Origin of the sequence: Arthrobacter sp. 24S4-2 (assembly GCF_005280255.1) — a bacterium.
GTDB lineage: Bacteria > Actinomycetota > Actinomycetes > Actinomycetales > Micrococcaceae > Arthrobacter.
Genome location: NZ_CP040018.1, coordinates 1196884 through 1427569 on the forward strand (window position 1 = coordinate 1196884; position 230686 = coordinate 1427569).

Below are 230686 nucleotides of genomic sequence, written 5' to 3' on the forward strand. Positions count from 1 at the left end.
AATGAAGATATCCGTGGATCCCAGCACCTCGGCGTAGGCCAGTGCGAAAGACAGGAACACTGTGTTTCTTGCCGGCACGTATGTGACTGGGATATTCTCTTCTACCTGGTCGACGGACTCGTGTTTTGGGACGTCCACGTCTGCAGTCAGGGCTGATCCACCAAATACTCGAAGATCGATATCACAAACGACGTGGTTCTTGACGCCCTGCGCCTCTGCGACACGTTGAGCGGCCTGGAGTTCCACAACATGTCGCTGTCCGTAACGGAAGCTCAGGGCGTAAGGCTCGAAGCCCTCGCTCTTCGCGTGCGCGAGTACCGTCGTTGAGTCCAGTCCGCCGCTCAATAGAACGATTGCCTTGCGTGTCATGCCATCCCTAACTTCGATCTGGTTTTCGCCTTCTAGGTGTGTACTACACCCTAGCCGGAAACTACACGATACAGTAGGTACGACACATCGACAGTTAAGGACAGGGGTCAACAGGACGTGGCAGAGAAACTGACGCTGGTCGTCACGTGTACCGACCGCAAATCTGCGCAACCAGTTGACAGTTTGCGGGTCGGGAATCTTCCTGCCGGCCCCCTGCAGGAGCGAGCGAGCCAGTGGCGTGAAGCGCTCCGCAAAGAGAGCGCACGCACACCCCTGCGTCAGCTCTACCAGGGCGACGCGTGGACTCAGGTGCTCAGGTTGGAGGACGCAACGCGGCGGGCTGGCTTCGATCCAACTCTGCTCGTGGCCTCAGCAGGGCTTGGCCTGGTGTCCGCGGACGAAGAGTGGCCCGCGTATGCAGCCACGTTCTCGCCTCGACACGCGGATTCCATTGGCACCAGTGGCACGGAGAACAAGAGATGGTGGCACTTGATGACCGACGGTCAGACGAACTTGGACGATCAGGTAACAGGTCAAACTCTACTCGTTCTCTCCGAAACCTATTCCAGCGCGATGGCTGACGATGTGAACAGAATGGGGAAGCGCGAGGACGTGGTTGTCTTCGGAGGTTCACCTGACTTGCCAACGAACCTGCGCATTCCAGCGGATCGGGGATTGAGGGCTGCCCTCGGCGGGACTTCAGGCAGCCTGAACCTCCGGACCGCGACTGCTTGGGTCAAGAGCCTTAACGCCCCGACGCTGGTGGGGCAGCGGGATCACGATGAGTGGCGAAACTGGGTCCAGGAGACCCGCAAACCAGAGTCCTACAACCGAATCCAGATGTCTGATGCTGATATCCTCAGCTTTCTTCAAGACATCCGACGAATACAACCAGACATCTCCAAAACGCGGGCGCTGCGTATGCTACGGGACGCGGGTTCGGCCTGTGAACAGAAGCGCTTTAGTGGGCTCTTTAGCATCGCGGTAAAGGATAAGAAATGACCCAAAAATGGCTGGAACGCCGTGCCCTCAAAGTTCTTCAGAATGAGGGCACTCCGCTTTACCTGTTCGCTCTAGCTGCTGAAGAAGTCGATCTCATCGCCTCAGTGGCTCGGATAGGCCGTAGCGAGGCAGGGAAGCTCATCGGGTATCAACGGCCTGAGAAGAAGAAGCACGTGAAGCAGATTCAGGATTACTTGGATAGCGCGGACGTTCTCTTTCCTAACGGGTTGATTCTCGCTCTTCCGCCAGAGGTCCGCTTTAGGTCAAGCCGTGGTCCCGCGACCAGCGACGGCCTTGTTATCGCTGGAACTCTTGAGATCCCTATGAGTGAGGGGCCAGATGGCCCGCGTCCAGCCTGGATCGTCGATGGACAACAGCGAAGTCTTGCGCTTTCACGGACGAAGAACCGTCGACTGCCTGTTCCTATTGCAGGCTTCGTTGCCGACACGCTGGAACTCCAGCGGGAGCAGTTCCTGAGAGTCAACACGGTTCAGCCTCTGCCGGCCAACCTCGTCACAGAACTGTTGCCTGAGATAACTCGAGTTCCTTCCGGAAGGATGCCAACACGAAAACTACCTTCTGCATTGGTCGACATGCTGAATCAAGATCCGTTGTCTCCGTTTGCGGGGATGATCAAGCGCGCCTCGACAACCGACGAGGCTAAGAAGACGGCTATCGTCACGGATACCGGCCTCGTGGAGGCACTCAAGGAGTCCTTGGAATCTCCTTCTGGAGTGTTGTTCCCGTATCGAAATATCGCAACCGGGACAACTGACACCGAGGGGATACGCGACGTTCTGATTACCTATTGGAGCGCAGTCCGAAACACCTTCCCCCAGGCATGGGGACTGCCCCCCACCAAGTCGCGCCTTATGGGAGGCGTCGGAATTCGAGCGATGGGCCGTCTTATGGAGCGTGTTATGGCCCATGTCGATGCAGGCGCTGCCACTGCGATTCAGGATGCCGAATCAGAGTTGCAGGTCATCGTTGACTCCTGTTTTTGGACGAAGGGGACGTGGCCCGAACTGGGCTTGCCTTGGGATGAACTCCAAAACACACCTCGGCACATCAGCGCCTTGTCCAATTATCTAGCTAGGGCTTACGTGACAAACCGGGCGACCTCAAAGTGAGGTTCTACTTCCCCGACAGCCAGGACTTGGTAAGCCCAGGCTATAACTTCCAGCACGACGAATATCCGCCGTCACGGGTAAGGCAACGGGACGACCTCTATGCGCATGAGATTCTGGATGCCCCACCGTACAGCGGTCTTCTGGTGAGCAAATCTATCGTCGACGGCGCGATGAAGGGCTCGGGAAAATACACGGGGGCCCAGCGGGCCCGACTCTACAGACTGGGTATACGAGGCTTTTTCCGGCTGCCGGATTCCATTGAGTCACTGGGCGACAACGGCGCATTCAACTACGCGGATGAACTCGTTCCGCCTGTGACGGTCGAGGAAACACTCGACTTCTATGAGGGGTGCGGGTTCGATGCCGGCGTCAGCGTTGACCACATTATCTTCGGGTATGACCCACTGGCGTCTTTGGAGAAAGTTGACCCCGCTTGGGCGGAGCGCCGGCGAATCACTCTTCGCCTCGCAGAGGAGTTCATCACGCGAGTAACCGACCAAGGGCTCAAACTCAAGCCGGTAGGCGCTGCTCAGGGATGGAGTCCGGCCAGCTATGCGGATAGCGTTCGCCAACTGCAGGCTATGGGTTATCGCAGGATCGCACTGGGCGGAATGGTGCCTCTGAAGACCAAAGATATCCTCGAGTGCCTGCAGGCGATCGATCTGGTTCGGTCTCCGACAACGGAACTGCATCTCCTGGGAATCACTCGGGTGGAATCGATGGATGCTTTCAGCGAGTATGGGGTCACGAGTTTCGACAGTACGTCAGCATTCCGACAAGCTTTTATGGACGATCGGAATAACTTTCATACCGAGCACGAATCGTTCATCGCGCTGCGGGTTCCGCAAGTCGACGGGAACCCTACCCTGAAGCGGGCCATCCTGGCTGGCCGAGTTTCGCAGAAGGAAGCCATAGCGCAGGAACGAGTTTGCCTGCGCGCTCTACGCGAGTTCGATGGAAGCGATCAGGCCATCCAAAGAGCCCTGACCGAGCTCGGCGCCTACGAGTCAATCTGTCAGGTCAAGAAGAGTTACCTCGGCGAATACAAACGTACGCTTGATGCCGCTCCTTGGAGCGATTGCAAATGCTCGCTCTGCCGGAAGCTTGGTATAGAGATTGCCATCTTCCGAGGGACCGAGAGGAACAAGCGTCGAGGCTTCCACAATATGTCGGTGCTGGCCAGCAAGATGAAGAAACTGAAGAGCAACACGCTCGTATCCACAACAAGGAGTAACAATGGCTGACCGTTACGAGATGAGGCTGCCGGCGATCCGGCTGCGACAGGGCGGGCAATACATCTATTGCTTTGGGGTGGACGGCAAGCGCATTCACGACTTTGCAACAGTTTCCCGCGTTCACCGCGACGACGACTTGCTGCAGGGATACCAAAGGCCGGAGGTCTTAAGTCACATTCGAGCGATTCGGCGTTACCTCGAATCGGATTCGCCGCTTCTGCCTAACGCGATTGTCCTCGCTTTTGACGAACGTGTGACATTTGAGCCGACTGCCCCTGTCGGCGATTTGTCGTACTCGACAGTAGGGGAACTCGTTATTCCGGTTGATGAATCTCTGCCAGACGACGAGAAGCCGGCTTGGCTTGTTGACGGCCAACAGCGCAGCGCTGCAATCCGCGATGCCGACCTGGCTGAATTTCCCGTCGCAGCGGTCGCCTTCATTGCCCGTGGCGAAGCAGAACAACGCTCGCAGTTTATCCTCGTGAACAACACGAAGCCTTTGCCCAAGGGACTCATCCATGAACTCTTGCCCGACACCACCGGGCATCTCCCCGTCGCTTATGCGCGAAAGCAACTTCCGGCCTTGATCATGACGCGTCTGAATGCATCTGCAAAGCAGATTGGCACACCATTCGGAGGCCGAATCGCTACCCCGACGACGCCCGACGGGTACATAAAGGACAACAGTGTCCTGAAAATGATCGAAAACAGCCTCTACGAGGGAGCGCTGTACCAGTACAGAGATCCCAGCGACGGCTCGGCTGATGTGGAGCAGGTGCAGCTTCACCTGAACTATTTCTGGACCGTCGTACAGTCCGTCTTTCCGGAGGCATGGGCGTTGCCGCCGCTCAAGTCACGACTTACTCATGGCGCGGGCATCCAGTCTTTGGGATATGTCATGGACTCACTGACCGAGGGCGTACCTGCGGCCGAACTCCCCGGTCTGGATCTCGAAAGTACAATCTACAAGCTCAAGCCCCTTGTCGCGTGGACGACCGGAACGTGGGAATTTTCCACCGACAATGTGCGTCGATGGAACGGGCTCCAGAACACGCCGACAGACGTTCGACTGCTGACGAACCACCTACTTCGGGCGCTTCGGTGAGTGCTTGAGATAGCTCCTAGCCATGGCTATTTGCGGCGCCAACCGTCACTCACTGGCCAGGGCAACGTGTCCGAGTCCGGCATCTTGGCAATACCGGTTTGATGCTCAGGAGGACCTGCTGGGCGCGAAACCACCTGACAATCGCTGGCTTGCAACTATCAACGTGTCTGGACGCGTGGACTTCGTCAGCGCGTCGCCGCCGCTGCACGCCGATTGATGATTAGATAAGGTTGTTCTGACGCGTCACCGTTGCGCCGCGCTAGGCTTCAAGAATGGGGATGGCAGCGGAGTAACTAGCAAGGAGCACATGAGAGTGTCCGCGCCTACCGTTGTCGCATGTCCACTTCTAGGGTGCAGGAACAGGCTACTGGCAGACCACTTGTGTCTGGCCAGACACAAAATATCAGTGTCTAGCGCCCCCGTCATGGCTCGCTCAGGAATCGGTACCGACGCAGCGGCATGCGGCCACGGGGTGTGCGTTTGAGTACAGACAGGCTTTCCATCGGCGACCTTGTTACATACATCGGAGCGCCCGGCATCGGCAGAATGGTTGAACTCGGCCATGATGTAGCAACCGTGGAGTTCTTCGAGTCGGTGTCGGAGCCTTCGGTAGGTGTAACGACTGTCTCTCTGAACGCACTGGAGGGCGTCCTCCTTGGGCGCGAGAGCCGTGTCTTCTTCCAGGATGAGGATCATAAGTGGCGCGCAGGCCGCGTGGTGGCTCCGACTACCGACGCGCAGGGCGGTGTTCAGTACTTCGTGCGTCTGCCCAATACGATTCAGGACACGATCGTTGAGGTCTCGCGCATCCGAGTCCGCTGGGACAAGCCACCACGAGATCCGCTTCAGATCTTGCTCGCCGGCGGCAACGAGACACCACGATTTCGCGATGCACGTCAACCTGTCCGCAGGTTGCTCCTCCAAGACCGGGCCTCGAGTGCGTCCGCGACTGGTATTTCGTCTTCTGGCGTACAGATGCACCCTCACCAGGTAGCGGCCGCCTTCCGAGTCCTCCACGATCCGATCCAGCGTTATCTGCTTGCAGATGAGGTCGGTATGGGAAAGACGATCGAGGCCGGATTCGTCATACGCCAGACACTCATCGACGATCCGAGGCGCAAAGTCGGCATCATCTGTCCTGATGCTCTCGTCGAACAGTGGCGAGCCGAACTTCGCGACAAGTTCTACATCGGCGATTTCGGCAGACGCGTGAGAGTTGTTGGCCACTCCGATACTCCGGGTTGGAAATGCCTGGGGACCGTCGACCTGTTGGTCGTGGACGAAGCGCATCTTCTTGGCAAGGTCACATCACCTGATGAGCCGACGTACATGTTGCTGACTTCGCTCGCACACAGCGCGACTCGGCTGCTTTTGCTCTCCGCGACGCCGTTCACTCAGGAAAGCACTACCCATCTAGCCCTGCTGCATCTGCTCGATGGCGAACTCTTCTCCTGGGGGCGTCGGGCGGAATTCGAGTCGTTACTTGCGGCACGACGCGAACTCTCCTATGCGATCTACTTGCTCGATGAGGCGCCCGATCCCGAGAATCCTGAGTATCTTCAGCACCAACTTGAGGAAGTTCAGGCGCTGGTTCCTCACGATGAACTCCTTAATCAGCGAATAGAAGAGGTGATGTCCTCTTTCGACTTGAGTCCCGTGGATGCCGGGTTGCTTAACCGTCGGGTTGCGGCTCTCAGGGCGCATGTGTCCGAGACTTATCGCTTGCATCAGCGCGTCATCAGGAACAGGCGCCATAATGTTCTGCAACAGCGACTCGACGATGAAGGTGTAATGACGCCGTTCTCGCTCACTGGAAGGACCAAGCCGCGGCTTGTTCGGCTCCGTTCTGAAGAGTTGGACAGCACAGCGGCCCTGGTTGACGACTGGCTCTCGGAGTGCAGTTCACATGTGCTCGACAACGCGTTGGATGCACGCTCGTACGCCGCTGTAGCTGGTGTGCTCGTTTCTCGGCTCGGTGGTCCGATGCGTGATCTCATCCAGATACTGCATTGCCGATCAGGCCTGCAGGCCCCGCCACCGTCGCTCTCCGGGGAGGAACTAGCAATCCTTAACTTGGCGCCAACGATGCCGTTTGAACGCGACCTCGTAGACCTAGCGGAATCCACCGCCGAGGATGCTGTTCTGGCGCTCGCGGACGCTATCGTGGATCGGTCTGCCCCTGGTCAGAGGGTTGTTGCCTTCTGCGGTCGCGGCTCGTTCGCGAAGGAATTGGTTGCCACACTCCAGAAGTCGATACGCGGCCGAGGTTCAGCTTTTGCTCACCTCGTCGGCCAGTCCGACACGGAAAGGGAGGACTCCGTTCAAGAGTGGCGGCGGCGTGGCGGCGTTCTGGTAGTGGACGAGTCCGGTGATGTCGGGCGCAACCTGCAGGACGCGACCTTGATTGTGCACGCTCGGCTTCCGTGGAATCCGAACGAGCTTGAGCAGCGCATCGGTCGGGTTGACCGGTACGGACGCAACGCGGTGGCTCATGGATTCGTCGCGACCGACAGCGACTCCTATGGAGTGCTGGCGACTTGGGCTCGTTTACTGAGTCGAGGATTCAAAGTGTTCGAGCGGTCCATTTCTGCGGAACAAGAAGTTATTGGTCCGTTGGCATCGGCGGCCTGGGAAGCATTGGTTACAGGAGGCGTCGAGGAGTTTGAATCGCTTGCGGACTCGACGAGTGAGGCTATTACCGCAGAGACTCGCCGAATCAACGAGCTTGATGCGCTTGAATCCAGTTGGGAGGCGACGGAGGAACTCGGATCCCTAGCTGAAGCCATCTCGAGGTACGACGAGCGTCACGCAAATATTGCTAAGGCGTTTGGAAACTTACTCGTAGAGGGATTCCGACTCGAGGAGCGTCCTTGGGATGGCAGCGTCCGATTTTCAGTCCACGACAGGCATGAGCCGCTCCTTAGTCCTCGGCTCGCCAACTTCTTAGCCGTGGGGGAGAAGTCCCGCATTGGGGCATTCGATCGCTGGCGATTGGTGCCGGGAAAACGGCTCTTTCGCCGGGGTAATCCGTTCATCGATGGAGTGGAACGAGTTCTGGAACTTGATGATCGTGGCCAGGCTAGTGCATTTTGGCGAGTCGATCCCCGATGGCAGTACGATGCCGTCGTCTACTTTGCCTTCGATTTCCAAGTCGAGGCGGATCCCGAGCCCCTTATGCAGATGCTCGGGGGCGACCGCGGGCATCTTGCTACGGCCATGCGCCGGTGCGATTGGGCGCTGGCTCCGTTCGAGCGGCGGGTGTGGATCGACACGAGTTCGACGGCGATGGTCGAGGCAGAGGGCGACTTGCGATTTCTCAACGCGCCATTCAACGAGACACGCGACAAGAACATGAATCCAGCACGAATCGATGCTCTTCACAATGTTGTCGGCGCCGGAAACATCTCCTTAGTGGCAACAGCGGCGGCGAAGGCGGCGCACGCCGGGCTTCTAACTACGACTGCTTTGCAGGAGGCGTGCGCTCGCGCATCAGCCCGAGTTGCCGCGGAAACTGACGTTACCATTGCCCGCAGCCGCGCACGCTCGGCCACAATTGGGATGGTGGCGGATCCAGATTCGCTGGAGTTCGACATTGCAATCGGGCACGCCGTTCAAGCCGGTGTGGAAAACCCCGTTGTGCGTACTGTCGCCGTGACGTGCCTTGTGCGCGCTTCAGAGGGATGGCAGCAGTTTGTATAGCACAGACCTGCCATCGGCTCAGTCCGCTATCAAAGTGTGGCCGGATGCCGGCGTCCAAGTGTCACCCGTCGGAGACGCGTGCCGCAGACTCATCGACGCGCTATCGACTTTCGAACACGAACGGCCGGGGGCCGGTTGGAGGGATATTGCCACCCTGATTCGCCAGGTTCTTCTTGTCGACCGATTCTCCTTCGAAGGATCACCTGAACTTGTGGTGCCTAGCGCCGAACCCTGGCCAACTGCAGACCAGTGGCAGGATTTGCATTGTCAGGCGTTCACAATTGGGCAAGGTCGCTTCCGAGTGTCGGCCAGGACCTGGGAGCCGAGTGTCGGGGAAAGCGATACCGCGCCGGCGATCGCGCAGACACGAGTCGCCGAAGTGTTTAGGCATGAGGTGATACCGGGTCCATCGAGCATCCCGGCCGACCCATTCTGGGCGGCGGCCCACAAGTACTCGACATACCGTGGTGTCGCACAGCAGCAGGCAGCCCGCGCAGCCGTCACCAACGACGGCACACCATTGATCATCTCGCTACCGACCGGTCGGGGAAAGACCGCAGTGGCATGGTCCAAGTCGTTCCTCAGTTCGGAAGGAGTGACGGTCGTGATCGTTCCTACTGTCGTGCTTGCGCTCGACATGGAACGGAGGACGCGTGAGCAGGCGCAGACCAAGAACAAGCAATTAAGCCCAGTCGACCGCTATGCCTATACCGGAGGTCTTGACGGTGATGTAAAGCGAGGGCTAAGGCAAGGGATCCGTGATGGAACGCAGCGAATTCTCTACACGAGTCCGGAGGCGTTCGTTTCGGGCCTCAGCGGCGCTGTCCTTGATTGCGCAAAGTCGGGCCTGCTGCAGCAGATAGTCGTTGATGAAGCGCATTTGGTCGATCAGTGGGGGACGACTTTAGACCCGAGTTTCAGGTCTTGCCGGGCCTGGCTCGCGAAGCTTACGAGGTTGCACCAACTGACCGTAAGCCTTCGATCCTCCTGATGAGCGCCACGATCGCACAGAGGCAGGTGGATAAGTTGACACACCTTTTCTCGTTCGACAACTCGGAAATCGACCTTCTGTGGGGCTCAGCGTTACGCACGGAACCGGCGTACTTCGCGCATCAGTTCGACGATCACGACGTGAGGCGAGAGGCCATCATCGACGCGGTGTCACTGCTCCCAAAGCCGCTGATCCTTTATACAACCACTGTCAGCGACGCCAATGATTGGGCCGCCTGCCTTAGATCGCGCGGCATGCTTCGCGTCGGCGTCGTGACCGGTAAGTCCTCCGATGAGGATCGTCAAACGGCCGTAGAGCGCTGGAGGGGCTAGGGACTAACGGTGCGATTGCCCCGACCCAATTTGACGTGATCGTGGGGACTTCGGCGTTCGGACTCGGCGTAGATGTTCCTAATGTGCGGACTATTGTGCATGCCTGCATGCCTGAGTCCGTTGACAGGTATTACCAAGAAGTAGGGCGCGCCGGACGAGACGGGCGAGCGACCGTGGCGGTTCTCTACCCTGGGCCTCATGACCGCCGTGTAGCGGCGAACCTCGCAGGCGCAACTTTCATTGGTCCGGATAAAGGATGGACTCGTTGGAAAGCACTTCAGGAAACCGTAGAGAAGGTTGAGGGGGCTAGCGACCTTCGCTTCCGAGTCCGAAAGAGCACGTTGCCCACGTACATGGATCGTGGGTATGGGCAGAGTGCGCAGTGGAACATTCGAACCCTGACCTTGATGGCACAAGCAGGAATCATAAAACTTCGAACTCCAAGTTGGCGCCCCCCAGAAGCCGTGGCTCCTGAGCAGATTCAAGCTCTGCGAGATACATTTCTCGAACGGGCCCATGACCTCATTGAATTCGAGTTAGTCAATGGCGCACTACTATCTCGCGAGGGTTGGACTGACGCTGTGGAAGTGGAGCGCGTTCGCGCGCGAGTTGAGTCGGACGCCTCTCTTGAGGCTGTGTCTGAACTGATCGCTGGCAGGCAGTGCGTCGGACGAATCCTCGCAGCGCACTACGAAGTCCGAACCGTTGATGGTGGTCGTCTGACCACTTATCCGGTCTGCAGAAGTTGCGCTGCATGTCGCTCGAACCCAGACACCGCCACAGGCATAGCTGGTGACGAGTTCGGTTACCCACGTCTTCCAAGGCGTCGCGCACCAGTGGATCCGCTACGGCGATGGAGGGGCACGTCATCGGCGCTATTCATCACGCTCTCCGCGGGAGACGATCCCTTTGCTCTTTTGAGAAGGTTGGCAGGCGTTGGTGTCGAGGTTTTCCACGGCATCACTCCGCAGGTCGGACTGCGCCTCCAAACAGCGGCCGGAAGTCGGCCAATCATCATCGATGATGATGGTTTAGATGTTTGGCCTCTGGCCTGGTATCACGAAGACAGCATCGTGTTTGTGCTCAGCGACGGGATCCCCGATCTCGCGGTGCAGCGGATCGAACTCGGTTTGCCGACGTACCTTATCGGTTCCCAAGATCTCGAAGACCCAACACGTCCCGAATGGATGTTTGCCCAACTGCAGGACGCGGTGGTCGACGCCGGTGCCCTTCTGAAGGAGTTGTAGTGGAATTACTCAACATCAGCCCCGTCCCGATTCTGCCGCGAACGATGTGGGTGGCTTACCGCGCGCTTCAAGCAACTCCAGGCCTCACTCGGCGGGAACTTGAGGACGCTGTGTGCCCGCCCACTATGAGGGAGGAGACGCCAGGAAAGGGTGCCCACACGGAGCGGGCGGTCGATGCGCTGGTCAAGTTTGGACTGGTCGATATCGATGAAGGCACAGAAGGGGATGGGCGGACGCTGTCCGCGCCAGGCCACGCTTCGCTGCAATCATTTACGCGGAACCTGCGTGATTGCGTGCTCGGCGCGGCTGTGACGGAGGAGCCGATGCCGCAGGACCTGAATAGGGCGGTCGTATGGTTACTGTCGCAGTCGCCACTAGATGCTTACGACCGGCTCCGAGCCGACAAGGAACTCGGGGGTTTCTTCGTCAACGACACTCGATGGAACACGTTCCGGTACTGGGCCACATTTTTGGGGTTGGGTCGTGAATGGCCGCTCGAAGGGGGTGGTCTTGCTGTTGACCCCACCCCGGCAGTGGAGGATGCAATCGTCAATCCTAAGGGCAGTGAGGTAGTTACCGGCACGTCCATCGAAGCGCGCCAACTGGTGAGGCATGTTCAGGCAGAGATTCCCGCGTTCGTTCAGGTTGATACGAATCAGGCGGACTCCGCCCCAACCTCAATGGCGTATGCCTTCCGGGCACTTCAAGCTAGTGGGAGGCTCAAATTTGAGAACCGGTCGGACTCCAGATCCTTGGTGCGGCTCCCGGCGGGGGCGGGCGCCGCGGACGATGCTTTGTTTACGCACGTGACCATCGAGGTAGGAAACTTATGACCCCCCGTATGAATCAGGTAGTGTGTTGGCGACCGGAGGACGTCGCCAACACCATTCCGACTGAGGCTGCCAGCCCCTCGAAGCCGGTACTCCTCGCCACGCACACTCCCTTGAGGATTCGCAAGGCCGGCCTGGGCGAATTGGGTGAGTCAATCAGTGAGGAGGAGTTCCTCGACGAGTTCCTCAACAGCACACCCAAGGAAGGCATCCGAGTCACGCCTGTGTTGGGGCAATCGGGTTCCGGGAAGTCGCACCTCGTCCGGTGGGCGGAGGCCCGCATCCAACCAATCCCAGGGCGTAGGCGAATTATCTACCTTCCCAAAACGCGTACCAGCCTGCGGGACGTCATTGAGGAACTCGTTCAGAAGGAGACTGGTGAGGAGTTTGATGAAATCCGGAGCCAACTAGGTGGCTTGAGGGAGTCAGTCGACCCTGAGAAGCTCGGGCGACGACTTCTCGACGAACTGGCTGAATCTATCCGCGAGGCGGCAGCGGATAATTTCCTATCGAAGGTTCTCGTAGGCGAGCGGGGTCTCTATGTCCTCCTCCATGACCCGATGTTCCGCGAGTACCTTCTTCGACCCGGGGCCTTTGTGCCCAGTCGAGCGGCGCACGCCCTTCGCGGGCGGGGTGACAATGAGGAAGACGTCCCAACTGAGTTTACGGTAGATGATCTCCCGCTCTCGATAGCCGACCACGGCAATATTCGCGACGCTGGTTCGGCAGCGCGCTTGATGTTCAAGCGTCTCAGTGCGGACACGAAGCTACAAAGTGCGGCGATTGACATGCTCAATGAGCACCTCGACGTGGCGGTGATGCGGGCTGCGGATCTGGGAGTGGGGACTGTTCAGCGCGCGTTCATGACGCTTCGTGAAAAGCTCGTCGGCCAGGAGATCATTCTGCTTGTCGAGGACTTTGCGATCATTCAGGGCATCAAGCGTGACCTGCTCGACGCGATCATCGAGGTCGGCACCGTCGCAGGGGTGGAGAAATACGCAACTGTCCGAACGATGATGGCCGTAACGTCTGGTTACTACGACAAGTTGGATGACACATTCCGTACTCGTGCTGAAGCAAGTTCGCCTGTCTACTACGTGGATGTGAGGATCGACGACGCCGAAGATGACGGTACGCAACTCGTTGGCTTCGTGGGGCGCTACCTCAATGCAGCCAGGCTGGGGAAAGCGAAGATTGAAGCCAGCGCTGTCTCAGTTAATGCTTGTGAAGGTTGCCAATTCCGCGATGAATGTCATGCCACTTTTGGAGCGACTAAGGACGGTTTCGGCCTGTATCCGTATAACGAACCGGCGCTGCGTCGTGCTATAAAAATCACGGCGGATCCAATGCGTCGAGACCTGTTTAACCCGCGCACGGTGTTATCGAAGATGGTTCGTCCTGTGCTCGCGAACGAGGCCAGCGCCATTCGAGAGGGTCGGTTCCCGTCTCCCGAGTTTCTGCGACACGACCGAGCACGCGACAGAAGTGAGTCGCCTGCGAACCGCCTGCCCGATCTGCCCCTGAGTCTTCGGCGAGCCCTTGACGAACGATACGAGGGGCCTGAACAGACTAGGTATCTCGTTGTATTCCAGTTCTGGGGAGACGTCTCCCAAAATGTCAACCCGGGTATCTATGCGGCCTTCTCGCTTCCATCCGCGGACCTTGAGGCAGACGACGCGGTCGAGCCGAAGCCTGCCCCAATCCCGACAACGCCGGGGGAATCCGTTTCGCCAATCTCTGCTACGGTCCGCAGGCAACTCGAGGACGTGGACAACTGGTCGAAGGGCAGTCCGCTGCCGCAGGCTGTTGCCCGAGAGATACGTAGCATCGTTCGTCAGGCGATGGTCGCTGGACTTGACTGGTCGGAACCGATCATGAAGGACCCGAGTGCTCCGATCCTGGCGAAGGCTGTGCCTGACAAGGCGCAGATCTCTCGAACTGTGTCAATCGAGGACAGCCGGGAGGGCCGCGCAGCCGTCGTCGAACCGATCGTGCGGTTTGCTCGAACGCCGGGCAATGCGCTTCTCTTTCAAACGCTCCTGCAGTTCCAAGACAACCCGGCGTCGGCTCCGGAGGGCCTCCTGCGGCTTCGCGAGTTGGCTGACCGGCATCGAGGAGAACTAACGGGACGAGTGATTGCAGCCAGCGATTTCTCGGACGACAAGTTGGTAGCGGCCGCCGCATCATTGATCTCAGGTGCGGCGCTTTGCGGGCAACTACCGACCAAGCCGAAGGCCAGCGATTATGTCGCTGCCGCATTGTGGGGTGGGCAAAATTACTCGCGGGGCGACACGACGCTCACGGATTTATGGACGAAAGCGGAGGGTGCATACCTAGCAACTCGGAAGATGGCGGTTGAGGGGTTTCGTGCAGCCATTGGATCGAGTCAGGGTGCAACAGGTGCTGTCCATGCGATTGATGACCCAAGGGCGCGAAAGATTGTGGAAGCTGCCCGAAAGCTGACAGCCCCACCTGAGCCCGACGAGATGCCGGATTGGGCCTTAGTTGCGGAGAAAGCGCGCAGGAATTTTGAAGCCAGCGTTCACGTCCAAATTGCCGACTGGCGGCGCGTTGTGGCCGAGGTTCGGAATCACATCCCTGACGACGTTTCTTACTCTGCTACCGTCGACGCCATAATCGCGGCGACCCAGGCGGGCCAGTCCCAGGGGTATGTCAAGGAGAGACTCGCCGATGTTCAAAGGGCTAATGCACATGCCAAGACACTGAACTTTAGCTCTGTTGCCCGCCTTGAGTCGGCTCTCGTCGAGGCAGACGGCAAGAGCGGTCTTGCCTTGGCGCTGACAATCGGCGGTATCGACGCACGCGATGCGGCGAGCATCCGCGAGTATCTTCGATTCAGTGCGGTGTGGCTGGATGCGGGCCTCACAGCCGCTGAATCACAACAGCGAGACGGTGCTCTGGACGTCGACGAAGATATTGATGCGGTACTACGTAAGTGGGCCCGCATTCTCGAAGCAGAGGAAGGCGAAAAGGGTGTCCGCTGATCTCTTGGCCCGGGCAAACCGCCTGGAAAAGCTTGCCAAACTGGCTCAGGACAGCGAGGGCGACAAGCAGAACCTCGAACGTGTGAAGTTAGCTGCGGATAAGCTCTCGGCCACGCTGGAAAAGTTGGGCCAGGAACTTGCAACCCGCCGCGCACTAGATGGCGTAGGCGTTCCACGGGAGTTCGAGCCCGACATCGTTTCGGTTTTCGTGACCCTTCGCGACTTCATTGGAGCTCGCGGACGTCCCACCCCGGAGCGTATTCAGCGGGCGAACACTATTGTTACGCGACAGATCGATGAACTCGGGACCGATGATCGAGACCGCTGGGTAAAATGGACTACATCTGAGTTGGATGGTCTGCCGGAGCATAAGGCCACAGCGCTTTCGCACCAAGACCGTTTTCGCGTCGCCGGCTTCATCCGCGAACTCAGGGCCAGTTCGCGCCGTCCGCCGAGCGTCGAGCAAGTCAGTGCGTTTAAGAGTCTTCTTCGACTCGTTGGCGAAGAACTTGGAGAGATCGAACTGAGCGGGCCAATCCTCCGAGTGCTTGAACGTTTTGCTTCGGCAGACGGCGTCGCGCTCAAGGAACTGACCGACGCTGATATCGCCGCACTTCGCTCAGATTCGTCGATAGAGGCGCAGTTCGTTGTCCGGCGGCAGGTGTGATGGGCGACCGGTGGACGACAGTACCGGAAGTACTCACGGCGCTAGAGGACCTCGAACTTCCTCGTCTCTCCTGGGGCATTGTCGACGGCTTCTTGAGCGAGGCCGAAGTGCGCGAAGTACTCGACCGTCAGGTGCTCCAAGACCTGCATTTGGGGACTCAGGGGCCATCTAGTGACGAATACCTAGATCGTCTTCTGGAGGATGGTCTTCTGCATAGGGTGCAGGGCGTGATGCAGCCACGGTACCGAACTCGGCTTGCTGAGGGGCTCCGCCTGTTCCGTCGACTTCGGCAACTCTGGGTGCCGAATAACAAGGACGCAACCGGATGGTGGCGTTCAGGCGCAGCACTCGTGGCAGACTACCGGCTGCGGGTCGCACCTCGTCGCTACCCGCGGCGAGAAATATCGGCGTCGGACGTAATCGGTCGACTCAAGCGCACGTCTGATTGGAGCGTTGTTTCGGAGGCGGTTGCTAAGGAGATCATCGGCGAGAGGCAGTTGGCCCGCTTTCAAGTCGATGCAGCGGTCAGTGTCATCGCGGCCATGCAGGCCGGACGGACGGTTGGCCGGATTGTGACCGCCGGAACTGGTTCCGGCAAGACCTTGGCCTTCTATCTACCGGCACTCCTGGATCTCGTCTCAAAGCGGAATTCGCCCGCGAATACCCCGCACACGCTCGCGTTGTATCCCCGAAACGAACTGCTCCGAGATCAAGCTCGCGAGGCCCTCATTCAGTGCCGACAAGCGAACCGTGTTCTGCCAAAGGGTGCCCGCCTGATCAGGATCGGCCTTCTCTACTCCTCCACGCCGCGTGACGCGGGTGCTTTCCGGGGAGGCCGTATCCCGCAAGGCTGGCGGCGGACGACGTCGGAGGACGGCTGGATCGCTCCCTATTTCCCATGCCCCACAGACGGATGCCGCGGCGATCTTGTGTGGAACGACCTCGACCGCAGTCGGCAAGTGGAACGCCTCAAGTGCACCACCTGTGAGTCGGTAATTGATGGCGCCGAGCTTGCGCTCACGCGTAGGTCAATCGCCGCGTCGCCGCCAGATATCTTATTCAGCACGACCGAGATGCTCAGCCGTAGTTCTACGAGCAGCTTTCTTGGAAGAGTGCTGGGCTGGCGTGGAAACAGTTCTATTCGACTTGTCCTCCTCGACGAGGCGCACACTTATGCGGGTGTGCACGGCGCGCAGGTGGCACTTATGTTGCGGCGCTGGCGCTATTCCAATGCACAGTTCGGGTCACCTGCCCCCGTATTCGTGGGTTTGTCTGCAACGCTAAAGGAAGCTGGGGAGTACTTCGCCACTCTGATCGGGACGGATCGATCGGACATTGAGGTCATCGGTCCGGTCGAGAGCGAGCTCGCTTCGATGGGTCGAGAGTACGGGATCGTGCTGCGCGGAGATCCGGCCTCAGGCGCGGCCCTGCTATCGACTACGATCCAATCGGTCATGCTCGGAGCGCGACTGCTCGACAGAGAGCCGGGAACCTTCGGCGCATCTGCCTTCGTCTTCACTGACGATCTCGACGTCACGAATCGCCTGTTCGATAACTTCAGAGACGCTGAGGGCTACTTCAATGGGCGGCCGAACTCTCGGGCACGCCTAGCGGATCTGCGGGTGTCTTCTGACCCGCAGGCGATTGCACGCTACGAAGACGGCCAATCCTGGGATGCTGCAGAGCAACTTGGCAGGCTTCCCGGGGGCCTACGCGTCGGCAGGACGTCCTCGCAAGACAAAGGCGTCGATGCTGTGGCTGACGTAATCGTCGCGACAGCATCGCTCGAGGTCGGGTTCAACGATCCACGGGTTGGCCTCGTAGTTCAGCACAAGGCCCCAAGCGACATGGCTTCGTTCGTGCAGCGTCGCGGCCGGGCTGGCCGATCCCTCGACATGCGGCCGATCACGCTGGTTGTGCTGTCGGACTATGGCCGTGATCGGATCCTTTACCAATCCTATGAGCGGCTGCTTGACCCTGAGATCGATGCGCGAACACTGCCAACGCGAAACCGCTTCGTTTCGAAGATCCAGGCCACTCATGCAATGCTCGACTGGCTCTATCGCCGATTGGACATTGACGTTCGATCCCTGCTTACGGCACCAACGAACTGGGCTAAGGCTGCGTCCGAGTCACAGCCTCTCATCCGGGAGCTAGAAGCACTGCTCAGGGATGACTCAAGACAGGCGTCGCTTCAGGAGTTCATTCAGCGATCCCTGCGCGTGAGCGTGGACGATTCGACAGCAATATTGTGGGATGAACCGCGCTCTCTGATGCTTGCCGCCATACCTACCGCGCTGAAGCGGATTGAGTCAGGATGGAGGAGCGCTGACGGCCAAGTCGACTCGCCCGGCGGCACACCGCTACCAGAGTTCATGACGGGTGCACTCTTCGAAGCGCTCAACAGTCCCGACGTCGGATTCGACCTTCCGCCGGCGATGGTTCCCGAAGAGGAGGCAACTATGCCTATCCGTCAGGCGTTAAGCGAGGCGTCGCCAGGGAGGGTCAGTCGCCGTTTCGGCTTCAAACACGCCTCGCACAGATCCTGGATGGCTCTTCCCGTTGAGGGGGACGATCTTCCCCTCGCCAGTGTAGTGTCGAAGGGCCACAATCTAGGCGACTGGACGGCGTCCGATGGATTGACTTACACGGTCGTCCGCCCAATCCGGCTCAGGCTGACGTCACCGCCGAACGAGATCCGCGATTCATCGAGCGCGACACCTGTCTGGCGCAGTTCATTTGTCTTCTCTGAAAGTCCAATCTCGGAGGTCGACTTCCCCGAGACCTCCGCCTGGACGCCGCTGGTTGGCTCCTGCGGATTCGCACTTCATATTGCAGGAAACCCGTTGACAGTGCGCCGCCTAGCAATCGGTTCTGAAGGCGAGGTCCTCTACGTCGATGGAACGCGGCAACCTCATTCGACTCGCTACAGCCACGAGGGGACGCCTGCGGCACTAGGATTCGAACTCGAAGTTGACGCATTCGTCGTCGAGGGAGAACTCAGCGAGGTCCGGGGCCTCGACTTGGCTGAGTTTGCCGCCGGTCCGCAGTGGCGCACCCTGGCCTTTAAGACACGCATCGAAGAAGACAATCGCCTGGACGGCCTGGCCAACTACTTCGTGAGGCAGGCGCTGGCGGACTTGTACCTAGTTGCCTACGCACGCAACGGCAGCGACGGCGGCGACCGTCACCTGGCGCTTCGACAGACATCGAACGCTGGTTGGCGCGCCCATGTAGACGCCTTCTTCCGCGCGGTATACCGGTCTGATGAGGGCGCACCTGAGGCGGCGATGAAGCGTGTTAGGGAACTTGAGCAGTTGGCTGACGTACCCGGCGTGCACGAAGTGCTGGATGAGCACGGGCGACTCCTCGTCGATGCGGTCCCGGGAGCGGGGACGGGAGACCTGCTTACGCGCGCTGTGCTGGACACCTTTGCGTCCGCGATTCTGGCTGCCGTCCACCGGCGGGTCCCAGATGCCCAGGACGCGGACATCGTGGTCGATGTCGTGGTTGACGAGCGGAACGACACCTTCCGGATCATCGTCTCCGAGACAGAATTGGGCGGCCTTGGCCTTCTCGAAGAGTTGCAGCGCGACTACGCTACTGATCCGCGCCGCTTCTGGGAGGTGGTTGCGGAGATGTGCGGTCCGAGTGAGTACGAAGACGTTGATGCCGCTATGCAGTGGGGGGCGAACGAACTCGCTCACCGTGATTCGAGGTTTGGGGCTGCGGTTTCTCGGTATAGGACCGCAACGTCTTCGGCGGAATTCGACGACGCGATTGACGAGATCCGAGCGACGCTGGATGACAACGATGGCCCAGCGTCGCATCTGCTGATGTCAACGATCGCCACACGAATGTTGCGACCCGGCTCATCTCCATCTGGGGACATGGCCACGGCCTATCTGGTCAAGAGGTGGGGCGAGATCGAGTCGCATATTGGCGTCGAACTCGACGCTCGCGTCATCGCGTTTCACGGCGCGAGCGGAGCGCTCGGGCAGAGCATTGCGCCTTTGAATGCCGATACAGCATTCGCGGCGCTGTGGCTGCGGGGACCCAGCGCTCGAAACGTGGCCCTGAACGACTGGCAGCCTTACGCCGCGAATCGATTGCGTGAGCGACTCGTTCTCAGCGCTGTCGTCGCCGACAAATCAGTCATTGTCGATGTGGCCTCTAGTGCCTGGGAGATCGAGTATCTCGAGGCGATCGCTCGTGATGGCGCGGTAAGACTCTCCGCCGATTTCTCGCATCGCGAGCAACTCGCACGGGCTCTCAGAATGGTGACTGCCCTGCCAATTGACGTCGGCGCGCTTCGCGTCTACGGCCAACTCCGGAAAGTGGCTCGCCAAGGCCGGAACCTGGTTGCGTCCGTTGCACTGGCGGAGGGAAAGCAATGAGACGAAGCCGGACAATCCGCACCCGTTCACGTAGCGGCATCACCATGACCCAGGTGTTGAGCACTGTGCTCGTGTCCGAACTCGTGCGGCCAAGCAAGGAACTCTGGCTTGTATCGGCGTGGGTAAGCGACGTGCCCGTGATTAGAAACGATATGGGTGCCTTCGACGACATAATTGCTGACTCTGGCGGAGGTGCACTCACGCTTAGTCACGTACTTGGTCGTCTCAGCCTGCTTGGGGCACAAATCAACGTGGCCGTGCGCGATGATCAGCACAATGAGCAATTTCTAGACATCCTACGACGGCGGTGCGTCCCCACTCGCCTTCGCATCCAAAAGAGCCCGGACCTTCACGAAAAGATCCTCGTCGGCGACGACTGGTTGCTGAAAGGATCGATGAATTTCACGTGGAACGGCCTCAACGTGAATGAGGAAAGCATGGAGTTCGTCGCTGACGCGGCCGAGGCTGCAAAGCACCGACTGGAACTCAGCGTTCGCTGGGGAGAGAAGAGCGCATGACCGTCTCAGACGACCAGTTTCTGGAGACATTCTTCGCCGCGCCGAACAATGTTTGGCCAAATCGTGATGCCCTACATCCCTCTGCAGCCTATTTGAAACGGTTTCTTCGCGCGCTGGCACAGAAGGGCGAGGTGCCGCTTGTGCTTCCTCGAAAGGAAGCAGGCTGGCCAGCCGCCGAAGTTTATGTCGTGTGTTGGTCGCGCAGTCATGCAGGCCGTATGCGGGGACTTCTGAACGCGTGGGTCGAGCACAACTGGTGCGACTTCGACGGTCGCGTTGCACAACTGTGTAAAGATGATCCCATCGAGGCGTCGATACTCAGCTTCGCTGGATCTGGCACAACTTACCGTCTCAGGCCACCCAATCCCGGAGCGCACCAGGGGCTGTTCCGTGCCCTGGGCAGGATGATTAATGCGATGGAGCAGCGGCCCTCCCGCGTCACTCAGTTGCCCCGACCTGTCGGTCGACTGCTAAGGGACTTTGAAACCTCCCTCGCCTCCGGTCAGGCACTCACATCCCTCGAACTCCTCAAAACCATTGAGCAGAGTGGGGGAGTGTCGCATGAGAACATTGCTTTTCTCCGGCTGCGGCGGCTGGGCCTACTCGGTGCGGACCAAGAACTCCTCAACAGCCAGTTGCTGGGCACCATTGTCTCGGCCGAGCCGCCGCGACTCGTTCGTGAAGCAATACTCGGTGCCTGGTACCGCAGCGAGCGCGGGGATGTGCCCGGCGATTTGCAGTCTCTAGGCGACGGATTGCGTAGTTTCGGCGTCGACATCGCATTGCTGGTGGATGAAACGCTGGCCCACACTACCGAGGTAGACGCGTGGGTTGCGAGTGCTGTCGTCGCTATGGTCAGGGGTGACGCTGAACTCGCTGACCGACTGCTTGGGTCGGAACTAGCCGTTCCTGCCGAGGCCCGGCAGCAGTTGGAAGTTCTTGTCCAGGGTGGTTTGGCGCCTGCCACTGAAAGGGAGGACCTATTCGACCTGGACCCGGAGCCGGAACTCGAACCGGAGTCTGTAGGCGACGGCGCGCAGAACGCGGATGTTGACGATGAAGCCGAGATGGAAGCTTTGCCGGTCGCGCCGGCTGTGCCAGCATCGTGGACCGAATGGCTCGCCTCCATTGCTGACGGTGACGACGTGCCCCTGTCGGTGGAACTCGTCGAAAGATGGGCCCCCCCTGGCGAGTCCGACGCCCAACTCGCAATGGCAATCCAGGAACTCCATGTCTCGTTGACCGAGCGTTTGTTTACCGGGCTCGGCGCCTTCATCGATGCGGACGATCCGTCGAAGCCCGCACGGCGCACAGCGACTGAGTTCATCTTGCGGCACCTACTCGAGGACCACCTCACCCCAAGTGACCTCGGCGCCATTACCGCTCTGCTTGCCATCTTCCTTCGCGGTGCGCCGGACGCTTCCGCCTATGAGCAATTGCTCCAGGACTTGGCCGGGTTTAAGGGCAGATGGTCGTCGGTCGACACAGCGGCAGCGGCGATTGACATCGCTGATCTCGTCGTGTGCGCGCCCGCGGCCAGCAACGAGGCCCGCCGAGGGTTCGTCGCGAGTGCGTTGGAGCCGCTTCACTCGCTGCGCCACCGCCTATCGGAATCGCTTCGCACCGTGGCGGCTCTAGCTACGGCTGACTTGGAGTTGGGTTGGGATTGGACTGTCCGAGGCGCGGACCCACTCGCAGCGGACAATTCACCGCGGGTGCTTCCCAAGTCGATTCTCTTGTACAGCCTTGACAGCGGCGTGCTGGCTCGAGCGAAGTCCGCTCTTGCCATACTTCATCCTTCGATTACGGTTCACGTGTCCGACGCCAAAGTCGGCGGCGATGCCTTGCGTACCCACACTCGCAACGCGGAACTCATTGTTCTTGCAACCCGCAAGGCGACGCATGCAGCTTCCCTTTTCATCCAGGCGAATGCCCGTGAGGAGAGTCCAATCAGATATGCCGACGGATCTGGTTCCGGGTCAATGATGCGCGCGATCGAGGACGGCCTCCAGGCTTTCAGTTCGTAGCATTTTGTTGGACGCAAGGGGGAGGTTCAAGACCGGCCGATGCGCGTGGCGAGGGGTCGTCCAAGGCTACAAACGACCCCGCATTGGAGCGAAAGCCCGCCTGCAGCAGTAGGACTTCCGTCAAAGTCGCCCCCTGGCTGTATTGTCTACGTGTGGCGCCGGCAGCCACACGGATATAGGAGACAGCCATGACCCAGACCACCCTTCCCGTCACCAAAAGCCTCACCACGCGCAGGGCGTCGGTGGGTGTCGCGACGGCAGTCGGCCTTCTCGCGTGCATCCTCGCCGCGAACTTCGTGACTACCCGTTTCGGCGTGGTTCCCGTTGGCTTTGGGTTGATGGCCACCGCCGGTACGTACTTCGCAGGGTTGACTTTTGTTTTGCGCGATGCTCTGCAGGATGCCGCTGGCAAGATATGGACGCTGGGACTGATTGCCGCAGGTGCAGCATTGTCTTTCATCTTGGCCGACCCATTTATTGCGCTCGCGTCTGGCGTCGCATTTCTCGCGGCGGAGGTCGCCGATCTCCTTGTCTATACGCCACTTAGGAAGCGGGGCTACATTCGCGCGGCTGTTGGGTCAAATGTTGTCGGCTCATTCGTTGACACAATTCTCTTCCTGACAATTGCCGGTTTTCCGATGCAAGACGCTCTTACGGGTCAAATGGTCGGGAAGTTGGTGGTGACAGCAGTTGCTGTGGCTGCAGTGTTGGTTTTTAGAGCCTGGCGAAAGTCTCGCGTTGCTTAGACCGCCGACATTTGTGCCGGAGCGCCTAGGCACCAATTACCCTCAATCTGCATGGGAGCACGGTCCGAGAGTGTGTCGCCGGCACGCGAGAGCAGGCGCCGGCTGGCCCAGACCGGATCGATGGGGCGTTCCTGTCGGCCATGGACCTGCTGTGTCAGACGCTGCCGGACTTCGGTGAGCATGTCGGTGCCGAGTTTGACCAAGCGGTCGGGAAGCTTGCCTGCCGTCCTTACAGATCTTCCCAACTTGTGGTTATCGGCTATTCCCAGTGATTCGCTGATGAAAGATCGGATTCGATGGATTGAAGAACTTCGACCATCTCCCAATCCAACGTCGTCGGGCTTGCTGCTGACGCTAGCGATCTAGACGTCAAAGTGTGTTGCCTGGAGCCAGTTAGTTGCCTATTCCAGCCGGAGATGACCTTCTGAGCCGGCACTAAATGCAGTTTGCGCTCCAGATTGGACCACTTCATGAAGAAGGATTGCTGGGCCTCTGATAGAACCGTTGAGGCAGCGAGGTGCGGCGAGGTGGAATCCAAGCCTTGCTTTGCGAGTTGCCCAAATACATCCCATTTAAGTTCGTCCACGACCGCATTCAACTTGGTGATAACCTCATCGAGATCCAAGCCCGTGGCTGCGGCAATAATCGCCGGGTCTAGGAGATAGCTTTCGAGTTCTTTTCGATGCCAAATGTGTGTGTCCACGTTCGCCTTTAGAAAGTCTGATTCTAACGACCTACAGTCCGCCGGTGCTCGATAGTCACTGTCCAGGATGAGTCGGACTTTAACACCTGAGTCCAAAAACCCGTCTTTCAGCCACGCGAACGTCTCTACGCTGGGCCACCGATTGAATCCACCAATCGGTACGACGGCCAGTCCTTCTTCCTTTGCAATTTTCGAGCATCCCACTCGCTCGGCCAGGATCCTAATAATCTTCACGTCTTCGCCTTCGACGAAAAGAGCGACTTTGGCCTTCAACGCGTGGGCGATGGACAGGTTAAACGACCTGCCGAGACCTCCCGCGACACCACCTAAATAACTCTCAGAACTCAACCGTTTTGCTGCACGTGAACCTCGCTCTATCCAAACGAGACTCTGGGGGTCCGCCTCAGAAGCAACTTCGGCCGCATGGGAAGACACAATTATCTGTTGAGACTGCGCCTCGAGTATCCGGACCAGTCGCCGCTGAAGGTCAGGGTGCAGGAAAACATCCGGTTCATCAAGGACTATGGTGCTGCTATCTCTGCATCTCCAAATGTGGAATAGAATTTGGATCCAAATCTGAAGCCCGTCCCCTGCCCAGACAATTTCTTTCTCTGTACGCCCCGCAGCGTCTCGGTAATAGAGATCAATCCACGCTTCACCGTCCTGGATGCGGCGAATTAGTTGCAGGTCTGCAAGCTCTGGCGTATTTTCGAGCAGAAACCGGTTAAGACCTTCGAAGTCCCTTGCGTCCACTTCCCGGATAGCAAATAGGTTATTTCGGAAATGCCTGCTTGAGAGCTTTGTATCAATGTGTGAACGGAGGTGCTCTGAGCTCAACTGTTTTTCATCGCGGTCCAAGGGTGTCAATGTTGGGGCCACTCCGATAGGGGAGATGAGCATTTTTGCTGCGGCGGCTGTGACAACCGGATGCCCCAAGTTTTCCAGCCAAAAAAAAGCCGGGGAATCCACGGGCCAAACCAAATGGATCACTGCGCCCGTGGCATACCGAAGCGATAGACTGGTGGGCTCATCTTTGAACTCATGCCGCAAATTCTCAAGACTGAATGACTGGGTGCGGAGCTTGAGCATATGGTGACCGTGGATTGTCCTTTCTCCGTTGCGAAATCTATCCTTAGGACTATTTCGGGTTATGAATTTAGCCGCTTCATTTGCCAGTCTGATGGCCCCTATCAGAGTGCTCTTTCCTGCATTATTTGGGCCCAATAGTAACGATTTGGATTTGAACGTGACGCTGAAGTCGCTGAAGCCTTTGTACCTGTGGAGTCTGAGGGAAGTGATCAACTTATTTCCTGCGTTCGGATTGAGATGCGGGACACTGTTCATGGATCTGCAACTCTTCAAAAATTAGCTCGCTCCACATCGTGACGAGCGAATTCAACTTTATCTTGTCGCCCAGTTGGCTGACTCAGGGGCCCATACGGTGGATTGGGTTCTGTTCAGTCGGCCAGTCCAGCGGGTTTGCTGACTTGTACAGAATATTCGCCGTGCTCCGTGCCAGGTTGTCGTTGTTGCTGCCGGCCAATGCTCACACTTTCTTTACTGCTGACGGGGGCCTTACGAACTGAAAATCCGATTCCTAGGTCACCATTGCTGTGTAGCGTTCATCTATCACACAGGTATTCACTGCATTGTATGCCGAGGGAGGACAATTGTTGCTAGAACAACAATGGCCGATATACATGGAACGGGGCCCTTCGCGATCATATGAGCAAGCGATTCTTACGGGTCGCCGCCCCACCGAGAGTTTTTTGGGCAGATTGGAACTTGAACTTGTCCCGAGGGGCTGGCTCAAAGCGTGCGTCAGAACCTGTACTTGTGCCGGCATTACTCCTCCTACCTGACCCGTGCAGTTCAAGGCCCGCATGGAAGGACTGGAAACGCCGGCATACGAACTGTGCAGCCCACCACCGCTCCCGCTGAGGAGCACACCCCATCTTTATCCCCTTACTGGGGCAGGACCACGCGCCGTCGGGGCAGGAGGCTCCAGTGAGCCTGGGGCACGAGTTCTCCGGAACTGTGTCTGACGTCGGCGAAGGGGTGGAAGGCTCGCGGCGGGGGACAACGCTGCCACCGACCGTATTTTGTCCGCGACGAATGCGACGAATGCGACGCCTGCTGGCCAGGCAACTACCACCTGTGCTGCAAGATTGGTTTTATCGGGCTCTCCGGCGGCGGGGTGGCAAGATCGTGGTGGACGCCCGGTGGGTCCCGCTCGGCCGGATGGACAGGTCCTAGGACGATGTGAATGGGCGGTTAATTGCCTGACAAATTCTGTTGACTGGGTTTGGAAGGCCCAACCAGCGCCGTAGGAAGCCAAGAACGACGGGTATCGGGGATCTCGACGTTTAGCAGTCGCCCAGCGCCGCCACTGGCTCCGAATCCGTGGACACAATGTCCCTAGGGAGCCAGATGGGCCGCCCGGGTCACCGCTGGACCGCATGGCGACCCAACGGCCAGATTCAACTCGTTCGAGACAGTTGCACGCCTGAGGCACCTGAGCGGCTGAGCAGGGGAGCCCGGTAAGACTCCAGTGCCGAGGCCACTTGCCCTTCGTGCAGCAGCCGCAGCACCTTGTTGAGTCTCCTGAACTCCCGTTCGACACGCTCAACCGCCGGGCCGTTACACCTCAAGCCGGAACGCCCAAAGCAGCACGTCCTCGCCGGGCACATACCAGTCACGGGCCGGAACCCTCTGGAAGCCCAAGTATTCGTAGAGAACATGGGCCCGTTCCATAAACGTCGCGCTCGTAATGCTGATCTCCCGGATAACGGGCAGCGACTGCGCATGTCTGATGACCCCGGCGGACAACGGCTCGCCCCACCCCGTTGCCTTGAACAGCAGGGTCAACAGCAAGCACCCGCAACTCGAGCTCATTTTCCATCGCGATCTCGCTGTACGGTCGCCCTGCGAAAGTCAGCGTCACAGCAGCGACCACCGCGCCGGAGGCTTCCGCCACCCACACCTCAGCATGCTCCGCCCGGTGTTCCACGTTGTCCAGCACACTCAGATACGGGTGGTCGGCAGTGAAATGCCCAGCGTGGAGGTACGCCTCCCGGGTAATTTTCCGGACCTCTGAATAATCGGCAGGCGTTGCCGGCCCGAAAACCAGATTCACTGCCCGGCAACCCCGGCTACACCTACTCGGGCGACGTACTCCTCCAACCGAGCCAGCGCCGGCTGGGAAGAGGGATCTCCCACCGCATCGGCCCCCACGGCATTGGCCACGGCCAGCGCGGTGGAGTAGTCGAACCCCGCCCGGAGGGCCAGCACCAGCGCAGCGCAAAACGCGTCTCCCGCACCGATGGTGTTCGCCACCGTAACGGCCGCCGCCGGAGCCTCAGCCACCCGGCGTCCGTTCTCGAATATCGCCGAGCCGTCCTTCCCGTACGTCACTGCCACCAACCTGGCCTCTGCCAGCGCCGGAATCAACTGGTACTCTGTCTCGTTTACGACCACCAGGTCGCAGCGCTCCAGCAGTTCCGCCGGCAGGTCCATGGCCGGGGCGGCGTTCAGGACGAAGAAACCGGCGGAACGGAGGGCGGCTTCCAGCACCACGGGCAGTCCAACTTCGAGCTGGCACAGCACCGTCTCGTCCGGCCCGAACTGCAGGCCCTCCACCGAGAACCCGGAGTTCGCCCCTGGGCACACCACGATCTGGTTTTCACCATCCCGGTCCACGACGATCAGTGCGGTGCCGGTCGCGTCGCCGTCGAGCACTGCCACACCGGTGGTGTCCACTCCCGCGTCGGAAAGAGACGCCAGCATCAGGTGGCCCTGGGCGTCGTCGCCCACCGCCCCGATCATCCGGGCGCTTCCGCCCAGCCGCGCGGCGGCCACCGCCTGGTTGGCTCCCTTGCCGCCCGGCTGATGGGTCAGGGCGCCGCCGCCGACGGTCTCACCCGGGGAAGGAATCCTGTCCGTGGTGGCGATGATGTCGAGGTTGATGCTGCCGACGACGGTGACGGCAGGAAGTCGAGTGCTCATGAGGAAGTCCTATCGGGAAAGCCAGGGCGGCTGAATTAGGAAATAGTGTACGGCATGGTTGTACTTGCTAGTCATACGTGGTTGTATAACAACTCACATCCAATGGCACCCAGCCTGCAGACAAAGGAGTTTGATGTGAACACCCCAGCACCGGTCGCCGGACCAGCAACCACCGCGCCACCACCTGAAACCCAGGACCAGACGCAATTCGCCGGCCGCCGCGCCACCCTCCTCATTTCGACGCTGCTGCTCGGCGTGCTGTCCTTCCAGCTCAACGCCCGCATGGTTACCCCGGCCCTGCCCCAGATCGCCGCCAGCTTCGGCCTAATACTACAGTCGCGTCTATTTTCTCTCGTGTCGGCGGTACGGTAGTCGGTTTTCACGGCAGCCCGTATGGATGATTCCTGGTCAGTGCGCAACCCAAAGGAAGACCCCAAAGGTCGCCGTAGAAATGGTTAGTCGAGGACGGATCGACATACTGAGCTTGCAGTTCTTTCCATTTGTCTGACTGACTTCCCTCGAGGTAGGCAAAGCGGCCGAGTCGATCGGCACAGGCAGCCTTCGTCCAAATGCGAGCAAGTTCGAGCGCCTGGTCAGGACCATGGGTAGCCGTTAGAGACACTCTCAACAGGCGATCCGGAAGTTGAAGCATCGTTGCGGTCACGGTTGCCGGACTTGAGAAGGTGGGTCGCGAGTTGGGACCGGTAATCAGATTGAGTAGATGTAGATGTCGGATCTGGCCGGCGAGGGCCCGGCCGTTCCTTTGCCATCTGGCGCGAAGAGCGCTCGCCCCAACCAGCGCGGCCCCCGCGAGCCCGCCTACAATGATCCATGATCCGTCCGCGCGAGTGAATTGTGGAATGACATAAACCAGGCGTTTCGTAGTCAACGTCAGGTGGGCAGTCTCCGGCGAGTCCCACAATGTACGCCATTGTTCGCGCCCGGCGGCCGCAGTGGCGTCCTCCGCTGCAGCCGTTGTAGCATCGCCCGACCAAACCACTTGTTCATCGTCAGCGAGGATTAACCGTCCTTCAGCATCTAAGAGCGGAACGACGTCCGGATCGGTCGTTTGCATACCGAACTCGCAAATCTCGAGCATTCGTCTTCCAGCATTATCATCTACAGGATTGCCTTTTAACCTCCGAGCGACCCTGAATGACAGGCTATTCAATTCATTATTTGCGTGATTGTTGCTGTCCCGCTGCATTTTTCCTCTTGCAACGATATTAAGGAATCCCGCGATTGCGCTGTCCGCAACTGCCTGCGCAACATAGACCGCGTCGTAACTAACGCTTGTCCGTTGCCCCGCGTCTCGGAGGCTCAACCGTCCCGCCTCACCGTTGTCGCCGAGCCATTCTAGAATGCGCTGAGGTACTACGCGGGTCCACTTACATCGAATTCGATGACCATCATCAATAAGCCAGAAATCACCTCCCGGCGCTGGCGGATCAGATATGAGGACGCTATCCCACCCGTTTAGCCATTGGAGCGTGATTGCTTCGGCCCAGACGTTGGCTATGTCGCCGTCTATCTCACGGCTTGCTTGTCCGCTCATCGAATACATATGTTGCTCCATTATGCTTGTCGAGGTTGGTTCCTATCGTCCTTTTTACAAATCGCAAGGGACTTCGTTCTAATTGACAGCTTGGGTTTACAGTTTTTGCGCGCACATTCATGAATCAGAACGCGGGCTACGAGTCCGCCTCGGAGACTTGAGGAGAATAGTCGTGGCTACAGACGCCAGTGCAACGCCGAGAAGGATCATGATCCAGAAGGCGGCGGGGAACGGCTGTTCGATGTGGATGCTCACTGCGCGGACGACGGCTTTGCCGTCCGCGGCGGTTCCCAGCACATTGACCGTATGGTCTCCGGGCGGCAGGTCGGTGGCCTGCAGATCAACAGAGAGGGAACCATTGCCATTTTGGTCCAGTTCGACGCGACCGAGCACGAGCGGAGCCGAATGTATGTAGAGCGTGACCCCAGTCAATGGTGCTCCTCCTGAAACATGGATGACCGTTTGGCCGTAGTGGTCGCTTAAGGTTGGACCGCCCGTTGCAGCCGGCTGGCTCAAGACCAGGTAGATGTCCGATGCCGTGGGCCACCATTGCACCGTGGCGCTCTTCCATGGCGGCTCACTGCCGATCGGGGGCGCCGCGGGCCTAAGACTGGTTCCCGGGTCCGCTGCCCAAGAATTGATCGCCGCGGCAATGGCCTTGTGGCCTGCCGCAATCGGGTGGAGAGATTCGGGGGATTCGTCAATAATTGCCCCTTGCCCGGTCAGAGGAACGAACCATGGATCAGCCGAACATAAGTTATGGTCAGGCGGGATGGCCTTGTCCGTGCCGGCCACATAAGCAGGCACGCCTTTACCGACGGCAAAGCGGACCCCCCAAGTAATCTGCCCGTTCAGCTGATTTTGAAGTCTGGAGAAGTACTCGAAACCCGCTCCCAGCGCAAAATCCTGGAAAGGGTGGGACGGGTCGCATCTCAGCGGGGCGTTTGTATCATGGGCCAGCAACTGCGGGTACTTGAGCACAATGATTGGGGGGGTTTTGAGCTGGTGCTTACCGAACATCGAACTGGTCTGCTCTAGGACACCGTCAACGTATGCAGGAACGTAGCTGAGGAGATCTTCCACTGCAAGGTAAGCATCCAGTGAGCCCGGACTGGCTGGACACGAACGCAGACGATCCAAGGTCGTAATTGCACCAAAGGCACTCAGCACGCAGCTCCTTGCAATGTCGCCGAAGCCGATGTTGTTGCCGGCAATGGATAGGAAGATGGCGTCCGGCCGGTATCCGGTTGACAGCATGGTGTCCAATTGGGCCAGCTGGTTAGGTTCTCCGTTTTGGCCCACAGCGTAGACATTCGAGCTAACGGCGCCCGAGCAGGCGAGAATGCGTACGCTTTCCGGGCTGTATAACCAGTTGGCGTACTGGTTCTTCGTACGGTGGCAGGCCATGGACTGATCGCCAAGTTGGAAATAGGGTCGTTCGTCATTTCCTGCCCCTCTCCTGAAGAGTAGGAGTCGCCCAGGACCACGACGTTCTTGAAGTCCTTGAGGGCGCCGTTGAGTACTAAACCGCTCTGTTGATCGTGGGAGAACGCGACGGTGAAGTCCTTCGTCTCTGCGGGGTAGCTGTTCGTAGTGACGGTGACCCGGTAAGTGGACTTATTGAGCAGCGGATTCGATGGTGGCCTGATCGCCCAACTCGTTGGAACACTCACGCCTGGCCCCAGATTTCCCAAGGACATGACGGGCCGCTGAACAAAAGATCCGCCAGCTGGATTCGTTTCCGTGAGGGCTATTTGCACGTTGGCGGCGCTGTGTCCGGTGGCCTCGGAAACGGTGACGCCGACATCGAAGCTGCGCTCCAGCATTTGTATCGGCGCGGTAGGAGCGGACAGGGTTATACGCAGGCCGCTGCCGAGTTGATCCTTCAGGACCTGCGTGAGCTGGGCGCCGTCCTTGGCATCGACATAGACTCCGTCAGCCGCCGCGGCAACGCACTGTAATTCCTGCTGTCCTTGGGGGAGATGTCGAAGCCGACAGTGTTGACGGCCAAGTGAACGTTTTCCGATTTGAGCTGCTTGGCAGTGTTGCACGGGGTTGCGCCGCAGTTGGATTCCCCATCGGAGACCAGGACGATGGTGACGTCCGTAAGACCCTCATTCTTGAGGTATTGGGCCGCCCCGATCATCGCGTCGCTGGTGGGGGTACCGCCGTCCGGGGGCGGCAGAATGCCGAGCGCTGGACTCATGTCGGTGAGCGAGGAGCTGCTGACCGGAAGCCGCAGTTGGGGCGGACGGCAACCGGACTTCGTGCTGCCGGACTTGGACGGGTAGGTCATGAGTCCAAGGCGCGCCGAAACAGGAAGTTCCTGCATTTGCTGCAGGATCGCGTTCTTCGCTGCTCCGATCTTCACGGTGCCGCTGCGGTCCTTGTCAGCCATTGAACCCGAAGTGTCCAAGAGGATCAGGACATCCCTCCCTCCCGGGCCGATGGGCAGTGGGGACTCCGGGGACGCTGCAACCTGCTCAGCCGACGAAACCCCGTAGCGTGGTGACTCGGCCGCCGACGCGGAAATACAAGCCGGGACGAGGCACACCAGAAAGGGGACTACGGCGGCTATGAAACCGGCTGCGCCCCGCAGTCTCTTGATCATGGCGTCCCGCCCAGAGCCGCGATTGCAGCAGCCGACCCGAGGACCACGGCGTTGGCCAGCACAACATACGTGGTGCCTGAAGTTCCGGATTTCTTGGACGTGCTGGCGTCGGTGACGGTTACTTCCAACCGGAGGACTCCTGTGATGTCTGCGTCGAGGTTCGCGCTTTGCCCATAAGCGATGTCTTGGTCCAGCAGAGGCTTTCCGTCGGCGGTGATGGTTACCTTGGCCTTCGCCCCGGTGTCAGAGCTGTCGTCGATTCCGACGGTTCCCTGCAGCCGGGCAACGGACCGTCCCAGGATCCAGTAGGTGGTGGCCGGAACGTGGCTGATGGCGCAGCGAAGGCCGTTGGTCACCTTCGTGCCGTTCACGCTTCCAGAGCTTATCGGGCCGCAGCTACCGCTTCCCTTTAGTCCCGACATCGGCGCGCTGCTGGCGGTGCCCGCCACAGTGAGCGTCGGCGCGGCCGACAGGGGAGAACCGGGCGCCGGGTCCGTCGTAATGACCGTCCCGGGGGTGGAATTCGGGTCATAGATTCTTTTGACCGCCGGTTGCGCGCCCATCAGCGTCAGAGCCTTCGTCGCGTCTTCAAGGGTTTTGCCGGCGAGCGGAGGCATGGTCGCGGGCGAGGGCAACGACAGGGTAATGGTAGCGGGATTTGTCGTCCCTGCGACCGGGTCCTGGGCGGCTACGGTGCCGGTTGAGGCTACTGATGGAACCTTGCTGATTCTTACGATGGAGGGGTCGTAACCGGCGTCCGAGAGTACTTGTCGGGCGTCTGCTTCGTTCAACCCGCGAACGTCCGGCATCGGCAGCGTCGACGTAGATGGTTTGGGGGCCGCCGTTGCTCCCGCGCCGTCCGGTCGGCCACCAGAGGGATCTTCGATCAATGCACCCCGGAATACCCAGCCCAGAATCAGCCCGGCGAATAGTGACACTACGCACAGCATGGCAATTGCCGTTATCAGGTTGAGCCAAGGTGGCAGCCTGCGCTTCTCCTCGGCTGCGTCGACGGGACTTTGAGGATTCCGACGCAGTACCTTCCAACGCGGCCGAGGGCTCTTCCTCACGGATTGTCGGTCATCTTGTTTCGCTGTCATCCTCAAACCCACCAGGCCCTTCGTTCCGCCCTGCGTACTCCTGGCCGCGCCCGGGCCGGTGATCGATTCGATCCGCACTGTATGTTCACTCGTACGGCACTACCGCCTCCCGGTCCCCGAGCTGTGCGCGCATGTCGGGAATCGCTTATGCACCTATCGAAAAATGGGGTCTGCCAACCGGCGCGGCGGACGAGTGCCCAAAGACGAAAAGCAACAGGGCTGCGACCCGCCAGTATGAAGTCGGGCGGGACGATTTCAATCCCTCCGTAAATGCGAATGGCGTTCACACGCGTAAATCCATTTGTTCCTCGGCCAGGCTCTGTTCCGCTCCGGGGCCCGAGACGGATTTGGGGTGGCGGCACTCTCGTCCGGTCATCCTCCGGCATCCTGGCCTAGCCGCAGGACTTTATTGCACTGTCCGGGGCCGTTACGGTGTCGAGCACTTTCACGTATGCCTCGGGGAATGGGGTCCCGTATTTATTCAGACAAGTACTGACGGCTTCTAGAAAGGACATGTGATCCTCCTCGGATTCAACAAACGCTCGTGTCTGGGGAAAATTGTGGAGCCCAGACCACGTTGTGGCGGCGAGTATGGGGGTGGCCGGTAACCGTCTTATCGGCGGCGCCATGTTCCAGACTCGCTAACGTGCTCGCCAGATTACTGGTCTACTGCGAAGAAGAGACGAGTATGGGCTACTTGTATCGGAGACCACTCGTGTACCGAGAGTTTCATGGCCGGATACCGCTTCCAGAGGCCTGCTCGGTTCTTTGGCCGCATGAACAGGCCAACGCCAGCTTCACCGGATCCTTTTGTATTCGTTGCCCGGTCCCGCCTCCGACTGTCTCCCGGACTCGCTGCGGCGAGGTCACCCTTGCGAGTGAGGCGGTGAACGGCAGGGGTTGCCCAGGAGCCGTTGGCTGAAAGAGTTCATGCCCGGCGATGTTCGGTTTTCAGCCGTAGCGCAGAACAAGGTCCTTGAGCTTGACGTCCTTGTGGGCTGGACAGTAGGCCAGAAGCTGAGACTTGTATGAGGGACCCGCCATTTCGGCCGCTGGACCCGGATTATCCCTGTTCGGAGCCCCCCAACGAACAGCCAAATTGAGCTGGGTGCCCGCATCCTTACCGAGGTAGTCACCACACGAAATCGAGAGAGAATCCGAGCTGCATGAGCTTAGCGCCAATAACGTTGCCAGAGTCGCCAAGGCCGCTCCGGCACTATGCGGAAGATGTCTTATAGAGAGGGGAAACATAGCATACACATCCTTTTACAGACAGTATTGAGATTTCGGAACATCTCAGGCGAATGAACTCCACCGCACGCCAGCCCCGGGCCGTTAGCTACGCAGTGGGTCAGGTCTAATGCACAATGATGGTTGGTGTCAATGGGGCGCGTTGACTCATCAAAGATGCCCGCGTAGGGGTATTCGAGGAATCATCTGAGAATGCCCGCGTAGCGGCGTGTCCGCCGGGGTGGTGTGCGCTGCTTCGGCAGTGTGAGCCATGGAGCTTTCGATGAGTGAACGCAGGGCTGTCACCAAGGCGATTGCCACCCGGTATGTCCGCTCGGACCGGGCGGCGAAGAAGCATGTTCTGGACGAGTTGTGCGCGACGACGGGCTGGCACCGGGACCATGCCCGGAAGGCGTTGCGGCTGGCGCTGGTGCTGAAGCTTGTCCGACCGCGGGCGCCGCGGGCTCCGCTCTACGGCGAACCGGTGATCGAGGCGCTGCGGTGCTGGGCGGTGCAGGGGACCCCGTGCGGGCGGCTGCTCGCGGCCGCCCTGCCGGATCTGGTGCCACGCCTGCGCCGGTTCAAGGAGCTGCAGATCGACGACGCCACGGCGGCGCAGTTGCTGCGCATCGCACCGGCGACGATTGACCGCCGGTTCAAGACGGACCGGGCAAAACTCGATCCCCGGGGCCGGTCCCACACCAAGCCCGGGACGCTATTGAAGGACTCCATTCCGATGCGGACCTGGGCCGAGTGGGACGACGCGGTGCCGGGGTTCGTCGAGATCGACTTGGTCGGCCACGAGGGCGGCAACAGCAGGGGAGAATTCTGCTTCACCCTGGATATCACCGACATTGCCACCGGCTGGACCGAAACACGGTCGGTCAGGAACAAGGCCCAGAAATGGGTCTTCGCCGCCATCAAAGACGCGACCGCCGCGTTCCCGTTCCCGATCCTCGGCATCGATTCCGATTATGCCGAGGAAAACGCTAAGCCGAGGAGGGCGGCCGCTGCCCACGACTGGCGGGAAATCCGGATGGTTTCCTCGGCTTAGTGCCCGCTACCTTCTACGGGTTTACGTTCGTCGTATCCGTAAGGCCCGTTGGAAGGGGAATGTCATGGATGCGACGGTCAGGCAGATTGGTGAGCGCGTTGTTGCCGCGTTGGAAGCAGCTGGCTATACGCGGTTGACGGTCTTGGAATACGTCAAATGGATTCGACGACTGGAGGAGCTGTCCCGAAGACAGGCCGGTGTCTATACGCCCGAATTGGGCGCCGAATTCGCTTCGATGACGACGAGCCCGCGCACGGGGAAGTTCAGCGATCAGCGGCGCAAAGCGCACCGACGTCTGAGGGATCTGTTCGACTCCTGTCTGCTCACCGGGACGGTTGACCTTTCGCTCAACCGCCGCGGTCAGGAACCGGCGGTACCCCAGGCTCAGGCGTTCATCGCCCTGCTGGTCTCCTGGTCCGACGAAATCGCAGAACGTGGACTGGCGGCGGAGACCCGCGGCGCCTATAACCGCGTTGCCCGGGGCTACCTGTTGTATCTGGAGGCCAACGGCATCACATCGCTGCAGGCGGCTGAGGGTGCCAGCGTTCTTGGTTTCCTGGAGTCGATGCGGGAACGCTGGTCGGGCAACTCGATGTGGGCCGGGGTGGGGAATCTGCGCCCGTTCCTGAACTTCGCCCGGCGCCCTGATCTGGTCGAGGCGGTGAACTTGGTCGGGGCGAAGCGGCATTACGGCATCATTGCCGTGCTGGGCGACGACGAAGAGGAGATGGTTGTCCAGGCCTGCGCGAGCGGGAAGATTCCGGCTCGGGATGCGGCGATCACCTTACTGGCGCTGGTGACCGGTCTGCGGGCGTGCGACTTGATAGCCCTGCGCTTGAAAGACATCGACTGGAGAAGCCTGACGATCGGGATCGTGCAGCAGAAGACCGGCAATCCGTTGACGCTGCCACTGCCCCCGGCAGTCGCGGGCCGGCTGGCGCAGTATCTGCTTCAGGAGCGTCCTGATACCGGGGATGAGCACGTGTTTGTGCGCTCGGTCGCGCCCCATGCCGGGTTCTCTGATCACTGCTCCATCTATGACGTGATCAGGCGGGTCTTCAAGGCCGCCGGGGCTGATCATGAACGGGTCGGGACCCGGTTGCTGCGCCACAATGCAGCGACCAGGCTCCTGCGAGCCGGAACACCGCTGCCGATCATCTCGGCGATCCTGGGGCATTCGAGTCCGGACTCGACGAACGTGTATCTGGGTATGGACACCGAACAGATGCGCGCCTGCGTCCTGCCGCTGCCAGCCCTGCAGGCGGCGGCACGATGAAGAAGCCCGAGTTCACCAGCGGGTTCGCCACCAATCTGGAACGCTACCTGGACTTCAAGGAAAGCATCGGCGTGCAGAGAACCGCCCGACTCGGGTATTTGAGGGACTTCGACCGCTACTGCACCGAACACTCGTCCGAGGCTTTCGACCGTCCCACCGTCGAGGGTTGGGTCGCCTCCAGGGTCTCGGCCCACCCCGACGCCAAGCGAAACTGGATGTCATACATCCGGGACTTCGGACGCTGGCTTCGCATCAATGCAGACGGGAACGCGTACGTGCTCTCGGAGCAATGGAAAGCCCCTACCATCCGACCACAGCCATACCTGCTCACACGGGAGGAGATCGCCCGGTTCTTCCAGGAGGCGGCCAAGGCAGAAGCTCCCTTTCCGTGGAATTACCAGGGGCTCGCGTTCTTCGCACTGATGCACTCCTGCGGGCTGCGCACCTGCGAGGTCCGCCGGTTGGCCCCCGACGACGTGAACCTCGCCGACGGATACATCGACGTGCACTGGTCCAAGGGCAACCGAAGCCGCCGACTTCCCCTGACGGAGCAAGTCCTCGAGATCTTGGCTGCCTGCGATCAAGCGCTGGTGCGGCCCTTCGGCCAGACTCGGACCACTTTCTTCGTCTCCACCACGGGGGTCCAGGTATCTGCGAACCGGGTGGGCACCGAGTTCAGAAGGATCTGGGATAGCGCCGGGCTGCCACAACCGCCGGAGGGAAAGCGGCCCACGCCCTACTCCTTCAGACATCACTTCGCTTACGCGAACATCGAACGGTGGATGGCCGACGGCGTCGACGTCAACGCCATGCTGCCCTACCTGGCCCGCTATATGGGCCATGCCTCGCTGGCCAGCACCTACTATTACATCCACACGTCCCCGGACTTCATGGACGGCTATGCAGAGGCGAGAGGCGATACCCGGGAACTGCTGCCGAAGGTCGGATTCGAATGAAACGCCACGCTCGCGACGATGCCCCGAATTTCTGGGGATACGCGCGCACCTACCTGCACGACTACATGCCCAAAGTCAGGGCACTGTCGCCGAAGACCGTCGAGGCCTACCGGATCTCCCTCGAGTGCTACGTGGACTACCTGACCGGTGTCCAGCACATCGAGCGCAAGGACATCGGCTTCGACCACTTCGAACGACGGTTCCTCAAGGCATGGCTGGCCTGGATGCAGCAGACCAAGAACTACCAGCCCAAGACCGTGAACCTGCGCCTGACCGCGATCAAAGCGTTCCTGCACTACGCATCCAGCGAAGACATCCGACTGGTCGCGCTGCACGACGCGGCCAAGACGCTCAAAGCGCCCTCTCCGCCGAGAAAACCCGTCGAATACCTGCAAGAGCAAGAAACCGCCGCGATCCTCACCGCCTACGACGGCTCCAGCAGCAAATCCCGGCGCAACCGCATGCTCCTGATCCTCCTCTACGAAAGCGCGGCCCGCGTCAGTGAGCTCACCGCGCTGACACTGGGCGATCTTCAACTGCAGCGCCCGGCGCACCTGACGCTGACCGGGAAACGGAACAAGAGCCGCATCGTGCCACTGGACGAGCAGACCGTCGAACACCTTCAGGTCTATCTCAAGGAGTTCCACCCCCGAGATGCGAACCCGCCGGCAACGCGACCGTTGTTCAACAGCCTTCACCTCGGAGAGCCCGCCAGGCTCTCCGAAGACAGCGTCTCAGCGATCCTCAAGAAGGCCGGAGACACCGCCCGGAAAACCTGCCCGACGATCCCCGCCAAGCTGCACTGCCACCTGATCCGCAAGACCAGGGCCATGGACCTCTACCAACAAGGAATCCCGCTGCCGATCATCATGCAACTGCTCGGACACGAAAGCGCGAGCACCACCTCCGCCTTCTACGCCTTCGCCACCCTGGAGATGATCAAAGCAGCCCTGAACACCGCAACACCCGCACTCGGCCACACCGACACCGAATGGCTCAGCGAAGAGAAACTCCAAATCCTCTACACCCTCCGCTGACCCAAAACGCTAAGCCGAGGAAACCATCCGGATTTCCCGCCAGTCGTGGGCAGCGGCCGCCCTCCTCGGCTTAGCGTTTTCCTCGGCATAATCCGAACTAAGCCGAATTCGGCTTAGTACCGATAACGGCTCGGAGTTCATTAACTGGGAGCTGCTGACCTGGTGCGAACAGGAGAACCTGACGTTCACCCGGTCCCGCTCCGGGAACAAGAACGACGGGGCGCACGTGGAGCAGAAGAACTGGCACATCGTCCGCCAGACCGTCGGTTACCACCGCTACGACACCGCCGCCGAGCTGGAGCTGCTGAACCGGATCTGGGCGCTCCAGCGGCTGCTGACGAATCATTTCGCTCCGCAGCAGAAGCTCCTGGCGAAGGTCCGGACCGGAGCGAAGATCAGCAAGACATACGACCGGCCCGCGACTCCGTTCCAACGCGTGCTGGCCGACACCGGCACCGTCTCCAGGGACGTGAAGACGCGGCTACGGCGGGAAAACAAGCCCTTGAACCCGGCCGCCATCCAGCGGCAGATCCAGGCACTGAGCGCCGAACTCCTGACCCTGACCACGGCGAAACAGGGCACCAAACCCCGGCCGGTCATCCGGGCAAAACCAAATGATTCCACGAAACAACCAAGGCGGGCATCTTGACATGATTCCTCGGGTGGGGCGCGTTGACTCGTGGAAAAGGTCCGCGTGGCCGGATATATGTTGCCTGACGTGAAAATGAAGGGCACGAGACGCAAGTGGCTGGTTCAGGGGCAGGGGTGAGTGCACCGTCGTTAGGAGGGCGGTGTGTGCGGCCGTTTTCGTTCAGTTTGTCGGGGCGGTGGGTGTGAGTTGGACGTCGTAGCCAAGTTGATGGAGCTGGCTGAGGGCGTGGCGCTCGGTCGTCCTGCGGTGGGTGCGCTGAAAGTGTTCGGGGTCGAGGTCTTCGAACACGGTGCCGTCGGTGGGCAGATGCCAGATGGTGACGATCATGGAATGTTCGATGGCCACCATGCTCTCATCGGCCCTCTGCGCGATGTCAGTCGCTTGTAGCGTGATTGCCAGAAGGTGCCGTTGGTTCTGACTGCTGCCATGGCGGCTATGCCGATGCGAGATGGGAACTGGGTCATGTCGGCCCCCGTTTCGGCGATGATGATTTCCGCGACGGTCTTGCTGATACCGGGAACTGTCGTGAGTAGTTATGCACCAAGCCAGTGGGGCTATGGCGGAATCGATGCGGTCGCTGAGGCTGATGATCCGTTGGTTGAGCGAATCGAATGGTCCAGGTGCATCTGGGTCGCATAGGCGTGGTGGTCGTTGAACCTGCCATCGAGGGCCTCAGTGAGCTGGTCGATCTTGTTTTTGAGCCGTCCACGGGCCAGATCCGCCAACAGCAGCGGGTCGCGTTCGCTGGCGATGAGGGCCTCGCGCGTGGCTCTGCCGGAAACGCCGAGGGTGCGTGGCAACCGACGAGATCTTGATGTTGGCATTTTCCAGCAGTTTCTCGACGCGTTGAATCTCTCGGCTTTACTCGGCGACGAACATAGTTCGGGATCTGGTGAGGTCCAGTAACGGGCGGATATGTTCGGGCGGCACGAAGGAGGTCCTGACGAGTCCGTGTGCGCATCCCCGCGCACCGATAGTACAGCACTTCCATGACCTTCTCCTTCATGAGCAGCGACGGCTGCAGCGGCCCACGCTGCCGAAGCCCTTGTGCTGTTCCGGGGAAGACAGGGCAAATCTGGAGTCTGACTCTCGTGCTCGAAGCAACAATCCACGAAACCCGTGGAAGTCTTCCGACACCAGGCTCATTGACGGGCTCGAAAGGCACCAAGGAAACACCGGCGTAGACCGGAACAGACCGTTCCATCGTCGGCCTGCGCAGGCCGACGTTGGAACGGTGACCGGCGAAGTTTTCCGAAATGAACGAAGCGCCCGAACCGGGCGCTGGGAAGCTCATTGCAAAAAGGTCCGGGAAGGGGTGGGCGCGGACATCCTTGAGGGATGGGACTGACGATGAGCCAGCGCAAGGCTGTCACGGTGATCAAGGCACGGGCGTAGGCCTGCGGGGGCCGGTCGGAGGAGGTGCGGATCCTGGCTCAGATGGTGGAGCTGACGGGCGGGAACCGGGACTATTCCCGGCCCTGCGGGTCGGCAAACCAAATCATCGTTCCTGTCGAGTTGTGGTTTTGCATGGTCAATGGTCAATCAGCCCTAGCTAGAGGGAATAGGTGGCAATGTCGGGGCGCACTGTGAGCCACTGAGTTTCCGTGAACGCCTCAATGTTGGCCTCCGGCCCCCGAACCGCGATCCGTTGCCGGAGGCGCGTACACCGCCAAAGGGTGCATTCGCTTCATCGCCGATTGTTTGTTCGTTGATGTGGATAATTCCGCAGGGAATACTGTCGGCAACTTCCATCGCCATACCCACGTCGCCCAGTATGCCCAGCGACAGACCGTATTCCGTGTCGCCAGCCAGCGCGATCGCCTCGTCGACGGTGGCGAAAGGCACGACGGGCGCGACGGGGCCGAAGACCTCCTCGGCATAGGCCGGCATTTCCGGGGTGACTCCAGCGAGAACCGTGGGCCGGTAGAACAGGCCTTCGTGGGTTCCACCGGTGGCCAGGCGCGCGCCGGCCGCCACCGTGGATGTGACGAGGCGGTTAATGCGGGCGACCTGGACCTCATCGATAACGGGCCCGAGTGCCACCTGCTCCGTGGCAGGATTGCCCACCGTCAGCCGCTGGGCTTCTTCGACCAATGCTTCTACGTACGCCGAGTGCAGGCTTTCATGGACGAGGTGCCGTCCGGTCGTCATGCATATCTGGCCTTGGTGCATGAAGGAACCGAAGGAGCCTGCCGCGGCCGCCTTGGTCAGGTCTGCCCCGGGAAGGATGATGAGGGCGCCATTACCGCCAAGTTCGAGATGGGCTCGTTTGAGGTGTTCTCCGGCGAGCCGGGCAACCGATCTCCCTGCCAAGGTGGAGCCCGTGAACGAAACTATGCGCACCTCGGGGGCTGTGACCAGCGCTTCACCGACCCCCGCGCCGCCGAGAAGAAGTTGTAATACCCCAGCTGGCAGTCCCGCCGCTTGAAAGGCTGCAACAATGACCGCCCCTCCGCTGATCGGCGTGCGGGGATCGGGTTTCAGGAGTACGGAGTTGCCGAGCGCGAGGGCCGGGGCAACCGAACGGATCGCGAGGAATAGCGGTGTGTTGAATGGCGCGATGACCGAGACCACGCCCGCGGGGCGACGACGGGCAAAGCTCCAGCGCGGAGCACCTGTCGGCAATACACGTCCAGACGGAAACGAGGGCAGTGCCGCCGCTTCCTGGCACTCCAGGACAGCCCCGTAAACCTCTGATGCGGCCTTCACCGGAACGGCCCCTGCCTCGCGCACAATCCAGTGTTCGATTTCCGACGCATGACGGCTCAACGCCTCACCGGCGGCACGTAGGATGGCCGCACGCTCTTCATATGGAGCCGCAGCCCATCCGCGCTGAGCAACGGCGGCACGGGAGGCCGCTGTGAGAACGTCAGTTTTGGAAGCCTGACCGATCCAAGCGAGGTGGCGTCCCGTCGCCTTCTCAATCACAGCGATGTCACCGCCAGCCGCAGGTTCCCATCCGAGGGCCCCGAAAAGGTTTCCTTTCCATGAATCTGCATTGAGCAGGCCGCCCGAAGCTTGCCTACTCATGGCTTTTTCCGACGTTTAAGGCCGAGGTGATCCAAGTTTCCAGCAGCGGGAGGGCTATACATTGAGACAGCACACGGGGCCCCTCGTAAAAGGGCAAGGGCCCACGAATCTCGGAGCGGATCATTGCAACGGACATGACGTCCCCTTTTGAGAACCAGCGGACCCGAGACAGTGATTAGTCAGACAGGGCGCGCTGGCGCGAGTCTACGCTGACGTCGCCGATTGCCATAGGGTCGTAACTCCACTTAAAAACAGGTAGTTGCCACTCTTCGCGGAAGACTCGTACGTCGCCTCTTGGTCGCCTGCCCCGTCCTCGGCGCCGACACTGTTCGGCTTGAACCTGAGCCTCGCCCAGGTGAACCTGATCGACTTCAACAGCACCATGTTCAACAGCACAGCTCTCCCGACGACCACGGCCTTCGCCGCAGCGGCCCAGCAGCAGCAGACCACGATCATACTGTTTGATCCGGCCAGCGCCGGTTCGTGAATCTGTTCGCCGGCAGTGCGCCGGGCTCGCTCGAGGTCGTCGATCCGATAGCACGCATCGCGGACGTCCAAGCCATGGTCCTTGCCTTTAATCTGAACGACGGCGTCAAGACCGCGTTGCAGGTCCCGCTCAAGAAGGCCACCGGGTATCTCAGCGACGCCTCGACATCCAACGATGGGAATGCCATCAAGGAGCTGCAGAAATTTAGCGACCTGGTCAACGCCCTCCCAGTGACCGTCATCGCCAACCTTGATGCCCGCCGTCTGATCAAAGCTGCGAGCAAGGCGATCTTCACGATCAACGAGTTGCAGCCCTGCTAGACATACCTCTCTACCGGAGGGCAGGCCATTCCCCGGCATGGCCTGCCCCGCTCTTCACCTGAATTTCGTAAAGCGCGCCACATATCGCTGGTGATTCACATCCCCGCAGAATGACGTCCCTCTGTGGCCGCTCGCCGTAACCACCACGATTCTCGAATCAACCTGTTCTTTAAACTGCGGCGTTGTCGCCGGGATCCCGCAGCGAACATTAACAGGTAGTCACCACTCGCGACGTTTCGACATTGGCTCATATATGCTCCCGCTGAGCCGGTGATCCCATCGGTGGAGTTGAGCGGCGTAGTCCAATTATGCCGCGGTCAGGGTTTTGTCCCGAAGTTTAGCGGCGCACGGTCTCCTGTCAGATTTCTGGTGGTGCGCAATCCAAAGAAGCAACGCGTCTGAATTGATGGAGGAAAGATGATGAATCTCAAATCGCGCGCATCTATAACGGGAGTATTCGCTGCCGTCCTCACCCTGATGTCAGTGGCGGCGCCAGCCCACGCGGCTGACCTGACAATCCTCGACATAGGGAATGGCACACTCGTCCGGAAGGGCATTGCCGTCGAAGTTCCTGTGACCTTCGTCTGTCCCGCGGACTCGATTGAAACGGGACTGAACCTTGAAGTACGTGAGGACTTTGGTAACGGGGATTTCGCAGCAGCCGGCCAGGGCGTAGGTGGTTTCACCTGCACAGGGGAGAGCCAGACGATCACAGTGACCGCACCCGCAACATCCAAGGGCGGCGCCGTCCCTCTTAAGATCGGGAAAGCGACGGCAACCGTCCTCATGCAAGTCTGTTCACCCACCTTCGACTGCCCCACAGTTGAGATCACGACTGAGATAAAGATCAAAAACAAATAGTCTTCTTGAGTCAGCAATCTGGCACAACCAGCACGTCCGCGTAATGCCGGGCAGTGTGAACGGCCAGTCCGACGCCGGCGGGCGGTCAAGGCCTCATCGACCCAGTGAAACGGTTCGTTAGCGGGCCGGTACGCCGAAGAGATCATGACGAGGACTGCGGCGCCGATCCCCACGAAGGACCCGAATTTGAAGGCTTGACGCTCACGGCGGTCTTCGATGGTCGGTGAAGCTGTTTCATAGCGCTGCCCCTCAGGCTGTGATTCCGTCGAGCCTAAAGGAGAGTTGGTCCGGAAAAGTAGGCAGCTGAAGGAGTAAGGGGCCGGCGACGGCTTATTGGTGCACGAGGTCTCAGCCGCGCACCCTCGCCGCCGGGCGGGCACTATGACCTAATTTACGGCCGTGCGGTGCCGGGCACCGTAAGCACTCTTTGGTTGTTCTGCGAACCGACCGGCTTGCCGGACAGTCTGTGCGGGCCGGGCAGCGAGAAATGCTTCGCTGTGTTTCGTGTGGTGGTGGGTGCCCGGAAGGGTACCCCCGCTATTTCCGGCAACATATCGATCGCGTGCCTTAAACGAGAGGTGCTCCGGCGGGCCAATTTAGGGTTCAAGAATGAACAGTTTCCCGGGAGGCATATTCCTCAACGGAAAGGTTGGCCGTTCAGGGTTGGCTGGGCGCAAGCCAGGTTCAGCAGCAAAACGGGGCAGGACGCGCGACACGATGGGACGAAACCGCCGAGCGGCGTCCGAACCTTCATGCTGCTTTTGGTCACGTGGTCAATTGCGCCAGCGGAGAATCCAGTTCCCCAGCAAGACAGCCACAATGGCAATCGGGAGCAGGGCGGCCAACGGCCGCTCGCGTCGGATCAGGGCAACGAGTCCGCGTCCTGCACCGACAAAAGCCGTGGCACCGGAAAACATGACCAGCAGACCAGCGAACAATGAGCTATTTTCAACTTCCCTGCAGGACAACACGCCTGGACGGTGGGCATTGAATCCAGACGGTAGCGGCGAAGTAAGCGGGAACACCGATAGCCAGAGCAATCAGCCCAAGCCACATCACTGACATCCCAAACTGTCTACGTTCTCCCCGATAATTCCAGTCCCCCATGTCAAGGGAGCCTACAGGCACGAAGATGATGATCGTGATCGTGATCGTGATCGTGATCGTGCGCGCCCGGCCAAGGTCGCTTTCCCTGCGACTGCCCATGCCGCATCGTTTTCGGTCCGCAGTGAGAACGCCAATTTCCGCCCGGTGAGGGTTCGCGGGCGGACACTGTTCGCATCGCGCTGCTATAGGCTTGGGGCTGACTCTCGCAGCTCCATGATCCATGGCTCAGCTCGCTCCGTGGTCCCGCGCCAGCCATTGCAGCGCTCCTCCTCGACCCCAAAATGGTCGATCACCTTGTCCACGACGAGTCGGCACGTGGTGAACAGCATCCCCGCGTACGGAAGTAGAACATCTCGTCTGTGGACAAACCGGAGCCCTTCGCCGAGATCCGCGGCGATGAACATTGACACCGCCGCTGCCTCCCCGTGCGCCACCCCTGAGAGCTGCGAGTAAAACGCCCGGCCAGGCGCACCGGGAGAGCTTTCGCTCAAAAGATCTGATGCCATCGCTGTCACAGAAATGTTGTCGGCCTTGCGACCAAGCTGAACAAGTAGACTTTCTAGCGCTTCGACGTGACTTTTGCCGTCCACGTGCGTTCCGTCGTAGAGGGCGAATTCGCTGTGCCTTACCGAATTGCGGAGTTCGATTGTTGCCAGGCTCGCATGTCGCCAAATGAGGTCCGCGGCCGAGTTGGCACTGAGGAGATAGTTGGCTTTGCCGAAGGCTTCCACTGAGCCGCGGGTCAACGTTGCCAGCGGCATGATGTGCCGCTTTGTCTTGAGTAACGGTACGAACGCCCGCAAGTGGTCCAACGCAGCGAATGCGTGGAGACCCATCGCGAGATGAGCGTGGCGGACAAGCGTGCTGCCTCTCGAAGTCGATTGATTTACCGTGTCCTCCAGAAACCTGAAGGCCGCGGATCCGCCCCTCGGGTGCCGGCCGACTGACAGGTCCGTCAAACGCTCCGCCTCAGGCAAAATGCCCATAATGATTTGCCTCATCAGTGTGAGGTCGCGGGCAGAGAGTAGCTCCGGGGCTGGGACATTTGACATCCCCAAATGCTAGGGCGCTTTCGGCCTCTCGCATCCCAGCAGTGTGTCGGACGCTCAGGTGTCGGCCTGAGAGGCTGGGGATGCAAAAGTCACAATCCCTGGGCTGACCGGCGGCCGGGTCTCGCAGACTCTAGCTTGGTGCTACGTGCTCTGAACACGCCGAATGTCAGTTTCAGGAGTCGTCTGCACTGGATCCGGCGGAGGTACGGGACTTGTGCAGACGACTCCTGAAACGGAAGCGCTCGAAGCCGTCTGCACCAACCGTCATTCTGTCTGAAGTCGCCTGCACGAACCGCCACCAACGCTGGGCCCGTAGGCGTTCTGCTGGTTCTCTGCGGTCAGCCTCTCTGGTGGACGGGGTGGCAGCTAACGGTAGAGGCTGGAGCGGGTGATACCCGTGGCTTTGACGATCTCGGAGATGGACCGATCCTCCTGGTTACGAAGGTGTGCTGCGTAGGCGAGCTTCGCTGGATTGACCACGCTGGGCCGGCCGATCCTTTTGCCTTTAGCAGCAGCAACGGCACGCGGACGCGCTGCGCGTTCGATTGCGTAGGTTCGTTCCATTTGGCCGGAGAGCGCGAGCATTACGACGGCCAGCTGCGACATGGGATCCTCCGGGTTGGCGGAATCAACCCGGATCGGGTCAGCCAGGTTCCGGACTCCGACTCCGCGGACTTCCAGGTCGTGGATGAGGTTCAGGGTGTCCCGGACGGTGCGGCCCGACCGATCCCGGGTGTGCACCACCACGACGTCTCCCTCGCGGGCGTGGTCGAGTGCTTCATGAAGTCCGGGCCGGTTTGTGGTGGACCCGGATTTCTTGTCCACGTAGATGTGCCGGGCGGGGATGCCCTCGCCGTGCAGTGCGTCGATCTGCCATGCCGTGCCGAGAGCCGCCTGAGAGTCCCGGTTGCGCCAAGACTGGGGGCAGGATTAACCAAGGGCACAACGACTCTAGGTATGCCTGGCCGCGTGGCCTAGCATCGGAGTCACGTCGTGTCCGAACCGCGACCGGCGCTGGATCGTCGAAGGGTGAACCATGGGACTTTTCGGTGGAGGACGCAAAGCTGCCGAGCGTGCGGCAGAGGAAGAGCGGGAGCGCCAACACGCGGCAATACGCGCGGAAATTGACCAAGCCGCTCAAGGTTCCAGTGACAGAGTTGAGGAATGGCTGAGCAGGATTGAAGAGTTTAGACCACAGGGTGCAGACAAACTCACGAACGAGATCCTTGCCCAGGCAGGGCCGTACCCGGTGCCGTCCTTGCAGCCCCAGCACGCAGGGCATAGCTACGCCATAATGACGCTGGCACGTGTGAAGGCACACGGACGGGAAGGCGCACTGCGAAAATGCGTTGGGGGCGAGATAACGTCGTCGAATTACTGGTCCAGCGTAAGCAGTTTCGTGGACGGCATCTGACCCTCACCTGTCTGCCACAGGCGTCGCCTTCTAGTTTCTCGGCGCCCCTACTCCACGTCACCTACTTCTTCGGCCTTCTCGGGCTATTGGGTGCGATGTCAGTTCCGGTTGTGACCTGTTTGGCGTGAGAGCAGTGCCTTTTTGAAGTGGGCTTCGGCGGCGTCCGCCTGCGCAGTCGGTGCGCTGGGGGAGAAGACCCGCAAAATACTGAACTGGAAGTGCCGTGCATGGCTGGCGTCGGCGCCGGCCAGTTCCCGGAGGGCGACGTTTCCGCCGTGCCCGTTCCGGGCGTAGTCGCTCCAGCGTCCCAGGAAGCGTTCGGCCCCATCGGCCTTTCCGACGTACAGTTTGCCGGTCTTGGCGTCTGCGATGAGGTAGATGCCCTGCATAGAGCTGAGGGCTGTCCGCCACTGGCTGTAGCGGTCATCGGCGACGACGGCCTGGAGCTCGTCGTAGCTGATGAGGAGCGAGTCGAAGCCGGGGAACGGCTCTGAATTAGGATCAGCAATCTCAACCACCGCCATGGGACTGGCTGTCCTTCCCGACTTGGCCCAGTTCACTGTGTCCGGGGTCCACTCGATAACAAGGCGGTCCGCCAGAGCCGAAAAAACCGGTGAGGGCCGCAGGTCAAAGAACCGCCAAATATCTGTCCGCTCTTCAGGAACTTCGCCGTGGTTCTCGAAAGCGGTGATGAACCGGGCCCGCCGTCCCGTGGTGGCCAGAAAATTCAGCCAGATCCTCGGAGGCGTCTTGCCGAGCTTGTTGTTGTGGCCTTGTTCGCGCGTATAGCGCAGAAGATTCGGCCCCAAGGCATCAGCCCGGGTTTTCAAACCACCAGGATTGAGCGTGTGCCGGATGACAGCCACATCATCCGGAGCAAGGCCCGCGGCTTGAAAAAGGTGCCCAAGTTTCAGGTCACCCGAGATGTCGTCGTTCATGCACAGCCTTCGTTCGATCCTGCCCGGCTGCATTCCGGGCTCCGCGTCATAGATTACGGACGTAATGAGATGACCGACGAATCCAGCGTTCCCGATCAGGACTGCAAGGAAGCCCGCTGGCTTTCAAAGTCCCGTGACTCGCCCGGCGCCGCCGGTCAATCACTCACAGATACTTCTCGACGTGGTCCTCGTCGTAATCCTCGTCGCCGTTCATCATCTGGATCGCTCGGCCGAGGTTGATGTCCGAATCGAACCGCGAAATGGAGCAGTCCCCACAGACTTCTCCCTCCATCTCTTCGTCATAGTCGATGTCTCCCGCGTATTCGGCGTTGACCGCCTCCCGTGCCTCATCGACATCAAATTCCGTTTTGCACTCATTACATGTCGCCATGGCTGCACTTTACAGACCGCCGGAAGCGCCTGGTGAAACAGCGGGCGCATTACGAGGCGTCGAGCGTCAGCGACTGTGCGGCTGAGTGGGGGTGTTAAGGGCTCTAACTGGTCAGGAACGTCGCCACTCGCAGCGTCAGGACCTCTGAAGTCGACCGAAGACTGGGACATTCGACGCAATGCTGTACGTCGTCGTACGGACGGCCGGAGGCAAGGTGGGCGAGGCAGAGGTCTTCATCCCGTCTGCCGCCGGAAATTGTATGCACCGACTGAGGGTTTTCCTCAGTGATTCTGCTCGCTTATGCTTGCTCATGTGTCACAAAGTCCGTATGGTTTTGTGACATGAAGCCATCCACCGTCGCCTCCGCGTCCGTCTACCTGGAGAGAATTCCGGTGAAGTCGTACGTTCGCGCCTGCGATCTTCCCGGCACGCCGGATGCGTCGAGAGCGGCACTTTCACGCGCCGCCAGGGACGGAAAGCTCGTCAAGGCTGCCCGTGGCCTCTATTACAAGGGACCAAAAACGCGATACGGCATGGCGCGCCCCAGTGTCCTGGAAACCGCGTTGGAGGTCCTTGGTAGCGAGGGGACCGGTCCGTGCGGCTATTCAGCGGCCCGGGCGCTGGGGCTCACCACTCAAGTTCCAGCGAAAATTGACCTTGCTGTGCTCGGACCGATCCGTGAGGGGCTTGAGGGTGTGAAGCTACACACCAGGAACAACCCTGCCCGACGGAAACTGTCTTACCTCGACGTCGCACTGTTGGAAGTGTTGCGCGATCCAGGCGTTATTGACTTCGGATGGAGCGCCCTCGTTAATGTGGTCTCCCGCTCAGTTAAGGAGAAGAAGGTCCATCCAAAGCTGATCGCGGATGCGGTTCCAAAGGAAGGCCCGGACGTTCGTCGTCGCTGGGACGAGCTCGTGTCGGAGCTGGCAGTTTGACCAGCACGATGTACGCGACTCTCCGGACGACCTGACAGCCCTCGTGGATGCTGCCGCGAGGCACTACAGCCTCCCTCAGGCTTTCGTCGAGAAAGACTTCTGGGTTATCGAGGTGCTTCGCTCTGCGATGCGGGCCCGGACAATCGCTGACAAGTCCGGTGAAGTTCTGCCAGTCGTTGCCGTATTCAAAGGTGGTACGAGTCTGAGCCGGGGCTTTGGCATCATTGAACGCTTTTCTGAGGATGTTGATTTGCTCATCAGTTTCCCCGGGGATTGCTCCGTAAAAGCCAGAGACAGGGTTCTGAAGGCTATCTGTTCTGAAGTCGGAGAGCACCTCGATCTCGATCAGGACCATTGCGTTCTCGAGGGCTCATCGACGGGGGTAAAGCGCAATATGCGCTACCACTTTCCTGCGGCCTACGGTGCGGCGGAGATAACAAGCGGAGTGCTGCTGGAGATGGGAACCCGAGGGGGAACATTCCCCACCGAAGGACACAGCATCCGCTCCCTGGCAGCGGAGTATGCGTTGCAAACGCTCGGTGACGACGAATCGACATACGAGGAGTTCACACCCGTACACGTCCAGGTACTGGCCCCGGAGCGAACCCTCCTAGAAAAGCTGGCATTGGTCCATGATGCTGTGACCCGGCTACCCGAGGAAACAGCGCAGGCGGCGCTGCTGCGCGGCGGCCGGCACTTCTACGACATTCACTGCCTTCTGAACGACGAACGGGTCCGGGCCGCGCTGACTGATGCCGGCCAGGAGGGGTAGTAAGGTTGGTCGCCGACATTGGCGAGCATTCAGCGGCAGCCGGATTCCCGTTTACGGAGAGGCCGAAAGGCGGTTACGCGGCGAGTGTGGCTTTTACTCCGGACGATACCGCCAGGCCGCACATGGACAAATCCTACGAGCTGGCAACGGGCTTGATATACGGTGCCGCCCCGACGTTGGATGAGTGCCTCGCCACGGTGCGCTCCGCTGCTCACCTAATCTGAACCCAGCAGGGCACCTGCTACGGCAGCCTTCTCTCTTGGATAAGACGGCGGAACCGAAATGAGGTGAACCCAATGACCGATGACGGTTTGAACGGGATCCTTCCCGCCATGAAGTATCGGGTGCCCGCCACCCACGAACGCACTCACGGCACCAGTGCCGTCTTCGTCCTGCCCACACAGTTCGCCGCATACATGAGGCAGGCCCCCATCACCCGTCCTCGGCGCTGCTGGATGCGCATCTGAAGGAGATCGGGAAGGTCACCCGGTTCGTGGTTGTCAACGACGTCCCCACCATTCATGTACAGCTCACTGCAGGGGCCCGTCCCGAGCGGGCCCCTGCAGGCCAGCTTCAAAATCAGCAGGAAACGGGAGTCATCCAGCCATTACCTGCTCAAGAGCATCTACCCGGAGACCAGCTAGGAACCAGAGCGGGCGCGCCGTCACCTATCGATGCGCAAGTGACGCCACCCCCGGGTCATGAATGATGGGGGCCAGAAACGTCCCCGGGCCGACCTGCCAACACACCCCTTTCCTGCAGCAGGACTGGGGCTACGAAAAGGGTATTGGGGCTGATATGCCGTTGGTTCCCCCGACTGACAGCGTCGTCGACGAGGCACCAACCGAACCCACAGCCGGTTGTAGGGACGAACAAACGTCAACAGATCTGCTCCGGACGGCTACATAGTAGTTTGCTAATACTGGTCATCTCCTCGCATCCGGAGCAGAATGGGTGGACGCATCTGGGTTGCGCGTGCCGGTCTCAATATTCAGAAGTTCGCTTTTCTTTGGAGGAAAGAAAATGACGCTTCGAGAGGCCGCTTCATCCTGCATTACGAAGTATGCGACTTTTTCCGGCCGTTCCAGCCGGGAGGAATACTGGAAGTTCACCGCCGCCTATGTCATTGCCCTTTTCGGGTTAGCGATCCTCTACAACATTACGAACTGGAGCATCTTCGGCTATTTGGCCGCAATCGTTCTTCTCGGTTCCGTCATACCGTTCCTGTCTGTAGGAGTCCGGAGGCTGCACGACACAGGCAGGCCGGGGACTTGGATGCTCATCCGACTCGTCCCGTTTGCTGGAGACCTGATCATATTCATCTACAGCATTGAAGACAGCCAGCCGTTCACCAATGCTTACGGACCTTCGCCAAAGCCCGGGCTTTATCCGGCGATGCCTTGGGCAGGTCAGATGCCGCCATCGCCGGAAGGAAGCCCGCTGGCAACGGCCCCAACACCCGTCGATGAATCGGATCTCCCCTTCTATCAGGCACGCCGAAAAGCAGCCCTTGAAACCTCGGGCAGGCAACGCTACGAATCCGGTGAGCCGTCCCTCGACTCCCATAGGGTCGACGACTATTTTGCCTACGCGTCGGGGCAGAAACTGCCGCCAAACCGGGAGCAAAAGCCGGCTTTCAGCTTCTCCACGATGAGCCGTAAGTCGATCGGGATCATCGCCGGAGGCATTGCCTTCGCACTCCTCGTACTCGGCATCTTTCTAGGTGCTAACTCGTGGAGACCCTCTGCGCAAGACTCCGTCCAGCCTGCTGCCCCCGCTCTTCAGCCGGTCGCGGAGCCAGCACTGCCGCCGGACACACCCACCCAGCAGATAACCCCCAGCCCGTCGCCGACGGTCCAGGCTGCTGTCCCGACTGCGGCTCCGCCGCCTGTACTGCCAACGAAGGCCGCTGCTCCCCAGCCGGGTGATCTGGGCCTGGCATCGCCACTGCGCCCCGTGGACTGCACAGGAAAGTTCATCGTCTTTTATCACTCGTCCAAGGTCCCGGCTACCTACGCAGAGGATGTTCAAGCCAATTTAGCGAGCCATCCTGGATCCAAATACCTTCTTACGCTGGGCAGCTGCTCGTCGCTAAACCCAATGTCGAATACGGGAACGATGATCTACGCAGTGTACGGAGGACCATTCGATACCTTGGCGCAGGCCTGTGTGGCTGCCTCACAGTTCGCCGACGAGGCCTATGTCAAAGTCTTGGACAATACGACGCCGCCAGACCAGTCCGTACGTCCCTGCTCATGAGAATTGGAAGACACGGACACTTCCCCCAGGCGCTGCGACTGATAACCCGCCGGTGGCTCCACATGGTTTGCTTCATGACAGTGGGCAGCATCATGGCCCTTACGGGCTGCACCGGATCCCCTACGGAACATCCGGCCGCTGACACCCAATCAACTTCTGACCCGGCCAACGTCCAAGTATCTTTCCCGGGAGCGTCAGGTCTGAGCGCGAAGAGCAAGGACGTTCCCCAGACCCCGGATATGAAATCCGCCGTCCCGGCTGAATCGTCTCTGGAGAAGGTTGTAGACCTCGATATGAGCAACGGCACCTTCCCCTCGTCCGGTGCCATATTGACGTTCACCGTTGACCGACCGGTACCCGCGGACAAGGTGCCGTTCATCGCCCGCTGGGACGGCCAGAACCTCACATGGGTTCCTCTGGCGAGCGATACGTCCCCGGACCGGACCACGGTCAGTGCCAAGCTGGAACACTTTTCCACCTACGGTCTGTTGGACTTTTTGGGCAATGGCATCGGAAAACTCGTCGGCGCCCGGACCACGCCACCGGAGTGCACTGCTGACCCGCCAGCCTGGGACGACAAAACAGCCCCCCAGTTCTATGACGACATCAACGGGCCCGTCCTTTGGTGCGCGACGACAGATCCTGAGCACCCGGACGACCTTGAAATCAAGCTCAAGCTGAACCGCGGCGCCGCCGCCTCAATCACAACCGCCATCAAACCTGTGTGGGCACAGAGTGACCTCTGGCAGGGCGACACGCCCGAAACCTGGGCGACCATGGTCCTCAGCGGTCCGGATGCACTGATCCCTAACCTTGACACGTACTTCATCCAGCCCACCGGTGAGTTCGCGTTCCGCTTCAACAAATCCGATTTGCTCAACTTTTGGCACTCGAATCGTACCAAATCGCTCATCGAGGTCGACGCAACAGTTCCTTACGTTCTCGCCGGACTGCTTTACAACCAGATCTCGGATTCGTCAGTCGTTCCGGCGTTGTCCCTGGTAACGACGTTGATGGCATTGATCCAGTGCTCATCAGAGATCTCTGGGGGCGTCGATCTGGTGCTGTCCAGTTCGTCCCTGAAGTCTGTAGCCTCGGAGCTCCCAGGAATGATGGCACGGCTTGCGCCATGCCTATCCGGCAAAAGCAAGTCCATAGCTCAGGCCGCTGCCAAGTTTTGGGCGACCCGGGATCCGGCATCGACCATCACAGAAATCGAAAAGAGAGCCGCAACTGCTTCGAAAAGTATCCTGGCCGTAGCTCAGATCTACGCAGCAGTTCAAGTTCTGGCTCCCGTTGCCGACGCGCTCACTGATCTGCTGCTGGACCCGATTGCACGGCAATTCGTTTTCCAACCCAGCGATCAAGCCCTCAAGGCTTTCCTCGGCCCCGCACCAATAGTCCCCACACCCCCTGGCGACCTTTACACCGGCACGTTCCACACGGGATACCTGTTCCAGCCGGGGCCGCCTACTCTCTCTCCTCTGCGCGCGTCCCTCAGCGTTCGATACCCCCACGGCTGGACGCCATCGCTAATGCGTTTTGGGCGCCCGGCGAACGACACTCTGACCTTCCTCAACTCCCAAGGCAAGGAGGAGGTCACGTTCGACTTCCGCTCCGACAGAGAAGGGGCCGCTGGCTCCAGCCCCTATCAATCGCTGGAAAACACCCCCGTCACCATTCCCGGCATTCCCGGGATGGGCCCTGGCTACCACACGGCCTTTATTGCCAGGCTCTACAGCCGCGGACCGGGCTGGGGACTCCCACCCGGCATCAATTATGCTGTCGACCTATTTCTCTCGGATGCGGAACCCGTCAGCCCTCCCGTGCAGGGTGAGGAAAGCGGTGGCATCCTCTTGGGCGCAACTAACGGCGTCATTGTCCAGCTCTCTTCCGAACACGGATTCGCGACGGAGCAGGAGGCGCGAGACTACGTCAAATCGCAGGAATACCAGTTGATCAAATCGTTGCTCACCTCAGTGTCAATTAAGACATGGTCGGAGTAGACCACGGCTTTCGATACCCACACTGTTGCCAATGAACTCTTTGTTCCTAAACACCACGGTCGGGTGCAGTGACCACCGGCCAAGAAGGGTGATCGGGTTGCGAACCGATAGGCCGCGACACAGAAGGCAGGATGGATGCCGTGGCGTCAACGAGGTGGGAGGTGGCCAATGGTCAACAGTGGGTGCTCATGTATCGGGACGGCTTCACCCTGGCAAAGATCGCGGAGGCGGCCGGAGGGCCTGCGCCGAACGGCATCCGCGGATGGGTGGCAGTTCGTCAGCATCGCCCCCTCCGTGAATTCGGCCGGCTTGCCTATGTCCGTCGTGGAGTAGGCGGCGCAGCTGGCCTTGTCCTTACGCGCCAGCCAACTGTTCACCGGACCGGACGACGGCAGGGTCTCACAGACTCTAGTTAAGAGGGATCATCTCCTCAGCCCTGATTTCCCGCCATTTCAATGTCACAGCTGTCTCATACACTCTGTCTTATCAGGGCGTCTTGATACTCCTTAAGGACTAGCGAGACGAGACAGGACGGAGACGGACGTGAAAGTCGGCTACGCACGGATCAGCACGGGCGACCAGAATGCCGCCATGCAGGTGGAAGCTCTGGTCGCCGCCGGAGTGGATGAAAAGCGGATCTTCGTCGACGAGATGTCGGGTGGAAAGTCGGCCCGCGAACGCCCGCAGATGTCCAAGCTCCTCGACTACGCCCGCGACGGCGACGAAATCTTTGTCTGGAGAATCGATCGCCTTGGCCGGTCCTTGGTCGATGTCATCAACACCGTCAACGAAATCACTGCACGTGGCATCAGGCTGTACTCGATCATGGACGGCGTCGACCCCTCCACGGCCCACGGACGGCTCCAGTTGGCTCTCTTCGCCAGTCTCGCGGAGTACGAGCGCGAGCTCATCAACGAAAGAGTGAAGGCCGGGGTCATGGCGGCCAAGGCCCGCGGCGTGCAGTTCGGGAAACCGGCGCCCAAGGCGGAGACGGTGGAGAACAAGGTCCGGCTGTGCCGCCAGATGATGTCGGAAGGCATGGCAGCCAAGGCGGCGGCCGAAACGGTCAGCTGGTCGCGCGCCACAATGTACCGCTACTTGAAGCAGTTCGGTGACGACGTGCCCGTCGCCGGTCCGGTCCGGACGCGCCAGGGAGCGTCTAAGTACACCGGCCGCCGGCACGAGCCAGCGCCCCGGGACTAATCTGCGCATGTTCCCCTGTAGAGCCACTAGCAGGGTCTTTTACACCCATCGCCCAACAGATAGTGTTGGGCTATGGAAAAGCAGCGGAAAGCCGCGGAGCAGACCGTCATCCTGAAAGGCGGCGGCAAAGAGACCCCGGTCAAAATGCGGAACGGCGTCATTCTTCTGCCTAAGGGATTCAAGGTTGCACCCCGCCGGGCCCCGGCCCGGCACAGGACGCCGGGGAAGGCGGGCACGGTCAACCTGGCCGGGCTGAAAGACGCGCCGGACTATGGACCGCGCGCCATCACGCAGCGCCTGGTGAACGCGCTCGGCAACAACGCCGTGGCAGCCCTCCTCGGGGTTAATAAGGACAGGCCCAGCCGGTGGGTCTCCGGCCAGGACGCGCCGAACGAAGAGAACCGCGCCCAGCTCGCGGACCTCGATGCCCTGGTGGGCCATCTGCACAGCGCATTCACGCCCGCCCAGGCCAGGCTCTGGCTGGAAGGCCAGGACCCCCACCTGGGCGCCCGCCCCATCGACGTGTACCGGCTCGAAGGCGCCGCACCTGTGATCGAGGCGATCCGCGCCTTCGAACAGGGAACGTTCGCCTAGTACTACAGTCGCGCTTAATTTGGGTTGCATCGGCGTTTTAACCGGACTTTCCGCTCGTGGCCTGTTAATCGTTGGTGGTGAGTGATGATATTTGTGTGGCGGACGTAGAAGAGTGGGCCGAAGGTCTGGAGGAAATCGGCGATCTTATTGGGCCGCGGTTTGTCCGGTCCGAACCACGGCGGAATGCTGTGGGGTATGTGCGCGGGCTGCTTTCGGATGAGGAACGCAAAAACTCCTGGACCCTGTCTGAACGCGCCGGGCACGGCACCCCGGATGGCATGCAGCGCCTGCTCTCGACCACTGACTGGGACCCGGATGCTGTGCGTGATGACCTGTTCACCTACGTCAACCGCCATCTGGGTAATCCCGACGGGATCCTGATCATCGACGAGACCGGATTCCTCAAGAAGGGCGCCGCCTCAGCCGGGGTCGCACGCCAGTATTCGGGCACCGCGGGCCGGGTGGAGAACTGCCAGATCGGGGTATTCCTGACGTACTCCGCCCCGGCCGGGCGCACCCTGCTGGACCGGGAACTCTACCTGCCCAAAGCCTGGGCCGATGACCGGGAAAGATGCACCCGGGCCGGGATCCCCAAAACCAGGGAATTCGCCACGAAACCGGTACTGGCCGCGGACATGATCGACCGCGCCCTGGATGCCGGGATCCCGGCCCGCTGGGCCACCGGGGACGCGGTCTACGGCCAGCATTCGGGGCTGCGCCGCCGCCTGGAAGCCAGAGGATTGCACTACGTGCTGGCCGTTCCCATGAACCAAAACGTCATCGCCCCCACCGCCTGGCCGGGCGAGCAATGGCGCGCGGATAAACTCATCGCTTCCCTGCGCGCCAACGCCTGGCGGACCCGCACGGCCGGGGCTGGAACCAAGGGCGACCGCCGCTACTCCTGGGCACGGACCCGCATCAACGGACCTACCGAAACCGGAGAACACTGGCTACTGGCCCGCCGCTCCCTGAAGGACCCCACCGACCTGGCCTACTACATATGCCACGGCCCGAACCGGGTCTCGCTGGCCGAGCTGGTCCGGATCGCCGGCGCCCGCTGGGCGATCGAAGAAACCTTCCAAACCTCCAAGGGAGAAACGGGGCTGGACCACTACCAGGTCCGCCAATACACCGGCTGGTACCGGCACATCACCCTCTCCATGTTCGCCCAGGCCTTCCTGACCGTGATCCGCTCCAAAAAAGGGGCGCTGCCGCCGCAGACGAGGAACTGATCCGGCTCTCACTGCCCGAAATCAGGCGTCTGCTCGTCAGGCTCGTCTGGCACCGCACCACCAGCCCGAAACACGTCCTGGAACACTCAACCTGGCGACGGAAACACCAACACCGCGCCCGATGCTGTCATTACAAGACCCGCGGACACACCCCTTAAACGCGACTGTAGTACTAAGCCCCGACAGTGCCGCGCCCGTCCAGTCCATGTTCTTCCTTGCCGGCGCCATCGCAGGCCCGGTGATCGGCCGGTGGAGCGATTTCATCGGCCGCCGTGCGTCGCTCCTGCTGGTACTGGCAGTCATGGGCGCCGGAACCCTGCTCTGCATTGCCGCACCCACGCTGCCGCTGCTCATCGCGGGCCGGTTCCTGCAGGGCGTGTCCAGTGCCGTCTTCGCGCTCGCCTACATCGTCCTCAGCGAGAACCTGCACGCTAGAGTCTTCGGCACCTCCGTGGGCATCATCGCCGCCATCAACGGCGGCGTCGGGGGAGTGGACGGCTACGTCGGCGGTCTGATGGCCGAGACTCTCGGCTTCCGGTCCATCTTCGTCGTCGTACTGGTCCTCACCGCAATCGCCTCCGGCTGCATCCTCAAAATCGTCCCAAAGGGCCGGCCCCAGGGCGTCCGCGGCACCATGGACTGGTGGGGAGCGGGCTCGCTCTCGGTGTTCCTGGTCTTCGTGACCTACTTCGTGTCCGGCGGCTCGGCGGCCGGCTGGACCGCGCCAGGCACCCTGGCCCTGCTGGCCGGCACAGTGGCGTCCTTCGCCACGTTCTGGATGATCGAGAAAAAGCGCAGCCACCCCCTCATTGCAACCCACCACCTGCGCTCCCGCCAGGTCTGGCCCGTCATCGCCACCACTGTCCTGGGCCTTGCCGGCATCTTCGCAGTCATCAACTTCACCGTGGTGCTGCTCAGCCAGGACGTTCTCCACGGCTTCGGGCTGAGCGCCTCCCTCTCCGCCCTGCTGTTCCTCACCCCGGCCGCGCTCATCGGCGTCTTCGCCGCCCCGCTGGCCGGCTGGCTGGCCGACCGACGCGGCTGGATCAAGACCCTCCGCGCCGGCACCGCGCTCAGCCTGGCCAGCGCCATCGCCGCCGCCACTTTCTCCGACAACCAGGTGGCGGTGATGATCGCCGTCGCGTCCCTGGGCATCTTCTACAACGGCTTCTTCCTGACCGCCATCAACGGCCTCTCCGTCCTGCTCTCGCCCAAGGAAGCCCCCGCCGCGCTGCCCGGCATCAACGGTGCCTCCTTCGGCATCGGGGCGAGCCTCGGCGTCGTGATCGTTGCGCCGTTCGCCGCGCAGGCCACCTCCGCCGGGTACGCCACCGCCCTCTGGATCTCGGTGGCCATCACCGCCGCCGCGTTCATCGTCAGCCTCTTTGTCGCCGCCCCCAAGGGCGAAAAGCTCTGAAACCCCACGTCACTCCCGGCACCAACGAAACGAGAAACACCGCCATGACCACCACCAGCCACCCCTTCTACCTCGACTGCGACACCGGAATCGACGACGCCCTCGCCCTGGCCTATCTGCTTGCCTCCCCGCGGGCGGACGTGCGGGGGATCGGCACCGTCAGCGGCAACGTCAGTGCCGCCGTCGGCGCCCGCAACACCTTGGACCTCCTCCAGCTCGCCGGGCACGCGCACGTCCCCGTCGCGCTCGGAGCCCACGATCCACAGGCGGGCGCGTTCCACGGCGGGGCGCCGTGGGTCCACGGCGACAACGGCATCGGCGGCGTCGAACTGGCTGCGGCCGCCGCCGAACTGGTCCCCGGAACCGCGGCCGAAATGCTGGTGCGGCTGGCCCATGAACACCCCGGGACGCTGCGCGTCCTGGCCATCGGCCCGCTGACCAACATCGCCGAAGCCCTGCGGCTGGAGCCGGAGCTGCCCCGGCTGGTGGAGGAAATCACCATCATGGGCGGCGCCGCGTTTGCCCCCGGGAACATCACGCCCGTGGCCGAGGCCAACATCGCCAATGACCCCGAGGCCGCCGCCGAAGTCCTGGCAGCCGACTGGAACGTGACCCTGGTGCCGCTGGACGTCACCATGTCCAACGTCCTGGAGGAATGCCACCGCCAGGAACTGCTCGACGCCGGTCACCCGGTCCCGCAGGCCTTGGGGGAGATGCTGGGCTACTATTTCCGCTTCTACGAGAGCCAGTTCGGGCGGGCCTGCTCCGCGATGCACGACCCCCTGGCGGCGGCACTCGCGGTGGGCGGCGTCAAAGCCGCCGTCGCCCCGGTGGTGCATGTCGACGTCGACACCACCCACGGTCCCGGACGCGGCCAGACGGTCTGCGACCTGCGCGGACGGTACATGGGCTACCCGGAGCAGCCGGGCGCGCGGTGCCGCGTGGTGCTGGAGCTCGACGGGGACTTCGCCCCGCACCTGGTGGAAACGCTGCGTTCCTCCTCGGAAAGCACGACGGCGGCGCTCACCTCAGCAGCCGCCCTCGCCTGACGAAGCTGCCCCGGCCATCGGCGGCATCAGCGCGCTTCCACACCCGCTGAGGACCACGCGAATCGTGGCCCTCAGCGGCCCCGCGGCTTACTCCGGGGTTACGTAGGCTCCGGCAATGCCGCCATCGACCAGGAAAGTGGAGGCGGTGATGAACGACGCATCATCGCTGGCAAGGAACGCAACCGCAGCGGCCAACTCCTCAGGTTCGGCGAACCTGCCGAGGGGAACATGGACGAGCCGGCGGGCGGCCTTCTCGGGGTCCTTGGCAAAGAGCTCTTTCAACAGGGGCGTGTTGACCGGGCCAGGGCACAGGGCATTCACCCGAATGCCCTGCCGGGCGAACTCGACACCCAGTTCGCGGCTCATCGACAGTACGCCGCCCTTGGAGGCGCTGTATGAGATCTGGGAAGTGGCAGCACCCATCACGGCGACAAAGGATGCTGTGTTGATGATGGATCCTTTGCCCTGCGCCTGCATGTATGACAGGGCGTATTTGCAGCAGTAGAACACGGAAGTGAGATTCACTTCCTGAACCCTTCGCCATGCGTCGATCCCCGTATCGATTATCGAGGCATCATCTGCCGGGGAGATGCCGGCATTGTTGAACGAGATGTCCACACTTCCGTAGGTTTCGTTGGTCACGGCGTAGAGGTTCTTGACCTCTTCTTCGCTGGTGACGTCGACTTTGACGAATAGTCCGTCGACTTCGTCGGCGGCACGCTGTCCGGCAGTCGGATCGAGATCGGCGATAACAACGTGTGCTCCTTCGGAGGCGAACCGACGTGCGGTTGCCAGTCCGATTCCGCTTGCGCCCCCGGTGATGACTGCGCTGCGGCCTTTGAGTCGGTTGGAGATAACTTCAATCATTTTGCTTTTCCTTGTGTTGTGTTCAGTCGGTGGTTGAGATGAAGACGTTCTTGGTTTCGGTGAAGGCGTTCAGGGCGTCGGGCCCCAGCTCACGGCCCAGGCCTGACTGCTTGAATCCGCCAAAGGGTGTGGAGTACCTGACGGATGAGTGGGAGTTGACGGAGAGGTTTCCGGATTCCAGTCCGCGGGCTACGCGCAGGGCCCGTCCTATGTCCCTGGTCCAGATGGAGCCGGACAGGCCGTAGATGGTGTCGTTGGCGAGGCGGAGCGCGTCAGCTTCGTCCTTGAAGGGGACTACTGCCACAACCGGGCCAAAGATCTCCTCGTGCATCACCCGGTCCTCGCGGGACGGAGTCAGGACGGTGGGCGGAAACCAGAATCCCTTGCCTTCGGGCGCTGATCCTTGGAACGCGATGGGCGCTCCATCCGGCACGAAGCTTGCGACCGTGCGGTGTTGTGCGGCGGAAATCAGCGGCCCCATGAACGAGTCCTCATTCCGGGGATCGCCGACCTTCAGCGCCTTGACGGCAGGTTCAAGCAGTTCGAGGAACTTTTCGAAGACGTCGTGCTGAACCAGGATGCGGGACCGGGAGCAGCAGTCCTGGCCGGCGTTGTCGAAGGCCCCACCCGGGGCCGCTGCGGCGGCTGCCTCCAGGTCTGCGTCGGCGAAGATGATGTTGGCGCTTTTGCCGCCCAGTTCCAGGGTCACTGGCTTCACCTGCTCTGCACAGCCGGCCATGATCCGCTTGCCGACGCCTGTTGAACCGGTGAAAACCACCTTCCTCACAGCCGGGTGCGTGACGAAGCGTTCTCCCACGACGGATCCCTTTCCGGGAATGATCTGGAGTACACCGTCAGGCAGCCCGGCTTCCTGCGCAAGCTGCCCGAGGCGCAGGGCCGTCAACGGCGTCAGCTCAGCAGGCTTGAGAACCACCGTGTTGCCTGCTGCAAGCGCCGGAGCGAATCCCCACGCGGCGATGGGCATCGGGAAGTTCCACGGGACGATGACTCCCACAACACCCAGGGGCTCGTTGAAGGTGACATTGACGCCTCCGGCAACGGGGATCTGCTGGCCGGTGTGGCGCTCCGGGGCGCCGGAATAATAGGCGAGGACGTCCCGGACATTTCCTGCCTCCCACCGGGCGTTTCCGATGGTATGGCCGGCGTTAATCACTTCGAGTTGGGCGAGGTTCTCCAGGTCGTCATCCACTGCAGCGGCGAAGCGGCGCAGCAACATCGCCCGGTCGGCGGGTGAGATGTGGCGCCACGTTTCAAAAGCCGCCGCGGCCTTTTCGATTGCCCGGTCCGTTTCCTCCAGTGTGGCGAGCGGGACTGTTTCTATGATCTCTTCCGTTGCCGGGTTCAGGACATCAAACGTGCTGGTGGACATCGACTGCATTCTCCAATCGTTCTTTGCGGTAGTTGCGGGCTGTTTCAACAAATCCCGTGAAAAGCCGCAGGTCGTCCGGGTTCTGTTCGGGGTGGAACTGCACTCCCAGTACCCATCCGCCTGTTGTCGTCTCGAGGGCCTGTACGGTTCCGTCCTGCGCTGCCGCCGTCACCCACAGGCCGTCCGCGATCCTGTCCATGGCCTGGTGGTGGTAGCAGGGGCGCTGGCGTTTGGCCCGAGCAGGCTCTCGCTGATGCTTCCGGGTGTTGTGGTGAATTCGACGTTCCCAAACACACCCGGTGCCGGCTGGTACTGCGCTGCCTGCGGATTGACGTCCGGGATGTGTTGGATCAGCGTTCCTCCCAGTGCCACGTTGAGGATTTGGGCGCCGCGGCAGATGGAAAACAGCGGAAGTCCAGTGGCCAGCGCCGCTCTGGTCAGGGCGATGTCGTGGGCGTCCCGCGCTGGTTGGGCGCGGGTCAGTTCATGGGGCTCGGCGCCATACTGTTCCGGGTCCACGTCCGATCCGCCCGCGATGATGAGCCCGTCCAGGAGCTCGATCACTGTGGGGTCCGTGCCGACGGGTGGCAGGAGGACAGGTGTGCCGCCGGCGGCGACTACTGCCTGTACGTAGGTGCCTGGCAGGATGGCCGCATCGGCCTGCCAGACTCCCCAGGCTGCCTGTTGGTAGTAGGTGGTGAGGCCGATTCGCGGCCGGTAGGAATCAGAGACGTTCAAAGCCACGCTTGTGCTCCCAATCTGTGACGGCACTGTCGAACGCTTTCAGTTCGACGTCGGCGGCGTGCACGTAGTGGTCCACCACTTCGTCTCCGAAGGACTTGCGGGCGATTTCGCTGTTGACGAGCAGGGCGCGCGAGTCACGAAGCGCCGTCGGGATCCGGTCGGCAGTGGACTCGTAGGCATTCCCAACCATGATGGACTCAAGGGGCAACTCGTTCTCGATGCCGTGAATGGCTGCCGCAATAAGTGCTGCCGCGGCCAGGTAAGGGTTGACGTCGCCGCCGCCTACACGGTTTTCCACCCGCAGGCCGGGTCCACGCCCGACGATGCGCAGCGCACAACTGCGGTTGTCCAGTCCCCACGCAATCGCCGTTGGCGCGAAGCTGCCCTCGACGAAGCGCTTGTACGAGTTGATGTTGGGCGCCAGGAAGTACGAGAGTTCCTTCATGGCGGCCAGCTGACCCGCGACGAAGTGCTCCATGACGGGACTGAAGCCATGCTCGCCATCACCGGCAAGCACCGGGTTGCCGTCCAGGTCCGTCAGGCTGAAGTGGATGTGGCAGGAACTGCCCTCGCGCTCGTTGTACTTGGCCATGAAGGTGATGCTTTTTCCATGCTTTCCTGCGATCTCCTTGGCGCCGTTCTTGTAGAACGCGTGGCCGTCGCAGGCTTGGAGCGCTTCTGCGTACCTGAAGGTGATTTCCTGTTGGCCGTGGTTGCATTCCCCCTTTGAGGATTCGACGACGAGCCCGGCGCTTTCCATGCTGTTTCGGATGTCGCGGATGACCGGTTCGAGGCCGGCCGTGGCAAGGAGGGAGTAGTCGACGTTGTAGCGGGTTGAGGGCTTCAGCCCGACGTATTGCTTGTCCCATGCTTCGGCATAGCTGTCGTCGAACATGATGAACTCGAGTTCCGTGCCGATATGGGCACGGTATCCGAGCGTCTCGAGGCGTTCGATCTGGGCACGAAGTATCTGCCGCGGGGACTGGGTGACGGGGCGGCCGTCGAGCCAGAGGATGTCGCACTGGACCATCGCGGTGCCCTCCAGCCACGGCACAAGCCGGAGCGTGCTGACATCGGGTCGCATGACCATGTCCCCGTAGCCGTTGGCCCAGGAAGACATGGCGTATCCATCAACCGTGTTCATTTCCACGTCGACGGATAGGAGGTAGTTGCAGCCTTCGGCGCCATGTCCGAGGACATCCTCGAGGAAGGACCTTGCGCCGCAGCGCTTGCCCTGCAGCCGGCCCAGGGAGTCGGTGATGGCGACGACGACGGTGTCGATTTCACCCGTGGCAACCTTCTGCTTCAGCTCCTCGACGGTCAGCTGTGCCTGGGAGTTTTTCCCTGCGAATTGATTGGTCATTTGATTTCCGTAACTTCGATCTGGGTGTTGGACGTGATAGGTGCTCTCCGCCGAACTGGGCCGGAGAGGGCGATTCAGTTGCTGAGTTCGGCTTCGGCTGCCGCGAGCTGTGCAAATTCCTCTTCGGGCGCCCCTGCCACAATCCGGTGGCGGCTGTAGAACCAGTAGTAGAGGAGGGCGGCGGCGAACACTGCGGCGGTGATGGATGCTGCCATGACGTCGACGACGAACGTGGCAACGACCGCAACAGCAGCGAGAAGCAGGGCGACGGATGTGGTGACGGCACCTCCAGGGGTCCGGTATCCCCGGGAAAGGCCGGGTTCCTTCACCCGCAGGACTATGTGCGACAGGTTCAGCAGCACATACGAGACGGTCGCTCCGAACACCGCGATATTGATGAGCAGGGCACCGTTGCCGGTGGTGGCAGCAAGGAGGAATCCGAGGGCGCCGGGGACGATGAGCGCCCAGTACGGGGTCCGCCTCTTGCCCGTCAATGACAACCACTTGGGAAGGTACCCCGCGCGGGACAGGGCGAAGAGCTGCCGGGAGTAGGCGTAGATGATGGAGAAGAAGCTGGCCACCAGCCCCGCCAGCCCTGCATAGTTCACAAAGTCAGCAAGGACTGTGTTACCCCCGTAGGCCAGGCGGAGCGCTTCCGGAAGCGGGTTGTTCGAGACACCCATCGCCTCTGACCCGGCTGCGCCGGGAACCAGGACGAGCATCAGTGCTCCGAAGACCACGAGAATCACAACGGCAACGATGATGCCCCGGGGCATGTCCTTCTTGGGGTTCGCTGTCTCTTCAGCAGCCAGCGGGACACCTTCGACTGCCAGGAAAAACCAGATGGCGTACACGAGGGCTCCGACTGCACCTCCGATGCCCATGGGAAGGAAGGCGCTGGAGGTCGGGGAACCGTCCGGCACGACATCGAAGAGGTTTGCCGCGTTGAAATGCGGTACCAGGCCGATGACCACGGCAGCCAAAGCGATGACGGCGATTGTGGTGATCGCAAAGATCAGTTTCAGCGCTTCGCCGACTCCGCGAAGATGGATTCCGACGAAGACAGCGAAGGTGATGAGATAGACCGGCCAGGAGTTGGTGAGGCCGAACAGGCCCAGGGCTTCGACATAGCCGCCGATGAAGGTGGCGATGGCGGCGGGCGCGACAGCGTATTCGATCAGCACGGCCATCCCGGTGGCAAAGCCGCCCAGCGGGCCAAGAGCCCTGCGCGCAAATCCGTAGCCCGCGCCGGTGGTGGGCAATGCGGAGGAGAGTTCGGCCAATCCGAACACCATGCAGGTGTACATGATGCCCATCAGAATGAATGCGATGAGGAGACCGCCCCAGCCGCCCTGGGCCAGGCCCAGGTTCCAGCCGGCGAAATCTCCGGAGATGACATAGGCAACACCGAGGCCCGCCAGTAGGACCCACCCGGCCGCTCCACGTTTGAGTTGACGGTGATGGAGGTAGCCCTCGTCGTCGTTGACGGGTTGCTCCAAGGGACGTGATGACATGCGATTTCCCTTCTTCCAAAGGTCTTAATGGTCTGTAATTAGTCCAAAAGTCCTTTGTCAGTGTGGTGCAAGTCACCCGCAAGAGTCAAGTGGATGCTGATTTTCCTTGAAAGAGGCCCGGTTCCGGCTCAAGCCACGGTAAATAAATGGCATTTTATTAGACCGGGCTAGGATGGTGTCATGGAAGAGGCATCGCTTGAGGTTCCCACTACGCTCATACGGCCGGTCCGGCACGGAAACGCCTTTGAAGAAACCATCGAACGGCTGCTCCAGAACATCAAGCTGGGGCTCTTCGGCGTCGGTGACAAGTTGCCCGCCGAGCGGGAGCTCTCGGATTTGCTGGGCGTGTCACGGGCGACGCTGCGCGACGCCTTAGCGGAGCTTCAAAAGGCCGGCTATGTGGAAATCCGCCGCGGCAGGTCTGGCGGAACCTACGTATCGGCACGAAGGCTCGTGGAACTTAGGGGCGCCGCAGATCTGGACCCTGCGGAAGTCAACGACGTTCTGACCTACCGCGCCGTGCTGGAACCGGCCGCCGCGTCCCTCGCCGCCAAGGCCATGCTGTCTCCAAGGCAGCGGCGTCATCTGCTGGATACGTTGGCCGATGTGGCAGCGGCTCCGGTAGAGCTGTACAGGCCGAAGGACGCGCGGTTTCACGTGGCCATCGCGGAATTGTGTGGATCGCCAAGCCTCGTTGCTGCCGTTGCAGACGCCCGTGCACGGGTTAGCGACCTTCTAGACCGCATCCCGTTCCTGGAGCCCAACCTTGAGCATTCCAACCGGCAGCACCAGGAAATTGTTGACGCTATTCTCCGCGGCGACGCGGATGGCGCCTACCAGGTTACCCTCGATCACCTGCAGGGAACGGCGTCGTTGCTCCATGGATTCCTGGTCTCGCCGGAGAATTCTTCAGTCGCGGCATCCGACGTTCCCTGAATTCCTGACGTCAGCGGCCCGGACAACAGCCGGGAACGCGCGACGGCGGGACTCACCATCGGGTGAGTCCCGCCGTCGGGCGTTGGCGTGCGTATCCCAGAGGGAAATGGTCAGGAGCGCACCTTCGTGGCATGGCCCCTGGTGAGAACCAGCGCGAGGGCGATCATGCCGACGCCGAGCAGCAGGTGCAGTCCGTTGTCGAAGGCGTTCAGCGGGACGAAGTTCGCGGCCGATTCCTGGTCGAACACCAGGCCGTAGACGAACAGGACCAGGTACACGATTCCGCCGTAGAGGAGGAAGGAGCGGGCGCCGGTGGCGCTGCGGGCCAGGAGCAGGCCTGCTGCGCCGAAGAGGAGGTGGACGATGTTGTGCAGCACTGAGACCTGGAAGAGGCCCAGCAGCATGGCTTCGGAGTGGTGGCCCGCAAACTGCAGCTCGCCGTAGTTGCTGGTGATGCCGGGGACGAAGCCCAGGACACCGACCAGCAGGAATACTGCGCCCACCAGCATTGATCCCTTCTGGACGTTAGTGCGTGTGGCCATGCCGGTGCTGGTGTGTGTTGCCATGATGATCTCCTGAATGCGATATGTGTTTATGGATCAGCCGGTCTTTGCCAGCTAACCCAAGGGGTTATGCCAGCTATTCGGGTGCCAGCGCATTCCGGATGGGTCCATTGATAAACAATTGGGAATCGGGGGACTCGGAGCCGGCTACGGATTCTCCTCGCTTCGGAATGCCGTCTGGCTCCGTGACGGCAGGTCCTCTACTGGCGTGACATCGATACCCGCGGTTTCCGGATCCCTGAACAGGATGGCCAGGCCCGGGCCACCAGCCCCGGAAACTCGTCCTGAATCTGGAGGGCGGCCTTCGTCCAAGCACTCTGAGTCGACCAAGCCGTTTGTCAGTTTCCGAAGTCAGCTGCACGGATCATAGTCGCGGAGCCAGACCTGACCAGCGGTACCGCACATGCGGCGCGGAGGGGTCTCACCCACAAGACCTTCGCCTATCTTGCCCGAAACCTTCGCTGACCTTGCTCGAACAGGGTCAGCATGAATTCATGACTGGAAGGAGTGAACATCATGGCTGACGACAAGGAACTACTGGACTGGGTTTCCCCGCGCAAACAGCGGGAGGTTGACAACCAGGCAGCATTTCTGCGCTATCTGCTGGACCGTGAAGACTCATTAGGCGACGAGAATCATGAACGATTGCTTTCCCCGTCCTCGTGAACCGTATGACGCGCGTTGGGCCGTCAAAAGGGATCTAACGAACATCATCGCCAAATACACCGACAGGGGCGACCATGAAACCGCCGCAGTCTACATAGAAGCACTTGCCCGTTACGACGGAGACTGAATCGGGCCCGGCCAATTCGGTTCTAGACGAGGCGATTGCTTCCGGGGTCCTCGGGCTTTCAGCCCACGTGGCGTTAAGCGTCCGTACCGCGCAACAGTCAGCCGCCCCAGGTGCTCACCGACCGGCGCGTTCAGGCCGGTCAAGTCCGAAACACTACGTCCACAGGTGGATTTTCCATGAGGTCCCTGTACCGTACCGGTAGACGGTCATCATCCGGGCGTCCAGCGGGTTGTCCCGGCAGAAACGGGGGATCAGCAGTGCGGTATCGACGATTGCCTGGATCGGGTCAGCTGCCTCAATCCGCTGGAGCTCGTCATGGAAGCGCTTGATGGACCGAACCCAGGCTGAGGCGAAAAGCGCATCGCGTGAGCGGAAGCGGTGATAGATCGAGCCGACGGGGCTCCGAGCCTGGCGGTTACATGGGCCACGGCGGCGGAACGCCAGTGCTCATGGACGGCGAGCACGGCGGCGTCGAGTATTTCTTCTCGGGAGTATGAAACAGGTCTTGGCATTTCTTCCATGGTTTGCCACTCTGGAGAAGCTCATCTAGAGACGGATCTCTAGAACGACTTGGGGGAGAAGAGCGTGCTGAACAAACGACCTTGGCGAATCGCCGCCTTTTGGGCTTTGGTAGTGTCGGTGACGCCTTACGGCCTGATAAAAATTGCTTGGTTGGCTGGCTCCGACTTCGGTATGAAGCAGGGGACAGGCGTAGGGGAAATGGGAACCCCGCGCTTCCTCATCGGCAACACCGTCACAATCGCCATGGACGTACTGTCGGTACTGCTGGGACTGGCGCTGATCCAACCTTGGGGACGACGCATCCCCGCCTGGTCCGTCTTCATTGTTGGCGGTGCCGCCACCGGATTATTGGCACCAATTCTGATCGGGATTCCCGTGGGAAGTGTTCTGCAACTGGCGGTTGAAGGTGGCCTCTCGTCCGGAGGCGAGGGAAACCTTGAGGGGTGGACGTTCGCGGTCATCTACGGCGGGTTCGGCATGATGGCTGTCGCGCTTGCGGTTCTCCTGGCGCTGTACGCAGATGAGCGATGGGGAGAACTTGTTGCGGCCGGAGTGCAGCCGCCCGCGCACAGATGGGCCACGGCGGCCGGCGGAATTGGAATGCTTAGTTTTGCCGCCGCAATGCTCTATTGGGGCATTTTCGGGCCGGGAGCCAGCGGGCCGCTCGGCATGAATTCGATCGCACAACGCACAGTCCTTACCGTAACCGGCATCGCCGCGGTCGCAGGGTTCCTGGCGCCGCTCATTATGGGCAGATCGGCATCGCGCGCACGCTCCGCAGCGCTCATCACCTGGGTTGGTTGCGCCACCACCGCGCTGCAGGGTCCCACCGGGCTCCTGCTGGCCCACGATGGACAGATTTCGCCTTTCGGCCTGGTGGTGGCTGCTGTCGGGACTCCCGCTGCCGTGCTCTATGGTCTCGCAGTCCTGGAAAGCACCCGGCGGATGGCGCCAGACCTGACCCGCGTGGAGATCCCGGATCGGAGCTAAACCACCAAAGCGTGTCCCGCGCCTTTGCGCAGGGATTGGACAGGGCTACGGCCGGTGCGGGCGTGCCGTGGTTACTACCAGGTTGGTCATGGCCTGGACGGCGTCCCGATTCGAAAGCCCGTTGTCGTGGCAGAGGGACCGCCACGTCCAGAACGAAACGGAGTGGGCGACGACGGCGCGCAGCCGGCTCCTCCTGCCGGGCGCCGGAAAGGCCTCAACGAGCGTGTCCCGGAAATACACATCGCGCGCTTTGAGCTCGTTGCGGTGCTTGTCCGGAATTGCATGCCAGTCACCGTAGATGCGCGTGAGCATCTGCTCACCGTCGCGATAGAACCGGTAGAGGTCAGTCAGGCCGGCCTGCAGGCGTTCCACGGGGTCCGCGAGCTCTGACCACGCAGCCGGGTCGGGCCGCTGCTGCTGTGAGAGCCAATGCGAGGAACACGCAGAGAACAGCGCCTCGTCGTCGGCAAAATGCCGGTAGACGGTCAAGCGTGTCACCCCCGCCTGCTCGGCGACGCCGGCAATGGTGGTGCGGGCAGGGCCTATTGAACCGTGCAGGGCCACGGCGGCGTCGACGATGCGCTGGCGCGTTGTCTCTACCTGCTCGGCGCGCTTATTCATCTGATAACGACGAAGTTTGGTTGAACGCTCCTGTTCACTCAAAGTGTTGACACCGGTCCCTATGCGCGGATAATTGGCGATACACCATTGTATATCGAATTAGGAAAGGTGGCCCGTCATGGGCGCTGAGAAGGCTCCGCGGCTTACGGTCGTGCAGCCAGGGGAAGGACGCCAGGGCAGCCTCGGGAGTATCGGGGTTGTCTTCAAACTGTTTGGTGAACACACCAACGATCGGCTCTCGATCGTGGAGCACCCGTTCCCGGTCGGTGCCTTGGTTCCGCCGCATACTCATACCCGTGAGGACGAGTACTCGATCGTCCTCGAAGGCGAGATCGGATTCCGCTCCGGTGAGCGCGAGGCGGTGCTCGGTGCCGGGGGTTACATCACCAAGCCACGCGGCGAGCTGCACACCATGTGGAACGCGGGCAAAGTCCCGGCGAGGATGATCGAAGTGATCAGTCCCGCTGGGTTCGAGCATTTCTTCTGGGGGCTGGCCGAAAATCTCGAAGGCGGGGGACCGCCGGACCCAGAGGTTCTCGGCAAACTGGCCGCCGAATACGGTCTTCAGTTCGGCGAGGCGCCCTGGCTGCCGGACATCATCGCCCGGTACGGCCTGACTCCTCCGAGGGGCTGACGGGGAAGGCCATGGCCGTTCAGCCCCACCTTGAGCGGAAAAGGCCCTGGGCTGCGCCCGCCGCAGTAGCCGCGCGGAAGTCGCTGGCACCGCTGGCCCGCATGGCCGCCGTCGTACTCCTGCTGCACGTCCTGGGCTGGGGAGCGCTGCTTATAAGTCTCGCCCCGCAGAACCTTCACCCCGGTTCCAGCCAGGTCTTCGGCGTGGGGATCGGCGTCGGAGCCTATCTGCTCGGCATGCGCCACGCGTTCGACGTCGACCACATCGCCGCCATTGACTGCACCACCCGTAAGCTCATGGGAGAAGGCCTGCGGCCCGTCTCCGTTGGCTTCTGGTTCTCACTGGGCCACTCCAGCATCGTCTTTGGCCTCTGCCTGCTGCTCGCTGCGGGATCTCGTGCCCTGGGAAGCCAACTCGGTGACGACGCCTCGTGGTGGCGCGACGTTCTGGGATTTGTGGGCACCACCATCTCAGGGCTGTTTCTCTACATCCTGGCGTTCCTCAACCTGGCCCTGCTGATCCGCGTCATCTCGGACTTCCGCCGGCTGCGGGCCGGCCATGGGGCAGTCCAGGAGAGCGGCTTCACCTCGGGCCTGATGGCCCGGGTCCTGCGCCCGGTCATGCGGTGCATCACCCGGCCATCGCAGATGTACCTGGTGGGGCTGCTGTTCGGCCTGGGATTCGACACCGCCACCGAGGTCACGCTGCTGGTGGTTGCCGGGGGAGCGGCGGCCGCCGAACTTCCCTGGTACGCGGTCCTTGCCCTGCCAGTCCTTTTCGCCGCGGGCATGAGCCTGCTGGACAGCCTGGACGGATGGTTCATGAACGTCGCCTATGACTGGGCTTTTTCGAAGCCGGGGCGGAGTCTGCTGTACAACATCGCCCTGACCGGGCTGTCCGCCGCCGTCGCCCTGGCCGTGGGGACAGTGGAACTGCTGTCCGTGATCGCAGCGAAAGCGGGCGTCACTTCCGGGATGTTTGAGGCCATTGGCGGCATCGATCTGACGCGCATGGGCTTTGCCGTTGTCGGTCTGTTTGTTCTCGCCTGGCTGGCGGGGGTCTTCGTTTGGAGGTATGGACGCCACGGGTGGGCGCTGCCGCGGCATGTGAGCCGCTGAATCAGCAGCGGGCAGACCATCTGCGACCTGCGCGGGGTGCACATGGGCTACCCGGAGCAGCCCGGCGCGCGCTGCCAGGTGGTGCTGGCAGTGGAGGGCGACTTCGCGGCGCGACCACCCTCGGGACATCGATCCTGCCGTCCGCGGGCCTTTGGACTCTGGCCGGGCGGAGGGCAGCCGGGCAAAGTCGAGGCAGACCTTATCAGGCTAGGGAAGAAGGCATCATGCCTCGCACATCCGTCATCACGGGCGCCGCCTCAGGCATCGGGAAGGCAACGAAGGAACTCCTCGAGCACCGGGGCGAACGCGTCATCGGAGCCGACATCCACGACGCCGACGTGGTGGTGGATCTTTCCACGGCTGAAGGGCGCGGGGCCCTGGTCGAGGAGGCAAGCAGGCTCAGCGGCGGCTCGCTCGACGCCATCTACGCCGTCGCCGGCCTGGCCGTTCCGGCCCCCGCCACTGTTGCCGTGAACTACTTCGGCACTGTCGCCACGCTTGAAGGGCTCCGGCCCCTTCTGGCCGGCGCGAAGGCTCCACGGGCCGTCCTCGTTTCATCGATGGCAGCCCTCATGTCAAGCGACGGTGAGCTGGTCGCCCTGCTGGCCGAGGGGGACGAGACGGCAGCCATGGCCCGCGCCGAGGTCCTGGCCAAGGAGCCGACGACCACCGGACAGCTTATCTACGCTTCGACCAAGCTGGCGCTCTCGCGGTGGGTTCGACGCCAAGCCGCCTCGGCGGCGTGGGCCGGGGCCGGGATCCCGCTGAATGCAGTAGCACCCGGCATCATCGCCACGCCCATGACGGCCGAGCTGATCGCCACTCCGGAAGGGCGGGAGTCGCTGCTGGGAGTGGTCCCGATGCCGCTGAACGGTATTGCTGAGCCGATCGTCGTCGCCCGCCTGCTGGCTTGGCTCAACAGCGAGGAGAATACGCACCTGTGCGGGCAGGTCGTTTACGTCGACGGCGGCAGCGACGTCGTCCTGCGGGGCGACTCCGTGTGGTGACTGTTTTGCGCCCGACGGCAGGAAGCCAAGCCCTCGGTGAGGTCATCGCCAGGAGAGCCGCCGTCGTACCGTTTGACCATGCTATTCCGGTTGTTACCGCAGAACCGCAGGAAAAGCTCGGCGGGTGTCAGGCCGCCAGTTCTTCGACTTTCACGGCGGAGATTTCGAATTCAAGGGTGATCTTGTCCGAGATGAGGACCCCGCCGGAGTCAAGCGCAGCATTCCAGGTGAGGCCGAAGTCCTGCCTGTCAATCCGGCGGGAGCCTTCGAAGCCGGCCCGCAAGTTGCCCATGGGGTCACGTTCGACGCCGATGAAGTCCAGCGGGATGGCTATGTCCTTGGTGACTCCGCGAATGGTGACGTCACCGCCAACGATGAAGTGGCCGTCGTCGACCTGGTCCACCCGGTTGCTGGAGAAGGTAATCTCCGGAAACTGTGGGGCGTCGAAGAATTCGTTGGTGCGCAGGTGCTGGTCGCGGTCCGCGTTACGGGTGTCGATGCTGGCCACCTTGATAGTCATTCGCGCCGACGAAAGCTCGGGGTTTTCCGCATTGACCTGGATGGCGCCCTCGAAATCGTTGAACGCCCCCCGCACCTTGGTCACCATCGCGTGGCGGGTGGAAAAACCGATTCGGGTATGGGTCGGGTCGAAGCGCCACTCGCCCGAAAAGTCCGACAAGATTTCAGTCATGAATTGCCTCCTGTGCAGGCGTGCCGGCACAGCATCTGTGCGCCGAAAGGTGTAGCAACAGTACCAGACCGGCACGGGCGAGCATCGCCAGTACGCTCTGCAAAACACTGGTCAATCATTCACCAACACCAAGGGCGACATATTTGTAGCCGGGGGCAAGGTGAACGCCGACGTGGACGCCGTCGAAGCGTGGAACGTCACGACCGGTGCCGGCATTAAAGTCGCTGTTCTCGACTCAGGCGTCGCCAGCGACAACCCCGACATCGCGCCAAAGGTTGGTGTCGCTGGCGTGTGCCCGGGTTGTACGATCCTGGCCGGCAAAGTCCTCAACGACAGCGGGGTTGGATCTACCTCAGGCCTTGTCAACGGTATCAACTGGTCGGTTAGCAATTGGGCGAAGGCGATCAACATGAGCATCGGAGTGAGGGCATCACGCACTCCCGAAACTGCCGTCGACAACGCCTGGAAGGCAGGAGTTGTGCTAGTTGCCGCGGCAGGCAACGGCGGTAACCAGACCAAGATCTACCCGGGCGCATCCCTAACGTCATTGCGGTCGGCGCGACCGACAACAATGACGCCAAAGCGTCGTTCTCGACCTGCGGGGCCAGTTGGGTGGACGTCGCAGCACCCGGCGTGAACGTCTACTCGACCTTCCCGAACCACCCGTTCGCGCTGGAGGTGCCAAACAAACGCTCTCAGGGGTACGACGTCGGAGGGATGGTGTCAGCACCGATTCTCTGGGAGAGTCGGGCGATGAGCGTTCACAACAACACGCAGCAGGCGTAGGAGTCAGCGTCCCACAAGTACATCAACGAGTACGACGAGGTGCTGGACGAGGCGAAGTACGCCAGTCTGCTTCCCATCGAGGAAACCGTGCTCCGCAACATCGTCGTCGGCGCCGACGTAGTGCACCCGATGAGCGGCCACGGCATCGACGACGTGGCGCTGACACACCTTGGTGCCCGCAGCGTCACCGGTGTCGACTACAGCCCAGCAGCCGCGTCCGCAGCGCAACGCCGGGCAGACGAACTCGGCGTCGACTGCAGGTATGTGACCGCGACGCTGCCGGCGAGTGGCCTCATCGATAACTCGGCCGACCTCGTCTACACCGGCAAGGGTGCGCTGATCTGGGTCGAGGATCTTGAGGCATGGCTGACCGAGATGCGCCGCCTGCTGCGACCAGGAGGCCACCTCTTCATCTATGAAGCGCACCCCATGACGCCGTTGTGGAGTTGGGACCGCGACAAGGTCGAGGTGCGTCGTGGCCGTGGGTACTTCGCCCGAAGCCATGTCAACGATTCATTTCCTGCGGGCGGTGCTGTCGAGTACCAGCGGACATTCGCGGAGACGATCATGGCGATCACCGGTGCAGACTTCGAGATCCTGCACCTCGAGGAGCACGCCGAACCCTTCTGGCGGCCCGAAGGCATGGACGCAGCCGCTTGGGACGGCCAGGTTCCGAATGCTTTCAGCCTGCTCGCACGGCACAGAGCTTGAGCGAAACACAGGAGCGGCGCACCACGGCGGGTAACGACGACGCCGCCTCCCCAGTGCGGGGAGGCGGCGTCGTCGTGCAAGGTGGAGCGCCCCATCCGCGCGCAGAGCTCGGCCTCAGCTGATCTTGCGACGGTAGACGGCGATCGCGAAGTCCTGGGCACCCCCGTCCTGGATGCCGGCGGCGTCCGGCTGGGCCGGGTGGCCGACGCCCGGTTCGTGGTGGACGGCGCCCCGCAGCAGCTCCTGGCCGGGCAGGGAATAGGGCGACCGGTGAACGGGTGACCTCAGGCCACCTTCCGGGGCCTGATGACCAGCCCGACGACGGCTGCCAGCGCGAGGGCGGAGAGGATGGTCGCCGACCAGAACCCGGCCCGTCCACCGGTCAGGAAGTCGCCGGGGACAGCGAAGGCCGCGTAGGTCGAAGCCACGATGGCCAGTCCGACGGCGCCGCCAAGTTGCTGCATTGTCTGGAAAAGCCCGGAGGCGGACCCTGCGTGCTCGGGTTCGACGTTGCGAAGCGCGAGCGTCGTGAGCGGCATGAACGTCATGCCGGCCGAGATTCCCGTCAACAGCAGGGCAGCCATGACGACCACGAAGGGGGTGTCCGGACCCAGCTGCGTGAGCGGCAGGAAGGCGACGACGCGAAGGGCGGCGCCGATGATGACGAGGCGGACGGCCCCGAAGCGCTCGACCAGCCGCGGGACGATTCGCGACATCGCGAAGATGCTCAAGGGCATCGGCAGGAAAGCCAGGCCCGTCACCATCGGCGAGAGGTGCAGATCGTCTTCGAGGTACTGGACCATGAGGAAGAACATCGCAAGCATCCCGCCGTAGGTGGCCGCCATCGCAGCCAGCGCCGCCACCCGGCTCGGGCTGCGGAGCAGTTCCGGGCGGAGCAGGGGGTGGGCCACTCTCCGCTCGGTGATGGCGAGCACAGCGATCAGCGCCGCGCCGACCACGAGGCCGCCGATCGTGCGGGGACTGGACCAGCCGACGTCGCCCGCTTGGATGAGGGCCCACACGATGGCGACGGCGCCGCCCGTTGCGGTCACCGCTCCGAGCACGTCGAAGCGCCCGGGTCTCCGGGGAGTTTCAGTGATAAGGCGCGGCACGGCAATGAGAACGACGACGCCGATGGGCACGTTGATGAAGAGGGTCCACCGCCAGCTGGTGAGGTCGGTGAGCAGGCCGCCGAGGATGAGCCCGAGCGCTCCGCCCATCGAGGCGATGGCGGAGAACAGCGCGAGCGCCCGGTTCCGCGCGCCGTCGTCCCGCGCGCTGGTGGTGATGAGCGCGAGCACGCTCGGGGCGGCGAACGCGGCACCGAGGCCTTGGAGTGCGCGGGCGATGACGAGGAGAAGGGGTGAGGTGGCAAGGCCGCCGAGCAGTGAGAAGAGCGTGAAGGCTGCGACGCCCACCAGGAACGTGCGGCGGCGGCCGAAGACGTCTCCGATCCGTCCGCCGAGCAGCAGGAGGCCGCCGAAGGCAACGGCGTAGCCGTTCAGGACCCAGCTGAGCTCGGCCCGGGTGAAATGGAGGTCGGTGGCGATGTGGGGGAGTGCGACGTTTACGACTGTCGCGTCGAGGACAAGCATGAGTTGGGCGAGCATGACCAGCCAGAGGCCGATGCTGCCGGCGCGGCGGCCGGATGTAGCGATCCCGGCGGTCGCGCGTGTGGCGATTGTGGATGTCATGGGGTGGTGTCCTGTTCTAGCCGATGGGCTGACGTACACTAAGAGGAGAGAAGCTCCGGTTAGAACTATACGGAGACACTCTCCGTTTGGCAACCATGTTTTGAGAGGTGTTACTTTGCGCGCTGACGCTCAACGCAACCGCGACCGGATTGTGGAGGTTGCACGTGCGTCCTTCCGCGCCAAAGGCTTCGACGCCGTCTCGATGGACGAAGTCGCTAAGGGGGCCGAGGTGGGCCCCGGCACGCTGTACCGGCACTTCCCGACCAAAGAGTCGCTGTACGACGCGGTCCTTGAGGCCTGGGCGGAGAAGGTCAACGCGGCGGTAGACAGGGCGCTTTCGCTCGACGCCCCCGCGCGGGAGCGGCTGTTGACCTGGCTGACCGACTATGCGGCGATGCTGACAGAACACAAGGGTGCAGCCGCGCGGATCACTGCTGCGCTGGGTGATCCCGGGTCTCCATTCGCGGCAAAATGCACGACCTACGTCAATGCGAACCAGCGCTTGATTGACGCCATGGACTCGGCCCTTCGCCCGGGGGTCGAGGCAATGCAAATCAGTCGGCTTGTCGGCGGTGTGGCTGCAGTCGCAGACAACAGCGAGCTTCCCGCCGACTCAGTGGCCTCCATGCTCGCGGTGGTCGCGGACGGACTGCTCGCTCCCTGACGAATTCAGGGAACGCATTCGGCCGCGTGAACGCCAACAACGCGGTTAGGTAGCTACGGCACGTGGCCGCAGCCACTGCCGTACTAGGACTGGACGGACTGCATCACGGAGAGATGCCCGGCGCGTGCGGCGATAAGGCACTTGGCCAGGTAGAAGGGCCGGTTGGCGTGGCGGACGTACTGGGTGAGGACGAGCACCGGGTCGGAGGGGCGCAAGTCGAGGAGCTTGGCGCGGCTCGGCCCCACCTGACTGAGGCTGATCTGGCATTCGCCGGGGCCGAGGCCGCGTCCCGCCATCTTGGTGAGGGCGGCAAGCAGGGTGGTTCCGCCGTCGTCCTCAACCTGCAAGGGGGCGGCGGCAGCGGAACCGCTGCCGAAGCGGACGGGCAGGGCGGAGATGTTTTCCTGCAGCTGGCCGATGGGTTCGCCGTCCCTGATCAGGACGGACTCCCACAGCCAGCAGTCCTCGCCGGGCGCGATGCCAACCCCGGGTGCCGCGAATTCGGAGGCCGGCTGGCGCACCACCTGGGTCCGCTTGATTTCCAAGTGCTGGCCGGGGCCGCCGAGGACTTCTTCGAAGGGCCGGATGCGCTCGATGCCGATGCGGGGGAGGGTGTCGGAGACGAACCGGCCGACGCCGCGGCGGGCCCGGATGAGGCCGTCTTCCTCGAGCAGCATCAGGGCCTCGCGGACCACGGTGCGGCTCACCTGCATGTCGGTGCCGAGCTCGGTCTCCGTGGGGAGCATGGATCCGGGCTGCAGGAGGTTGTTGCGGATCGCTTCGGCGATCCGTGAGTAGACGGCAACCCGGAGCGGGGAGCCGGGCTGGGCCGCGATCGGCTGGGACAAGAACCGGACGGCGTCGTCGTGCACGTTATGCCTCGCTTATTGGGTCTGGGATTTCCAGCGTACTCCACGGTCCGACACGTTTGTTGGACAAGTGCGGGCTTCGGGAGGTTCCTGGGCTCCGCAGGAATTGCTCGCCGTGGGTGCCGGATAGCCGGCGAAAGACTTGCGTCTTGCCTGGGAAAGTCACGGAACCTGGTTCGCCGTATCCTGCCTCCGGCGAACACCCCATGAGGGCCCGCGGCAACGTAGCATCAGAGTAAGCGGCAGCCAGGAGGGTGGCGAAAATGTTTGAGCGATTTACGGACCGGGCCCGACGCGCCGTGGTCCTTGCCCAAGAAGAGGCACGCACGCTGAACCACAACTATATCGGTACCGAACACATCCTCCTGGGTCTGATCCAGGAGGGGGAGGGCGTTGCCGCCAAAGCCCTTGAGTCCCTGGGCATTTCGCTCGACGGCGTCCGCGAGCAGGTGCAGGAGATTCTCGGCCCGGGCCAGCCGTCCCCGGCCGGCCACATCCCCTTCACGCCGCGCGCCAAGAAGGTGCTGGAGCTCGCACTCCGTGAAGCCCTGCAACTGGGCCACAACTACATCGGCACGGAGCACATCCTGCTCGGCCTCGTCCATGAGGGTGAAGGCGTGGCCGCCCAGGTGCTGGTCAGGCTCGGCGGGGACCTGAAAGGTGTCCGCCAGCAGGTGATCCAGCTGCTCTCAGGCTACCAGGGTGAAACCGCCGGCCCCGGCGCCGGCCAGGACCAGGCTGAAGCGGCTCCCGCCGGCTCCGTGGTCCTGGACCAGTTCGGCCGCAACCTGACGCAGGCCGCGCGCGAGAACAAGCTGGACCCGGTTATCGGGCGCGAGCAGGAGATGGAACGCGTCATGCAGGTCCTTTCCCGGCGCACCAAGAACAACCCGGTGCTGGTCGGTGAACCCGGCGTCGGCAAGACCGCCGTCGTCGAGGGCCTTGCCCAGGCGATCGTGCGTGGCGATGTCCCGGAGACTCTCAGGGGCAAGCAGATCTATACCCTGGATCTGGGCTCCGTGGTGGCCGGCTCAAAGTACCGCGGTGACTTCGAAGAGCGCCTGAAGAAGGTCCTTAAGGAGATCCGCACCCGCGGGGACATTCTTTTGTTCATTGACGAGATCCACACCCTGGTGGGTGCCGGTGCCGCCGAGGGTGCGATCGATGCGGCCTCGATCCTGAAGCCGTTGCTGGCCCGGGGCGAGCTGCAGACCATCGGTGCCACCACCCTGGACGACTACCGCAAGCACATCGAGAAGGATGCCGCGCTGGAGCGCCGCTTCCAGCCGATCCAGGTCAAGGAGCCTTCGGTTGCGGACGCGATCGAGATCCTCAAGGGCCTGCGTGACCGCTATGAGGCGCACCACCGCGTGACCATCACCGACGGTGCGCTGGTGGCCGCGGCGAACCTCTCGGAGCGTTACATCTCGGACCGTTTCCTGCCGGACAAGGCGATCGACCTCATCGATGAAGCCGGTGCGCGCCTGCGCATCCGCCGCATGACAGCCCCGCCGGAGCTGAAGGCCATGGCTGAGACGATCGCCGACGTCAGGACGGCGAAGGAGTCCGCGATTGACGCCCAGGACTACGAGGGCGCCGCTTCGCTGCGCGACCAGGAGCAGAAGCTCGTAGCGCAGCGTAGAGAGAAGGAACGCCGGTGGAAGGCGGGCGGCATGGACGACATTTCCGAGGTGGATGAGGAACTGATCGCCGAGGTGCTGGCGAATTCCACGGGCATCCCGGTGTTCAAGCTGACCGAGGAGGAATCCTCGCGTCTGCTGAAGATGGAAGACGAGCTGCACCAGCGCGTCGTGGGCCAGAATGACGCGATTAGGTCGGTTTCGCGGGCTATCCGCCGCACCCGTGCCGGCCTGAAGGACCCCAAGCGTCCCGGCGGCTCGTTCATCTTTGCCGGCCCCACCGGCGTCGGCAAGACCGAGCTCGCCAAGGCCCTCGCCGAGTTCCTGTTCGGCGAAGAAGACACGCTCATCACGCTGGACATGTCCGAATACTCCGAGAAGCACACCGTGTCGCGCCTCTTCGGTGCCCCTCCGGGCTACGTCGGTTACGACGAGGGCGGGCAGCTGACCGAAAAAGTCCGGCGCCGACCGTTCTCCGTGGTCCTGTTCGACGAAGTGGAGAAGGCCCATCCGGACCTCTTCAACTCCCTCCTGCAGATTCTGGAAGACGGCCGGCTGACCGATAGCCATGGCCGGGTGGTGGACTTCAAGAACACCGTGATCATCATGACCACGAACCTCGGCACCAGAGACATCTCCAAGAGCGTCTCCACCGGGTTCCAGTCGGGCACGGACACGCAGACCGGCTACAACCGCATGCGCGCCCGCATTACCGAAGAGCTTAAGCAGCACTTCCGCCCCGAGTTCCTGAACCGCGTAGACGACGTCATCGTTTTTCCCCAGCTGACCCAGGACGAGATCATCCAGATCGTGGACCTGATGATCGGCCGACTGGAGAAGCGCCTGGCAGACAAGGACATGGGCATCGAGCTCACCACCGCGGCCAAGGTGCTCCTGGCCACCCGCGGCTACGACCCGGCCATGGGTGCCCGGCCGCTGCGCCGCACCATCCAGCGCGAGATCGAGGACCAGCTGTCCGAGAAGATCCTCTTCGGAGAGATCCACCCGGGCGACATCGTGGTGGTGGACGTTGACGGCGAGGGCGACGACGCGCAGTTCACCTTCGCCGGAAACACCAAACCCCGGATCCCCGCCGCACTGCCCGCCGCGAGCTAAACCAGAAAACCGCAGACGCCGCGTAATGTAACGGACTGGTAACGTAGGACTAATGCGGTATCAGTCTGGTCAAACACGAGTCACGCAGTTGGATGGCCTCAGGGGAATTGCCGCCCTTGTGGTTGTTGCCTGCCATCTCGTGTCCACACTCCCGGGCGTCGGGGTGTATTTAGCAACCGATCCGTGGGACTCAACACTGCGGAGATGTGGGCGGTTTTCTCGCCGCTGCACGTCCTCTGGAATGGCACTCCGGCTGTCCACGTCTTTTTTATGCTCTCCGGCTTCGTCCTGGTCCTGCCATTCACCAGACCAGGGGCGGTCACCAGTTGGGCCCCTTACTACGCCAAGCGTTTGCTCCGCCTTTACCCGCCGGCTTGGGCATCCTTAGCGGTGGCCGTCGCGTTGATTACGATTGTTCCCCGGTCGGCGTCGCCGGAGCAGAGCCCCTGGGCGGACATGTACGTGGTCCAACCAAGCATGGGTCAGGTCTTGAAGGATGCCCTGCTCCTGCTGAACGCGAGCACCATCAACACTCCGCTTTGGTCCCTCAAATGGGAAGTCGCGTTCTCCCTCCTGCTCCCGGCCTACGTCTTCATCGCCCTCCGCTGGAGGAATTTCTGGCACGTGAAAATCGGCATCGCACTTCTGCTGGCCGTCGTTGGAGCTGTGCAGGACCTGGAGTGGATGTCTTATCTCCCGATCTTCGCCATAGGGGCCATCCTCGGCGCTGAACGTGAGCGAATAAGTGAGTTGACCCATTCCTGGCCCCGCTCCGCCTGGTTCTTCGTGGCCGCCGCTGGCCTATTCCTGGCCAACGCGGAATGGATCAGCCCCGATCAGCCGATTGTCGGTGTCCGGGGCGTTGTCACAGTGGGTGCGGCACTGATTGTCTTACTCTTCGTGCAGTGCAAGTCGGCCAAGTGGCTCGGAGATACGGCCTTCGCGCAATGGCTCGGGCGCGTTTCCTTCAGCCTCTACCTAGTGCACCTTCCAATCATTCTTGCCGGCGTCACGCTGCTGAGGTCAGTCTCACTTCCTCTGGCGCTGGCCGTATCCGTGGCCGTCTCGTTTGTGGTCGCCGAGCTCTTCCAGCGCTACGTGGAACGACCAGCCCACCGGCTCTCCATAGCCGCAGGGCGTGCTGTGGGGCGCTGGATCAGCCGGGACGCCTGCACGGACAGCCCGGATGGCCCACCCGTCCGGCCCCTGGCAGAGGCGACTTCGGGGCATCGCCGGTAAAGGCTCGGCGGGCTCAACCACCAGGGGTTTCTCCAGGCTCAACCGCCGGTCCGCCCGAAACCGCCGCTACCTCCACCTGAACCCCCGCCTCCCGGAACTTGTCCACCTCAGCCGGATCGGCGCCGTCGTCCGTTACCAGGGTCCAGGGCAGCGCGAGCCTTGCCCAGGCGTGGAACGGCCGCAGGCCGAGCTTGGACGAATCCGCCAGCACATAGACGTTGTTGCCGCGGCGGGCCATGAGCTCCTTGAGCCTGGTCTGGGAGTGGTCGGCCTCGCAGATGCCGTCCTCGGCCGTCACGGCGTCGGCGCCCAGGAACACGCGGTCAAAGCTCATCCGTTCCAGGGCTGCTTCGGCCAGCGGGCCCACGAAGCTTTGGCTCAGGCTCCGCAGCCGGCCGCCCAGGCAGTCCACCTCGATGCCCTCCGAATCGGCCAGCTCCTGCATGGTGTTGATGCCCGGCGTGGTCACGGACAACCGGTCAAATCCCCGCAGCTCGTGGGCCAGGGCACCCACGGTCGATCCGGCGTCGAGCAGGATGTTCTCGCCGGGCCGGATCGCGGAAGCCGCCCAGCGGGCAATGGCGTGCTTCTGCTCGAAAGCCTCGCCGGTGCGCTGCCGCAGCGATGCCTCCGGATGCGCGCCCAGGGCCATGGCCCCGCCATAGGTGCGGGCCAGCCGGCCCTGCCCGTTCAGCAGCGCCAGGTCGCGGCGGATGGTGGAGGCCGTGACCTCGAACCGGGCGGATAGTTCCTCCACGGAGGCCAGGCCGGTGGTGACGGCGAGGTGGTAGATCTCCTCGCGCCTGGCATTTGCGTTCAGCATTCCCGGTCTCCTTCCCGTGGGCGTGGTTACCATGCTAGTTCCGGCCCCCGCCAACTCCCCGCAGCACGGCGACGAACAGCTACACGGCCGTGCTGGGCCGGGTGGCCATCTCCGCCGCATGGTGCAGGGCCTCCACCATGCTGCGCGGATCAGCGATCGCCTTGCCGGCAATGTCAAAGGCGGTGCCGTGGTCCACGGAGGTCCGGATCACCGGCAGGCCCACCGTGATGTTCACGCCGGCCTCGATGCCCAGCACCTTCACCGGCCCGTGCCCCTGGTCGTGGTACATGGCCACTACCAGGTCGTAATCGCCCCGGCCGGCCAGGAAGAACAGCGTGTCCGCGGGCAGCGGGCCCGTGACGTCGATCCCGGCAGCCTGCGCGGCCTTCACGCCGGGTTCGATCTTCTCCGCTTCCTCGCCCTGGCCGAACAGCCCGTTCTCGCCGGCGTGCGGGTTGATGGCGCAGACGCCGATCTTCGGGTTCGGGATGCCCGCGCGGACCAGGGCCTCGTGGCCGCGGCGGATGGTGCGCTCCACCAGGTCCGGGTTGATCTTGCGGATCGCGTCCATCAGCCCGATGTGCGTGGTCACGTGGATCACCCGGATCTTGGGGGTGGAGAGCATCATGGACACTTCCTCCGTGCCCGTCAGCTGCGCCAGGAGTTCGGTGTGCCCGGGGAAGATGTGGCCCGCGGCGTGCAGCGCCTCCTTGTTCAGCGGCGCGGTGCAGATGGCCTGCACCGTCCCGGCCATGGCCAGCTCGCTGGCCACCCGGATGTACTCGTACGCAGCATGGCCGGCCACGGGGGAGAGCTGCCCCCACGGCAGGTCCTCCGGCAGCAGCGCCAGGTCGATCACGTTCACCCGGCCGGGCGTGAACACCGCGTCCTCCACGTTTTCGATCGTCCGGATGTCCGCCTCTAGACCTAAGATGTCTGCGGCCTGACGGAGGCGCAGCGCGTCGCCGATCACCACGGGCCGGCACTCTTTGTTGCTCTGCGGATCCAGCACGGCGGCCACCACCACCTCCGGCCCCACCCCGGCGCCGTCGCCCATGGTGACGGCCACGATGGGAAGGGCGTTCTGCTCGGTCTTGCTCGTTGCGGCGGTTGTCATTTCTGCTCCAGATCTTTCGGAAGTCTTGCTGGGAAGGGTGTTGGCGGGAGCCTGCGCGGACGGGCCGCGACGCTCCCGGATTTCCTCGTAAAGCTGTAGGAGGGCCAGGTCATCGCCGAAGCTGCCGGGCTTGGTGCCCACCAGCGTTCCGTCCTCGGCGCGGCTGAGCACCGCCCCGTGTTGCACGGCCGCGAGCGGCAGCAGCCGTAGGAGGCCGACGGCGTCCAGGACTTCCCGGGCCGTCTCGCCGCCGGTGAGGATCAGGTCCGCGTTCGCTCCCTTGGCTGCCTCGGCTGCGAAGGTGGACAGCGCCTGGACGATGCGGGCGGCGCGCGCCGGGTTTACTTTGTCTGCGGCCAGGGTGACGGCTACATTGCTCCCTGCTGCCAGCGCCTGCCGGACTTCGGCCAGCTGCGGTTGGTACGCGCCGGTTGCGCCCGCGTACAGCGGGTGGAGCCGGACCACGGTAAAGCCGCGCGCTTCCAGCTGAGCCAGTTGCGCCTGCGCCGTTCCGGAAGCGGAGCCGACGACGGCGAGCACGGGTTTGGTGGGCCGCTGCGGTTCTGCGGTGGCTGATTCCGCCTGTGCCCCGGCTTGCGCATTTCGCGCAAGTTGGGCAGCGAGCCGCTGCGCTGTGAATCGTCGTGCAAGGACATCCGCGGTACCGCCGGTACCCACCAGAACTACGCGGCGGCCACCCGCGCTGAAGCCCAGTTCCAGCAGGGCGTCCACCACGTTTTCCAGATCCTGAACGGTTTCACCGTCAGCCACCACGAGGGCCGGCTGCCCGGATTCCAGCAGCCCGGCGAGCTTCGCGGGAAGCGAGCCGGACCGCACCTCGGCCAGGTCCAGGGTCTGCACCGAGGCCGGATCCTCCGGGCGGAGGAGGGAGGGAATATCGGCAGGAGGCGCGGACAGTTCTGCCTGCCACAGCTCCGTCTCCGCCAGGGGAGTCCCGGTTATAAACGGCTTGCCGTCAAGGACCGAGCGCTGCAGCTGGGGGAGTGCCCCGGCAATAACGGCGTGGTAGCCCAGCCGGGTCAGCGCGGTAAGTTCGGCGCGAATATTCCCACGCCACAGCGAGTCGATCTTCTTGAAGGCCACCTGCGCAGCCGCAGCTTCGGGACTGGAGAAAGCCTCAGCCACCAGCGCCTCGGCGGCGGCGGCAGGAAGTCCGCGCGAATGCGCATCGGTGACCACTACGTCGGTGACGTGCCCCGCGGGGGAGGCGCCGTCGTCGTCCGTTGCACTATTGCCCGTTCCGAGCAGAATCTGCGCGGACAGCCCATGCTGCACAAAGCAGTAGCCAACCTCGGCGGCGCCGGAGAAATCGTCGGCCTGCACATATACGGAAGCCACATTGCTCCTCTCCACGCAGTAGTCGGTTGACCCCGCCAGGTGCGGGGATGCATTCATCATGACACGATTGCGCGAATCACGCTAGATGGGTTGCGCAATTTGCGCAGGAGTGGCAAAGTGATGAACACAACATTCGGCGCAGCCAACCGGCAGGCCGTCCCCGTTCTACCGAGAGGTCAACGATGACCGTTCTTCCTCAAGGAAGTGAGATTTCCCGCCGCCGCCTGCTGCAGTTCGGCGCCGCGGCCGGGTTTCTGCTGGGCACAGGAGGCCTCGCCGGCTGCGCCGGCCCCACCGGCCTGCCGGGACCCAGCACCCTGACCCTGGCCCTCAACCGGTCACTGGTCAGCCTGGACAACAAGCTGAACCAGTTTGACGCCGCCGTCACCGTCCAGCGCGCCGTGCGCCAGGGCCTCACCGCCATCGGCCCCGAAACCAAGCCCATCCTGGTTCTCGCGGACCGCTTCGAGATGACCGGCCCCACCGAGTGGACCGTCCGGCTCCGCGAAGGAATCCGCTACTCGGACAACAGCCCGGTAAAGGTGGAGGACGTGGCAACCGCGCTGAAGATGTACCAGCAGGTGCAGGGCTCCTTCGTGGCCGGCTTCTTCCCCGAGTTCCCCGCCGTGGTGCCGGTGGATGACCGCACCTTCAAGATGGTGTCCAAGAAACCCGTTCCCATCCTGGATTCGCTCATGAGCATGATCCTGATTACGCCCGCCGCGCAGAACAAGCCGGAGGAGCTGCAGGAAGGCGTGGGCACCGGCCCGTACATGGTCACCAAGTTCAACCGCGGCGCCGGCACCTACAGCCTGGAACGCAACCCGAACTACTGGGGCCCGGCACCGCAGGTGGACAACGTGGAAGTCCGGTTCCTCCCCGAGGAATCCAGCCGCGTCATCGCTCTGCGCAGCGGCGAGGTGGATGTCATCGACTCCATCACGCCGGACTCGCGTGAGCAGCTGGCCGGACTTCCCGGCGTCGAACTTAAGGAGGCCTCAAGCCTCCGGCTGAACCAGATCTTCTACAACTTCCGCAAGCCCGCCGGCCACCCCCTGGCCGACCCCCGGGTCCGCGAGGCCCTCAGCTGGGCCATCGACGGCGGGGCACTGGTGAAGGACGTGCTGGTGGATTCCGTCACCCAGGCGGAGGGCGTCACGCCGTCCAGCCTCACCGGGTACCACAAGACCGGCACCTACACCTACGATCCGGCGAAGGCCAAGGCCACCCTTGCGGAGCTGGGGGTCAAAGACCTCACCCTGAAGATCATCTGGGAAACCGGCGAGTTCCCGTCGGATACCTCGGTGATGGAAGCCTTGGTGGAAATGTTCGGTGCCATCGGCGTGAAGGCGGAGCTGCAGCAGTTCGAACCCGGCGGCAATATCCTGGCCTGGCGCCAGGGCAAGCAGGGCGACTGGGATCTGCTGGGCAACGGCTACCCCAGCCCCACCGGCCTGGCCATCACCATGCTGCAGGGCATGTACGCCGGCACCCCGGAAAAGGAAAAGACCCGCGACACCTACCAGGGCTACGTGATCCCCGAGGTGCAGGCCAAGATCCAGGCCGCGTCCGCCGAAGCGGACCCGGCCCGCAGGCAGAAGCTGCTGGAAGATGCGCAGCAGGCCGTCTGGAACACCTGGCCCTGCGCCTGGGCGTTCGTGCCCAAATCCGTCCTCGCCCACCGGAAGCGGGTGTCCGGCATCAACCTGGCGCCCACCAATTCCTACCCCCTCGTTGATGTCCGACTGGAGGCCTGAGCCATGACGAACTACATCCTGAAGCGCCTGGGACAGGGCCTGCTGACCGTGTTCCTCACGGTATCCACCGTGTTCATCCTCATCCGGCTGGCCCCGGGGGACCCCGCCGTGTCCTACGCCGGCCCGCTGGCCACCACCGAACAGCTCGCCAAGGTGCGGGAACAGTTCGGCCTGGACAAGCCGTTGCTGGAGCAGTATTGGATCTTCCTGCAGCAGCTGCTCAGCGGCAACCTGGGAACGTCCTACTCGTTCCAGGCCCCCGCCATGCAGGTGGTGGCCGAGCGGATGCCCTACACGCTGACCCTCGCCACTGCCTCCATCCTGCTCACCGCCGTGGTGGCCATCCCGCTCGGAGTGTGGATGTCCCGCCGCCCGGACACCGGCAAGGAACTCGGCGTGAACGTGCTGACCATCGCCGGGCAGTCCATGCCCGACTTCTGGACCGGCATCATGCTCCTTACGGGTTTCGCTGTGTTGATACCGATCTTCCCTGCCTCCGGGTTCGCCACCTGGGGCGGGCTGGTGCTCCCCACCATCACCATCGCCATCCTGCAGATCGCCCTGATCTCGAGGATGGTCCGGCGGGAAATGACCGCCAACTTCGCCGCCCCATACCTCACGGTTGCCCGCTCCCGCGGCGTCCGGAACTCGGTGCTCACCTGGCGCTACGCCATGGCCAACTCCGCCATCCCGGTGTTCACGGCACTCGGCACCCGGTTCGCCGCCATGCTCAACGGTGTGGTGGTGGTGGAAGTGGTGTTCGCCTGGCCCGGCGTCGGCTCCCTGATTGTGCGGGCCCTCGAAACCCGCGACTACCCCCTCATCCAGGCCACGGTCCTCCTCACCGCGCTGCTGGCGGTGGGTGTCCAGCTGGTCATTGACCTCGCCTACCCGCTACTTGATCCCCGCGTTCGTCTTGGAAAGGCGGCATCAGCATGAGCCTCAGCGACACCGCAACGCCTACCGCCGGTTCTTCCGGAACCGCCGCCCGGCAGCCGACCCCCAGCGCCGTCACCAAGGCGGACATCGCCAAGGCTGGCACCACCCGCCGTCGGAATGCCTCCAAGTGGAAGATGTGGATCGGTGCCGTCTGCACGCTGCTGGTGATCATCCCGATCATCCTGGCCCAGGTGCTGCCCCTGCCGGACGCCAACTTCCAGGACCTCGCCGCCCGGCGCCTGCCGCCGTTCACGGACGGGCACGTGTTCGGCACCGACCAGCTGGGGCGCGACCTGCTCTCCCGGGTGCTGCACGGCGGCCAGGTCTCGCTGACCATCGGCGTGCTGGCAGTGCTGGTCTCCGGCGCCATCGGCATCATCCTCGGCTCAGCCGCCGGCTACTTCGGCGGCTGGGTGGACAACATCGTCTCCCGCGTCCTTGAAGCCCAGATGTCCCTGCCGCTGCTCATGATGCTGCTGCTGGTGGTGGCCCTGTTCGGCCCCTCCATCCCGGTGATCACCTTCGTCATCGCCATCGCCCAATGGCCCGAAGTGGCCCGACTCACCCGTTCCATGGTGCTGGTGGAACGGGAAAAACCCTACGTCTCCGCCGCGAGAATCCTGGGCCTGCACCGGATCCAAATCCTGATCCAGCACATCATCCCCAACGTGATCAAGCAGGCCACCCTGGTGGTCCTGCTCCTGCTGGCCCAGGCCGTGCTGCTCGAAAGCGCGCTTAGCTTCCTGGGCGCCGGCCCGCAGCGCCCCTTCGCCACCTGGGGCCGCATCATCTCCGACGGCCAGGCCTACATCACCACCTCCTGGTGGATGGTCACCCTGCCCGGCCTGGTGATCGTGCTCATGGTGGTGGGCGTGAACCTGCTGGGCGACGGCCTCCGCGACCGTCCCCGCCGCAAGAAGAAGGGTGCCTGACATGACTGCACAACCCCAGACCACCGGCCACCAGGAACAGCCGCTCCTCGAGGTCCGCGACTTCCAGGTGGAACTGATCACCGACACCGGCATCGTCCGGGCCGTGGATTCGGTCAGCTTCAGCATCCACCGGGGCGAGACGGTCACCATCATCGGTGAGTCCGGTTCCGGTAAATCCACGACGGCGATGGGCATCCTCGGCCTGCTGCCCGAGGACCTGGCGGTGCTTTCCGGCACCGTGCTGATCGACGGCGTCGACGTCACCGCCGACCCCAAGGCCATCGAGAAGGTGCGCGGCAAGACCCTGGCGCTGATCCCGCAGGACCCCATGACGGCGCTGAGCCCGGTCCATTCGATCGGCAGCCAGCTCTTCGAGGCCATCCGGATCGCCGGCGCCGCCTCGGCTAAGGACAAGGGTGCCCTGCAGGCCCGGGCCGTCCGGCTGCTGGAGCAGGTGCACATCCCCACCCCGGAGAAGCAGCTGAAGAAGTACCCGCACCAGCTCTCCGGCGGCATGCTGCAGCGTGTGCTGATCGCCATCGCCCTGGCCAGCGAGCCGCAGCTGCTCGTGGCGGACGAGCCGACGTCGGCCCTGGACGTCACGGTGCAGGGCGGCATCCTGGACCTGCTCCTGGAACTGCAGGAGCAGCGCGGCATCGGCATCCTCATGATCACCCACGACCTCGGAGTGGCCCGGCTCATCTCGGACCGCATCCACGTGATGAAGGACGGCCGGTTCGTGGAGTCCGGCGACGTCCAGCAGATCGTGGACCACCCCGCCACCGAATACACCCGGGCGCTACTGGCAGCCGTGCCCGTGCTGGGGCCGTGGGACGAAACACCCGCTGACTCCAGCGGTTCCCGGGGTGCGCACGCATCCCAGCCACCCGCTGACCCAGCCACCTCTTCCGCCCTGACCCAGACCGGAGCAAGCCATGACTAAGCCGTTCCTCGCCGTCGAAAACCTCGTGGTGGACTACCACGTTCCGGGCGGCACCTTCCGGGCCGTTGACGACGTGTCCTTTTCCGTGGACAAAGGCAAGACGATCGCCGTCGTGGGTGAATCCGGCTGCGGAAAGTCCACCATCGCCAAAGCGCTGATGCGGCTGGTCACCCCCACCAGCGGCCGCATCGACCTGGACGGAACGGACATCGCGGCCATGAGCGAGGCGAAGCTGCGGCCGCTGCGTTCCAAGTTCCAGATGGTGTTCCAGGACCCGTACGGTTCCCTGGACCCGCACATGACAGCGCAGGAGATCGTGGCCGAGCCGCTGAAGCTGCAGGGCGTCCGGTCCAAGGCGGAGCGCCACAAGGCAGCCGCCAAGCTGATGGACCAGGTAGGCCTGCCCGTTGCGTCCCTGGACAAGCACCCGTCCGAGTTCTCCGGCGGCCAGCGCCAGCGGATCGGGATTGCCCGGGCACTGGCGTCCAAGCCCGAACTGCTGGTCTGCGACGAGGCCACCAGCGCACTGGACGTGTCCGTGCAGGCGCAGGTGCTGCGGCTGCTGAAATCCATCCAGGAGGAAACGGGAATCACGTACGTGTTCATCTCGCACAACCTGGGCGTGGTGCAGGAAATCAGCGATAGCGTCATGGTGATGCAGCGCGGCAAGGTAGTTGAACACGGCTCCACCGCGTCCGTCCTGACCGCCCCAAGGAGGACTACACCCGGAAACTCCGCCGTGCCGCGCTGGACCCCTCCACCATGCAGGGCCTCAAGCCCCGGCACCTGGTCCGCTCCCTGGCGCTCAGCGGACAATCAAACTGAGCCCAGGCGAACTAGCCCTTTCTCTTACAAATACTGCAACCGCAAGGAATCAACGCATGAGCAAGCAGCCCGAAGGCGCCCAGGTGGACGGCCTGAAACTCCCCATCTCCCGGCTGGTCCTGGGAACCATGACGTTCGGCGACACGGTCGATGAGGCCACCGCGGGGCGGATGGTGGAGGAAGCGCTCGACGCCGGCATCGCCACCATCGACACCGCCAACGCCTACGTGGGGGAACCACCGAGGAAATGCTCTCCCGCCTCCTGAAGGGGCGGCGCGGCGACGTCATCCTCGCCTCCAAGGCTGGCATGCCGCACCCGGACCACGGCCAGCACTCGCCGTTGTCCCCGGCCGGGCTGCGCAACAGCGTGGAAGGCAGCCTCCGCCGGCTGGGTGTGGACAGCATCGACCTGTTCTACCTGCACCAGCCGGACCGCGCCACGCCCCTGCAGGACACGCTGGCCACCGTGGCCGAGCTGTTTGCCGAGGGCAAGATCGGTGCCTTGGGCGTGTCCAACTTTGCGGCCTGGCAGATTGCCGACGTCATCCACACGGCACGCGAAGTGGGGGCACCGCGGCCCGTCGTCGCGCAGCAGCTGTACAACCTGGTGGCACGCCGGGTGGAGGAGGAATACCTCGAATTCGCGGCCACCCACAACGTCCACACCATGGTCTACAACCCGCTGGGCGGCGGGCTGCTCACCGGCAAGCACAGCTTCGACGCCAAACCCACCGAGGGCCGCTACGGCGACTCCAAGCTGGCCGCCATGTACACCCAGCGCTACTGGGACCGGCAGCTGTTCGACGCCATCGAGGAACTCTCCCGCATTGCTGACGGTGCGGGGATCACGCTGGCCGAGCTTTCGCTGCGCTGGCTTGCGTACCGGGACGGCGTGGGCTCCATGCTGCTGGGCGGTTCCAAGGTGGAGCAGCTCCGCGCCAACATCGCCGCCGTCGCCAACGGGCCGCTGCCCGCCGACGTCGTGGAAGCCTGCGACGCCGTGGGCGCCGGACTCCGCGGCCCCATGCCCGCCTACAACCGCTGACAGACTCCTCGAAACACCCGGCCGACGCCCTAAAAACCGGCCCAGGCCGCCCCTCCGAACACCCGACCTGAAGGTAGACGATCCCCATGACATCCGAACTGGCCCTCGAATTCGCCCGCAAGATCCGCGCCCGGGAACAGGCGGTGGGCTACTGGGCCGTGCTGGACGCGCCCGTGGCCACCGAACGCATCGGCCGGCTGGGCTATGACTACGTAGCCCTGGACGCCCAGCACGGACTGCTCGGCTACTCGGGCGTGCTGAACGGGCTGATGGCCATCGACGCCGGGCACACCGCCGTCGGCATGGTCCGGGTGGAGGACAACAACCTGACGGCCATCGGCAAGGCGCTGGACGCCGGCGCCGTGGGCGTCATCGTTCCGCTGGTCAACACGGCGGCGGATGCTGCCGCCGCGGTTGCCGCCGCCAAGTACCCGCCCATGGGCGGCCGCTCGTACGGGCCCATGCGATCGGCCCTGCGGATCGGGCCGGTGCCCGCCGAAGCGAACGCCACCACGCTGGTGTTCGCCATGATCGAGACGCCGGACGGCCTGGCCAACGTGAAGGAAATCTGCGCCACCCCGGGCCTGGACGGCATCTACGTGGGCCCGTCGGACCTGGCCATCGCCGTGGGCGGGGCGTTCCCGGGGGATCCGGCCATCGAAACCGAATTCAAAGCCGCGCTGGAGACCATTGCCGAGGCAGCCGCATCTGCGGGGATCGCCGCAGGAATCCACACCCCGGCGGGGGAGGTGGCGGCGCTCCGGCTGAGCCAGGGCTACACGTTCGCCACCATCGCCTCGGACCTGACGCACCTGGAACAGATCGCCAAGTCCCACCTCGCCGCAGCCACCAGCGCCGTCCGCTCCGATGCCGGAACCAAGGAGAGCTGAACCATGCAGAACACCATCAAGGATGCCTACAGCACCATTACCCCGGACGGGACCGTGAAGCGGGCGGACGGCGCGGACTTCGCCTACCTCCCGGCGCCCACCGTGCAGAGCCACGCCGCCAACCTCCTCACCCTGCCGGACGGCTGGCTGGGCTGCGTCTGGTTCGGCGGCACCCAGGAAGGCGTGCCGGACATCTCCATCTGGTTCTCCACCCTGGACCCCGGCAGCAGCCAGTGGTCCGAACCGCAGCAGCTCTCCGACGATTCCACCCGCTCGGAGCAGAACCCCATCCTGTTCACCGCGCCTAGCTCTGCCGGTGAGGACGGGGTCCTGTGGCTGCTGTACACCGCGCAGAAGGCGGGCAACCAGGACACCGCCGAGGTCCGCCGTCGTACTTCCACGGACAGCGGCCGCACCTGGGGGCCGGTGGAAACGCTGTTCCCCGCGAACGAGACCGGCGGCGTGTTCGTCCGCCAGCTCCCGGTGGTGCTGCCGTCCGGCCGCCTGATTGTGCCGATCTTCCGGTGCATCACAACGCCGGGGGAGAAGTGGGTGGGCAACAGCGACGACAGCGCCGTGATGATCTCCGACGACGCCGGCGCCACCTGGACCGAGCACGTTCTGCCGGGGAGCCTGGGCTGCGTCCACATGAACATCCAGCCCGTGGCCGACGGGTCGCTGCTGGCCCTGTTCCGGAGCCGCTGGGCGGACTCCATCTACGAATCCCGCTCCACCGACGACGGCACCACCTGGAGCGAGCCGGTCCCCACCGAGCTGCCCAACAACAACTCCTCCATCCAGTTCACCGCGCTCGCCGACGGCCGCCTGGCCCTGGTGTACAACCACAGCCGGGCGGAGGAGAACACCGAGCGCCGGCTGTCCCTCTACGACGAGATCGACGACGACGGCCTGGCCGAGGAGCAGGGCCAGCTCGCCGAGCCGGTACCCGGCGCCGCTTCCTCGTCCGACGACGGCGCTCGCCGCGCGTTCTGGGGCACGCCGCGGTCTCCCATGACGCTGGCGATCTCCGAGGACTCGGGGCGCTCGTGGCCGATCCGGCGCAACCTGGACGTGGGCGACGGGTACTGCCTCTCCAACAACTCCCGCGACGGGCTCAACCGCGAGTACTCCTACCCGTCCATCCACCAGGGGCCGGACGGTGCTCTGAACATCGCCTACACGTACTTCCGGCAGGCCATCAAGTTCGTCCGGGTGGACCCGCAGTGGGCGTACGAAGGCACCGAGACCCCGGGGGAAGCCGAAGCGAGCCGCGCCAATGCCGGCTGAGCAGCACGCGGTAGTAACGGGCTGCAGCTCTGGCATCGGCTTGGCCATCACCCGCCGTCTGTTGGCCGACGGATGGGCCGTGACCGGCCTGAGTCGGAGCTCAACTTCGCTGCACGGGAAGTTCGAGTGGCTGCAGGCGGACCTGTCCGAGCCTGAGTCCCTGGCGGAGGTCGTTGCGGGGCTGCGGCCTGCTGATGCGCTGGTGCACGCCGCCGGGTTCCAGCGGACCGCGGCGCTGGGTGACCTTGATCCATCGGCTTTGGCGGGGATGTTCGCTGTTCACGTGGCGGCTGGCAGTGTCCTGGCCAACGCCCTGGTGCCGTCCATGCCCGACGGCGGGCGGGTACTGCTGCTGGGTAGCCGCACCTCCACGGGGTCCCCGGGCAAGAGCCAGTACGCGGCCACCAAAGCTGCGTTGATGGGGCTGGGCCGGACGTGGGCGCAGGAACTCGCGCCGCGGGGGATCACCGTAAACGTGCTCTCCCCGGGCCCGACGGACACCCCGATGCTGAACGACCCCGGCCGGGCAACCACCCCGGTGCGGATGCCTGCCCTGGGTGCCCTGGTGGACCCGGAGGATGTGGCCGCGCTGGCCGCGTTTCTGCTGGGGCCCCATGGAAAGTCCATCACCGGGCAGAACTACGTCATCTGCGGCGGGGCGTCGCTGTAACCCAACCGGCGGTCGAGGAAATTGCTGGTGACTCGAGCTGCCCCCTGCCGAAACCAACCCCTGCAACGCTCTCTCACTTCCTGCACCTTTTCCACGGACGCTCTCTCACTTTTGGGGCCGAAACGGGAATCCCTCTCTCACAGGGTGCCGGGGATCAGCGGGGCATCGAGGACCTTCGGCTCTACATTCATCAGGGCCGAATGAGGAGACTCTTGGCAGAAAGAGGGGGGAGGTGATCGGCGGTGGCCCGATGGGACCTGGGAATTGCCGGTTTGGGACTGCTTGCGTTCATGTCGCTGGCCTTCGGCCTTGTGGCCCACCTGATCGTCGGGAGACGCGTGACGCGCCGGCTGTGGCTCTACTCGGCTGTCGCCTATTTCCTTGCGGGGCTACTAGTCAGCGAAGTCTGGTTTGGTTGGGCGACGAAAGAGGAATTGCAGCCGAATATTGACGGACTGTCCTTTGACGAAGTGCACTTGGTGACTCTCGCCGGTCTTATTGCAGCCCTCATTGCGAGGTACGTACTCCGGAGGAAGGGGCGGGAAACGGTGGATGCGCCGCATGGCCGCCGACCCGGTGGACAGGACGGGCCCCGGTGGTAGGGGAGCTGTGGTCTCGCCTGGCTGCATGGTGAAAACGTCAGTCATTGGGTGGCCCTTAACGGCAATCAAACCAAACCAGGACCTCTCTCCGGCAGCATCGTATCGCTTGCCCTCATGCCGAAAAATGGCCAGGCCGCCTGGTTTCGCCGGGGTGCTTAACCCATCTGGCCGGCCCGGTTCCTGCCTTGACGTCGGACTAAAGTCCCTGTTTTGGACGGCGGCTCAGGCGTAGGTTGAAGGCGAGCCCTGAAAATGATGGGCCCGCACCCAAGGGGCAACATGACCAGGCCCAGGCTTCTGGCATCCAGCGTTCTCGGGCTCTGCGCCGTGTTCGCGCTCTCAGGCTGTTTCGGCCCGCCGGCCCCGGCACCCACGAGTAGTTCCGCCGCCCCGACTACGACGGCGAGCCCGTCTGCCTCCATGAGCGCGACAGCAAGCCCGTCCGTGTCGACTAGTCCGTCGGCGTCTCCGACCCCCACAGCGAGTGCCCCGTCGTCGTCCGCCCCCGTGAGCCCGCCGGTCACCGAGGAACCTACCCCGACAGGCCTCCCGGAGCAGGTTGCCCCGCTGACCATCTACTACGTCGCCGTCGACGACAACGGCATATCAGGGCCCAGGATCGGTTGCGGTGACAGCCTCGTCGCTACGACCACGGCCCCGGTCCGCTTCACGGACCAGGTGGGCCCCAGCATCGGGACCCTGCTCGCGAATAAGAGCCGCGACGTCGGCATGTCGGGTCTCGTGAACGTCCTGTACCAGTCGAACCTCACCTACGTCGGCGGCGAGCTGGACGGCAGCACGATCACGATCTACCTCACCGGGCAGTTCATGCTGGGCGGCGTGTGCGACATCCCGCGAGCCAAGGCACAGCTGGAGTACACCGCCATGGCCGCGGCCGGGGCAACGAGCGCCCAAGTTTTCGTCAACGGCCGCCCGATCGACGAGGTGCTCAGCCTCAAGTAGTTCACGTATGGGTCCGGCTGCATCGGCACGAGGAACCGGATCCGGGCGCGCAAGTCCAGCAGCTGGGGCCTATGGCTCAGGCTGATTTGGCATTCCCGGGCCCGAGGACCCGGCCAAAGCGCCTGTCTAGGCTGGCAAGCCTCGGTGGCAATCGTAAGCCCGCGCTCTGTCCGTCGGGTATGGCACGGTCAGTGGATCAGAATACGCTCCTGGGAGTGTTGATCGTTCCGCCGGAACTGCGACGACGATTTCCCTAATTGTCAGTGCCCCCGGGTACCAATGGTTCATGACTCCTGCAGATGCCGCCGGCCCCGCGGTTCAATTCGGTCCCATAATCTTCTATGCTGCGGCGTTGGCCTTCTTCGGATACGGCGTTCGAAGGGCCGGGCAAGTTGCCCGTGATCGATCTCAACTCTGGACCCGGAGGCTCAACGGAATAAGCCATGTCTTTCTCGGAATAGCGTTCTGTACGCTATTCGTGATCCCACTGATCTGGACGGTATTTCCGGAAACCGACAATTGGGCGATCACGTACATGGGGCTATTGCTCGTTGGCATCATCGCCGCCCACATCGCCACCGAGGTGATGGTGAAGTTCGCAGCGGCGTTCGACCATCCGGAGCTGATCGGCGTTTCATTCAGAAAGCTCTTGGCATATGCGGTGTCCTCATGGGTGTCTGTGTTCCGCCGGGCCGCGGAGCTGCTCAAAGAGAAGCTCTTGCCGGATGGCTTCCGCGACCTTCAGCCATGGAACCTAACAAAGCCTCTATTCAAGAGTGAATACCGCGCGATTGGGGCGCTTTGTCTTTGCATATGTCTTCTTGCCGTCATGAGCCTTTTGACACTTGTAGGAACCGGGCAAGGTGCCCTTACCCAGATTGTCCGCGTCTGGTCAGTTTTTTGGGTTCTTATGGTCGCCGTGTCCATGACCCCGTCATTTACGCTGTCATGGCTAGTACTGAAGTATGCTGCCGCAACTGGCGCGATTCAATGCAGGATCAGGTTGCGGTCGTCGCTGTCGATCGTGGCCAACTGGGTTTCAATTGGCGGCGTCATCGGTCTGTTGACTGGAGCCCTTTCGTTTCTTCCGCTGCGGTTCATGGCGACAAGCGGTGTGGGGCAGGAGCCAGTTTCCCTGTCCCTTCTCGCAGACCTGTCACTCGCCGGAGCTGTTGGCGGGTTCATCGCGGCTCATTTCGCGGTCGTTTTCGCCTGTACTGCCTCCATGAAGAACCGCCTGGCCGCGCTGAGCCTACCCGTGCTGACAATTTCAGTCTTCACCACCATGGCTTCGTTAGCCGGGATCAACCCTGCAGGCAACGCCGACTATTCGTTGGCCCTCATGCGTAAGTCCGTCGTCCTACCTTCGGATCTGGGCGATCTGGAACTTCTCGCAAAGGCAGATTGGAAGACCGTACTCGCGCTAAGCGAGGAAAGCATGAGCGAAGCCTTCCCGGGCCCTGCAGCGTTCGCCGTTGCAGTGGCCGGTGCGGCCGTTTTCGTAGCTCTGCTGATGCTGGGGCGGCACGTCCGCTCGTCGCTAGGTGCAGCTGCAGCGGAGCGCAGGAAGGAAGCGCCGCAGGTCCATCTGGCCGGATAACGCGCCGCTCACTATCGGAGCGCGTACGTCTGGCTGTTCGAATGACGCTTCTGCGCAAGTCCGCTTGTTCCCCAAATTTTCGGATGGCCGTTTCAGTAGTGCGAGTGCCTCAGGCTCAACCGCCAGGCTGAAGTCTCTCCAGTACCCAATCCCAACGGATCAGCTCCTGCTCGAGCCTGACGGCCTTGCCAAAGACGTCGCTGCCCAGCGCCGCGTAGAGTTCGTGCTCCTCAGCAGTCAGCCTGGTTAACGCCGCCCTTGAGGGCGACGGCTCGTTGCCCCAGACATCCCGGTGTGCCGACAGCGTGGCCTCGTCCATCAGGACGCTGACGACGTGCGGGTGAACGGCCCTCAGCTCGTCCAGAATCCGGAAGCCGTGTGTGTCCAGATCGCCCCAGTACAGAACTTTGCAATCCGCCAGCCAACGGGCATCCCGCAGGGACGAGAATCCGTACCCTCCGCCATAAATTGCAAGTGTGGCGGGTAGCTCCGGCAGGGCCAGGAAATTCACCAGGTTCTCGGTGACAATCACGTTGGTGACTGGCAGGTTCAGCGCGCCGAACGCCCCGGCGGTGACGGTAAGGTCCCGGGCGCCACCCAGGAGCGGCACTTCTGGATCCAGCATGCGGAACCGGACCAGCTCGGGCGGATGCAGGAAGCCGTGCCGCGCCGCGAACCGGGCCGCAGGAGTTCTCGCTGCAGTCAGGCCCAGCAGGGAACCCGGGGCCGCCGGCACGTCCATAAGCTGCTCATCGTCGCCAGGATCCGCTTCGACTGCAGCTTCCGAACCAAGCCCCTCAACCAGCTCGTCGATCACTTTCCGATGGTTCTCCACGAACTTTGTGTGCACGCCAGGCAGGCTAAGCTGCCGGACATAAACGCCGGGCTCAGGGTTGTCCCGCAGCCAGAGGGCCACCTGGCCGGCAGTCAGCGCGTCAGTACCGAGTTCCAGCAGACGAAGCGGCCGCTTCAAAGCCCAGGCGCGAAAAGACGGAACCAGCAGGGACAGCCCCTCTGCCAGCTCCACGAACCGGGCTGCATCCTTCGCCTTGCCTACAAACGCAATCTCATCGTCCACCGAGGCAAACACAGCCGCCGCCGGCAGCTGGTTGGAGCCGATGGTTGTTCGGCCCACCTCAGCAGTTTCCAGGCTGAACGGACCAGCCACCGCAAACAACTCACCCGCCCACGAACGGGCCGCCGCATAATCGCGTAAGAGGCCCGCCGCCGTCGGACGCTTCAGCGAACGCCGGCGAGGATAAACGCCGCCTGGTTCCAGCACTTCGCGCAGCAGCGCCCCGCTGCTCCAGGCCTTCATCGACTGCGCGCGCACGTCGGCCAGTGTGGTCCAGCCCTGCGCCCGCCCCGCAGACCCCTCAGCCGGCACGCCGGTCCCGCTCGTCCCGGTACTCCTGGATGGTCATGTTCCGCAGCTGCGAATCGTTGCCGTTGGTGTTGGCCACAAAGCCCACGTGTGCCACAAAGGGTTCGATCACGTGGATCTTCTGCAGGGGAGTGACAATCAGGAGCTGGAGCTTCATCCGCTGGAACAGCTCCAGGCCGTACCGCGCCGACTCATCGGACCCGCGCCCGAACGCCTCGTCGATCACCACAAACCGGAAGCTGCGGCCCTTGCCGGCATTCCGGCCCGAGCCCGGACCAGCCCCTTGGCCCGCTCCCAGTCCGAACTGGAACGCCAGCGCGGCGGCCAGGATGGTGTAGGCCAGTTTCTCCTTCTGGCCGCCGGATTTGCCGCCGGAATCGGTGAAGTGCTCGAACTCCTCGCCGGTCTCGGTCCACTTCTCCGAGGCGGAGAAGGTAAACCAGTTCCGCACATCCGTAACCTTCGCAGTCCACCGCTCGTCCAGCGCGGTGAAGCCTTCCCGCCCGCGGAACCGCTCGATCAGCCGTTCCACCTGCAGGTATTTCTGCTCGGAGTACTGCTCGTCATCACCGATCGTGCCCTCGGAGCAGGCCCGCAGGTCCGTCCCGAACTGACGGACGTCCAAGTCGGTGCTGTTCTGGTGCTCCAGCTGGATGTGGCGCCCGCGGTTGTATTCGATGGTGGCTAGCGACAGGTTGATCTCGGTGATCCGGTTCACGATGTCCTGCCGGCGGCTGTCCAGGAACGCGTTGAATGCCACCACCTCGTGGATGGTGTTCTGGTTCAGGGACTCCTTGAAATGCTCCTCGAACTTGGGCAGATCGTTCTTCTCCAGCTGGTCCAGCAGCCGTTCGTAGTCCCCGGCAGCGTCCAGCGACGCGTCGATTTCCGTGGTTTCGTTCGGGTACTTGTTGCGGAAGTCGGCCATCAGCCGCACCGTACCGGCCTCCGCCGTGGCCAGCCGCTTGGACAGGGCATCGATGGTTGCCGTGAGCCCGGACCGGACCGAACTCTCCACTGTCACGGTGTTCTTGTAGGTGAGGACTTTCTCCCCGGGCGCCGCGGCGGCGAGGCTGGCTACGGAGGCCAGCAGGCCGGCGTCGTCCGTCAGGGGCTGCTCCTGAAGGAGCGCGCGGCACTCCGCGATGGCCTCTGCAAGGTTTTCCGCGTCCTTGTTGTTTCCTCCCAGCCGCTCCAGGATCTTGTCCGCCTTGCCGACCAGCCGGTTGAGGTCAGCGTTGAGGGCTGTTTCCCTGGCTGCAAGCTCCTGCAGGACGTCGTTGGTGGATTCCAGGGCCCGGCGCTCTTCCTTGAGCTCCTCAATCTGGCGGGCGGTAAGTTCCCAGCTGATTTCGCCGAAATCGGAAACGGACCGGACGGTGCCCAGCTGCTGGTTCTGGCGCCCGATGTCGCCCAGCTGCCGGTCCACTTTGGCCAGCTGTGTCTCCGCGACCTGGAGCTGGCCGTTGACGTCATCCAGCTCGGCGAGGAAACGGTTGATCTTGTCCTGATTGTCCCAGCCCAGCACGTAGTTCCGCCGGTCCGCCAGGTCCTTCCGGTCATCCTTCTCATGCCGGCCGCGGCCGCCCTTCAACTGGCCGTTGGCGGTGAGTGCCTTGGGGTGGCGGCGGAAGTCCTCCAGCGTGTCGCAGCAGACGTAGTCGAAGCGGCTTGCCAGCTCGTCCAGCAGGAAATCGCGGAACGGCGTGCCCTGTTTGACGGCGATCTTGGCCGCGAGTATCCCGGGCTCCGCCGCCCGAGGGGAGTACGAGTCGCCCACCTTCAGATAGACAAGGCGGCCGCGGAGATTGTTCGCGTCCACCCAGCTGCTCACGGCCGCGTAGTGCTCCGATGGCACCAGCAGGGACAGCGCAAAGCCACGGAGAGTGCGCTCCGCCGCGCCTTCCCAGGCTGCCTCGCCGTCGCGGACGCGCAGCAGTTCGCCGGCGAACTGCAGGGCCTTCTCCGCCACCCCCGTTCCCTCAGACAGACGACGCCGGATATCCAGCTGCTGCAGCGGCAGCAGGTTGCGCCTCGACTGGAGGCTGGTCAGCTCGGCTTTGATCCCGGCGGCATTTTCGGCGAGCTCCCTGCGCTGGAGAGTGAGACCCGTGCGGCTTTCCTGAAGATCGTTGTACTTCCCGGCCAGCCCGGACTCGACGGCGGCGAGTCCGTCCCGGTTGGCGTCGAACAGAACACGGTCCTCCGGCGCCTGCAGACCCAGCGCCGCCGCCGCTGCCGCATACGTCTGGTAGCGGGTCCGCTGCGCGCTGGCTTCGGCGCCCAACCGGGCGACATCGGCGTCGATGGCCGCCAGCCGGCCGCCTCCGTTGGAACGGATGTCCTCGGCCACGGCGCTGATCTGATGCCGCAGTTCTGAGATCCGGGCCGCCAGCGAGGCGCTGTCCTCGCGCAGCCGTTTGCCGGTGCTCTCCAGCTCCGCCTGATGCTCCAGGCTCAGGATGAGGCGCTGGTTGGTGAACCAGGGGTGCAGCTGGTCCCGCTGGGCCCTGGCCCGCTCGTCTTCAAGCGTCAGCGTGGCGTGCCTGGCGGCGCCGTCGCGGATGGGGGTCAGCAGGCTGATCTGGTCCTTGGCCCGCAGTACAGCCCCGTGGGCCTTCTTGAGGTCATCGAAATGGCCGATCAGCTTGCTGAGCCGGGTTTCGACGTCGTCCTCGTCCAGCATGTTGGTGCGCACAAAGTGGGTGATGTTCTCCACCTGTTTCATGGAGACTGTGCGGTGGAAGAGCTCCATGGCCTGGTTGCCGCTGATGCCGAACTGCCTCTTGAAAGCGGCCGCGTACGGATCAAAGGTGTCGTGAACGGCCACGCCCGCAGCTTTCAGCTTCTTCTTCAGCCTGGCGGGGTCCTGGCCGAAATTGGAGAAGTCCGCAGCGATGGACTGGTCCGTTTCCGCCAGGGAGTAGAAACGGTTGGGCTGGCCTGCCTCCTGCACGGCCCAGAGGGTAATGGCCAGGGTGACGGACTTCGCCAGCACGGCATTGTGGAAGACGGCGAGCACCACGGTGAGCGCGCCGGTTCCCCGCAGCGACACCGGTTTTGAGTTTTCGCCGCCGGTGCTGCGCGTGCTCTTGTGGTAGCCCCGGACATAGGACATGAGGCTGCGTTCCTTCTTCTGCGCCCCCGCGGCCTTGTTGTACTCGATCTTGTTGGCCGGGAGCAGAAGAGTGGTGATCGCGTCCACCACGGTGGACTTTCCGGAGCCGATGTCACCGGTGAGGAGGCTGTTGGCTCCGTCCAGACGGAACGTGCGCACGCCCTGGTGGAAGGTGCCCCAGTTGAGCAGCTCCAGACGGTGCAGCCGGTAGCCCGGGGGAATGCCGGCGCCGTCCATTGCCCCCTGGGCCGGGTCTTCCAGGCTGAACAGGCTGTCCTGCAGGTCGGCGGTCACGGGAGCTCCCCTTCGGTGGTGGCCGGTGCGGCGGCGGTGCCCGGCGGGGTTTCCGGCGAGCCGCCCAGCGAGGCGCGGTAGTCCGCCAGGCGGGCATCGAATTCCTCCAGCCACTGGGCATCAACGTAGGCCTTCAGGATCCGGGCTACTTCGTAGGTGTCGCTCTGGCCGCGGAGCTTGCGGAGGAAGCCCAGTTCCACCACCTTCTTGATGTTGGCGCCCAGCCTGTCCAGGATCCTGGCCTGGTTGCTCGATTCGGGCAGGAACACGGCCACCATGTCCATGATCTCCTGCTCGGTCATGATAAGCCGGAGCTCGCTGCTGTTGGTATCAAATTCGAGCATGCGGCCCCGCAGCAGGGCCAGCAGGAGGCTGACGTCGAAGGTCAGCCTGCGCCGCGGAATCAGCCGGGGGAGGGTTCCCTCCGGGTCCTCCCGGGACCTGAGGAACGCATAGCCCTCCGACTCATCCAGGATCAGGTCCAGCCCCAGCACGGCCACATAGTCGCGGGCCTGGGACTCGAGGGCGATCAGTGACTGCCAGGCCTTCTCGTCCGACTCGGCGTAGACCACGCCGCGGAAAAGCCGGGTCACGACGCCGGGAAGTTCTTCGGGCGTCCGGGCCTGTGTTTCGGTGGTGTCGGCGGGGTTCATGCGGGCCTCACAAAGATGATCTGGTCTATGGTCGCTTCGCGGATGCTGCCGTCAGGGAGCTGCCACTGCAGTTGCTGGGGTACTTCGTCATGGATGCTGGCCCATTCCGATTCGCTGGCCAGCTGGTAGTACGCCACAATCTCGGCGAGGCCCTGCTGCAGCGGATGGGCCTGCGTGACCTCAGCCAGGGTGGCTTGTTCGGCGTCCGCCAGGACGGCGTCCACATTGGATTTCAGGCGCTCCTTGTCCACATGGAACTGACTGAACAGGGCACCGGCGTCCACGTCCGCGTCGTCGGCGGTGACGACGTCGTCGTCCACCATCACTTTCTGGCTGGGCTCATACAGGGGCCGCTCGAATGGCAGCGCCACGTCTACGGACTGCGCCGCGATGTCCATAAAAACGCCCGACGGCGGCGCGTCGCGGGTGCCCAGGGCACCCGATTCGATGCTGCGGATCAGCCGCATGATCCGTTTGTTTTCCAGGAAGACCTTGTCGTCGAGGAGCCGGCGCATTTGCTCGGACAGCTGCCGGACCGTGGACTGTGTCTGGTCCACGGCCGGCAGCCAGTCCTGGTGCAGTTTGGTCACGGCGTGAAGGTCCTCGACCCCGGACAGGGCCTCGATCCGGGTGGCGCGCTGCAGAAGATCCTGCAGTTCCGTGCGGAGCTGAGGAGACATGAGGTAGTCCCAGAACCCCTGGAACGTGCGGCCTTGGAGGGAGCTGCTGATGCCCTGCTGGTTGGCGAAGATGGTCTCCAGGAGTTCGCCCTGCCCGCCCTCCCAAGTGGCGATCTGTTCACGGACCTGGCGGTCCAGTTTCCGGAAGTTCTGTTCGACCTCGCGGAAATCGGAGAGGAGATCCTTGGCCAGGGCGGTCAGCTGCTGGAAGTGGTCCAGCGCTTCCGGAGCCGTCATGACTTTGATGTTTCCGTCCCTGATGCGCTGCATCTCGGCGTCGATCCCGTCACGCTGGCGCTGGAGCTCAGCCAGCCTGACTTCCGGATCAGTCTCGGACTGCTGGACCAAAGCTTTCAGCACGGCGAAGATGCTGGTCAGCCGGGACTGGGTGGCCACAAAGTCCCGCCCGCGCAGGCTCTCCACCCAGCGGACCACGTCCTCCGCGGCGGGAGTGAGGTCGTAGTGCGGCTCGTCCTGGCCTGGCACATAGTATTTGCGCAGCCAAGCTTTTTCAGGTGCCGCCCAGTCGTCCAGGTACTCGCCGGCCGGCCGCGGGAACTTGTCCTCGCCGTAGACATCCCGGAGGCCGAACAGGACGTCGTCCAGATGATCGATCAGTTCCTGCCGGCCGACGTCGCGCTGGTTGGGAGCGGTGAAGGCCTTGATGAAGAACGAGACGGCCAGCGGTGCGTTCTGCGCCCGGAGCAGGGACCATCCAGCGTGGTTCTCGCGAAGGGTGTTTATGGCGTAGTAGTCCATCCGGAATCCCGTGTTTTGTGGGTCACTGTGTGGGATTACTCTAAGGGACGGCTCCGACATTTTCCTGTGGGCGGAAGAGTCGGCGTAACGCCGGGCACGGTCCAACGGAGGGCCCGGGAGGGCAGCAGGTGGCTAGGCGAGTGGCCGGCGCTCGCCGACGGCAACCGCGTCATCGAGCGCGACTTATTGTCCGCCGTCGTCGTTCAAGCCTTTCCTGCTGGCCGGGGGAGGGGATCCGTGCGCCTTTCGTCCGGTTGCACCGGCTGCAGGCGGCGACGAAATTCTGCAGGCTGGTGGATCCGCCTTTAGACCAGGGATGGAAATGGTCGCCGTGCTCAGCGGGCCGGGAACAACGGCGGCGGAAGCCGCCCTCCAGCTTCGACAGATCCGTCGGAATCTGACGTGGCTGTTGCCCCGGGTGGCGGGGCCACCACGCCGGGTGGCGCTGGGAAGCGTTACATGTAACGTTCATTTATGAGCGTAAGGGATCGTGTAGCACGGCACCGAGTTGCCATGCGCGAGCGAGGCTTCCGGCAGATTCAGATGTGGGTTCCGGACACACGCACAGAGGAGTTCAGGCGTGAAGCCCAGCGGCAAGCGTTGGCGGTCGCGGCCTCCGACCACACCAGCGACGATCAAGATTGCATCGACCAGATTGCGGAAGACTGGCCGGAGTGAATCGCGGTGAGCTGTGGACGGTTTCGGGGGGAACATATGCGCAGAAACCCAGGCCAGTACTCATCATCCAGGATGACCTGTTTGCGGCCGCGGAATCGGTCACCCTTCTGCCGCTAACGTCCCACTTGACGGATGCCCCGCTGCTGAGGCTGACGGTTGACCCCGGACAGCTCACCGGCTTGGAGGCAGTCAGCCAGATCATGGTGGACAAGCTCACAACAGTGCGGCGTGCCCACCTCGGGCAGCGGATAGGCCGAATAGATTCCAAGACCATGGTTGCCGTTGAGCAGTCCCTTGCCGTCTTTCTTGGCCTGGGGCGTTGACTGGTCCAATCACCGACCGACTTACCTGAGGCGTCAATGCCCAGTGGTGCTCCGTCTCGCAGTATGTGGCTAGGGGAGTGGCTGGCGCTAGCCGACGGCAACCGCGGGAGTTGTATCCGGGCATTACCGCTGCGCGCCGGAGGAATTGAAACCCGGATCAGTGGTGACTGTTTCGAGCAGTCGGTCGAAGCTGGTGACCCCGTAGTCAGGCGGGGCGGCTTCGAGTACCACGCGCGTCGTGGTCACCACACCAATATTGGGTTGGGTCTTCTGCTTCAGCTTCGGTGAGGGCTCGCAAATGACTTTCAGGTGAAGACCAGAGACCCCGTTGACAGCGAGCGGGAGACTCTTGCCTTGGATGAGCAGTGAACGGCTGGTCGCCGTGCGGGGTACGCGGCGGGAGAGCGCCCCTGCGGGAGGGGCTACTTCTTGGCGCTCCTGGCCTTCGGCTCCTTCGGCGGCAGGCTGGCGACGTGCTCGTACGCCTTCTCCGCCCAGGCCTGTGCCCGGGCGTCATCGCCGTCACCTTCGGCGTTCCACACCTCCGGGAGGCCGGTGTAGCCGCCCATGGGACGCTCCGGCGGCCCGAAGGGGACGGTCCGCTCTGTACCCTCGAGTTCGTGTTTGTCCGCATCGGAGAGTTTGACTCCGATGGTGGGGCCGAACAGCCCGGCGAACATGTTCCCGTTGACGAAGGCGCCCAGGTTGCCGAACATCGGCTTGACCACCACATCCGGATGGTCCGGCACTACTTTCCGGAAGTGCTCCTTGTCGGCGTCGGACGGTTTGGGCATTTCCATGTGAACGTCTCCCTTATGTGCCGGAACGTACTGTCAGAGATGGACTGCCTGCAGGATATGCCCGTTCCGGGGCGCGGTCGAGGCCCCAGGTCGAGGCCCCTGGACGGGCGCCGGCAGCCGGTTTTGCGTCCTTGTCAGCCACTCCCGCCGGGAGGAGACTTGCAACATGTCATGCGTCAGCGGCGGATGACAGTGTCTCTCCTGCGGGGGCCGGCGTGCCCTCTTGGCTGGTCGGGGTAGGTCATGGACGGACCTGGGTTACGGAACGCGTTCGTCGTCGTCAATGGGGAGGCGGCGGGGACCCGGATTGCCATCCCGCACGGGAAGACGACCATCGGCAGCGACGAAGGCTCACGGCTGCGCCTGGCCGTTTCCGGGGTCAGCCGCCGGCACGCCCTACTGACCTCGCTGGACGGCCGGACCATCCTCGACGACCAGGACTCGCGCAACGGCACCTGGGTCAACGGCCTCGCCATCACCTCGCCCACCGAACTCACCGACGGCGATGAGGTCCAGTTCGGGCAGGTCAGGCTCCGCTTTGTTGAAGGGACGTACGACGGCGGCAGCGCACCGCCGGGGGCGGCCGGCGGGCCGGGTTCGCAACAGCCCGTCCCGGCGGCTGGCAGGAAGAAGGGTCTCGGCGCGGCGCTGCTCTTCGCGGCCGCGATCAATGTGGTGGGGCTGATCGGCAATAGCCTGACCGCGTTCCTGACCGAGCTGACGCCCACCTGGACGTGGTTCGTCACCCCGGCGATGGGCCTGGCAGTTGCCCTGGGCGGCGAGGCGCTGGATTACCTCAAGGACAAGGGGGAGCCGGCGCCCAAGCGGCCCAAACCGCAGTATCGGCCGTCGAGTCGGGTGCAGCCGGCGAGACCCGCACGCCCGTTGAGGCCCGGCCCCCGGATACCCGCGGGGGATCCCATGGGACCGCGTATCCTTCCAGGCCGGTTGAGGCCGCACCGCGTTCCCTTCCAGCCATCGCCACGGTGCTGGCGATATTGCTCCTGCTCGGCGGCGGCGGATGGCTGCTGGCCGCCGGGGTGAGTTACGCCGTCGGCTACTTCTCGGGCAACGAGGAAGGTACCCAGCGGCTGGCACGCCAGGTGGCCACCGAAGCCCAGGGCGTCACTGTCACCGTCCTCGGCATCCAGAGCACTGCGCATTTCACCCGGGTGGAGATCCATGTGCGGAACGGAACCAGCAGCTCCATGTCACTGCCGCTGTTCCACAACGCCATCCTCACCGGCCCGGACGGCACCACCTTCGACGCCGATTCCTTCCGCAGCACCTGGCAGCCGGACATACCGCCCGGGGGCCAGCGCAAGGGGACCATCAACTTCGAGAGCCAGCTGTCCGAATCCGGTGGCACGGTGTCGCTCAGCTTCGTCACGGTGTTCATGCAGGGGTTCGACGGGCCGCGGTCCATCACCGTGCCGGACATCCCGCTGATGCCGGTGGTAATGCCGCTCTCCAAAACCGTGTACAGTAGAGACCGTTGTTGTGTTTGTATTTGGTAGTTCAGGCAGTACGCGGGGTCGAAAGTCCTCGTTCTTCTGAAGTAGCGGTTTTGAACACCCCACACCGGAGGACCCGAAAGTCGGGACAGTTCCTCCACCTTCACGAAGGACATAAATAATGGCTACTGGTACCGTCAAATGGTTTAACGCTGAAAAGGGCTTCGGCTTCATTTCCCCCGATGACTCCTCACAGGACGTTTTCGCACACTACTCTGCGATCAACTCCTCCGGCTTCCGCTCCCTCGAAGAGAACCAGAAGGTCTCCTTCGAAACCGAGCAGGGCCCCAAGGGTCCCCAGGCTGTAAACATCCAGGCTATCTAATTTCTTAGATACCCGGGACCGTTTAGGTTTCATAAAGCAGGGCCGGTCATTGACCGGCCCTGCTTTTGCTTAACCCGGGTGTGCTAGTCGGAACTAGGCGAGTGCGGCGCAGACATCCACTGCCTGGCCGCTAGTGCTGACAAGTGTGAAGACGCCTGTTGCGGGATCAATGTTAAATACGATCCTTCCGATATATTGCGTGGCAGTCGGTCCTGCGGGAACGTCAGTGGGGAACAGGACCAAGCCGTTGTGCCCGGTGGCGGTCACAGTCAAGGTCCCGTCCGCATTCACGCGCGTTTGTGTGACGGAACCGTCGGTGCGGAACGTGATTGACTTGCCCGCTACCGGATTTGCCGGATCGGGCCCGTAATTCGTGTATGTCAGCAGTACACCCTTCCCTGCCGTGATGCTGCGCACGAGGTTGCCGTTAGCATCGTAAAAGTCCTTGGTGTGCAGGTTTCCGCCGGTGGATGAGAGAACAAGGTTGAAGTCCGCACAGCCTTGTCCTTTGGGAACGAAGATCGGGTCGTCTGCAGTCGCTGGCTGCGCAGGTGCGATAAGTGCGGCTAACAGAATGGCTATGGGTGCGAAAATACGCCCAATTTTGCTTTTCACTATTTCCTCCAATTTTTTTGGAGCAGCGTGGAATGCGGCACAACCTGGAACCAGGTAGGAGACCATGCCGAAGGTGCGCTTAGCCACGCATAATTAGCCGCGGGAAGGGTGTTCACCCTCTATTTCTATGCGCTATTGCTTACCTGAAAGTAAGCGTCAACTCTCAGCATCAACGTTTTTACTAATGCTTAGGTGCAGGATATTAGCGCCCTTCCAGAGCGCTTGGGAAGTTATTTCTGCAACTTTATTATTAGTTGTTCTGGGCACCTATAACTCAGCTATTCATACCGCCATTTGAAGGCGTTTATGCACTTCGTTAACACCACAATGATTTGACCCCATTGCTGAAACACCGTGATCAGTGCCCGCGCGCAGCCCCGGAGCCCGGCCACCGTCAAAGCTGCCTCCGCTCCGCCAGGAACGCTGCCAACGCGGGGTTGTCGATCTCCTTAGCCAGCCACGGCACGGCCTGCGCCGCCCCCTCATCACCGAGCACGGCCCGGTGGGACTGCGCCCGCACCACGAACTCCCGCATGCCGCTCCGGCTCGCCAGTTCGGCCAGCCGCTCCACAAACCCGGACGCCCGCGGAGACTGACTGGCGATGGCCACTTCCGCCGCCGTATCCAGCAGCTTGGCCGAATACCAGAGGTACCACGGCGTGGGCTCAAGCCCACGGTCTATCCAGTGCTCGGCGGCCGCGAGGTCGCCGTGCGCCAGGAACAGGCGCGCCTCGGCGCCTGCCGCCAGGGCCATGTAGCAGTGGTCGCCGGCCAGCTCGGCCATCACCCAGGACCTGTCGATCAGCGCCGCAGCTTCCTCCAGGCGGCCTGCAGCCAAGTAGGTCTCTCCGCGTACCCCGGCGACAAACGGCTCGAATGCCGTCCAGTGTTCCTCCGCGATCCACACCAGCGCCCGGTCCAGGCAAGCAGCCGCCAGCTCCAGCTCCCCACGGAGCAGGTGCACCCGGCCGAGCAGCGCCTCGCTGAACGCCTGCTGCCGGCGGTTCCGGACAGCCTTGGCCAGCCTTCCGGATTCTGTCAACGCAGTCACAGCATCGTCGTATCGAGCCGTGTCCGAGGCCAGCATTCCCTGGATCGCCAGGATTCTCGCCTGCTCGTCGGGGAAACCTTCGGCGGCTAGCGTCGCGCGGTCCAGCCAGCCGGCAGCGCGGTCCGGGACACCACGCTGCACGGACAGGTACCCCAGCTCCCGGTACGCCGCGGCGGCAGTGCGGGAGGCGCCGTCGGGCCCTTCCGCCTGCAGGGCACGGTGCAGGAAATCCGCCACTTCCGCCCCGCGGCGGCCCGCCTGGTGGATCAGCGCACCGGACAGCGTCACGAGGGACTCGGCCAGCAGATGGTCGTCACCGGTGCGCTGGGCCAGCACCACCGCCAGCCGAAGCTGGTCCAGCCCCCGGTCCACGGCTCCAGCCCAGAGTGACGAACCGCCCGCGTCGAGGTACGACCGTACCGTCGCCGCGGTGGCCGGCATCCCGGGGTCCGCCTCCGGAGCCGCATCGGACAGGGCCCGCCGGACTTCCGCGGGCAGCGGAAGGCCCAGCTCCTGGCGGTACACGTTCCCGCATTTGGTGACGTGCTCGCGGGCCCGGCGGTGCTCGCCCAGCGCCACGAGTGCCTTGACCAGGACGGCGTTGCAGTCCGCATGGAAGGGATCGCGCTGCAGCACCAGCGACGCCAGCTCCGCCGCCTCGCCGGGAGCGCCGGCAGCGAGGGCCGCCAGCGCGGCCTCATAAAGCAGGGACTGTACGGCGTTGTCCAGCCGGTACCGCTGGTCCGCCAGCCAGGAATCAAACACCGGGGAATCGGCGAAGTTCAGGCCCTCCAGCAGCTGGCCGCTGAAGCCGCGCGGATCAACACCCGTGCTGCCGGCGGAGTCCACCACTTCCAGCGCGTCGCAGCGCCACGGTGCCTGCAGCACCAGCCGCAGGGGATCGCCGGCCACCGTCACGCCGTCGAGGGTTCGCCGCAGCTCGGACAGGTTCCAGCGCAGGGCGCCGAGCGGGTCCACGGCATCCGGAAACAGCAGCGATGCCGTGCGGGAACGGCCGGTGCCGTCAGACTGCAGCGCGAGGTAGGCCAGCACCGCCCAGGCCTTGCGGCCTCTGGGCTGCGGGGGAGCTGCTCCGGGCGACTCGATAACGGGCGGACCGAGGAGCCGAATCCAGTTCTCGGCCATACGGCTCATGGTACCGCCGCCCGCCGCCGGCGTCTGCGGGATTCACACGCTTGCTCACACGCCGGCCGCACACACTGAAATCACCCAATCCGCACACACTCACAAGAGGTGCATCAACATGGAACTGATCGGCATTCTGCTACTTGGACTCTGGGTTCTCAGCGTGACCGTCCGCGCTGTCCTGAGCGACGGCCGGGGCCACACGCCCGACGTCCGCTCCACCGCGCCGTGGACGGCAGGCAACCTTCCCAGCGCGCCCTACGCATCGCCGCGGCGGTAGCCGGTTTCGGCGGGCCCGGTTTCGACAGGCTCAACCACCAAAACCACGACGGCGGGAGGCCGGCAGAACTGCCAGCCTCCCGCCGTCGTGCGTCCGCGAGCGACAGGCGCGTTTCGGTACTGGCCGGTAGAAACCGTGCTAGCACGGAAGTGCGGGAGGGGTACCCGGATCCACTATGGATACATCGGAACGCCGGAGAATCCCGGCAGATCCGGAGCCCCGGAATCGCCGGGCAGAGCACCCATCCAAACCGCATCTTCCCTCAGGAGCACCCGCATGTTCAACGCATCAACCGCCAAGAAGTCCCGCACCGGCCGCCGCGGCAAGGCCGCCATGGTCGCCGCCCTCGGGCTTGGCATGGTCGCGGCACCGTTCGCCCTGGCCGCCCCGGCGCAGGCAGCCGGCACCAGCTACGCCTGCTCGGTCACCCCGCTGCGGCCCGTGTTCGCCGGCCACAACTCATCCGGCGTGAAGCTGGTGGACTACCAGATCCAGGTCCACTGCAACTCCGACCGCTACATCAACATCACCCAGGAGCGCTGGGAGGAAGACGACTGGCCCAACGGCGACGACCACCTGGGCACCTCCTACTTCAGCCGCCACCTGAACCAGTACAGCGGCACCGTGACCATCCACAACGTCCGCACCCTGGTGGACGGCGAGATCGGCAACGAGGAGATCTACCAGAAGGTCAGCTTCCAGGAAGGCAGCAACGGCGTCTGGTCCCCGTACACGGGCTGGTACTACAGCGGCGTCACTTCAATGTCGAACTGACGCCCTCCCCGGGAGCCGCTGAGCCCGGCTCCCGAAAACGCCCAAGGCCCGGTTCCCCAAACCGGGCTTTGGGTTCGTTAATGACCGACGACGACGGCGCTGCCGTGATTTTGTTGGAGTCCACAAATCGGCGGCAATCTTGACCCCCGTCCAGCTGATACAAGTAACAGTGCGGAAACACGGTGGTGACTCCACTGTTGCTTCCCGTCTATAGCGTCGAGGCAGATGTTCAGACGAGGAAAGTGACTGGGGATGACTGACGATTTGAAGAACACACAGGTACTGGAGCCGCCGACGGCGCCGGGCAGGACCGCCGTCGTCGATCCTTCACGGACGGCTACGACAGCGGGTAGCGCCCAGTCGCCCGGCAACGCCGATGCGATGGGCGCGGCTAAAGAGAGCCTCGAGGATTACACGCTTAGGTTCGCGCCGCGGTCGTACCGCAAATGGAGTGCCGGAGTTGTTGCCACCAGCGCGCTGGGCGGCATTGCGTACCTGGCCGACTTTTCCATCGGGGCAAACATCGGAATTTCCTACGGCACCGTGAATGCGATTCTTGGCATTGTTGTGGCGGCCGTAGTCATTTTCGCCACCGGATTTCCGCTCGCCTATTACGCGGCCCGGTACAACATAGACCTTGACCTCATCACCCGCGGTTCAGGCTTCGGGTACTACGGGTCCGTGGTCACGAACGTCATCTTCGCGACTTTCACGTTCATTTTCTTTGCCCTCGAAGGGTCCATCATGGCCCAAGGGCTCGAGCTGGGACTCGGCATCCCGCAGTGGCTGGGCTACGCGGCCTCCACGCTGATCGTCATTCCGCTGGTCATCTACGGGATGAACACGTTGGCCAAGCTGCAGGTGTGGACTACTCCCCTGTGGCTGCTGTTGATGGTGGTGCCGGTGGGATATCTGGTGGTGTCGCACCCGGAAAGCATCGACGGGTTCTTCGCGTTCACCGGCAAATCCGGGGCGGAGGGCACCAACCTGGCTTCGGTGATGCTGGCAGCTGGTGTCTGTCTGTCTCTGATGGCCCAGATCGCCGAGCAGATCGACTACTTGCGCTTCATGCCGCCGAAAACGGCTGACAACAAGGGGGCTTGGTGGCGTGCCGTCATCTTGGCCGGCCCGGGCTGGGTCATCTTCGGTGCCATCAAGCAGATCGTGGGCATGTTCATTGCCATCTACCTGATCGCCACGCTGGATCCGGCGGCCTCCGTGCACGCTAACGAACCTGTGCACCAGTTCCTGGGCGTCTACCAGGAAATGATGCCGGCCTGGCTCGCGATGACCCTTGCCGTGATGCTGGTGGTCATTTCGCAGATCAAGATCAACGTCACCAACGCGTACTCCGGCTCGCTGGCCTGGACCAACAGCTTCACGCGCATCACCAAAACCTACCCGGGCCGCATGGTTTTTGTGGTGGTCAACCTCGTGATCGCGCTGGTTCTGATGGAAGCGAACATGTTCGACTTCCTGAACACCATTCTGGGGTTCTACGCCAACTGCGCCATGGCGTGGGTGGTCACCGTAGCGTCCGACATCGCGATCAACAAGTACCTGCTGAAGATTTCGCCAAAAGTCCCGGAGTTCCGCCGCGGCATGCTCTACGCCGTCAACCCCGTTGGCTTCGTCTCCATGCTGGTGTCCGCCGCCGTCTCGATCGCCGTGTTCTTTGGTACTTTTGGTTTGGCCGTCCAGCCTTACTCGCCGATCTTCGCCATCGGACTGGCCCTCGTACTCACGCCGCTGCTGGCTGTCCTGACCAGCGGAAAATATTACCTGCGCCGTTCTGATGACGGGATCGATTTGCCCATGTTCGACGCCGACGGCAACCCCAGCGACGCCAAGCTGCTGTGCCACGTGACGGGCCTGGAGTTCGAGCGTCCGGACATGGTCCGTTCCGCCCAGGACGGACCCGACGGCGAGAGGCAGTACATCTCGTCCCTCGCCTTGTCGACGGACAAGACCGGGGAGCTGGTGCTCCCGGCGCAGCCGTAAGAGCCCCATCGGTCTCGACGGCGGTGGGCGGCCCGGCCCGCGGTCCCGCCGTCGGGACGCATGGCGTGCGCCATTCACGTTGGGCTTGGGGTGGTGGTATTGCTGTTCATCAAGTCCCTTCACGGGAGCCGCCTAGGGACCGTCACCAGAAATGCCTGTCGTGATGACGAACGCAGGTAATGGCGTCAAGTTCAGGGACGCCGGGGGTTCAGGCACGCGCCTTCTTGGCGGTTAGCAGCAGATACTCCCACTCCATTTGCGCCGTGGCATCGCCGTGGGCCTCGAGGTACGTGTCAGCCAGCTCCGTGAGGGCCTTATCCAGGGCGCTGACCTTGTCCTCGTCGTCACCCAGGAACTTGTACACCGAGATCGTGGGGCCGTAGTGCGACTTGAAATAGTGCAGGAAGTCCTCCGGGTGGTGGAAGCTCCTGATGGCCACCGTCCTTTTTTCTGCCTTGACATCCGAGAGCCTGCCGCCGAAGAGTTCGCGGACGTGCTCCTCGCTGCCCCACAGAGTCGGCGGCTGGGCGCCCGGAGGCGGCGGGGGAGCGAACGGCTTCATGGTGGCAAACATTTGCCCGATGAACCCTTCCGGCGTCCAGCTCAGCAGGCCGATGGTGCCGCCAGGTTTGCAGACCCGCACCAGCTCATCCGCGCCCGCCTGGTGGTGCGGCGCGAACATCACGCCCTGGCAGGACATCACGGCGTCGAACTCGTTGTCGGCGAACGGCAGCGCCTCGGCGTCCCCTTCCTTCCACTCCAGCTCAACGCCGCGATCGGCTGCCTGCCGGCGGCCGTCGTCGAACATTTCCGGGGTGAGGTCGCTGGCGATGACTTCGGCGTTCATCATGGCGGCCGGAATGGCCGCGTTGCCGGCACCGGCGGCCACGTCCAGGACGCGCTGGCGGGGCCGGATGCCGCAGGCATCAACGAGGATCGCTCCGAGGTCTGACACCAGTTCGCTGGCGAGGGCCGGGTAATCGCCCTGTGCCCACATGGCGCGGTGTTCTTGCTTCAACGCCCGGTCCGCTTCGGCTGCGTCGGTCTTGTCATTCATGGTGGTGCCCCTCTGCTGTGGCAGGTTCCCTGTGGCCGGGGCGTTGTGGGCCCCTTGGAGGCCGTGATGGAAGTCATTTTGGCCGCGGATGGAGGGGATGTAAAGGTGTCGGCGCTAACCGGGGCTAACCCAAGGGCGGCTGTGGCCGGTGGCTAGACTGCGCCGCATCACCTGCGGCGACGAAAAGTGCGGGAGACTGGAAGTCACCACCACGAAAGCGAACCACACTTTGATCAATCTCCAGCAGGATGCCGATGGCTACGTCCGGATGAACCGGCGCTTTCCGGAAAGCGTCCTCATTAGTGTCACCTTTGCCGACGGCACAACGGAGGAGCTCTCCGGCCGCAGGCTCAACAGGGCCTACGACGAGGCCCTCGCCGAATACCGGGCACAGAACCACCTGGACGCGAAAGGATTCTCGCGGTCTCCGACCAAGAAGGCCAGCCCGGGAAACAAGATCGACTTCGTGCCCGTCCACCCCGGCATGGGTGACTGACTGCTGCACCACGAGGAAGACTGACAGGAATGCCCAGAACTGATCACACCAGCGAGCTCGATCCGCTGCTGTATCCGTGGGATCCGCCTGAAGCCTCGGGTGTCATCCGTGGCGACGATTTCCTGCCGCTGGAGCTGGCGGCCGGCCTGGACGAGGCCCTCCTGGCTGCCAACGTGGCACCGCTGGAAGACCGGTCCCTGGTGGTTTCGATCGGCTCGAATGCGAGTCCGGACGTGATGAGGCGGAAGTTCGCCACCTGCCACCAGCCTGTCAGCCCGGTCCTGCCTCTGGTCCGCGGCCAGCTCCACGACATCGCCGTGGGCCACTCCGCGCACGTAAGCCGGGCCGGTTACATCGCGGCTGCCCCGTATCTCCAGCTGGGGGAGTGCACCACCGTCTGGGTGTCGTGGCTTGATGAGGGCCAGCTGATGGCACTGGACGAAACGGAACCCAACTACCGCCGGATCGAGCTCGACGCCGACGCCTGTCCGCTTGTATTGGACGGCGGGGAACGTCCGGAGGCTTTTTCGCTGTACAGCTCGCGCTGGGGCGTCCTGACCGACGGCGGCCCCGACAAGCTGCCCTTCCTGGACCAACCGGCCCTCTTCCGGCACCTCGCCGGCAGCGGGGCTGGGGATTACGACGGCGGCGCTTCCGTTTTCGACGGACCGCCGGATGCGGTGGCTGAACAGCTCGGATTGCCGTCGGTCCAGGCATGGGCCAAGGACTGGTTCAGCTCGGCCGGCCTGGCCGGACCGGCGCACTTCGACGGGCTCTTCACGGAGTAGTCAGCGGGCGCAACCGCGTGTGTCACGCGCACACCTTCATGCCCCCGCAACGCGCCCGGTATCACCGCCCGGCGATGTGCTCCGCGATGTACTTGGCGTCCCGCCCGACGCCGGCCACAATCGACGAACCGTGCCCGGTCAGCCACGGCAGCCCGACGGCGTACAGGCCGGGCTGTTCGGTTACGCCGCGGACGTGCCGCGGGTAGCTCCACTCGTCCAGCACCGGAATGTCCAGGATGCTGAAGTCCAGCCGGTAGCCGGTGGCCCAGATGACTGACGTAATGTTCGCGGCCTTGAGGTTCAGCCGTGGAGGCTGGGCGGGCGGAAGCCAATCGTCCACCCGCCGCGGGTCCGCCGGCGGCGCCGACAGCCCGGTGGCTTCAACGTAGGCGTCGAACATCGGCTGCATGCGCTGGTAGAACACCGACTCCACCGTGCCCAAGCGCTCCGGAAGATCGTCGCTGAAGGTGAGTTCGCCGTCGTCGGCTGCTTCCAGGTGGCCGTGCAGCCGGACGCCGCGGCGGCCGAGGTCCCGCAGATGGATGTCGTGGCCGCCGTCGGCACCGGACACCAGCGGGTTGCAGGCGAACCGCGCCGCGGGGGAGGGCAGCTGCCCCACGGTGAGGCCGTTGAGCCCGTACGTTGGCCCGTGTTCGGCAAGGTGCATCATCCAGAAGAGCAGGTCGTGGCCGCGGTACCGGCGCGGCGCCTCCGGGCAGGTGGACACCGCCAGGTGGATCTCGCGGCCGGCGGAGAGCAGTTCCTCGGCAATCTGGCCGCCGGACTGGCCGGTGCCCACAATGAGGACGGCGCCGTCCGGCAGCTGGCCCGGGTTGCGGTAGGCATCGGTGTGCAGCTGCAGGAGGTGGCCCGGCAGCTTCGCGGACACGGCGGGGATTTTCGGCTTCTGGTAGCCGCCGGTGGCCAGCACCACGTTCCGCGCCCGCCAGCTGCCCTGGGTGGTCTCCACGCTGAAGCGGCCGCCGTCCGCCGGCGCGATGCGCGTGACATCGGTGCCGGTGCGGACGGGAGCGCCGATGCTCTCCGCATAGTGCCGGAAGTAGCCGATCAGGTCATTGCGCGGCATGAACGCCTCCGGCTCCGGGCCGTTGTACGGCATCCCGGGCAGCGTCAGCGAGAAGTTCGGCGTGTTCAGGCAGAACGCATCCCACCGGTCCTGCCACGCCCCGCCGAGGCTTTCGCGCCGTTCCAGCAATTGGTGCTCGACGCCGGCCTGGTTCAGCCAGTAGCTCAGGGCCAGTCCCGCCTGTCCGGCTCCGACCACAAGGGTGTCCGTGCCAGTCGGGTGGTTCGCGGGTGTTGCCGGGAGAGGATCAGCGGAGATCTGCATGGCGCTTGCTCTCGGCGCGATCCCAGTGCTCACGCAGCAGCCCGGCCAGGCGTTCGGGTTCGATCCGGTGCGGGGATCGAAGTGGTGGCGTGCTCCAATCCCAGGTTCCGGCCCAGGCCGGCTCAAGCAGGGACAGGTTCAGCAAGCGCTCAGGGCGCCTGGCGGCGAAGGCCAGCGACGCTGCGCCCCCGCCGGAATACCCCGCGAGATGGAATGTTTCCCATCCCCGGGCATCGGCTTCGCGCAGCACGCCCTCTATCTCAGTGTCCGGACTCCAGCCCGGCGGCGGATCCTCGCCGGCATAGAGCTCAAGGTCCTTGGCTGCGGCGTCGACGTCCGGTCCCAGCGCCTCAATCAGTGCGCCGTACGCAGGCTGCGCGGGGAGAACTGCGCCCGGAAGAAACATGGCCCGAATCGGTCCCATGGAAGAACCATACGCCCGGCCCTGCAGGATTCAAGGGGCGTGCACTCAGCCCTCGAGCATCAGGACGAGTTCGACGTCCACCTCGTCCCCGGCACGGATGCCCGCCGCGGTCCTGATGCCCTTTTTGACCGGCAGGAGGTACGAGTTGCTCCTGCTGTCCGGGAACATCGACGTGGACCAGCTGTGCCCGGCGATGGAGGCGCTGACCTTCACCGAGCCGAAGGCCTTGCGGAAGGGGGTGGAGTCGTCGCGGAGCTGCTCGGCCACGTCCGCCGGCAGCGTGATGAAGTGCCATCCGGATTCCTCGGGATAGTGCCACAGCTCGCCACGGAACGCGTACGACGTCGTCACGCTTCGAGTATGGCAGGCGGCGGGTCCGTGTTCGCCGGATCTCGACAGGCCGGATCAATGCCCGGTTAACACCCCCGCCACCACCGGTTCATTCGCGCGGTCAAACATGAAGGCATGACTGCTTTCACCCGCCGAAATGTCCTCAAAGGTGCCCTGGCCGCGGCCGGTGCCGCCGCCGTCGTACCCGCAACCCAAGGCGCCGCCCACGCTGCCCGGCCTGCCGGCGTCGCGCTGGTCCGTAACCGGCTGGCCCTCCCGTCCGGCATCGCCACCGGCGATGTCACCACCGAGTCCGGCGTGCTGTGGTCCCGCGCGTCGGGCCCCGGCCGGCTGGTGGCCAGCCTGCTGGCAGTGGACGACGACGGGACCCCGCTCCGCGGCGGCCGCGCCTTCCAGCGGGTACTGAAGGGGAGCGCCGCCAGCGAAGCCACCGACTTCACCTCCCGGATCAACGCCGACCACCTCCCCGCGGGCACCCGGTTCGCGCTCACCATGCATTTCGAGGACACCGACGGCAACGCCGGCGAAACCGCGGAGGGCTCCTTCAGCACGGCGCCGGGCCAGGGTCTGCTCAACAGCGGCCGGGCGCCCCGCAGGCAGAGCTTCGTCTGGACCGGCGACACCGCAGGCCAGGGCTGGGGCATCAACGAGGAGATCGGCGGGATGCGCGGCTACGCGGCCATGCACGCCACCAAGCCGGACTTCTTCATCCACTCCGGCGACACCATTTACGCAGACGGGCCCATCGCCGCGCAGGTCACCGAGCCCGACGGGCAGATCTGGCGCAACCTGGTCACCGAGGAGGTGTCCAAGGTAGCCGAGACCCTGAACGAGTTCCGCGGCCGGCACCGCTACAACCTCATGGACAGCCACATCCGCGCTATGTACGCTGAAGTGCCGGTGATTGCGCAGTGGGACGACCACGAAACCCACAACAACTGGTACCCGGGGCAGATCCTGACCGATACCCGCTACACCGAACGCCGCGTGGACGTACTCGCCGCCCGCGGCCTCCAGGCGTGGCAGGAATACCAGCCCATCTCCGGCCGGAGCGCCCGGATCGGTGACGGGAGCACGGGCTTCGAGCCGGCCCGCATCTACCGCAAGATCTCCCGCGGGCCCCAGCTGGACGTGTTCTGCCTGGACATGCGCACGTTCAAGGACCCCAATACCGACGGCAAGGAAACGCGCCTCACGCACATCCTGGGCGAAGAGCAGGCGCGCTGGCTGATCAGCGAAGTGAGCCAGTCCAAGGCCACCTGGAAGGTCATCTCCGCGGACCTCCCGCTGGGACTGGTGGTCCCGGACGGCCCGGTGAACCAGGAATCCCTGTCAAACCGCGACGCCGGTGCCCCCTTGGGCAAGGAACTCGAGATCGCAGGGGTGCTGTCCGCGTTCAAGCGCAACCGGGTTAAAAACGTCGTGTGGCTGACGGCGGACGTCCACTACTGCGCCGCGCACCACTACTCGCCGGACCGTGCGGCCTTCACCGACTTCGATCCGTTCTGGGAATTCGTGGCCGGGCCCATCAATGCGGGCAGCTTCGGCCCCGGCGAACTGGACGGCACCTTCGGCCCCGAGGTTGCCTTCTTCAAGACGGGCGCCTACCCCAATCAGTCCCCGCGCAGCGGCGAAAACCAGTTCTTCGGCCACGTGGACCTGAACGCGGACGACGTCTTCACCGTCAGCCTGCGCAACGCCAACGGCACGGTGCTGTGGCGCAAGGAGCTTCAGCCGGAACGGTAGGTTCTGCCTCTGCCTGCCTTCCGGAGGTGGGCGGGCACCGTCCGACGGCGGTGCCCCCCAACTAAGTAGCAGCAGATGTCGTTTTGGGCTCTGATAGCGACACCTGCTGCTACTTAGATCCCTGCCGGGCGGCTCTGCTGGGCGGTCCTGCCGGTGTGACGGGCTCCACAAAAAGCCATATCAGCGGAATCGCGGGGCCGGGACCTCCTGGATCCGCCGCAGCCCCCGTGATTCCGGGGATTTTGGCCGTTAGGACACCTTGGTTGACCCGGTTTGCGCCGGGTCTACGGGCCGTGTAAAGTAATTCGAGTCGCCGCCGCTGATGCGGAAAGATAGCGACCGACCCCCTTCTGAATGGCCTGAAAAACGGCGCTTTTATGGCGTGCGGAAACCGGGTGGGGACCCTCTTGTGGACATGGAAATCGGCGGAAACGCTGATTTGCAAAGTTCCTCGAAAGCGGGTAAGTTTGGGAAGTTGCTCCGGAGCGATCCGCGACCGAATTGTTGGTTGTGGTGGTGCCGGGTGTGTCTGTTGTTTGAGAACTCAATAGTGTGCCAAGTTTGTTGATACCAATTTGTTTATATGGATTGGTTGAATTGACTGGATTATGCCACCCCGTGGTGTGGTCTGGTTTTTACAGCTGGTTTCAAATTTTGTGCATTGTGTGCATCCCGTTTTCCCGGGGGCGCATGGTGTGTCTGTTTTTGTTTTACTTCAACGGAGAGTTTGATCCTGGCTCAGGATGAACGCTGGCGGCGTGCTTAACACATGCAAGTCGAACGATGATGCCCACTTGTGGGTGGATTAGTGGCGAACGGGTGAGTAACACGTGAGTAACCTGCCCTTAACTCTGGGATAAGCCTGGGAAACTGGGTCTAATACCGGATATGACTCCTCATCGCATGGTGGGGGGTGGAAAGCTTTTTTGTGGTTTTGGATGGACTCGCGGCCTATCAGCTTGTTGGTGAGGTAATGGCTCACCAAGGCGACGACGGGTAGCCGGCCTGAGAGGGTGACCGGCCACACTGGGACTGAGACACGGCCCAGACTCCTACGGGAGGCAGCAGTGGGGAATATTGCACAATGGGCGCAAGCCTGATGCAGCGACGCCGCGTGAGGGATGACGGCCTTCGGGTTGTAAACCTCTTTCAGTAGGGAAGAAGCGAAAGTGACGGTACCTGCAGAAGAAGCGCCGGCTAACTACGTGCCAGCAGCCGCGGTAATACGTAGGGCGCAAGCGTTATCCGGAATTATTGGGCGTAAAGAGCTCGTAGGCGGTTTGTCGCGTCTGCCGTGAAAGTCCGGGGCTCAACTCCGGATCTGCGGTGGGTACGGGCAGACTAGAGTGATGTAGGGGAGACTGGAATTCCTGGTGTAGCGGTGAAATGCGCAGATATCAGGAGGAACACCGATGGCGAAGGCAGGTCTCTGGGCATTAACTGACGCTGAGGAGCGAAAGCATGGGGAGCGAACAGGATTAGATACCCTGGTAGTCCATGCCGTAAACGTTGGGCACTAGGTGTGGGGGACATTCCACGTTTTCCGCGCCGTAGCTAACGCATTAAGTGCCCCGCCTGGGGAGTACGGCCGCAAGGCTAAAACTCAAAGGAATTGACGGGGGCCCGCACAAGCGGCGGAGCATGCGGATTAATTCGATGCAACGCGAAGAACCTTACCAAGGCTTGACATGGGCCGGACCGGGCTGGAAACAGTCCTTCCCCTTTGGGGCCGGTTCACAGGTGGTGCATGGTTGTCGTCAGCTCGTGTCGTGAGATGTTGGGTTAAGTCCCGCAACGAGCGCAACCCTCGTTCCATGTTGCCAGCGCGTAATGGCGGGGACTCATGGGAGACTGCCGGGGTCAACTCGGAGGAAGGTGGGGACGACGTCAAATCATCATGCCCCTTATGTCTTGGGCTTCACGCATGCTACAATGGCCGGTACAAAGGGTTGCGATACTGTGAGGTGGAGCTAATCCCAAAAAGCCGGTCTCAGTTCGGATTGGGGTCTGCAACTCGACCCCATGAAGTCGGAGTCGCTAGTAATCGCAGATCAGCAACGCTGCGGTGAATACGTTCCCGGGCCTTGTACACACCGCCCGTCAAGTCACGAAAGTTGGTAACACCCGAAGCCGGTGGCCTAACCCCTTGTGGGAGGGAGCTGTCGAAGGTGGGACTGGCGATTGGGACTAAGTCGTAACAAGGTAGCCGTACCGGAAGGTGCGGCTGGATCACCTCCTTTCTAAGGAGCACCTACAATCACCCTGCCGGGCGTATGCCCGTGTGGTGGGGTTGTCAGGAGTAACGCCCGTTGCGCAGACGTTTGTTCTGCGGCGGGTGCTCACGGGTGGAATATCAGCAGATAGCGGCCGCGGGTTTTGTTCATCCTGCCTAGTACGGATGCCGGTTCTTTGGAGCCTGGTGTCCTGGAACGGTGCGGGTGGGGGGACCGCGGTTTAGTGTTTGGCACACTGTTGGGTCCTGAGGCAACAGGACCGGGGTTAGCCCCGGGATTTGTTTGTTTCTGGTTTCCTGGCTGCAGCGATCATGCGCGGATGGTTTTTCCTTTGGGAGATGCCGGTGTGTGGGGTGTGTGGTTTGGGGTTGTTGTTTGAGAACTACATAGTGGACGCGAGCATCTTTTATAAGAAGCAATTTCCAAGAATATGAACCTGGATCTGGCTGCGCGTGATGATGGCTGGCCCTTTTGGGGGTTGGTGGTTGTTGGGTGTGGTTGGTTTCTGTGGTTCTCTCGAAAATTAGCGTTTTTGATCTTTTGTGGTCAAGTTTTTAAGAGCACACGGTGGATGCCTTGGCATTAGGAGCCGAAGAAGGACGTAGGAATCTGCGATAAGCCTGGGGGAGTCGATAACCGGACTGTGATCCCAGGGTGTCCGAATGGGGAAACCCCGCCAGGGGCGCGAGCTGCCTGGTGACCCGCATCTGAACACATAGGGTGCGTGGAGGGAACGCGGGGAAGTGAAACATCTCAGTACCCGCAGGAAGAGAAAACAATAGTGATTCCGTTAGTAGTGGCGAGCGAACGCGGATCAGGCTAAACCGTTCCATGTGTGATAGCCGGCGGGCGTTGCATGGGCGGGGTTGTGGGACTTTCCGTACTGTCTCTGCCGGGACAGTGGGGTGTGATGTGCAGGCATAGGTGAACGGTCTTGAAAGGCCGGCCAGAGAGGGTGTGAGCCCCGTAACCGTAATGTTGTGTACCGCCTGTGAGAGTATCCCAAGTAGCACGGGGCCCGAGAAATCCCGTGTGAATCTGTCAGGACCACCTGATAAGCCTAAATACTCCCTAATGACCGATAGCGGACCAGTACCGTGAGGGAAAGGTGAAAAGTACCCCGGGAGGGGAGTGAAACAGTACCTGAAACCGTGTGCTTACAATCCGTCGGAGCCAGTCTGATTCTGGTGACGGCGTGCCTTTTGAAGAATGAGCCTGCGAGTTAGTGTTACGTCGCGAGGTTAACCCGTGTGGGGCAGCCGTAGCGAAAGCGAGTCTGAATAGGGCGTTGCAGTGGCGTGATCTAGACCCGAAGCGAAGTGATCTACCCATGGCCAGGTTGAAGCGACGGTAAGACGTCGTGGAGGACCGAACCCACTTCAGTTGAAAATGGAGGGGATGAGCTGTGGGTAGGGGTGAAAGGCCAATCAAACTTCGTGATAGCTGGTTCTCCCCGAAATGCATTTAGGTGCAGCGTTGCGTGTTTCTTACCGGAGGTAGAGCTACTGGATGGCTAATGGGCCCTACAAGGTTACTGACGTCAGCCAAACTCCGAATGCCGGTAAGTGAGAGCGCAGCAGTGAGACTGTGGGGGATAAGCTTCATAGTCGAGAGGGAAACAGCCCAGACCACCAACTAAGGCCCCTAAGCGTGTGCTAAGTGGGAAAGGATGTGGAGTTGCGAAGACAACCAGGAGGTTGGCTTAGAAGCAGCCATCCTTAAAAGAGTGCGTAATAGCTCACTGGTCAAGTGATTCCGCGCCGACAATGTAGCGGGGCTCAAGTACACCGCCGAAGTTGTGGATTTCAGATAGTAGCCAAGCCGCTCCCTTTGTGGGGTTGGTTCAGGCGTCTGGAGTGGTAGGGGAGCGTCGTGTGGGCAGTGAAGTCGCGGTGTAAACCAGCGGTGGAGCCTACACGAGTGAGAATGCAGGCATGAGTAGCGAAAGACGGGTGAGAAACCCGTCCGCCGAATGATCAAGGGTTCCAGGGTCAAGCTAATCTGCCCTGGGTAAGTCGGGACCTAAGGCGAGGCCGACAGGCGTAGTCGATGGACAACGGGTTGATATTCCCGTACCGGCGAAAAACCGCCCATGCTGAACAGGGGATACTAACCGCCCGAGACCTGCCCTAGCACCCTTCGGGGTGTGTGGGTTTTGGTGGAGCGCGGGACCTGATCCTGGGAGGTAAGCGTATTAACAGGTGTGACGCAGGAAGGTAGCCGAGCCGGGCGATGGTTGTCCCGGTCTAAGGATGTAGGGCGAACGGTAGGCAAATCCGCCGTTCATGATGCCTGAGATCTGATGGGACCCCCTCACGGGGGGATTTGGTGATCCTATGCTGCCGAGAAAAGCATCGACGCGAGGTTTTAGCCGCCCGTACCCCAAACCGACACAGGTGATCAGGTAGAGAATACTAAGGCGATCGAGAGAATTATGGTTAAGGAACTCGGCAAAATGCCCCCGTAACTTCGGGAGAAGGGGGCCCCAACCTTGAACCACACTTGCTGTGGGGAGGGGATCGGGGCCGCAGAGACCAGGGGGAAGCGACTGTTTACTAAAAACACAGGTCCGTGCGAAGTCGCAAGACGATGTATACGGACTGACTCCTGCCCGGTGCTGGAAGGTTAAGAGGACCGGTTAGCCGCAAGGCGAAGCTGAGAATTTAAGCCCCAGTAAACGGCGGTGGTAACTATAACCATCCTAAGGTAGCGAAATTCCTTGTCGGGTAAGTTCCGACCTGCACGAATGGAGTAACGACTTCCCCGCTGTCTCAACCATAAACTCGGCGAAATTGCAGTACGAGTAAAGATGCTCGTTACGCGCAGCAGGACGGAAAGACCCCGAGACCTTTACTATAGTTTGGTATTGGTGTTCGGAGTGGCTTGTGTAGGATAGGTGGGAGACGTTGAAGCCCGGACGCCAGTTCGGGTGGAGTCATCGTTGAAATACCACTCTGGTCACTTTGGACATCTAACTTCGGCCCGTAATCCGGGTCAGGGACAGTGCCTGATGGGTAGTTTAACTGGGGCGGTTGCCTCCTAAAAAGTAACGGAGGCGCCCAAAGGTTCCCTCAGCCTGGTTGGCAATCAGGTGTCGAGTGTAAGTGCACAAGGGAGCTTGACTGTGAGAGAGACATCTCGAGCAGGGACGAAAGTCGGGACTAGTGATCCGGCGGTACATTGTGGAATGGCCGTCGCTCAACGGATAAAAGGTACCTCGGGGATAACAGGCTGATCTTGCCCAAGAGTCCATATCGACGGCATGGTTTGGCACCTCGATGTCGGCTCGTCGCATCCTGGGGCTGGAGTAGGTCCCAAGGGTTGGGCTGTTCGCCCATTAAAGCGGTACGCGAGCTGGGTTTAGAACGTCGTGAGACAGTTCGGTCCCTATCCGCTGCGCGCGCAGGAAATTTGAGAAGGGCTGTCCTTAGTACGAGAGGACCGGGACGGACGAACCTCTGGTGTGTCAGTTGTACTGCCAAGTGCACCGCTGATTAGCTACGTTCGGATGGGATAACCGCTGAAAGCATCTAAGCGGGAAGCTCGCTTCGAGATGAGATTTCCATACACCTTGTGTGTGAGAGGCCCCCAGCCAGACCACTGGGTTGATAGGCCGGATGTGGAAGCGAGGACTAACGACTCGTGAAGCTGACCGGTACTAATAGGCCGATAACTTACACCACACACCATTGGTGAACCCGTTCAAAAGGGGTTCACACCAACAATGGTAAAAAGAAACAAGACTGCTTGCGTCCACTATGTGGTTCCCAACCAACAAACCCGCACCACGGGCACGTTGCACGGAAACCGATAACTGAATAACAACACCACACCTGCCTTAACCGGCAGGAACATGTTGTAACCACAGATTTCCCACCACCCCGGTCAAAGCCAGGGCGGAACGGGTACAAGGGTTACGGCGGTCATAGCGTGGGGGAAACGCCCGGTCCCATTCCGAACCCGGAAGCTAAGACCCACAGCGCCGATGGTACTGCACCCGGGAGGGTGTGGGAGAGTAGGTCACCGCCGGACAACCATTAGGTCGAGAGCCCCAACCAGGCAACTGGTCGGGGCTCTCCCACGTTAACGGCACTTTATGATCGAGGGTGTAGTCGGGGCCTGAACCCGCCGGTCTCCACAAGCTATCTGGCGATGTACTTGGTGAGGTTGCGGAAGCCGAGGGGTGAGCCGCGGAGGTGTTCGAGGCGGCCGTTGATCGCCTCGGTCGGCCCGTTGGAGGTGCCAGCCCGGTCGAACTAGGCCAGCGCGTCGACGGCTCGCCGTTTGAGGGTCCGGCCGAGGGTGATCACCTCGCGTAGGGCGGTGGGCACACTGTGGCTGATCGAGCCGATGAGCTGCTGTATTAGTTCGCGGCCTCGTTTCCGGTCAGGTTCGCGGTAGGCCGCGATCATGTGCTGGTAGATACCCCAGGTCGCTTCGAGCTGGACATGCTCGTCGCCGGCGAACAGCGCGGTCAGCCGTTGGCGTTGCTTGTCAGTGAGCAGGTCTATTCCGGTGTGCAGGGCGCGTCGGGCAGTTCCTCGCTGGTGGCGTCTTGAAACCGGTGAACCCATCCATAGCAACCACTTCGACGCAGTCGCGCCAGGACGTGTCTCGCTCGCCGAGCCAGGTCTTGAACACCGCTTCGATCGGCCCTCGACCATATCGAGAAGCCGCGCCGGACCGGTACCGTCCCGGATCGGTGGCAGGTCGATGATCACGGTGACGTACTTACCGCCGCGGCGGGTGTGGCGCCAGCAGTGCTCGTCGACGCCGATCACGCGCCCGTGTTAACGCCAACCGAAAACAGGACCACTTCTGCCATTTGAAAACAGGGCCACCAACCATTATGGACGGTGATCAATTTGGATGATTGGGCGGAGATACGCCACCTGTTTTCGACAGGCAAGCACTCGAAGCGTGAGATCGGCAGGATCGTGGGTGTTTCCCGCGGAACGGTTGACCGTGCGCTGGCCTCGGACCGGGCGCCGAAGTATCAGCGGGCAGCCGGAGTGTCGAGTTTTGATGCGTTTGCTCCCCGGGTGCGTGAGTTGTTGGTGAAGACGCCGACGATGCCGGCCGCGACGCTCGCGGAGCGGGTGGGTTGGTCCGGTTCCGCGTCTTTGTTCCGGGCGAAGGTCGCCGCGATCCGGCCTGAATACGCGCCGCCTGACCCGGCGGACCGTCTCGTCCACGAGCCGGGATTCCAGGTCCAGTGCGATCTCTGGTTCCCGCACGAACCGCTACCTGTTGGTGAGGGCCAGAACGACACGCCACCGGTGCTGGTGATGACCTCGGCGTTCTCCGGTTTCATTCAGGCACGGATGCTGCCGTCGCGGACGACGCCGGATCTTCTGGGCGGAATGTGGACTCTGCTGCAGGACGCGCAGGCGGTTCCGTCCAGGCTGTTGTGGGACAACGAGTCCGGCATCGGCCGGCGACGGCCCACGGAACCGGTAGCCGCGTTTGCGGGGTCGCTGGGGCTGGAGATCAAGCTGCTTCCGCCGCGGGATCCGGAGTCCAAGGGCATGGTCGAGCGGATGAACAGGTTCTTCCGTCAACGCTTCATGCCGGGCCGGGACTTCCGCTCCCCAGCGGATTTCAACGGCCAGCTGGAGGACTGGCTGCCCAAGGCCAATCACCGGTACTCGCGGTCCCGCCACGGCCGCCCTGACGAGCTGATCGTCCTGGACCGGGAGAGGATGCGGGAACTGCCGCCGGTGACCCCGGAAGCGGTGTTCCGCAACGCGGTGCGGCTGCCGCGGGATTACTACGTGCGGGTGTTCTCCAACGACTATTCCGTGGACCCGTCGTTCATTGGGCGGATCGTGGATGTCACCGCTGATCTGGACACCGTCTGGGTCACCCATGACGGGGTCATCATCGCCACCCACGTCCGGGCATGGGCCCGGCACCTGGTCCTGACCGATCCGGCCCACGTGGCCCGCGCGGCGGTCATGCGGCGGGACTTCCGGACCCAGCGGGTGCACCGTCCCGAACCCGAAGAAGCAGTGCAGGTGCGGGATCTGGCCGCCTACGACGAGATCTTCGGCATCGACCTCGGCCAGCAGCCGGCCCTTCTGGAGGTGGCGTCATGACCGGGACACCGTCACAGATCGAGTACTACGCCAGGGCCCTGCGCGCACCACGGATCAGCGACGGCTTCCGCCGACTCGGGGACCAGGCCAGAGACGCCGGCTGGTCCCATGAGGAGTACCTGGCAGCGGTCCTGTCCCGTGAAGTCTCCGAACGCGAAGCCTCCGGCGCCGCGACCCGGATCAAGGCCGCGAGGTTCCCGGCGCGCAAGGACCTGGAGGAGTTCAACTTCGACCATCAGCCCTCCGCGGACCGGAACCTCATCGCCCACCTGGGCACCGGGGTGTTCCTCTCCGAGGCCAAGAACATTGTCCTCCTCGGGCCACCCGGCACGGGGAAAACCCACCTCGCGGTCGGCATCGGCATCAAGGCAGCCAAGGCCGGGCACAGGGTTCTCTTCGACTCCGCCACCGGCTGGGTCGCCCGGCTCCAGGAAGCCCACTCACGCGGGAAACTCGCCCAGGAACTGGTCAAACTCCGCCGCTACAGCCTCCTGGTGGTCGACGAAGTAGGCTATATCCCGTTTGACCAGGACGCGGCGAACTTGTTCTTCCAGCTCGTCTCCAGCCGCTACGAACACGCATCCATGATCCTGACGTCCAATCTCCCGTTCGCCCGCTGGGGCGACGTCTTCGGGGACCTGACCATCGCCTCGGCCATGATCGACCGGATCGTCCACCACGCCGACGTCATCAGCCTCAAAGGCAACAGCTACCGGCTCAAAAAACACCAACCCGACGCCAGTACGGCACAATAGAACCACAACCCCGTGGCCCCGTTTTCAATTGGCACTAATGGCCCCATTTTCGGTTGGCGTTAACAGCCCGCCGTCGAACCGGTGTGGTTCCTCGATCCACACCCGCCTGCCCTCGGCCAGCATCGCGGTGTTCCACGACACGCCGAGGCCCTCGGCGACCCGAGCGACCGTCAAGTGCTGACACACGATGCCGCCCAGCGCCCAGCGCGAGACGACAGCTTCACCCGCGGCTCGGCGGCCCGGCTGGTGTCCTGGCGCGACGCATGCCCACAGCCGGTGCAGCGATAGCGACGGATCGTGATCAGCAGCGTCGTCGGGCGCCACCTCAGCGGTTCGTGCGCCAGCCGCCGGGTCACGCTGTCGAGCGGCGCAGCCTCGCATCCGCAGCGGCGACGCCACCGGGCGAACTCGTCGGTCTCGACGACCCGGTAGGCCGACACCGCACGACCGGGCTCGAGCCGTTGACCCCACGACCTGCAGGCCGAGTTCGTCAAGACGGCAGAACGAGCCCAGGTGGGGTGTGTCAAGGATGTGAGACAGCCGGTTAGTTTCTTTTTGGGTTAGGCGGCCGCAGGTAGCGGCTGGTTTTTGGTCTTGAAGTTGGCCATTGCTGTTGCCGGCGGCAGCCCATCATTGTTGGTGTGGGGCCGCCAGCGGTTGTAGAACACTTCGATGTAGCGCATGGTCGCCCGGCGGGCGTCCTGCCGGGTGGCGAAGCTGTGGTGGTGGTAGAACTCGTTCTTCAGGGATGAGAACGCCGACTCGGCGACGGCATTGTCCCAGCACACCCCGGTGGCCCCCATGGACTGACGCACAGCGTTTCCGGTGCACCAAGCGCCCATTTCCCGGGAGGTGTATTGGGTGCCGCGGTCGCTGTGGAAAATGGCATCCGGGGCCAGGTGTCCTCGGTCCCGGGCCATCGCCAGCGCGCCCGTGACAAGGGAGGCGCGCATGTGATCGGCCATCGCCCAGCCAACGACCATGCGGGTGCACAGGTCGATGACGGTGGCCAGATACAGCCAGCCCTCGCCGGTACGCAGGTAGGTAATATCCCCGACGAGCTTCGTGCCGGGAGTATCTGAGGTGAAGTTCCGGCCGATGAGATCGGCAAAAACCTTGTCCGGGTCCGAGGGGATGGTCGTGCGTTTGAAGGCGCGCATCCGCTTGGCCGCCCAGCCGTTATCCGCCATGATGGCAGCGACCGTCCCCACGGAAATCTCCACACCCGTGGCGGCGAGTTTGGTGTGGACCATGCGATGGCCGAAGATCCCGTCGGAGGAATCGAACATCGCCTTGACCAGTCCGGTCAGCTCACGGTGCCGGGCAGCCGTCGGTGATTCTTCGTGGTCCAGCCACCGGTAATACGAGGCCCGCGGAATGCCCAGCCGGGCGCACATCCAGGTGACAGGGAATTCGGCGTTCTTCTCCTGAACAAGCCGGTAGAGGTCCTCTACCGTTGTTCTTTGGCGAAGAACGCCGAAACTTTTTTCAGGAAATCATTCTCCCTTTCCAGCTCCCGCAGCCGTGCCTCCATCGCCTTGTATTTCGCGGGATCCACCGGATCATCAGGCTTGCCGCCGGCCCCGGCCTCTCCTTCCCGATGCAGCTGAACCCACCGCTTCAGCGCGGTCACGGAGATCCCCAGCTCGGGGGCAACTGAGGCGGGCGAACGGTCAGAGGAAATGACGAGATTCACGGCATCGGCCTTGAACTCATCGGAATAACTGGGACGGGAAGACATGGGCACAATCCTTTCAAACTGTGTCTCACATCAGTAGTACACCTCAAGGTCAGGGCTCACGAAGGTAGCGTGCGACATGTCGCGCCCATCGGCCTCCGAGGCATCAGGCGTCGTCACGCCTACCGAGTCGACTGATTTCGAGGGCGTCAGCGCCAGAATTCGGTGAGCTGCTCGGCAAGGGCTCTGCCTTGGTCGTAACCAGCTCGAGCAGCGGGCGGACGCAGCGACAGATCCATCCCATTGGCGCCGAACATGTGCTCGGAGCTGCTATCCGGGAAGATCATTTCGACTCTGCTGCCACGGGCGCGTAGTTCGTCGACCTGCGCCGCGAGCTGCATGCCCCACTCATGCGGCTGCAGTGTTCTGCCGCCGAAGGGTGACAGCACCAGCACCCGCCCGTATCCGGCTGCCAGATCGGCATTCTCATTGCGTCGGTAGCCGCCGTCGATGTATCGGTTGTCCCCGATCCTGTAGGGAAGGCCACTGGCACAGCTGGCGGCAACGGCGTCCGCCAGGTCGACTCCGCTGTGGCGGTCGAACACGACCGGTTCACCGGTATGGGCATCGACCGCCGTGATGAGCACCGTTCGTTGGGGCCAGCGCTGACTGGGCAGCCGAGCCGAGACGGTAGCGCGCCACTGTGTTTGCCAGGAGCCGTCCGAGGCCGCATCCATATCGAGTGCCGCCGCGCCCATTCTGCGGCGCATATCGGCCGCATCCTCAGCGGAGGCGATGATTTTGCTTATCCTCTCCATGTGGTCTGCCACCGGCCTGATCGGAACGCGTCCTTGGTCGGATCCGGCCGGACCGGTCCGTTGCTGGGGCGCAGCGAAAAGGATGGCGGCAAGCAGCTCGGTCGGGGTCGCGCCAGCTATCTGGGCCGCGGCCGTCGATCCGGCCGACGTCCCGATGATCAGATCGGCCTCGGTCACATCCAACCCGGCATCAAACAGGCCGGCCATGACGCCGATCAGCCACGCGTTGCCTGTCGATCCGCCACCACCGAGGACCAACGCTCGCGCACCCGCGGCGCGCACCCGCCTTGTGGCGTCGACCTGCAGCTGCTCCTGGTCGGACCTCGGCCGGTCGGAGGCCGTCGTCGAGGTTAAGTGCAGAGTAGAAAAAGGTGTTGTGTTCATGGGAGTCGCCTTTCGCGAATTGCCTGTCGGGCGCTCCCGGTGACGACTACCTCAGTCGCGAGATCGTGGACTGCAGGGGAGCGCCCACTATGGATACTGCGTTCATGGGTCTCACCTCCTGCCGATTGATCACGATTACCGGGAAGCTATCACGCCGGCAACGCGGTGCGCAACCGGCATCATGCCGGTTGCCGTGTCGCTGTCGAACGCGCCGCCGACCGCTACCCCCTCAGCTGTGATGGGCCAAATGCTCTCCCACATCCTGCACCGAATCCCGGAACGCTCTCCCACATCCTGCAGCCTTGCCGGGTTCCCTCTCCCACCCTTCCGCGAAGGGCCGGCGCGGCACCCACGCCGGCACACCGCCGTCGTCCCTAGTGCGGCCGTATGGTTTTGTGAGACAGCTTGATGGGAGCCTCGCATTCAGATGACCACGCGCAGGAAGAAATACGATGCCGCTTTCCGTGAGGAATCGGTTCGGCTGGTTTTGTCCTCGGACCGGCCGGTGAAGGAAGTCGCAGAGGAGATCGGGGTGAAGGAGAGCACGCTGGGAAACTGGATCCACCGGTACCGGGAGAAGGAACAGGTGACCGCTGTGCCAGCTGAGGACCGGGGCCCTGTGCCGTGGGACGAACACCAGGAGGCGTTGGCCGAAAACGCCAGGCTGAAGGCCGAGGTCGAGTTCCTGGGAAAAGTCAGCGCCTTCTTTGCCGCGAAGCAAAAGTAGAGGACTTCTACGAGTTCATCGAAGCGGAGAAGGCCAACCATCCTGTGGTGTGGCTGTGCCGGGCGTTGAAAGTCTCCCGGGCCTCGTTTTACCGGTGGCGGAACCCCGCCGGCCCTTCACCACGGGCCCTGCGGCACGAGGAGCTGGTCACCGCGGTCACCGAGCTCTACACGAAGGAGGCCGGCCGTGCCGGGCGGGACCAGCTGACCCTGCTGCTGAACGCGGCCGGGACCAAGGTCTCCGCCCCGACCGTCGGGGTCATCATGCGCGAGAACGGCCTGCGGGCCATCCGCACCCAGGCCTGGAAGAGGACCACGCTCCAGGACCCGCAGGCCAAGACCGCCCACATCGAAAACCACATGCTCGATGACCAAGGCAAACGCGACTTCACCTCCACGGTGCCAGGGACCCGGCTGGTCGGAGACATCACCTACCTGCGCACCAGCGAGGGGTGGCTCTACCTGGCCACGGTCATCGATCTGTTCTCCGGCATGGTCATCGGCTGGTCCATGGCCGAGCACATGCGCGCCAGCCTGTGCACCGCGGCCCTGCGGATGGCCCGGAACCACGGTTACTTCGACGAGCACTCCGTCATCTTTCACTCCGATTATGCCGAGGTAATCGTTAAGCCGAGGTTGGGGAGTTTGCCCTTGTGACTCCTGGGTCGCCGGCTCGTTCCTCGGCTTAATGTTTCCGCCTAACCTGCCTTGTATCCATGCTCCTAGCAGAAGGACAAGGCAATGGTTACGACAGTCACGGCTATCGGAGATGTCGTTGTGGCAGCGTTGGAAGACGCCGGCTATATGCAGTCCACGATCGGCCAGTATCGCAAGTCCATCAAGTGGCTGGGTGTTCTGGCCAAGAAACAAGAAGGCGTCTATACAAGCAAGCTGGGTACGGAATTCGCCTCGATGACAACGAGCCCACGGACCGGCAGGTACAGCGCCCAGCGCCACACCGATTTCAGCCGGTTGGTGTGGCTGTTCGACTCGTGTCTACTCACCGGCACGGTGGATCTTTCCACACGACCCCGCGGGCAACTGAGGAAAAGGCCCAACAGCCCGGAATTCTCCGGGTTGCTGGCTGCATGGTCCCAAGACATGGTGCAGCGTGGCCTCGCGCGTTCCACGCAAGACAGTTTCGGTTCGTTGGCCTGCGAGTATCTGAACTTCTTGGAAGCTGCCGGGACTTCCTCGTGGGCTGCCGCCGACGGATCCAGCGTTCTGGGATTTCTCGAGTCCCTTCGAAGCCGGTGGGCCGAGTCGAGCATGTGGTCGGCGGTTGCCAGCTTCCGCCCGTTCCTGAAATTCACATCCCGCACGGATCTGCTTGATGCATTGGCCTTGGCCCGGACCAGGCGGCACCACGAGATTGTTCCCTTGCTCGATTCCGGAGTTGAAGGACAAGTTGTTGACGCCTGCCGGCAAGGGTTGGTGTCCTCACGGGACGCGGCGATTGCCTTGCTCTCGTTGTCCACCGGGTTGCGTTCGTGCGATATCCGCGGCCTGCGGCTGGCAGACATCGACTGGCGGGGCGGCACGATGGGGCTCGTGCAGCAAAAGACCGGCAACCCACTGACCCTGCCGTTACCGCCACTGGTCCTGGCCAAGCTTGCGCACTACGTGCTTGACGAGCGGCCGGTCTCCGACGAAGAAGAAATGTTCTTGAGGCTGAAGGCCCCGCATGTCGCCTTGGCTGACCATACGGCGATTTACGTGATCGTCAACAAGGTCTTTCGTGCGTCCGGGGTGGAAGCTGTGAAGGTTGGAACGCGTTCCCTTCGCTACAACGCGGCGTCCAAGTTGTTGCGGGCGGGCACCGCGTTGCCGACGATTTCGGCGATTCTCGGTCATGCCCATAGTGACTCGACCAATGTGTATCTGAGTGCGGATACCGAGCGGTTGCGCTCGTGTGTCCTTCCGCTGCCGGAAGGGGCAGCGCGATGAGCACGTATGAATTCACCAGCGTGTTCGCCCGGGAATTGACGCGGTATCTTGCCTTCAAACAGGGCATGGGCTGCTACGGTGCATCGCGCATCTGGTATCTGCGCAGCTTCGACACCTACTGCACGGAACACGGGGTGAGGTCTTTTGACCAGCAGGCCGTCGAAGGTTGGGTCATCTTCAAGAAATCCTCCCAGCCGGGCTCCAGCCCGTCCTGGATGTCATACATCAGGGATTTCGGCCGCTGGTTGCGGACCCACGGCAACGCGGAGGCGTATGTGCTTGCCGAATCCTGGAAGAGCGGATTCTTCCGCTCCCAGCCTTACTTGTTGAGCCGCGAAGAAATCTCGTTGTTCTTCCGATCCGCTACTGAACTGGAGACCACTTCGCCGTGGAAATGGCAGTCCGTCGCCTTTTTTGCGCTGATGCATTCGTGCGGGCTTCGGACCTGCGAAACCCGCAGGTTGCAACCCCGGGATGTTGACCTCGACAAACGGGAAATCGATGTGCTGTGGTCCAAGGGCAACAGGAGCCGGCGCCTGCCAATCACCGGCCAGATCATCGATATTCTCGCCGACTGCGACCGGATATCCCGCAGGAAGTTCGGGCAACAGCGTCCCGGGTTCTTCGTCTCCTCGACCGCAGCCCCGGTATCACCGGCATCGATCGGGGTCACGTTTAACCGGATCTGGGACCAAGCCGGGTTGCCGCGAGCAGTTGGTGGCAGACAGCCTCACCCCTACTCCTTCCGCCACCATTTCGCCTACGCCAACATCGAACGATGGATGGCCGAAGGCACCGACGTCAATGCGATGCTGCCCTACCTCGCCCGCTACATGGGGCACGCATCGCTGGACAGCACCTTCTATTACATCCACACATCACCGGACTTCATGGATGGCTACGCAGCACTCACCCACGACGGCCCAGGCGTATTTCCCGAGGTGGGATTCGAATGAAACGCACAACGCACGAACCGACCCCTGATTTCTGGGGTTACGCACGGAACTACCTGCACGACTTCCTGCCCAACGTCAGGGAAATGGCGCCGCGCAGCATTGAGGCATACCGGATCAGTCTGGAGAGCTACGTCCATTACCTGGTCACGGAGAAGCAGGTCCGCCGCCAGAACATCGGTTTTGATCACTTCGACCGGCAATTCCTGAAGGACTGGTTGGTATGGATGCGGCAAGCCAAGGAATACCTGCCCGCAACCATCGGCCTGCGCCTGAGCGCCGTCAAGGCCTTCCTGAATTTCGCGTCCGCGGAAGACCTCACCCTGGTCGCTGTTTACCAAGCTGCCAAGAACATCAAGGCACCGGCCACACCGCGCAAACCCATCGAATACCTCCAGGAGAACGAAACGGCAGCGATTCTCGCCGCCTATGACGGCAAGGACGTGAAGTCACGCCGGAACCGCATGCTGCTCATCCTGCTCTACGACAGCGGTGCGCGCGTCGGCGAGATCACCGCTAACCATTGACGACCTGGCACTGGCAAGACCGGCCCACTTGACCCTCACGGGAAAACGGGACAAGAGCCGCGTTGTCCCCCTGGGAGAAAAAGCCGTGGAACATCTCAAGGTCTATCTCGACGAGTTCCACCCGCAACGCGCAACCCGGCCCGCGACGCGGCCCCTGTTCTATAGCTCGCACCGTGGGCAACCAACTGCCCTTTCCAGCGACACCGTCGCCGCGGTGCTCAAGAAAGCCGGGGATCTCGCCCGCGAACGGTGCCCTTCGATCCCGGGCAACCTCCACTGCCACATGCTGCGGAAGACCAAGGCCATGGACCTTTACAAGCAAGGCATACCGTTACCGATCATCATGCAGCTGCTTGGACACGAAAGCATGAGCACCACTTCCGTGTTCTATGCCTTCGCCACCCTCGACATGATGCGGACAGCAATGAATGCCGCCACCCCGGCAATCAGCGACATGAGCACCGAGGCGCTCAGTGACGACGAACTTCAGCTGCTCTACTCACTGAAATAGCACGAAACGTTAAGCCGAGAAACAGGGCCGCGACCCAGGAATCACAAGGGCAAACTCCCCAACCTCGGCTTAACGATTACCTCGGCATAATCTGAGTTAAGCCGAATTCGGCTTAATTCCGACCGGGGCACCCAATACACCTCGGAGGAATTCCAGAAATGGTGCGGCACCAACGCGGTGACCCAGTCCATGGGCAAGGTCGGGGTCTGCTGGGACAACGCGGTCGCCGAAAACTTCTTCTCACACCTCAAGACCGAGTTCTACCACCACCACCGTTTCGGCTCCAGGCTCGCCGCCCGGACCGCCGTGATGAACTACATCGAGGGCTGGTACAACCGCCGCCGGCCCAACCGCAGAGCCTGCGGCATCCCACCAGCCACCGCCCACGCAAACCACCACACCAGCGCCCAGGAACCCCTGGCCGCCTAACCAACAACAACGACGAACCTGTCTCAAGAACTTGACGACCGCACTAGTGTCAACGCACGAGAGAGCGTCCGTGGTTTTCCTGCGGGACGTGAGAGAGCGTCCGTGGTTTTCCTGCGGGACGTGAGAGAGCGTCCGTGGTTTTCCTGCGGGACGTGAGAGAGCGTCCGTGGTTTTCCTGCGGGAAGTGAGAGAGCGTCCTGACCGGGTCGGAGCTATTCGAGGAACACCAGCTCCACCAGCGTCGTTGTAGTACTGAGTTTCGATGCGTCAGGTATCGGTAGCTCAGCCATTGATTGGGAGATAGTTCATGACTGCACGCACCATCGTTATCACCGGAGCGAGCGACGGTATCGGCGCCTCCGCCGCGCGGACGCTGGCAAGGGCAGGGGAGCGGATTGTCGTCGTCGGGCGGTCGGCGGAGAAGACGCAGGCGGTGGCGACGGAAATCGGCGGTGACTTCTTCGTCAGCGACTTTGCTGATCTGTCGCAGGTGCGTGCACTTGCCGCGCAACTGAAAGCCAAATACCCACGGATCGACGTCCTGGTGAACAACGCCGGCGGAATCATGGGGAAACGGGAGCTAACCGTGGACGGTCACGAAAAGACCTTCCAGGTGAACCATCTGGCGCCTTTTCTGCTGACCAACGAGCTCATTGACGTGCTGACGGCAAGCGGAGCAACGGTCATCAACACGTCGAGCGCGGCGAACGCGTTCGGCCGCGTAGACATCGACGACCTTGACTCCGCCGGCAGCTACTCCACCAACCGCGCGTACGGCACCGCCAAGCTCGAGAACATCCTCTTTACCACTGAGCTGCACCACCGTTTCCACGGCGCTGGCATCTCTACTGCTGCTTTCCACCCGGGCGGGGTGGCCACGAATTTCGCCGCAGAATCGAGCAGCTGGTTCCGTTTCGCCTACAAGACGTTCATCAAGCGGTTCATGCTCACTCCGGAACAAGGGGCCGACACCTTGGTGTGGCTCGCGAGCACCAAGCCCGGGCAGGACTGGGTCTCCGGCGCCTACTATGCCAAGCGGGCGCTGGCGAATGCCAACAGCCAGGCCTACGATGCCGAGCTGGCACGCAAGCTGTGGGAACGCAGCGAAGAAATGGTCAGTTCAGACCTCGACAAGATCGATCGGCAGGGCTGACCCTCTTCCGAGGCTGCTCACGGAGCCGGCCGGCTCACCAAGCCGGCCGCGTCCCGGTTTATCCACATAACACCCGGCCTTTATTCCGCTCCGTCCGGAGCCCTCATAGCGTGAGTGCAAACGTTATGAGGGGAAACCATGAACAAGTTCATCACTGCGTTGAGCATTGCCGCCTTACTGGCTCTGGTCGGGTGTTCAACCCCGGTGGAAGCGTCCGCGCCGGCGTCCGCGCCTCAGTCGCCTGAGGCTTCTGCCCCGGTCTCGTCTTCGGCGCCTGTTCCGGATCCGGGTATTGAAGACCCCACCGGTCAGGCCGCTGAGCCGCCCATTTTCGTGAACTCTCCAGCGGCAGCGGGAGGGCAGCCCGAGCAGGCAGGTCCCACAATGAGCGTCGACGAAGTCTGCAGTGTCTGGAAACAAGGCTTCGCGGTTCTCGAGGAGGGCAGCGTGTCAGCCGAGGAAGCCATGACGCCCTTGGAAGAGGCAACTGCAGCGGCCCCTCCGAAAATCCGGGTCCAATCCGGCATCGCTGTTCGGATCCTGTGGGGCCAGATCCTGTATCCGAGCGACAAGCCGGCGTCGGCGGAGACCATGGGGTATCTGGGCCCGCTCCGTCAGGCCTGTTACGACCTGACAGGAATCGACGTGGTGGAGGGACTCGAAGGTTGAGCGGAGCCGCGGATTCGCTTACCCCTCGAGGCGCACACCCTGGAGCTCATCGATGGCATCGGCTGACCGAAGCAGGGCCAGCTCCAACCCCGCTTCCGGCTCGGGATGGGAGAACAGATAACCCTGCAAGGAATCGCAGTCCAGATTGGTCAGGTACGCCGCCTGGGCGCCGGTCTCGATTCCCTCCGCCGTCACCGTCAGGCCAAGGCTGTGGGCCATGTTGATCATGGAGTTCAGGATGGGCAGTTTCTCGGCACCCGTGCGGACCATGGAGACAAAAGAGCGGTCTATCTTCACCGCATCCACGGGAAGATCCTGCAGCCTGCCGAGGGAGGAATAGCCAGTGCCGAAGTCGTCCAGTGCAACACGCACACCGGCGTCCCGGAGAACGTCCAACTGCCGGATCACGTGCGCGTCCGGATCGAAGAACACGCTCTCCGTTACTTCCAGGACAAGCTGCCGCGGATCCGTGGCACAGGAGGCCGCGAGCTGCAGGACACTCTCGGCAAACTTGCAGTCCTTCAGTTGGGCCCCCGACACGTTGACGGCCACGGACCGCGTGGCATCCGCAGCAAGCCAGGGCCGCAGTTGGGTGAAGCTGTGGCGGATGACCTGCAGACCGATGGCTGATATCAGCCCGCTGCGCTCCGCCGTCGGAATGAATTGTGCGGGCGGCACCATTTCGCCGTCGCGCTTCCAGCGGGCCAGGGCTTCGAACTGCACCACGTCACCGAGCCTCGGCGAAATGACCGGTTGGTAGTGGACCATGATCTGTCCGCTGTCGACAGCCATCCGGAGGCCGGCTTCCATGTCCGTGCGCTGCACCAGCGCCGTCATCATTTCCGCCTCGAACCGCATGTACCGGTTCTTGCCCGCGGCCTTGGCCGCATACATGGCCACATCAGCCTGGCGCAGCAGTTCCGAACCGGCCACGGCGTCCTCGCCAGCCGTGGCAAGGCCCAGGCTCAGGCTGGGGCGGAGCATGGTTCCGTCAACCCACATCGGCACGTTCAGAGATGCCACGATCCGTTCAGCGACACTGTCCGGGTGCGGGGAATCCGTCAGCAGCACCACGAATTCGTCACCGCCCAGACGCGCCACGGTGTCGTCGGGACGGACGCAAGCCCGGAGCCGGCGCGCCACCTCCGTCAGCATTTCGTCACCGGCATGGTGCCCAAGGATGTCGTTGACTTCCTTGAAGTCATCCAGGTCCAGCAGCAGGACATCGACGGAGACGGCCCGGTCGCCTCGGAGAGCCTCGGCCAGCTGGTCATGGAACAGCTTGCGGTTGGCGAGTCCGGTCAGGGGATCCTGGAACGCCAGTGCCTTCAGCTGCGCCGCCTGCTCCGCGAGATCGGCCATGGCCCGCTTCGCCTGGTCCTGTGCAGCCAGTCGCGGCGAGACGTCGCGGAAGCTCCACACCCGGCCCACCACCTTGTCCGCCACCTTCTGCGGGCGGGAGTACCGTTCAAAGGTCCGGCCGTCGATGAATTTCAGAATGTCATTGCTCTCCGCCATCGGGTCGGCGTACAGCTCGTGGACCTTGTCCAGGAAGCCCTGCGGGTCCTGCAGCAGCCCGAGGACAAAGCTGATCACGGCTTCGTCGTCGTGGGTGGCCAGCAACTCGTGCGGTATGCCCCACATGGACACGAACTGCTCGTTGATCCCGGCGATCTGGCCCTCGGTATCCACTACCAGAATGCCGTCAGCGGTCGACTCCAGCGTTGCGTTTAGGAGCGACATCGCCTCCCTGAGCCCCGCATCGGCCACCTCGAGGTGACGGGCAGCCCGTATGGTGGCGGTCATGGATACACCGGTGCCCGACTGAAGCAGCGCGCATGCAACCTCACCCTTGAACTCTGTGCCGTCGCGCCGCAGGCCGTAGGCCTCAAGCGGCGGGTGATCGCGTGTTTCAGGGTCGCGGCGGAGGGCGTTGAAGAGACGCCGGAACCCTTCCCGGAAATCCTCCGCAAGAATCACGCGGTGGTCCTGGCTAATGAGTTCGCTTTGAGGATAGCCGAACATACGTTCCGCAGCAGCGTTCATGTAAGTGATGCTGCCGTTTTCGGCGATGATGAAAAGGGCATCCGGCAGCGAATCGATCACAGCCTGGTAGTCGGGGCCGGGAACCCCGGTTGGTTCCTGGCCCGCGAGTGACGCCGTCATGCCGGCGCAAAGACAATGTGAGACCGCAATTTCTGCATTGAATGTCCTCCCTCCGCACATCATAAAGGGGATACGCCAGAACTGCTTGTCACAGGGAAAAGCATCATCAAGAAAGCAACAAAGAACTCACGGAACCACGCAAACAATGCTTTGGCCGCGGATATCAGGGCACGCTATTCACCTCAGGCGGGGATCCGGCAGGCTTAGTCTCGGAATGCTCGACCGCCCCGTTAGCCTCCGTCCCCAGACCGCGAACTGTCCAACCCGCGGTCCGCCACTCAGCGGCGTCCAGGACGTTGCGCGCATCCAGGACCGTCCGCCGCCGTACCAGCGCTCCGGCAACCAGCGGCGACAAGGAGCGGTATTCTTCCCACTCGGTCAGCAACAGCACCAGCTCGGCGTCCTCGAGCGCCCGGTCCGTGCACTTCTCGAACCGGAGCTGCGGGTACCTCATCCATGCATGGTTGATCGCCTTCGGATCGGTCACTGTCACGTGCGCACCCGCCGAGGCCAGCTGCAGGGCCACATCCAGCGCGGGCGAGTCACGGATGTCATCAGTGTCCGGCTTGAACGCCGCGCCCAGCACTGTAACGGTCCGGCCGGCCAGATACCCGTCGCACAGCTCCCGGGCGATCTCCACGGTCCGGGTGCGCTGACCCAGGTTGATGGCGTCCACCAGGCCCATCCAGTCGTCCACCGACCCGACCCCCAGGGCGGCGGCCTGCGTCCGGAAGCTGCGGATGTCTTTGGGCAGGCAGCCGCCGCCGAAGCCCAGGCCGGCGTGCAGGTACCGGCTGCCGATCCGCGGATCAAGGCCCATCGCCTCGCTCAGCTCGGTGACGTCCGCGCCGGACGCATCGCACAGCTCGGCCATCGCATTGATGAAGCTGACCTTCGTGGCCAGGTACGCGTTCGATGCCGACTTGATCAGCTCGGCCGTGGCGAAATTGCACACCAGACGCGGAATCCCGGCGCGCAGAAGTGGCTCATACACCGCGTCCAGTGCCGCCGTCACGCCCTGCGCGGCACCGCTTGTCGGATCAAACGCGGCAGCCTTGCCGCCGGACACGCCATAAACCAGGCGGTCCGGCACCAGCGAATCCTTCACCGCGGTGCCCTGCCGCAGGAACTCCGGGTTCCAGCCAAGCAGCACATCCGGCCGCCGGGTCAGTATCCCGCCCAGCCTGTCCACAGTCCCCACCGGGACCGTTGACTTACCCACGACGGCGGCGCGCCGGCCCAGGTGCGGAAGGAGACTTTCGGTGGCGGACAGCAGGTAGCTGAGGTCGGCGCCGTCGGATGTCTTGGACTGCGGTGTACCTACGCACAGGAAGTGCACCTGCGCCCCGGCAGCGTCCGCGAAGTCCGTGGAGAACGTGAGCCGTCCGGTAGCCCGTCCGTCTTGGAGGAGCTCGTCCAGGCCGGGCTCGAAGAACGGCGCAAGGCCGCGGGCCAGCTGGTCCACCTTGGCGGCATCGACGTCGATGCCCACCACGGTATGGCCCATCGACGCCAGGGTGGCCGCATGCACGGCACCGAGATAGCCGCAGCCCACCACGGAAATTTTCACAGGGACACTCCTCTCTTGGTTTCGCTCCCCACCGGCGCCCTAACCTCGCTAGCTCGGCCAGGGGACCCTGCCGGCGTGGGCCCAGGCTCAACCACCGGGCGACGGACGGGAACTGGCACGGGCTCAAGCACCGGATCGCCGGCTATCACCGAGCGGTAATGCAGCACCAGCTCCGCGCTCAGCGCCGGCCACGTCCGGCCCTGGACCGAAGCGTGCGCTGCCGACGCAAACGCACGGCGCTTGGCGTCGTCGCCCATCAGGTCCATGACATGCGCACGAAGCCCGATCAGGTCGCCGGGCTTGTACAGCCAGCCGGTGCGGGAATTCTCCACCAGGTCCAGCGGTCCGCCACGCCCTGTGGCCACCACCGGTACGCCCGATGCCATGGCCTCCTGGATGGTCTGGCAGAAGGTTTCGAACTCGCCCGGGTGCACGAACAGGTCGAAGGACGCCACCGCCCTGGCCAGCTCCTCGCCGCCGAGGAAACCCACAAACACGGCGTTCGGCAGGGCTTCCTGCAGCGCCTCCCGCTGCGGCCCGTCGCCCACAATCACCAGCCTGGTGCCCGGCACGTCAGCCAGCACGGCCAGGTCTTCCACCTGCTTTTCCACGGCGAGCCGGCCAACGTAGCCGATGATCCGCTCACCGCCGGGTGCCACGGAAGCCCGCCACCCGTCGTCGCGCTTTCCCGGCGCAAAGCGCGCGGTATCCACACCGCGCCGCCACATGTCCACCCGCAGAACCCCGCGGCCGCGCAACTGGTTCAGCGCGAAAGTGGACGGCACCAGCGTCCGGGAAGCCAGCAGGTGGATGTTCTCCACCCGGTTCCAGGCCCAGTTCTCCATGAACGGCACCCCGTAGCGCGCCGCATAACTGGGAACCTCGGTCTGGTAAATGGCCACTGTGGGGATTCCCAGTTGATGCGCCGCCTGGACGGCCCGCCAGCCGAGCACGAACGGGGACGCGAGGTGAACGACATCCGGCGCGTAATCGGCAAGGATTCTCTTGACCCGGTTCACACCGCCCAACGCCACCCGCACGTTTGTGTACCCCGCCAGCGGCACCGACGGAAGCCGGTGCACAAAGGCGCCGTGCACCACATCCAGGACCTCTGTGTCCTGTGTCGACGGGGCGATGACCATGACGTCGTCGCCCCGTTCCTGCAGATGCTCAAGCACCCGAAGGATGGAGTGCGTTACCCCGTTCATCAGTGGCAGGAATGATTCAGCGACAATTGCGATCCTCACCCCTCAACGGTGCGCGGGGCGTGTTGCCGAACGGGGGAGCGGGAATGACGCGGAGTGGAAGGTTGGGTTAACAGCGGGGCCGCGTTGGAGCACGACGGCGGCGGGCGGCTCTATCTAGCCGGCGCCATATCTGGGTCCTGGCCTTGCGCAAGGCCCGGACGCTGCCCCGTACCACCCCCAGGTAGGCGCGGGACGGCGTCCGAACCGCGGGGTTCAGCGGCTCGCCGAACCCGTCCGACCCATCGGGTCGGGCCAGTTGCCGATGCGTGAGTTCATCGGGTCGGGCCAGTTGCCGATGCGTGAGTTCATCGGGTCGGGCCAGTTGCCGATGCGTGAGTTCATCAGGTTGGGCCAGTTGCCGATCGAGGCACGGGACCGGGTGTTGCTGGGCATGGCGACTGCACTGAACTGGGACTTGGTGGACATGACACTTCTCCTGACTGAGTTTTCGATTCCGTACGCCGACGGCGACGGTGGCCATGCTCTGCCTGCAAGAGGGCAGAGATGTCCTGCTCAGTCGGGGGAAGACCCCGGATCGTATGATGGGCCGGCCGACGGGAACTGTGATGCGTCCGGCATGAGGGCGCCGAGGGCATCATGCAGCGGGTTCCATGCCCCGGCCACGTCAGCCGCACCCTCGCCGCTTCCCGCACCCGCCGACGCTGATCCGGCCTGGCCCTGCACGGCGCCAAAGCGCAGCGACCCGTTGGGCTCCGTCGCAGGTGCAGGCTCGGCGGCAACGGCATAGCCGACGGTTGCCGCCAAAGCGGCCAGCATATGGGTGTTCGCCAGGAACTCCGAGGGCGACACCGAACGCAGTAGCGGGCCCAGCGCGGCAGCCGTGCCCACCGCAGTTTCGGACGACACTGATCCGGCGGGTGCCTCTGGTTCAGTAGCGAGGGCCCACGACGGATCCGCGGCTGCGGGTGCGTCGCGGGGGCCGGCCGGGGCCGGCACGTGCCCTGGCAGCGTCGGAACCTGAACCGCCGGAAGCGGAACCGTGGGCAACGGGACGGTCGGCAGTGGCACGGTCGGAAGCTGAACGGTGGGAAGCGGAATCGTGGGAAGCGGAGTGCCCTGCAACACAGGGGTAAGCGAATCCACCACGGACACGACGGCGTCCGCAGTGTCCGTCACCGTCTGCGTGACTGTTCCAGCGACTGTTTCGGTGACGGGGCCGGTGGGCAGTGCGCTGGTGACGTCCGTGACCGCCGGGGCGGCCCGGACCGCCGTGGTCACAACATCCGCTGTGTCGCTCAGCAGGGGGTCCACGACGTCGACGACGGTCGCCGCTGCACCGGAGACCGGAAGCGGTGCAGCGGCGACCCGAACTGGGACACCCTGAGGTGCGGGCGCGGGTGCGGGGACAGCCCCGGTAGCAGGTGCCGGAGCGCTGTCGGAAAGGCCGGACACGGCGGCCGCCGCCGAGGAGGCTTCCTGGAAGAGCGTTACGGCAGGTTGCCCGAACGGACCCAGCGAACCCAGCGGGTTGGGGTCGTCGGATGCGGCGTTTGCCGAGCCGGCCGCCCACGCAAGCCACGCTGCGGTGAGCAGGGCGGCGAGGACCAATGGGCGCAAACCAGCGAGCCAACGGTCACGCGAAGTACCGCCCACCCAGATCACCCCCCAGTGGCAATGGAAGATCAGGATACGCCCGCGCTGTCAGCCCGTCCATACCTTTGCGCTTTCCCGCCGGAGGCCACCGGGGGAGGGGTACCGCCAACAGTCCTGGAGACCATCGCGCCCAAGCCCTCGGCAGGCCGGTCCGACCGCCGTAAAATGGATATCAGAGGTGTTCTACAAATGTCCGGGCCAATCGTCGTCGTCCTGATTTTCCTTGCCGTTGTTGCCGTTTGGGGCGTTATCGGCACGGTGGTGGTGGTCGTGCGTGATGGCCGCGGAGTCCTGCCGCGGGAGAAGTCGGAGCAGCCGTGGATGGCAGGTAACCTGCCCAGCGTTCCGTACTCCGTATGGAGGTTCTGAGCCGGGTAGGTGCGACTGGCCCCCTGACTCACCGCCCGCCGTCGTGCCTCAGTACCTCCGGCAGCTCCTCCACATAGACCGTCTGCGGCGGCTCAAAGTAGATCACCAGCACCTCCTCGCCCACCGCAAACTCACTGGCCCTGTCGAACGGGTGGGCGTGGAAGGCCATGGTGCCCCCAAGGTAGGGCAGCATGACCTCGCCGATGGTGCCGGGGCCGATGCGTCCCGTCACGCGCCCGATTTTCCCGGTGAGGCTGCGGTCGACGTCTTTATGCATCTGGGGCTTTCGCGGGGCGCTTGCCTTCCCGGCTGTTCTTCAGGGCCGAGGACAGGGCGGGCAGATAGTCGCCCACCTGGGCGAGGATCCCGCCGAGCATCTTGTTGACGCCTTCGCCGCCGTTCAGTACGGTCATCTGGCCCACGTGGGAGAACGGTTCGGCTGCCGCCGCGATGATGGCGGGCATGTTCTCAGCGAGCTGCTGTGAAATGACGGCGTCCTGGTTGGTCCCGAGTGCCTCGGCCCGGGCCTTGATGCCCTCGGCTTCGGCCAGCGCCTTCGCCTTGATGGCCGACGCCGCAGCGTCACCGCGTGCTCTGGTGGCTGCGGCCTCAGCCTCACCGGTGACTTTGGTGGCGCCAGCCGCGGCCGCAGCGGCGGTGGCGTTCGCCTGGGCCTGCAGTTCCGTGCGCCGTGCGTTGACCTGGGCCTCGAGTTCCGTTCGACGGGCCAGTGCCTCGGCGGCACTGATGTCGGCGGCCTTCTGGCCTTCCGCGTCCGTCCGCTTGGCATAAGCCTTGGCGTCCGCCGGCTTGCGGATGGTGGTCTGGAGCTTCTGCTCTTCGCGGTCCGCCTCAAGCTTGGCCACCTCGGTCTCCTGGACCACCACCTGCTGCCGCGCCGTTGCGTCCGCCAGCGGGCCGGCCTGGGCCGCGTTGGCCTTGGCCCGTTCGGCATTGGCCTGCGCCACCGACTGCCGGATGGCCGACACGCTCTGCGCGTCCGCAATCAGCGCGGCCGCCTCCGCTTCCTTCTCGGCGGCCTCACGGTTCCTGGTGGCCTCGGCGATGCGGGCCTCCATCTTCACCTGGGCGATATGCGGCTTGGCGATGTTCTGGATGTACCCCGTGGGGTCCTGAAGGTCCTTGATCTGGAGCGAATCCACCACAAGGCCCAGCTTCTCCATTTCCACGCCGCTGGCGCTGCGGACCTGCGACCCGAGCTTGTCCCGTTCGCGGATGATTTCTTCCATGGTCATGCTGCCGATGATCGAGCGCAGGTGGCCCTCAAAGACGTTGTACACCTGGCTTTCCATTTTCGGTTGCTGGCCCAGAAAACGCCTGGCGGCATTTGCAATGAAGGGCGGGGCATCGCCGATTTTGTAAATAACAACACCCTCCACAATCACCTGGATGCCTTGCGAGGTAACACACGAAACTTTCAGCTCAGTTTCATTCAGGGTCAGCGACAACGTGCGCACTGTCTGCAGCCCCGGAAATACCAGCGCGCCCTTGCCCGTGACGATCTTGAAGTCCATTCCGGCCCGTGTTTCCAAGGTTCCGCGGGTGAGGCCGGAGATGATGAGGGCCTCGTTGGGTTCAGCCACTTTCCACATCAGTTTTATTGCCACCCAAATAAAGCCAACGACAAGGATTGCGCCTATGAGGGCTGCAATAAGCGGGAAGAATGCTGATAAGTCCGGCATGGCCAGATCCTTTCACGGTTGTGCAACAGGCATCGCGGTGAAGCCCCAATTAATGCAGCTGCACATTTCCTGCCGGCTCAAATGCGGGTAATTCGGGCCTGCCGGGCCAGCTGTTGTAGACAGTCTGATTGGCCCCTGCCCAAGAGTCCAGAGTCTGGCCGATATTTGCCTGCGGCAACGGCATTGACGCACGACGGCGGCGCTCGGCTCGCGCGGCCGGGGACAGGTTGGTGGCTTTGGCTGCCGGCCCACCGTGCCGGCCCACGAAAAAGCCGCTCCCTCAGTTTGGGGTCTGAGGGAGCGGCGGCTTATTCGGGTGGGACCTCAAGTGCCCGTCCGCGCTTGGTCAGTGGGCGGGCTCGGCAACCGGGTGGGCGGCAATCACCAGGTGGTCGCGGCCCAGGTTCCCTAGGGCCGAGGCACCCTGCGGCGACCCGAGCTCCTCGAAGAACTCCACGTTTGCCAGGACGTAATCGGCCCACGCATCCGGCACATCGTCCGAGTAGTAGATCGCCTCCACCGGGCACACCGGATCGCAGGCGCCGCAGTCCACGCATTCGGACGGGTGGATGTAGAGCGAGCGTTCACCCTCGTAGATGCAGTCCACCGGGCATTCCTCGATGCACGCCTTGTCCTTCACATCCACGCACGGCTGCGCGATCACGTAGGTCATGGCGTGCTACACACCGGTGTAGATGGTCTTGCCCCAGGTAAAGAAGTCCAGCGCGGACTTCCCCTGTTCGCGGAAGGTATTGGTGGAGGAGTCCTTCACGCCGCCGAACGGCACGTTCAGGTCCAGTCCAGCGGTGGGCCGGTTGACCTTGACCACGCCCGCCTGGGCGCGGGCCGCGAAGTCCGTGGCGCGTGCCAGGGAATCGGTGCAGATGCCGGCTGTGAGGCCGTAGCGCGAGTTGTTGATCGCGGCGAGCCCGGCCTCGTAGTCGGCCACTTCGAGGACAGCCACCACGGGGCCGAAGATCTCCTCGGTGACTGCGGCGTCGTCGGACGGGAGATCGGTGAGCACAGCGGCGGGGAAGAAGAACCCGGCGTCCGGGTCGCCGTCGTACTCGCCGTGCAGCAGGGTGACGCCGCGTTCGACGGCGGTACGCACCGCTGCCTGGTTCTGCTCGAACTGCTGCCCGCTCACCACGGCGCCCATCCGGGCGCCGGTGTCGAGGCCGTCACCGGTGCTGTAGGCTGCGGCCTCCTCGGTGAGCGCCTCAAGGAAGGCGGCACGGACGCCCGGGGTGACGTAAACGCGGGACGTCGCGGTGCAGGCCTGGCCGGTGAGGCCGAACGCGCCGGCTGCCACCACCTGGGCGGCCTTGCGGGCATCGGCGTCGTCGAGGACCAGGACGCCGTTCTTGCCGCCCATTTCCAGCTGGACGCGGGCGCGGCGGGCGTTGAGGATCTCCTGCAGGCCCAGCCCCACGTTGGTGGAGCCGGTGAACGAGAGCCCGGCGATGCGCGGGTCGCGGGCCAGGGCGTCGCCCACCACGCGTCCCTTGCCGTGCACCATGTTGAACACGCCGGCGGGGAGGCCGGCGTCGTGCAGGGCGCGTGCCAGGTGGGTGGCGGACAGCGGGGTGAGCTCGGCCGGCTTGATGACCACGGCGTTGCCGCTGATCAGGGCGGGAGCGGATTTCCAGGCCGGGATGGCGATGGGGAAGTTCCACGGCGTGATGAGCCCGACGACGCCCAGCGGTTCGCGGCGGGTGGTGATGGTGGTGTCCGGCAGGCCGCTGGACAGCACCTCGCCGGTGGCGGCCCAGCCGAGCGAGCCGAAGAAGCGCAGCACGTCCGAGGCGCGTTTGACCTCGCCCTTGGCCTCGGCGAGGGTCTTGCCTTCTTCGCGGACCAGGTCCTCGGCGATGGCGGTCTGGCGTTCGAGCAGCAGGTTTCCGGCGGTGATCAGGATGGCGCCGCGGGCCGGGGCGGGCATTGCAGCCCAGCCGGGCTGGGCTGTTGCGGCGGCGGTGATGGCGGCGTCGGTGTCCGCGGCGGTGCCGCTGGGGGAGAGGGCTGCGAGCTCGCCCGGGCGGGCCGGGTTCATCCGTTCGGTGTCGGCCTCGCCCAGCCATTCGCCGTTGATGAGGTGCCGGGCGGTGATGAGTTCGCGGTCGGTGGAGGTTGAGACGTCGGGGGCTGTGGAAGTCATGGTGTTCCTTCTGAAGAGTGAGGGGAGGCTACAGGCTGCGGATCAGGCCGCCGTCGCACCGCAGCGCGACGCCGGTGATGTACGACGCCGGGGCGCTGCACAGGAAGGCGGCGGCGGCGCCGAACTCCTCGGGTTCGCCGTAGCGGCGGGCGGGGATGGTCTTGCGGGATTCCAGCTGGATCTCCTCCAGCGTGGTGCCGCGTCGTTTGGCGGCGGCCTGGTCGAGTTCAGCCACGCGGTCCGTGGCGATCCGGCCGGGGAGCAGCATGTTAACGGTCACGGCATCCAGGGCCACTTCAGCGGCGAGGGTCTTGAGGTAGCCGGCGAGTGCGGCGCGCCCGGTGTTGGACACGGCCAGGTTGGGCAGCGGCGCCGCCACTCCGCTGGAGCCGACGGCGAGGATACGGCCCCAGCGCCGCTCCCGCATGCCCGGAAGCACCTGGGAGATCAGGGCATGGTGCGGCTTGACCAGCAGCTCGAAGGCCGCGGCGATGTCCTCGGAGCTGAGTGTCGCGGCGGCGCCCGGCTTGGGGCCGGGACCGTTCAGCACCAGGATGTCGATTGGGCCGAGGTCCGCCACCGTCTGTTCGACGGCGGACTCGATGCCTTCCGGCGTGGTGAGGTCCGCCTCGATGGCGATGGCACCGGTGCCATAGGCGGTGTGCAGGTCCGCGGCGATCTCCTTGGCGCGGTCGCGGCGGCGGCCGGTGACGGCCACGCGCACGCCCTCCGCGGACAACGCGCGGGCCACGGCCAGGCCCAGGCCTCCGGTGGAGGCGGCCACCAGGGCGGTCTTGCCGGCGATTCCCAGGTCCATCAGTAACTCCCTACAGGGGTTTGGTTGTTGGCATCATGTGCCGCTGATTCCAGCGCGGCTGCGGCTTCCCGCAGGTGCGTGAGCATGCCGTAGCGAAGCTTCTCCGGGAACGCCGCGGCCGGAGCCCGGACCCCCGAATCCTTGATGAGGCCGCGCTTCCGCAGGCATTCCTTGCGCACGGCCAGCGCGATTCTGGCCTGCTGCTCGAAGTTGATCAGCGGCAGGTACGGCAGCAACTGGTCACGTGCGGCCTCATAGCCGTCGCGCTGCCAGGACCGGACACAGGCGATCAGCGCCTCCGGGTAGGAGAATCCGGTCATGGCGCCGGCCGCGCCGGCCATGAGCTCGTCCAGCAGGCCCTGCCCGCCGAGCCCGCCGAAGACGGAAACCCCGATGGCGGCGGTCAGTTCCGCGACGGCCACGCTGGTGGGCGGGGCCTCGGCCTTCACCGCGACCACGAAGCTGCACCACTTCACCACGGAGATGAGGGCGGGAGTGCTGATGCTGACGCCGCTGGCCAGCGGATAGTCCTGCAGCACCACTTTCGCACCGGTGGCCCGGTGGATAGCATCCAGATGGGCGATCACCACTTCCGGCCGGGCGGAGTTGGCCTGCACCATCACGGCCGCCAGGCGCTCGCCAGCCACGGCCTGGGCTGCCTTGATCTCGTCGATGGCAGGGCGGGTGGCCAGTGCGGTGATGCCCACAACCAGCGGGAGGTCCGTGCATTCGACGGCGGTCTCAAGGACCTGGCGGCGCTCCTCTGCGGTGAGGGCCGCGGCTTCGCCGAACACACCCAGGACCGTCAACCCTGTGGCACCGATGGCCTCGTAGTGCTCCACGAGCTCGGACAGGCTGTCCAGGTCCACGTCCAGCGTGCTGCCTTGGAACGGCGTGGCCACCACACCCCAGACACCCGGCGCCAGGGACTCACGGGAATGGGACTCGCGTGCCTGGGTTTCGCAGGAATCCTTCCCGGGGCCGTCATTCAGTGATCCAGTCATTGAATCCTCCTCAAAATTGTTGGGCATCAGCGGCCCGGCCAGACCGGCGGCCGCTTTTCCTGGAAGGCGCGTACGCCTTCGGCCGAGTCCTCGCTGTCCAGTGCGGCCATGAGGGCCGGCAGCCGGAGGCCACGGGCCTCTTTGGCGGTGAGATGGCCGGTCTGCGTGACCATCTGCTTCACGGCGCGGACGGAGGTGGGGGCACAAACCACGATCTGGTCCACCCAGCGCTGCACCGCGGCGTCGAGCCCTTCTGCCGGGACCACCTCGTTCACCAGGCCCCTGGACTGCATCTCCGCGGCATCCGCCTTCCGGCCGGTGAGCAGCATGCCCATCGCCTGGGTGTGGGGGATGCGCCGCACCAGCTGGTGGATGCCGCCGTCGAGCGCCAAACGCCCCACGCGGGGTTCCGTCAGCCCGAACTTGGCGTTCTCCGATGCCACCACGATGTCCGCGCCGAGCACGATCTCCATGCCGCCGCCCAGGGCATAGCCGTTGACCCGGGCGATGACCGGTATGTCCAGGCTGGTGCGCAGGCTGAGCCCGCCGAACCCGTTCGGGTCCAGGCTGGCCCAGTATTCGAGGCCGGTCTTGTCCACGGCGGAGGCGGACATGTCCGCCCCGACGCAGAAGGCCCGGGTGCCGGCGCCGGTGATGACGACGGCACGAACGTCGGGGTCCTGCTCCAGCTGCTCCCAGATCTCGTTGAGCCGTGCCTGGGCGGTGCCGTCGACGGCGTTGAGCACGTGCTGCCGGTCGATCACCACCGTGGCCACGTGGTTCTCTATGGTCAGTGTGACCTGGTCCACTGCCTGTTCCACAACGGCCGTCACCGCAGCACCCCCAGCTGCTGCAGGCGCTCGATGGTCTCCTCATCGAAGCCGTTCTCCAGCAGGACCTCCACGTTGTGCTCGCCCAGGCGCGGCGCCACGCGCCGAACCGTGGGCGGGGTGGCGGAGAGCCGGATGGGCGCGTTGAGCATGCGCACCGTGCCGACGCCGGGGTGTTCGGCCTCCACGATCATGCCGTTGGCTTCGGTCTGCGCATCGGCCAGGGCCTGCTCCAGGGTGTGGACAGGTGCGTTGAGCAGCCCCTGGTCCTCCAGCTTGCCGGTCCAGTACTCGGTGGTGTTGGTGGCAATGCGCTCGCGGAAGATGGCCTGCAGGGCCGGCTTGTGCTGGAACTGCTGCCTCAGGTCGGCGAACTCGGGCCGGAGCGTGAGGTCCTCGTCCAGGCCGAGTGCCTCGGAGATGCGGGCCAGCGGGTCCGGGGTGAAGCCGCCCACCATGCACACGGCGCCGTCGGTGGTTTCGAACACTCCGCTCAGGGGCATGGCGCCCCAGTTGACCTCGTAGCCGCGGTTGAGCTGCATGCAGGCCTCCTGCATCTGCAGGTGCAGCATGGAGTCGTACATGGTCACCTCCACCTTCTGGCCGACGCCGGAAGTTTCCCGGGTGCGCAGCGCCAGCAGGATGCCCTGCATGAGGTGCATGCCCGTGATGTAGTCGCACAGCGTGGTGGGGTAGATCGAGGGTTTCTGGTCGTCCGATTCCCGCCGCCACATCACGCCCGAGTAGGCCTGGGCGATCGCGTCCTGGCCGCCCTTGTGGGAGTACGGGCCCACCGGGCCGAAGCCTGTGCCGGAGGCCCAGATGATGCCCGGGTTCTCCGCCTTGAGCTCCTCGTAGCCGAACCCCATCCGCTCCATCACGCCGGAGCGGAAGTTGCTGACCACCACGTCCGCGTCCGCCATGATGGCGTGCAGGACATTCCGGCCTTCCTCGGTGCGGGTATCGATTGAGATACTGCGCTTGTTCCGGTTGATGGACAGGAAGATCGGGTTGTCCTGGCCGTCCTTGTCCGGGAAGGAGTTGCGCGAGATATCCCCGGCGCCCGGGCGTTCCACCTTGATGATGTCCGCGCCGTAGTCGCCCAGGAGCTGGGTGCAGGACGGGCCCATGAATACCTGCGTGAAGTCCACGATCTTGATGCCGTGGAGGGGGAGCGGGGTGCCGACGGGCTGGACATCGCTCTGGGCATCGGTCTGGGGGACGGCAGCGGCGGCGGGCGCCGCCGTCGTGCGTGCCTGTTCCGTCCGTTCCTCAGTCACGGTGCTCATGCCGGAACCGCCGCGTCGGCGTCCACGGTGGCGTTCGACGACGGGACGTCGCCCGGGTCGGCGCCGTGCCGGCGCATGCCCTGCTGGATGTCCAGCGCGGACACGTCGCGGACCAGGACGCCGTTCCCGACGGCGAGGGCTGCGGCAACGCCGACGGCCTGGCCCATGGCCATGCAGGGCGGGATCTCGCGGGACATCTTCTGCGCCTCGGGGGTGGCGGAGTAGTGGCGGCCCGCCACCAGGAGCTGGTCCACTTCCTTGGGCAGCAGCGAGCGATACGGGTAGTAGTAGTCGCGGCCGCGGGCCACGGTGTCCGCGAAGTGCCGGCGCTGCGTGACGTCGTCCTTGGTCATGACGTACTCGCCCTGCAGCAGGCGCGTCTGGCGGACGCCCATCTGGGAGGCGACGTCCAGCATGTAGCAGTTCTCGAAGCCGGGGAGGTTGGCGCGGACGTAGTCCACAGCCTCGGAGATCCGGTCCCGGGCGGCGAACTCCGCGGCCGTCATGTCCGCCGGGTCCACGCCGTCGAAGCCGGTCATGTGCGGGGCGTTGCACCAGACCACGCCGTCGATGGGGGTCTTGAGCCACCACAGTTCCCAGGCGCCGCCGAGGAGGCGCTTGATCTTGCGGTTGATGGCGCGGGCTTCCTTCGGGTTGGCCTGCTCGAACGCCTCGGCTGCGTCCGTGTCCACGTTGCCCAGGCGGAAGACGAGCGTGGTGAGGTAGTTGTCCTTGGCGTAGCTGGCGCCGGCCCGGGAGGCGACGTCGATGTCGCCGGTGGTGTCGATGACGATGTCCGCCATGAACGCCTGCGGGCCCAGCTTGGTCTCGCAGATGACGCCCTTGATCACGCCGTTGTCCACGATGGGGCGGGAGAACCAGGAGTGCAGGCGCAGGTCCACGCCGGCCTCGCGGACCAGGTCGTTGGAGACGCGCTTCCAGCCGTCCGGATCGAACGCAGCGGCGTAGCAGATGGGCTTGGGATTGGTGTGGGAGTGGAAGTCGAAGGTGCCGTAGCGGCCCCACTTGTTCCAGAGTTCCTCGGAGGTCTTGCGGTCATCGGCCGGGGGGACGACGGCGAGGCCCAGCCTCTGCAGGCGCTCGACGTATTCGGACACGATGCCGGTAACGGTGATTTCCTGGCCGTTGATCATGTCGTCGAGCACCAGGACCATGCCGCCGGAGGCAAGGCCACCGAGGGATGAGTAGCGTTCCAGCAGGGTGACAGTGGCGCCGGAGCGGGCTGCGGTGACGGCTGCGGCCACACCTGCGGGGCCACCGCCCACCACGAGGACGTTCGAACGGGAGATGACCGGGGCGGTGAGGTCCGCCGTCGTGGTGGCAAGTTCCAGCGAGGACGTTGTTTCAAGCGAGTTCATGGGAGGGATCCTTAGTTTCCGACGAAGAGGCCGCTGCGGCGACGGGCGGCGAGGTAGAAGACGATGCTGAGGATGGACAGGACGGCCACGTAGACCGGGAAGACCCAGCTGAGGTTCATGGACTGGAGCCAGACCAGGAGGTAGGACGCCGTGCCGCCGAACAGGGCAACGCCGATGCCGTAGCCGAGGGCCACGCCGGTGCCGCGGCAGTTCTTGGGCATCAGGGACGTGCTGACCACGTTGTAGAGGGTCATGTTCAGGACCAGGACCACGGAGCCGCCCAGGAGGACTGCAGCGAAGCCGCCGATGCCGGGCTGGACGTACATGAGCATGAGGAACACGGACGGGATGGCCAGGATGCGGGTGATCAGGAACCAGCGCGACATGGACTTGCCGTCGGCCAGCTTGCCGATGATCCAGCTGCCCAGCACCAGGACGACGCCGAGGATGGTGGTCAGGGCGAACACTGCCGTGGGATCTTCCTTGAACCCGCTGCGTGCCGCGCTGGGCAGGCCCACGTTCCAGGCGTAGTTGTACGCCTGGGCTGCGCCGACGACGAAGATGATAGCCAGGACGGACAGCCAGTGCTTGCGGACTCCGGTCCAGACGGCGCCGGGGGTGTTGGTGGCCATTTCCTCGGGCTTGAGGGTTTCGGGCAGGGCGCGGCGGAGGTAGACAACGACGAAGCCGAAGGCCGCACCGATGATGAACGGTACGCGCCAGCCCCAGTCGGCCATGGCCGCACCGCCGAGGGTGAGGCTGCAGAGGAAGCTGACCAGCGAGGCGAGCAGGATGCCGATGTTGACGTAGAAGGACATGATGCCGGCCACATAGCCTTCGCGGCCTTCCGGAACCAGTTCCACGGCGTGCGAAGTGGAGAGCGGGGCTTCGATGCCGGTGGAGATGCCCTGCAGGACGCGGCACGCGACGAGGATGATGCCGGCCCAGGCACCGATCTGCTGGTAGCTCGGGCAGACGGCGATGACCAGGGTGGTGCCGGCCATCAGCATGATCGACAGCAGCATCACGCGGCGGCGGCCGATGCGGTCCGCCAAGGTGCCGAGCAGGATGCCGCCGAGCGGCCGGAACGCGAAGCCGACGGCGAACACGGCCAGGGCGTTCAGCGTGGCGGAGAGGGGATCGGTGTTGGGGAAGAAGTTGGGGCCGATGAAGGCGGAGAGGAGGCCGAAGACCATCCAGTCGTACCATTCGAGGGCGTTGCCCAGGCCCAGTCCCAGCAGGCCCTTGCGGACGGCCGGGGTGAGTTTTTCGGGTGTGCGGGTTGGTGCGGGGGCGTGACTACTTTGTCTGTCCCTCGGGGGTCTGTCGCTTGTGTGTCGAGCATGGAAGTGTCCTTACGCTTACGCCGTAGTGGGCGTGGGAGGGTATGACGCATCGATGTCTTGGGGGGCAGGACGGAAGATGCGAAGGATGCAAGGACTGTCGGCGGGCATGGTTTCAGGCCCGGACAGTGATGAGACGGTAAGTGCCGGTTGGGGTCGGCGGATTACCACGCGTGTGGTGCGTTAACCCAGATCGCTACGCATACCTCTTCGTAGCTGTTCTTGTACCAGTGCGGGATCTCCGATGAATATGTGATCGAATCACCCTCGCTGAGGCTGTGGCAGACGCCGTCAAGGTAGACGTCTTTACGGCCTGAGACGATGTAGCAGAACTCCTCGCCGCTGTGGCTAAAGGGATTTGAGCTGGTGTCGTGTCCGGGCGGGGTCATGATCCACTGGGCTTCGATGCCGCCGTTGAGGCCGGGGGTGAGCAGCTCGTGCACTGCTTCGCCAACGGATTCGCGGGTGACGCCCTTGAGGTTGCGCCGTTCGGATTTGCGGACCACGGGGGACTTGGAGGCTTCCTGTCCGATGAAGAATTTCCCCACCGGAATGTCCAGGCCGTGGGCCAGTTGCGCCAGGGTGGTGAAGGATGGGTTGGCCATGCCGCGCTCGATCTGGCTGACGATCGCCTGGCTGAGGCCGGTAATGTCCGAGAGCTTGGCCAGGGTCATGCCTTTTTCCTTGCGCATGGACCGCACCTTGTTGCCGACCGTAACCAGCAGGGCGCTGGTGGCGGGCGGGGCGGGGGTGGTGCTCTCGGTGGTCATTGGCGTATCTTTCACTGGGTGACCTGACTCACACAACTATAGTGAAGATTTTTAGCGAGTCAATGATTCTTCTTCATTAAATTGAAAATCATTACAGGAATGAAGATTCGTGAGTGGTTCCGGCGGCCGCAGCGCCCACGGGGTTGCCCATCCGAGCTGCCCACCCGCCGTCGGGCCTTAACGCAAAAAAGCTGGTGCAGCCGCCTGCGACTTCACAGGACAACTGCACCAACCGGTGGTTAAAACATTTCAGATTGCTATGAAGCGTTCCTCATTAGCGGCTCCTTATGTCCCGGCTAAGGCGATCCGGGCTACGGGCGGTCCTCGGCCAGATGCCGCGAAAGGATCCAGCCGACGCCAATCATCAGCACACCCAGCACCATGTGGGTCCAGTTATCCATCGTGTTCAGCGACAGGAAATTAGCTGCCGATCCCACTCCGACACTGAGCCCGAAGATGCTGAGGACGATGTACAGCGCACCAAAGCCCATGAGGAAGTTCCGGGCGCCCATTCCACTGCGGGACATTGCCCAGCCTGTTGCGCCGATGACCAGCTGCACGATGTTGAGCAGCATGGACACCTGGAACAGGTTCAGGAACATGGCGTGCGAATCAGGCCCAAGGAACCTCAGTTCGCTGTACTGCTGGGTAATGCCCGGGATGAACCCCAGAACACCCACCAACATAAGGACAATACCTGCACCCATGCCAACGTTTTGAACGTCAGTACGTCCAAAGTGAACGCCATGTGCATGTGGGGATGCGGTAGTCATTTTTCTGCCTCCAACCACTGATTGCGGACATTCCAATTTTACGGCCCAGTAATGAAAAAAGCGCCGGGGATGGGGACTTCTGCCCAGCGACAGAACCGCCCTGTTCTGCTGGACTGGCAGGACCATGCGCCCTTCACAATTGATGCTCCGAACCCTCGTGGCCACCGTCATGCTGCTGCTCGGCGCCGGCTGCAGCGTGGCCGTTCCGGCCAGCCAGGCCCCCGCCGTGGGGGCGCTGAAGATGCAGGACCCCGCAAGGCCGGCGGCGCCCACAGCCGGTTCCCGTCCGCTGAACGCCCGACCCCTGAACAGGGCCGAACAGCTCCTGCCCAAGGTCAACGCGCAGCCGTGGCAGGCGCCGCTGCCGGTGGTGGTGCAGTCCGCCAGCAAGGACATGCAGTGCTCCATCGGCGCGGACGCGGCGGCCTGCCACTTCCTCACCGACGTCGCGCCCCGGCCCGGGGACATCAAGGGCCAATGCACCGGGCTCAGCGAATACTTTGGCGGCTATGCGGTGGTGACGCTCGACGGCGGCGCCCAGTACGGGCTGTGCGGCAACGGAACGTCCCCCATGGAGGCGGAGGAAGTGGCCGGGCCGGCATTCCCGGGGCCGTGGATCCAGGACGGCCAGACGGTGCGGCTGGGCAACATGGTGTGCGAACGTGCTCCGGGCGCCATGACCTGCGCGCATCTTCGGACAGGGCACGGCTTCATGATCAGCAGGGACAACTATGAGCTCTGGTAACTCCCGGATTTGAGCCTGTCGCAGACGGGCACCGGCCGCCTCCCGTGACACCATGGAACACGATGAAACTGCGCGCTGATCAGACCGGAGAAACTGGCATTCCCATGCCCTTGTGGCTGCAGGGAGCGCTCGAGTCGGCGCAGGCTGCGGTGATTTCCGCCCTGGTGGTGCTGGCGCCCATCGTGGCGGTCTGGGCCACGGCCGGTTTCCGGAACAACGACTTCGACGCCCTGGCCAGGCTCGGCGGCCAGGCCTGGCTGCTGATCCACGGCGTGCCCCTGCATCTGACAATGGTGGCGGGGGAGGCCGCAGCGCAGACCGAGTCGGGAACGCTGTCGCTGATCCCGCTGGGCCTCACGCTCATACCGTTCCTGCTCGCATGGCGCGCCGGCCGACGGCTGGCCCGGGCGTCCTACACCGACCAGCTCTGGCAGGCGTTGCTGGGTTCCTGGCTTGTGTACGGCAGCTTCGGCCTGGCCACGGGCTTCGTCTGCCGCACGGACGACGTCGCCATCCACCTCTGGGTCGCCGGGCTGATGCCGCTGGTTCCGTTCGGCCTGGGCATGGTGGTGGGCGCCCGGCGCGAAGCCGGGTCCTGGAGTCGCCTCATTGGCGTCGACGCCGTGGACTGGCTCGCCCGGACCAGCCAGCATTCCCGCTGGGCCGGTTCCTACCTGGGCTCCTCCATCAAGGCAGGCTTTGTGGCTCTGATGGCCGCTTTCACCATGTCCGCGGCGCTGCTGGCGGTGGATCTGTTTATCCACTGGGACCGGGTGATCGCCGTGTATGAAGGGCTCGACGCCGGCGCCATGGGCGGTGCCGTACTCACCATCGCGCAGCTCGGCTTCCTGCCGAACCTGGCGGTCTTTGCGCTCGCCTGGACCTCCGGGGCCGGCTTCGCCCTGGGAATCGGATCCCAGGCCGGACCCCTTGGAACCGCCGTTGGCCCGCTGCCCTCCATCCCGGTGTTCGCCGCGCTGCCGTCCGGCTCGCTCGACTACGGCTTCGTGGCGCTCGTTGTGCCCGTTCTGGCCGGCGTCCTGGCAGGCTGGTGGTTCCTTCGCGAAGGCGAAAACCACTTTGACGAATGGCTGTCGATCAAGGTCCGGTCCCGCTGGTTCACGGCGTCGGCCTCGACTGTCGTCCTTGGCGCGATCATCGGGGTGGCGGCAGGACTGATGGCCGCTGGCCTTGCCTGGATGGCGCGCGGATCGGCCGGGATCGGCCGTCTCACGGACATCGGCCCCGACCCGCTTGGCACCGCGCTGTGGGTGGCCGCGGAGGTGGGCATCGGCGTCGTCATCGGGTACGCGGCGGGACCCTGGCTGGAACGCCAGCAGAAGCTGCGCGAAGCTGACCTGGAAGCGGCCCAGCCGTAGGTCTGGGCATCGCTTTCGGCCAGCCGGCCCGGCCGGACAGCAGGACCCGGGGCCGGCTTAGCGGAGCTGGGCGGGGAGGGATTTCTCCAGCTGGGTCTGGCACTGGGCCATGGCCTGCTGGGTGAGTGCGGAGCGTGAGCACTGCTGGAAGTCCCGCATCTGGGTGAAGAACGCCGCGGAAACCAGGAGCAGCAGCACCATCACCGCAGTCACCACCAGCCCCGAGATGGTCCCGAAGAGCACCAGCTTTGATTCCTTCAGGCGGATGGCGCGGACCAGGACCATGACGCCCACCGCAATGCCCGCCGCCGTGAGGATGGCAGTGAGCCACAGGTAGTTCAGGTCCAGCTGGTAGACGAAAAACGCGCCCAGCACGGCCACAATGAAGATGCGGAACAGGTTGCGCGTCTTCAGCTGTGACGTTTTCGCGGCCTCGCTGAGGGGCTGCTGGAGACCGGCGGGGTCCTTCGGGGGGTTCATGTTTTCAAGCCTACGCGAGCCGCCCATAAGCTAGAGCCATGCGCATCGTAGTCCTAGTGTCCGGTACCGGCTCCAACCTCCAGGCAGTCATTGACGCCGTCAAGGCGGGAGAGCTGGACGTGGAAATTGCCGCTGTCGGCGCCGACCGGCCGGGGACCTACGGCGTTGAGCGGTCGGCTGCGGCCGGCATTCCCACGTTCGTGGTGGACTTCAAGGCTTACGCGGACCGTGGCGACTGGAACGCCGCTCTGACCGAAGCTGTGGCCGCGTATCGGCCGGACGTGGTGGTGTCCTCTGGCTTCATGCGGATTGTCAGCCCGGAGTTCATCGACGCGTTCGACGGCAAATACCTCAACACCCACCCCGCGCTGCTGCCGGCGTTCCCCGGAGCGCACGGGGTGCGCGATGCCATGGCCTACGGCGTGAAGGTCACCGGCTGCACCGTGCACTGGGCCGACGCTGGCGTGGACACCGGCCCCATCATCGCCCAGGAAGCCGTTGCCATCCGCGACGACGACACCGAGGACACCCTGCACGAGCGCATCAAGGTGGTGGAGCGCAGGCTCCTGGTCTCGACCCTGGCGCAGCTCGGCGCCGCGTAGCCTCCGACCTCCCGCCCCTCCCGCACCGTTCCTTCCCAACTAGGTAGCAGCAGGTGTCGTTTTGGCGGCTCAAAACGACACCTGCTGCTACCTAGTTGGGCTGTGTGCGCTTAGGCCTGTGGATAACTTCCTCGCCCCCGCACAATATTTGCCACGATGGGGCGATGAAGACCCCGCAGCCGCTGCCGGAACCACTCAGTTCCGCAGCGTTCACGTACCAGGAAGCGGTCGACGCCGGTGTGACCCGCCGCCGCTTGCGTCACCGTTCGCTGTCCGCGCCAAGCCGCGGAATCAGGCAGCCGGGGCAAAGCGACGGCACCGGACTGCTGCCGCAAGTCCGACCCGTCACCTTGGTCACCGAATTCTCGGCCGCGTCCCACGCCACCGCGTTCACACTTTGGTCGTTTCCGGGCTTCCTGCCGGGCACTGACGAGACGATCATTCACATTTCCCGTCCGGACACGTTGGCAATCCCCAGACGAACCGGCGTACGGGGGCATCGCGGTCAGTTCTTTGGAGACGAAATTGTCGCTCTCCACGGACTGCTGGTCACCTCGAGGATACGGACATGGCTGGACTGCGCTCGGAAAATGAGCATTGATGAACTGACCGTGGTCGCGGACTACCTGCTGAGAATTCCCAGGCCGGATTTCGAGGGGCGGGCTGAGCCACACGCCACGCGTGAACAACTCGAGGACATGCTGGACCGACACAAAGGAACACCCGGCATTCGGAAGGCCCGGCTTGCCCTGGAACAGGCCCGGGTAGGAGCCGATTCAGCACCGGAGACCCGTCTTCGGCTGGCACTGGAAAACGCCGGTCTGCCCGAACCGAAACTGAACGTGCCCACAGAGCTGCATGCCGGCGTCGTGCGTCAACCGGATCTGAGCTATCCGGAACGCAAAGTGGCGGTGGAGTACGAAGGCGAGGGCCATTCCGAGGCAGCGCAGATCGTCAAGGACATCGCCCGCGAAGACGATTTCGCCCGCGCAGGGTGGACCCTCGTGCGGATCTCCAAGCGCCACATGGAGAACAACGCACGCCCTGCGGTAGCGAAGGTCCGCTCCGCGCTCCTCAGCCGCGGGTGGTTACCCAAGTAAGTAGCAGCAGGTGTCGTTTTGGGGGCTCAAAACGACACCTGCTGCTACCTAGTTGGGAAGGGGAGGGAGCCGCTTACGTCAGCGTGCGCTGCTTGGTCTCTGGGGAGAAGAACGCCATCCACAGCACTGACAGCAGGACCAGCCCGCCGGCCAGGGCGAAGGACGTCGCCAGGCCAAGCTGCGGCCATAGGATCGAAGCGAAAATCAGCGGTCCGAAGCCCGCCCCAGCCGCGAGAACGTCGACGCCCAGCCGAAGCCCGTGCCGCGCAGGTCCGTGGGATAAAGCTCAGAGACGTACGTATACAGCACCGGAATGGCCACCTGCACGATGAAGCCGAACACCAGGAGCCAGAACACCGCGGCGGACGGGATATCCACCACAAACGCCACAATCACCAGGGTCAGTGCGGACAGCGGCCCGGTGATCGCCAGGATCCACTTGCGCCCCATCCGTTCCACCAGCACAGCGGCCACCACCACGCCCAGGAGCCCGACGGCGGCCATGGACGCCGTGGTGATGAACGCCTTGTAGTCCTCGAATCCGGCGCCGATCAGGATCCGCGGCATCCACGTCAGGGACAGGTAGTAGACCAGCAGGATGCTGAAGAACAAGGACCACGCAGCGGCGGTGATCTTCCAGTTGAACCTCCAGACGCGGACCAGCTGGAGCCAGGCGCTGCCGGCGGAGAGCCGCGGTGCATCCTGCGCGTCCGGGAGGCTGTAGGCGCGGGGCTCGGCGCCTGTGGCCATGACCAGGTCGTCAATCACCTTTGCGGCCTCGTCTCGGCGGCCCTTGCGGATGAGGAAGAGCGGCGACTCAGGCACGCCGCGCCGCACCCAGAACACCAGCAGGGCCGGCAGCACCATCACCAGCATGGTCAGCCGCCAATCGGCGAAGGCGGCAACGAGCCAGGCGGAGATAAACCCGCACAAGGCAGCGCCCACAGGCCACCAGCCATCCATTGCCGTGAGGACCTTGCCGCGCTGCTTCCGCGGCGTGAATTCACCCACCAAGGCATAGTCCACCGGGATGCACCCGCCCAGGCCGAAACCGGCCATGAAACGGAACACACAGAACCAGATGAAATCGGGGGAGAAGGCGCCCAGGACCGTGAAGAGGGAGAAGATCAGCAAGGTGGCCGTGAAGGCCTTCTTGCGTCCGATGGTGTCCGCGATGGTGCCCCAGGCGAACGCGCCCAGGGCCATGCCAATGAGGTTCGCCGTGCCGATCCAGGCAGCATCGCCGGGGGAGAGCGCCCAGTGCTTGGACAGCAGCGGAATGAGGATCCCGTTGAGCGTCACGTCCCACGCGTCGAACATGAAACCCAGGCCGCCGATCACGAAGATCCGCCCCTGGACTTTCCATCGCCACGGCAGTTCCTGGACCACCTGTTCGCCGCTGGGCACAGTGGTGTAAGTATTCATCTCGGCCTCCTGAGGAAACTTTACGTTGCACGGCCGGGTCCGTGCGCAGCCTTCACGGTGCGTGCGCAGCCTTCACAGTCGGGCGCGCAGGGAGGGCAGCCCGCAGGACACGATAAACTGGCCACATCCCCACCAACCGCGGCACCAACCGTGTCAAAAGACGGAGACCTTTGTGAGCTTTACGCAGCTAGACCGTGTTCCCATCCGCCGAGCCCTGATCTCGGTCTACGACAAGACCGGTCTGGAGGAGCTCGCCAAGGGCCTGCACGAAGCCGGCGTCAAGATCGTCTCCACCGGCTCCACCGCCAAGAAGATCGCCGCCGCGGGCATCCCAGTGCAGGAAGTCGAGGAAGTCACCGGCTCCCCGGAGATGCTGGACGGCCGCGTCAAGACGCTCCACCCTCGCGTCCACGGCGGCATCCTGGCCGACCGCCGCGTCCCTGCCCACATGGAAACGCTGGCCGGCATGGAGATCGAGGCCTTCGACCTCGTCGTCGTGAACCTGTACCCGTTCGTCGAGACCGTCAAGTCCGGTGCCGCGCAGGACGACGTCGTGGAACAGATCGACATCGGAGGCCCCGCCATGGTGCGTTCCGCAGCGAAGAACCATGCCGCCGTCGCCATTGTGGTGGACCCCACGTTCTACGGCGACGTTGTCCGCGCCGCCGTTGAAGGTGGCTTCGACCTGAAGACCCGCCAGCGCCTGGCTGCCAAGGCCTTCGCGCACACCGCCACCTACGACAACGCGGTTGCCACCTGGACCGCCAGCCAGTTCCTCGATGAGGACGGCGACGGCATGATCGACTGGCCAGCCTACGCCGGCCTCGCGCTGGAACGCTCCGAGGTTCTCCGCTACGGCGAAAACCCGCACCAGCAGGCCGCACTGTACGTGGACAAGGCCGCTCCGGCCGGCATCGCCCAGGCGGACCAGGTCCACGGCAAGGCGATGAGCTACAACAACTTCGTTGACGCCGACGCCGCCCTCCGGGCCGCATTCGATTTCGCCGAGCCGGCCGTGGCCATCATCAAGCACGCCAACCCGTGCGGCGTGGCCGTCGGTTCCGCCGACGCCGCGGACCCCATCGCGGACGCCCACGCCAAGGCCCACGCCTGCGACCCCGTCTCCGCATTCGGTGGTGTCATTGCAGCCAACCGCACGGTGACTGCCGGGATGGCGAACACTGTCGCCGGCATCTTTACCGAAGTGGTCATCGCCCCGGACTTCGAGCCGGAAGCCGTGGAAATCCTCTCCAAGAAGAAGAACATCCGGCTGCTTGCCCTGCCCGAAGGCTATGACCGGTACCCGGCCGAAATGCGCCAGGTCTCCGGCGGCGTGCTGGTCCAGGTCACGGACAAGGTGGACGCCGACGGCGACGACCCCGCCAACTGGACCCTTGCCGCCGGTGAAGCCGCTGACGCCGCCACGCTGGCTGACCTCGCGTTTGCCTGGACCGCCTGCCGTGCCGCCAAGTCCAACGCGATCCTGCTGGCCGATCACGGAGCCGCGGTCGGCATCGGCATGGGCCAGGTGAACCGGCTCGATTCCTGCAAGCTGGCCGTGGAACGCGCCAACACTCTCGGCGTGACGGTGGACTCCGACAGTGCTGTTGGGGGCGATGCCCCCGGCGGTGCCTCCAACACCGTTGCCAGCGGCGCCCCGCAGCGTGCCCGCGGTGCCGTGGCAGCCTCCGATGCATTCTTCCCGTTCGCTGACGGCCTGCAGATCCTGATCGACGCCGGCGTCCGTGCCGTGGTCCAGCCCGGCGGTTCCGTCCGGGACGACGAGGTCATCGCCGCGGCCAACGCCGCGGGCATCACCATGTACTTCACCGGTGCGCGCCACTTCTTCCACTAGCACCTGCTGACCACGTACGACGGCGACCGCCCCCGAAAAGGGACGGTCGCCGTCGTCGTTAATTCAGTTAGCCCTCTTCGGTTCCGGCGTCCGCGTCAGCGCCGGGTTCCGTGTCAGGTGCCCCGTCAGGTTCCGGAAGCCGAACCTCCCGCGGTTTCGCTCCGGCCATCCGTTCAGGGGTCCAGTAGGCGATGATCTCCTCCGGGGCCTGGCTGATGTCGCTGTGGCTCACGCCCTCATCTCCGGGATCCTGGTTGTCAGTTCGCTGATGATGCATTCGAGTACGCCTGCTGGATGACCGAGCCCCAGTACGGTCCGTACATGACCTCGGACCGGCTGCCGTAGCCATAGCTGTTGATCGAGTTCTGATAGCCGCTGGAATCGGTGCCGATGAACCAGGGACCGCCGGAGGAACCGCCGGTCATGTCGCACGGGATGCCCTGGGTCTGGAACTGCGGGCTGTACGGATCATTGCTTGCCGGTCCGGTGCAACTCACCAGGGATGCGCCGTTGAACGGGGAGGCGGCGGGGTAGCCGTAGGACTTGTAGGCCAGGCCGCGGGCGGCGTTGAACTGGACACCCGAAGCACCCACGACGTCGGCCAGGTTCTGGCCGTTGAGCTGGGATACGACGGCGAAGCCGGTGTCGTACTGCATGTCACCGGCGGAGCTCCACTGGGTGGGGGTGTACAGGGCTTTCGCGGCCCATTTGCCGTAGGGTGCGGCGCCGTCCAGGTACGCCGGAACAAAGACGAAGTTGGTGGCGAATGCGCCCGGACCCTCGTTGACGCAGTGGCCGGCCGTGGACACGGTGCTCTTGTTGTTGGAGACCACGGAGTTGCCCGAGCAGACGTAGTTGCTGCCGCCCATCGTGAAGAAGACCTTGCCGATGTGGGACACCGGACTTTCGTCGGCATGCAGCGGAGTCTTGCCCCTGCCTGACTTGCCGGCAATCCTGGTGCTGGAGCCCTTTTCCACCGCCGCGGCTGACGAGGCGTTGCCGCGCTGGAGGGCCTTGCTGGCCAATACGTCGCCGGGGACGGCCGTGCGCATCCGGTCGGCCGTCCAGTAGTTGGCGGCACTGCTGCTGTCCACCGACTGGGCGGCAACCTGCCCGTCCCCTGTGATGATGCGGGTGCGGCGGTTGCCCCGCCGGCTGCGCAGACGGCAAGCAGTGCCGCGGCGGAGAGGCTCAGGAGGCTGGTGGCCAGAGTCTTCGTATTCGTCATGGTTGTCCTAACCAGAAGTGATGCGGCGGCCTCAGATGGTGGCCGCCGCTGGTGGAATGAACCTACCCAGCCATGACAATTTTGTAAAGCAATACACAACTCTTGTATTGGTGGCGTTTGTAAACGCTTGCCTGGTCCTCCACGGCGTTGGCCGGGGTCATGCTACGCGCTTTCGCGGGCCCCGGTAGGCGTCAACCCGCCCTGCTCGGGTAAGTTAAGTATGTTGAAATAACGCCAGAGTTCCAGATGTATATACCTTCAGGAGACGCCCAAGCAATGGCCAAGATTATCTATACCCACACTGACGAAGCGCCCATGCTGGCCACCTATTCGTTCTTGCCGATTGTCGAGGCCTATGCGTCGACTGCCGGTGTGGAAGTGGAGACCCGCGACATTTCGCTCTCTGGCCGCATCATTTCCGTGTTCGGTGACTACCTGACCGAGGAGCAGCGGATCAGTGATGCCCTCGCCGAACTGGGCGCCCTGGCTAAGAAGCCGGAAGCCAACATCATCAAGCTGCCCAACGTCAGCGCCTCCGTTCCGCAGCTGAAGGCGGCCATCGCCGAGCTCCAGGCCCAGGGCTACGACCTCCCGGACTACCCGGACAACCCGTCCTCTGACACCGATACGGACATCCGCTCCCGCTACGACAAGATCAAGGGCTCGGCCGTGAACCCGGTCCTGCGCGAAGGCAACTCCGACCGCCGTGCACCGCTCTCCGTCAAGAACTACGCCCGCCAGAACCCGCACTCCATGGGCGTGTGGAGCCCGGAGTCCAAGACCAACGTGGCCACCATGGCTGCCGAAGACTTCCGCTCCAACGAGAAGTCCGTTGTCATCGAGGCTGATGACACTGTCAAGATCCAGCTGGTCAAGGAAGACGGCACCGTCAAGGTCCTCAAGCGCGGGTTCCCCGTCCTTGCCGGTGAAGTTGTGGACGGCACCGTGATGCGCGCCGCCGCGCTGGATGAATTCCTGGCTGCCCAGGTTGCCCGCGCCAAGGAAGAAGGCGTGCTCTTCTCCGCACACCTGAAGGCCACCATGATGAAGGTGTCCGACCCCATCATCTTCGGCCACGTGGTCAAGGCTTACTTCACGGAACTGTTCGACACCTACGGTGTACAGCTCGCCGCCGCCGGCCTGAGCCCCAACAACGGCTTGGCCTCCATCCTCGGCGGCCTCGAAGAGCTGCCGGAAGATGTCCGCGAAGGCGTCCAGGCTGCCATCAAGAAGGGCCTCGAAGAAGGCCCCGCACTGGCCATGGTGGACTCCGACAAGGGCATCACCAACCTGCACGTTCCCAGCGACATCATCGTTGACGCTTCCATGCCCGCCATGATCCGCTCCTCCGGCCACATGTGGGGCCCCGACGGCAAGGAAGCCGATACCCTCGCCGTCCTCCCGGACAGCAGCTACGCCAGCATCTACCAGGTTGTCATCGACGACTGCCGCGCCCACGGCGCCTTTGATCCCACCACCATGGGCACCGTTCCCAACGTGGGCCTCATGGCGCAGGCCGCCGAGGAATACGGCAGCCACGACAAGACCTTCGAGATCCAGTCGGCCGGCACGGTCCAGCTCGTGGACAGCAAGGGCAACGTCCTGATCGAACACCAGGTCTCCCCGGGCGACATCTGGCGCGCCTGCCAGGCCAAGGACGTCCCGATCCGCGACTGGGTTAAGCTGGCCGTCACCCGCGCCCGTGCCTCGGAGACCCCCGCCGTGTTCTGGCTGGACGAGGGGCGCGCCCACGACGCCAACCTGATCGCCAAGGTCAAGGAATACCTCAAGGAATACGACACCGAGGGCCTCCAGATCGAGATCATGTCCCCGGAGAAGGCCACCGCCTTCACCCTCGAGCGCATCCGCAAGGGCGAAGACACCATCTCGGTGACCGGCAACGTGCTCCGCGATTACCTCACGGACCTGTTCCCCATCCTGGAACTGGGCACCAGCGCCAAGATGCTTTCCGTGGTTCCGCTGATCAACGGCGGCGGCCTCTTCGAAACCGGTGCAGGCGGATCCGCCCCGAAGCACGTCCAGCAGCTGCTGAAGGAAAACCACCTGCGCTGGGACAGCCTGGGTGAATTCCTGGCCCTCGCCGTGAGCTTCGAGCACCTCGCGACCACCACGGGCAACAAGCGTGCACAGGTTCTCGCCGACACCCTGGACCGCGCCACCGGCACGTTCCTGCTCGAAAACAAGTCCCCGCGCCGCAAGGTGGGGGAGCTGGACAACCGTGGAAGCCACTTCTACCTCGCCAAGTATTGGGCGCAGGAACTGGCCAAGCAGACCGACGACGCCGAGCTGGCCGCCGACTTCACCGCAGTTTCCGAGGCACTCACTTCCAACGAGGACGCCATCGTGGCCGAGCTGCTCGCGGTCCAGGGCTCCCCGGTGGACATCGGAGGTTACTACCACCCGGACGTCGCCAAGGTTGCCTCGGTAATGCGCCCGTCCGCGACGTTCACTGAAGTGCTGTCCGGACTGGCCAAGTAGCCGGAACCGCAAAGCGCACGAACGCCCCGCCTCCCTAGTGGGGGCGGGGCGTTTTCGCGTGGTCTGCGTCGTGCCACATAGGCGTCGTGCCACATAGGCGTCAGTGCCGCCGCCGCCGCGTCAGCGCCGAACGTGCTTGCCGAACGGCGGCTCCGTAGCCATGCCCGGATCGGTGTTCACGGGGCGTTCAGTGGGCACGGCGTCGTAACCGACTTCTTCCTCCAGCGGGACGGCCGTTGTGGCAGCGAGCGGAATTTCCGCCGTCGTGCTGGTTCCGCTGACGGCTCCACCGCTGACCTCACCCGAGGTGACACGTTCGCGCCAGGCGCCCGTCTCCACCTCGCGTTCCTCGATGAACTTCTTGAACCGTTTGAGGTCCGAAGCCACTTGGTGCGAATCCATTCCGACGGCGGCACCGAGCTTCTCCACGGCGGAGTCAGGTTCCCAGGCCAGTTCAACGCTGACCTTGGTTTCGGTGGGGCTCAGCGCCTCGAACCACACAGTTCCGGCGTTGCGCGGTTCGTCCAGGCTTTCCCACGTGACGCACTTGTCCGGCTGCTGAACGGTGATTTGGGCGTCATAGTCCCGCTTGACGCCGGCGATGCTGGTCTCGAAGTGGACGGTGGTGTCGTCGAGCTGCCGGACGGCGTCCACTCCGCTCATGAAGTGGGGAAAGTCCTGGAACTGGGTCCACTGGTTGTAGGCCTGGCTCAGCGGGACACTCACATTAATGGATTCCTGGACAGTTGCCATGCGCACATCACTCCTTCAGCTGGCGGACGCGTCGGTCCGCGGTTCTGATCTCTTTGCAGGCTTTGTGGGCCCCGTTAACCAACCTAGCGGCAATCACCACAAATCGTAAGCTTGCTGAGGAATGCCCCTTGATCCGTTGTGGTTGAACGCTATCTTCCCTAGAGTGCTAAGCAGGCTTAGTTTCCGGTTGAAGGGCCGGATGTAGCTACGGATTGTCGATGCCGAGGAGAAATTCCCATGACAAAAGACCCCAACGTCCAGATTCCCGGTGCCGTATCGAGCGAGCCGCCCAGTGTTGCAGAGCCGACCGAACCGCGTAAACCGCTGCCGCCCAAACCTGACAAGGCCCCGAAGCGGTTTCGCCAACAGGGACCCCCACCGGAGCCCCGGCCCACTCCAGGGCGCAGTCCGGGGCCTACCTCACCACTGCGCAGGGCCTTAGGCTCCAGGATACCGACCACTCCCTGAAGGCCGGACGGCCTGGACCCGTTCTAGCAGGTCGCTTTCCACCCAGGCCACTTGGTGCCGGGCATCGACGTCACCAATGATCCGCTGCTGCAGGTAAGGCTCTTCTCCTACATCGATACCCAGATTTCCAGGCTGGGCGGCCCGAACTTCGGACAGATCCCGATCAACCGCCCGCAGGCGCCCGTCAACGACATGCTCCGGGACGGTATGCACCAGCAGGCTGTTCACGGGGGAGCAGCCCCTTACCACCCCAATTCTCTCGACGGAGGCTGTCCCTTCCTCGCCGGAGCCGATCTCAGCGCGTTCGTGGACGTTCCCGAGCAGCTGGCGGCGGTCAAGGAACGGAAGTCGCCGGCGTCGTTCGAAGATCAGGTGGCCGACGCTGAACTGAGCCCCGCGCTATTCCAGATAGGCGGGACCTGGCCTGTAAAGGGCCGCGTGGTGGGCATTGTGGCCGACTCATCCAGCGACCTGGAGACCGTGCGCACGGCCCGTCTGGCGTTGAACGCCGCCGGGATGGTCCCGTTGGTCATCGCTCTGTCCGGCGGGTACTTGGGCGGGGATGCCGACGGCGGGGTCCCGGTTCGCGCCGGACGCCGAGCAAGGACTCGATGCAAAGGCCGGGGAACCCGGGGCGACCCTCGATCCCCGGGTGATTCTCCTGCTTTCCGAGACCTTGCGCCACGCGAAGGCGATCGGCGGCTGGGGCTCGGGCGCCGCCGTCGTGGACGCCGCGAGCATTCCGCAGGATGCACCCGGCGTCGTCGTTGGAGAAGGGGCTGACCAAGTGGTTTCGCAGATCCGGGAACTCCTCGCCTGGCACCGGGGATGGGAGCGCTTCCCGGCATCAGGAGCCTGATTCTCAAGGAAAAAATGGGTGCTAGTGCGCCTGCAGACCAAGGCAAGGACGGTTGGATCCTGGTGGCGGGAGCGCCAGAAGTCAGCCGTCCTTGCCTTTGCCCTTTTCGCCTTTGCCGGGTCCGGGGTTCCCTTGGGCCGGCGCCGGTGCTTCTGGCGCTGGCGGAACGGCGGCCTGTGAAGCCTGGGCGGCGGCTGCAGCGGCAGCTGCTTCGGCCGCGGCGCCTGCGGCCTGTGCCGCTGTCAGGTCAGCGCGAACCGCGTCGACTGCCTTCATGATGCTCTGGTGACGCTTGAAGGACACGTTTCCAGCTGCAGCCGCGGCGTCGACTTGCACGGCGAGCTCGTCCAGTGACTTCAGGGCTCCGGCCGGGTCCTTGCCGGCCGCGGACTGGGAAACAGCCAGGACCTTGGCCTGAAGCTGTTGCGCGGCGTCACTTTCGAGGTCCGGAGCAGCCGAGCTGCAGCCTGCCAGGGCTGCGGAAAGCAGCCCCGCAGCAAGAACCGTCTTCCAGCGCGGCAGCGATGGGCGACGGTGGAGCGTGCAAGTCCACTTCACGGTTCCACGCTCTTCTGTAGTTGGTCCAGATGTTCGCCCAGGGTGCCGGTCACGGCGGGGTATTGAACAGGATCAGGAGTCCCGGGGGCTTTGACGGACAGCAGGATGATGGCCGCAACTGCGAGCAGCGCAACGACCAAGGCCAATGCAGCAGCCAGCTTGCCCTTGCCGCCCGGGAATCGAAGCCGAAGACTGAATCGCTTGCGTGCCGGGGCGTTGACATGTGTTGCCAAGGTGGCGGTATTGACCGAGCGGGATTCCGTGACCGCTGTCCTGGCGTACTCCGGCGCTACGAGCGGCGGTCGCGACGGCGGCGCGGGAAGCACTCGTGTTGGTTCCCCGGCTAATGTTCCAGGGGCGGACTCCGGGGAGATTAGCGCCTGCCGGAGGGCGGTCTCGAGCTCTGCAGCCGTCGGCCGCTCCATAGGATCAACGGCAGTCATGGAGCGGAGCAGCGTGGCCCACTCCACGGGAACGTCACTGGGGATCAGCGGAGCCCGGTGCAGGCGTGCCACAGCCGATTCAACGGCACTCCCGGGGTACTCCACAGCGCCTTTGATGCACTCGAGCAGCACGAGTCCCAGCGAATAGATATCGCTGGCGGGCCCAAGATCGGCGCCGCGCGCTTGTTCGGGACTCAGGTACGCAGCAGTCCCCACCATGGTGCCGGTTGCCGTTAGCCGCGTTCCGTCGATGATCCGTGCAATGCCGAAATCCGACAGTTTGGGGCGCAACGGTTCGCCGGGCCGGACCTGCACCAACAAGATGTTGGCCGGTTTGATGTCCCGGTGGATGATTCCCAGATTGTGGACGTAGGCCAGGGCGCCGGCGACCCCCGCTCCGATCACGGCGAGTTCATCGAGCGGCACCGGGCTGTGCCGGATCCTGCTCCGAAGGTCCTGCCCTCAATCAGCTCCATGGTGAGGAACGGGCGGGGCTCTTCGGGCACCCGGGAATCGATTCCGGCGTCGAACAGTGTCACAAGGCTTGGGTGGTTCAGCGTGGCGAGGAGTTCGATCTCCGCCTCTTGGCGCTTGAGCTCGTCGGCGTCGGCCGATTGCGGTGCAAAAAGTTTGAGGGCAACGTCACGGCCAAGGTTTTCGTCCTTGGCTGTGTAGACCGATGCCATGCCGCCGCGTCCGATGACCGCGCCGAGACGGTAACGGCCACCCAGGATATCGGCCGTCAGTTCACTGCGTGAACTCTCCACGATGTACCCGTCCTCTTCTGCCTTCCGACGGAACGCACTCCAAGAATGATACGGGGACGGGTACCCGATTCCATAAGGGTGCTTTGCAGTGGGCTTCCATTTCGGCTGCCAGGATCGGCGGACGCTTGGCCCGGGAAGACTTGACGGTCCTCCCGGGCCAAACCCCTTGAAATGCCGGGGCGGGGCGGCCGGGTGCCGGTAGCACAGTCACCCGACCGCTTGCGCGCTACGCCTTCTTGCGCCGCGAGAACACCAGCATGATGACGATGCCGATGGCGAGGAGAAGCAGCGCCGCCGTCACGAGTTCGACATTGGCCCCCGTGCTGGCAAGCATCGGCGACTTGGCGGCCGTGGCGGCATTGGCATTGGTACCAGCCGGCGTTGCAGCCGAGGGATTCATGCCGGCAGCGGCACCGCTCGGGCTGCTAATACCCGGGAGCGTGCCACCCGGAACGACGCCGGTAGCAGCGCCACCCGGATTATTGATACCCGGGACAGTGCCACCGGGAACAGTGCCGCCAGTTGAAGGTCCGCCTATTGCGGGCGCTCCGGCAATACCCAGGTCAGTACCCAGATTGACGCCCAGGTCCACACCAAGGTCGCCTGTCGTGTCAGTGACGGTATCGATGGTGCCGGTGTTGGTGCCGAGGTTGAGGTCGACAAGTGCGCCGAGATCAGCGGTGGTGTTGTCGGTTCCCGTGGTGTCCGGTGCGGTGGTGCCGAGGTTGTCGTCGACGACGGCGCCGAGGTCGGCGGTGGTGTCCGGTGCGGTTGTTCCTGCGCCGATGCTGCCGCCAAGGTTCACGTCGACAAGTGCGTTGACGTCTGCCGTGGTGCTGTCGGACGCTGTGGTGCCCGTGCCCGTGCCCGTGCCCGTGCTGCCGCCGAGGTTGACGTCGGCAAGTGCGTTGACGTCTGCCGTGGTGCTGTCGGACGCTGTGGTGCCCGTGCCCGTGCCCGTGCCGGTGCCCGTGCCCGTGCTGCCGCCGAGGTTGTCGTCGACGACGGCGCCGAGGTCGGCGGTGGTGTCCGGTGCGGTTGTTCCTGCGCCGATGCTGCCGCCAAGGTTCACGTCGACAAGTGCGTTGACGTCTGCCGTGGTGCTGTCGGACGCTGTGGTGCCCGTGCCCGTGCCCGTGCTGCCGCCGAGGTTGACGTCGGCAAGTGCGTTGACGTCTGCCGTGGTGCTGTCGGACGCTGTGGTGCCCGTGCCCGTGCCCGTGCCGGTGCCCGTGCTGCCGCCGAGGTTGTCGTCGACGACGGCGCCGAGGTCGGCGGTGGTGTCCGGTGCGGTTGTTCCTGCGCCGATGCTACCGCCAAGGTTCACGTCGACAAGTGCGTTGACGTCTGCCGTGGTGTTGCCAGACGCTGCGGTGCCCGTGCCCGTGCCAAGGTTCACGTCGACAAGTGCGCCGAGATCAGCGGTGGTGTTGTCGGTTCCGGCGGTGCCGGTGTTGGTGCCGAGGTTGACGTCGACGACGGCGCCGAGGTCGGCGGTGGTGTCCGGTGCGGTTGTTCCTGCGCCGATGCTACCGCCAAGGTTCACGTCGGCAAGTGCGTTGACGTCTGCCGTGGTGTTGTCCGGCGTTGAGTCACCCAGCAGACCCAACGACGAGTTGGCGGTAACCGCCGCTGAGACCGTGGCGGTGGTGCCGGATAAGAGACCATCCGACCCGCTCGTTGTGTCCGCTGCGCTGGCAGCGGTGGTGCCGAGGGCTAGTAACCCTCCGGCAAAGAGGGTGCTGAGCAGCCCTCTGCGGATATTTGCATGCATTGTGATTTCTCCTGAAAGTTGTTGATGGGCGCGCAGGGCAGCCCGGATGGCCGTGTTCCGCGCAAAACCGCGGCAGGGGCCCGACTAGTCAGGAGATGAACCGGGGTCGAAGGACACCGGTGCAGGGAAACTTTGCAGGGGGCCGCTGACGGGGAATACACCGGTCAGCGGAAAATCCAGATGGAAAGCTGAAATCAAGGCGGACCCGCCGGGGCCGGCGCCTGCAGACTGGCTGGCTCCGGAAGCGGAACCCGGCACAGCCGGAAGTTCATATGGGCCCGGAACGCCGTCACCATTACCGGGGGATTCAATGCCGCCGGCAGGCACGCCGGGAAAATGGACTGACCCCGGGCCGGCGGTCGGCAACAACGAGGCGGCCCCCGGTGTGACTGACAGCCCGGAACCGACGGGAAAGGCGGTAAGCGCCCCGGTCAGGGCTAGTTCGACGTCGGCAACCAAACCGCCGTCGAAAGCGGAAGTATCCGGAGTAGCCGGGAGGCGCGGGGGCACGGTTCCGGTGTCTGGAAGGGGCAGCGCATCAATGCCTGGCAACAGTTCCCCGACCGGCACAAGTATCGGGTCAAGGGCGGGGACGGCGTCGCTCGCGGCGGGTAAAACCGTTTGACCGGTTTCGGCCACCGTGGTGTCCGCGGCCGCGACCACCGGTGCGATAACACTGCCGACAGTGCCTGAAGGCACAATCTGGTCCACCACCGGAGCAGCTTCGATGAGATAGTCGACGGTGCCTGTTGCGGCACCGGTGAGAGGCTGGAGCAAACCATCCGGTTCGGGGGTCGCTGACTGGACAGGAGCTGTGGCGGCAGCTCGTTCCGGCGCCGTCTCATTACTGGCGGCGCGTCCTGCGGAGGCCCGCGTGGCCTCGACGGAGGTGGTCCCTGCACCGGCAATCGAGGAAACGGATGAGCTGATGCCGCCCAGTAGGGAACCGGGATCTGAGGCCGAATCGGCGCTGGCGAGGGGGGCTGAAAGTGCAAGCCACGCTGTGGCGGCCGCGCCTGCAAGAAGCAAAGGGCGGAGCGTGCGCCATGGCAAACGTGCTGAGTCCATCCGCAACACCCCCACAGGCTCCCCGAAAATTCGACGATTGGCTACAGCCTAGGCACGATCAACTGCCGGAGTCCAGAGTTTTCGGCTAATAATCCGGCGACTTGATTATTGGTTCCGGGGTTGGAGCAGGGCAGCACGGGAGGTCAGCGGGCATCATTCGGGTACGTGATGCCGAGCTGCGCACGCACGCCATCGAACAGCCTCATCACATTCACCGAGTCTTCGAGCGGCATTACAGGACTTTCCGTGAGCCCCTGTTGAATGCACCGGGTGACCTCGCGGAGCTCGTAGGTGTAGCCCCGGCCGACCACCTCGAAGCGTTCAGTCCGCGGATCCTCCATGCCGATTCTGACCAGGATTTCCTTCGGATTGTTCACGGAACCGATGGTCTGCAAATACCCCAGGCTTCCGGCGACCGTGGCTGCCCGCGGCCCGTAGGCCGTGAGGGACGATGTCAGCTGGGCCTGAGCTCCGTGGTGGTATCCGAGCGTCAACGCATTCTGGGCGTCCACGCCGTCGTCGTTCACGGTGCCTGTGGCACTGACTGTCTGCGGCAATCCCAAAGTCCCCAGAGCCCAAAGCAGGGGGTAAACGGTCAGGTCCAGGAGTGCGCCGCCGCCATCCTTGAGGGCCCAGATACGTGCGGTGGGGGAGTATACCGCCGGGAAGCCCAGGTCCGCGGTGACCCACTGAACTGCCCCGATTTCCCCGGATGCCGCGATTTCAAAGGCGCGCTGCATGCTGGGCAGGAACCGGCTCCACATGGCTTCCATGAGGAACAGCTTCTTGGACCGTGCGGCGGCCACGAGTTCGGCGGCTTCCCGCGCATTGATTGTCAGGGCCTTCTCGCACAAGACGTGCTTGCCTGCCTGGAGTGCGGCCAGGGCGACTTCAAAGTGCTGGGCGTGGGGCGTCGCCACGTAGACAACGTCCACCGAGTCGTCGGAGAGGAGCCGCTGGTAACCGGGCGTGCCGGCGTCGTCACCGTACGCCTTGGCAAAGCCGTATTCCGTGCCGAACGTGTCAGCCGAAGCCTGGCTTCGGGAACTGACCGCATAGAGCTCGGCGTCCGAGAGCAGGGCGAGGTCCTGCGCTACAGCCCGGGCAATACCGCCCGTGGCCACCACTCCCCACCGCAGCGTAGCTCCGGTGGCGGAACGGGGATCCTGGTCGGACTGGCTGAACAGCCACGGCTTCGCGATGGGGGCATTCATTCTGACATCCTCTCATTCAGCTGAGAGATGGTTGGGAAACTATCCGCAGGAATTGAGAGAGCGTCCGAATATTTCGTGCGAAAAGTGATGGAGGGTCGGGTTAAACGCTGCAGGAGCTGAGAGAGGGTTTGAATCAGCCCTCTCTCAGCTCCCGCGTCTGCCGCGTCTGCCGCAGCCGACGCTCCCGCATCCGCTGCCTACGCTACGCCGACGCCGACGCCGACGCCGACGCCGACGCTGCCGCCGTGGCCCGGGTGCGTGCGGGCTCTTCGGTGAGGCGCCCCTGCTGCAGCCGGAACCGGCGGTCCGTCTTGTTGGACAGGGCCCTGTCGTGCGTGACCACCAGGATGGTGGTGTTGTGGTCGCGGCTCAGCGAGCTGAGGAGCTCGATGATGTGGTCACCGGTCTGCTCGTCCAGGTTGCCCGTGGGCTCGTCCGCGAGGATGAGTTTCGGCTCGTTGGCCAGTGCGCGGGCAATCGCCACGCGCTGCTGCTCGCCACCGGAAAGGCGGTTGATGCGGCGCACGTGCTTCTCCGGATCCAGCTGCACCTGCTCCAGCAGTTCGTTGGCCCGGGCCAGCCGCACCGCCTTGCGGACGCCCGCAAACTCCATCGGCAGCATCACGTTGTTCACGGCGGACAGGTTGGGGATCAGGTTGAACTGCTGGAAGACGAAGCCGATGTCGCGGCGCCGGTATTCGGTCAGCTTGCCGTCCGGCATGCTGGCCAGGCTGACACCGTTCACGACGACGTCTCCGCTGGTGGGCTTGTCCAGCGCGCCGAGCAGGGACAGCAGCGTGCTCTTGCCGCTGCCGCTCTTGCCCACGATCGAGGCGAGCGTGCCCTGCTCCAGTTCGAAGCTGACGTCGTTGACGGGTTTGATGGTGCGGTCGCCGGACTTGAAGGTGCGGACCAGGTTCTTGACTTCGATCATGGCTACTCTCCTCGGAGGACTTCGATGGGGCGGATGCGGGCGGTAAGGAGTGCGGGAACCAGGGCGCCGATGATGGCCACGCCGAACACTGCAGCGATGCCCGCCGCGATCACCCCGGGGGAGGCGCTCGCGGTGACGGTGGTCAGGAGCTGGGACGCTCCGCCGAACGGACCCCCGGAGGGAAGACCGGCGCCGCCGCCGGGGAAGCCGGCCGCCCCGCCGGGAATGCCGCGTCCGGTGGTTGCCGCCGTCGTCGTGGATGAATTGGAGCTGATCAGTGCGGAGGCAATGCCTCCGCTGGCGAAGGACGCGACGGCGGCACCCACCACGCTGCCCATGGCGACCACCACGAGCGCTTCCAGGACGAACTGGAGTCCGATGGTGCGGTTGGGGGCGCCGATTGCCTTGAGCACACCGATTTCACGACGGCGCTCGCGGACCAGCATCACCATGATCAGGAGGATGATCAGGCCGGCCGTGCCCAGCGCGGCGACGAAGGCGATCAACGAGATGTTCTTGACGCTGTTCAGGGAGCTGACGGCCGTCTCAAGGTTGCGCTGGCCCTGGGTGACATCGGCCTTGTCCGCGCCGAGGGCGCTCTGGAGTGCGGTCTTGGCGGCGTCCACGTTCTCCATGCTGTTCACGGTCACGATCATCGTGGACAGCTCACCCGGCAGTGCGGCCAGGGTCTGGGCGGAGGGGAGCGTTACGTAGAGGGCGTTGTTGCCGAAGGCGGTTCCGGCGTCGAACAGGCCGGCAACCGTGTAGGTCTTGTCATTGATGGTGAACGTGGAGCCCACCTTGAGGCCGTTCTTCTCGGCGAGGGTGGTGCCCAGGAGCGCATTGGTTGACTCAGCGGTGTAGTCGCCCAGGCCGGAACCTTCGGTGATCGCCAGGGCCTTGCCCGTGCTGTCCACCTCGGCGCCGATTCCGGTGGCGGTGATGGGCAGGGACATGGTCCGTGCCGGCTGCGTGGTGCCGGTTGATCCGGTGGTTCCCTGGCTGGCCTGGTTGCGGTTGCCGAGCGTTCCGGCGTCGATGGCGGCAGTGAGGCTGGTGGTCAGCGTGGTGGTGGTCTGGCCGCCGGGTCCGCCCTGGCTTCCGCCGGGTCCGGTTGCCTGGGTGCCGCCTGCCGCTTGTGCGGCGGCTGCGGCTGCGTTGCGCAGGCGCAGCGCCTTGGTGCCTACCACGCTGGTCACGTTGGGCACCGCTGCCGCCGTGGCGGCCTGTTCAGCCGTGAGCGGCTCGCCGCCGCCTTCGAAGCCCTGGCCGCCGGCCGGATTGACCGTCAGGACTGTGCCCACCGAGGCGTTCAGTTCGGTGACTTTGGCGGCCACTGCCTGGTTGGCGACCAGCATGGACAGTGCCAGGCCGATTGCCACGGCCAACACCGCCACCACGGCCCCGGTTCGGACCTTGTTTCTGAAGGCATTGCCTACGCTTCGGGCGAGGACGCTCACGGTACTCCTAGGATCTCTGGCCGGACGGGATGGCCGGCTTGCTGATCCAACAGTGGTGCGCGCTGCTGTGCGGAGGACGGGCTGAAGCTATGTTTGCGCTGTGAAAGGGCCGGGCCGGTGCAATCCGGGGAAGGCAAGAGCCCCGGACCACCCTTTCAGGTGAGCCGGGGCTCCTGGCTGCAGCTGCAGCCGTCAGTGCGGATTACTTGGTGATCGGTCCCAAAACCGGATCGTCCACGTAGGCCGTCTTGACGTTCTCCTTGGTCACGATGACCGGATCCAGCAGGTAGGCCGGAACGGTCTTGACCGTGTTGTTGTAGGACTTGTCATCGTTGATCTCAGGCGTCTTGCCGGCCTGGATGTCCTTGACCATGGTGATCGCGTGCTCAACGAGCTTGCGGGTGTCCTTGTTGATGGTGGAGTACTGCTCGCCGGCCATGATGGACTTGACGGACTCAACTTCGGAGTCCTGGCCGGTGATGATAGGAAGCGGCTTGCCGGCAGCCTTGACGGACGTCAGGACTGCACGCGCCAGGGTGTCGTTCGGGGACAGGACGCCGTCCAGGGAAGCGGTGCCGTAGCTGCCGGTCAGCAGGGTGTCGGCCCGACGCTGGGCGTTCTCAGCCTTCCAGCCCTGGGTAACAGCCTGCTCGAAGGACTTCTGGCCTGACAGGACCTTCAGCGTTCCGTCATCGATCTTCGGCTTCAGGATGCTCATGGCGCCGTCGAAGAAGACCTTCGCGTTGGCGTCATCCGGGGAACCGGCGAACAGTTCGATGTTGTACGGGCCGGAAGGCTTCTTGGCCTTCATGCCGTCCAACAGCGCCTGGCCCTGGAGTTCACCCACCTTGAAGTTGTCGTATGCCACGTAGTAGTCCACGTTCGCGGTGTTCAGGAGCAGGCGGTCGTAGGCGATGATGGTGGCGCCGGAGTCCTTGGCCTGCTTGAGCTGGGTACCCAGCTGGGCGCCGTCGATGGCACCCACGATGATGACCTTTGCACCCTTGGTGACCATGGCGCTGATCTGGTTCTGCTGCTCGGAGACGCCGCCGTTGGCGAACTGGACGTCGGCCTTGAAGCCGGCACCGTTCAGGCCGTCGTTGAACAGCTTCTCGGCCAGCACCCAGTTTTCACTGGTCTTCTGGGGGAGCGCGACGCCGATCGAGGAGTTCTTGGGGAATGCCTCGCCGCCGCTGCTACCACCCGTGGTGCCGGTTTCGGCGCGGCCGCAGGCTGTCAGCGCCAGTGCCGCAATAGCAGCGATCGCTGCTGCCTTTCCTGCTTTACCAATCATTTGCATTGCTTGGTTCGCTTTCTTTAGATGGTGTGCGGAGATTCGTGGGGAAGCCGCTCAGGCTTCCTTGTGGATGACGTCCTTGGTGGCTGTGGTCTCGTCCGGCTGCAGCTCAGTGCTGCTGCGGCCGAAGTTCTTCATCATCATGCCGATGATCGACTTCTTGCCCTGGGTCTTGTTGTAGACGTCGAAGGCAACGGCGATCAGGAGGACCAGGCCCTTGATGATCTGCGTGAGGTCGGCACCGACGCCGAGGAGCTGCAGGCCGTTGTTCAGCACGGCCATCACCAGGCCACCGACGATCGAGCCGATCACAGTGCCCACGCCGCCGGTCACGGCGGCGCCGCCGATGAACACGGCTGCGATGGCGTCCAGTTCCCAGCCGACGCCGTCAAACGGGCCCGAGGCAGTGGAACGGCCGACGAAGATCATGCCGGCCAGGCCGGCCAGGATGGACATGTTCATCATCACCAGGAAGTTGACCTTCTTGGACTGGACGCCGGAGAGCTCGGCGGCGTGCCGGTTGCCGCCTACTGCGTAGATGTGGCGGCCGACGATGGTCTTGGAGGAGATGAAACCGTAGATGATGACCAGGACGGCCAGGATCAGGCCCGGAATCGGGAAGGACGTGCCCGGACGGCCGGTGGCGAACAGGTACGTGGCGTAGAGGATGGCGCCGCAGATCAGGACCAGCTTGAGGATCATCACCCAGGATTCGGGGACTTCGGCACCGAGCGCTATTGCCCGGCGGCGTGAACGGACTTCGCTGAAGATCACGAAGGCCACGGCCAACAGGCCCAGGAGCAGCGTGAGGTTGTTGTACCCGGTGCTGGGTCCCACCTCGGGGAGGTAGCCGGATCCGAGGTACTGGAAGTCGCTGGGGACCGGGATGGTGTTGGACTTGCCCACGAACTGGTTGAAGCCGCGGAAGAGCAGCATGCCGGCAAGGGTCACGATGAAGGCGGGGATGCCCACATAGGCGGTCCAGAACCCTTGCCAGGCCCCGATCAGCGCCCCGAGGGCCAGGCCCAGCAGCACGCCGAGGTACCAGGGGATGCCCCAGTCACGGATCGCGAGGGCCACGCTGACGCCGACGAAGGCCGCCACGGAGCCGACGGAGAGGTCGATGTGGCCGGCAATGATCACCAGGACCATGCCGATGGCGAGGATCAGGATGTAGGAGTTGCCGTTGAAGAGGTTGATGACGTTGCCCGGGGTGAGCGTGCGCCCCTCGGTGAAAATCTGGAAGAAGACGATCAGTGCAACCAGGGCGAAGATCATGCCGAATTGGCGGGTGTTGCCGCCAAAGAGCTTCTTGAGCGCGTTCATTGTTTCGGTCCTTGTGTCTGGAAGGTTCTGGAGGTATCCACAGGGTCAGGCGGCGGTGGTCTTGCGGGCGGATGTCATGAGCTTCATCAGGCTTTCCTGGCTGGCGTCATCCTTGTCCAGGACCCCTGTGATGGCGCCTTCGAAGATGGTGTAGATGCGGTCGGAGAGGCCCAGCAGCTCGGGCAGCTCGGAGGAAATCACGATCACTCCCTTGCCCTGGTTGGCCAGCTGCTGGATGATGCCGTAAATCTCGTACTTGGCGCCGACGTCGATGCCGCGGGTGGGCTCGTCAAGAATCAGCAGGTCGGGGTCGGTGAACATCCATTTCGCGAGCACCACTTTCTGCTGGTTGCCGCCCGAGAGCTTGGATACGCCTTCCTCCACTGAGGGCGTCTTGGTCCGCAGCGATTTGCGGTACTGTTCCGCAACGGTGAACTCCTTGTTGGTATCCACCACGTTGTGCTTGCTGATCTTCTTCAGGTTGGCCGCAACGGTGGTGGTCTTGATGTCGTCCAGGAGGTTCAGTCCCAGGGACTTTCGGTCCTCCGTGACGTAACCCAGTCCGCTGTCGATCGCCTGGCGTACGGTGCGGAGCGTGACTTCCTTGCCGTCCTTGTAGATCTGGCCCGAGATGAACCGCCCGTACGAGCGGCCGAACACCGAGCGTGCCAGCTCGGTCCGGCCGGCGCCCATCAGCCCGGCGAAACCGACGATCTCGCCGCGCCGGACGAAGAAGTTGGAGTTCTTGCAGACCATACGGTCCTGGATCTGCGGGTGGCCCACGTTCCAGTCCTTGACCTCGAAGAACACCTCGCCGATCTTGGGTTCGTGGTCCGGGAAGCGCGATTCCAGCGTCCGGCCCACCATGCCCTTGATGATGCGGTCCTCGTCAACGCCGTCGGCCTTCACATCGAGGGTCTCGATGGACTTGCCGTCACGGATGATGGTGATGGAGTCGGCGATCTGTTCGATCTCGTTGAGCTTGTGGGAAATGATGATGGACGTGATGCCGCGGCCCTTGAGCCCCAGCATGAGGTCCAGCAGGTGCTGGGAGTCGGATTCGTTCAGCGCCGCCGTGGGCTCGTCCAGAATCAGGAGTTTTACCGACTTGCTCAGTGCCTTGGCGATTTCCACGAGCTGTTGCTTGCCGACGCCGATTTCCTTGATGGCGGTATCGGGGTCTTCGCGCAGTCCCACCCTGGCCAGCAGCTCCCTGGAACGGGTCCGTGCCTCGGCCCAGTCGATCACGCCGCGCTTGGTGGGTTCGTTGCCCAGGAAGATGTTCTCCATGATGGACAGCTCGGGGATCAGCGCGAGTTCCTGGTGGATGATCACGATGCCGGCATGCTCGCTGGCGCGGATGTCCTTGAACTGCTGAACCTCGTTTTGGTAGACGATGTCGCCGTCGTAGCTGCCGTACGGATATACGCCGGACAGGACTTTCATGAGGGTGGACTTGCCGGCGCCGTTCTCACCACAGATTGCGTGGATCTCGCCGGCCTTCACCCGCAGGCTTACCTCGGCCAAAGCTTTAACGCCGGGGAATTCCTTGGTGATGGAGCGCATCTCGAGAAGTATCGGATCGCTTTGCGTGTTCTGGGACGTCATTTGCCCTTACGCCTCCAATGCATGACTTCGTTGTCCGCCCCGCAAACCGCAGGGCCGTCTGATGAAAAAGTAAACTGGATCACAGGCCTTGTCGTCAAGTCTTTAACGCAACAGCCCGATAACGAAAACCTCAGGAGCGGCGGATCCCTGCATGTTGGAAGACCAGCGCGGCCGCCCCGAGGGCCTCGGCCCGGTCTCCCAGCGAGGACATCGTCAGGGTGGTGGTTTCACCGATGACAGGCACCGCGTGGCGGACCAGGCCCCGCCGGATGGGATCCAGCAGCAGGTCTCCCAGTCCAGCCAGCGGGCCGCCCACCACGATGACTTCGGGGTTGATCAGGTTGGCCACGTTGCCCAGCGCGCGGCCCACGGCCAGGCCGGCGTCGTCCACAACGCGAAGGGTGGCGGAGTCCCGCCCGAGCGCCTTGCGGACCACGTCTTCGGCGCTCAGCGGCTTCTCCTCGCCGCGGCTGAGAAGCTCGATCATGGTGGTCGTGGAAGCTATGGTTTCCAGGCACCCCCTGTTTCCGCAACGGCAGATGAGGCCATGTTCGTGGATAGTGGCGTGGCCGATTTCGCCGGTGATGCCCACGTTGCCGTAGTACGGGGCGCCGTTCAGGATCAGCCCGGCACCGATGCCCGAGCCGATCTTCAGGAACATCAGGTTACTGATGCCGCTGTGGGGTCCCCACGTCACTTCGGACAGGGCGCCGAGATTGGCGTCGTTATCAACAAAGACGGGGAAATTCAGGGTGTCCTCGAGGTGCTGGAGGATGTTGATGCCCACCCATTCGGGCAGGATGGCGCCCTGCGCCACGGTGCCGGTGCGGCGGTCGATGGGGCCGGGAATCCCGACGCCGGCACCCACCACCGCGCTGCGTTCCACGCCGCTTTCTTCCAGCAGTTTGGCCAGCAGGTCGACGGCGGAGCGGATGCCTTCGTCGGCGTGGTGGCCCAGCGGGAGGAGCACCGATTCCTCGGCGATGATGTGGTAGCTCAGCGTCGCGAGGACCACCCTGAGGTGCCTGCGGCCGAAGTCGATTCCCACGGCAACGGCCCCATTGCTGTTGAGCCGTACGTTCAGTGCCCGGCGGCCGGAACTCGTGATCGGTTCCGTGGACGCAAGCCCGGCGTCCTGCATGATTTTGACGATGTTGGAGACAGTTGCGGTGGACAGGCCGGTCTGCCGTGCGAGTTCAGCCTGGGTGGACGGGCCGTTCAGGAGGCACTCGATGATCCGTTGCTGGTTCAGGTGCCTCAAAGCGGACTGGGAACCCGGGTTCTTGGTTCGGCTCCTCGTTGAGCGCGGTGTTGAGGGCATGCAATGAAGCGTGCACCATTCATGCCTTTGTAGTCAAGAAGTTAACGCATGGCGCCGTTGCGGTGCCGACAGCGGACGCACGGACGTTCCGCACCGCCTGCCGCGGATATCGGGTGGAAATGCACCTAGGGGCCAGTCTGCACCACTGGCTACGCTGGTAGGAAGAGAGAGTCCGCGGCCTTCCCGCGGACATCCCGGAGACTTTTTGAGGTGGTAATGGTGCTGCTGGCGCTGATGCAGGCGAACTCCGCCGTACTCGATGTTGAAGCCAACTGTGCTGCGGTTGACGACGCCGCCCGGCGGGCCGCCGTTGCCGGCGCGGCGGTGCTGCTCACTCCGGAACTGTTCCCGGTGGGATACGCGCCGCTCCGGGTCCGGGCCGAACTGGACCCGGACAGGCTGCCGGCCATCCGGCGGACACTGGCCGGCATTGCCCGGAGGAACTCCATTGCACTGGTGTACAGCCTGCCCGCGGTGACGGGGGAGGGCCTGTGGCAGATAACGTCCACACTGGTGGACCGCGAGGGTTCCGAGTTGCTGAACTATGCCAAGGTGCACCTGTTCGGGGTGGAGGAACGCGAGGCCTTCAACGCGGCGGCCGAACCGCCCGCCGTCGTCGACTTCCTCGGGTTCAGGACTTCCATGGTGATCTGCTACGACGTCGAATTTCCCGAAAGCGTCCGCGCGGCCGCTGCCCGCGGCGCTGAACTGCTGCTGGTTCCCACGGCACTCTCGCAGGGTTTCGAATCCGTCCCCCAGATCCTGCTGCGCGCCCGTGCCCTGGAGAGCCAGCTAACCGTGGCCTATGCCAATCATTCGGGCGTGGAGGAGGGGTGTGTATTCCTGGGCGGCAGCGTCATCGCCGGACCCGACGGCGCCCTGCTGGCCGCCGCAGGGACGGCACCGGCGCTGCTGTTCGCCGAAGTCGGCGCTGCTGCTGCCCGGGACGCGCGGGAAGCCGTGCCGTACCTCCGGGAGCGCCGGCCGGAGGTTTACCGTGCCTGGGAGGTGGATGGACCGGAGGCAGCAGCCGCGGCTGAGGGTTCATCCACGTACTGAAGCGCGAACCAGAGCTCCGCGCGCACCTGGGCCTGGTTGAGGTCGGTCTCCAGCAGCTCGGCCAGGGCGTTGATCTGCCGGCGCACACTGTTGCGGTGCAGGCCCAATGTCTTGGCCGTGGCGTCCCAGCTGCCGTTCTCACCCAGCCAGGTGCGCAGCACCGTTAGCTGGGCTGTCCGCCGCTCGGGATCCTCCTGGCTGAGCACCGGCTCCAGCAGCCGGGCCGCAAGCATGGTACCGGCCTCGCGTCCCAGCAGGCCGGCCACCGACCAGGTGACCTCATCCTCGCGGGCGCTCCTGCCCGTTGCCTGCACCCGGGCCCGGAGTGAGGTAACCCGCTGGTAGGCGGTCGCCAACCCCTGCAGCTCCGTGGCATCGCCGATCACCAGCCGCCAGCCGAGCTTCTCCGTCTCCGCCAGCAGGGCATCGTCCACTTTGAGGCGTGTGATGGCGGCAAAACCGTAGTCCGTGACTTCCACGAGCTTGGTGTCGAACATCCGGCGCCACTGCAGCAGTTCCCGGACGGGGCTGTCCCCGGCGGGCCAGCCCGCGTCCGCCTTGACGCCCTGGACAACCCGCAGCGGCGCCGAACGGGTGGACGAAATGCTCTGCGCCAGGAGGTCCTTGAGCCCATTGACGTGCCGGGTCCCGCCCGACGGCACGCTGTCCGGATGCAGCAGCAGCGCCGTCGCCAGCTGGCTCGGCGCCAGCGAACCGCTGGTCCGCTGCCGCACCAGCAGCTCCAGGAGCCCCACCACGGAGGACACCACGCTGTTCTGCGCCGGCGTAAGCGGCGCACCCGCCCCAGGACCAGCGCGCCGAGGTTGGCGTCCCGCGTGCTGCGCAGCGGGTGTCCGAACACCAGAGCTGAACCGGACTCGTCAAGGGAATCCATCTCCACCCGGGGGCCGCTGCCGGCCAGCAGCCGTTGCAGGAGGGGTTGCAGGGCGGAAAGTTCGACGCCGGGAGGCTGGCTTCCGCTGCCGCGCCCGCTGCCGTCCACCGAACTGCCGCCGGCCGTGCGGGCCGATGACCGGGCGCGGATCCGCCCGTCCGCGCCCACGAGCACGGCCCAGACCGGAACCCGCTGCGCCAGCGCAGCCAGCAGCTCATGCTCCGGCCGGGCCGACAGGACAGCCCGCATCAGCTGCCGGTTGGTGTCCGCCAGCTGCCGGAAGACCCTGGCATTGTCCGATTCCAGCAGCTGCGAGAATTCCAGCCCGATCGCGGCGAAGGGTACCGTTTTCGGGACCTCCACCAAGGTCAGGTTGTGGCGCCGGCAGGCCGCAACCAGGGTCTCCGGCACGGCGTCGAAGTACGGTTCCAGGCCAAACCCCAGGGCTCCGACGCCGGCTCCGACCAGCCGCTTTACGTAGGCTTCCACGCTCCGGCCGTCGCCGCCGTCGCCAAGGAACGGCAGCCCGGCGGTCAGGATGAACTCGCCGTCGAGCAGATACGGCGTCGGGTCCTCCAGTTCGCTCGGCTCCACCCAGCGGAGCAGCCCGGCACCGTTTCCGCCGTCGTGGAGTATCTTCAGCTCCGGCGGCAGCTTCTGCAGGAACTGCTCCAGGGTGACGAAGCCGAGCCGCTCGGCGGCCGGTTCAGCCGACAACGGGACCACCGGCTTCCTGGTAATCCGGGCACTCGTACGCCCGCGGCAGGCGCGGGGCGATCCGGTTGATGATCTCATCGCCGTGGCTGCCGATGGCCGCGCCCCAGTCATCGGCGCTGGCCGCCCCGGTGCGCGGGTCGCCAAATAGCACAGCTGTGTCACCAACGGCCACGCCATTGCAGTCCGGTCCCAGGTCCACCATGAACTGGTCCATGCAGACCTTGCCGATCACCGGGACCCGGCGGCCGCCGAGGAGGATCAGGCTGCGGCCCGAAATGCCCTTGGGGATGCCGTCGGCGTAGCCCAGCGGGACGAGACCCAGGTACCTGGGCTCATGCGTGATGGCCTGGTGCTCGTAGCTCACGCCGGTGCCGGCGGGAACCTTCTTCACCAGCACCACCGGTGCCGTGACGGTCAGCGCCGGGCGCAGGCCGAAGTCCGAGGGGGCCAGGTGGTCCGCCGGAGCCAGCCCGTAGAACGCCAGGCCGGCCCGGACCATGTCGAAGGCGAATTCCGGCCGGTCAAGGATGTTGGCGGAGCTTGAGACGTGCCGGAGTGCCGGTTCCAGGCCGGCTACCCTGGCCTCACGGACGGCTTCCTCGAAGGCGTCCACGGCCGCGATGTTGGCGGGGTGCGCGGGAACATCCGCCCAGGCCAGGTGCGTCCAGACGCCCCTCACGGAAAGCGTCCCCTCAAGCTCGGCACGGCGGGCGGCGGCCACCAGTTCCGCCCAGTCCTCCGCCCTCGCTCCGCCACGGCTCAGCCCCGTGTCCAGCTCAAGGTGGACGACGGCGGGGCGGCCCAGGCGCCGCGCGATGCCGGCCACGACGTCCAGCTGGGCAACGCTGCCCAACGACACGTCGACGTCGTACTCCAGGGCCTCCCGGATGGTGTCACTGGAGGCTGCCGCGAGGTAGAGCCAGGAGAGGACCGGGGCCGTTATTCCCGCCCGGCGGAGGCTGATCGCCTCATGAAGCTGCGCGGTCCCCAGCCAGTCAGCGCCGGCATCCAGTGCCGTCCTGGCGACCTCGACAAGCCCGTGACCGTACGCGTTGCCCTTCACTACCGCCATGAAATGTGGCGCCGCGGAGCGCTGGCGGAGGGTGCGGATGTTGTGCGAAATGGCCGAAAGATCAACGCTGACCTGACCGGTGAGCGCCGCGTCCGGGGCGCTTTCGATGTGTGCATTAAGTCTCATGCCAGAACACTATAGGGCATTTTGCACAACCGTGAGAGGTGGCTCACAAACCTAAGCTGGACCAGGGGAAACCGATAACTACTCACGAACGGACGTCAATGATGACTGTGCCTACACTCACCGGCCAGCAGCCGGCAGCTGCCCGCCGTCCGGGCCTGGCCGCGCAGCTGCTGCGCCGCAAGCCGATCGGCCAGATGGTCAGCGAGGCCGAAAACGGCCATGGCGGCACCAAACTGGTCCGCAGCTTCGGAGTGCTGCAGCTGACCATGATCAGCGTCGGCGCCACGCTCGGCACCGGCATCCTGGTCATCCTCGGCGAAGCGGTGCCCCTCGCCGGCCCGGCCATCTGGATTTCGTTCGCGATCGCCGGCCTCGCGGCCCTGCTGTCCGCCGTTTCCTATGCCGAAATGGCCGGACTGGTCCCGGTGGCCGGCTCCAGCTACTCCTACACCTACGCCACCATGGGCGAAGGCATGGCCTGGATCTGCGGCTGGTGCCTCGTGCTGGAGTACGCGGTGTCGGTGGCCGCCGTCGCCGTCGGGGCCGGCCAGTACGTGAACGAGACACTGGCAGTCTTCGGGCAGGTCCTGCCGGACGCAATCTCGCAGCCGCCCGGCGACGGCGGCCTCCTGAACATCCCGGCCATGGTCATCGTGGTCCTGGCCACGGTCCTGCTGGTCCGCGGCGCCCGGGAAAGCGCCTGGATCAACACCGCCATCGTGATGGTCAAGGTAGGCATCCTCCTGTTCTTCTGCGCCGTAGCCTTCACCGCCTTCACCGCAGGCAACTTCGAACCGCTCCTGCCCATGGGCGCCGCCGGGGTCTCCGCCGCCGCCTCCCGCGTGTTCTTCTCCTACATCGGGTTCGACGCCGCCTCCACCGCGGGCGAGGAAGCCCGTAACCCCAAGCGGGACCTGCCGCGCGCCATCATGCTCTCCATGCTGATCGTCACCACCATCTACGTCCTCGTAGCCGTCGCCGCCATCGGCGCCCGCCCCTGGGGCTGGTTTGACGGCACCGAGGCAGCCCTGGTCAGGATCCTCGAGGAAACCACCGGGCAGCCCTGGATCGCACTGATCTTCGCTGTCGGCGCCGTCCTGGCCATTGCCAGCATCGTCCTGACCGTCCTTTACGGCCAGACCCGCATCCTTCTTTCCATGTCCCGCGACGGCCTGATCCCCAGCATCTTCGGCCGGGTCTCGTCCCGCACCGGCACACCGGTTGCCGGGACCCTGATTGTGGGCATCCTCGTGGCCCTCACCGCCGGACTTGTTCCGCTCGGAGCCCTGGCGGACGCCACCAGCATCGGCACCCTGTTCGCCTTCGCCCTGGTCAACGTGGCCGTCATCTACCTGCGCCGCAACCGGCCGGAGCTCGAGCGCACCTTCCGCGTGCCGCTCTTCCCGCTCACGCCCATCCTCGGTGCGCTCATGTGCGTGTACCTGATGGCCAACCTCGGCACCGAGACCTGGGTGGTCTTCGGCATCTGGATGCTGGTGGGCTTCGCGGCCTACTTCGGCTACGGCCGGCGGCACTCCAGGGTAGCGGCGCTCAGCCACGAGGAATACCGTGAACTCAGCGGGCGCGAAACTTCAACACCGTCCACCACCGAACCGATGAAGGCAGACCTTTCATGACCATCGCCACCGAACTGCCGGCCAACGATCCCGCGGCCGCTCCCGGCCCGGAAGCCGCCTCAACAGCACGCCGGGCAGCCGAAGCGCCCATCACCATGCTGAACCCGGACTTCCCGTTCAGCTATGACCACTACCTGGCCCACCCGGACGGCCTCGGGTCCGTCCCGCCCGAGCTGTACGGGACCGAAGTTGCGGTGGTCGGGGCGGGACTTTCCGGCCTTGTGACGGCCTACGAACTGATGAAGCTCGGCCTGCGCCCCGTCCTCTACGAGGCGGACCAGATCGGGGGGCGGCTGCGGACTGCCAGCTTCCCGTCCGCGCCCGGGGTGGTGGCCGACCTTGGCGGCATGCGGTTCCCGGTGTCCGGCAAGGCGTTCTACCACTACGTGGACCTGCTGGGCCTGCAGACCCAGGAATTCCCCAACCCGCTGGCACCCGCCACGTCCAGCACGGTGATCGAACTCGCCGGGCAGAAACACTATGCCACCACCCCTGCGGACCTGCCGCCGTTCTTCCGTGAAGTGGCGGACGCCTGGAAGGCAGCCGTGAACGACGGCGCCAGGTTCAGCGAGATGCAGGACGCCATCCGGGCACGGGACACGGCCAGGATCAAGGAGATCTGGAACGAACTCCTGCCGCTGATGGACGAGCAGACGTTCTACGGCTTCATCGCCGCCAGTGAGTCCTTCAGGGAAGCGGGCTTCGCGCACCGTGAGGCGTTTGGCCAGGTGGGCTTCGGCACCGGCGGCTGGGACACGGACTTCCCCAACTCCATCCTCGAGATCCTGCGCGTTGTCTATACGGACGCCGATGACCAGCACCGCCTCATCGCCGGGGGAGCGCAGCGGCTCCCCGAGGCACTGTGGCAGCACGCGCCGTCGGGCATGGCCCACTGGCCGGAAGGGACGTCCCTGGCGTCGCTGCACTCCGGTTCCCCGCGCGGCGCCGTGGACCGGATCAGCCGCGACGCCAACGGCGATCTCCGGCTGCGCGAACGCTGGGGCCGGGAAGCCTCCTATCCTGCCGTGGTCACCACCTGCCAGTCCTGGCTGCTGTCCACCCGGATCCACACCGAAGAGGCACTGTTCCCGGCGGAGCTGTGGACGGCGATCGAGCGCTCGCACTACATGCAGTCCTCCAAGACCTTCGTGATGGTGGACCGTCCGTTCTGGAAGGACACCGATCCGGCGACCGGCCGCGACGTCCTGTCCATGACCCTGACCGACCGGCTGAACCGCGCCACGTACCTCCTGGACGACGGGCCGGACAAGCCCGCGGTCATCCTGCTTTCCTACACCTGGAACGACGACGCCCTGAAGTGGCTTGCGCTCGACGCCGACCAGCGGGTGGAACTCATGCTGCATTCCCTCGAGCAGATCTACCCGGGCGTGGACATCGCCAGCCACATCATCGGCCAGCCCATCACGGTCTCCTGGGAGGCGGACCCCAACTTCATGGGCGCCTTCAAGGCGAACCTGCCCGGGCACTACCGCTACCAGCAGCGGCTGTTCACCCACTTCAAGCAGGACAAGCTGCCCGAAGGCCAGCGCGGAATCTTCCTGGCCGGCGATGACGTTTCGTTCACCGCCGGCTGGGCGGAGGGCGCCGTGACCACCGGCCTCAACGCGGTGTGGGGCGTGGTGAACCACCTCGGCGGCAGTTCCGCGGCGGGGAACCCGGGCCCGGGCGAGCTGCTGGACGAGCTGGGGCCGATCAGCCTGGACTGAGCCCGCTGTCAGCCGGCGTGGAGCTCCCGGTGCGCCTGGGCAAGTTCGCGGTAGTGCGCGGCGTTGCGCTGCACGCCGTCGAACTCTTCATCGGTGAGCTCACGGCGGACTTTCGCCGGGACGCCGGCCACCAGCGAACGCGGCGGAATGACCGTTCCTTCGAGGACCACGGCGCCGGCCGCCACGAGCGAGCCGGCGCCGATCACCGCGCCGTTGAGGATGGTGGCGCTCATGCCGATGAGGCAGTCGTCCTCAACGGTGCAGCCATGCACGACAGCGCTGTGCCCCACGCTGACCCGTGCCCCGACGGTGCAGGGGAAGCCAGGGTCGGCGTGCAGCACCACGTTGTCCTGCAGGTTGCTGCCGGGTCCCACGCTGATCGCGGCGGTGTCTGCGCGGACCGAGACGCCGTAGAACGCGCTGGCGTCCTCGGCGAGCGTGGCGTTGCCGATCACCGAGGCCGTGGGGGCGACGAAAACGGAAGGGTGGATGTCCGGGCTGCTGCCGGCAAAAGGATAAAGGGGAGCCATGTGCCCAGCCTAGGACAAGGTGCGCGTTGGGACGCGAAGCGGGCTCCATAAGCGGACTTTGTGCCTAGTGACTCCGCTGATGTGACTCAATAGCATTGGGCCATGGAACTTCGGGGCTTGGACCTGCATGGCTTGGAACTTCGTGCACCGCAACTGCGGAAGGAAGGAAGGGGCAGGCCCAGCCTGTTCCGCCAATTCGTGGGCCGGATTGAGCGCCTTGAAGCCCTCGACGCGGCCGTCCGGGTGGCCGAGCCGCGGGCCGGCCGCCTGGTCCAAAACGGGCGGATCCGCAGCCTCCTCCACGGCGATGCCACCGGCATACCCGTGCACATCATCCTGACCGATGTGCCCTTCGGTGCGTGGTTCATGGCCGTGTACCTTGACTTATTTTCGGATGCCGGGACCCAGCGGGCGGCCACCCGGCTGGTGGGCCTCGGCGTCATCTCCGCCGCGCCCACCGCGCTCACGGGATGGGCAGAATGGGCGCTGGCGGGCAGGGCAACGCAGCGGGTTGGCATCGTCCATGCGGGGCTGAACGCAGCAGCCGTGCTGATCTTCGCGGGATCCTGGGCTGCGAGGCGCCGCGGCCGGCACACCCTCGGCGTCCGGCTGGCACGGTGCGGGGCACTCCTGCTGATCGCGGGCGGATTCCTGGGCGGTTACATGGCCAGCGCCCGTCGGGGTTCCTAGTTGGGCTGGGCAGCGGGAGTGCGGAGGACCAGGAACTGGTAATGCTGCGTCCACTGGCCCGCGCCCGGGCCTGATTCAGCACCCGTGCCCTCCGGCCACGTCACGAATTCCTCAATGTCACCGTGCCCGCCGAAGATCCGCCGAAGCGCCGCGTCGCTGCGGCGGCTGAAAAAGCGCGGCGGCTCTATTTGGTCCTCGGGATTGAGGACCTCTTCGTCGTCCCCGGACCAGAGTCCGACGGCGATCGGTGCCCCGGGCGCGGCCACGCGCACCAGTTCACAGACGACGTGGTCGATGTCCCTGTTGGGGATGTGCAGCAGGGTGCTCATGGTCCACACTGCCGGGAAGACGCCGTCGGCGAAGGGCAGGTTCCGGGCGCTGGCGACCGTTACGTTCAGGCCTTTTGCGGTCGCAATCCGCACCTGCCCTTCGGACAGGTCAACGCCGGTGTAGTGGATCCCGGCCTGGACGAACTTCAGCCCGTCCAGCCCCAGCCCGGTGCCGATTTCCAGCACCGCGTGCCGGCCTTCGGCCTTTAGCCGGGCGATGAACCGTGCACGCTGGTCCACCCGCTGCGGGGTCAGTGGATGCTCCGGATGGAGAACCGCCCGCTGGTTGTAGAACGCAGCCAGCCGCTCCTCGCCGCTGTGCTGCGAGGCGGGGTCCTCCATGGCCGGCGCCACGTCCCTGGCTGCCATGTCGCTGCGTGCCGCGTCCCTAGTCCGAGGCCACTAGTTGAAGACCACCGTGCGGTTGCCGTCCAGCAGCACCCGGTGCTCGGCGTGCCACTGGACGGCCTGGGCCAGGGTCCGGCCTTCGACGTCCCGGCCCATCTGCACAAACTGTTCGGCGGTGCGCCGGTGATCCACGCGGATGACTTCCTGTTCGATGATGGGTCCCTCGTCCAGGGCAGCCGTGACGTAGTGCGCTGTAGCGCCGATCAGCTTCACGCCGCGGGCGTGGGCCTGGTGGTAAGGCTTGGCGCCCTTGAAGGACGGCAGGAAGGAGTGGTGGATGTTGATGGCCTTGCCCGTGAGCTCGGTGCACAGCTCGTTGGACAGGATCTGCATGTACCGGGCCAGCACGGTCAGCTCGATGTCTTCCTCGGCAATGATCTTCCGCAGCGCGTCTTCGGCCTCGACCTTGGTGTCAGCGGTCACCGGGATGTAGTGGAAGGGGATGCCGTAGAACTCCGCGAGCCCGGCCAGATCCTGGTGGTTGGACACAATGGCGGGGATCTCGATGGGCAGGGTGCCGGAGCGCTGCAGGAAGAGCAGGTCATTGAGGCAGTGCGCGGACTTGCTGGCCATCAGCAGCGTGCGGACCTTCCGGCCTACGGGGCTGAGGCTCCACTGCATGCCGAATGCCGCCGCCACCGGTTCCAGCGCTGCGTGCACGTTGGCTTGCGAAACAGCGGTTGTTGCCTCAACCCGCATGAAGAACGTGCCCGTGGACTGGCTCCCGTACTGCTGCGAGTCCGTAATATTGCATCCGGCCACGAGCAGTGCTCCCGCGACGGCATGCACGATGCCCGGCCGGTCTGGACAGGAGAGGGTCAGTACATAAGCGGAGGAAAGCTGGTCTTCAATCACGAAGAACAGCCTACCCGCGCCGGAGGCTGTGCCATCGACGGGGTTCGGAAAGCTTTTGATAGTCTTAACCGGTCGCAACTGGCGTTGGATGGCTAACCATCAGGGAGCGGCACTTACGAAGACCACGGATCGTACGCCTGGGCCGAGGGTCATGTTTTGCCGGTAGGCAGCTCAACCGCTGCCGACCCATTGTGCTGTCCTGCCCGTAACCAAGGGCTTTCCCGTAATCAAGGGGCGGGGCAACGTCACAGCCGGTAGCCTGACCTTAGCAGCGCCCATCCCTAGCCAGGAGTTTTTCGTGACTACTTCACCGACTTCCGTCAGCACTTCCTCCACCGTCAGTAACCTGCCGCTGGCTGAGCTCGACCCCGAGATCGCCGCCGTACTGGACCAGGAGCTTGGCCGCCAGCGCGGCACCCTGGAAATGATCGCTTCCGAAAACTTCGCCCCGCGCGCCGTCATGGAAGCCCAGGGCTCGGTCCTGACCAACAAGTACGCCGAAGGCTACCCGGGCCGCCGCTACTACGGCGGCTGCGAGTACGTGGACATCGCCGAGCAGCTGGCGATCGATCGTGTCAAGGACCTGTTCGGCGCCGAGTACGCCAACGTCCAGCCGCACTCCGGTGCCCAGGCCAACGCCGCAGCGCTGTCCGCCATGATCACCCCCGGTGACAAGATCCTTGGCCTCTCCCTGGCCCACGGCGGCCACCTGACCCACGGCATGAAGCTGAACTTCTCCGGCAAGCTCTACAAGGTGGCCGCCTACCAGGTGGAGCAGGACAACTTCCGCATCGACTTGGACAAGCTCCGCGAGCAGGCCATCGCCGAGAAGCCGCAGGTGATCATCGCCGGCTGGTCCGCATACCCGCGGCACCTCGACTTCGCAGCCTTCCGCTCCATCGCAGACGAAGTAGGCGCGCTCCTCTGGACCGACATGGCGCACTTCGCCGGCCTCGTGGCAGCGGGGCTGCACCCCAGCCCGGTGCCGCACTCCGACGTCGTCACCTCCACCGTGCACAAGACCCTCGCCGGCCCCCGTTCCGGTGTGATCCTGGCGAAGCAGGAGTGGGCCAAGAAGCTCAACTCCAACGTCTTCCCGGGCCAGCAGGGCGGACCGCTCATGCACGTCATCGCAGCCAAGGCCGTTGCCTTCAAGATCGCCGGCACCGAGGAATTCAAGGAGCGCCAGGAGCGCGTCCTCGAAGGCGCCAAGATCATCGCCGACCGCCTGAACCAGGCCGACGTCGCAGAAGCCGGTGTCTCCGTGCTTACCGGCGGCACTGACGTGCACCTTGTCCTGGTGGACCTGCGCAACTCACAGCTGGACGGCCAGCAGGCCGAGGACCTCCTGCACTCCGTGGGCATTACCGTGAACCGCAACGCCGTTCCATTCGACCCCCGCCCGCCGATGGTCACCTCCGGCCTGCGCATCGGTACCCCGGCCCTGGCTACCCGCGGCTTCGGCGCCGAGGAGTTCACCGAGGTTGCCGAGATCATCGCCACCGCCCTGAAGGCAGGCTCCGCCGCCGACGTCGAGTCCCTGCAGGCCCGCGTTGACAAGCTCGCCGCCGACTTCCCGCTGTACCCGCAGCACGAGCAGTGGTGAACCCGTCCATGACGCAGACCGCGAAGATCCTTGACGGCAAGGCAGCCGCCGCCGCCATCAAATCCGAGCTTGCCGAGCGCGTCGCGGCACTGAAGGCCCGCGGCGTCACTCCGGGCATTGCCACCGTGCTCGTGGGCGCGGATCCTGCCTCGCAGCTGTACGTGTCCATGAAGCACAAGCAGTCTGTGGAGATCGGGATGAACTCGATCCAGCGTGAGCTTCCGGCGGATGCCACCCAGGCCCAGGTTGAGGCCCTCATTGACGAACTCAATGCGGACCCCGCCTGCCACGGTTACATCGTGCAGCTGCCGCTGCCCAAGCACCTGGACACCGACGCCATCCTTGAGCGGATCGACCCCGCCAAGGATGCCGACGGCCTGCACCCGACCAACCTTGGCCGGCTGGTGCTTAACGTCAACGGCGAGATCACCTCGCCGTTGCCGTGCACGCCCCGCGGCGTCATCGAGCTCCTGGAGCGCAACGGCTACAACCTCTCCGGCAAGCACGTCGTGGTGGTCGGCCGAGGCGTCACGATCGGCCGCTCGATCGGCCTGCTGCTCACCCGGCGGGCCGTGAACGCCACCGTGACGCTCACGCACACCGGCACCAAGAACCTCTCGGAGCTGCTGCGGATGGCGGACGTCATTGTGGGCGCGGCGGGTGTCAAGCACATCGTCAAGGCTGCGGACGTGAAGCCGGGCGCGGCCCTGCTCGACGTCGGTGTCACCCGTGAAACCGACCCTGGGACGGGCAAGAGCAAGGTCCACGGCGACATCGATCCCGCCGCTGCCGAGGTAGCCGGCTGGATCTCGCCGAACCCCGGCGGCGTCGGTCCCATGACCGTGGCGCTGCTGATGACCAACGTGGTCGAAGCCGCGGAACGCCAGGTGGCGGCGGAACACCACGCCAGCGTCGCCTAGGCTGACTGAAATGCAGTAGGGCGCCTACTCCTGAGGGAGTAGGCGCCCTACGCCGTTAAGCCGACGACGCGGTGCCGCCCCCGCGGCTAGGCTCGGAGTATGCCGCGCCGATTCCAGGGTCCGCCCACAGCCTTCGTGGTGATTGCCGTGGCTGTTGTCCAGGTGGTGGGCACGGTCTTCGCCGCTGCCCGGCAGCCGGACCACCGGCCGCTGGACGTGCTGGCTTTTGTGCTGCTGCTCGCCGGCCCGGCGGCGTTGGCCCTGCGGCGGCGGTCGCCCGGGATCATGTTGCCGGCGGCTGCCGCGGCGACCATCTTCTACCTTGCCGCAGGCTACCCCTGGGGCCCGGTGCCGCTGTCCCTGGCGCTGGCCATCATTTTCTCGGCGGCTGCCGGGCGCCGGTGGCAGACGTGGACCGTGGCCGGGGTCTGCGCCGCCGCGCTGGTGGCCTTCTTTGCTGCCAGCGGAGACGAAGGCACCCTGATCCGTGCCGTGGCCGGAACGTCCTGGCTGGTGATTCTGGTGCTGCTGGGGGAGGGGCCAGGCTTCGCCACGAACGGGTGACCGAAAGGCGGCGGCAGCGCGAGTCCCGGGAGCAGGCCGCCCGCGACGAATACCGGCTCGCCCTGGCCCGGGACATCCATGACGTGGTGGCGCATTCGCTCTCCCTCATCAATGTCCGCGCCTCGGTGGCGCTGCACCTGGGGGACCGGGATCCGGACCAGTTCCGGCCGGCCCTGGAAGCCATCAAAGCGGCGAGCAAGGAGTCCCTGGACGAGGTCCGCCAGCTGTTGGGCGTGCTCCGGGATGATGCGCCGCTCCGCCCGGCCGCGGGGCCCGGGCTCGGCAAGCTACCGGAGCTTGCCGAGAACGCGCGGCGCACCGGGCTGGACGTAACGTTGGATGTCCGGCTGGGTCCGGGCGCCGGCGGGCCGCTCTCCGAGCCAGCCGGAGCGGCGCTGGAGGAAGCGGCCTACCGGATCGTGCAGGAGGCGCTCACCAACGTGGTGAGGCACGCCGGTGCCGCCCGGGCCGCCGTCGTGCTTGAAGTTCCGGATGACGGGCCCGACGCCGGACGCCTCACCGTTACGGTGGACGACGACGGCAGGGGCGCCTCCGGAGCGCCGGAAGGCAACGGCCTGACCGGCATGCGGGAACGCGTGGCGGCGTTGGGCGGAACGGTCCGTTTCCTGCCCCTGGACCCGGGGTGGCGGGTCCAGGCAGTCTTTCCGCCGGCCAGTAATCACACCGGGGACGCCCCGCCTGAGGAGCAGCCATGATCCGCATCCTGATTGCAGATGACCAGACGCTTATCCGCGCAGGCTTCCGGGCACTCCTGGACGCAGAGCCGGACATGGCCGTGGTGGCCGAATGCGGCACCGGGTCCGACGCCGTCAGGCTCGCCGCACGGGAGAAGCCCGACGTCGTGCTGATGGACATCCGCATGCCGCAGGGTGACGGGCTGGAGGCGACGCGCCTGATCCTGGCCGATCCGGACCTGGCCGGAACCCGCGTCATCATCCTCACCACCTTCGAACTGGACGAATACATCGCCGAGGCCGTGCGCGCCGGTGCCGCCGGCTTCCTGGTCAAGGACACTGAACCGGAGGAGCTGCTGCGCGCCGTGCGGGTTGTGCACGACGGCGACGCCCTCCTCTCGCCGTCAGTGACCCGCCGGATCATGGCCCAGTTGGCCGTGCAGTCCCGCGCGCCCAGTCCGCCGACGGCGCTGGACCAGATCACCGAACGCGAAAGGGAAGTGCTCCGGCTGGTGGGGGAGGGACTGAACAACGCGGAGATCGCCGGGCGGCTCTTCATCACGCCGCTGACCGCTAAGACCCACGTCTCGCGGATCATGGCCAAGCTGCAGGTCCGCGACCGCGCCCAACTGGTGGTCCTGGCCTATGAATCGGGACTCGTGCGCCCCGGCTGGAGTAGCTGACGCGGCCGTCCTGCCTCCCGGGGGAGTAGCGTCGCCCGCGCAAGTGCCTCCCTTGGTGGGACGACGCCGCGGCCTCCCGAAACCAGACTTGAAGCAGGGCCGAGAGGCGGCCCGTTGAGAGTTTGGAGCTGACATGTTGACAGCAATGAGCGCCGCCGCAGGAACCGTGGCCACTCAGATTGCGGCCGCACAGGCAGGGGCGGGGCAGCATGCGGCCGGCGTCGCCGCCCGCGCCCCGTGGTACGACGGCGGGTTCTCGCCGTGGTTCCTGCTGTTCCCGCTGTTCTGGATCCTGGTGATCGGACTGTTCATCATTGTCGCCCGGCGCACCTGGCGGAACAACCACCGCTGGGCCGCGCGGCAGGGCGGCGAGGGAGTGCTCCGGGAACGCTACGCCCGCGGGGAGATCGACGAAACCGAGTACCGTCAGCGCCTGCAGGTGCTCCGCGGAGAGGAAAAGTAGGCCAGCACCGGCGGCTTCAACCGGAGGCCGCCGGCGCCAGCCCGGTCCGTCCCGGGGCCCTTCCTGCGGCCTTTCCCGCGCCGGACAACATCGAATGGATTTTTTGAGATCCAACTCTTTCTTTGTTCGAACGTGAGTACTAACGTTGTGTGGGTGCCTGAACTTGTGTCCAATGAAGAACTGTCCAGCCAACAATCCCGCACCCAGACCCAGGGCGATCCGATGCAGTACGTCATCACCGCCGAAAACCTCACCAAGACCTATGGCGACGTCACCGCCGTGGACGGCATTTCCTTCAGCGTTCCGGCCGGGGAGGCGTTCGGCCTGCTCGGCCCCAACGGGGCAGGAAAGTCCACCACCATGAAAATGATCGGCGGCGTCTCTCAGCGAACCTCCGGAAGCCTGTCCATCATGGGGCTGGATCCGGAGAGCCACGGTCCTGAAGTCCGCGCCCACCTGGGCGTCGTGCCGCAGCAGGACAACCTGGACGAAGAGCTCAAAGTCCGCGACAACCTGCTGGTCTATGGCCGCTACTTTGGACTGCCCATGAGCTACCTCCGTCCCAAGGCGGATGAACTGCTGGAGTTCGCCCAGCTGACGGACAAGGCCAAGTCAAAAGTTGACGCCCTGTCCGGGGGCATGAAGCGCCGCCTGACCATTGCGCGCTCGCTGATCAATGAACCCCGGATCCTGCTGCTGGACGAGCCCACCACGGGCCTGGACCCGCAAGCACGGCACATCCTGTGGGACAGGCTGTTCCGGCTCAAGGAGCAGGGCGTCACACTTATCCTGACCACGCACTACATGGACGAGGCCGAACAGCTGTGCGACCGCCTGATCGTGGTGGACAAGGGGCGGATCATGGCCGAGGGCTCGCCTGCCAGCCTGATCCGCGAGTACTCCACCCGCGAGGTCCTGGAGCTGCGCTTCGGCTCGGAACGCAACGCGACAATCGGCGCCGAACTCGAGGGGATCGGCGAACGGCTGGAAACGCTGCCGGACCGCGTGCTGATCTACGCCCACGACGGCGAGGCCGCCCTGGAGCAGGTGTCTGCACGCGGACTGCGTCCGCTCACCTCCCTGGTGCGCCGTTCATCGCTGGAGGACGTCTTTCTCCGCCTCACCGGCAGGAGCCTCGTTGACTGAGCAGTCCGTTCCTTCCGTGGCGAATGCGGGCGGACGCGGTTCCGCGGCGGCCCTGCATGCCCATTCGCCGGAGGTGTCCGCCGCCCGTGCCCGCCGCTGGGGTTCGTTCTATTACGCCGAACAGGTCCTGCGGGTGATGAAGGGCTACGGCTGGACCATCGTGATGTACGGCGTGGGCCAGCCGGTGGCCTACCTGTTCGCCATGGGCGTGGGCCTGGCCACTCTGGTGGACACCAACAGCGAAGCCGTCTTTGGCGGCGTCAGCTACCTGGCATTCATCGCCCCTGCCCTGCTGATCTCGGCCGCCGTCATGACGGCCGCCAACGAATTCACCTTCCCCGTGATGGACGGCTTCAAATGGCGGCGGGTGTACTACGGCCCCCACGCCTCGCCGCTTACTCCGGAACAGATAGCAACCGGCCACATCATGGCCGTGACGCTGCGGTTCCTGCTGCAGTCCGCCCTCTACTTCGTGGTGGTGGCGCTCTTCGGTGCGTCGCCGAGCGGATGGGGCTGGGTTTCCGTTCTGGTGGCCACCCTGGCAGGGCTTTCCTTCGGCCTGCCGCTGATGGCCTATGCCGCGACCATCACGGACGACAAGGGCCAGTTCGCCATGGTGATGAGGTTCATCGTGATGCCCTTGTTCCTGTTTTCGGGAACGTTCTTCCCGCTCGATACCCTGCCGCTTGTGGTGCGGTGGATCGGCTGGATTTCGCCGATCTGGCACGGCACGGAACTGGGCCGCGTCTTCAGCTACGGCTACGAGGAATCACCGCTGCTCACCATCGCCCACATCGTGTTCCTGGTTGGGCTGGCCGTTGCGGGCTGGATGCTTACCAAACGCCAATTCGTCAGGAGGCTGGGCCGATGAGCACGCTCACTGAGGGCCACAGCGTCACGGAAGCGGCGCGCAACAGGCACTTCGGGCCGATGTATTCGCGGAACGTCAAGGCAGTGATTGCCCGCGGGCTCATGGCCACCAAGAGCAGCAACTGGATGGTCATGCTCTCGGGCTTCTTCGAGCCCGTGCTGTACCTGATCTCCATGGGGGTGGGCCTGGGCGCCATCGTGGGCGCGGTACAGGGCCCCGGCGGCCACGAGATCAGCTACGCGGCGTACATCGCGCCTGCTCTCCTGGCCGTCTCCGCGATGAACGGTGCGGTGTACGACTCCACCTGGAACGTCTTCTTCAAGATGAACTTCGCCAAGCTGTACCAGGGCATGCTCTATACCTCGCTGGGCCCGCTGGACGTTGCCATGGGCGAGATCTTCCTGGCGCTGTTGCGCGGCATGCTGTACGCCACCGGGTTCACCGCCGTGATGGGCGTCATGGGCCTGATCACCACGCCCTGGGCCATCCTGATGATTCCCGCGGCCGTCCTGATCGCCTTCGGCTTCGCCAGCTTTGGCATGGGCATCACCAGCTTCATGAAGACCTTTCAGCAGATGGACTGGATCAACTTCGTCATGCTCCCCATGTTCCTCTTCAGCGCCACGTTCTACCCGCTGAGCGTGTACCCGCAGTACATCCAGTGGCTGATCCAGGCGATGCCCCTGTGGCACGGCGTGGAGCTGCTCCGGCAGATCAGCGTGGGGATCTTTAGCCCTGCCACGGCCATCCACGTCGGGTACTACCTCGTGATGATCGTGCTGGGCGTCATGCTCACCACCGGGCGCCTGCGCAAGCTGTTCCTGAAGTAGCGTTCGCCCGGGGTGGAAGCGTCCGTTTCCACGGTCGCGTGTTTGAGACAATGGAGGCATGCGATCTTTGGGTAACCCTAACTCTGCGTCCAACCCGGCCAAGGGCGGGTTCTCCATGCTCCGTATCAGCGGTCCCGGAATGATGGTGTTTGTCATCGCTTTCGTTGTGGCCGTCATCTTCGCAGCCAACCAGAACGACGTCGTGGGCTGGGTTGTGGCAGTCATCGCCGCCTTCTGGCTCGCGCTGGCTGCGTTCGTCGTCTTCAGTATCCAGAAGGCTGCGAAGAAGGCCGGAGCGAAACTCAACGAGGCGCAGAACGCGTTCAACGCCGCGACCGGCCGGGCGCCGTCGTCGGGCAGTGCCGATCACGGCGGCACGCGCCTGGTGCAATCACGCAGCGAGGCCGACGAAGTCCGCGACCTGAAGCTGGATCACTCCTTCAAGATCGTCCAGGTCCAGGTGCGCGTCGTCGAGCAGGAACGTGCAAAGGGCGGCGCGGCGGACCATGACACCATCCGCCGTGCGCTGGAAACCATCGAAATCACGGCCACCAACGCCAGGGACATGATCAAGTCCTCCGGCGGCGCTGACGAGCCCGTCAGCGGAACCATCATCGACTAGAGTGGTGCGGGTGAGCTCGGCATTGAAGAAGGACCACCTTCGCATCGCATCTGTCAACGTCAACGGCCTCCGCGCTGCCTACAAGAACGGCATGGCGGAGTGGCTTGAACCCCGCGAGGTGGACATCCTCTGCCTCCAGGAGGTCAGGGCACCCGACGCGATCGTCCGTGAACTTCTCGGCGACGGCTGGTTCATCCTGCACGAGGAAGCCGAGGCCAAAGGCCGTGCGGGCGTGGCCATTGCCGCCCGCATGGAGCCGCTGGCCACCCGTCCCCACATCGGCGACGACTACTTCGCCGCAGCGGGCCGCTGGGTCGAGGCGGACTTCCGGGTCACGGACGCCGCCGGTTCCGCCGCCACGCTGACAGTGGTGAGCGCCTACGTCCACTCCGGCGAGGCCGGAACGCCCAAACAGGACGACAAGTTCCGCTTCCTGGACGTTATGGCCACCCGCCTTCCGGAGCTGGCAAAGCACAGTGACCACGCCCTGGTGGTGGGTGACCTGAACGTGGGCCACACGGAACTGGACATCAGGAACTGGAAGGGCAACGTAAAACGTGCCGGCTTCCTTCCGGAGGAGCGTGCCTACTTTGACCGCTTCTTTGGCGAAGAAATCGGATGGAGGGATGTCCACAGGGGCTTGGCGGGAAACGTCGACGGCCCCTACACCTGGTGGTCCCAGCGCGGCAAGGCCTTTGACACCGACACAGGCTGGCGCATCGACTACCACATGGCCACCCCGGACCTCGCAGCCGCTGCCATTTCGGCGGTGGTGGACCGGGCACCGTCATGGGACACCCGCTTCTCCGACCACGCACCGCTGGTAGTGGACTACCAGCTCTGAGCCCCGAAGGTTTTTCTCACAATGACTAGCTCGACTTCCCCGGTCACCAAAAAACGCATACTCTCCGGTGCCAAGCCCACAGCGGACTCCCTGCACCTGGGCAACTACATTGGTGCTGTCCGCAACTGGGTGGACATGCAGGCGGAATACGACACCGTATTCTTCATTCCCGACCTCCACGCCATCACTGTCGATTTTGAACCCGCCGAGCTGGCCAAGCGCACCCGGGTGGTTGCCGCGCAGTACATCGCCGCCGGCATTGACCCGGACAAGAGCATCTTCTTCGTGCAGTCCCATGTGCCCGAGCACGCCCAACTGGCCTGGGCACTGAACTGCATCACCGGCTTCGGCGAAGCATCCCGCATGACGCAGTTCAAGGACAAGACGCAGAAGTCGGGTGCCGACGCCGCAACCCTTGGCCTGTTTGCGTACCCCACCCTCATGGCCGCAGACATCCTCCTGTACCACACCGACCTTGTGCCGGTTGGGGAGGACCAGCGGCAGCACCTCGAACTGACCCGCAACCTGGCCCAGCGCTTCAACACCCGTTTTGGCCACACGTTCACGGTTCCTGAGGCGACCATCCTCAAGGCCACCGCCAAGATCTACGACCTCCAGAGCCCGACGGCCAAGATGTCGAAGACAGGCGGGTCGCCCCACGGTTCCATCCAGCTCCTGGAAGACCCCAAGCTCGCCGCGAAGCGCATCAAGTCCGCCGTGACCGACACCGGAACGGAGATCCGGTTCGACGCCGAAGCCAAGCCTGGGGTTTCCAACCTGCTCACCATCTATTCGACGCTCACCGGGAAGTCCGTGGGCGAGCTCGAAGCGGAATACCAGGGCAAGATGTACGGCCACCTCAAAAAGGACCTCGCGGATGTCATGGTGGACTTCATCACGCCCCTCCGGGACCGCACCAACGAACTGATGGCGGACCCGGCGGAGCTGGACAGGCTCCTGGCCCGGGGTGCCGAACGTGCCCGGGAAATCGCCTCCGTGACCCTCGGCCAGGTCTATGAGCGCATGGGCTTCCTGCCGTCCCTCAGCCTCGCAGGAGTCCGCTAGCCCAATGTCACCCGTCAGCAAGGTCTCTGCAAGCGAAAACTCCCCTGCGTACAGTGCGGGCGGAAAGTTCGTTGACGCCGATGATGATGACGCCGCCGTCAGCCGCGGTACCGCGGCGGGCGGCAGCCGCGCGCGGACGGACGAGATGAGTGTCGGCGTCATCCTTGGTTTCCCGCTGGACATTGCCGCGGAGCTGCAGCGCTGGCGGGCATCGTTTGGTGACCCCATGGCGGGTGTGATTCCCGCACACATCACTCTGGTCACCACCACACCCACGAAAGACTGGGAAGCCACCCGCAGCCACGTCCGGGAGGTGGCGCGCAGGCAGGCGCCGTTCACGGTGACCATCTCCGGGACAGGATCGTTCCGGCCGGTTTCGCCGGTGGTGTTCCTCAACGTCGAACACGGCTTCGGCGACTGCGTGAACCTGCACGAGCAGCTGCAGACAGGGCCCCTGGAGCGGGACCTGCCGTTTGCCTACCACCCGCATGTGACCATTGCCCATGATGTGGCGCCGGAAAGCCTGGATGAGGCCGAAACGGTGCTGAAAGATTACCGGGTCACCTTCCCGGTGGTTAGCATGGGGCTGTACGAGCACGACATCAACGGCATTTGGCAGCTACGGGAAGAGCTCGATTTTGGCATCGAAACTGACCACACCCGACGCCCATCCGGCGCTGGTGGCTCAGACGGCTGAGCCTCCGCTTCCCACCGAGCGCGCCCGGCTGGAACTGGAAGTCAGCCGGAAGAAGGTCCAGTGGAGCAAGGCCCGCAGGTCCGGTGCCGGCAAAGTCGCAGGGCTCATGGCGATGTTCCAGTGGCTGCTCGCCCGCCTGAACGCGTTCCGTCCCATGCGGGCGTTCCAGCACTACAACCTGCAGCGCGGCCCGCTGATGGCCGCCGGCATCGGCTTCCACATGTTCTTCTCCATCACCGGCCTGCTGGCCACTGGCTTCTCCGTTGCCGGCCTGCTGCTGCGCGGGCAACCGGCGCTCCTGGACTGGATCGTCAGCAGCGTCGCGACCGCCGCCCCGGGGCTTGTGAAGGTGGACGGCGGCGACGGCCTGGTGGACCCGCAGGATCTGCTGAATCCCACCGGCCTGGGCTGGACCGCCGTCATCGCGGCCGTCGTCACCATCGTGACTTCCCTTGGCTGGATAGCCGGCGTCCGCCAAGGCCTGCGGGGTGTGATGCGGCTGGGGCCGCTGAAGATGAACCCGCTGATCCAGAAACTGCGCGACGCCGGCACGCTGCTGCTGCTTGGCGTGGCCCTGGTGCTCAGCGCCGGGGCGTCGCTGGTTTTCGGCACTGCCGCGGGGTGGGTCACGGAGCAGCTCCAGCTGGATCCGGTCCTGGCATGGCCGCTGACCACCAGCATCAAGGTGGGTGTGCCGCTGGCGCTGGGCTGGGCCACGGCGCTCATCATGTTCCGGCTGGCCGCAGGACTGAATCTTTCACGGCGGGCCCTGCTTGAAGGAACCATCCTGTCCGCAGCGGGAACCACCGTGCTTCAGGTTTTCAGCACTGAGCTGCTCGCCAACGCCGGCCGGAACCCCATCCTCGCGCCCTTTGCCATCATCATCGGGCTGCTCATCTGGTTCAACCTGGTCAGCCAGGTCTACCTGGTCTCAGCGGCGTGGTCCGCCGTGCGGGAAGAGGACCTCAAAAACGCCCCTCCAGCAAAGGCCACCGGTTGGGGCTCCCGCCAGGTCCAGCCGGGCAAGACGCCTGTGGAACGGGAACGCCAGGCAGCTACTGTCCGGCGTCGAGGTACTGATCGGCCCACGCGGAAATAATCAGCGCGGCACGGGCGGCCTGGCCTTTCCCGGTCAGCAGGTGGTCGCTGCCTTCCAGCGACACGAAGCTGCGCGGGTGGCGCGCGGTCTGGAAAATCGTGCTGGCATTCTCGATCCCCACGGTGTTGTCGGTGGGGGAGTGCAGCACCATCAGCGGCTTGTGGAGGCGCTTGATGCAGTCGGTCAGGTCGGCATTCTCCAGGTCCTCGACGAAGTGCCGGCGGATCTCCACGCGCTTGCCGCCCAGGTCCACCTCCGCGCTTCCTTCACTGAGGATCCGGTCCAGAGCCGCGTCAAAGACGTGGGCCACATGCTTGGGCGAAAACGGGGCACCCACGGTGGCAACGGCGTCGAGTTCGGGGATCTCCCGGGCCGCGGCCAGCACGGCGGCACCGCCGAACGAGTGCCCCACCAGCAGCGAGACGGACCGGCCCTCGGCGCGCATGAATTCGGCCGCCCGGACAGTGTCGGCAACCTTGTGGCTGAACGAGCCTTCCGACCACAGGCCGGCGGACTCACCCAGGCCCAGGTTGTCGAAGCGGAGCATGCCCACCCCGTTGTCCGCCAGCGCCTTGCACATCCGTGAGGCGGAAGGGTGGTCCTTGCCAAGGGTGAACCCGTGCGAGAACACGCCCCAGCCCTTCACCGGCCCCTCGGGGTGGTCCAGGATGCCGGAGAGCAGTTCTCCGGTGGAACCTTCGAATGAGACTTTTTCGGAGCGGGACACGATGTCCCCTTTCGTTTGGTGCCGGGTTATTGCGGTCAAACAACGACGGCGCCACACACCTTAAAGGTGAGCGACGCCGTCGGCTGTTACGTCCGTTTGTGAAACGGGGTGCTAGATCTTGCGGGAGAGGATTGCCTGCTTGACCTCGGCAATTGCCTGCGTGACCTGGATGCCGCGGGGGCATGCTTCGGTGCAGTTGAAGGTGGTGCGGCAGCGCCACACGCCTTCCTTGTCGTTCAGGATCTCCAGGCGCATGTCGCCGGCGTCATCACGGGAATCGAAGATGAAGCGGTGGGCGTTCACGATCGCTGCCGGGCCGAAGTACTGGCCGTCGGTCCAGAAGACCGGGCAGGACGAGGTGCAGGCGGCGCACAGGATGCACTTGGTGGTGTCGTCGAAGCGCTCACGGTCCTCGGCGGACTGCAGGCGTTCCTTGGTGGGCTCGTGGCCCTTGTTGATGAGGAAGGGCATGACTTCACGGAAGGACTGGAAGAACGGCTCCATGTCCACGATCAGGTCCTTCTCCACGGGGAGGCCCTTGATGGGTTCCACGGTGATGGGCTTGGTCGTGTCCAGGTCCTTCAGCAGGGTCTTGCAGGCCAGGCGGTTGCGGCCGTTGATGCGCATGGCATCGGAACCGCAGACGCCGTGGGCGCAGGAGCGGCGGAACGAGACGCTGCCGTCGATTTCCCACTTGACCTTGTGCAGGGCATCCAGCACGCGGTCGGTGCCGTACATGGTGACTTTGAAGTCATCCCAGGTGGCGTCCTCGGAAACCTCGGGTTGTATCGGCGCACGCGCAGGGTGACGTCGAATGTGGGGATTTCTCCGCCGCCTCCGATGTGTGCAGGCAGCTCGATCTTGGAGGCTGGCTCAGCGAGTTCAGCGGTCATCTTAGTACTTCCTCACCATCGGCTCGTAGCGGGTAAAGACAACCGGTTTGGTGGCCAGGCGGATGCCGGCAGTTGTTTCCGCGGTCCCCGCGGTGCCGTCAGCCCGGGCGTGGTCATCCTTGTACGCCATGGAGTGCTTCATGAATTTTTCGTCGTCGCGTTCCGGGAAGTCCTCGCGGAAGTGTCCGCCGCGGGATTCCTCACGGTGCAGGGCTGCCACGGTCATGACCTTGGCCAGTTCCAGCAGGAAGCCGAGCTCCACGGCTTCGAGCAGGTCCAGGTTGAAGCGCTTGCCCTTGTCCTGGACGCTGATGTTCTTGTACCTCGCCTCGAAGGACTCGATGTCCTTCAGGACCTGGTTCAGCGTGTCAGCGGTGCGGAACACCTGCATGTTGGCGTCCATGGTGTCCTGGAGATCCTTGCGGATCACGGCCACCTTCTCGTCGCCGGTGCCGTTGCGGGCGATGTTCAGCAGTTCGATGGTGTACGCCTCGGGATCCTCCGGAAGCTCCACGAAGTCAGCCGTCTTGGCGTATTCCGCAGCGGCGATACCGGCGCGCTTGCCGAAGACGTTGATGTCCAGCAGCGAGTTGGTGCCCAGGCGGTTGGAGCCGTGAACCGAAACGCAGGCAACCTCACCGGCGGCGTAGAGGCCGGGAACCACGGTGTCGTTGTCCTGGAGGACCTCGGTGGTGATGTTGGTGGGGATACCGCCCATGGCGTAGTGCGCCGTCGGGAACACCGGCACGGGCTCCGTGTAAGGCTCCACACCTAGGTAGGTGCGGGCAAACTCGGTGATGTCCGGCAGCTTGGCGTCGATGTGCGCCGGCTCGAGGTGGGTCAGGTCCAGGAGGACGTAGTCCTTGTTCGGGCCACAGCCGCGGCCTTCGCGGACTTCGTTGGCCATGGAGCGGGCCACGATGTCACGGGGTGCCAGGTCCTTGATGGTGGGAGCGTAGCGCTCCATGAAGCGCTCACCTTCGGAGTTACGCAGGATGGCGCCTTCGCCACGTGCGGCTTCCGAGAGCAGGATGCCCAGGCCGGCAAGGCCGGTCGGGTGGAACTGGAAGAACTCCATGTCCTCCAGCGGGATGCCGCGGCGGAACGCGATGCCCATGCCGTCACCGGTAAGGGTATGGGCGTTGGACGTGGTCTTGAAGACCTTGCCGGCACCGCCGGAGGCGAAGACCACGGACTTGGCCTGGAACACGTGCAGTTCACCGGAGGCGAGGTCGTAGGACACGACGCCGGCTACCCGCTTCTGCTTGTACGGTGTGCCGTCCTCGCGGACCGCGTCCTCTTCGACCGTCAGGAGGTCCAGGACGTAGTACTCGTTGTAGAACTCAACGTTGTGCTTGACGCAGTTTTGGTACAGCGTCTGCAGGATCATGTGACCCGTACGGTCAGCGGCGTAGCAGGCCCGGCGGACCGGGGCCTTGCCATGGTCGCGGGTGTGGCCGCCGAAGCGGCGCTGGTCAATCCGGCCCTCCGGGGTGCGGTTGAACGGCAGACCCATCTTTTCCAGGTCCAGCACGGCGTCGATGGCTTCCTTCGCCATGACTTCGGCTGCATCCTGGTCCACCAGGTAGTCGCCGCCCTTAATGGTGTCGAAGGTGTGCCACTCCCAGTTGTCTTCCTCGACATTGGCCAGTGCCGCACACATGCCACCCTGCGCCGCACCGGTGTGCGAGCGGGTGGGGTAGAGCTTGGTCAGTACTGCTGTGCGCGCGCGCTGACCGGATTCGATCGCGGCGCGCATGCCAGCGCCACCGGCACCGACGATGACGACGTCGTACTTATGGACCTGCATACCAGACGCTCTTTCTCTCAAAATTCGCTATAAAACCACGGGCGGGCGGAGCCTGCACCGTAAAACCGTTGCCCGCACTCAGTGCGGGCGCGGCTGATCCCCTCGCGGAGGATGGTGCCGCTAGGCTGCGGGGCAGAAGCCGCCCGGCAGAGGTACGCCGTTGACGTCCAGCGGGCACGGGTTGAAGGTGAAGATCACCAGGGTGCCCAGGATGACGATGACGGCGGTCGCGGCATAAAGGACGATCTTCAGCCAGAAGCGGGTGGAATCCTTCTCGGCGTAGTCGTTGATGATGGTGCGGACGCCGTTGGTGCCGTGGAGCATGGCCAGCCAGAGCATGGCCAGGTCCCAGAACTGCCAGAACGGATCGGCCCACTTGCCGGCTACGAAGCCGAAGTCGATGGCGTGGATGCCCTCGCCTACCAGCAGGTTGACGAAGAGGTGGCCGAAGATCAGGACCACGAGGACAACGCCGGAAAGCCGCATGAACAGCCAGGCTGCCATTTCGAAGTTGCCCTTCGACGCGCCGCTGCGGCGGTACCTGGGGCAATCAGGCCTGCGCCGGGCTTCCCATTGCTGTCTTTTCCACTGCGTGGGCTCTGAATCTGGGTTGCAGTCATGGCTTAGTGACCTCCGAAGGCGAGGGAAAGGTGGCGGATGGAGAAGCCCACCATGACGACGACCCAGAGCACCAGGACCGTCCACAGCATCTGGCGCTGGTACTTCGCGCCCTTCTTCCAGAAGTCGACGGCGATGATCCGCAGGCCATTAAAGGCATGGAACACGATCGCTGCGACAAGGCCCGTTTCACCCAGGGCCATGAGGGGGTTCTTGTAGGCGCCGATGACGGCGGTGTATGCCTCGGGGGACACGCGCACCAATGAGGTGTCCAGCACATGGACCAACAAGAAGAAGAAAATCACTACACCGGTAATGCGGTGTCCAACCCAGGACCACATGCCTTCACGGCCGCGGTACAAGGTGCCAGCTGGTTTTGTCGGCACTGAATAAACCTCCCTGCAACACAGCGGCGCTGGCATGGGATCCACGCGGGGGGAACGCCTGCTGCGAGAGCACTCGTAAGCTCAAGCCTAAATCTAGGCTTCGCTCACAGCTTATTCAATTTAGGAACTCCTTGGTGTCGCGCCTCTCCGCGGTTTTTGTCCATTTTTGAGACGAACGCCACACTATGGCTGTTGTGGCGGTGTCGGAAGGGCACCGCCTGCCCGGTTCCGCACCGTGTTCAGCTAAAGTAGCCGTGATGAGTACAGACATAGTGACAAGCCGGGATTCACCGCTGAGCCGTTTCATTGCGGTAATTCCTGCAGGCGGAGTGGGGACCCGCCTCTGGCCCCTGTCGCGTGCAGCAGCCCCGAAATTCCTCCACGACCTCACGGGTTCCGGCAGCACTCTGCTGCGGGCAACCTACGACCGTCTGGAACCGCTCGCAGGCAAAGGCGTGCTGGTTGTTACCGGCGTTGCCCACCGGAACGCCGTATGCAGCCAGCTTCCCGAGGTCCTGGAATCGGACCTTGTGCTGGAGAGCGAGCCCAAGGACTCCGGTGCGGCCATCGGCCTTGCGGCGGCCATCCTTTACCAGCGGGATCCGGACACCATCATGGGTTCCTTTGCCGCGGACCAGGTGATCAGCCCGGACGAGCTCTTCCAGGACGCTGTCCGCGAGGCTATCTACACCGCAGCGGCCGGCAAGATTGTCACCATCGGCATCAAGCCGACGCACCCCTCGACGGGGTTCGGCTACATCCGTTCAGGCGAGAACCTGTCCATCGCCAACGCGCCCAGCGCTCAGGCCGTGGTGGAATTCGTGGAGAAGCCCAGCGAGGACGTGGCCCAGCAGTACGTGGACAGCGGGGAGTACGTCTGGAACGCGGGGATGTTCGTTGCCCCGGTGTCCCTGATGCTGCAGCATCTCGAAGCCAACCAGCCTGAGCTCTTCAAGGGGCTCACCGAGATTGCGCAGGCCTGGGACACTCCGGACCGTGACGAGGTCACCGCCCGCATCTGGCCCACGCTGCCGAAGATCGCCATCGACTACGCGGTGGCCGAGCCTGCCGCCGCCGCCGGGGACGTCGCCGTCGTGCCTGGCACGTTCCGCTGGGACGACGTCGGGGACTTCGCCTCCGTGGGCCGGCTCAACAGCGCGAAGGAAGTCGACGACGTCACCGTCCTCGGCGAGGGCGCCCGCGTCTTCACCGAAAACGCCAGCGGCGTGGTTGTCACCGACACCAAGCGTGTCATCGCGCTGATCGGCATCAAGGACGTGGTCATTGTGGACACTCCGGATGCCCTGCTGGTGACCACCATGGCGCACTCCCAGCGGGTCAAGGCGGCCGTTGACGCGCTCAAGGCCAGCGGCGACACCGACGTCCTCTAATTTCCGAGTCAGCCCAAGCTCTCCGGCGCTGCCGGGCAGCTTGGGCTGACGTGTTTCCGGCGTCGGAATCCGGCCCCCGGATCCGTAACCCGCGGACCCTGATGCGGGTATTCGCGGCACCATCGCTAGAGTTGTTCCGTGCGCAACTACACTACTGAAGCCGAACCCACCGCTCTTGTGGGGCCGTGGCTGGAGCCGCTGCTGCCGGAACTCATCGATTTCCGCCGCGACCTCCATGCGCATCCGGAGCTGTCCTTCAAGGAGTTCCGGACCACCAACAAGCTGGCGGAGCGGCTGGAGGCCGCCGGCCTGAAACCGCGGCGGCTCGAAGGCACCGGCCTCACTGTCGACGTCGGCGAAGGCCCCATCGCGACGGCGCTGCGCGGAGACATCGACGCCCTTCCCATCATCGAGGAAACCGGCCTGCCGTTCGCGTCGAAAAACCACGGCGTCACGCACGCCTGCGGGCATGACGTCCACACCACCACCATGCTTGGCATCGCCCTGGTCCTGCACCGCATGCACCAGGAATCCCCGCTCGGCGGCACGGTCCGCATCATTTTCCAGCCGGCCGAGGAAACGATGCCCGGCGGAGCGCACTCCTGCATTGAGCAGGGTGTCCTGGAAGGCGTGCCGCGCATCCTGGCCCTGCACTGCGATCCGCGAATCGACGTCGGCAAGATCGGCACCCGGATCGGCGCCATCACCTCGGCGTCGGACACCATCAGGATCGAGCTTTCCGGCCGCGGCGGCCACACCTCGCGCCCGCACCTGACCGAGGACCTGGTCTTCGCGCTGGCGCAGATCGCGGTCAACGTTCCGGCTGTGCTCTCCCGCCGGGTGGATGTCCGCAGCGGCGTCTCCGTGGTGTGGGGTCACATTTCCGCAGGCTCGGCCCCCAACGCCATTCCCGGAACCGGCTACATGGCCGGGACCATGCGTTGCCTGGACCGCGACGCCTGGCAGAGTGCCGGTGAACTCCTCGACGAAGTGGTCCACCAGGTGGCCGCGCCGTACGGTGTGGACGTCCGGCTGGAGCACACACGGGGCGTTCCGCCCGTGGTCAACTCCGAACATGAGACCGCGCTGATCGAGGCGGCGGCACGCGCTGAGATCGCCGAAAGTGCCGTGGTCCTCACTCCGCAGTCCATGGGCGGAGAGGATTTCGCCTGGTTCCTGGCCGAGCTGCCCGGCGCGATGATGCGGCTCGGCACCAAGACTCCCGGCGGCGAGGAATATGACCTGCACCGCGGTGACTACATCCTGGACGAGCGTGCGCTGGGCTATGGCATCCAGGTCCTGACGGCCGCGGCCCTGCGCACAATCCGCGACCTCTAAGCAGCGCCGACTAAGCGCGAACAGGCAGCTAATGCCCTCAAATCCCGGATCTGCGGGCATTAGCTGCCAGTTCGCGCTCCTTGTTGGCTAGATAAGTTGTGCACAATTCAATTGTGCGATATCGTATTTCCCATGACCGACGCTCCCAGACTCAACGCCCCCCGCCTCGACGCTCCCAGGCTGAATCGCCAGGTGTGCTTTGCGCTGTACTCCGCGTCGAAGGCCGCCACCGCCGTCTACCGGCCCATGCTGGATGAGCTCGGCCTGACCTACCCGCAGTACCTCGTCATGCTGGTGCTCTGGGAGGACCAGCCCCGCAGCGTCCGCGAACTGGGGGAGGAGCTGGGCCTGGATTCCGGTACCCTGTCGCCGCTGCTGAAGCGCCTCGAATCGCTAGGCCTGGTGGAGCGGCGGCGGTCGGCCGAGGATGAGCGCCGGGTGGAGGTATTCCTGACGGACGCCGGCACCGCCCTCAGCGCCAGGTCCAACGGAATTCCAAAGCAGCTGGCAGACGCCGCAGGCCTGTCCCCGGCAGAACTCGACCAGCTCCGCGAGACCCTGGGCAGGCTCACCGCCGCCCTCCATTCCGCCCGCTAGGCAGATTTCCCAACAACAGACTTCCCACTCAACAGAACGGAACCACGTGAAGACTCTCTACACCGCAGAAGCACTGGCCTCAGGCGAGGGCCGGGACGGCAACGCCCGCACGAAAGACGGCAAGCTCGACGTAACCCTGGCGAGCCCCGTGGAACTGGGCGGCAACGGCCAGGGCACCAACCCGGAACAGCTGTTCGCGGCCGGTTACGCCGCCTGCTTCCACTCGGCGCTGCGCCTCGTGGGGCGCAAGGAAAAGGCGGACCTGACGGATTCCGCCGTCGCCGCAAAGATCCATTTCGGCGCCCTCGAGAACGGCGTGGGCTACGGCCTGGCCGCCGAGCTCGAAATCGCACTCCCGGCACTGGACCTCGCCACAGCGGAAGCCCTCGTGGCCAAGGCGCACCGGATCTGCCCCTACTCCAACGCTACCCGCGGCAACATCAACGTAGACATCAAGATCCTGGAGGTGGCCGCGTGAGCGCCAACACCGAAACCGCAACCCTTCCCGCAGCCACCCGCGAAATCCAGCTGGCATCCCGCCCCGTCGGGCGGCCGGTCCCGGCGAACTTCCGCCTCGCCGAATCGGAGCTGCCCGCCTTGCAGGACGGCCAGGTGCTGGTCCGCAACCTGTTCATCTCCGTGGACCCCTACATGCGCGGACGCATGAATGACGTCAAGTCCTACTCCGCGCCGTTCGCGCTGGATGCAGCGCTCGACGGCGGTGCTGTGGGTGAGGTGATCGCGTCCAGGAGCGATGAGCGCAAGGTGGGGGACGCCGTCGTGCATCCTCTGGGCTGGCGCGAATACGCTGTGGTGGACGCCAAGGCAACCACGCTGGCGCGGACGGACCTGGCTCCGGCCTCGGCTTTCCTGGGCGCGCTGGGCATGACCGGTCTCACAGCCTACGCGGGCCTCTTGAAGGTGGCCGAGTTCAAAGCCGGCGACGCCGTCTTCGTTTCCGGCGCGGCCGGGGCCGTCGGTTCCCTCGTAGGCCAGATCGCGAAAGCCATGGGTGCATCGCGCGTGATTGGCAGCGCCGGTACCCCGGAAAAGGTGGCGCGGCTGCTGGAACTCGGCTTCGACGCTGCGTTCAACTACAACGACAGGCCGGTGCTGGAGCAGCTGAAGGAGGCGGCCGGGGCTAACGGCATCGATGTCTACTTCGACAACGTGGGCGGGGACCACCTGGAAGCGGCGCTGTCGGTGCTGAACGTCGGGGGGCGCGTGGCCATGTGCGGCGCGATCTCGCAGTACAACGCCACCGAGGCCACCCCCGCGCCGCGCAACCTCATGCAGGCGATCGGCAAACAGCTGACCCTCCGCGGGTTCCTGGTGGGCGGACAGCGGCAGCACGCCGCGGAGTTCGCCGGCCGGATGGCGGGTTGGCTGGCCGACGGCACAGTCAGCTACGACGAAACCGTGGTGGACGGCCTGGAAAACGCGCCGCAGGCATTTATGGACCTGCTCGACGGCGCCAACACCGGGAAGATGCTGGTCCGGATCTAGGAAAATGGACGTGACTTGCGGGGGGCGGCTACCGATAGGTAACAAGTTCTCAACAATCTCCTGGAAGGCGCGCCGGCGTGGTATCAGGACGTGTTCCAGGCCACTAAAGTAGCTGACATCAGTGCGCCTCGGCGCAGTGCTGCGAAACCATCAGTGAAAACAGAATTTCAGTGTGGAGCATTCGAAACGGACACTCATTGAACCCCGTCGTAGCGCCTATCTCTTTGTTCCTGGAGGAAAATTGAAGAACTCACTGCGTGCAAACCTTAAACGCGGTTCAATGGCCGGTGTCGCCACTGCGGGTGCGGCTGCCCTGCTGCTGACCGGCTGCGGAGCTGCCCCGTCGTCGCCGGGTGCCTCCGGCTCCGCGACGAAATCGGACTACACCGCATGCATGGTGTCCGACTCGGGTGGATTCGACGACAAGTCGTTCAACCAGTCCGGCTACGAAGGCTTGCAGCAGTCCGTCAAGGACCTCAACATCCAGGAGAAGCACGTCCAGTCGAAGGCTGACACGGACTACGACCCCAACCTGCGCTCCATGGTGCAGCAGGGCTGCAAGCTCACCGTCACTGTCGGCTTCCTGCTCGGCGACGCCACGAAATCCATCGCTACGGCCAACCCGAACAGCCACTTCGCGATCATCGACTACAACGACCCCACGTTCCCCAAGAACGTCAAGCCGATTGTCTACGACACAGCCCAGGCAGCATTCCTGGCCGGCTACCTGGCTGCCGGCACTTCGAAGACCGGGAAGGTGGCCACTTTCGGCGGCATCAACATCCCGACGGTGACGATCTTCATGGACGGCTTTGCCGACGGCGTGAAGTACTACAACGACAAGAAGGGCAAGAACGTCCAGCTCATTGGCTGGGACAAGGCCAAGCAGGACGGCACCTTCGTCGGCGACTTCAAGCAGGTGGACAAAGGCAAGGTCCTGACTCAGGGCTTCCTGGACCAGGGCGCGGACATCGTCCTTCCCGTGGCCGGCCCGGTGGGGGCCGGCGCAGGCAGCGCGATTCTGGAGGCCAAGTCCAAGGGCAAGGACGCCAAGCTGATCTGGGTTGACTCCGACGGCTACCTGACCGCCCCCGAATACAAATCCGTGATCCTGTCCTCGGTCCAGAAGACCATGTCCACCGCTGTGGAGACGGTCATCAAGGACGACAAGGACGGCAAGTTCGACGCCGCACCGTACATCGGTACCCTCGAAAACGGCGGCGTGGCCCTGGCTCCTTTCCACGATCTCGATGCCGCCGTGCCGGCAGATCTGAAGAGCGAGCTGGACCAGCTGAAGAAGGACATCGTTTCCGGCACCGTCAAGGTCGAGTCGAAGTCCAGCCCGGCCAAATAAGCATCACAATGCGGGGCGCGCTGCCCTTCCGCCGTTACCTCGGCCGAAGGGCAGCGCGCCTTGTTTTGCTTGCCAGCCCGCCCTGCCCAGGGCCCCCTGAGGACACTAGGCTGGGATTACCCGTTGCCCTGCCGCCGACAACGCGCCGGAGCAGGTCCGTACACACAGATTGGTTGGGGTTTTGAAACTCGAACTGAGAGGGATCACGAAGCGATTCGGATCCCTGGTAGCCAACGACCACATCGATTTGGTCGTAGAGCCCGGGCAGGTCCACTGCCTGCTGGGAGAGAACGGCGCAGGGAAATCCACCCTGATGAACGTGCTCTACGGACTCTACGACCCCACGGAAGGTGAAATCCTGGTCGACGGCAAACCCGTCGTCTTCAAGGATCCCGGAGAGGCGATGGCCGCCGGCATCGGCATGGTCCATCAGCACTTCATGCTCATCCCGGTCTTCACCGTGGCCGAGAACGTGGCCCTGGGCAACGAGACCACCAAAGCTGGCGGCCTTCTCAACCTCGAAGCCACGCGAGCGAAGATCCGCCAGATTTCGGACCAGTACGGGTTCGACGTCGACCCCGACGCCATGGTCGAAGACCTTCCCGTGGGGGTCCAGCAGCGCGTTGAAATCATCAAGGCCCTGGTCCGCGATGCCGAGGTCCTGATCCTGGACGAGCCCACGGCAGTGCTCACCCCGCAGGAGACCGACGAGCTGCTGGATATCATCCGGCAGCTGAAGCGGGACGGGAAGTCGATCGTCTTCATTTCCCACAAGCTCCGCGAGGTCAAGGCTATTTCGGACACGATCACCGTCATCCGCCGCGGCAAGGTGGTGGGCCAGGCGGAGCCCACGGCGTCGCCCACGGAGCTGGCGTCCGCCATGGTGGGGCGCGCAGTCAGCCTGACGCTGGACAAAGCCCCGGCCAAGACCGGTGAGGTCACGTTCAAGGTCCGTCACCTGACAGTGACCGACCACAATAGCCAGCACGTTGTCGACGACCTGTCCTTCGATATCGCCAAAGGCGAGGTGCTGGCCATCGCCGGCGTGCAGGGCAACGGCCAGACCGAACTGACCGAGGCCATCCTGGGCGTCCAGACGCATGTCTCGGGATCCATCACCCTCGACGGCGAGGAACTGCTGGGCCGAAGCGTCAAACACATTCTCGGAACCGGCGTCGGGTTCGTCCCCGAAGACCGCACGCTCGACGGACTCGTGGGCACGTTCTCGATCTCCGAAAACATGATCCTGGATCTCTACGACAAGGCGCCGTTCGCACGGGGCGTGGGGATGAAGCCCGGCGTGATCGCGGAGAACGCCGCGAAGAAAGTCGAAGAGTTCGACGTCCGCATCCAGTCCGTGTCAGCGGCCGTGGGCACGCTCTCCGGCGGTAACCAGCAGAAGGTCGTCCTGGCCCGCGAACTCTCACGGCCGCTGCGCCTGTTCATCGCTTCGCAGCCCACCCGCGGGCTGGACGTAGGATCGATCGAATTCGTCCACAAGCGCGTCATCGCCGAACGGGACCACGGAACCCCCGTCATGATCGTCTCCACCGAACTGGACGAGGTGATGCAGCTGGCCGACCGGATCGCGGTGCTCTACCGTGGACGGCTGGTCGGCATTGTTCCGGCCACCACGTCCCGCGACGTGCTGGGCCTGATGATGGCTGGAGTCCCTGCCAACGAGGCCGAAGCCAGCGCCGCAGCCCACGCCCACAGCAGCCCGACGACGGCGGTGCCGGAGCCTGCCGGCCACGAAGGAGAAGCACATGTCTGAGAAGACGACCCCGGAGCCGGCGGCTCCGGCCGGCAAGCACGCAGCGGAACCCGCTGAGCTCCGGAAACCCGGGCCGACCACGTCCGAGGCCGCCGTCTCCGACGTCGTCCTCGACACCGCAGGGGACAGATCCCCCCGTCCGCTGTTCCGGCAGCGACGCAACGGCGGGACCGGGACAGCGGGGAATCGGTGCTGCACCAGATCTTCGCCGGCAATGCGATGGTGTCCGTTCTGTCCGTGCTGCTCGCCATCGTGATCGGCGGCATCCTCATGGCAGTGACCAATCCCAAGGTCGCCGCCACGGCAGGCTATTTCTTCGCCCTTCCGGGAGACCTGCTGAGCGAAGTGTTTCGTCCGTACGCCGCCCTGGTCCAGGGATCCATCTTCAACTGGGCCGGCGCTGACCTGGCCGCGCAGCTGTACCCGATCACCGAGACGCTGACCGTCGCCACCCCGCTGATCTGCGCCGGGCTCGGCGTGGCACTTGCCTTCCGCGCAGGCCTGTTCAACATCGGCGCCCAGGGGCAGATTATCTTCGGCGCCCTCTTTGGCGCCTACGCCGGGTTCGCCTGGCACCTGCCGGTAGGCCTGCACCTGCTTGTCGTCATCCTCGCCGGCCTCGTCGGCGGTGCGGTCTGGGGCGGCGTTGTCGGCCTGCTGAAAGCCAAGACGGGGGCGCATGAGGTGATCGTGACGATCATGCTCAACTACATCGCCAACTTCCTGCTGCTGTTCCTGCTGACCACCCCGGCCTTCCAGCGCAAGGGTTCCACCAACCCCATCTCCCCGTTCCTGGACTCCACCGCCCTGTTCCCCGAGCTGCTGGGTCCCCAGTTCCGGCTGCACGCCGGGTTCATCGCCGCGATCCTGGCCACCGCCTTCGTCTGGTGGCTGCTGAACCGGTCCACCATCGGCTTTGAATTCCGCGCCGTCGGCGCCAACCCGAACGCCGCGCGGACCGCTGGCATCAACGTCGCCCGCAGCACCATCCTGGTGATGGCGATCGCCGGTGCCCTGGCAGGCCTGGCCGGCATCGCCCAGGTGTCCGGCACGGAAAAGTACCTTTCCGGCGGCGTGGCCGCATCCATCGGCTTCGATGCCATCACGGTCGCGCTCCTCGGGCGCTCGACGCCGTGGGGCACCTTCTTTGCCGGACTCCTGTTCGGAGCCTTCCGGGCTGGTGGCGTGGCCATGCAGGCCCAGACCCAGACACCAATCGACATTGTCCTGGTCATCCAGTCCCTGATCGTGCTGTTCATCGCAGCACCGCCGCTGGTCCGTGCGATATTCGGACTCAATCCCCGTAAGAAAAAGTCCACCAAGAGTGGGACCGCCGGTTCAACGGCCGGCGGCGTGAAGAGCGGAGCGGCAGCATGAGCGCCACGACACAACCTCCCGCCAGCCGGCAGGCAGCGGAAGGCCCCGGACAGGCAGGAGGACGGCCCGCCAAGGCAGGCGCCGCCGAACTGGTGAGCTGGAAAGCCGGCGTCGGACTGGGCCTGCTGGCCGTGCTCGGCACCATCCTGTTCGGTTTCCTGGCCAACACGAAGTCGGCCGGTTTCCGGATCGCCGAGGCCCGGGACCCCAACGCCTCCTCCGCGGCGGCGTGGATCACGCTGGTGGTCGCCCTGGCCGCCGCCGCGTACTTGGGCTACCGGTGGATGAACCGGCGCCGCAGCGGCGAAACCGTGGACCGCTGGATTCCGGCAGCCACCGTCGCGGCCGTCGTCGTCCTGGGCCTGGCTGCCCTCGGCGTCGCCCGGGTCGAAAAGATCACCGTGCCCTCGATGGCGCTGGGCTGGATCTGCTCCGTCCTGCTGCTGGCCCTGGCCGCCTACACGTGCTTCCTGACTCTTCAGCATCGCCGGATCCCGGGGTGGCTGGGCGGCACTTTCGCCGTGGTCTTCCTTGTCGGGTTCATGATCTGGATCGTCGCGGGCGGCCGGGACGCCGAGCCGTCCATTTCGCTCGGCGGCCTCATGGCCGGAGCCGTGACGCTCGCCGTTCCCTTGGTGTTTGGCTCGCTCTCCGGCGTGCTGTGCGAGCGTGCAGGCGTGGTCAACATCGCGATCGAAGGCCAGCTCCTGCTCGGCGCGTTTTCGGCAGCCGTGGTGGCCACGGTGACCGGCAACGTCTACCTCGGGCTCATTTCGGCGGCCGTGGCAGGTGCCCTCGTGTCCCTGGTCCTGGCAGTGGTGAGCATCAAGTACCTCGTGAACCAGATCATCGTGGGCGTGGTGCTCAACGTGTTGATCAGCGGGCTCACCAGCTTCCTGTTCTCCACCCTGCTCACGGCGAACCCGGAGCAGCTGAACAAGCCCGGCAGGCTCCAGGCAGTCGACATCCCGTTCCTCGCGGATATCCCGATCATCGGCCCCATCCTGTTCCACCAGTCCCTGGTGGGCTACCTGATGTACGTGGCCGTCATCGTCGTCTATGTCGGGCTGTTCCACACCAAGTGGGGCCTGCGCGTCCGGGCGGTGGGGGAGCACCCCCAGGCTGCGGACACTGTTGGCATCAACGTGAACCGGACCCGGTTCCGCAACGTGCTCATGGGCGGCGCCATCGCCGGCATCGGCGGGTCCTTCTTCACTCTTGTCTCGGTGGACGCGTTCAGCAAGGACATGTCCGGCGGCCGCGGCTACATAGCGCTGGCCGCCATGATCTTCGGCCGTTGGAACCCCATCGGCGCCTTTCTGGCCGCACTCCTCTTTGGGTTCGCCGACAACCTGCAGAGCATCATCACCATCATCGGATCCCCGGTTCCGAGCCAGTTCATGGCCATGCTGCCGTACGCACTGACGGTCATCGCCGTGGCCGGGCTGGTGGGACGTTCGCGGCCGCCCGCAGCCGACGGCATACCGTATGTCAAGGGCTGACGGCCGTGCGCGAAGAGCAGGCTGCCGCGGCCCCCGACTCCGGAACCAACGCCGTCGACTGGGCAGCCCTGGAAACGGCCGCCGTGGCGGCCATGCGGAACGCCTACGCTCCGTATTCGAAGTTCGCCGTGGGGGCAGCAGCCCTCACGGCCGACGGCCGGATCGTGAGCGGCTGCAACGTCGAAAACGCCAGCTACGGGCTCACCCTGTGCGCCGAGTGCGCACTCGTCGGCAACCTGCACATGACCGGAGGCGGCCTGCTGCGCGCCTTCTACTGCGTGGACGCAGGCGGCAACGTCCTGATGCCCTGCGGGCGCTGCCGGCAGTTGCTGTACGAATTCCGGGCTCCGGACATGGAACTCATGACCACGCACGGAATCAAAACTATGGACCAGGTGCTTCCCGATGCCTTTGGTCCCCAACACCTGGAGGAACCCCGGTGACACCAACCCCAAACAACACCGAAGCGTTCGACGCCGTGGACATCATCCGGATCAAGCGGGACAAGGGTGCGCTCAGCCCCGCGCAGATCGACTGGACCATCGACGCCTACACCCGCGGCGCGATCGCCGACGAGCAGATGGCGGCCCTGAACATGGCCATCCTGCTCAACGGCATGGACCGGGCCGAAATCTCGCGCTGGACCGCGGCGATGATCGCCTCCGGTGAAAGGATGGACTTTTCCGGCCTGCGGCGGCCCGACGGCGGCGTGAAGGCGACGTCGGACAAGCACTCCACCGGGGGAGTGGGGGACAAGATCACGCTTCCGCTGGCTCCGCTGGTTGCCGTTTTCGGCGTCGCCGTGCCTCAGCTTTCCGGCCGCGGCCTGGGCCACACCGGCGGGACCCTGGACAAGCTGGAATCGATCCCGGGCTGGCGCGCAGCGCTGAGTAACGACGAAATGATGGCCCAGCTCCAGGACGTGGGGGCAGTGATCTGCGCCGCCGGTGCCGGTCTGGCGCCCGCTGACAAGAAGCTGTACGCCCTGCGGGACGTCACCGGAACAGTGGAGGCGATTCCGCTCATCGCCTCCTCCATCATGAGCAAGAAGATCGCCGAGGGCACCGGTTCGCTGGTCCTGGACGTCAAAGTGGGCACCGGCGCCTTCATGAAGGACGAGGCCCGGGCCCGGGAACTCGCGGAAACGATGGTTGCGCTGGGCAGGGACGCCGGGGTCAACACGGTGGCCCTGCTGACCAACATGAACACGCCGCTGGGCCTCACGGCAGGCAATGCCATCGAGGTGGAGGAGTCCGTGGAGGTGCTCGCCGGCGGCGGTCCGGAAGACGTCGTCGAGCTGACGGTCCGGCTGGCCGAGGAAATGCTCGCCTGCGCGGGCGTGCACGACGCCGACCCCCGGGCCGCGCTCAGGGACGGCCGGGCCATGGACGTGTGGAACCGCATGATCGAGGCACAAGGCGGGGACCCCCGGGCAAAGCTGCCTGTCGCGAAGGAATCCGAGGTGGTTTACGCGCCCGCCGACGGCGTGCTCGTGGAGCTGGATGCGCTGGCGGTGGGCGTCGCTGCATGGCGCCTCGGTGCCGGCAGGGCACGCAAGGAGGACCAGGTCCAGGCCGGGGCAGGGGTCCGGCTGCACGCCAAACCCGGCGCGCTGGTCCGTGCCGGCGAGCCCCTGATGACGCTGCTGACGGACACTCCGGAGAAATTCGGCCGCGCCAAAGAAGCACTGGAAGGCGCTGCGGTGGTTGCGCCGGAAGGCTCACGGCCGGCTCAGAAGCTCATCATCGACCGCATCGCCTGACCACGCGGTACTCCCGGGGCGGATCCCGGCGGCGGCCTCCACGCCCGCCCCGGGACCGGTCCGGGAGAGATCCGGTGGCCCCGGCCGTTAGGAAACTGTGCAGGCAATCAACGACTTCATCCTCGCCGCGGCCGGACAGCCCTGGGTGCTCCTCCTGGTGCTGGCCTGCTGCGTGATCGACGGGTTCTTCCCGCCGATCCCCAGCGAGTCCGTTGTGGTGGGCCTGGCCGCGGTGGCAGCCACCGCGGACGTCCCCAACCCGATGATGCTGATGCTCATCGCCGCACTCGGAGCCTTCGGCGGGGACAACATTGCCTACCTGATCGGCCGCAGGGTCGGCACCCGCCGCTGGCGGTGGATGCGCGGACCGAGAATGCAGACAGCATTCCACTGGGCAGGCAACGAACTCATGAAGCGCCCCGCATCCCTGGTCCTGGTGGCCCGGTTCGTTCCAATCGGCCGGGTGGCCGTGAACCTGACGGCCGGGGCTACGCATTTTCCGCACCTGCGCTTCGTTGGGCTCACTGTGCTGTCCGCCGCACTGTGGTCTTCGTATTCCGTGGCCATAGGGCTGTTTTTCGGGCAGTGGTTCGAGGACAACCACCTGCTGGGTGCGACCATTGCCATTGTCTGCGCGATCCTCCTCGGGATCATTGTTGACGTCCTGATCAGCCGGTTGCGTGGCAGGCTACCGGAGGAACCGGCCGGGGAGTCCACATCAGGCCCGTAGCCTCGCGTCCAAGTAGCCACGGGATCAGGCTGCGGCATGTTTGCGTCCGCGAGGGACTTCCAGCGAAATCTTTTCCTCCGGCCGGAACGTAGCGAATCATGCTTCTGCCATGCGACACTAATTAGGATTTCCATCACTTCATAGGAGCAGGGCCCGCGTGGAATTTATCAATGAGGCAGTGCTCCATGCCGCAGGCCAATGGTGGATCTATCCCATCCTGCTGGTGTTCTTTTTTGTGGACGGCTTCGCGATGGTGGTCCCCAGCGAAACGCTGATCGTCGCCCTCGCGGCCTTTTCACGCCAGAGCGGCGAACCCAACCTGTGGATTCTTGGCGCCACCGCCCTGGTTGGCGCCATGGCCGGCGACAACATGGCCTACATGCTGGGTCGGAAGATCGGGCTGGAACGTTGGCGCTGGATGCGCAAACCCAAGGTGCAGAAAGTCTTCGCGTGGGCCCACTACGAGCTGGAGAAGCGGGGCGCCGTCCTGATTTTCACGGCCCGGTACATCCCTTGGGGCCGTGTGGCGGTCAACTACGTTGCCGGCACTACGTCCTTCCCGCACCGCAGGTTCTTCGTCCTGGACGCCGTCGCCTGCTTTACCTGGGTGGGTTACTCGATCGGGATCGGCCTTCTGGCCAGTTCCTTCCCCTTGCTGCATGACAATCCGCTGCTCGGAGCCGGCATTGCCGTGGTGTTCGCCATCATTCTCGGAATCATCATCGACCACCTGCTTCGCTGGTGGCACAAGCGGCTGGGTCGCAACGATGTGGTTCGTCCAGGCAAGGAAGCGGCTCCGGAAGAGGGCGCACATGCCCAGCGGGACGCCGTCGAGATGGCTCCGATGGCCGTTCCCGCAGTCGCCGAAGCCGAACCCGGGCGCTAAATCGGGGCCGTCACTTTCCGGGTGGCGCTGGAAGCCTTCCGACCCTAAGGTTGGAACCGTGACTGAGCCCATTCTTGACGCTGCCCCTGCCATCGACTTCGACCTCAAAAGCCTCCCCAAGGTTTCCCTGCACGACCACCTGGACGGCGGCCTGCGCCCGGCCACCATCATCGAACTGGCGGAAGCCGTTGGACATACCCTTCCCTCCACCGATCCGGTGGCCCTGGGGGAATGGTTCCGTGAATCCGCGGACTCCGGCTCCCTGGTCCGCTACCTCGAGACCTTCGACCACACCATCGCCGTGATGCAGACCAAGGAGGGTCTCTTCCGGGTGGCCAAGGAGTTCGTTGAGGACCTCGCGGACGACGGCGTGGTGTACGGCGAAGTCCGTTGGGCACCGGAGCAGCACCTGCAGAAGGGGCTGACGCTGGACGAAGTGGTCGAGGCCATCCAGGAAGGCCTCGACGCCGGCGTGGACGCGGTCGCCGAAAGCGGCCGTGAGATCCAGGTGGGCCAGCTCATCACGGCCATGCGCCACGCGGACCGCGGCCAGGAGATTGCCGAACTGGCAGTCCGTCACCGCGACAACGGGGCCGTTGGCTTCGACATCGCCGGAGCCGAAGATGGGTTCCTGCCGGCACGCTTCCGCGACGCCTTCACCTACCTTGCCCAGCACAACTTCCCCGCCACGGTCCACGCCGGCGAAGCTGCAGGCCTGGAAAGCATCCAGTCCGCCCTCGTTGACGGCCGGGCCCTGCGCCTGGGCCACGGCGTGCGCATCGCCGAGGACATCACGGTCGAATTCGACGACGAAGACTCCGCCGACGGGGACGAAGCCGACGGGAACATCGGCATGGTGACGCTCGGTGAGCTCTCCAGCTGGATCCGCGACCGAGGCATCGCCCTGGAAATTTGCCCGTCCTCCAACCTGCAGACGGGCGCCATCGCCGGCTTCGGTGAGGGCATCGAAAGCCACCCGCTGGACATGCTGTACCAGCTCGGCTTCAACGTGACGATCAACACCGACAACCGTTTGATGAGCGGCGTCACCCTCACCGACGAGTTCGAGCTGCTGGTGGAAACCTTCGACTACGACCTCGACGACCTGCTGGAGCTGACGCTCAACGCCGCCGAGGCCGCGTTCCTGCCGCTGGAGGAAAAGGAAGCCCTCGTCGAGTACATCAACGACGCCTACGCCAGCCTTGCCTAAAGACGGTCCGAGCCCGGTTGCCTCCTTGGTGGCCAACATCGCCGCCCTCCGGGAGCATTGCCCCTGGATGGGGGCGCTGACCCACGAGTCCCTGGTGGAGTACCTCCTCGAGGAGGCCTTTGAAGTTGCCGAAACAATCGAAACCGGCGGCGACGAAGCAGAGCTCCGAGGGGAGCTTGGCGACGTACTGCTCCAGGTGGTGCTGCACGCCCGCCTGGCCGAGGAACGCGGCAGCTTCGGTTTCGAGGACGTCGTCCAGGGCCTCACCGCGAAGCTGATCCGCCGGAATCCGCACGTGTTCCGGCCGGACGGCTCGCTGCAGGACACCTTTCCGGCCAGCGTGGAGGAGATCGTCCGCAAGTGGGACTCCATCAAACTGGCCGAGAAGCCGGAACGCGGTGATCCCTTCGAAGGAATTCCGCAGGCCCTCCCGGCTCTCGCCCGCGCCCAGAAGTCATTGGATCGTGCCGGGCGGGCAGGGCTGGTGGCTGATCCCGCCAGCACCGGATCCGGGCAGGCCCAGCCGCCGGTAGTGGGGTCCTTCAGCTCTGAAGAGGAGCTGGGCGAGCTGCTGCTCGCCGTTGTCTCCACTGCCCGGACCAGGGGCCTCGACGCCGAACGCGCCCTCCGCGGGGCCGTCCGGCGGTATCAGGACAGCAACCGCCTGGCCAGCCGGCACACTTCCGCGACGGGATCATGACGTCCGGGTGCTGGATAGGTTTCCGTAACCTGCAACACTCTCGACTACGCTAGTCCCTGACGAGGACGTCGAGTTTTTCCGCTAGATTCCCAGTAAATCGCTTCACCATAAGGAGCATATTCATGGCGCTTATCGATGCCATCCACGCCCGCGAGATCCTCGATTCCCGTGGCAACCCGACCGTAGAAGTTGAAGTTCTGCTTTCCGACGGCCAGATCGGCCGCGCAGCAGTTCCCTCCGGTGCCTCCACCGGCGAACACGAGGCCGTTGAACTCCGCGACGGAGACAAGGGACGCTACCTCGGCAAGGGTGTCCAGAAGGCCGTTGACGCAGTCATCGACCAGATCGCTCCGGCCCTGACCGGCTTCGATGCCACTGACCAGCGCAGCATCGACCAGGCCATGATCGACCTGGACGGCACGCCCAACAAGGGCAAGCTCGGCGCCAACGCCATCCTGGGTGTTTCCCTGGCCGTGGCCAACGCCGCCGCAGCGTCCGCAGACCTGCCGCTGTACAAGTACCTGGGCGGCCCCAACGCGCACGTCCTTCCCGTTCCGCTGATGAACATCCTCAACGGCGGCTCGCACGCCGACTCCGATGTGGACATCCAGGAATTCATGATCGTCCCGATCGGCGCCGAGACCTTCTCCGAAGGCCTGCGCTGGGGCGTCGAGGTCTACCACAACCTCAAGTCGGTCCTGCAGGCCAAGGGCCTCTCCACCGGCCTGGGCGACGAGGGTGGCTTCGCGCCGAACCTGCCCTCCAACCGTGCCGCGCTGGACCTGATCCAGGAAGCCATCAAGAACGCCGGCTACACCCCGGGCAAGGACATCGCCCTGGCCCTGGACGTCGCCTCCTCCGAGTTCTTCAAGGACGGCGCCTACCAGTTCGAAGGCAAGGCACTTTCCGCCACCGAGATGAGCGCCTACTACGCCGAGCTCGTCGCCGACTACCCGCTGGTTTCCATCGAGGACCCGCTGGATGAAAACGACTGGGAAGGCTGGAAGACCCTCACCGACACCATCGGCGACAAGGTCCAGCTCGTGGGCGATGACCTCTTCGTCACCAACCCGGCAATCCTGCAGCGCGGCATCGACACCAAGACCGCCAACTCACTGCTGGTCAAGGTCAACCAGATCGGCTCCCTGACCGAGACGCTGGACGCCGTGTCACTGGCCCAGCGTGCCGGATACACCACCATCACCTCGCACCGCTCCGGCGAAACCGAGGACACCACCATTGCTGACATCTCCGTTGCCACCAACGCGGGACAGATCAAGACCGGTGCCCCGGCCCGCTCCGAGCGCGTCGCCAAGTACAACCAGCTGCTGCGCATCGAAGAGGAACTCGACGACGCCGCACGCTACGCCGGCCGTAGCGCGTTCCCGCGTTTCAAGGGCTAGCATCCAAGAAAACAGCTGACCGGTGGCTATGGTTGAAAGACCATGGCCACCGGTTCTGTTTTGTGCCAAGGACCGGTTCGCGGCCAGAACCGAGCACAGCACGGACCATTCATT

General features: G+C 63.9%; 200 protein-coding genes, 3 rRNA genes and 17 pseudogenes (1 of these 220 cut by a window edge). 127 read left to right on the plus strand and 93 right to left on the minus strand.

Annotated features, from left to right (window positions below; translation table 11 throughout):
• Positions 1–369, minus strand: partial view of a 7-cyano-7-deazaguanine synthase QueC gene (queC, locus tag FCN77_RS05630; RefSeq protein ID WP_137321471.1) — the 5' portion only. It extends 321 nt beyond the left edge of the window; the window shows 369 of its 690 coding nt (coding positions 1–369); its start codon is at positions 367–369; its stop codon lies beyond the left edge, outside the window.
• Positions 370–486: 117 nt separating this feature from the next.
• Between queC and FCN77_RS05635 the strand changes: the two genes are divergently transcribed.
• From FCN77_RS05635 to FCN77_RS05705, 16 genes and pseudogenes are all read left to right on the plus strand, one after another.
• Positions 487–1371: a hypothetical protein gene (locus tag FCN77_RS05635; RefSeq protein ID WP_137321472.1), complete on the plus strand. Its 885-nt coding sequence runs from the start codon at positions 487–489 to the stop codon at positions 1369–1371.
• On the plus strand, positions 1368–2501 hold the full coding sequence (dbpB, locus tag FCN77_RS05640; RefSeq protein ID WP_137321473.1) for a DGQHR domain-containing protein DpdB: 1134 nt from the start codon (positions 1368–1370) through the stop codon (positions 2499–2501). The genes FCN77_RS05635 and dbpB (FCN77_RS05640) overlap by 4 nt, the downstream gene beginning before the upstream one ends.
• The gene (gene dpdA / locus FCN77_RS05645) at positions 2498–3745 is read left to right on the plus strand and encodes a tRNA-guanine transglycosylase DpdA (protein ID WP_137321474.1); all 1248 of its coding nucleotides are present in this window, start codon (positions 2498–2500) and stop codon (positions 3743–3745) included. The genes dbpB (FCN77_RS05640) and dpdA overlap by 4 nt, the downstream gene beginning before the upstream one ends.
• The gene (gene dbpB, locus FCN77_RS05650; RefSeq protein ID WP_137321475.1) at positions 3738–4841 is read left to right on the plus strand and encodes a DGQHR domain-containing protein DpdB; all 1104 of its coding nucleotides are present in this window, start codon (positions 3738–3740) and stop codon (positions 4839–4841) included. Before dpdA ends, dbpB (FCN77_RS05650) begins: the two co-directional genes overlap by 8 nt.
• A 480-nt stretch (positions 4842–5321) precedes the next feature.
• A complete protein-coding gene (gene dpdE / locus FCN77_RS05655; protein WP_175417153.1) occupies positions 5322–8540 on the plus strand; it encodes a protein DpdE in 3219 nt (1072 codons plus the stop codon).
• 301 nt (positions 8541–8841) lie between these two features.
• The gene (locus FCN77_RS05660) at positions 8842–9531 is read left to right on the plus strand and encodes a DEAD/DEAH box helicase (protein ID WP_175417154.1); all 690 of its coding nucleotides are present in this window, start codon (positions 8842–8844) and stop codon (positions 9529–9531) included.
• Complete coding sequence (locus tag FCN77_RS05665) at positions 9531–9863, plus strand: hypothetical protein (RefSeq protein WP_137321478.1); 333 nt, start codon at positions 9531–9533, stop codon at positions 9861–9863. Before FCN77_RS05660 ends, FCN77_RS05665 begins: the two co-directional genes overlap by 1 nt.
• A 26-nt stretch (positions 9864–9889) precedes the next feature.
• Positions 9890–10051, plus strand: a pseudogene (locus FCN77_RS26645) (helicase-related protein); the annotation flags it as partial.
• Between the two features lie 648 nt (positions 10052–10699).
• Entirely contained in the window at positions 10700–11110 is a 411-nt protein-coding gene (locus tag FCN77_RS26650) for a hypothetical protein (RefSeq protein WP_254678867.1), read from the plus strand.
• A complete protein-coding gene (locus tag FCN77_RS05675; protein ID WP_137321479.1) occupies positions 11110–11943 on the plus strand; it encodes a hypothetical protein in 834 nt (277 codons plus the stop codon). Before FCN77_RS26650 ends, FCN77_RS05675 begins: the two co-directional genes overlap by 1 nt.
• An 8-nt stretch (positions 11944–11951) precedes the next feature.
• Positions 11952–14945, plus strand: coding sequence for a protein DpdH (gene dpdH, locus FCN77_RS05680; protein WP_137321480.1), 2994 nt, complete (start codon positions 11952–11954; stop codon positions 14943–14945).
• Entirely contained in the window at positions 14935–15612 is a 678-nt protein-coding gene (locus FCN77_RS05685; protein WP_137321481.1) for a hypothetical protein, read from the plus strand. The genes dpdH and FCN77_RS05685 overlap by 11 nt, the downstream gene beginning before the upstream one ends.
• Positions 15612–20009, plus strand: a complete 4398-nt coding sequence (dpdJ, locus tag FCN77_RS05690) for a protein DpdJ (protein ID WP_137321482.1) — start codon at positions 15612–15614, stop codon at positions 20007–20009. The genes FCN77_RS05685 and dpdJ overlap by 1 nt, the downstream gene beginning before the upstream one ends.
• A 44-nt stretch (positions 20010–20053) precedes the next feature.
• Positions 20054–20527, plus strand: a complete 474-nt coding sequence (gene dpdK, locus FCN77_RS05695) for a phospholipase D-like domain-containing protein DpdK (protein WP_217496236.1) — start codon at positions 20054–20056, stop codon at positions 20525–20527.
• Positions 20524–22554: a protein DpdD gene (gene dpdD / locus FCN77_RS05700; protein WP_137321484.1), complete on the plus strand. Its 2031-nt coding sequence runs from the start codon at positions 20524–20526 to the stop codon at positions 22552–22554. The genes dpdK and dpdD overlap by 4 nt, the downstream gene beginning before the upstream one ends.
• A gap of 188 nt (positions 22555–22742) precedes the next feature.
• On the plus strand, positions 22743–23300 hold the full coding sequence (locus tag FCN77_RS05705) for a VUT family protein (protein ID WP_137321485.1): 558 nt from the start codon (positions 22743–22745) through the stop codon (positions 23298–23300).
• 259 nt (positions 23301–23559) lie between these two features.
• On the opposite strand, the gene FCN77_RS05715 is transcribed toward FCN77_RS05705, so the two are convergent.
• Together FCN77_RS05715 and FCN77_RS27555 are read right to left on the minus strand one after the other, a co-directional pair.
• Positions 23560–25092, minus strand: a complete 1533-nt coding sequence (locus FCN77_RS05715) for an ATP-dependent endonuclease (RefSeq protein WP_254678868.1) — start codon at positions 25090–25092, stop codon at positions 23560–23562.
• A 144-nt stretch (positions 25093–25236) separates the two neighbouring features.
• A pseudogene (locus FCN77_RS27555) lies at positions 25237–25347 on the minus strand (hypothetical protein); the annotation flags it as partial.
• 663 nt (positions 25348–26010) lie between these two features.
• Here FCN77_RS27555 and FCN77_RS05720 point away from each other — a divergent pair.
• Complete coding sequence (locus FCN77_RS05720; RefSeq protein WP_254678869.1) at positions 26011–26259, plus strand: hypothetical protein; 249 nt, start codon at positions 26011–26013, stop codon at positions 26257–26259.
• A gap of 439 nt (positions 26260–26698) precedes the next feature.
• On the opposite strand, the gene FCN77_RS05725 is transcribed toward FCN77_RS05720, so the two are convergent.
• Together FCN77_RS05725 and FCN77_RS05730 are read right to left on the minus strand one after the other, a co-directional pair.
• A complete protein-coding gene (locus FCN77_RS05725) occupies positions 26699–27139 on the minus strand; it encodes a GNAT family N-acetyltransferase (protein ID WP_368074315.1) in 441 nt (146 codons plus the stop codon).
• Entirely contained in the window at positions 27136–28008 is an 873-nt protein-coding gene (locus FCN77_RS05730) for a ribokinase (RefSeq protein WP_137321487.1), read from the minus strand. The genes FCN77_RS05725 and FCN77_RS05730 overlap by 4 nt, the downstream gene beginning before the upstream one ends.
• A gap of 102 nt (positions 28009–28110) precedes the next feature.
• On the opposite strand from FCN77_RS05730, the gene FCN77_RS05735 reads away from it, so the two are divergent.
• A complete protein-coding gene (locus tag FCN77_RS05735) occupies positions 28111–28380 on the plus strand; it encodes a hypothetical protein (protein WP_254678870.1) in 270 nt (89 codons plus the stop codon).
• 7 nt (positions 28381–28387) lie between these two features.
• Here the strand turns inward: FCN77_RS05735 and FCN77_RS05740 are convergent, their stop codons facing one another.
• From FCN77_RS05740 to FCN77_RS27560, 5 genes and pseudogenes are all read right to left on the minus strand, one after another.
• Positions 28388–29572 carry a hypothetical protein gene (locus FCN77_RS05740; protein WP_137321488.1) on the minus strand — a complete coding sequence of 395 codons (1185 nt, stop codon included), beginning with the start codon at positions 29570–29572 and terminating at the stop codon, positions 28388–28390.
• A gap of 108 nt (positions 29573–29680) precedes the next feature.
• Positions 29681–30829, minus strand: a complete 1149-nt coding sequence (locus FCN77_RS05745) for a hypothetical protein (protein ID WP_137321489.1) — start codon at positions 30827–30829, stop codon at positions 29681–29683.
• 619 nt (positions 30830–31448) lie between these two features.
• Complete coding sequence (locus tag FCN77_RS05750; protein ID WP_217496237.1) at positions 31449–31961, minus strand: hypothetical protein; 513 nt, start codon at positions 31959–31961, stop codon at positions 31449–31451.
• Positions 31962–32170: 209 nt separating this feature from the next.
• Positions 32171–32545 (minus strand): NPCBM/NEW2 domain-containing protein, encoded by a 375-nt coding sequence (locus FCN77_RS26655; RefSeq protein ID WP_254678871.1) that lies wholly within the window; start codon positions 32543–32545, stop codon positions 32171–32173.
• A 135-nt stretch (positions 32546–32680) separates the two neighbouring features.
• Positions 32681–33274, minus strand: a pseudogene (locus tag FCN77_RS27560) (PASTA domain-containing protein); the annotation flags it as partial.
• 1513 nt (positions 33275–34787) lie between these two features.
• Between FCN77_RS27560 and FCN77_RS05760 the strand changes: the two are divergent.
• The 5 genes from FCN77_RS05760 to FCN77_RS05780 all read left to right on the plus strand — a co-directional run bounded on the left by FCN77_RS05760 (position 34788) and on the right by FCN77_RS05780 (position 39476).
• Positions 34788–35558 (plus strand): hypothetical protein, encoded by a 771-nt coding sequence (locus FCN77_RS05760; RefSeq protein WP_137321492.1) that lies wholly within the window; start codon positions 34788–34790, stop codon positions 35556–35558.
• 64 nt (positions 35559–35622) lie between these two features.
• The gene (locus FCN77_RS05765; RefSeq protein ID WP_137321493.1) at positions 35623–36834 is read left to right on the plus strand and encodes a site-specific integrase; all 1212 of its coding nucleotides are present in this window, start codon (positions 35623–35625) and stop codon (positions 36832–36834) included.
• Complete coding sequence (locus FCN77_RS05770; RefSeq protein ID WP_137321494.1) at positions 36831–37790, plus strand: tyrosine-type recombinase/integrase; 960 nt, start codon at positions 36831–36833, stop codon at positions 37788–37790. The genes FCN77_RS05765 and FCN77_RS05770 overlap by 4 nt, the downstream gene beginning before the upstream one ends.
• Positions 37787–38827 (plus strand): tyrosine-type recombinase/integrase, encoded by a 1041-nt coding sequence (locus FCN77_RS05775; RefSeq protein WP_137321495.1) that lies wholly within the window; start codon positions 37787–37789, stop codon positions 38825–38827. The genes FCN77_RS05770 and FCN77_RS05775 overlap by 4 nt, the downstream gene beginning before the upstream one ends.
• 226 nt (positions 38828–39053) lie before the next feature.
• On the plus strand, positions 39054–39476 hold the full coding sequence (locus FCN77_RS05780) for a hypothetical protein (protein WP_137321496.1): 423 nt from the start codon (positions 39054–39056) through the stop codon (positions 39474–39476).
• A 162-nt stretch (positions 39477–39638) separates the two neighbouring features.
• On the opposite strand, the gene FCN77_RS05785 is transcribed toward FCN77_RS05780, so the two are convergent.
• The 4 genes from FCN77_RS05785 to FCN77_RS05800 form a co-directional block, all read right to left on the minus strand.
• Entirely contained in the window at positions 39639–39827 is a 189-nt protein-coding gene (locus FCN77_RS05785) for a hypothetical protein (protein ID WP_137321497.1), read from the minus strand.
• A complete protein-coding gene (locus tag FCN77_RS27565; protein ID WP_137324661.1) occupies positions 39803–39991 on the minus strand; it encodes a hypothetical protein in 189 nt (62 codons plus the stop codon). The genes FCN77_RS05785 and FCN77_RS27565 overlap by 25 nt, the downstream gene beginning before the upstream one ends.
• Positions 39992–40033: 42 nt before the next feature.
• Positions 40034–40303, minus strand: coding sequence for a hypothetical protein (locus FCN77_RS05795; RefSeq protein ID WP_137321498.1), 270 nt, complete (start codon positions 40301–40303; stop codon positions 40034–40036).
• A 724-nt stretch (positions 40304–41027) separates the two neighbouring features.
• Complete coding sequence (locus tag FCN77_RS05800; protein ID WP_254678872.1) at positions 41028–42509, minus strand: aldehyde dehydrogenase family protein; 1482 nt, start codon at positions 42507–42509, stop codon at positions 41028–41030.
• A gap of 259 nt (positions 42510–42768) precedes the next feature.
• Between FCN77_RS05800 and FCN77_RS05805 the strand changes: the two genes are divergently transcribed.
• The 3 genes from FCN77_RS05805 to FCN77_RS05815 all read left to right on the plus strand — a co-directional run bounded on the left by FCN77_RS05805 (position 42769) and on the right by FCN77_RS05815 (position 44177).
• Positions 42769–42996, plus strand: coding sequence for a hypothetical protein (locus tag FCN77_RS05805; protein ID WP_137321499.1), 228 nt, complete (start codon positions 42769–42771; stop codon positions 42994–42996).
• Positions 42993–43316, plus strand: a complete 324-nt coding sequence (locus tag FCN77_RS05810; protein WP_137321500.1) for a hypothetical protein — start codon at positions 42993–42995, stop codon at positions 43314–43316. The genes FCN77_RS05805 and FCN77_RS05810 overlap by 4 nt, the downstream gene beginning before the upstream one ends.
• Positions 43317–43733: 417 nt before the next feature.
• Positions 43734–44177, plus strand: coding sequence for a hypothetical protein (locus FCN77_RS05815; protein ID WP_137321501.1), 444 nt, complete (start codon positions 43734–43736; stop codon positions 44175–44177).
• 1289 nt (positions 44178–45466) lie between these two features.
• On the opposite strand, the gene FCN77_RS05820 is transcribed toward FCN77_RS05815, so the two are convergent.
• From FCN77_RS05820 to FCN77_RS05835, 4 genes are all read right to left on the minus strand, one after another.
• Positions 45467–46045 (minus strand): hypothetical protein, encoded by a 579-nt coding sequence (locus tag FCN77_RS05820; protein ID WP_217496239.1) that lies wholly within the window; start codon positions 46043–46045, stop codon positions 45467–45469.
• Positions 46046–46702: 657 nt separating this feature from the next.
• A complete protein-coding gene (locus FCN77_RS05825; protein WP_254678873.1) occupies positions 46703–47161 on the minus strand; it encodes a recombinase family protein in 459 nt (152 codons plus the stop codon).
• A gap of 687 nt (positions 47162–47848) precedes the next feature.
• Positions 47849–48688, minus strand: coding sequence for a GIY-YIG nuclease family protein (locus tag FCN77_RS05830; RefSeq protein ID WP_137321504.1), 840 nt, complete (start codon positions 48686–48688; stop codon positions 47849–47851).
• Positions 48689–48851: 163 nt separating this feature from the next.
• Complete coding sequence (locus tag FCN77_RS05835) at positions 48852–49079, minus strand: hypothetical protein (RefSeq protein WP_137321505.1); 228 nt, start codon at positions 49077–49079, stop codon at positions 48852–48854.
• Between the two features lie 341 nt (positions 49080–49420).
• Between FCN77_RS05835 and FCN77_RS05840 the strand changes: the two genes are divergently transcribed.
• The 10 genes and pseudogenes from FCN77_RS05840 to FCN77_RS05880 all read left to right on the plus strand — a co-directional run bounded on the left by FCN77_RS05840 (position 49421) and on the right by FCN77_RS05880 (position 60549).
• On the plus strand, positions 49421–50017 hold the full coding sequence (locus tag FCN77_RS05840; RefSeq protein WP_137321506.1) for a hypothetical protein: 597 nt from the start codon (positions 49421–49423) through the stop codon (positions 50015–50017).
• On the plus strand, positions 49947–50789 hold the full coding sequence (locus FCN77_RS05845; protein ID WP_137321507.1) for a nucleotidyl transferase AbiEii/AbiGii toxin family protein: 843 nt from the start codon (positions 49947–49949) through the stop codon (positions 50787–50789). Before FCN77_RS05840 ends, FCN77_RS05845 begins: the two co-directional genes overlap by 71 nt.
• A 296-nt stretch (positions 50790–51085) precedes the next feature.
• Entirely contained in the window at positions 51086–51256 is a 171-nt protein-coding gene (locus FCN77_RS25850) for a hypothetical protein (protein WP_175417159.1), read from the plus strand.
• 556 nt (positions 51257–51812) lie between these two features.
• Positions 51813–53048, plus strand: coding sequence for a DUF805 domain-containing protein (locus FCN77_RS05850; RefSeq protein ID WP_137321508.1), 1236 nt, complete (start codon positions 51813–51815; stop codon positions 53046–53048).
• Positions 53049–53287: 239 nt separating this feature from the next.
• Positions 53288–55054, plus strand: a complete 1767-nt coding sequence (locus tag FCN77_RS05855) for a hypothetical protein (protein WP_137321509.1) — start codon at positions 53288–53290, stop codon at positions 55052–55054.
• 543 nt (positions 55055–55597) lie between these two features.
• Positions 55598–56257, plus strand: a complete 660-nt coding sequence (locus tag FCN77_RS05860; protein WP_137321510.1) for a recombinase family protein — start codon at positions 55598–55600, stop codon at positions 56255–56257.
• Positions 56258–56329: 72 nt separating this feature from the next.
• Positions 56330–56851 (plus strand): hypothetical protein, encoded by a 522-nt coding sequence (locus tag FCN77_RS05865; protein WP_137321511.1) that lies wholly within the window; start codon positions 56330–56332, stop codon positions 56849–56851.
• Between the two features lie 134 nt (positions 56852–56985).
• Positions 56986–58083 (plus strand): IS701 family transposase, encoded by a 1098-nt coding sequence (locus FCN77_RS05870; RefSeq protein WP_254678996.1) that lies wholly within the window; start codon positions 56986–56988, stop codon positions 58081–58083.
• A 175-nt stretch (positions 58084–58258) separates the two neighbouring features.
• Positions 58259–59500 (plus strand): annotated as a pseudogene (locus tag FCN77_RS05875) (MFS transporter); the annotation flags it as partial.
• 44 nt (positions 59501–59544) lie between these two features.
• Entirely contained in the window at positions 59545–60549 is a 1005-nt protein-coding gene (locus tag FCN77_RS05880; protein WP_137321513.1) for a nucleoside hydrolase, read from the plus strand.
• An 87-nt stretch (positions 60550–60636) separates the two neighbouring features.
• On the opposite strand, the gene FCN77_RS05885 is transcribed toward FCN77_RS05880, so the two are convergent.
• From FCN77_RS05885 to eat, 6 genes are all read right to left on the minus strand, one after another.
• Positions 60637–61404: a 3-oxoacyl-ACP reductase gene (locus FCN77_RS05885; protein WP_302647481.1), complete on the minus strand. Its 768-nt coding sequence runs from the start codon at positions 61402–61404 to the stop codon at positions 60637–60639.
• Between the two features lie 34 nt (positions 61405–61438).
• Positions 61439–62806: an aldehyde dehydrogenase gene (locus FCN77_RS05890; RefSeq protein ID WP_137321515.1), complete on the minus strand. Its 1368-nt coding sequence runs from the start codon at positions 62804–62806 to the stop codon at positions 61439–61441.
• Positions 62787–63005, minus strand: coding sequence for a gamma-glutamyl-gamma-aminobutyrate hydrolase family protein (locus FCN77_RS27570; protein ID WP_368074316.1), 219 nt, complete (start codon positions 63003–63005; stop codon positions 62787–62789). The genes FCN77_RS05890 and FCN77_RS27570 overlap by 20 nt, the downstream gene beginning before the upstream one ends.
• Positions 62975–63550 (minus strand): gamma-glutamyl-gamma-aminobutyrate hydrolase family protein, encoded by a 576-nt coding sequence (locus FCN77_RS05895; RefSeq protein WP_368074317.1) that lies wholly within the window; start codon positions 63548–63550, stop codon positions 62975–62977. Before FCN77_RS05895 ends, FCN77_RS27570 begins: the two co-directional genes overlap by 31 nt.
• Complete coding sequence (locus FCN77_RS05900) at positions 63531–64913, minus strand: glutamine synthetase family protein (protein WP_137321516.1); 1383 nt, start codon at positions 64911–64913, stop codon at positions 63531–63533. The genes FCN77_RS05895 and FCN77_RS05900 overlap by 20 nt, the downstream gene beginning before the upstream one ends.
• A gap of 74 nt (positions 64914–64987) precedes the next feature.
• Positions 64988–66427 carry an ethanolamine permease gene (eat, locus tag FCN77_RS05905; RefSeq protein WP_137321517.1) on the minus strand — a complete coding sequence of 480 codons (1440 nt, stop codon included), beginning with the start codon at positions 66425–66427 and terminating at the stop codon, positions 64988–64990.
• A gap of 180 nt (positions 66428–66607) precedes the next feature.
• Here eat and FCN77_RS05910 point away from each other — a divergent pair, with 180 nt between their 5' ends.
• Complete coding sequence (locus FCN77_RS05910; RefSeq protein ID WP_137321518.1) at positions 66608–67363, plus strand: FadR/GntR family transcriptional regulator; 756 nt, start codon at positions 66608–66610, stop codon at positions 67361–67363.
• 110 nt (positions 67364–67473) lie between these two features.
• Here FCN77_RS05910 and FCN77_RS05915 read toward each other — a convergent pair whose 3' ends face one another.
• Complete coding sequence (locus tag FCN77_RS05915) at positions 67474–67929, minus strand: DUF4383 domain-containing protein (protein ID WP_137321519.1); 456 nt, start codon at positions 67927–67929, stop codon at positions 67474–67476.
• 513 nt (positions 67930–68442) lie between these two features.
• On the opposite strand from FCN77_RS05915, the gene FCN77_RS25855 reads away from it, so the two are divergent.
• Together FCN77_RS25855 and FCN77_RS05920 are read left to right on the plus strand one after the other, a co-directional pair.
• Positions 68443–68592 (plus strand): hypothetical protein, encoded by a 150-nt coding sequence (locus FCN77_RS25855; protein ID WP_175417160.1) that lies wholly within the window; start codon positions 68443–68445, stop codon positions 68590–68592.
• 847 nt (positions 68593–69439) lie between these two features.
• The gene (locus tag FCN77_RS05920; protein ID WP_137321520.1) at positions 69440–70231 is read left to right on the plus strand and encodes a hypothetical protein; all 792 of its coding nucleotides are present in this window, start codon (positions 69440–69442) and stop codon (positions 70229–70231) included.
• Between the two features lie 45 nt (positions 70232–70276).
• On the opposite strand, the gene FCN77_RS05925 is transcribed toward FCN77_RS05920, so the two are convergent.
• Positions 70277–70852 (minus strand): TetR/AcrR family transcriptional regulator, encoded by a 576-nt coding sequence (locus FCN77_RS05925; RefSeq protein WP_254678874.1) that lies wholly within the window; start codon positions 70850–70852, stop codon positions 70277–70279.
• Between the two features lie 118 nt (positions 70853–70970).
• Here FCN77_RS05925 and FCN77_RS05930 point away from each other — a divergent pair, with 118 nt between their 5' ends.
• The 3 genes from FCN77_RS05930 to FCN77_RS05945 all read left to right on the plus strand — a co-directional run bounded on the left by FCN77_RS05930 (position 70971) and on the right by FCN77_RS05945 (position 73611).
• The gene (locus FCN77_RS05930) at positions 70971–71486 is read left to right on the plus strand and encodes a cupin domain-containing protein (protein WP_137321522.1); all 516 of its coding nucleotides are present in this window, start codon (positions 70971–70973) and stop codon (positions 71484–71486) included.
• 11 nt (positions 71487–71497) lie between these two features.
• The gene (locus FCN77_RS05935; protein ID WP_254678875.1) at positions 71498–72604 is read left to right on the plus strand and encodes a HoxN/HupN/NixA family nickel/cobalt transporter; all 1107 of its coding nucleotides are present in this window, start codon (positions 71498–71500) and stop codon (positions 72602–72604) included.
• Positions 72605–72828: 224 nt separating this feature from the next.
• A complete protein-coding gene (locus tag FCN77_RS05945; protein ID WP_137321523.1) occupies positions 72829–73611 on the plus strand; it encodes an SDR family oxidoreductase in 783 nt (260 codons plus the stop codon).
• Between the two features lie 127 nt (positions 73612–73738).
• Here FCN77_RS05945 and FCN77_RS05950 read toward each other — a convergent pair whose 3' ends face one another.
• The gene (locus tag FCN77_RS05950; protein WP_137321524.1) at positions 73739–74302 is read right to left on the minus strand and encodes a YceI family protein; all 564 of its coding nucleotides are present in this window, start codon (positions 74300–74302) and stop codon (positions 73739–73741) included.
• A 289-nt stretch (positions 74303–74591) separates the two neighbouring features.
• On the opposite strand from FCN77_RS05950, the pseudogene FCN77_RS05955 reads away from it, so the two are divergent.
• From FCN77_RS05955 to FCN77_RS05965, 3 genes and pseudogenes are all read left to right on the plus strand, one after another.
• A pseudogene (locus FCN77_RS05955) lies at positions 74592–75088 on the plus strand (S8 family serine peptidase).
• A gap of 39 nt (positions 75089–75127) precedes the next feature.
• Entirely contained in the window at positions 75128–75799 is a 672-nt protein-coding gene (locus tag FCN77_RS05960; RefSeq protein ID WP_137321525.1) for a bifunctional 2-polyprenyl-6-hydroxyphenol methylase/3-demethylubiquinol 3-O-methyltransferase UbiG, read from the plus strand.
• Between the two features lie 81 nt (positions 75800–75880).
• Entirely contained in the window at positions 75881–76081 is a 201-nt protein-coding gene (locus FCN77_RS05965) for a hypothetical protein (protein WP_137321526.1), read from the plus strand.
• Between the two features lie 2 nt (positions 76082–76083).
• Here the strand turns inward: FCN77_RS05965 and FCN77_RS05970 are convergent, their stop codons facing one another.
• Positions 76084–77493 carry an MFS transporter gene (locus FCN77_RS05970; RefSeq protein WP_137321527.1) on the minus strand — a complete coding sequence of 470 codons (1410 nt, stop codon included), beginning with the start codon at positions 77491–77493 and terminating at the stop codon, positions 76084–76086.
• Between the two features lie 115 nt (positions 77494–77608).
• Here FCN77_RS05970 and FCN77_RS05975 point away from each other — a divergent pair, with 115 nt between their 5' ends.
• Positions 77609–78157, plus strand: a complete 549-nt coding sequence (locus FCN77_RS05975; RefSeq protein ID WP_137321528.1) for a TetR/AcrR family transcriptional regulator — start codon at positions 77609–77611, stop codon at positions 78155–78157.
• A gap of 83 nt (positions 78158–78240) precedes the next feature.
• Here FCN77_RS05975 and FCN77_RS05980 read toward each other — a convergent pair whose 3' ends face one another.
• Positions 78241–79029, minus strand: a complete 789-nt coding sequence (locus tag FCN77_RS05980; RefSeq protein ID WP_137321529.1) for a GntR family transcriptional regulator — start codon at positions 79027–79029, stop codon at positions 78241–78243.
• A 260-nt stretch (positions 79030–79289) separates the two neighbouring features.
• On the opposite strand from FCN77_RS05980, the gene FCN77_RS05985 reads away from it, so the two are divergent.
• Both FCN77_RS05985 and FCN77_RS05990 read left to right on the plus strand, forming a co-directional pair.
• Positions 79290–81782: an ATP-dependent Clp protease ATP-binding subunit gene (locus FCN77_RS05985; RefSeq protein WP_137321530.1), complete on the plus strand. Its 2493-nt coding sequence runs from the start codon at positions 79290–79292 to the stop codon at positions 81780–81782.
• 183 nt (positions 81783–81965) lie between these two features.
• A complete protein-coding gene (locus tag FCN77_RS05990) occupies positions 81966–83021 on the plus strand; it encodes an acyltransferase (RefSeq protein ID WP_137321531.1) in 1056 nt (351 codons plus the stop codon).
• Between the two features lie 13 nt (positions 83022–83034).
• On the opposite strand, the gene FCN77_RS05995 is transcribed toward FCN77_RS05990, so the two are convergent.
• Both FCN77_RS05995 and pdxA read right to left on the minus strand, forming a co-directional pair.
• Positions 83035–83844 (minus strand): DeoR/GlpR family DNA-binding transcription regulator, encoded by an 810-nt coding sequence (locus FCN77_RS05995; protein WP_137321532.1) that lies wholly within the window; start codon positions 83842–83844, stop codon positions 83035–83037.
• Positions 83845–83923: 79 nt separating this feature from the next.
• Positions 83924–86320, minus strand: a complete 2397-nt coding sequence (gene pdxA / locus FCN77_RS06000; protein WP_137324663.1) for a 4-hydroxythreonine-4-phosphate dehydrogenase PdxA — start codon at positions 86318–86320, stop codon at positions 83924–83926.
• A gap of 182 nt (positions 86321–86502) precedes the next feature.
• On the opposite strand from pdxA, the gene FCN77_RS06005 reads away from it, so the two are divergent.
• The 12 genes and pseudogenes from FCN77_RS06005 (at position 86503) to FCN77_RS06065 (ending at position 98773) form a co-directional block, all read left to right on the plus strand.
• Complete coding sequence (locus FCN77_RS06005; protein WP_137321533.1) at positions 86503–88077, plus strand: ABC transporter substrate-binding protein; 1575 nt, start codon at positions 86503–86505, stop codon at positions 88075–88077.
• A gap of 3 nt (positions 88078–88080) precedes the next feature.
• Entirely contained in the window at positions 88081–89016 is a 936-nt protein-coding gene (locus FCN77_RS06010) for an ABC transporter permease (protein WP_137321534.1), read from the plus strand.
• A complete protein-coding gene (locus FCN77_RS06015) occupies positions 89013–89948 on the plus strand; it encodes an ABC transporter permease (protein WP_137321535.1) in 936 nt (311 codons plus the stop codon). Before FCN77_RS06010 ends, FCN77_RS06015 begins: the two co-directional genes overlap by 4 nt.
• A gap of 1 nt (position 89949) precedes the next feature.
• On the plus strand, positions 89950–90891 hold the full coding sequence (locus FCN77_RS06020) for an ABC transporter ATP-binding protein (protein WP_137321536.1): 942 nt from the start codon (positions 89950–89952) through the stop codon (positions 90889–90891).
• A pseudogene (locus tag FCN77_RS06025) lies at positions 90884–91716 on the plus strand (ATP-binding cassette domain-containing protein). Before FCN77_RS06020 ends, FCN77_RS06025 begins: the two are co-directional and overlap by 8 nt.
• A 128-nt stretch (positions 91717–91844) precedes the next feature.
• Positions 91845–91982 carry an aldo/keto reductase gene (locus FCN77_RS26660; protein ID WP_254678997.1) on the plus strand — a complete coding sequence of 46 codons (138 nt, stop codon included), beginning with the start codon at positions 91845–91847 and terminating at the stop codon, positions 91980–91982.
• The gene (locus FCN77_RS06030; protein WP_254678876.1) at positions 91964–92761 is read left to right on the plus strand and encodes an aldo/keto reductase; all 798 of its coding nucleotides are present in this window, start codon (positions 91964–91966) and stop codon (positions 92759–92761) included. Before FCN77_RS26660 ends, FCN77_RS06030 begins: the two co-directional genes overlap by 19 nt.
• A gap of 86 nt (positions 92762–92847) precedes the next feature.
• On the plus strand, positions 92848–93651 hold the full coding sequence (locus FCN77_RS06035; RefSeq protein WP_137321537.1) for an HpcH/HpaI aldolase/citrate lyase family protein: 804 nt from the start codon (positions 92848–92850) through the stop codon (positions 93649–93651).
• Between the two features lie 3 nt (positions 93652–93654).
• Positions 93655–94938 carry an exo-alpha-sialidase gene (locus FCN77_RS06040; protein ID WP_137321538.1) on the plus strand — a complete coding sequence of 428 codons (1284 nt, stop codon included), beginning with the start codon at positions 93655–93657 and terminating at the stop codon, positions 94936–94938.
• Complete coding sequence (locus FCN77_RS06045) at positions 94928–95608, plus strand: SDR family NAD(P)-dependent oxidoreductase (RefSeq protein ID WP_137321539.1); 681 nt, start codon at positions 94928–94930, stop codon at positions 95606–95608. The genes FCN77_RS06040 and FCN77_RS06045 overlap by 11 nt, the downstream gene beginning before the upstream one ends.
• Positions 95609–96717: 1109 nt before the next feature.
• Positions 96718–97173 carry a hypothetical protein gene (locus tag FCN77_RS06060; protein ID WP_137321541.1) on the plus strand — a complete coding sequence of 152 codons (456 nt, stop codon included), beginning with the start codon at positions 96718–96720 and terminating at the stop codon, positions 97171–97173.
• Between the two features lie 286 nt (positions 97174–97459).
• Positions 97460–98773 carry a hypothetical protein gene (locus FCN77_RS06065; protein WP_137321542.1) on the plus strand — a complete coding sequence of 438 codons (1314 nt, stop codon included), beginning with the start codon at positions 97460–97462 and terminating at the stop codon, positions 98771–98773.
• 115 nt (positions 98774–98888) lie between these two features.
• Here FCN77_RS06065 and FCN77_RS06070 read toward each other — a convergent pair whose 3' ends face one another.
• The 5 genes from FCN77_RS06070 to FCN77_RS06090 all read right to left on the minus strand — a co-directional run bounded on the left by FCN77_RS06070 (position 98889) and on the right by FCN77_RS06090 (position 106133).
• On the minus strand, positions 98889–100160 hold the full coding sequence (locus FCN77_RS06070) for a Wadjet anti-phage system protein JetD domain-containing protein (RefSeq protein WP_175417163.1): 1272 nt from the start codon (positions 100158–100160) through the stop codon (positions 98889–98891).
• Positions 100150–103569: an ATP-binding protein gene (locus FCN77_RS06075; protein WP_137321544.1), complete on the minus strand. Its 3420-nt coding sequence runs from the start codon at positions 103567–103569 to the stop codon at positions 100150–100152. The genes FCN77_RS06070 and FCN77_RS06075 overlap by 11 nt, the downstream gene beginning before the upstream one ends.
• Positions 103566–104222, minus strand: coding sequence for a DUF4194 domain-containing protein (locus FCN77_RS06080; protein WP_137321545.1), 657 nt, complete (start codon positions 104220–104222; stop codon positions 103566–103568). Before FCN77_RS06080 ends, FCN77_RS06075 begins: the two co-directional genes overlap by 4 nt.
• Positions 104219–105661, minus strand: a complete 1443-nt coding sequence (locus FCN77_RS06085; RefSeq protein WP_175417164.1) for a DUF3375 domain-containing protein — start codon at positions 105659–105661, stop codon at positions 104219–104221. The genes FCN77_RS06080 and FCN77_RS06085 overlap by 4 nt, the downstream gene beginning before the upstream one ends.
• A gap of 169 nt (positions 105662–105830) precedes the next feature.
• On the minus strand, positions 105831–106133 hold the full coding sequence (locus FCN77_RS06090; protein ID WP_254678877.1) for an HNH endonuclease signature motif containing protein: 303 nt from the start codon (positions 106131–106133) through the stop codon (positions 105831–105833).
• 71 nt (positions 106134–106204) lie between these two features.
• On the opposite strand from FCN77_RS06090, the gene FCN77_RS06095 reads away from it, so the two are divergent.
• Complete coding sequence (locus tag FCN77_RS06095; RefSeq protein ID WP_254678998.1) at positions 106205–106339, plus strand: antitoxin MazE-like protein; 135 nt, start codon at positions 106205–106207, stop codon at positions 106337–106339.
• Positions 106336–106662, plus strand: a complete 327-nt coding sequence (locus tag FCN77_RS06100) for a type II toxin-antitoxin system PemK/MazF family toxin (RefSeq protein WP_137321548.1) — start codon at positions 106336–106338, stop codon at positions 106660–106662. Before FCN77_RS06095 ends, FCN77_RS06100 begins: the two co-directional genes overlap by 4 nt.
• A gap of 123 nt (positions 106663–106785) precedes the next feature.
• Here the strand turns inward: FCN77_RS06100 and FCN77_RS27340 are convergent, their stop codons facing one another.
• Together FCN77_RS27340 and FCN77_RS06105 are read right to left on the minus strand one after the other, a co-directional pair.
• The gene (locus tag FCN77_RS27340; RefSeq protein ID WP_302646959.1) at positions 106786–106908 is read right to left on the minus strand and encodes a hypothetical protein; all 123 of its coding nucleotides are present in this window, start codon (positions 106906–106908) and stop codon (positions 106786–106788) included.
• Between the two features lie 176 nt (positions 106909–107084).
• A complete protein-coding gene (locus FCN77_RS06105; protein ID WP_137321549.1) occupies positions 107085–107462 on the minus strand; it encodes a TfoX/Sxy family protein in 378 nt (125 codons plus the stop codon).
• 243 nt (positions 107463–107705) lie between these two features.
• Between FCN77_RS06105 and FCN77_RS06110 the strand changes: the two genes are divergently transcribed.
• The 3 genes from FCN77_RS06110 (at position 107706) to FCN77_RS06120 (ending at position 109301) form a co-directional block, all read left to right on the plus strand.
• A complete protein-coding gene (locus tag FCN77_RS06110) occupies positions 107706–108506 on the plus strand; it encodes an FHA domain-containing protein (protein ID WP_137321550.1) in 801 nt (266 codons plus the stop codon).
• On the plus strand, positions 108449–108979 hold the full coding sequence (locus FCN77_RS06115) for a hypothetical protein (RefSeq protein ID WP_137321551.1): 531 nt from the start codon (positions 108449–108451) through the stop codon (positions 108977–108979). The genes FCN77_RS06110 and FCN77_RS06115 overlap by 58 nt, the downstream gene beginning before the upstream one ends.
• Positions 108980–109097: 118 nt before the next feature.
• Positions 109098–109301, plus strand: a complete 204-nt coding sequence (locus tag FCN77_RS06120) for a cold-shock protein (protein WP_003806113.1) — start codon at positions 109098–109100, stop codon at positions 109299–109301.
• Positions 109302–109394: 93 nt separating this feature from the next.
• On the opposite strand, the gene FCN77_RS06125 is transcribed toward FCN77_RS06120, so the two are convergent.
• Together FCN77_RS06125 and FCN77_RS06130 are read right to left on the minus strand one after the other, a co-directional pair.
• Complete coding sequence (locus FCN77_RS06125; protein ID WP_137321552.1) at positions 109395–110003, minus strand: hypothetical protein; 609 nt, start codon at positions 110001–110003, stop codon at positions 109395–109397.
• A gap of 307 nt (positions 110004–110310) precedes the next feature.
• A complete protein-coding gene (locus FCN77_RS06130; RefSeq protein WP_137321553.1) occupies positions 110311–112122 on the minus strand; it encodes an SARP family transcriptional regulator in 1812 nt (603 codons plus the stop codon).
• A gap of 109 nt (positions 112123–112231) precedes the next feature.
• Between FCN77_RS06130 and FCN77_RS25860 the strand changes: the two genes are divergently transcribed.
• The 3 genes from FCN77_RS25860 (at position 112232) to FCN77_RS06140 (ending at position 115168) form a co-directional block, all read left to right on the plus strand.
• Complete coding sequence (locus tag FCN77_RS25860; protein WP_175417165.1) at positions 112232–112393, plus strand: hypothetical protein; 162 nt, start codon at positions 112232–112234, stop codon at positions 112391–112393.
• Between the two features lie 276 nt (positions 112394–112669).
• Positions 112670–113167 carry a hypothetical protein gene (locus FCN77_RS06135; RefSeq protein ID WP_137321554.1) on the plus strand — a complete coding sequence of 166 codons (498 nt, stop codon included), beginning with the start codon at positions 112670–112672 and terminating at the stop codon, positions 113165–113167.
• Between the two features lie 252 nt (positions 113168–113419).
• On the plus strand, positions 113420–115168 hold the full coding sequence (locus FCN77_RS06140; RefSeq protein WP_137321555.1) for a cytosine permease: 1749 nt from the start codon (positions 113420–113422) through the stop codon (positions 115166–115168).
• Between the two features lie 208 nt (positions 115169–115376).
• Here FCN77_RS06140 and FCN77_RS06145 read toward each other — a convergent pair whose 3' ends face one another.
• On the minus strand, positions 115377–116225 hold the full coding sequence (locus FCN77_RS06145) for a class I SAM-dependent methyltransferase (protein ID WP_137321556.1): 849 nt from the start codon (positions 116223–116225) through the stop codon (positions 115377–115379).
• A 229-nt stretch (positions 116226–116454) separates the two neighbouring features.
• On the opposite strand from FCN77_RS06145, the gene FCN77_RS06150 reads away from it, so the two are divergent.
• Both FCN77_RS06150 and FCN77_RS06155 read left to right on the plus strand, forming a co-directional pair.
• Positions 116455–116721: a hypothetical protein gene (locus tag FCN77_RS06150; protein ID WP_137324664.1), complete on the plus strand. Its 267-nt coding sequence runs from the start codon at positions 116455–116457 to the stop codon at positions 116719–116721.
• Positions 116722–116750: 29 nt separating this feature from the next.
• Positions 116751–117509, plus strand: coding sequence for a hypothetical protein (locus FCN77_RS06155; protein ID WP_137321557.1), 759 nt, complete (start codon positions 116751–116753; stop codon positions 117507–117509).
• A 61-nt stretch (positions 117510–117570) separates the two neighbouring features.
• Here the strand turns inward: FCN77_RS06155 and FCN77_RS06160 are convergent, their stop codons facing one another.
• The 3 genes from FCN77_RS06160 to FCN77_RS06170 all read right to left on the minus strand — a co-directional run bounded on the left by FCN77_RS06160 (position 117571) and on the right by FCN77_RS06170 (position 119635).
• Positions 117571–118860: an NAD(P)/FAD-dependent oxidoreductase gene (locus FCN77_RS06160; RefSeq protein ID WP_137321558.1), complete on the minus strand. Its 1290-nt coding sequence runs from the start codon at positions 118858–118860 to the stop codon at positions 117571–117573.
• Positions 118844–119266, minus strand: coding sequence for an alpha/beta fold hydrolase (locus tag FCN77_RS06165; protein WP_254678878.1), 423 nt, complete (start codon positions 119264–119266; stop codon positions 118844–118846). Before FCN77_RS06165 ends, FCN77_RS06160 begins: the two co-directional genes overlap by 17 nt.
• 63 nt (positions 119267–119329) lie before the next feature.
• A complete protein-coding gene (locus FCN77_RS06170) occupies positions 119330–119635 on the minus strand; it encodes a DUF1905 domain-containing protein (RefSeq protein ID WP_137321559.1) in 306 nt (101 codons plus the stop codon).
• A 114-nt stretch (positions 119636–119749) separates the two neighbouring features.
• Here FCN77_RS06170 and FCN77_RS06175 point away from each other — a divergent pair, with 114 nt between their 5' ends.
• The 4 genes from FCN77_RS06175 (at position 119750) to rrf (ending at position 127647) form a co-directional block, all read left to right on the plus strand.
• Positions 119750–121381 carry an alkaline phosphatase gene (locus tag FCN77_RS06175; protein WP_137321560.1) on the plus strand — a complete coding sequence of 544 codons (1632 nt, stop codon included), beginning with the start codon at positions 119750–119752 and terminating at the stop codon, positions 121379–121381.
• A gap of 715 nt (positions 121382–122096) precedes the next feature.
• Positions 122097–123621 (plus strand): 16S ribosomal RNA (locus FCN77_RS06180).
• A gap of 538 nt (positions 123622–124159) precedes the next feature.
• A 23S ribosomal RNA gene (locus FCN77_RS06185) occupies positions 124160–127298 on the plus strand.
• Positions 127299–127530: 232 nt separating this feature from the next.
• Positions 127531–127647, plus strand: a 5S ribosomal RNA gene (rrf, locus tag FCN77_RS06190).
• The 16S, 23S and 5S rRNA genes sit together here, the layout of an rRNA operon.
• 110 nt (positions 127648–127757) lie before the next feature.
• On the opposite strand, the pseudogene FCN77_RS06195 reads toward rrf, so the two are convergent.
• Positions 127758–128396: pseudogene (locus tag FCN77_RS06195) on the minus strand (transposase); the annotation flags it as partial.
• Positions 128397–128471: 75 nt separating this feature from the next.
• Between FCN77_RS06195 and istA the strand changes: the two are divergent.
• Together istA and istB are read left to right on the plus strand one after the other, a co-directional pair.
• Positions 128472–129713 (plus strand): IS21 family transposase, encoded by a 1242-nt coding sequence (gene istA, locus FCN77_RS06200; RefSeq protein WP_137321561.1) that lies wholly within the window; start codon positions 128472–128474, stop codon positions 129711–129713.
• On the plus strand, positions 129710–130468 hold the full coding sequence (istB, locus tag FCN77_RS06205; RefSeq protein ID WP_137321562.1) for an IS21-like element helper ATPase IstB: 759 nt from the start codon (positions 129710–129712) through the stop codon (positions 130466–130468). Before istA ends, istB begins: the two co-directional genes overlap by 4 nt.
• 69 nt (positions 130469–130537) lie before the next feature.
• Here istB and FCN77_RS06210 read toward each other — a convergent pair.
• The 4 genes and pseudogenes from FCN77_RS06210 to FCN77_RS06225 form a co-directional block, all read right to left on the minus strand.
• Positions 130538–131008 (minus strand): annotated as a pseudogene (locus FCN77_RS06210) (ISL3 family transposase); the annotation flags it as partial.
• Positions 131009–131028: 20 nt separating this feature from the next.
• Positions 131029–131880, minus strand: a pseudogene (locus FCN77_RS06215) (IS3 family transposase); the annotation flags it as partial.
• A 38-nt stretch (positions 131881–131918) separates the two neighbouring features.
• Positions 131919–132209 (minus strand): transposase, encoded by a 291-nt coding sequence (locus tag FCN77_RS06220; RefSeq protein ID WP_137321564.1) that lies wholly within the window; start codon positions 132207–132209, stop codon positions 131919–131921.
• A gap of 146 nt (positions 132210–132355) precedes the next feature.
• Positions 132356–133348: a patatin-like phospholipase family protein gene (locus FCN77_RS06225; protein WP_137321565.1), complete on the minus strand. Its 993-nt coding sequence runs from the start codon at positions 133346–133348 to the stop codon at positions 132356–132358.
• A 427-nt stretch (positions 133349–133775) separates the two neighbouring features.
• Between FCN77_RS06225 and FCN77_RS06230 the strand changes: the two genes are divergently transcribed.
• The 9 genes and pseudogenes from FCN77_RS06230 (at position 133776) to FCN77_RS26225 (ending at position 140263) form a co-directional block, all read left to right on the plus strand.
• Positions 133776–134075 carry a transposase gene (locus FCN77_RS06230; RefSeq protein ID WP_137321566.1) on the plus strand — a complete coding sequence of 100 codons (300 nt, stop codon included), beginning with the start codon at positions 133776–133778 and terminating at the stop codon, positions 134073–134075.
• On the plus strand, positions 133973–134731 hold the full coding sequence (locus tag FCN77_RS06235; protein WP_137321567.1) for an IS3 family transposase: 759 nt from the start codon (positions 133973–133975) through the stop codon (positions 134729–134731). Before FCN77_RS06230 ends, FCN77_RS06235 begins: the two co-directional genes overlap by 103 nt.
• 147 nt (positions 134732–134878) lie before the next feature.
• Positions 134879–136021, plus strand: a complete 1143-nt coding sequence (locus FCN77_RS06240; RefSeq protein ID WP_254678879.1) for a tyrosine-type recombinase/integrase — start codon at positions 134879–134881, stop codon at positions 136019–136021.
• Positions 136018–136977, plus strand: coding sequence for a tyrosine-type recombinase/integrase (locus tag FCN77_RS06245; RefSeq protein ID WP_137321569.1), 960 nt, complete (start codon positions 136018–136020; stop codon positions 136975–136977). Before FCN77_RS06240 ends, FCN77_RS06245 begins: the two co-directional genes overlap by 4 nt.
• Positions 136974–137501, plus strand: a complete 528-nt coding sequence (locus FCN77_RS26215; protein ID WP_217496240.1) for a site-specific integrase — start codon at positions 136974–136976, stop codon at positions 137499–137501. Before FCN77_RS06245 ends, FCN77_RS26215 begins: the two co-directional genes overlap by 4 nt.
• Positions 137467–138012, plus strand: a complete 546-nt coding sequence (locus FCN77_RS26220) for a tyrosine-type recombinase/integrase (protein ID WP_217496241.1) — start codon at positions 137467–137469, stop codon at positions 138010–138012. Before FCN77_RS26215 ends, FCN77_RS26220 begins: the two co-directional genes overlap by 35 nt.
• A 114-nt stretch (positions 138013–138126) precedes the next feature.
• Positions 138127–138363, plus strand: a pseudogene (locus tag FCN77_RS06255) (IS3 family transposase); the annotation flags it as partial.
• A gap of 385 nt (positions 138364–138748) precedes the next feature.
• Positions 138749–139594, plus strand: a complete 846-nt coding sequence (locus FCN77_RS06260; protein WP_137321571.1) for an SDR family NAD(P)-dependent oxidoreductase — start codon at positions 138749–138751, stop codon at positions 139592–139594.
• Between the two features lie 384 nt (positions 139595–139978).
• Positions 139979–140263, plus strand: a complete 285-nt coding sequence (locus FCN77_RS26225; protein WP_137321572.1) for a hypothetical protein — start codon at positions 139979–139981, stop codon at positions 140261–140263.
• 18 nt (positions 140264–140281) lie between these two features.
• On the opposite strand, the gene FCN77_RS06270 is transcribed toward FCN77_RS26225, so the two are convergent.
• From FCN77_RS06270 to FCN77_RS06290, 5 genes are all read right to left on the minus strand, one after another.
• Positions 140282–142429, minus strand: a complete 2148-nt coding sequence (locus FCN77_RS06270) for an EAL domain-containing protein (protein WP_254678880.1) — start codon at positions 142427–142429, stop codon at positions 140282–140284.
• Between the two features lie 163 nt (positions 142430–142592).
• On the minus strand, positions 142593–143999 hold the full coding sequence (locus FCN77_RS06275; RefSeq protein WP_137321573.1) for a UDP-glucose/GDP-mannose dehydrogenase family protein: 1407 nt from the start codon (positions 143997–143999) through the stop codon (positions 142593–142595).
• Positions 143996–145246, minus strand: a complete 1251-nt coding sequence (locus FCN77_RS06280; protein ID WP_254678881.1) for a glycosyltransferase family 1 protein — start codon at positions 145244–145246, stop codon at positions 143996–143998. The genes FCN77_RS06275 and FCN77_RS06280 overlap by 4 nt, the downstream gene beginning before the upstream one ends.
• Before the next feature lie 213 nt (positions 145247–145459).
• Positions 145460–145672, minus strand: coding sequence for a hypothetical protein (locus FCN77_RS06285; RefSeq protein ID WP_137321574.1), 213 nt, complete (start codon positions 145670–145672; stop codon positions 145460–145462).
• Between the two features lie 87 nt (positions 145673–145759).
• A complete protein-coding gene (locus FCN77_RS06290) occupies positions 145760–146860 on the minus strand; it encodes a hypothetical protein (RefSeq protein WP_137321575.1) in 1101 nt (366 codons plus the stop codon).
• 189 nt (positions 146861–147049) lie between these two features.
• Between FCN77_RS06290 and FCN77_RS06295 the strand changes: the two genes are divergently transcribed.
• Positions 147050–147229, plus strand: coding sequence for a hypothetical protein (locus tag FCN77_RS06295; protein WP_137321576.1), 180 nt, complete (start codon positions 147050–147052; stop codon positions 147227–147229).
• 28 nt (positions 147230–147257) lie between these two features.
• Here the strand turns inward: FCN77_RS06295 and FCN77_RS06300 are convergent, their stop codons facing one another.
• The 12 genes from FCN77_RS06300 to FCN77_RS06355 all read right to left on the minus strand — a co-directional run bounded on the left by FCN77_RS06300 (position 147258) and on the right by FCN77_RS06355 (position 159295).
• Positions 147258–147506, minus strand: coding sequence for a hypothetical protein (locus FCN77_RS06300; protein WP_137321577.1), 249 nt, complete (start codon positions 147504–147506; stop codon positions 147258–147260).
• Positions 147499–148932, minus strand: a complete 1434-nt coding sequence (locus FCN77_RS06305) for a flotillin family protein (RefSeq protein WP_137321578.1) — start codon at positions 148930–148932, stop codon at positions 147499–147501. The genes FCN77_RS06300 and FCN77_RS06305 overlap by 8 nt, the downstream gene beginning before the upstream one ends.
• Positions 148933–149278: 346 nt before the next feature.
• Positions 149279–149605 (minus strand): ferredoxin, encoded by a 327-nt coding sequence (fdxA, locus tag FCN77_RS06310; protein WP_137321579.1) that lies wholly within the window; start codon positions 149603–149605, stop codon positions 149279–149281.
• Positions 149606–149611: 6 nt separating this feature from the next.
• Positions 149612–151090, minus strand: coding sequence for an aldehyde dehydrogenase family protein (locus FCN77_RS06315; RefSeq protein ID WP_137321580.1), 1479 nt, complete (start codon positions 151088–151090; stop codon positions 149612–149614).
• Positions 151091–151118: 28 nt separating this feature from the next.
• The gene (locus FCN77_RS06320) at positions 151119–151907 is read right to left on the minus strand and encodes an SDR family oxidoreductase (RefSeq protein WP_137321581.1); all 789 of its coding nucleotides are present in this window, start codon (positions 151905–151907) and stop codon (positions 151119–151121) included.
• On the minus strand, positions 151907–152911 hold the full coding sequence (locus FCN77_RS06325; RefSeq protein ID WP_137321582.1) for a dihydrodipicolinate synthase family protein: 1005 nt from the start codon (positions 152909–152911) through the stop codon (positions 151907–151909). The genes FCN77_RS06320 and FCN77_RS06325 overlap by 1 nt, the downstream gene beginning before the upstream one ends.
• Positions 152912–152937: 26 nt before the next feature.
• Complete coding sequence (locus tag FCN77_RS06330; protein WP_137321583.1) at positions 152938–153744, minus strand: enoyl-CoA hydratase-related protein; 807 nt, start codon at positions 153742–153744, stop codon at positions 152938–152940.
• The gene (locus FCN77_RS06335; protein WP_137321584.1) at positions 153741–155030 is read right to left on the minus strand and encodes a CaiB/BaiF CoA-transferase family protein; all 1290 of its coding nucleotides are present in this window, start codon (positions 155028–155030) and stop codon (positions 153741–153743) included. Before FCN77_RS06335 ends, FCN77_RS06330 begins: the two co-directional genes overlap by 4 nt.
• Positions 155027–156409: an FAD-dependent oxidoreductase gene (locus tag FCN77_RS06340; protein ID WP_137321585.1), complete on the minus strand. Its 1383-nt coding sequence runs from the start codon at positions 156407–156409 to the stop codon at positions 155027–155029. The genes FCN77_RS06335 and FCN77_RS06340 overlap by 4 nt, the downstream gene beginning before the upstream one ends.
• 11 nt (positions 156410–156420) lie before the next feature.
• Positions 156421–157605 carry an MFS transporter gene (locus FCN77_RS06345; protein WP_254678882.1) on the minus strand — a complete coding sequence of 395 codons (1185 nt, stop codon included), beginning with the start codon at positions 157603–157605 and terminating at the stop codon, positions 156421–156423.
• Positions 157606–157916: 311 nt separating this feature from the next.
• Entirely contained in the window at positions 157917–158522 is a 606-nt protein-coding gene (locus FCN77_RS06350; protein WP_137321587.1) for a helix-turn-helix domain-containing protein, read from the minus strand.
• 311 nt (positions 158523–158833) lie between these two features.
• A complete protein-coding gene (locus tag FCN77_RS06355) occupies positions 158834–159295 on the minus strand; it encodes a DUF4383 domain-containing protein (RefSeq protein ID WP_137321588.1) in 462 nt (153 codons plus the stop codon).
• A gap of 142 nt (positions 159296–159437) precedes the next feature.
• Here FCN77_RS06355 and FCN77_RS06360 point away from each other — a divergent pair, with 142 nt between their 5' ends.
• Both FCN77_RS06360 and FCN77_RS06365 read left to right on the plus strand, forming a co-directional pair.
• Positions 159438–160040 (plus strand): hypothetical protein, encoded by a 603-nt coding sequence (locus tag FCN77_RS06360; protein WP_217496242.1) that lies wholly within the window; start codon positions 159438–159440, stop codon positions 160038–160040.
• 62 nt (positions 160041–160102) lie between these two features.
• Positions 160103–161419, plus strand: a complete 1317-nt coding sequence (locus tag FCN77_RS06365) for a DUF6350 family protein (protein ID WP_137321590.1) — start codon at positions 160103–160105, stop codon at positions 161417–161419.
• 57 nt (positions 161420–161476) lie between these two features.
• Here the strand turns inward: FCN77_RS06365 and FCN77_RS06370 are convergent, their stop codons facing one another.
• On the minus strand, positions 161477–161899 hold the full coding sequence (locus FCN77_RS06370; RefSeq protein ID WP_175417169.1) for a hypothetical protein: 423 nt from the start codon (positions 161897–161899) through the stop codon (positions 161477–161479).
• A gap of 38 nt (positions 161900–161937) precedes the next feature.
• On the opposite strand from FCN77_RS06370, the gene purN reads away from it, so the two are divergent.
• Together purN and FCN77_RS26665 are read left to right on the plus strand one after the other, a co-directional pair.
• Positions 161938–162501, plus strand: a complete 564-nt coding sequence (gene purN / locus FCN77_RS06375; protein ID WP_137321592.1) for a phosphoribosylglycinamide formyltransferase — start codon at positions 161938–161940, stop codon at positions 162499–162501.
• Positions 162502–163091: 590 nt separating this feature from the next.
• On the plus strand, positions 163092–163601 hold the full coding sequence (locus FCN77_RS26665; protein ID WP_254678883.1) for an endonuclease domain-containing protein: 510 nt from the start codon (positions 163092–163094) through the stop codon (positions 163599–163601).
• Positions 163602–163674: 73 nt separating this feature from the next.
• Here FCN77_RS26665 and FCN77_RS06385 read toward each other — a convergent pair.
• A pseudogene (locus tag FCN77_RS06385) lies at positions 163675–165026 on the minus strand (MFS transporter).
• A gap of 172 nt (positions 165027–165198) precedes the next feature.
• Between FCN77_RS06385 and purH the strand changes: the two are divergent.
• Complete coding sequence (gene purH / locus FCN77_RS06390) at positions 165199–166881, plus strand: bifunctional phosphoribosylaminoimidazolecarboxamide formyltransferase/IMP cyclohydrolase (protein WP_137321594.1); 1683 nt, start codon at positions 165199–165201, stop codon at positions 166879–166881.
• Between the two features lie 67 nt (positions 166882–166948).
• On the opposite strand, the gene FCN77_RS06395 is transcribed toward purH, so the two are convergent.
• Positions 166949–167158 carry a hypothetical protein gene (locus FCN77_RS06395; protein WP_137321595.1) on the minus strand — a complete coding sequence of 70 codons (210 nt, stop codon included), beginning with the start codon at positions 167156–167158 and terminating at the stop codon, positions 166949–166951.
• A pseudogene (locus FCN77_RS06400) lies at positions 167139–168109 on the minus strand (serine protease). Before FCN77_RS06400 ends, FCN77_RS06395 begins: the two are co-directional and overlap by 20 nt.
• A gap of 276 nt (positions 168110–168385) precedes the next feature.
• Between FCN77_RS06400 and FCN77_RS06405 the strand changes: the two are divergent.
• Positions 168386–170608, plus strand: a complete 2223-nt coding sequence (locus FCN77_RS06405; protein WP_137321596.1) for an NADP-dependent isocitrate dehydrogenase — start codon at positions 168386–168388, stop codon at positions 170606–170608.
• Between the two features lie 120 nt (positions 170609–170728).
• Here the strand turns inward: FCN77_RS06405 and FCN77_RS06410 are convergent, their stop codons facing one another.
• Positions 170729–171361, minus strand: a complete 633-nt coding sequence (locus tag FCN77_RS06410) for an SRPBCC family protein (RefSeq protein ID WP_137321597.1) — start codon at positions 171359–171361, stop codon at positions 170729–170731.
• A 237-nt stretch (positions 171362–171598) separates the two neighbouring features.
• On the opposite strand from FCN77_RS06410, the pseudogene FCN77_RS06415 reads away from it, so the two are divergent.
• Positions 171599–172688, plus strand: a pseudogene (locus tag FCN77_RS06415) (catalase).
• 81 nt (positions 172689–172769) lie between these two features.
• On the opposite strand, the gene FCN77_RS06420 reads toward FCN77_RS06415, so the two are convergent.
• The 12 genes from FCN77_RS06420 to FCN77_RS06470 all read right to left on the minus strand — a co-directional run bounded on the left by FCN77_RS06420 (position 172770) and on the right by FCN77_RS06470 (position 186458).
• Positions 172770–173246, minus strand: coding sequence for a mucin-associated surface protein (locus tag FCN77_RS06420; protein ID WP_137321598.1), 477 nt, complete (start codon positions 173244–173246; stop codon positions 172770–172772).
• Positions 173243–174115 (minus strand): serine/threonine-protein kinase, encoded by an 873-nt coding sequence (locus FCN77_RS06425; protein WP_368074318.1) that lies wholly within the window; start codon positions 174113–174115, stop codon positions 173243–173245. The genes FCN77_RS06420 and FCN77_RS06425 overlap by 4 nt, the downstream gene beginning before the upstream one ends.
• Positions 174091–174456, minus strand: coding sequence for a hypothetical protein (locus tag FCN77_RS27575; protein WP_368074319.1), 366 nt, complete (start codon positions 174454–174456; stop codon positions 174091–174093). Before FCN77_RS27575 ends, FCN77_RS06425 begins: the two co-directional genes overlap by 25 nt.
• A 226-nt stretch (positions 174457–174682) precedes the next feature.
• On the minus strand, positions 174683–176230 hold the full coding sequence (locus tag FCN77_RS06430) for a hypothetical protein (protein ID WP_137321599.1): 1548 nt from the start codon (positions 176228–176230) through the stop codon (positions 174683–174685).
• An 84-nt stretch (positions 176231–176314) separates the two neighbouring features.
• A complete protein-coding gene (locus tag FCN77_RS06435) occupies positions 176315–177298 on the minus strand; it encodes a hypothetical protein (protein ID WP_137321600.1) in 984 nt (327 codons plus the stop codon).
• A gap of 143 nt (positions 177299–177441) precedes the next feature.
• Complete coding sequence (locus FCN77_RS06440) at positions 177442–178512, minus strand: Gfo/Idh/MocA family protein (RefSeq protein ID WP_137321601.1); 1071 nt, start codon at positions 178510–178512, stop codon at positions 177442–177444.
• 202 nt (positions 178513–178714) lie between these two features.
• The gene (locus tag FCN77_RS06445) at positions 178715–179446 is read right to left on the minus strand and encodes an ABC transporter ATP-binding protein (protein WP_137321602.1); all 732 of its coding nucleotides are present in this window, start codon (positions 179444–179446) and stop codon (positions 178715–178717) included.
• 2 nt (positions 179447–179448) lie between these two features.
• Positions 179449–180906 carry an ABC transporter permease gene (locus tag FCN77_RS06450; protein ID WP_137321603.1) on the minus strand — a complete coding sequence of 486 codons (1458 nt, stop codon included), beginning with the start codon at positions 180904–180906 and terminating at the stop codon, positions 179449–179451.
• A 202-nt stretch (positions 180907–181108) separates the two neighbouring features.
• Positions 181109–182206 (minus strand): sugar-binding protein, encoded by a 1098-nt coding sequence (locus FCN77_RS06455; RefSeq protein ID WP_137321604.1) that lies wholly within the window; start codon positions 182204–182206, stop codon positions 181109–181111.
• A gap of 51 nt (positions 182207–182257) precedes the next feature.
• A complete protein-coding gene (gene mmsB / locus FCN77_RS06460) occupies positions 182258–183529 on the minus strand; it encodes a multiple monosaccharide ABC transporter permease (protein WP_137321605.1) in 1272 nt (423 codons plus the stop codon).
• 45 nt (positions 183530–183574) lie between these two features.
• Complete coding sequence (mmsA, locus tag FCN77_RS06465) at positions 183575–185137, minus strand: multiple monosaccharide ABC transporter ATP-binding protein (protein ID WP_137321606.1); 1563 nt, start codon at positions 185135–185137, stop codon at positions 183575–183577.
• Positions 185138–185267: 130 nt separating this feature from the next.
• Positions 185268–186458, minus strand: a complete 1191-nt coding sequence (locus FCN77_RS06470; RefSeq protein WP_137321607.1) for an ROK family transcriptional regulator — start codon at positions 186456–186458, stop codon at positions 185268–185270.
• A gap of 216 nt (positions 186459–186674) precedes the next feature.
• Between FCN77_RS06470 and FCN77_RS06475 the strand changes: the two genes are divergently transcribed.
• A complete protein-coding gene (locus FCN77_RS06475) occupies positions 186675–187517 on the plus strand; it encodes a nitrilase-related carbon-nitrogen hydrolase (protein ID WP_137324666.1) in 843 nt (280 codons plus the stop codon).
• Here the strand turns inward: FCN77_RS06475 and FCN77_RS06480 are convergent.
• Positions 187451–189129 (minus strand): annotated as a pseudogene (locus FCN77_RS06480) (PucR family transcriptional regulator ligand-binding domain-containing protein). The gene FCN77_RS06475 and the pseudogene FCN77_RS06480 overlap by 67 nt on opposite strands.
• A complete protein-coding gene (gene alr / locus FCN77_RS06485) occupies positions 189119–190327 on the minus strand; it encodes an alanine racemase (protein ID WP_137321608.1) in 1209 nt (402 codons plus the stop codon). The pseudogene FCN77_RS06480 and the gene alr overlap by 11 nt, the downstream one beginning before the upstream one ends.
• A 101-nt stretch (positions 190328–190428) precedes the next feature.
• Between alr and FCN77_RS06490 the strand changes: the two genes are divergently transcribed.
• Together FCN77_RS06490 and FCN77_RS06495 are read left to right on the plus strand one after the other, a co-directional pair.
• Positions 190429–191964: an amino acid permease gene (locus tag FCN77_RS06490; RefSeq protein WP_137324667.1), complete on the plus strand. Its 1536-nt coding sequence runs from the start codon at positions 190429–190431 to the stop codon at positions 191962–191964.
• Positions 191961–193691 carry an NAD(P)/FAD-dependent oxidoreductase gene (locus tag FCN77_RS06495; protein ID WP_175417170.1) on the plus strand — a complete coding sequence of 577 codons (1731 nt, stop codon included), beginning with the start codon at positions 191961–191963 and terminating at the stop codon, positions 193689–193691. The genes FCN77_RS06490 and FCN77_RS06495 overlap by 4 nt, the downstream gene beginning before the upstream one ends.
• Positions 193692–193699: 8 nt before the next feature.
• Here the strand turns inward: FCN77_RS06495 and FCN77_RS06500 are convergent, their stop codons facing one another.
• On the minus strand, positions 193700–194221 hold the full coding sequence (locus FCN77_RS06500; protein WP_137321609.1) for a gamma carbonic anhydrase family protein: 522 nt from the start codon (positions 194219–194221) through the stop codon (positions 193700–193702).
• Between the two features lie 102 nt (positions 194222–194323).
• On the opposite strand from FCN77_RS06500, the gene FCN77_RS06505 reads away from it, so the two are divergent.
• Positions 194324–194911, plus strand: coding sequence for a DUF2231 domain-containing protein (locus tag FCN77_RS06505; RefSeq protein WP_137321610.1), 588 nt, complete (start codon positions 194324–194326; stop codon positions 194909–194911).
• On the opposite strand, the gene FCN77_RS06510 is transcribed toward FCN77_RS06505, so the two are convergent.
• Together FCN77_RS06510 and purU are read right to left on the minus strand one after the other, a co-directional pair.
• Positions 194908–195609 carry a class I SAM-dependent methyltransferase gene (locus FCN77_RS06510; protein ID WP_254678884.1) on the minus strand — a complete coding sequence of 234 codons (702 nt, stop codon included), beginning with the start codon at positions 195607–195609 and terminating at the stop codon, positions 194908–194910. The two genes, FCN77_RS06505 and FCN77_RS06510, sit on opposite strands and share 4 nt — an antisense overlap.
• A gap of 33 nt (positions 195610–195642) precedes the next feature.
• Complete coding sequence (gene purU, locus FCN77_RS06515) at positions 195643–196503, minus strand: formyltetrahydrofolate deformylase (protein WP_137321611.1); 861 nt, start codon at positions 196501–196503, stop codon at positions 195643–195645.
• A gap of 298 nt (positions 196504–196801) precedes the next feature.
• Between purU and glyA the strand changes: the two genes are divergently transcribed.
• From glyA to FCN77_RS06580, 14 genes are all read left to right on the plus strand, one after another.
• Positions 196802–198109, plus strand: coding sequence for a serine hydroxymethyltransferase (gene glyA, locus FCN77_RS06520; protein WP_137321612.1), 1308 nt, complete (start codon positions 196802–196804; stop codon positions 198107–198109).
• Between the two features lie 8 nt (positions 198110–198117).
• The gene (locus tag FCN77_RS06525; RefSeq protein ID WP_137321613.1) at positions 198118–199029 is read left to right on the plus strand and encodes a bifunctional methylenetetrahydrofolate dehydrogenase/methenyltetrahydrofolate cyclohydrolase; all 912 of its coding nucleotides are present in this window, start codon (positions 198118–198120) and stop codon (positions 199027–199029) included.
• A gap of 99 nt (positions 199030–199128) precedes the next feature.
• The gene (locus tag FCN77_RS26230) at positions 199129–199593 is read left to right on the plus strand and encodes a hypothetical protein (RefSeq protein WP_217496243.1); all 465 of its coding nucleotides are present in this window, start codon (positions 199129–199131) and stop codon (positions 199591–199593) included.
• Positions 199590–200309, plus strand: a complete 720-nt coding sequence (locus tag FCN77_RS06530) for a sensor histidine kinase (protein WP_217496244.1) — start codon at positions 199590–199592, stop codon at positions 200307–200309. The genes FCN77_RS26230 and FCN77_RS06530 overlap by 4 nt, the downstream gene beginning before the upstream one ends.
• Positions 200306–200971 (plus strand): response regulator transcription factor, encoded by a 666-nt coding sequence (locus tag FCN77_RS06535; RefSeq protein WP_137321614.1) that lies wholly within the window; start codon positions 200306–200308, stop codon positions 200969–200971. Before FCN77_RS06530 ends, FCN77_RS06535 begins: the two co-directional genes overlap by 4 nt.
• 133 nt (positions 200972–201104) lie before the next feature.
• The gene (locus tag FCN77_RS06540; protein ID WP_254678885.1) at positions 201105–201434 is read left to right on the plus strand and encodes an SHOCT domain-containing protein; all 330 of its coding nucleotides are present in this window, start codon (positions 201105–201107) and stop codon (positions 201432–201434) included.
• A 222-nt stretch (positions 201435–201656) separates the two neighbouring features.
• The gene (locus tag FCN77_RS06545; protein WP_137324673.1) at positions 201657–202580 is read left to right on the plus strand and encodes an ABC transporter ATP-binding protein; all 924 of its coding nucleotides are present in this window, start codon (positions 201657–201659) and stop codon (positions 202578–202580) included.
• A 16-nt stretch (positions 202581–202596) separates the two neighbouring features.
• Positions 202597–203451 (plus strand): ABC transporter permease, encoded by an 855-nt coding sequence (locus tag FCN77_RS06550; protein ID WP_137324672.1) that lies wholly within the window; start codon positions 202597–202599, stop codon positions 203449–203451.
• A complete protein-coding gene (locus FCN77_RS06555) occupies positions 203448–204281 on the plus strand; it encodes an ABC transporter permease (RefSeq protein WP_137321615.1) in 834 nt (277 codons plus the stop codon). The genes FCN77_RS06550 and FCN77_RS06555 overlap by 4 nt, the downstream gene beginning before the upstream one ends.
• A 58-nt stretch (positions 204282–204339) precedes the next feature.
• Complete coding sequence (locus FCN77_RS06560; protein ID WP_137321616.1) at positions 204340–204903, plus strand: hypothetical protein; 564 nt, start codon at positions 204340–204342, stop codon at positions 204901–204903.
• 10 nt (positions 204904–204913) lie between these two features.
• Positions 204914–205747 carry an exodeoxyribonuclease III gene (locus FCN77_RS06565; protein ID WP_137321617.1) on the plus strand — a complete coding sequence of 278 codons (834 nt, stop codon included), beginning with the start codon at positions 204914–204916 and terminating at the stop codon, positions 205745–205747.
• 21 nt (positions 205748–205768) lie between these two features.
• On the plus strand, positions 205769–206812 hold the full coding sequence (gene trpS / locus FCN77_RS06570) for a tryptophan--tRNA ligase (RefSeq protein ID WP_137321618.1): 1044 nt from the start codon (positions 205769–205771) through the stop codon (positions 206810–206812).
• 145 nt (positions 206813–206957) lie between these two features.
• On the plus strand, positions 206958–207509 hold the full coding sequence (locus tag FCN77_RS06575) for a 2'-5' RNA ligase family protein (RefSeq protein ID WP_254678999.1): 552 nt from the start codon (positions 206958–206960) through the stop codon (positions 207507–207509).
• Positions 207510–207615: 106 nt separating this feature from the next.
• Complete coding sequence (locus tag FCN77_RS06580; RefSeq protein ID WP_137324674.1) at positions 207616–208608, plus strand: YihY/virulence factor BrkB family protein; 993 nt, start codon at positions 207616–207618, stop codon at positions 208606–208608.
• On the opposite strand, the gene FCN77_RS06585 is transcribed toward FCN77_RS06580, so the two are convergent.
• The 5 genes and pseudogenes from FCN77_RS06585 to sdhC all read right to left on the minus strand — a co-directional run bounded on the left by FCN77_RS06585 (position 208565) and on the right by sdhC (position 212997).
• On the minus strand, positions 208565–209335 hold the full coding sequence (locus FCN77_RS06585; protein ID WP_137321620.1) for a S9 family peptidase: 771 nt from the start codon (positions 209333–209335) through the stop codon (positions 208565–208567). The two genes, FCN77_RS06580 and FCN77_RS06585, sit on opposite strands and share 44 nt — an antisense overlap.
• Before the next feature lie 111 nt (positions 209336–209446).
• Positions 209447–210228 (minus strand): annotated as a pseudogene (locus FCN77_RS06590) (succinate dehydrogenase iron-sulfur subunit).
• A gap of 1 nt (position 210229) precedes the next feature.
• Positions 210230–212038, minus strand: a complete 1809-nt coding sequence (gene sdhA, locus FCN77_RS06595; protein ID WP_137321621.1) for a succinate dehydrogenase flavoprotein subunit — start codon at positions 212036–212038, stop codon at positions 210230–210232.
• A 120-nt stretch (positions 212039–212158) separates the two neighbouring features.
• Positions 212159–212658, minus strand: a pseudogene (locus FCN77_RS06600) (succinate dehydrogenase hydrophobic membrane anchor subunit).
• Positions 212659–212661: 3 nt separating this feature from the next.
• Complete coding sequence (sdhC, locus tag FCN77_RS06605) at positions 212662–212997, minus strand: succinate dehydrogenase, cytochrome b556 subunit (RefSeq protein ID WP_368074334.1); 336 nt, start codon at positions 212995–212997, stop codon at positions 212662–212664.
• A gap of 302 nt (positions 212998–213299) precedes the next feature.
• Between sdhC and FCN77_RS06610 the strand changes: the two genes are divergently transcribed.
• From FCN77_RS06610 to eno, 16 genes and pseudogenes are all read left to right on the plus strand, one after another.
• Entirely contained in the window at positions 213300–214433 is a 1134-nt protein-coding gene (locus tag FCN77_RS06610) for a mannose-1-phosphate guanylyltransferase (protein ID WP_137321623.1), read from the plus strand.
• Positions 214434–214571: 138 nt separating this feature from the next.
• Complete coding sequence (locus FCN77_RS06615; protein ID WP_137321624.1) at positions 214572–215771, plus strand: amidohydrolase; 1200 nt, start codon at positions 214572–214574, stop codon at positions 215769–215771.
• 132 nt (positions 215772–215903) lie between these two features.
• Entirely contained in the window at positions 215904–216368 is a 465-nt protein-coding gene (locus FCN77_RS06620) for a MarR family winged helix-turn-helix transcriptional regulator (RefSeq protein WP_137321625.1), read from the plus strand.
• 46 nt (positions 216369–216414) lie between these two features.
• The gene (locus tag FCN77_RS06625; RefSeq protein WP_137321626.1) at positions 216415–216846 is read left to right on the plus strand and encodes an organic hydroperoxide resistance protein; all 432 of its coding nucleotides are present in this window, start codon (positions 216415–216417) and stop codon (positions 216844–216846) included.
• Positions 216843–217874: an NADP-dependent oxidoreductase gene (locus FCN77_RS06630; RefSeq protein ID WP_137321627.1), complete on the plus strand. Its 1032-nt coding sequence runs from the start codon at positions 216843–216845 to the stop codon at positions 217872–217874. The genes FCN77_RS06625 and FCN77_RS06630 overlap by 4 nt, the downstream gene beginning before the upstream one ends.
• A gap of 241 nt (positions 217875–218115) precedes the next feature.
• On the plus strand, positions 218116–219228 hold the full coding sequence (locus FCN77_RS06635) for a BMP family protein (protein ID WP_137321628.1): 1113 nt from the start codon (positions 218116–218118) through the stop codon (positions 219226–219228).
• Positions 219229–219409: 181 nt separating this feature from the next.
• Entirely contained in the window at positions 219410–221002 is a 1593-nt protein-coding gene (locus FCN77_RS06640; RefSeq protein ID WP_137321629.1) for an ABC transporter ATP-binding protein, read from the plus strand.
• Positions 220995–222379, plus strand: a pseudogene (locus FCN77_RS06645) (ABC transporter permease). Before FCN77_RS06640 ends, FCN77_RS06645 begins: the two are co-directional and overlap by 8 nt.
• Positions 222376–223881: an ABC transporter permease gene (locus FCN77_RS06650; RefSeq protein WP_175417172.1), complete on the plus strand. Its 1506-nt coding sequence runs from the start codon at positions 222376–222378 to the stop codon at positions 223879–223881. Before FCN77_RS06645 ends, FCN77_RS06650 begins: the two are co-directional and overlap by 4 nt.
• A 92-nt stretch (positions 223882–223973) precedes the next feature.
• The gene (locus FCN77_RS06655) at positions 223974–224324 is read left to right on the plus strand and encodes a cytidine deaminase (RefSeq protein ID WP_254679000.1); all 351 of its coding nucleotides are present in this window, start codon (positions 223974–223976) and stop codon (positions 224322–224324) included.
• Complete coding sequence (locus tag FCN77_RS06660; protein ID WP_137321631.1) at positions 224321–225643, plus strand: thymidine phosphorylase; 1323 nt, start codon at positions 224321–224323, stop codon at positions 225641–225643. Before FCN77_RS06655 ends, FCN77_RS06660 begins: the two co-directional genes overlap by 4 nt.
• A 97-nt stretch (positions 225644–225740) precedes the next feature.
• Positions 225741–226373, plus strand: a complete 633-nt coding sequence (locus FCN77_RS06665) for a DedA family protein (protein ID WP_137321632.1) — start codon at positions 225741–225743, stop codon at positions 226371–226373.
• A gap of 157 nt (positions 226374–226530) precedes the next feature.
• Entirely contained in the window at positions 226531–227259 is a 729-nt protein-coding gene (locus FCN77_RS06670) for a DedA family protein (protein WP_137321633.1), read from the plus strand.
• Between the two features lie 58 nt (positions 227260–227317).
• The gene (locus FCN77_RS06675; protein ID WP_137321634.1) at positions 227318–228469 is read left to right on the plus strand and encodes an adenosine deaminase; all 1152 of its coding nucleotides are present in this window, start codon (positions 227318–227320) and stop codon (positions 228467–228469) included.
• A gap of 67 nt (positions 228470–228536) precedes the next feature.
• Positions 228537–229169, plus strand: coding sequence for a MazG nucleotide pyrophosphohydrolase domain-containing protein (locus FCN77_RS06680; protein WP_137324676.1), 633 nt, complete (start codon positions 228537–228539; stop codon positions 229167–229169).
• A gap of 122 nt (positions 229170–229291) precedes the next feature.
• Complete coding sequence (gene eno, locus FCN77_RS06685) at positions 229292–230572, plus strand: phosphopyruvate hydratase (RefSeq protein WP_018774732.1); 1281 nt, start codon at positions 229292–229294, stop codon at positions 230570–230572.
• Positions 230573–230686 lie beyond the last annotated feature (114 nt).

Excerpts from the sequence above, each read along its gene's own strand:
- FCN77_RS06220 (WP_137321564.1), bottom strand. The coding sequence starts at position 132,209 with ATGTCTTCCCGTCCCAGTTATTCCGATGAGTTCAAGGCCGATGCCGTG.
- FCN77_RS06130 (WP_137321553.1), bottom strand. The coding sequence starts at position 112,122 with ATGAGCCGTATGGCCGAGAACTGGATTCGGCTCCTCGGTCCGCCCGTT.
- FCN77_RS05900 (WP_137321516.1), bottom strand. The coding sequence starts at position 64,913 with ATGACCAATCAATTCGCAGGGAAAAACTCCCAGGCACAGCTGACCGTC.
- FCN77_RS26230 (WP_217496243.1), top strand. The coding sequence starts at position 199,129 with ATGCCGCGCCGATTCCAGGGTCCGCCCACAGCCTTCGTGGTGATTGCC.
- FCN77_RS06430 (WP_137321599.1), bottom strand. The coding sequence starts at position 176,230 with ATGCATGCAAATATCCGCAGAGGGCTGCTCAGCACCCTCTTTGCCGGA.
- FCN77_RS05740 (WP_137321488.1), bottom strand. The coding sequence starts at position 29,572 with ATGTATTCGATGAGCGGACAAGCAAGCCGTGAGATAGACGGCGACATA.
- FCN77_RS05835 (WP_137321505.1), bottom strand. The coding sequence starts at position 49,079 with ATGGCGACATGTAATGAGTGCAAAACGGAATTTGATGTCGATGAGGCA.
- dpdH (WP_137321480.1), top strand. The coding sequence starts at position 11,952 with ATGAATCAGGTAGTGTGTTGGCGACCGGAGGACGTCGCCAACACCATT.
- FCN77_RS05950 (WP_137321524.1), bottom strand. The coding sequence starts at position 74,302 with ATGACTGAAATCTTGTCGGACTTTTCGGGCGAGTGGCGCTTCGACCCG.
- FCN77_RS05785 (WP_137321497.1), bottom strand. The coding sequence starts at position 39,827 with ATGGTGGCCATCGAACATTCCATGATCGTCACCATCTGGCATCTGCCC.
- FCN77_RS06160 (WP_137321558.1), bottom strand. The coding sequence starts at position 118,860 with ATGCAGATCTCCGCTGATCCTCTCCCGGCAACACCCGCGAACCACCCG.
- FCN77_RS06560 (WP_137321616.1), top strand. The coding sequence starts at position 204,340 with ATGCGATCTTTGGGTAACCCTAACTCTGCGTCCAACCCGGCCAAGGGC.
- FCN77_RS05795 (WP_137321498.1), bottom strand. The coding sequence starts at position 40,303 with ATGCCAACATCAAGATCTCGTCGGTTGCCACGCACCCTCGGCGTTTCC.
- FCN77_RS05970 (WP_137321527.1), bottom strand. The coding sequence starts at position 77,493 with ATGACATCCACAATCGCCACACGCGCGACCGCCGGGATCGCTACATCC.
- FCN77_RS06580 (WP_137324674.1), top strand. The coding sequence starts at position 207,616 with ATGGCGATGTTCCAGTGGCTGCTCGCCCGCCTGAACGCGTTCCGTCCC.
- FCN77_RS25850 (WP_175417159.1), top strand. The coding sequence starts at position 51,086 with ATGACCGATGACGGTTTGAACGGGATCCTTCCCGCCATGAAGTATCGG.
- FCN77_RS06225 (WP_137321565.1), bottom strand. The coding sequence starts at position 133,348 with ATGAACACAACACCTTTTTCTACTCTGCACTTAACCTCGACGACGGCC.
- FCN77_RS05855 (WP_137321509.1), top strand. The coding sequence starts at position 53,288 with ATGAAATCCGCCGTCCCGGCTGAATCGTCTCTGGAGAAGGTTGTAGAC.
- FCN77_RS06135 (WP_137321554.1), top strand. The coding sequence starts at position 112,670 with ATGTTCAACGCATCAACCGCCAAGAAGTCCCGCACCGGCCGCCGCGGC.
- FCN77_RS06270 (WP_254678880.1), bottom strand. The coding sequence starts at position 142,429 with ATGACGGCGTCACTCGCGGGCCAGGAACCAACCGGGGTTCCCGGCCCC.
- FCN77_RS06005 (WP_137321533.1), top strand. The coding sequence starts at position 86,503 with ATGACCGTTCTTCCTCAAGGAAGTGAGATTTCCCGCCGCCGCCTGCTG.
- FCN77_RS06230 (WP_137321566.1), top strand. The coding sequence starts at position 133,776 with ATGACCACGCGCAGGAAGAAATACGATGCCGCTTTCCGTGAGGAATCG.
- FCN77_RS06110 (WP_137321550.1), top strand. The coding sequence starts at position 107,706 with ATGGACGGACCTGGGTTACGGAACGCGTTCGTCGTCGTCAATGGGGAG.
- FCN77_RS06495 (WP_175417170.1), top strand. The coding sequence starts at position 191,961 with ATGACCATCGCCACCGAACTGCCGGCCAACGATCCCGCGGCCGCTCCC.
- FCN77_RS06620 (WP_137321625.1), top strand. The coding sequence starts at position 215,904 with ATGACCGACGCTCCCAGACTCAACGCCCCCCGCCTCGACGCTCCCAGG.
- FCN77_RS05830 (WP_137321504.1), bottom strand. The coding sequence starts at position 48,688 with ATGAACGACGACATCTCGGGTGACCTGAAACTTGGGCACCTTTTTCAA.
- eat (WP_137321517.1), bottom strand. The coding sequence starts at position 66,427 with ATGTCATCACGTCCCTTGGAGCAACCCGTCAACGACGACGAGGGCTAC.
- istB (WP_137321562.1), top strand. The coding sequence starts at position 129,710 with ATGACCGGGACACCGTCACAGATCGAGTACTACGCCAGGGCCCTGCGC.
- FCN77_RS06015 (WP_137321535.1), top strand. The coding sequence starts at position 89,013 with ATGAGCCTCAGCGACACCGCAACGCCTACCGCCGGTTCTTCCGGAACC.
- FCN77_RS06555 (WP_137321615.1), top strand. The coding sequence starts at position 203,448 with ATGAGCACGCTCACTGAGGGCCACAGCGTCACGGAAGCGGCGCGCAAC.
- FCN77_RS05750 (WP_217496237.1), bottom strand. The coding sequence starts at position 31,961 with ATGGCTGACAAGGACCGCAGCGGCACCGTGAAGATCGGAGCAGCGAAG.
- FCN77_RS06120 (WP_003806113.1), top strand. The coding sequence starts at position 109,098 with ATGGCTACTGGTACCGTCAAATGGTTTAACGCTGAAAAGGGCTTCGGC.
- FCN77_RS05770 (WP_137321494.1), top strand. The coding sequence starts at position 36,831 with ATGAAGAAGCCCGAGTTCACCAGCGGGTTCGCCACCAATCTGGAACGC.
- sdhC (WP_368074334.1), bottom strand. The coding sequence starts at position 212,997 with ATGTGGTCCTGGGTTGGACACCGCATTACCGGTGTAGTGATTTTCTTC.
- FCN77_RS05815 (WP_137321501.1), top strand. The coding sequence starts at position 43,734 with ATGATGAATCTCAAATCGCGCGCATCTATAACGGGAGTATTCGCTGCC.
- FCN77_RS26215 (WP_217496240.1), top strand. The coding sequence starts at position 136,974 with ATGAAACGCACAACGCACGAACCGACCCCTGATTTCTGGGGTTACGCA.
- dpdJ (WP_137321482.1), top strand. The coding sequence starts at position 15,612 with ATGGGCGACCGGTGGACGACAGTACCGGAAGTACTCACGGCGCTAGAG.
- dpdK (WP_217496236.1), top strand. The coding sequence starts at position 20,054 with ATGACCCAGGTGTTGAGCACTGTGCTCGTGTCCGAACTCGTGCGGCCA.
- FCN77_RS05930 (WP_137321522.1), top strand. The coding sequence starts at position 70,971 with ATGGGCGCTGAGAAGGCTCCGCGGCTTACGGTCGTGCAGCCAGGGGAA.
- FCN77_RS06505 (WP_137321610.1), top strand. The coding sequence starts at position 194,324 with ATGGAACTTCGGGGCTTGGACCTGCATGGCTTGGAACTTCGTGCACCG.
- FCN77_RS06470 (WP_137321607.1), bottom strand. The coding sequence starts at position 186,458 with ATGCCCTCAACACCGCGCTCAACGAGGAGCCGAACCAAGAACCCGGGT.
- FCN77_RS05705 (WP_137321485.1), top strand. The coding sequence starts at position 22,743 with ATGACCCAGACCACCCTTCCCGTCACCAAAAGCCTCACCACGCGCAGG.
- FCN77_RS25855 (WP_175417160.1), top strand. The coding sequence starts at position 68,443 with ATGGCTGACGACAAGGAACTACTGGACTGGGTTTCCCCGCGCAAACAG.
- FCN77_RS06510 (WP_254678884.1), bottom strand. The coding sequence starts at position 195,609 with ATGGCAGCCAGGGACGTGGCGCCGGCCATGGAGGACCCCGCCTCGCAG.
- trpS (WP_137321618.1), top strand. The coding sequence starts at position 205,769 with ATGACTAGCTCGACTTCCCCGGTCACCAAAAAACGCATACTCTCCGGT.
- FCN77_RS05665 (WP_137321478.1), top strand. The coding sequence starts at position 9,531 with ATGAGCGCCACGATCGCACAGAGGCAGGTGGATAAGTTGACACACCTT.
- dbpB (WP_137321473.1), top strand. The coding sequence starts at position 1,368 with ATGACCCAAAAATGGCTGGAACGCCGTGCCCTCAAAGTTCTTCAGAAT.
- FCN77_RS06410 (WP_137321597.1), bottom strand. The coding sequence starts at position 171,361 with ATGGCAACTGTCCAGGAATCCATTAATGTGAGTGTCCCGCTGAGCCAG.
- FCN77_RS05820 (WP_217496239.1), bottom strand. The coding sequence starts at position 46,045 with ATGCCGCTGGCAACGTTGACCCGCGGCTCAGTGGAAGCCTTCGGCAAA.
- FCN77_RS06240 (WP_254678879.1), top strand. The coding sequence starts at position 134,879 with ATGCAGTCCACGATCGGCCAGTATCGCAAGTCCATCAAGTGGCTGGGT.
- FCN77_RS05985 (WP_137321530.1), top strand. The coding sequence starts at position 79,290 with ATGTTTGAGCGATTTACGGACCGGGCCCGACGCGCCGTGGTCCTTGCC.
- FCN77_RS06295 (WP_137321576.1), top strand. The coding sequence starts at position 147,050 with ATGTCCGGGCCAATCGTCGTCGTCCTGATTTTCCTTGCCGTTGTTGCC.
- FCN77_RS05865 (WP_137321511.1), top strand. The coding sequence starts at position 56,330 with ATGGAAAAGCAGCGGAAAGCCGCGGAGCAGACCGTCATCCTGAAAGGC.
- FCN77_RS06545 (WP_137324673.1), top strand. The coding sequence starts at position 201,657 with ATGCAGTACGTCATCACCGCCGAAAACCTCACCAAGACCTATGGCGAC.
- FCN77_RS05890 (WP_137321515.1), bottom strand. The coding sequence starts at position 62,806 with ATGTCCACCAGCACGTTTGATGTCCTGAACCCGGCAACGGAAGAGATC.
- purN (WP_137321592.1), top strand. The coding sequence starts at position 161,938 with ATGCGCATCGTAGTCCTAGTGTCCGGTACCGGCTCCAACCTCCAGGCA.
- FCN77_RS06360 (WP_217496242.1), top strand. The coding sequence starts at position 159,438 with ATGCTCCGAACCCTCGTGGCCACCGTCATGCTGCTGCTCGGCGCCGGC.
- FCN77_RS06010 (WP_137321534.1), top strand. The coding sequence starts at position 88,081 with ATGACGAACTACATCCTGAAGCGCCTGGGACAGGGCCTGCTGACCGTG.
- FCN77_RS05995 (WP_137321532.1), bottom strand. The coding sequence starts at position 83,844 with ATGCTGAACGCAAATGCCAGGCGCGAGGAGATCTACCACCTCGCCGTC.
- FCN77_RS05880 (WP_137321513.1), top strand. The coding sequence starts at position 59,545 with ATGACCACCACCAGCCACCCCTTCTACCTCGACTGCGACACCGGAATC.
- FCN77_RS06105 (WP_137321549.1), bottom strand. The coding sequence starts at position 107,462 with ATGGAAATGCCCAAACCGTCCGACGCCGACAAGGAGCACTTCCGGAAA.
- FCN77_RS06355 (WP_137321588.1), bottom strand. The coding sequence starts at position 159,295 with ATGACTACCGCATCCCCACATGCACATGGCGTTCACTTTGGACGTACT.
- FCN77_RS05920 (WP_137321520.1), top strand. The coding sequence starts at position 69,440 with ATGGGAACCCCGCGCTTCCTCATCGGCAACACCGTCACAATCGCCATG.
- FCN77_RS05760 (WP_137321492.1), top strand. The coding sequence starts at position 34,788 with ATGAGTGAACGCAGGGCTGTCACCAAGGCGATTGCCACCCGGTATGTC.
- FCN77_RS06490 (WP_137324667.1), top strand. The coding sequence starts at position 190,429 with ATGACTGTGCCTACACTCACCGGCCAGCAGCCGGCAGCTGCCCGCCGT.
- FCN77_RS06320 (WP_137321581.1), bottom strand. The coding sequence starts at position 151,907 with ATGGACCTGGGAATCGCCGGCAAGACCGCCCTGGTGGCCGCCTCCACC.
- mmsB (WP_137321605.1), bottom strand. The coding sequence starts at position 183,529 with ATGAACGCGCTCAAGAAGCTCTTTGGCGGCAACACCCGCCAATTCGGC.
- FCN77_RS06340 (WP_137321585.1), bottom strand. The coding sequence starts at position 156,409 with ATGAACTCGCTTGAAACAACGTCCTCGCTGGAACTTGCCACCACGACG.
- FCN77_RS06525 (WP_137321613.1), top strand. The coding sequence starts at position 198,118 with ATGACGCAGACCGCGAAGATCCTTGACGGCAAGGCAGCCGCCGCCGCC.
- FCN77_RS06020 (WP_137321536.1), top strand. The coding sequence starts at position 89,950 with ATGACTGCACAACCCCAGACCACCGGCCACCAGGAACAGCCGCTCCTC.
- FCN77_RS06155 (WP_137321557.1), top strand. The coding sequence starts at position 116,751 with ATGCCCAGAACTGATCACACCAGCGAGCTCGATCCGCTGCTGTATCCG.
- FCN77_RS06325 (WP_137321582.1), bottom strand. The coding sequence starts at position 152,911 with ATGACTGGATCACTGAATGACGGCCCCGGGAAGGATTCCTGCGAAACC.
- FCN77_RS06395 (WP_137321595.1), bottom strand. The coding sequence starts at position 167,158 with ATGCATCATCAGCGAACTGACAACCAGGATCCCGGAGATGAGGGCGTG.
- FCN77_RS06285 (WP_137321574.1), bottom strand. The coding sequence starts at position 145,672 with ATGTCCACCAAGTCCCAGTTCAGTGCAGTCGCCATGCCCAGCAACACC.
- FCN77_RS05910 (WP_137321518.1), top strand. The coding sequence starts at position 66,608 with ATGGAAGAGGCATCGCTTGAGGTTCCCACTACGCTCATACGGCCGGTC.
- FCN77_RS26225 (WP_137321572.1), top strand. The coding sequence starts at position 139,979 with ATGAGCGTCGACGAAGTCTGCAGTGTCTGGAAACAAGGCTTCGCGGTT.
- FCN77_RS06085 (WP_175417164.1), bottom strand. The coding sequence starts at position 105,661 with ATGGACTACTACGCCATAAACACCCTTCGCGAGAACCACGCTGGATGG.
- FCN77_RS26660 (WP_254678997.1), top strand. The coding sequence starts at position 91,845 with ATGACGTTCGGCGACACGGTCGATGAGGCCACCGCGGGGCGGATGGTG.
- FCN77_RS27570 (WP_368074316.1), bottom strand. The coding sequence starts at position 63,005 with ATGGACAGGATCGCGGACGGCCTGTGGGTGACGGCGGCAGCGCAGGAC.
- FCN77_RS06300 (WP_137321577.1), bottom strand. The coding sequence starts at position 147,506 with ATGCATAAAGACGTCGACCGCAGCCTCACCGGGAAAATCGGGCGCGTG.
- FCN77_RS06045 (WP_137321539.1), top strand. The coding sequence starts at position 94,928 with ATGCCGGCTGAGCAGCACGCGGTAGTAACGGGCTGCAGCTCTGGCATC.
- FCN77_RS06165 (WP_254678878.1), bottom strand. The coding sequence starts at position 119,266 with ATGTTTCTTCCGGGCGCAGTTCTCCCCGCGCAGCCTGCGTACGGCGCA.
- FCN77_RS06080 (WP_137321545.1), bottom strand. The coding sequence starts at position 104,222 with ATGAACCCCGCCGACACCACCGAAACACAGGCCCGGACGCCCGAAGAA.
- dpdD (WP_137321484.1), top strand. The coding sequence starts at position 20,524 with ATGACCGTCTCAGACGACCAGTTTCTGGAGACATTCTTCGCCGCGCCG.
- FCN77_RS06650 (WP_175417172.1), top strand. The coding sequence starts at position 222,376 with ATGAGCGCCACGACACAACCTCCCGCCAGCCGGCAGGCAGCGGAAGGC.
- dbpB (WP_137321475.1), top strand. The coding sequence starts at position 3,738 with ATGGCTGACCGTTACGAGATGAGGCTGCCGGCGATCCGGCTGCGACAG.
- FCN77_RS06145 (WP_137321556.1), bottom strand. The coding sequence starts at position 116,225 with ATGAATGACAAGACCGACGCAGCCGAAGCGGACCGGGCGTTGAAGCAA.
- FCN77_RS05730 (WP_137321487.1), bottom strand. The coding sequence starts at position 28,008 with ATGAGCACTCGACTTCCTGCCGTCACCGTCGTCGGCAGCATCAACCTC.
- FCN77_RS06035 (WP_137321537.1), top strand. The coding sequence starts at position 92,848 with ATGACATCCGAACTGGCCCTCGAATTCGCCCGCAAGATCCGCGCCCGG.
- FCN77_RS06680 (WP_137324676.1), top strand. The coding sequence starts at position 228,537 with ATGGGGGCGCTGACCCACGAGTCCCTGGTGGAGTACCTCCTCGAGGAG.
- FCN77_RS06475 (WP_137324666.1), top strand. The coding sequence starts at position 186,675 with ATGGTGCTGCTGGCGCTGATGCAGGCGAACTCCGCCGTACTCGATGTT.
- FCN77_RS06040 (WP_137321538.1), top strand. The coding sequence starts at position 93,655 with ATGCAGAACACCATCAAGGATGCCTACAGCACCATTACCCCGGACGGG.
- FCN77_RS06065 (WP_137321542.1), top strand. The coding sequence starts at position 97,460 with ATGACTCCTGCAGATGCCGCCGGCCCCGCGGTTCAATTCGGTCCCATA.
- FCN77_RS05735 (WP_254678870.1), top strand. The coding sequence starts at position 28,111 with ATGGCACCCAGCCTGCAGACAAAGGAGTTTGATGTGAACACCCCAGCA.
- FCN77_RS05775 (WP_137321495.1), top strand. The coding sequence starts at position 37,787 with ATGAAACGCCACGCTCGCGACGATGCCCCGAATTTCTGGGGATACGCG.
- FCN77_RS06140 (WP_137321555.1), top strand. The coding sequence starts at position 113,420 with ATGACTGACGATTTGAAGAACACACAGGTACTGGAGCCGCCGACGGCG.
- FCN77_RS05715 (WP_254678868.1), bottom strand. The coding sequence starts at position 25,092 with ATGCTCAAGCTCCGCACCCAGTCATTCAGTCTTGAGAATTTGCGGCAT.
- mmsA (WP_137321606.1), bottom strand. The coding sequence starts at position 185,137 with ATGACGTCCCAGAACACGCAAAGCGATCCGATACTTCTCGAGATGCGC.
- eno (WP_018774732.1), top strand. The coding sequence starts at position 229,292 with ATGGCGCTTATCGATGCCATCCACGCCCGCGAGATCCTCGATTCCCGT.
- FCN77_RS06455 (WP_137321604.1), bottom strand. The coding sequence starts at position 182,206 with ATGCAAATGATTGGTAAAGCAGGAAAGGCAGCAGCGATCGCTGCTATT.
- FCN77_RS06305 (WP_137321578.1), bottom strand. The coding sequence starts at position 148,932 with ATGCCGGACTTATCAGCATTCTTCCCGCTTATTGCAGCCCTCATAGGC.
- alr (WP_137321608.1), bottom strand. The coding sequence starts at position 190,327 with ATGAGACTTAATGCACACATCGAAAGCGCCCCGGACGCGGCGCTCACC.
- FCN77_RS26665 (WP_254678883.1), top strand. The coding sequence starts at position 163,092 with ATGAGCATTGATGAACTGACCGTGGTCGCGGACTACCTGCTGAGAATT.
- FCN77_RS25860 (WP_175417165.1), top strand. The coding sequence starts at position 112,232 with ATGGAACTGATCGGCATTCTGCTACTTGGACTCTGGGTTCTCAGCGTG.
- FCN77_RS06610 (WP_137321623.1), top strand. The coding sequence starts at position 213,300 with ATGAGTACAGACATAGTGACAAGCCGGGATTCACCGCTGAGCCGTTTC.
- FCN77_RS06440 (WP_137321601.1), bottom strand. The coding sequence starts at position 178,512 with ATGAATGCCCCCATCGCGAAGCCGTGGCTGTTCAGCCAGTCCGACCAG.
- FCN77_RS06030 (WP_254678876.1), top strand. The coding sequence starts at position 91,964 with ATGCTCTCCCGCCTCCTGAAGGGGCGGCGCGGCGACGTCATCCTCGCC.
- FCN77_RS05925 (WP_254678874.1), bottom strand. The coding sequence starts at position 70,852 with ATGAATAAGCGCGCCGAGCAGGTAGAGACAACGCGCCAGCGCATCGTC.
- FCN77_RS06575 (WP_254678999.1), top strand. The coding sequence starts at position 206,958 with ATGAGTGTCGGCGTCATCCTTGGTTTCCCGCTGGACATTGCCGCGGAG.
- sdhA (WP_137321621.1), bottom strand. The coding sequence starts at position 212,038 with ATGCAGGTCCATAAGTACGACGTCGTCATCGTCGGTGCCGGTGGCGCT.
- FCN77_RS06535 (WP_137321614.1), top strand. The coding sequence starts at position 200,306 with ATGATCCGCATCCTGATTGCAGATGACCAGACGCTTATCCGCGCAGGC.
- FCN77_RS05800 (WP_254678872.1), bottom strand. The coding sequence starts at position 42,509 with ATGAGTAGGCAAGCTTCGGGCGGCCTGCTCAATGCAGATTCATGGAAA.
- FCN77_RS06370 (WP_175417169.1), bottom strand. The coding sequence starts at position 161,899 with ATGAACCCCCCGAAGGACCCCGCCGGTCTCCAGCAGCCCCTCAGCGAG.
- FCN77_RS06315 (WP_137321580.1), bottom strand. The coding sequence starts at position 151,090 with ATGACTTCCACAGCCCCCGACGTCTCAACCTCCACCGACCGCGAACTC.
- FCN77_RS06175 (WP_137321560.1), top strand. The coding sequence starts at position 119,750 with ATGACTGCTTTCACCCGCCGAAATGTCCTCAAAGGTGCCCTGGCCGCG.
- FCN77_RS06405 (WP_137321596.1), top strand. The coding sequence starts at position 168,386 with ATGGCCAAGATTATCTATACCCACACTGACGAAGCGCCCATGCTGGCC.
- FCN77_RS06350 (WP_137321587.1), bottom strand. The coding sequence starts at position 158,522 with ATGACCACCGAGAGCACCACCCCCGCCCCGCCCGCCACCAGCGCCCTG.
- FCN77_RS06500 (WP_137321609.1), bottom strand. The coding sequence starts at position 194,221 with ATGGCTCCCCTTTATCCTTTTGCCGGCAGCAGCCCGGACATCCACCCT.
- FCN77_RS05945 (WP_137321523.1), top strand. The coding sequence starts at position 72,829 with ATGCCTCGCACATCCGTCATCACGGGCGCCGCCTCAGGCATCGGGAAG.
- fdxA (WP_137321579.1), bottom strand. The coding sequence starts at position 149,605 with ATGACCTACGTGATCGCGCAGCCGTGCGTGGATGTGAAGGACAAGGCG.
- FCN77_RS06445 (WP_137321602.1), bottom strand. The coding sequence starts at position 179,446 with ATGATCGAAGTCAAGAACCTGGTCCGCACCTTCAAGTCCGGCGACCGC.
- FCN77_RS06345 (WP_254678882.1), bottom strand. The coding sequence starts at position 157,605 with ATGGTCTTCGGCCTCCTCTCCGCCTTCATCGGCCCCAACTTCTTCCCC.
- FCN77_RS06335 (WP_137321584.1), bottom strand. The coding sequence starts at position 155,030 with ATGAGCACCGTGACTGAGGAACGGACGGAACAGGCACGCACGACGGCG.
- FCN77_RS05765 (WP_137321493.1), top strand. The coding sequence starts at position 35,623 with ATGGATGCGACGGTCAGGCAGATTGGTGAGCGCGTTGTTGCCGCGTTG.
- FCN77_RS06245 (WP_137321569.1), top strand. The coding sequence starts at position 136,018 with ATGAGCACGTATGAATTCACCAGCGTGTTCGCCCGGGAATTGACGCGG.
- FCN77_RS05915 (WP_137321519.1), bottom strand. The coding sequence starts at position 67,929 with ATGGCAACACACACCAGCACCGGCATGGCCACACGCACTAACGTCCAG.
- FCN77_RS06655 (WP_254679000.1), top strand. The coding sequence starts at position 223,974 with ATGCGGAACGCCTACGCTCCGTATTCGAAGTTCGCCGTGGGGGCAGCA.
- FCN77_RS05850 (WP_137321508.1), top strand. The coding sequence starts at position 51,813 with ATGACGCTTCGAGAGGCCGCTTCATCCTGCATTACGAAGTATGCGACT.
- FCN77_RS05935 (WP_254678875.1), top strand. The coding sequence starts at position 71,498 with ATGGCCGTTCAGCCCCACCTTGAGCGGAAAAGGCCCTGGGCTGCGCCC.
- FCN77_RS06365 (WP_137321590.1), top strand. The coding sequence starts at position 160,103 with ATGAAACTGCGCGCTGATCAGACCGGAGAAACTGGCATTCCCATGCCC.
- FCN77_RS06090 (WP_254678877.1), bottom strand. The coding sequence starts at position 106,133 with ATGAACGTTACATGTAACGCTTCCCAGCGCCACCCGGCGTGGTGGCCC.
- FCN77_RS06260 (WP_137321571.1), top strand. The coding sequence starts at position 138,749 with ATGACTGCACGCACCATCGTTATCACCGGAGCGAGCGACGGTATCGGC.
- FCN77_RS05840 (WP_137321506.1), top strand. The coding sequence starts at position 49,421 with ATGAAGCCATCCACCGTCGCCTCCGCGTCCGTCTACCTGGAGAGAATT.
- FCN77_RS05845 (WP_137321507.1), top strand. The coding sequence starts at position 49,947 with ATGCGGTTCCAAAGGAAGGCCCGGACGTTCGTCGTCGCTGGGACGAGC.
- FCN77_RS06540 (WP_254678885.1), top strand. The coding sequence starts at position 201,105 with ATGTTGACAGCAATGAGCGCCGCCGCAGGAACCGTGGCCACTCAGATT.
- FCN77_RS06095 (WP_254678998.1), top strand. The coding sequence starts at position 106,205 with ATGTGGGTTCCGGACACACGCACAGAGGAGTTCAGGCGTGAAGCCCAG.
- FCN77_RS06435 (WP_137321600.1), bottom strand. The coding sequence starts at position 177,298 with ATGGACTCAGCACGTTTGCCATGGCGCACGCTCCGCCCTTTGCTTCTT.